Here is a 230,686-nt window from a genome sequence, read left to right as displayed (position 1 = left end):
TGTTGGAGGTGCAGAAATGATGGCAATTCAAACTGCAAATGCCTTGGTTGAAATCGATGTTGCATCCTATTTATGTGCGACAAGGAGTGAAGGGCAACTTAAAGCTAAATTAAAGCCAGAAGTCGGCTATATTTGTTTGAATAGAAAAAAGACAATTGATGTAAAAGCCATTAAGAATTTAGTTGTTTTTGTTAGAAAACATAATATCAATTGTATTCATGCACATTCATCATCTTTTTTTATTGGTTGGATAATTAAACTATTTAATCCTAGTTTAAATTTAATCTGGCATGATCATTATGGAAATAGTGAATATCTTTACAAGAGAAGAAAGCGAGTACTAAAGTTTTGTTCTAATTGGTTTAATGCAATTGTTGTTGTAAATTCTAAACTGTTTAAATGGAATTCTTTTAATTTGAGATGTGATAAAGTAGTTCAACTTAATAATTATCCTGAATTTGAAAAATCAGATAGTATTACAAAACTATTTGGAGTAAAGGACAAACGTATAGTTTGTGTTGCAGGTTTTAGAGAACAGAAAAATCATCTTCTTTTACTGAAATCTTTTGAAAAAGTAATGTCTTTTGATTGGACATTACACCTAGTAGGTAATGTTGTAGATAAAAATTATTTTGAAAATATGAATTCATATATTTTTCAAAATAAATTATCTGATAAAGTATTTGTATATCACAATTGTATTGATATTGAAAATATATTAAATCAGAGTTCAATTGGAGTGCTTTCTTCTTTATCAGAGGGATTGCCAGTGTCATTATTAGAATATGGATTAGCAAAATTACCAACTGTAGTTACAAATGTTGGTGAAATATCTAAAGTAGTTAAACATAATATTTCTGGATTAATAGTAGAATCTAATGATGTTTTGAGCTTATCAAATGGGTTGAAATTGTTAATAGAAAATGATGATATAAGAGAAAAGTTTAGTCAAAATCTACACTCCGAAATAAAAGTAAAATTTTCTAAAAAATCCTATATTGACAAACTTTTAAAGTTATATGTAGATTGAGTTATAGATTTAAATTCATATTAGTAATTTTTCATTTGATCTTAGGGTTTCTAATGTTAAATGGTATTATTTCAAAGTTGTATGCTTTATCTATTATACCTCTAGGATTATTATCTATATTTAAATTTAAAAATGCTGGTGAGCAAGTCGCACTTTTTTCGGCTTACTTAGCAGGAAGTGATGTTCTGTTCCGAATGAGTGGTGGGTTGTTCTTGTATGAAATGCATAAATATTTAATTGTATTTTTTGTTTTGTTTGGTTTAATAATTGAACAAAAGCGGAGTTATTTTTCTCCGTTATTTTTAATCTATATTTTATTATTATTAATTGGAGTTGTTTTTACAGAAGTTCCATTCTCAGAGTCTATTCGAAAAAATGTTTTATTCAATTTAAGTGGACCAATTTCTTTAGGATTTGTAGCAATCTATTTTTATAAAAGAAAAATAACTTTAAATAAACTATTAGATATATTATTTTGTCTTGGTTTACCTGTGGTTTCAATGATTAGTTTTCTATACTTTAAGACTCCGAATATTGAAGAAATAAGATTTGGAGGTACTGCTAGTTTTGCTGCATCAGGAGGTTATGGACCTAATCAAGTATCTACTATGTTAGGGGTAGGTGCATTTGTTATTGTTGCACATTTATTAACAAAAAAGAAGTTTTCTGGTTTTTTCATTTTTGATATTTTCTTACTAACATATATCTTGTACAGAAATTTATTGACTTTTTCTAGAGGAGGGTTTGTTACTGCAATATTTTCAATTGTTATACTTGGGTCATTTTTAATATATGCAAGAAAAGATAGTGTGAAGATTTTTGTTAAGTTCCTTGGATTTGGCTTGGTATTCTTAATCATACTTTTTATTTATACTATGAATGCAACAGAAGGTATGTTACAAAATAGGTATACTAATAAGAATGCAAGTGGTGTTGAAAAGGCTGATATTACTTCTGGAAGGTTAGAGATAATAGATACTGAATTAATTGGCTTATTTGAAAACCCAATTTTTGGTTTAGGTGTCGGAAGTTCTAAATATAGGCGGTATGAAGAAACGGGTATTTATGCAGCCTCACATAACGAGGTTACGAGAATGATAGGAGAACATGGTATGATTGGAATTATAATATTAATGCTACTTTTCTTTACTCCAATTACAAATGCATTAAAACAACCTATCTATGCTTGGGGTTATTTAGGAGCTTTCTTTACCTTATGGTTTCTAACAATTAATCATTCTGCTATGCGAGTCTCTTTTCCTGGATTTATCTATGGATTATCTTTAATTCAAATCACATTACAACAAAAGAAACTAGAGCATTGAAAATAATTTACATAGGAAATAACCTAAAATCTTCAAATCCGACTACAATTATAAAATTGAGTGAGCTTTTAAAGGATGCTGGAATAGATGTAAAAGTATACTCTAAGCAAAAAAAACAATTGTTTCGTTTGATTTCAATGATCTTTGGTGTATTTAAAAATTCTAATGCATCTTATGTTTTAATAGATACTTATAGTACATTTAATTTTTATTATGCTGTAATAATAGGACGTTTATGTAGATGGTTAAGGATTCCTTATATACCAATATTACATGGGGGTAATTTGCCTGTGCGTATACAAAAAAGTAAAAGGTTTAGTGAAAGTCTTTTTGGAAAAAGTCTAATTAATATTGCCCCTTCACCGTATTTAAAGAAAGAATTTAAAAAGCACAACTTTCAAGTAAAAGAAATCCCGAATAGTTTAAATTTAGCAAACTACCAATTTAAAGAACGCAAAGAGTTTAAACCAAAACTTTTTTGGATTAGAGCCTTTGATGAGATTTACAATCCTAAAATGGCAATACATGTGCTTCAAGAGGTTCGTAAAATGAATCCCAATGCAACCTTGTGTATGGTAGGACCCGATAAAGACGGAAGTCTTAATTTAGTGAAATCTTTAACAAAATCATTGAATTTAGAGGCATACGTGGAATTTACAGGTAGATTGACCAAAGAAGATTGGGTTCTTAAAACCAAAGAGTTCGATATATTTATCAATACGACTAATTTTGATAATTTACCTGTAAGTTTAATAGAGGCCATGGCATTAGGTTTGCCAATCGTCTCAACAAATGTTGGAGGTATACCTCACTTTATTGAAGATGGTAAACAAGGATTTTTGGTTCCTTCAAACGATGTTCATGCTATGTCTATTTGCATTCAAAAATTGATTTCCAACCATAAGTTGTCAAAATCAATTGCACTAAATGCGCGAAAAAAAGTTGAACTATACGATGATGCATTAGTTCTTAAATCATGGTTACAATTTCTAAATTATGATGCATAAGTTTTTATTTCAGTTTGGTAAATTCTTAAGAAATCCTAGTTTAAATAAAACCTATGCTTTTCTGAAAGAATCAGAAGTATGGAGTAAGACTGAATTGGAAGCTTATCAGCTTCAAAAGTTGCAAGAAATTTTAAAAACAGCCTACACTCATTCTCAATTTTATAAAGCGTCGTTTGACCGTAACAAAGTTCATCCATGTGACATTAAATCTTTAGAAGATTTATCTAAAATACCAACTGTTGAAAAACAAGAATTTATAGACAATGTTTCCATAATTCATACAAATCTCAAATTCAAGAAGAGTTTTAAAGCAAATACTTCTGGTTCAACCGGAAATCCATTAGAATTTTTAAGAGATGAAAAAGCCGATTCATTTAACAGAGCAAGTATTTTTCGAGGTTATTCTTGGTATAATGTTAAGCCATGGGAACGAAATGGATATTTTTGGGGTTTTGACTTCTCCTATTTTAAAAAGACCAAAACGAGAATGTTTGATGCATTTCAAAATAGATTTCGAATGTTTTCATTTGAACAAACAGAAATTAACTCATTTGTAAAAAAAATGAATAAGGCCGTTTATCTTCATGGATATTCATCAATGATATATGAAGTTGCTAAATCCATGAACAGGCTGAATTTACAGCTAAAAATACCGTTAAAAATGGTTAAAGGAACTTCTGAGAAAATTTACGGGAGTTATCATGAAGAAGTAAAAAAAGCATTCGGCACAAAGATTATAAGCGAATACGGAGCTGCAGAAACCGGCATTATTGCTTTTGAATGTCCTTATGGTAGTATGCATATTAATATGGAGGGTGTTATTGTAGAAGAACTAGATAACGAAATTGTTGTTACTAACCTCCAAATGCATAGTTTCCCAGTAATCAGATATAAATTAGGTGATTATATAAAATTGTCAAATAAGCAATGTGAATGTGGAATGAAGCATTCTATTATAGAAGAAGTTACGGGTAGAGTTGGAAATGTTGTATATGGTACAAATTTGAATTATCCAAATTTGTATTTTTACTACATCTTCAAGAATTTAAGTTCGAATCATCAATTAAATTTGACTTATCAGGTTATTCAAACTCATAAAGGCTATATTGAGTTTAAAATTGAGCAAATATTAGACAATAAAGAAATGCAAATGCTTTCAGACGAAATTGAAAAGTATTTTAAGGGTGATATAGAATATAGCATAGACTTTGGAATTAATTTGGGAATTAAATCATCAAAAAGAAAAAGTTTTATATCTACAATAAATGACTAATCAACCTTTAGTATCTGTAATTACGGCATGTTACAATGGAGCCGATTTTATCGAACATACAATTAAGAGTGTTCAAAATCAGACATATGCTAATTGGGAGTTATTAATTATTGATGATTTTTCAAAGGATAATTCAACTTCAATAATTAAGAACTACTGTACATTAGATTCTAGGATAAAATTGTTTGAGAATATAAAGAATAGAGGGGCAGGTTATACTAGAAATGTTGGTGTAGAAGCTTCAGTTGGACGTTTTATTGCTTTTTTAGATGCTGATGATCAATGGTATCCTGAAAAATTGGAAGAGCAGATTTCGTTTATGTTATCCAATAATTTTTCTTTGACTTTTACAGCATATGATACAATACAAGAAAATTCTCTAAAGAAAGGAAGGAGAGAGGCCTTAGAATCAGTAAACTATAAAAAAATGCTTGTGAATAATTATTTAGGTTGCTTAACAGTAATTTATGACAAAGATAAATTAGGGAAATCTTATTTTCCTGAAATTCGAAAAAGACAAGATTGGGCTTTATGGTTACAGATAATGCGAAGCGGTATTATAGCTCATGGAATCAATAAGCCCTTAGCTTTATATAATAAACGAAAAGATTCAATTTCTAGGAATAAAGTAAAACTTTTAAAATATAACTGGACAATATATAGAGAATGCGAAAAGTTCAGTATCGTTAAATCGATTATACTAATTAGTCAATTGGTCATGTTTAAGTTTTATAAGTCAATATAGAAATTATATATTTGGAGGTAACTTATAATCATGTCCAAACAATCGCTATTTAGTATTTCTGAACGAAAGTTCTTTTTGAGGATATTTGATATTCTTGTTGTAATTTTTGGAATTACAATTGCTACACAATTTTTAGAATTTCATTATTTCGATGCTCTAGAAGACAATAAAGTTACCTGGTTTATTACTTTATCAATTTACATCTTGTTTTTAGGGCAGATATTTGAAATGTATAATTTGAAAAATGCAAGTAGTCGTTTTTTGATTTTTAAAAGTATAGGTATTACTACTTTTTTAACTACATTCTTTTACATATTTACGCCAATAATTGCTCCAGTATTGCCTGACAATAGAATGCAAATTGCCTATTTGTTTGCAACGATATTTATTCCTTTGGTTTTGTGGAGATTTGCTTATGTAACCTTTGTTTTTCTGCCGAAATATCATAAATACGTATTGCTAATAGGAGATACTAAAGAAGTTGTTAGTTTGATTGAATTGATCAGAAAAAAGGCAGCAGATAACAGAATTGTTGGTTATGTAAGTACGAAAAAAATAGTCGAGTGTAAAGATTGTCATTTTTTTAGTCCGGATGTTTTAAATCTTGAAAAAGTCGTTAAAGACAATGCGATTACTGAGGTTGTTGTAGGTAAGAACACATTACGTCAATCTGCCCAGGTTCATAATCAGTTAATTCATTTATTTGAAAATGGTATTCAAATAGTAAGTGCCAAAAAATTTGTTGAGAATATAACGTATCTAGTGCCTGAACTTGAAATGAAAGATACCTTTTACGATTATCTAAATTTTAGTAGATCACACCAAAGCAAGTTATACCTTATTTTTGTTAGATTAATAGATATTGTTGCAGCTTTATTAGGGGTTTTGTTTTTAAGTATGGTATTACCATTTGTATTGATTGGTAACCTATTTGGAAATAAAGGAACATTGTTTTATACTCAAGAACGTGTAGGGGAAAAAGGGGTTCTTTTTACTATGATTAAGTTCAGAACAATGGTGCAAAATGCAGAAAAAGATGGTGCTGTTTGGGCTCAAAAGAACGATACTCGAATCACTAGATTTGGAAAGTTCTTGCGCAAATCGCGATTGGATGAAATACCGCAATTTTTAAATGTATTAAAAGGCGATATGAGCCTTATTGGACCAAGACCAGAACGTCCAGAATTTGTAAAAGATTTGGAAGAGAAAATTCCTTTTTATGCTATTCGACATGTTGTAAAACCAGGGCTTACAGGTTGGGCGCAGGTAATGCATCCATATGCAGACAATTTAGAAGACTATGATTTGAAAGTACGCTATGATCTTTATTATATAAAAGAACGTAACTTAATTTTAGATTTTAGAATTGTGATTAAAACAATCACAACCGTACTCTTCTTCAGAGGTCAATAGTACTTTATTTAGCCAATTTCCAAAGAAAAAAATAACGTATACCTAATGCTATAGTAAGCGGCAAGATTGCAATTGAATATACTTGAATTTTAAAAATCCAGAAAATTATTAGTAAAATCAACAAACTCAAACATAATAAAGCATATTTTTTAAGCCATTGAGGACGTTTATTTTTGAATAAAACAAATGCAACTAATAGGTTAGGAGCAAAAGCCCATAAAGCATTAAAATTGTATTTAGACGAAATATGATTTGTTGCAAACCAAATTAACAGCACAACCAATCCAATTAGACCAGTTATAAAGAACAAAGAGAAATCAAAACCTTTTCCCAAGGTTTTATTTTTAATGTTCCTCCAGGTAATAAATATTGCTAAGAGAACAATTAAATTAAAAAACAGAAAAGGAGTTAAAAAAGGCTTAGCTATTGGTTGTTCTTGTTCAAGTAAGATATTTTCAACTCTTTTAACCAATGGTTCAGAAGTATCACTTTTTACAATATTAACTTCATTCATATAGTCTAACACGTTCTCTGGTAAAAACAAAAACTCTTTAGGTGTAACTTTTCTATCAATTACTGAACCCAAGCCTAAATCAATACCAAAATCACCCCATGGTAAATTTGTAACGTAAGGTTGAATTAATCCTCTATGGGTATTTACCTTGTCATCAAAAATAGTTGGAGTTGTAATTTTATCTCCTAATACCTCATAAAGAACATCCAAAGGTTTTGTAGAGCAGTTGTCAAAAAAGTAATCATATAGATATACTTTATTTTCCGGGAGTGCATTAATTTCTAGAAATTCGAATATAGCCTGTGTATCTTCCTGATCTAAATTGAATACTTGACCCTTAACCCAACGCTTTTCTTTGTGATAGGATCTTAAAAAACGACCAAAATCATAACTGCTTAAAAAGTATTCTAAATTTCCTTTAGCGAAATTTGGGTAAAAATTAGGATCATCAAAATCGAATGTACCATAATTATAAATTAGGTCAATTTTATTTTTTAAATCATGAACTCTAATTGCTGTATGGCCAAATGCTGAATACAATTCTGATCCAGGTCCACAAGTAATAAGGCTAATTTCAGCTTGATCTGATAATTGAATTTGTGAGGCACTACTTAACCAAAAAATGGATAAGCTAAGAAGCAGGATGCTTTTAAGTTTATCTAAAATATTCAAAATTGACTTTTAAGGAAAAAACATTCGAATATAGTGCATTTCCAACACTTCCAATATTTGTTAATGCATAATCAACTTGAATTCCTTTATACCTAAAGCCAACTCCTAAATTAGGTTGGAAGGATAAAGACTCACTATTATCGAATTGCAATTCGTTCTGAAAGTTACCCACACCAGCTCTTAAAAATACCATATTAATATAATCAACTTGAAATCCTAAAGCGGGATCTATACTCACAAAATCAGAAGAAATTACGTCATTGGTTTTGGCGAATCTCATATTTAAATCAAACTCAGCTAATAGACTGAAGTCTCTATTGAATTCAAATTTTCTAGCCACACCTAATTGTGCTTTTGGTAATGTTAATTCAAGTGTTTCAGGTTCTTCATCATTTTCTCCCGGCACAGCATTTTGAATATCTTCAAATTTATCACTGTCAATACTCCAAGCATTAAATGTAGTGGTTATATCTCGTAGCATTAATCCAACATACCAATCATTTCTCTCAAATTGTAATGAGGCATCCAATCCAAAACCCCAAGAAGAGGCAAAGTCACCAATCATCCTGTGAACAATTTTAGCATTGAATCCAATATTGAGTTCTTGAACTAAAAGTTTACGTGCATAACCAATATTTAAGGCGTAATCAGAAGCTGAGAAAAGATCAATTCTATTGTAATCAATATTACCTTCGCTATCAATGAGTTCGGTAGTATCTAAAATATCGTCAACTCCAAATCGAATTAATGAAATTCCTAAAGTACTTTCTGGGTCAATAGGCATTGCAAAGGCAGCATAATCATATTTTGCAATTCCAGCAAAATATTCAGCATGCATTAAAGCTCCTTGATAATCGTTGACATGTACCAATCCAGCCGGATTCCAATACCCTGAATTTACGTCTCCAGAAGTAGCAACCACTGCTCGCGCCATACCAAATGCAGAAGCATCTACACCTATATTTAAAAATTCATTAGAATACTTTCTTACTGTCTGAGCCTGAGCAGTAATTGTAATGAATAATAGTAGATAAAATAGCTTTTTAACCATTGTAGGATTGATTCTTTGCAAATATCGAATATTCTATCTAATTAACAGATTTTTATTAGGCTTATTGTACAGTCGAAATTTTTAGTCAAACCTTTATAGTTGAGATGCTGCAAATTGCAATATTCTATGCTCTAGCCAAAACCCATTTTGTGAGCCAATCTTAGAATTAAATCCAACATGACCTCCTAATGCTGGCATTTCTAAATGAAGATATTCATGTTTTTCAGCTTGTGCAATCGGGAAACAGCTAGGTGTTAAAAAAGTATCGTCTTTCGCATTTATTAATAGTGTGGGGATTTTGATTGAATCTATAGTGTTCAAACAACTGCATTTATTCCAATAATCTTGTGCATTTTTAAAGCCATTTGATGGAGCGGTATACATATCATCAAATTGAGTGAAATTGGTGCATGCGGCTATTTTTTCTCGATTTAGAGGTGCGTTGGGGTATTTATCTAATTTTTCAAAAGCTTTCTTTTTTAGTGTTCTTAGAAATCGCTTGATATAAACTCTATTACGAGGCAACGATAACGCTGCTGAAGAACTTGCCAAATCACAGGGCACCGAAACTGCGATAGCGACTTTAATTTTTGGATGAATACTTTTACCCTGTTCACCTAAAAATTTTAGCAACATATTGCCACCCATGCTATAACCAATTAAAACTATATTTTTTTCTGGAAATTTTTGCACCACATGACTCACCACAGCTTCAATATCTTCAGTTTTACCACTATGGTAAGAAGTATATATTCGGTTATCTTCACCACTACACCCTCTAAAATTAACCGATAATGTATTGATATCGTGTTGTTCAAGACATTTAGAGGCAGAGAGCATATATTTAGATTCTGAACTTCCTTCTAAACCGTGAAATAATATGGCAACTGTTTGAGAACCCTCAACTAAATTCATATCAATATCCATAAAATCACCATCAGGTAATTCAAGTCGCTCTCTAGTGTAAACCTGCTTTATAGGGCTGAAAAGTGTTCGAAAAATAGTATTAAAGTGTGGGTTTCGAAACCAAAAACTGGGATTATATGTACTATCTACTAAGGGCAAGAAAAATATTAACAAGTCTATTTCAAATATCGGAATATGGAATCAAAAAACTTTATATTTACGTGAAATAATTTTTACTTCATGAAAAGACATATCCCCAATTTATTCACTTTAGGAAACTTATTAGCTGGTTGTATTGGAGCAGTTTATGCAGCTAACGGTGAATTAATTGTTGCAGGACTTTTTATTCTTCTAGGGATATTTCTAGATTTTTTTGATGGCTTTTTTGCTCGTATTCTAAACGTACCTAGTGAACTAGGTAAGCAACTAGATTCTCTTGCTGATATGGTCACAAGTGGGGTAGTACCTGGTTTAATATTGGTAATGTTATTAGATGAAGTAATTGGAATTGCAACCGCAACAGGTCAATTTGAACTTAATTTATTTGAAGTAGTAGAGCCTTTATCCTATATAGGGTTTTTATTTACACTTGGTGCTTGTTATAGATTAGCAAATTTTAATATCGATACCAGACAGTCTACTTCTTTTATAGGTTTACCTGCTCCCGCAGCAGCCTTAGTAGTAGTTTCATTACCATTAATTTTAGAACATTCAGAAATTACATGGTTACACGAGCTTTTGATGAACCAATGGATTTTAATTACGATTACAGTATTGTTGACCTATTTAATGAATGCTGAAATTCCATTGTTTTCTCTGAAGTTTAAATCTTTAGATTGGAGTTCAAATAAGATTAAATATGTGTTTTTGATAGCAACACTACTTTTAATAATTATGTTGAGAGTAGTATCAATACCTCTTATAATAATAAGTTATGTGGTGTTGTCTTTAATTGAAAACGCTACAAATAAAGTTACCTAGAATTTCTTACGTTTTAACTCAAAGTCTTTACCCAGATATACACGTCTAACTGTTTCATCTTGTGCTAATTCTTCTGGAGTTCCTTCTTTTAGAATACCACCTTCAAACATTAAATACGTTTTATCTGTAATTGCTAGTGTTTCTTGAACGTTGTGGTCTGTAATAAGAATACCTATGTTTCTATCTTTTAAGTGAGCCACAATACTTTGAATATCTTCAACAGCAATAGGATCTACCCCTGCAAAAGGTTCATCTAATAATATAAAATTAGGATCTGAGGCTAAACATCTTGCGATCTCTGTTCTTCTTCGTTCACCACCGGATAATAAATCACCCCTATTCTTACGAACATGACCCAAGCTAAACTCTTCTAACAACGATTCCATTTTCATTCGTTGCTCTTTTTTGGATAGGTTGGTAAATTGCAATACAGATAATATATTATCTTCTACAGAGAGCTTTCTAAATACCGAAGCTTCTTGAGCTAAATAACCAATACCTTTTTGAGCACGCTTATACATTGCTGCTTCGGTAATATCTTCATTGTCTAAATAGATATGGCCTTCGTTAGGCTGTACCATGCCTACAATCATATAGAATGAAGTTGTTTTACCCGCCCCATTTGGACCAAGTAAACCAACGATCTGCCCTTGTTCTACTTGTAAAGAAATTCCTTTAACAACCATTCGGCTGCCATATTTTTTCTTGATATTGTCGGCTCTTAAAATCACAGTTTCTTATTTATTTGCTTCTAATTCATCCCAATACTCATGTGCTCTTCTCAAATGTGGAATTACGATTGTACCTCCAACCAAGGTAGCAATAGAGAGCGATTCTATTACTTGTACTTTGGTAAGTCCTAATTCATGGCATTTACCCAAATGGTAACGCACACAATCATCACATCTTAAAACCATAGAGGCTACAAGCCCAAGCAATTCCTTCGTTTTAACGTCTAAATGACCTTCTGCGAAAGCATTGGTATCTAAATTAAAGATTCGTTTAATGATTTTATTGTCTTCATCCAGAATTTTTTCATTCATTTTCTGGCGGTATGCATTAAATTCTTCTACTTGATTAGGCATTATTTTGTTCGTTTTTAACTACTTTTTTAGAGATAAAAATACTTAATTCATATAACAACATTACTGGTATTGTTACAATAATCTGACTTGCTATATCCGGTGGAGTAATAATTGCAGAAAGCGTTAATACTAATACGAGTGCAACCTTTCTGTATCGCTTTAAAAATTCAGGAGTCACCAATCCCATTTTTGTTAGAAAATACATAATAACAGGTAACTCAAACATTAGTGAAACACCAATTAAGGTGTTAGTTACCATCCCAATATGGGATTCAAACGTAAAATGGTTTTCAATTAATGGTGTAATTTCAAACGTATAAAAGAAAAAGATTGAAATTGGAGCTATAACATAATAACTAAACAACACACCTGTAAAAAATAACACTGATGCATAAAAAATAAAACGTCTTGATTTTTTACGCTCGTGTTTATGCAACCCAGGACTTATAAAACGCCACATTTCCCATAAGACATAGGGGAACGCTACAATTAGTCCCAATATCATAGAGGTCCAGATTAGATTCATAATCTGACCTGTGAGTTTTAAATTCTGTAAATCGTTCTTGAAATTTATGTTACAAAAATCACTTTCTGAACCAAAACTGGACATCAGTTTACACATTAATTTATAAGTAGGAAAGTCTCCACTTAAATGTGCTAACAAAAAATGTTCGTATACAAAACTAGAAAATGCAAATACAGCAATAGCTACTATTACTATTGCAAAAAAAGATCGCACCAAGTGCCAACGCAATTCTTCTAAATGGTCTAGAAAAGACATGTCATTTGTGGGTTGTGCCATATTAAAAAAGTCCTTCTTTAATTAGATCATGAATATGAACAACACCCATATAAGTACCATTGTTTTCAACTAAAATTTGTGAGATATTGTTTTCCTCCATTACTGTAACAGTTTTCACAGCTAGTGAATCAAATGCAATGGTCTTTGGACTTTCAGACATTATATCTTTTGCAGTGAGGTTCGCAATATCTACTGTTTTAGAAAGCATACGTCTAATATCTCCATCTGTTATAATTCCGACTATTTCATTATTGTCAAGAACCGCTGTAACACCTAGTCGTTTTTCAGAAATTTCAATAATCACATCTTTAACAGAAGTGGCAGGAGTAACGGCCGGCTTTTCATTTTTCTCAACCAATTCAGAAACGCGTAAATATATTTTTTTTCCTAGAGCACCACCTGGATGGTATTTCGCAAAATCTCTTGTTCCAAAATTATTCATATCTAGCAAGCAAACTGCTAGTGCATCACCAATAACCATTTGAGCAGTAGTACTTGAAGTAGGAGCTAAATTGTTAGGACAAGCTTCTTTTTCTACATACGAATTAAGAATAAAATCAGCTTGCTTACCAAGAAATGATTCTTTATTACCTGTTAGACCAATTAAGGTATTACCAAAGCGTTTAATAAAAGGTACAATTACTTTTATTTCGGGAGTATTACCACTATTAGAAATACATACAATTACATCGTCTTTTTGTATATTTCCTAGATCACCATGAATAGCATCTGCAGCATGCATAAATATTGCTGGAGTACCAGTAGAATTTAAAGTAGCGACAATTTTACTAGCAACTATTGCGCTCTTGCCAATACCAGTAATTATAACTCTTCCCTTAGAATTGTGAATAACTTTAACAGACTCTTCGAAGTCTGAATCTAATAAATTAATTAAATTAGCTATAGCATTACTTTCTGTAGTAATAGTTTGCTTTGCGAGTGCTAAAATAGTGCTGTTTGTTTCCAAAAAAGTGATTTTTTGTATTCAAAAAAAAGTGTTACCTTTAGTTGCAAATGTATTTAAAAATAGATTAATAATAGATAGATTGTGGAGGAAATTGATTTACACAAAGCCCTAAAGAAATATTTTGGGTTTTCTCAATTTAAGGGGTTGCAAGAGGATGTAATTTCTAATCTATTGGCAGGAAAAAACACATTTGGTATTATGCCTACAGGAGGTGGGAAATCTATGTGTTATCAGTTGCCAGCATTAATGCAAGAAGGAACCGCTATTGTGGTTTCACCACTTATCGCATTAATGAAAAATCAAGTAGACGCTATTCGAGGAGTTTCAGATAATAATGGTATCGCCCATGTTTTAAACTCATCGCTTAATAAAAGTGAAGTAGCTCGTGTAAAGCGTGACATTGTTGATGGGGTCACAAAATTGTTGTATGTGGCTCCGGAATCATTAACTAAAGCGGAGTATGTTGATTTTCTAAAAGATCAACATATTTCATTTGTTGCTATAGATGAAGCGCATTGTATCTCTGAATGGGGACATGATTTTAGACCAGAATATCGAAATCTACGAAATATAATAAGTAAGATTGATGATGTTCCAATTATTGGTTTAACGGCCACTGCAACACCAAAAGTGCAAGAAGATATTTTAAAAACGTTGGGTATGTCAGATGCTACAGTTTTTAAAGCATCATTTAATCGCCCAAATTTATTTTATGAAGTAAGACCTAAAACTTCTGATGTAAATAAAGACATTATAAGATTTGTACGTCAGTACCAAGGTAAATCTGGAATTATTTACTGTTTAAGCAGAAAGAAGGTTGAAGAAGTAGCCCAAGTACTACAAGTAAATGGTATTAAGGCAGTGCCTTATCATGCAGGATTAGATGCTAAAACCAGGGTGAAACATCAAGATATGTTTTTGATGGAAGATTGTGATGTTGTTGTTGCAACCATAGCCTTTGGTATGGGTATCGATAAACCGGATGTTCGTTTTGTCATACATCACGACATTCCTAAAAGTTTAGAAAGTTATTATCAAGAAACAGGTAGAGCAGGTAGAGATGATGGAGAAGGATATTGTTTGGCTTTCTATTCATATGCAGATATTGAAAAACTAGAAAAGTTTATGGCTGGTAAGCCAGTAGCAGAGCAGGAGGTAGGTCATGCCTTATTGCAAGAAGTGGTTGGTTATGCCGAAACTTCTATGAGTAGACGAAAATATTTGTTACACTATTTTGGTGAGACGTTTGACGAGGTGAATGGTTTAGGTGCTGATATGGACGACAATACTAGAAATCCAAAGAAAAAATCGGAGGCTCAAGATAATGTTAAAATGTTGCTTGAGACCGTTTTATTAACGAAAGAAAAATATAAGCCTAAAGAGATTGTCAATACCTTAATTGGTAAAGAAAATGCAATGCTTACCTCTCATAAAACTCATGAGCGACCATTTTTTGGTCAAGGAAAACATAAAAATGATAAGTATTGGATGGCGCTTTTAAGACAAGTGCTAGTAGTGAATTTAATTCGTAAAGAAATTGAAGAATACGGCGTTGTTAAAGTAACCGATTTAGGAAAAGAGTTTATAAAGAATCCGCATTCATTTATGATGACAGAAGATCATACCTATGATACTTCTGATGATGGAATAATAACCAATACAAAAAGTGCTGGTGGTACAGACGATAAGTTGATGGCCATGTTGAAAGACCTCAGAAAAAGGGTAGCTAAACAAAAAGGAGTGCCACCGTTCGCTGTTTTTCAAGACCCGTCTTTAGATGATATGACATTGAAATACCCAATTTCAATTCAAGAAATGGCAAATGTTCATGGTGTTGGAGAGGGTAAGGCAAGAAAGTATGGAAAAGATTTTGTTGAATTAATTGAAGGATACGTAAAAGAGCACGATATATTAAGACCAGATGATTTAGTTGTTAAGAGTACTGGAGAGAATTCCGCTCTAAAATTATTTATCATTCAAAATACAGATAGAAAAATTCCGTTAGACGACATCGCTAAATCTAAAGGTTTAGAATTCGATGACCTTATTAAGGAAATGCAGCGAATTGTATTTATGGGTACTAAATTAAATATCGATTATCATCTTGATGATATTTTAGACGAAGATCAGCAAGAAGAAATCTATGAGTACTTTATGGAGGCTGAAACTGATGTAATTGAAGACGCTCTTGCAGAGTTTGATGGTGATTATGACCAAGATGAACTCAGATTAATGCGCATTAAATTTATTAGTGAAGTTGCAAATTAAAATCCAATAAGCTTACAATTAAATTGCTAATGCAATTAGAAAACCCAATAATATTGCACCAAACTTAGCAATGTTAAATCTATGATTTTCTGTACTTTCAAATATAATTATTGTTGAGATATGTAAGAATACTCCAATGATTAGAGCTGTTATTTCATTTTTATATGAACTAATTATTGGTAAATAAGTTCCTGCTAAAGACCCCAAAGGACTCATTGTGGCAAAAATCAATAAAATTATCAGTCCATATCTAAATTTACTTTGTATATGCAATAAGAAACTAGCAATAACGATGGTAATAGGAATTTTATGAACTACAATTGCCCATAAAAGCTCATGATGCTCTTCGTTTGCAACCGGGATTCCTTCAATAAATGCATGTAAACACAAACTTGTAAAAAGGACTTTAGAAAGCCTATCGTTTTTTGTATGCAAATGACCATGCTCTGCTCCTTTAGAAAAATAATCCATGATTAGCTGAATTAGAAGACCAGCAACTATATAATATTCAATGTGTAAATTTTCGCCATTAAAAACCTCAGGCATTAAATGAGATATGGTTATAGCCAATAAAAAGGCACCGCTAAACGAAAGTAATAACTGTGTTTGCCCTTTGGTAGGTTTGAAAAAATATACAAATAACGCACCAAAAATAACGGGTGTAAATAAAATTAAAGCACTACTCATTTCGAAACAATAAGTATTAATCGGTTAGAGTTTTCTTTATCATAATCTTGTAAATCATAATCACCAAAGATATGATTTAATTTAAGCCCAACACTTTGTAAATACCTCTGGATTTTCTCTAAATCAAGATACTTAATTCGTTCAAAATAGTTCAAATTTTTCTTTGGCGTAACAATCTCAATTCGTTTAAAAATAAAAGGATGCTCATAAGAACGTTTGATATTAAAAGTTAATTCATTTCTCATAACCTGCTCATCCGATACCATAGTTCTAATCGCTTTTTCAACATTCAGAAAATCTATAACGGCAATACTATTCTTGTCTCTTAAACCATTTTTAATATTAGAGAGTACTTGCAGATCTTCTTCATCTTTTTCAAAATATCCGAAACTGGTAAACAGATTAAATATTGCATCGTACTTCAGGTTGAGAGGGTCTCGCATATCGCGTTGCACAAAACGTAAAGATTCATTGCTAAACTCATTTGCATAATCTATACTATTTTTAGATAAATCTGCACCGATCACTTCAAAACCGAGAGAATTCAGAAAAACAGAATGCCTACCTTTTCCACAAGCTAGATCTAAAATCCGATCATTCTTTTTAAGTTTTAAAAAGGTGACAAGATTCGCCATAAAAAGGCGTGCTTCTTGATGATCACGATTTTTATAAAGTATATGATAATAGGGTGTGTCAAACCAAGATTCAAACCAATCTGAAGTTGTACTCATATATTTTTTAGCTGTGTTTTGTTTTATGATTCTTGAACTAATCAGCAACAAAAATAAACTATCTTTGCAACAAAATTTTGGAGATGAACAAAAACTTTAGAATGCTTGCCACCACCATGTTTGGTTTAGAAGAAGTATTGGCAACCGAATTGAAAAATTTAGGTGCTCAAGATGTAAAACTAGGAGTGCGCAGTGTATCTTTTAAAGGGGATAAAGGTTTTATGTACAAGGCTAATATTGCTTTACGAACAGCCATTAGAATTTTAAAGCCAATTAAATCTTTTAAAGTTTTTGATGAAGAAGATTTATACGAAGGTTTGCAAAAAATTAAATGGGAGCAATACATGCAAGCATCAAATACATTTGCTATTGGCGCTGTTGTAAACTCAAAATTCTTTACATCTAATTCTCATTATATTTCTTTAAAATCTAAAGATGCTATTGCAGATTATTTTAGGCATAAGTTTCATAAAAGACCCAATGTAGATTTAAAACATCCAGATTTAAAAATTCATGTACATATTCAAAAAGATACTTGTACAGTTTCTTTGGACTCTTCGGGTGATTCTTTGCATAAGCGCGGATATAGAACGGCTACCAATATAGCTCCAATAAATGAAGTATTAGCTGCTGGTTTGGTACTATTATCAGGTTATAAAGGACAAACTAATTTTATTGACCCTATGTGTGGTTCTGGTACTATTTTAATTGAAGCTACGATGATTGCTTGCAATATACCAGCCAATATAAATCGACCAGAATTTGGGTTCGAGAAATGGGACGATTATGATGAAGACTTATATTTCACCATTCAAGATTCATTATTAAAGAAAATTGTAAACCCACAGCATAAAATAATGGGATTTGATAAAGCACCATCTGCTATTAGAAAAGCTAATGACAACATTAAGAGTGCCAATTTAAGTGAGTTTATTGGAGTTCATCATGTAAACTTTTTTAATTCTGTAAAAGAAGTGTTTGGTCCGACAACAGTCTTATTTAATCCACCGTATGGTGAGAGATTATCTATTGATGTTGAACCTTTTTATGGTAAAATTGGAGATACCTTAAAACATGGTTACCCAGATAGTACTGTTTGGTTTATTACTTCTGATATTGAAGCTTTAAAACACGTTGGGCTCAGAACATCTAAACGAATTTCATTAAAAAATGGTGATTTAGATGCTAAATTCGTTCGTTATGATATGTACGAAGGAAGCAGGAAGGCAAAGAAAAACCCATCAAATAATTGATGGGTCAAGAACACTTCTGTTAATAAGTCCCTCTTCCTGCATATACTATATTTCGCTCTCTGGACTTATTGGGTTTTTCAGAAACGTTGGAAGTGGTAGTTCTTCTTTTAGTATTCTTTTTACTACTTGTACTCATTCTCTTTTTAATCGTTTTTGGTTGCTTAGATGCCGAAGTATTCCTTACAGATTTTGAGGCATCAACATTTTCTCGATGATATTGTTTTTTACTAGTAGATGTATAAGTTCTTCGGTTGGAAGATGATCTATCATTAGTTGCAACAGATCTTCTATAATCATATGTGTTTTTTCTTTCGTAATTCTTATGTGTTCTAGTCTTGTGCACTGTTCTTTTTGATGCACTGTAATGTTTGTATTTGTTAGGATGCTTATAGGCATACCTATTATCTCTATAATAAGAATAACGTTTTGGATGATAATGATTTCTATACGCATAAGACCTAACTACAGCATAAGAAGCATAAGGCATTATAAAGTGGTTGTGATATGGGTGATACACATAGTATCTGTTATACGAGTTTACATATCCACTATAATGGGAGTAATATCCAGTAGGAGCATAGTGTAAATACATGCCACCAATACTATATAAACGCTGGTTGTAATAGTTAATATTAATAGCACCTATTTTACGAACTCTACCGTAATAATCATAATAAATTGGGGTGTGTTCAACTTGAATTACAGCGCCATATCTATCGTATTGTACATAAGGATCGTAGTTATATCCTGAATTAAACGAAATGCTAAACCCTGGTTGGTAGTAGTTAATATGAGCGGTTGTATTTAACTGACTATTTAAAAGAAAGTCAAAGGCACCATTTTCAAATACAGAAAATGTGATTCCGTTTTCTACAAAAGTGACTGCTTTTTGTGTATTGTAATAAGACGCCTTCATTGGTATTACAAACAATACCATCAATACTGTAATAATTGGGATTCTAGTTTTCATAGGTATAGGTTTTAGGGTTAAACATCGGTTAGAGGTAGTTGATTGATAAATTACAAGATGCATGCCAAAGAATTTTTAAGGCGATAATTCTCTTTAAAACGTACCGTTTTTACAATGAATTTTAACTGATTTCTTGTACATTTGAGTAGTGTTAAAATTCTAGAAATATGGAGACGTCAAGCAATCATTTATATCAAAATTTAGGTAAACTATTCTTTGCTGTGGCAGCAGCAGATAAGGTAGTGAGGGATGAAGAGTTTAATGCATTGTCTAAAGTAATCACAACACATTGGCGTGATTTAGACGAAGTAAAAGATGATTTTGGAACAGATGCTTCTTTTCAAATTGAAATTGTTTTTGAATGGTTGAAGGAACAATTTTTAGATGCCGAAACTTGTTATCAACATTTTGCGGATTTTTACAATGATCATCAATCATTGTTTACTGCTCGAGTTAATAGAACAATTTGGAGAACTGTTGTGGCAATTGCAGATGCTTTTCACGGAACTAATAAAGATGAAAAAGCAATGCTCGAGAAAATTAAATCTTTATTACAAGCGTCTTAGAGCCTTATTAACTATATAAATGTCATATTACCCCTTGCGCTACCAAAATTGTACACCTATGCAATTACGCAAGCAGAATCTGAGTTTTTACAACCAGGTATGCGCGTGGCGGTTACTTTTGGTAAAAGGAAAGTTTATACTGCCTTGGTATTTGAGGTGCACGCCAATCCGCCAATTGGCTATGAGGCAAAACCGATAAATCAAATTCTTGATGAAACACCCGTAGTAAATCAAAGTCAATTAATCCATTGGCAATGGGTAGCTTCTTATTATATGTGCACTTTAGGCGAAGTGGTTCGAGCGGCCCTTCCTTCAGCCTTTTTGCTTGAAAGTGAAACAGCAATTTTAAAGAATACTTCTTTTGAAAACGAAACTGATTTAACCGATGAAGAGTTTTTGATTTTTGAAGCATTGCAACATCACTCAGAGTTGAATGTACAACAGATAATGGATATTCTTGATAAGAAGAAAGTGTTTCCAGTTCTCAATCAAATGATCGAGAAAGAAGCTATTGTTTTAAAAGAGCGCATTTACGAACAATACAAACCAAAATTGGTTAAGTATGTAAAATTAAATCCGAATTATTCTGATAATGATTTAGAGCGATTACTAGAACAATTAAATAGAGCTAAGAAACAGCGCGAATTGGTATTGAGCTATTTTCAATTAGAAGTTAGTACTAAAAAACCAATTAAAGTTGAGGATTTACTGTTAGAATCGGGTTGTAGTTCAAGTATCCTGAAAGCTTTAGTAGATAAAGAGATATTTGAAATTTACCACATTCAAAAGGATAGAATTGAATTTGATGGTGACACTACCGAGTTTAAGCAGTTAAATGAATACCAACAAAATGGATTACAAGAAATAAAGGATTCATTCAACAAGCATGAGGTTACTTTATTACATGGAGTTACCAGTAGCGGAAAGACAGAGATATATGCCGAATTGATTAAAGAGCAATTAGAGTTAGGAAATCAAGTTTTGTACTTAGTTCCTGAGATTGCTTTGACAACTCAGTTAATTGTTAGACTGCAAGCCTATTTTGGTAAACATGTTTCGGTGTTTCATTCAAAATATTCAATGAATGAACGGGTAGAAGTATGGAATAATGTTTTGTATCAAAAAGAAAAAGCTCAGATTGTGGTAGGAGCGAGGTCCTCTTTATTCCTACCCTTTTCAAATTTAAATCTAGTTATTGTTGATGAAGAGCATGAAACTTCGTACAAACAATTTGATCCAGCACCACGATATCACGCACGTGATGCGGCCATCGTATTAGCATATCAGCACGAAGCAAAAGTACTTTTAGGGTCAGCAACTCCATCTATTGAAAGCTATCAAAATGCTAAAGAAAATAAATATGGATTAGTTGAGATTACAAGAAGACATGGTGATGTATTAATGCCTGAAATTGAATTGGTCGATATCAAAGAAAAATACCGAAAGAAACGTATGAACGGTCATTTTTCTGATAGACTTATTGAATTAATTTCAGAAGCTTTAAACGAAAAAGAGCAAATAATTCTTTTTCAAAATCGTAGAGGCTACGCACCAATTGTAGAATGTAAGACCTGTGGTGTAGCGCCTCAATGTCCTAATTGCGATGTGAGCTTGACGTACCATCAATATAAAAACGAATTGCGTTGTCATTATTGTGGTTACCATCAAGCAATGCTAAGTAGTTGTGGCGCTTGTGGTAGTGCGACATTAGATACCAAAGGTTTTGGTACGGAGCAAATTGAAAATGAATTAAAAGATCTATTTCCTGAATCTAATGTTGGTAGAATGGATTTGGATACTACACGTGGAAAGTTCGGTTATCAAAAAATTATTGGTCAGTTTGAAGCACAAGAAATAGAAATACTTGTTGGTACTCAAATGCTTTCTAAAGGATTGGATTTTAGTAATGTTAGTTTGGTAGGAGTGCTCAATGCTGATAACATGCTAAATTTTCCAGATTTTAGAGCACATGAGCGTAGTTTTCAAATGTTGGTTCAAGTGTCAGGTCGAGCAGGTAGATCTAAAAAGAGAGGTAAAGTTGCTATTCAAACATTTAATCCTTACCATCAAATATTGCAACAGGTTTCTACCAATGACTATGGACAAATGTTTAAAGATCAAATTTTGGAACGAAGACAGTTTCAATACCCTCCGTTTTATAGAATTGTAAAAATTACTTTAAAACATCGCGATTATAATAAAGTTGATTCAGGTGCCAATTGGATGGGGACATCTCTGCAAAATGCTTTTGGAAAATTAGTTTTAGGACCAACTGTGCCTGCTATTTCTAGAATTAGAAACGAGTATATCAGAACCATCGTAATTAAAATTGATCCTAAGCAATCATTAAAGGCTACAAAGAATCATATTTTAAAAATAAAGAATACCTTTGAGGCCGTTAAAGATTTTAGACCTATTAAGTGTATCATAGACGTAGACAATTATTAAACTAAGCATTTCATGCACTATATAACTCCATTTTTTGTTGCTCTTGGCGCTACTTGTCTAGGTTTATTGCCCCCGGGAATGTTGAATATGACCGCTATGAAAATCGCCTTAGAAAAAGGTAGAGGTGAGGCTAAAAAGTTTGCATTCGGTGCGGCTACAATTATTTTCTTCCAAGGCATAATTGCTTTGTTTTTCGCAAAACAGTTTCACGAAAATCCAAAGTTGATTGAAGGTATTGAGATTATTGCAGGTACAGGGTTATTCATTTTAGCAGTATTCTTTTTTATCAAAGCTCGATTGAAGTATAAAAGTTCTGGAAAAAAAAGAATTAGTGGGCAATACTATTTTCAAGGCGTATTGATGTCTTCAATGAATATGCTTAAAATTCCGTATTATCTTGCAATTACTACTTATTTGGGCGCTAAGGGTCATATGATTTTAGAGAAACCCTATGCTATTATTTTCGCTTTTGGAGGCGGTACTGGGGCTTTATTATTGTTTTTTAGTTATATCAGATTTGCCCCAATTATTGAGCAACGAGCACAGTTTATCGCTAGAAATATTAATTATATATTAACGATTTTGTTTGTGATTCTAAGTGCGATAGCTTTTGGTAAAGCTTATTAAAATTACTTACGAATAATTTTAAAATTGTATAATGAATTTGAAGTGAGTATTTTTAAAATATACACTCCAGGTTTTAAATTACTGAAATCAATTTTTCCATCTTTAACATTTCCTTCAGAAACCATTTTTGATTCGTAATTATAAATTTTGAAAAAGAATTCCTTTTGGTTTAAATTTTTAATTTGAACAACATTAACTGCCGGATTAGGATAAATATAAGGTCTTTGGGCAATATTGTTTTTTGGTGAAATATTTTTTGAATTCGAACAAGCAGCTTCTAAATAAGGTGCTAAATCATTTCTATCATGTACTTTTTCGTAACCTAATTCATCTGCTCTTTTAAATAATTTACACGCCTTGTCAAAATTCTCTATTTCATAATGTATAATTCCGAGATACCTATATGCTACAGAGTTTGATTCTTTAATTTTAATAGCAGCTTCTAAATTATCAATTCCTAAATCTGTATTACCTTGCTTATAATTTACATAACCCTTTATGGTTTCTAGACTAAAATCATTCTTGTAGAAATTTCTTTTTAAAATATGCTCTTTTTTAGCATATGCTTTATTAATATGAAAATATGCCTTATCAAAATCTTCTAGTTCCATATATATAGCTGATAGTAGCCAATGAGAAAACCCATGATTTGGCCAAACCTCTAAAACTTGATTTAAATAGGAAATAGAAAGTCTATAAGATTTAATCTCGTAAAGATAGGCTGCAAAATTGTATACCTCTGTAGTGTCAGTATTGTCAAAATCTAATACCAATTTTTTAAAATGCATGGCTCTGACATCTTGCTCGAAATGATTATAGATAAATCCTAAACCTTGATGGATATCTCTTTTTGCCCTTGGTGGTATCTTTGGGTTTCGCATTACATTTTTCAAAAGAAATTTGTAATCTTTAACTGCGAGAATGTAATTTTTAGCTTGAAGTCTACAGTAGGCTCTTTTATAGATATCTACAAAGGACTTACTATTAAACTCTTTATTGATTTTTTTTAATTTTTCAATATTACTATCCATTTTATCTTTTCTCATATATGAATAGTCTATTTTAATATCTTTTCTACGAATTAAATCACCATTTGAAAATTTCCATAGTGTCAATAAATCACCCTCTTTTGAATATTTGTATGCTTCTCCATGGATTTGCCCATTTTTAAAATAAAATGCCTCATCTAATTGGCCTGATTTATAATAAGATTTTATACTGTCTATGGATTTATTTTTTCCATACCAGGTACTTAAAGAAACAATACTATCTCTATAATAATCTGAACTAACTTTTATTGTTTGAGCATTAAAATGAATTGAATAAAAAGCTAAGAAAAACAGTAAATAGACTCTGGAGGTCGTTGGATTATTTGGCATTGTATTGTGTTTGATTAGTTGATTGGAATATACCAAACATTTTTTTCTAAATCTACTCCTCCTTTTAATAATTCTTGAACAGCTCTATCGATAATAAAAATGCCTTTAGAAGCCATATTGTCAAAGGTGTCTATTCCATTATTATCAAAGCCAACTCTCGTTCTATGAATATTGAAACGGTCTGAAAACTCCATGTCAAAAGCAGTTTCTACACCCTTTTTACCCATCATAAATCCAATCATACCACCCCAAGTAGCTGTTGGATTATCTGAATCCCAACCTGCAAGCGTTCCAATTTTTATAGTTTCTTTTAAATCCCCTTCACCGTAAAGAAGACTCACTATACTAGCTCCAAAATTTATTCCAGCTGCAAAACAACCATTACAATCTAAATTCATGCTTGTAATTTCGTAACCTCCTTGTTGCTCTACTTGATAACGCTGGTATAAGCCATCTCTAGCTTCTTCCCATTTAGAGCCTTTATTGTAATGATTAAGCACAAAATCATACATATCTGCGGCATAAGAGTCATTTGGTAAATGTTTACGAGATTCAGTTGCCATCCATAAAATTTGATCTTTCATAGAAAGGCTTTTATCTACTTTAGAGGTTAAAGAATACATGATCACATTAAATTCAGAAATCCATTGTGCCTCATCTCTTGCAACCGTCTGAATTGGCAATTCAGACATTTTCAACGCTATATCTGGTCGCGCTGGTGCATACAAACCAAAAATCTCCGTAGTTAGTTGAGCATCTATCATTTCGTAATGCGGGTTATTATCAGGGTGACTTGTATCTGGAGGAATTATTCCTTCAAGCATTAAGTCTAAAGCACGTTGATTAGAAACCCACAAATAGTTTTCTTCCTCGCGGTTGATATGCTTTACCCATCCTTCTTTAATTTGTTCTCCACTGAGTAACGAAGTTTGATTTGTATATAGCAAATGTTGATATATATATTCGATATCTGTATCATCGTCAGCGCCCCAAATGCTATCTTTTGGTTCAAAAACAAAATTAATGGTGGCAGATAAATGACTTGGATACTCCGACCAAATATTGGGTTCATCTGGACCACCCCAATTTTCTCGAGTATAAAAATCACCTGTTTTAGTTGCTCCAATATTTCCTATTTTATCCATTTCCGTAACTAAACCGGTCCAGTTCGCAATGCATTGTGCGAGCCAAAATCCTTCTAATTGCTCCTTGTATTTTGCTCTATCTATCAATATTTCAGATCCGTTAGAGATATAATTCTTATATGCTAGGTTAGGGTCCTGAAGAGTGTTTTTAGCAAGATTTGAATTAGAACAAGAGTTGCATAAAATTGAAATTGCAAGTATTACAAGATAGGTTAGTTTCGTAAAGTTCATAAGTTAGTTGCTAATTATAAAGTACAATATAGGCATTTAATGAAGTTGCTACAAATAACCATAAAGTATAAGGTAAAATTAGAATTGAATAAGATTTTAGTTGTTTAATTAAACTAATAAAAAGGGCTGCTACTAAAATTGTTAAAAGACTTATAGAAAGTAACCCCAATATGGGATTTTCAAAGTAAAAGAATATTGGATTCCAAACAATGTTTAAAATCCATTGTAAAGTAAACAACTTAATTAGTAAGGATTTTTTATTGGTTATAGTTGCCCATTTAGCCATATAAACAGCAAAGCAAATCATTATTACCGACCATGCAAAACCAAAAAACCACCCAGGTGGTGTCCAAGGAGCTTTGTTTAACGAAACATACCAAGTATCTTTAACAGCTTCGCTTGTAAAATAACTACCTAAGGCTAAAGCCCCAAAATTAAGAATTAGAAAGAACAGTGTTTTTTTAATCATATTTTATTTGCTTAACGCTTTAAGCATTCCGTTAAATATTAAACCGTGAAAGGGAAGAACAGCATACCAATAAAGCCTACCCCATAAACCATGGGGCCGAAAAGTAGCTGTTTGCACTAATTTTTTACCTTTGATTTCAAACTCTAACCAAGCTTCTCCTGGCAACTTCATTTCCGCAAAAAGTAACAATCTACCTTCTTCTTTATTTGCATATAGCACACGCCAAAAATCAACAGAATCTCCTGGGTGAATTTGGTCTTCATTTGTTCTACCTCGGCGTAAACCAACTCCTCCAACCATTTTATCCATTAAACCTCTTATTTTCCAGAGTATGTTGGCATAATACCAACCGTTTTCACCACCAATTTTCCACATCTTTTTAATGGTTTGTTCTCTGCTAAAATAACTCGATTTACGTAAATCTTTAAAGCATCCAAATTTTGGAACATTAATAAAATCAGTTATATGCATTTCCATAGTGCCACTGCTCATAGCATCTTTCCAACTTGAAACAATTTCATTTCCTTGAATTTTTGTAAAAGCTCTTTCAAGTGCAGTTAGATAAGACATAGGCTGAACATTTAGTAATTGATTAATATTACTAGGTCTGCATATAACCTCAACTTTCATGCTATCTACAAGTGCTTGAGCTAATTTATAAGAAGTAGATGTTACAAAATATAGCCAATATGAAGATAATTTTGGGGTCATTACTGGCACTATAAAAATAGTTCGGTTTAATTTTCTAACTTTTGCATACCCGAGTAACATTTCTTTATAACTTAAAATATCTGGACCTCCGATATCAAAATTCTGATTGTACGTCTTTTTGTCAAATAAGGCATTTGATAAAAAACTTATCACATTAGATATGGCAATTGGTTGGCACTTTGTTTTCAACCATTTTGGCGTAATCATTACAGGTAATTTTTCCACCAAATCTCTGATTATCTCAAAGGATGCGCTCCCTGACCCAATAATAATTCCCGCTCGAAAAGTAGTTAGATTGTAATGAGAGCTTTCGAGTAGTAGTTCAACATTTTTACGCGAAGATAAATGTCTTGAGAGTTCGCTTTTATTGGTGATGCCACTTAGATAAATAACATGTTGCACTTTTGTTTTGTTAAGTGCTACATTAAAATTATTTGCAGCTAATTGTTCTAACGTTGCATAATCTTTTGAACTAGACATCGAATGAACTAGGTAATAAGCAGCATCTATATCCTCTGGAATAACTGATAAGGTTTCTTTTTGCAAGAGATCTAACTCTATTATTTCGATTTGATTTAAAAGTGAATCAGGAGGGCTAAACCGTTCTTTATCCCTAACACAGCAAACCACAAAATGTCCTTGTTGTACGAGAACAGGAAGCAATCTTTTACCAATATACCCGGTTGCTCCGGTTAATAAAATTTTCATTTTTTATATCAGTTCTATACGATCTACAATTAGTTTAAAATCTTCAGCAGTTTTATTGCCTATTAAAATACCAAATTGTTCTATATAATCTTCATTAAAATTTGGTTTGTTTAATTTATACCCTCTAAAATAGGGGTAAAACTCTTCTAAAGGAATTTCAATGTCTTGCCATTCTGTAGTAGTTTGTATATAAAATATGTAGGAGTGATAGTCTCTTCTATTATTTTTTATTCGTAGTTGGTATCGTTTACCATCACCTTTAATACGTATTTTGACTTTGGAATATGATGCAATGTCTATTCTTTTAAAGTCATGTCTAATAGAAGAAAATCCTCCGTTATTTTCTAAAGAAACAAATCCATAAAATTCTGCATGACCTTCTGCATTAATTTTTAATTTTCCTTCAGATAGACCTCCCATTACACCATCGTTTACAACAAACCAATTCTTTAATTCATCTTCTTTGTTAAAGTCGTATAAATCAATAGTATTCATGTGTATTAGGGAAATTAAAATTATAGGTAAAAGCATCTCAGTTTATTTTTTTGATTTAGTCGTAAAAAAAACCTGCTCTTAAAAGCAGGCTCTAAATATTAGAATTTTCTATAGGTTCCATCTAAGAATTTATTTGCTTCTTCCTCTGCAAATTTTGCTTTATCTCTATCCCAATGCAATGTTTGATTTGGAAATCTACCGGCAATAACACCTAACAAGATAGTTTCGGTAAGACGAGACGCGTATGAAAAAGGAGCAGTGCAGGTATCTTTACCTAAACATGCATCAACAAATTGATGGTAATGTTTGTAACTCTCTCCAGAATAACTTCTTACAGGTTTTCCTAAATTATATTTAGCAATTTCTTTTGAAATATCAACATACTTTCCATCTACTATCTTCTTTGGCAACTGCATAAAGTGAGGCAATAGCAATCGTCCTTTGGTGCCAATAAACATTGCGCCTTGTTCTGGCAATTCACTGTCCTTTGTTTCTTTAACTTCTAACGAAGATTTATCTGCTAAACTTTCGTTTTTATTTTGAGCTACTTTTTTCAGTTTTTTACTACCCGGTAAAAGTAAATCTTCATGCTCTAAAGGCATTCCTGGTCCATCGTACCAAACCCATTTAAATTTTTCGGCAGTGTACTTGGTACCTGGGAATTCATAGGTTACTACATTGTTTTCTGGGAATCCATAATTGTTAGAGGCTCTACATTCTGTTCTAATGGTTTTTGGAACATCTAACTCCAACGCGTTATAGGGTGTATCAAAAATATGAACTCCCATATCACCCAAAGTACCACAGCCATAATCTAGAAGTTTTCTCCAATTACCAGGATGGTAATAACCTTTTTTATAGGGACGTTCTGCTGCAGTTCCTAACCATAAGTTCCAATCTAAATTATCCGGAACCTTGTCTTCACCTTCAGGTATAGGGCCATCGTAACCCCAATTTTTTGGAGACCAAGCTCTAACGGTATGAACTTTACCAATAATACCATCACGAATTAATAAGGTTGCCAATTTATAATCGTAAAAAGAATGAACTTGAATACCCATTTGAGTTACTAAGTTCTTCTCTTGCGCCAACTTATTCATTGCGCGCGCCTCTGATACATGATGCGTTAATGGTTTTTGACAATATACAGCCTTATCCATTTCCATAGCTAATAAAGATGCTGGAGCATGCGTGTGATCTGGAGTAGAAACAACAACTGCATCAATATCGTCTTTTATTTCTTTAAGCATTACTCTATAATCTTTAAAGATTTTAGCATTTGGAAACATCTTATGAGCAGCTTTCAAATATTTACTATCTACATCACATAGTGCGGCAACATCAACTTGAGGATGTGATGAAATATCTTTCAAATCCTCCATTCCCATATTACCAACACCTATATGTGCTGTTCTTAACTTCTTATCAGATTTTGAAGCCATTGCCAATACTGTTGATGGTAAGATTGCCGTTAAAGCTAAGACGCCTGTAGTTTTTAAAAATTCTCTTTTCTTCATTCGTAGTTAGTTTAAAGTTTTTTAATTTTTACATTTCTAAACCAAATTGGGCTAGAATGGTCTTGAAAACCAATAAAGCCAGATTTAAAGCTGCCGTAAAGATTTGCATCTTTCCATTTGCCCGCATTTTTCTTAGCATTCCATTGTTCAGTCCAGGGAACGAAAGAAACCACAATTTCACCATTTAACCAATGCTCAACTTTTTCTGGAGTAAAGATTATTTTGGTGGTGTTCCATTCTCCAACCGGATTGAGTTTCTTTTTACTCGCATCGGCTGCATGCATTGCATAATCTGATGCCGTTTGCTGTAAAGGGTGCAATTGCGATGGGTTTTCGAAACCTATGCTAGTATTGTACGCTGTTAAATCATGAATATCAGCATAATTCTCATCGTCTATTAGTTGATATTCTGGTGAAATATCAGGAGCATCCATACCGTCAATTTGTTCTTTTAAATGATAGAATATACCGCTGTTACCACCTTTAGGAATTTTCCATTCAACATACAACTCAAAATTGTCAAACTCTTCAGCCCCGTAAATAATGTCAATTCCTCCTTTATAGTTTTGCTCTAAACCCAACTCCGTGTCAAAACTCAACACGTTGTTTTCTATGACCCAACCAGGAGGTAAACTCTCGCCATTATAGGCGCGCCATCCTTCTGCATGTGTATCATCTAATAATTGAATCCATTCTGAAGTTTTGGTTGTTTGATTTGATTCAGGTTGTGTGGTTGTTTTTTTCTCACAACTTATAAGTGCCACAACAAAAAGCACCAATAAACTGAAAGTTCTAAATTGTTTATTCATTTTATAAATAATTAAGGTTGATCTAAGGCTACATTAATAATAACAACTGGTGTGCAAGTTCCTTTTGAAATTTGCTCCATTGTAATGGTAAATATGGCGTCCTTATTTTGTAATTCCGTAAGTTCTATGTCTTCACTTTTATCAAAAAATTCACTACTCTCAATGCGATATACTTCGTCTTCAGAATTTAAGGCTTGGAAAGAAACTATAAAATCTCCTTTTAGATTTCCATCGATAAACGTCGGATTTGCCTTAACAACGTAATCAATGTATTCACAAGCACCACCTACTTTTTTACAAGAAACACCCGCTATCATTACGCATAACAATGCAAGGATTGATAATTTTTTCATAATCTTTTATTTAACTCATAAAAATATTACTTACTTCTGAAAAGACCATGGAAAATAGACAAACAGCATTTTTTAGAGGCTGAATTCATATATTTGAGGAATGAAAAAGGTGAAACTCATCGAATGTCCTCGAGATGCTATGCAAGGCATCAAATCGCATTTTATTCCTACCCAATTAAAGGCTGATTATATTAATATGCTACTAAAAGTAGGATTTGATACAATAGATTTCGGGAGTTTCGTTTCGGCTAAAGCAATTCCTCAAATGAGGGATACTGCGGAAGTGTTGAGCAAATTAAATTTAAACGAAACATCAAGTAAATTATTAGCCATTGTAGCCAATGTTCGCGGAGCTAATGATGCTTTACAGTTTGAAGAGATAGATTATCTAGGGTATCCTTTTTCTATTTCAGAAAATTTTCAAATGCGTAATACTGGAAAAACGATTGACCAGAGTATTGGTATTCTTGATGAATTGCTAAACATTGCCGATTCAAATAAAAAAGAAGTGGTTGCTTATCTATCTATGGGATTCGGAAATCCTTATGGAGATCCTTGGAATGTGGATATTGTAGGGGAGTGGACAGAGCGATTGGCTAATATGGGTGTTAAAATATTATCGTTGTCAGATACTGTTGGTGTGGCAGATGGAGGTACAATTTCATATTTGTTTTCAAACTTGATTCCGCAATATCAAAACATAGAATTTGGAGCGCATTTGCATACAACTCCAACAACTTGGTTTGAAAAAGTAGATGCAGCATACAAAGCAGGCTGTGTACGTTTTGATGGAGCCATTAAAGGCTATGGTGGTTGCCCTATGGCAAAAGACGAATTAACAGGTAATATGCCTACAGAAAAGTTAGTATCTTATTTTACAAAAGAAAAGGCAGACTTTGGAGTAAAACCAATGACTTTTGAAAGTGCTTATAATGTTGCTTTAAGAGTGTTTAGTTAATCGAAAATAAATACAATTCCCTTAAAAATATCCAATTGATATTGCTTTATAACAAATTATGGTGACGCAAATAATTTAGTTTGTAAATTATATAAATCAATGCAAATAATGATATTCCTATACTTAAGAATAATGTAAGATTCTTCTTACGTTGTTTTTTTCCTCTTAATCTAATTTCTGATTTTATCTTTTCTAATTCCGCTGGAGATACTTGAGGTCCTTTTAGTTTGGCATTATTATGATTTGTAGTATAAAATTTCTTTTTCCGATCTTTTCGATTTTTCTTTCTGTTCTCCCAATTATTTTTAATTGTTTGAGAAGTATGAAGCATATGTCCCAATCCAGCCATGTTGATAGTTTTAATTTACCTAAAATAAGGATTTAAGACTAATTTATCAACTTAAAACTCTGTTTTGCAATTTCTAATTCTTCATTTGTTGGAATAACCAACACTTTTACTCTTGATGTGGTGGTACTAATAATTCTAATTTCTTTGGAGCGCTCGCTATTTATCGTTTGATCTAAATCAATACCCAGATACTCCATATCTTCACACACCAAACCTCTAATTGTATTAGAATTTTCACCAATTCCCGCAGTAAATACAATAGCATCAACGCCATTCATAGTGGCAGCATAAGCACCGATGTATTTTTTGATTCTATAGGCATTCATATGCAAAGCCAATTGACAATCTTTATCACCCTCAGAGGCCTTTGATTCAATATCTCTTAAATCACTATGACCGGTTAAACCGAGCATACCACTTTGTTTTTGTAGCGTACTATTTACTTCATTTAAATCATACCCCAAATTGTTGACAAGATGAAATATCATAGAGTGGTCTATATCTCCACTACGAGTGCCCATTATTAATCCATTAATAGGACTAAACCCTAATGAGTGGTCTACAGCTTTACCATTCTGCACAGCAGTAATGCTACACCCATTACCGAGGTGTACAGTAATTATTTTCGAGGCCGTTGCTCCCAAAAAAGCAGCGGTCATTTCTGAAACGTATTTATGACTTGTACCGTGAAAACCATACATTCTTATTTTATGCTCCTTATACCATTTTGTGGGAATCGCATAGCGATGTGACTGTTCTGGAATAGTTTGAAAAAATGCAGTGTCAAATACAGCAATTTGTTTGGCATTTTTAAAGATGCCTTCGGCTACTTCAATTCCTTCATAATTGTGCGGATTATGCAATGGAGCCAGAGAGAATAGGTTTTTAATCTTAGCTTTAACTTCATCTGTTATAACTGTGGTATTTGTAAAACTGCTACCACCGTGCACAACACGATGACCTACGGCATCAATTTCATTAGTAGATCTTATTACTCCAAAATCTTTGTCTAATAACCAAGAAACCACTTTTTCTAATCCTTTTTTGTGATTTGGAATTGGAAGGGTTTCATCCTTTGAAAAAATGGTTGTCTTAAAATGAATTTCGGCATTTTCTTGACCGATACGTTCTACCAAACCAGAGCAGATAACTTCTGCTTGTGGCATTTTAAAAATTTGGTATTTGATAGAAGAACTTCCTGAATTGAGTACTAAAATATTCATTATTCTGATTGCGCTTGAATTGCTGTAATTATTACAGTGTTAAAAATATCGTCTACAGTACAACCTCTACTAAGGTCGTTCACGGGCTTATTAAGGCCTTGTAACATTGGCCCAATGGCAACAGCACCTGTTTCTCTTTGAACTGCCTTATAGGTGTTATTACCTGTATTTAAATCTGGAAATATCAATACCGACGCTTCTCCAGCAACTTCAGAGTCTGGTAATTTACTTTTACCAACATTCTTGTCTACTGCAGCATCGTATTGAATAGGCCCTTCAACTTTTAAATCAGGACGTTTTTGTTTTACTATTTCTGTTGCTTCTCTTACTTTATCCACATCGGCTCCTGTACCAGATGATCCTGATGAGTAGGAGAGCATTGCTACTTTTGGTTCAATTCCGAATGCTTTACTAGAATCTGCTGATGAGATGGCAATTTCTGCTAATTGTTCTGCCGTAGGATTAGGGTTAATCGCACAATCGCCAAAAACAGAAACACGATCATCTAAACACATAAAAAATACAGATGATACCGTATTGGCATTTGGCTTGGTTTTAACAAACTGCAATGCGGGTCTAATCGTATGTTGTGTGGTATGTGCAGCACCAGAAACCATTCCATCTGCATGCCCTTTATATACCATCATAGTTCCAAAATACGATACGTCTTCCATAATATCTCTTGCCATTGCAATACTCACATTTTTATGTTTACGTAATTCATAAAATGTTTGAGCGTAATCTTCAAAATGTTTATAAGTATTCGGTTCAATAATTTGAACTTGTGAGATATCTATTCCCAAAGCGTTGGCTTTGGCTTTAATTGCTTCAACATTACCCAATAATGTTAAATCAACAATATCTGTTGCAATTAATTGAGCAGCTGCATGCAATACGCGTTCATCTGCTCCTTCGGGTAAAACAATATGTTTTCTAGACTTTCTGGCTGTTTCTAAAAGTTTGTACTGAAACATTCTTGGTGTAATTCCTCCAGATTTAGAATCTGCAAATTTTACACGTAAGGCATCAATATCAAAGTACTTCTCAAAAGTCTCTATCAATCCTTGAATTTTTGTGTTATTGTCTGCATAAACATGCGATTGAATAGCCCCAACTTTATTGGCGATTTCAAAAGTCCCTTCTTCGGTTAATAAAATGGGGATTTGCTTATCAACTCCATTAATCAATTGCATTATTGGAGGCTCTGGTTTTAAACCACCAGTCAAAACTATACCAGAAATAGAAGGGTAATTTCTTGAAATATTTGCTTGTAATGCGCCTAGAATAATATCTGCTCGATCACCAGGTGTAATAACGAGACAATTTTCTTCTAAATAAGTAAGGTGATTGCGCAATTGCATTGCGCCAACTTTAAAGCTAGCAACTTCATTGTTTAGTTGATCTTCTCCAATTAACAATTCAGCTTTTAAAGCACTTACAACTTCTTTAATAGATGGATTATTTAAATTGTTTACCATTGGTAAAACAGAAACCAATACATCTTTAGAAATATGTTTGTGCATGCCATTATATACATCTTCAACATTTTTTTGTTGAATTTTATTTGCTACAACACTTAAAACTTCAACATCTTTTTCTACAAAAGAATCATAAGCAATCAATAAGTCACCGAGAAACTCATCCATATTTTTAGAAACACCACTCGATACTAAAATCGCAGGTATTCCTAAATTCTTTGCAATCCAAATATTGGCATCTAATTCTATGGCGGCACCTTCTCCAGAAAAGTCGGTACCCTCTACCAATACAAAATCGTATTGTTCTTCTAACTTTTTGAATTTGTTAATGATAATATCAATGATTTCACCGTCCTTATTTTGATTTCTTTTTTTAATAAAATCACTGCGCACAAGCCCATAGGCATCTTCGTGCTTAAAGTTTAGATTAAAATAAGACAAAACGGTTTTAATATGATTGTCTTCTTTATGTGGATACAAATCATCAATAATAGGTCTAAAATAGCCCACTTTAGGTGTTGTACCCAATAGTAATTGCATTAAGCCAAGAGCTACGATAGACTTGCCGCTATTAGGTTCGCTAGTCGCGATGTATACTGCTTTATTCATTAGCATTAAATTTTTTACAAAGTTAAAGCTTTATTGAGGCAAGAAAAGCTGATAAAAATCATTTAAAAATAAAAGTTTATTTAATCAGTTCATAGCGCATTTTTAAAACGAACAGAAAACCTACTGAAAATGTAGTTTAAATAAATGTTTATTAGACTTGTTGATTGATTAAATAAGCGTATATTTGCACGCTCAAAAAGTAAATTAAATTTAAGAATTATGAATCATTACGAAACTGTTTTCATTTTGAATCCCGTTTTATCTGAAACTCAGATAAAGGAAGCAGTAAAGAAGTTTGAGGACTATCTTGTTTCTAAAGGTGCCGAAATGATCCACAAAGAAGATTGGGGCTTAAAAAAATTAGCTTACACAATCCAACACAAGAAAAGTGGATTTTACCACTTATTTGAATTTAAAGCTGCAGGTGACGTAGTTGCGCCATTTGAGTTAGAATTCAGAAGAGATGATAGCGTTATGCGTTATTTAACTGTAAAATTAGACAAACATGCTGTAGCTTGGGCTGAAAAGCGTAAAGCACGTAATAAAGCAGCTAAAAAATAATCTATTATGGCAAGTTTAGAACAATCTGCAAAAGGAGGTAACAAAGGTGATGTTAGATACCTTACTCCATTAGACATTGAGACTAAGAAAGAAGAGAAATACTGTAGATTTAAAAAGAACGGTATCAAGTATATTGATTATAAAGATGCTGACTTTTTAATGTATTTAGTAAACGAGCAAGGTAAAATTTTACCAAGACGTTTGACTGGTACTTCATTGAAATATCAACGTAAAGTATCTGTGGCTATTAAAAGAGCGCGTCACTTAGCGTTAATGCCATATGTTGGAGATTTATTAAAATAATAACGAGGAAGATATGGAACTTATATTAAAACAAGACGTAGAAAACGTAGGATTTAAAGACGATATCGTAACCGTTAAGAATGGATACGGACGTAACTATTTGATTCCTCAAGGTTTTGCTGTATTAGCAACGCCATCTGCTAAGAAAGTATTAGCTGAAAACTTGAAGCAACGTGCTTTTAAAGAAGAGAAAGAAGTAAAAGATGCTACTGCAATTGCAGAAGCTATCAAAGCTTTAGAAATTAAGATTGCTGCAAAAGTTGGTGAAGGAACTAAATTATTTGGTTCTGTTAATAACATTAACGTTGCAGAGGCTTTAGAAAAAGCTGGTCAAGCAATTGATAAGAAATTCATTAAAGTAATCGGTGGTAATGTAAAAAGCTTAGGTGTTTACAATGCAACAATCCGTTTACACCGTTCAGTAGTTGCTGATATTCAATTTGAAGTAATTCCTGAAACAAAGTAATTAATACTGATTTGGGTTTAGAATAAACTCTTTCTATACTCAACAGAAATATAATATCTTTGAACCGTCCACAATGTGGACGGTTTTTTTATGACGAAATATGAAATATAGATTATTGACAAAAGAGCAATTTGAAGAATTGCACGAAGAGTTTGCAACGTTTCTAGCTTCACAACAAATTGATGCCAATGAGTGGCACGAAATCAAAAAAAACAAACCAGAAGTAGCACAACAAGAGTTAGAAGTTTTTAGTGATTTTGTATGGGATAGAGTTTTGGGTAAAGCAGAATATTTAGAGCATACTTCAGAAAAAGCTATGAATTTATTTTATTGTGCTCCTGAACAAATTTTACGGGTAGTTGTGCAGGTAGAAAAAGAGGGGTTTAGTTTCTTTGACAAGACCAGTTATAAGTGGTTCTTAGACAATTCACAAGACAGTACTATCTCATATTTTAAAGGTCAAAAACCATATTTAAAAGAACGAAATCAAGAGATTTTTGAATTGATAGAACAGGGGAGTGTGATTTCAAATGGAGCTTTATACCGAGGATTAATTAAAATTATTTCAAAATAGGATGACTCCTAAAGAGCAAGACTACTTTAACTATATTTCAGAGTTTGTTACAGAAAATAGACGCAATTTATTTGACCAAGTTTTAAACCAACGTACCAAACATTTTACTGTTGTATTAGAGGATTTATACCAAAAGCATAATACAAGTGCTGTTGTTAGAAGTTGCGATGTATTCGGTATTCAAGAGGTTCATATTATTGAAAATCGCTATAAAAGTTATATGTCTAATCAAGTTGGTAAGGGATCTCAAAAGTGGTTAGATTTTATTAAATACAATCAAGAAAGTCATAATACACAAAAGTGTTTAGATGATTTGAGAGCAAAGGGATATCAAATTATTGCTACTACGCCTCATAACGATTCATGTTTTTTGCATGAGTTTGACATTTCTAAAAAGTCGGCATTTGTATTTGGAGTAGAAAAAGAGGGCGTATCAGATATGGTTTTAGATCAGGCCGATGGGTATCTTAAGATTCCTATGGTTGGATTTACGGAAAGTTTGAATGTGTCGGTTGCGGCTGCTATTACTTTACAAGATGTTACCTCAAGACTGCGTCTAACCGATTTATCTTGGCAACTTACAGAAGATGAAAAATTCTTTAAAAAAATAGATTGGATGGAAAAATCTATAAAGAGTATCAAGAAAATACGAGAGCGTTATTTGGAGGATAACTCTTAGTTCAGTTTTTCAATTACTTCAAACGTACTTATGCTATCACACTTTTTAACGGTAAAGCGCAAGGTTTGCTGCTTAACTCTACTTTCAATCACATAGGTTTTGCAAGGTTTTTCTCTTGGCTTACTTTTATCAAAATTCACAGAGCCTTCAAATAAAACAGTAGTCATTGCAGTTGAATCTAATTGAAAGGTTTCTTTTGCTTTTAAAGCATTTTCAGAAAATTGATGGGTACTATTTCTAATATCTTTTAAAACACGTGCATTTGGCATATAATCAAATCGAGTATTCTTTTTTTGCCAAATAAAATAAACAATCATTGATCCGACTAAAAGTCCAAATCCGTAGTAGGCTAAACGCTGTGGTAATTTCATTTATAAAATCAAAAGATTAATATCTCTAAAAGGCAATTGAAACCAATCTGCAACAGATTTATTGGTTAAAATTCCGTGGTAAAAATACATACCTTTTTGTAGACTTTTATCAAATCTTACAGCATTTTCAAAACCACCTTCTTCGGCTAAATTTAGAAGATAAGGCGTAAAAATATTACTAATTGAAACAGAGGCAGTTCTAGAATATTTAGAAGGAATATTAGGCACGCAATAATGAATGACCCCATGTTTTTCATAGGTTGGACTTTTGTGTGACGTAACTTCTGAAGTTTCGAAACAACCACCACGATCAATACTAACATCTACAATAACAGCTCCTTCTTTCATTGTTTCTACCATGCTTTCTGACACCAAAATAGGTGCTCTTGTTTTACCACGCATAGCACCAATGGCAATATCACAACGTCTTAAAGCTTTATGCAAGGTTTTAGGTTGGATGGTAGAGGTATAAATTAATGTTCCTAAATTGTGTTGAAGATTTCGCAATTTAGATAACGAATTATCAAAAACCTTCACTCTTGCACCTAAACCAAGCGCAGATCTCGCAGCAAATTCACCTACAGTACCTGCCCCCAATATAACAACATCCGTAGGAGGTACCCCTCCTATGTTTCCTAATAAAAGTCCATTACCGTTAGCATCAGAACTCATAATTTCACTCGCCAAATGAATAGAAGCAACTCCAGCAATTTCGCTTAATGACTTTACTACAGGATAAGTACCTTGTTCATCGCGAATAAAATCAAAAGCAATAGCAGAAATTCTTTTTTTAGCCAATTCTTCAAAATATCGCTTTGTTTGCGTTTTTAATTGTAATGAAGAAAATAATATACTTTGCGGATGCATCATTTCTACCTCCTCATACGAAGGAGGTGCAATTTTTAAAACGATATTACATGAAAAGGCTTCTTTGGTATCATACGAAACTTTAGCACCTGCTTCTGAATACTCTTTGTCAGAGAAATTAGCACCATCTCCCGCTCCGGACTCTATAACTACACGATGGCCATGCGAGGTTAATGCAGAAACAGCATCTGGTGTTAATGCAACTCGTTTTTCTTGTGCGTATGATTCTTTCGGAATTCCAATAAACAATTCTCCTTTTTGCCTTTTAATTTCAAGCATTTCAGCTTGAGGCATCAATTGTTCTTTGCTAAATGGAGATGCTGATTTTTGACTCATATTTAGTTGATTTGAATGGTGCGTTTATTGTTATCTTCAATTGTGATTTGAAGATTGACAACGTCTAAAGGTAGTAAATTTTCTACTTTCTCACCCCATTCGATAAAACACCATCCATCACTATATAAATAGTCTTCAAAACCCATATCATATGCTTCTTCTTCATTATCAATTCGGTAAAAATCAAAATGATTAATGGTTGTTCCATCCCCTGCGACATATTCGTTAACTAACGAGAATGTAGGCGAATTAGCAACATCAGAAACTCCAAGTTCTTTTGCAATAGCTTTAATAAGTGTGGTTTTACCAGCCCCCATTTTACCATGAAAAACAAGAATCTTTGAAGTACTTTGTTTAATTACTTCTTTTGCAATGTCTGATATTGAATGTAATGCATATGTAAGCTTCATGTGCTCCCTCTGAATTTTGGAATTCAAATGTAATTCAATTAGCAAAGCTAGTCAAGAAGTAATAATTAGATTATTTAGGATCGAAAATTGCACAAGGGATAATCATCTCTTCCAAGGATATTCCCCCGTGTTGATATGTGTTTTTGTAATACTTTACAAAGTGATTATAATTGTTAGGATATGCAAAAAACAAATCTTCTTTAGCAAAAATAAAAGAGCTATTCATGTGTAGTGAGGGTAAGAAAATGTCTTTTGGATTTTTTACAGCATAGACATCCTTTTCAGCATAACTCAAACTTTTACCAGTTTTATATCTCAAGTTGGCACTAATATTCTTGTCTCCAATAACCTGTGATGGTGTCTTGCAGTTAATTGTGCCATGGTCTGTTGAAATAATTAAGCGTTGCCCCATATCTCTGGCTTTTTGAATAATTTCAATTAATGGAGAATTTTTAAACCAACTTACAGTTAAAGATCTATATGCTTTATCGTCATCTGCTAACTCCTTAATAACCGCCATTTCTGTTTTCGAATGCGAAAGCATATCTACAAAATTGTACACAACAACAGTTAGGTCATTGTCTTTTGTAGTTTTATAACTATCGGCCAATTGCTTCCCTGATTTTAAATTGGTTATTTTGTAGTATTCATGTTTTAATCCGAGTCCTAAACGTCTAATTTGTTCTGTCAAAAATTCATTCTCATACAAGTTTTTTGCTTCTTCATCCGTATCATTTCTCCAATATTGAGGATACATTTTGTTCATTTCAGAAGGCATTAAACCCGAGAAAATTGCATTTCTAGAATACTGGGTTGCTGTGGGTAAAATACTATAAAAAGGTAGTTCTTCTTGCTTTTTATAAAAGTCTGTAACCAAAGGTTCAATCAATTTATATTGATCATAACGTAAGTTGTCAATTACAACAAATAAAGTGCCTTGCTCTTTATTTAAGTTAGGAACCACATAATCTTTAAATAAGGTATGAGAAAGTGTTGGTTTATCTTCTCCATCAAACCAATCCTCGTAATTGTTTTTGATGAATTTAAAAAACTGTGTATTTGCTTCTTGCTTTTGACTTTCCAAAATTTCTGCCATGCCAGCATCTTTAATTGTGTCTAGTTGAAGCTCCCAATAAAGTAGCTTCTGATACATATCTACCCATTCTTCAAAACTGTTTACCATAGATAAATCCATCGCAATCTTTCTAAACTCTTGTTGATAATTTAGGGTAGTACGCTCGGAAACCAACCTTGAATGATCTAAGTTCTTTTTAAGACTTAACAGTATTTGATTTGGATTTACAGGTTTAATTAAATAATCAGCAATTTTATTACCAATAGCGTCTTCCATGATGTATTCTTCTTCACTCTTGGTAATCATTATGATTGGAAGATGTTCGTTTTTAGATTTAATTTCAGTAAGCGTTTCTAATCCTGAAAGTCCAGGCATATTTTCGTCTAAGAAAATCGCATCAAAATTTTCTTCATCTATCAAATCAATAGCATCTGCTCCATTGGTACATGTAGTAACTTGATACCCTTTTTTTTCTAAAAATATAATATGAGGCTTTAATAATTCTATTTCATCATCTGCCCATAAAATGTGTATGTTACTCATGCTTATTTGTTATATTTGTTTGTTACTGAAATTGTAGTTCTTACTTAAGATTGACTAAACAGTTTCATCAATCTTTAAAACACTTTATTTTGGCGAAAGAAAAAACCAATAAACTCAAAATACTTAACGACCCAATTTACGGTTTTATTACGATTCCAAACTCATTAATTTTTGATTTAATTGAACATCCTTATTTTCAACGATTAAGAAGAGTGAGTCAAATGGGGTTGTCTTATCTAGTATATCCTGGAGCACATCATACAAGATTTCAGCATGCGATCGGTTGTATGCATTTAATGCAACGCGCAGTAAGAGTTTTACAGTTTAAAAATATTGACATTTCTAAGGCAGAAGAGGATGCTGTGGTTATGGCAATTTTAATGCACGACATTGGTCATGGTGCATTTTCACACGCTTTAGAACATAGTATAGTAACTGGTATTAGTCACGAAGAGATTTCAATTAAATTCATGGAAAAGTTAAATACTCTTTTTGGAGGTAAATTGAGTTTGGCTATTGAAATCTTTAAAGGAAACTACCATCGACCATTCTTAAATCAACTTATTAGCAGTCAGCTTGATATGGATCGTTTAGATTATTTGAAACGCGATGGTTTTTATACGGGTGTTTCAGAAGGGAATATTAATTCTGATAGGTTAATTACCATGCTGAACGTTAAAGATGAACAATTAGTAGTTGAGGAGAAAGGAGTTTATAGTGTTGAAAAATTTATTGTTTCGAGAAGATTAATGTATTGGCAGGTGTATCTTCATAAAACTGGATTAGTGGCAGAGAAATTACTAGTTAAATTACTTAAACGCGCCAAAGAGTTAGTTCAAGAAGGAAAAGAAGTAAAAGCAAGTGCCACCTTAACTTATTTTTTAGAACATCAATTAACAGCCAATAATTTTAACGATGCAACATTAGAAACTTTTTCTAGGTTGGATGATTATGATGTATTAGGAGCCATTAAAGAATGGATTGTAAATGATGATTCTGTGTTGAGCTATTTAGCAGAAAGTTTGGTGAACAGGAAATTGTATCAAATAGAGATTCAAACGGAACCATTTGAAAGTTCTTATTTAACAGCACAACGTAAAAAAGTGCAGGATAAGTTTAATATAAGTGAAGATGTATTAGAGTATTATTTTATTCATGATTCAGTGTCAAATCAAGCTTACAGCGAAATTAAAAATCAAATAAATATTCTATATAAAGATGGGTCTGTAAAAGATGTAGTAGAAGCATCAGATAATTTAAACATACGTACTTTGGCAAAACCGGTTGTAAAACATTTTATCTGCTACCCAAAAACTACATTTTAAAACAGTCAGATTTTTCATACTTTTGCACTAATGAAATTTACCGCCAATCAAATAGCCGAAATTTTAGATGGAGAAGTAGTAGGTAATCCTTTAGAGGAGGTTTCTACACTCGCTAAAATTGAAGAAGGTAAAAAGGGATCGCTTACTTTTTTATCGAATCCAAAATACACCCATTATATATATGAAACTCAAGCATCTATTGTTGTTGTCAATAGAGATTTTAAACCTGAAAAAGAGATAAGTTCAACTTTATTAAAGGTTGAGGATGCATATCAATCTTTTTCAAAATTATTAGAATTTTACAATCAAATAAAACTTTCTAAAACAGGTATTGAGCAACCAAGCTTTGTTAGTGCTACGGCTACAATTGGTGAAAACCCTTACATAGGTGCTTTTTCTTATATAGGAGATAATGTAAAAATGGGTGACAATGTTAAGGTATATCCAAACTCTTACATAGGAGAAAATGTAACTATTGGAGATAACTCTATTATTTTTTCTGGTGTAAAAATATATTCAGATACAGTAATTGGCAAGAATTGTATGATCAATTCTGGTTCTGTAATTGGTGCTGATGGATTTGGTTTTGTACCTAATGATGAGGGTGTTTATAATAAGGTGCCACAGATTGGAAATGTGATTTTAGAAGATAATGTAGATATTGGAGCAGCTACAACTATTGATAGAGCCACTCTTGGTTCAACGATCATTAGAAAAGGTGTGAAACTAGATAATCATATTCAGGTTGCACATAACGTAGAAATAGGAGAGAATACAGTTATTGCTTCACAAACAGGTATAGCAGGGTCTACAAAAATTGGGTCTGGTTGTCAAATTGGAGGTCAAGTTGGAATTGTGGGTCATATAACTATTGGTAAAAATGTGCGGATTCAAGCACAATCTGGTATTGGTAGAAGTTTAAAAGATAGTGAAACTGTTCAGGGTTCACCTGCATTAGGATATGCAGATTATAACAAATCGTATGTATATTTTAAAAACTTACCAAAATTGGCAAAAACTATAAATGAATTAGAAAAAGAAATAAAAGCATTAAAAAATAATAATGAATCATAACCAACAAACCATAAAACAAGAAGTATCGCTTTCAGGCGTTGGTTTACATACTGGTCAAAAAGTTACCATGACCTTTAAACCAGCTCCTATAAATAATGGCTTTGCTTTTGAACGAATTGATTTGGAGGGTAACCCAGTAATTGAAGCAAAAGCTGAATATGTGGTTACAACTCAAAGAGGAACAAACCTAGAGAAAAATGGTGTGCAAATCAATACCTCTGAGCATGTTTTGGCAGCAGCTTACGCTTTAGGAATTGATAACTTAATTATTCAGTTAGATGCACCAGAGCCTCCTATAATGGATGGTAGCTCTAAGTTTTTTATCGAAGCTCTTGAGAAAGGAGGGATAGCTGAACAAGATGTAGAAAGAGAAGAGTACATAGTTAAGGATATTGTTTCTTACAAAGATCCTGAAACCGGAAGCGAAATTATATTGATGCCTGCAGAAGAATACCAAGTAACAACTATGGTAGATTTTGGTACTAAAATTTTAGGCACACAAAATGCTTCATTAGATACTTTAAGTGATTTTAAGGAAGAAATTGCAGCAGCCCGTACATTTAGTTTTTTACATGAAATAGAAATGTTATTGGCTAATAATCTTATTAAAGGAGGAGATTTAAACAATGCAATTGTATATGTGGATAAAGAAATTTCTGAGGAAACAACAGAAAAACTGAAGAAGATATTCAATAAAAAAACGATTTCTGTTAAGCCTAATGGTATTTTGGATAATCTAACTTTACATTGGGCCAATGAGGCAGCACGTCATAAATTATTGGATGTTATCGGCGATTTAGCATTAGTAGGAACAAGAATTAGAGGAAAGATTATTGCCAATAAGCCTGGGCATCTGGTTAATACCTTGTTTGCTAAAAAATTAGCCAAGATTATTAAAACTGAAAAGAGAAATAAAGTACCTCAATATGATTTGAATTCTCCACCATTGATGGACATTCATCAAATCATGAATATTTTACCACATAGGCCACCTTTTTTATTAATCGATAAGATTTTAGAACTTACAGATACTACTGTAGCAGGTATGAAAAATGTTACAATGAATGAGCCATTCTTTGTCGGACATTTCCCTGGAGCACCAGTAATGCCAGGAGTATTGCAAGTAGAAGCAATGGCTCAATGTGGAGGTATTTTAGTTTTAAGTACTGTTCCAGATCCTGAAAATTACTTGACATATTTTATGAAAATTGACAATGTTAAGTTCAAGCAAAAAGTGCTACCTGGAGATACTTTAATCTTTAGTTGTGAGTTAATAACTCCGATTCGCCGTGGAATTTGTCATATGCAAGCTTATGCATATTCAAACAATAAATTGGTAACAGAAGCTCAGTTAATGGCTCAAATCGTAAAAAAATAAACTATGAATCAACCACTTGCATACATCCATCCGGATGCTAAGATTGCACGAAATGTGGTAGTAGAACCATTTACTACTATTCATTCTAATGTAAAAATAGGTTCTGGTACTTGGATCGGATCAAATGTTACGATTATGGAAGGTGCTAGAATTGGAAAAAACTGTCGAATTTTTCCAGGTGCAGTAATATCTGCAATTCCACAAGATTTGAAATTTGAAGGAGAGGATTCTTTGACAGTTATTGGTAACGATGTTACAATTCGTGAGTGTGTTACCATAAATAGAGGTACTAAAGCTTCAGGAAAAACAGAAATTGGAGATAATTGCTTGATAATGGCAACAGCTCACATTGCTCATGATTGTCATATCGGTCATAATGCTATCATTGTTAATGGTGTTGCTTTGGCAGGACATGTAGTAATCGGTAATCATGCAATCATTGGGGGGTTATCGGCCATTCATCAGTTTATCCATGTAGGGCAGCATGCTATGGTTTCTGGTGGATCATTGGTGCGTAAAGACGTTCCTCCATTTACAAAGGCAGCAAAAGAACCGTTATCATATGTAGGGATTAATTCAATAGGACTGCGTAGGAGAGGGTACTCAACAGAAAAAATTAGAGAGATACAGAATATCTATAGAATTTTGTATCAAAAGAATTACAACAATACTCAAGCGCTTGAAAAAATTGAAGCTGAAATGGAAGCTACAAACGAGCGAGATGATATTATTTTATTTATTAGAAATTCACAACGCGGTATTATGAAAGGCTATTTTACTAGCTAAGCGTTTAATCAATAAAAATTTAAAAACAGATATGGCAACAACTTCTGATATTAGAAACGGATTGTGCATTAGATACAATAATGATATTTATAAAATCGTAGAATTTTTGCACGTTAAACCGGGTAAAGGTCCTGCATTTGTTAGAACAAAATTAAAAAGCGTAACTACAGGAAAGGTAATCGATAATACATTCCCTTCTGGTAGAAAACTAGACGATGTGCGTGTGGAGACACACAAGTTTCAGTTCTTATATGCAGAAGGAGATACCTATCATTTTATGAATGTGCAAGATTACAATCAAATATCTTTACAGAAGAGCACACTTGATGCACCAGATTTAATGAAGGAAGGAGAAGTAGTAACGGTGATTATTAATTCTGAAGATAGTATGCCACTTTCTGTTGAAATGCCTATTAGTGTAATTTTAGAAGTTACACATACAGAACCTGGTGTAAAAGGAAATACAGCGACTAATGCCACAAAACCAGCGACTGTTGAAACAGGCGCTCGAATTAATGTACCTTTATTTATTAACGAAGGTGATAAAGTTAAAGTAGGTACTGAAAAAGGAAATTATTTAGAGCGTATTAAAGAATAATGAAGTTTTCTAGAAAATATACTTTAAAAGAAATTGCTGAAATCATTGGCTCTTCATTTGTTGGAGCTGATGATTTTCCTGTTTTAGGGATGAATGAGATACACGTAGTAACTCCTGGTGATATCGTCTTTGTAGACCACCCAAAGTATTATGACAAAGCATTGGAATCTGCAGCTACTATTGTATTAATTAACAAAGAGGTTGAGTGTCCAGAAGGAAAGGCATTGTTAATTTCCGATGATCCATTTAGAGATTTTAATAAGTTAACTCAATATTTTAAGCCTTTTATTGCAGCAACAAGTGCGGTATCGGAAACAGCTAAAATAGGAGATGGTACGGTTATCCAACCTAATGTGATTATTGGTGAGAATGTGGTTATTGGTAACAATTGTATTATTCATTCGAATGTAGTAATTGGTAATGATACTGTTATTGGAAATGATGTAATCGTCCAAGCCAATACTGTTTTAGGTGGTGATGCCTTTTACTATAAAAACAGACCAACCGGTTTTGATAGACTTTTATCGAGCGGTAAAGTTGTATTACAAGATAAGGTTGAAATAGGTGTTGGTTGTGCTATTGATAGAGGTGTTACAGGCGATACTCTAATTATGGAAGATACCAAGATTGACAACTTGGTTCAGATAGGGCATGATACCATTATAGGTAAGAAATGTTTGATTGCCTCTCAAGTTGGTATTGCTGGTTGCGTTGTAATTGGAAATGAAGTAACTATTTGGGGACAAGTTGGAATAGCGAGTGCCATTACTATTGGAGATAAAGCAGTACTTTTGGCTCAGTCTGGTGTAACTAAATCTTTGGATGGTCATAAGAGTTATTTTGGCTATCCTGCCGATGATATTCGCATGAAATACAAAGAACTTGCAAACTTAAAAAAGCTTCCAGAAACAATGAGGGCGCTTAAAGAAAAAGGGCTTTAAAATAAGATTGTAATTAATTAAAAATTTAGTCTGTAAAATGCTTTAAAATTAAAAGTCTATAAAGTACTTTTGTTGCGCTTTGCAAACCCAAAAATAAAATATAACATGAGTGTTTTAGTAAATAAAGATTCAAAGATTGTAGTACAAGGATTTACAGGAAGTGAAGGAACTTTTCACGCTTCGCAAATGATTGAGTACGGAACAAATGTAATTGGTGGTGTTACTCCAGGTAAAGGAGGTCAAACTCACTTAGATCGTCCTGTATTTAATACAGTTGCTCAAGCTGTTCAAGATGCTGGAGCAGATGTGTCAATTATTTTTGTACCACCTGCTTTTGCTGCAGATGCCATTATGGAAGCTGCTGATGCTGGTATTAAAGTAATTATTTGTATTACAGAAGGAATTCCTGTTGCTGATATGGTGAAAGCTAAAAACTACATTGCTGATAAAGATTGTAGATTAGTTGGCCCTAACTGTCCAGGAGTAATTACTCCAGACGAAGCTAAAGTTGGTATTATGCCAGGGTTTATCTTTAAGAAAGGTAATGTAGGTATTGTTTCTAAATCTGGTACATTAACTTACGAAGCAGCAGATCAAGTTGTAAAGCAAGGGTTTGGTATTACTACTGCAATTGGTATTGGTGGAGATCCAATTATTGGAACTACTACAAAAGAAGCTGTTGAGTTATTAATGAACGACGAAGAGACTGAGGCAATCGTTATGATTGGTGAAATTGGTGGTCAATTAGAAGCAGATGCTGCAAAATGGATAAAAGCTACAGGTAATAAAAAGCCAGTTGTTGGATTTATTGCAGGTCAAACAGCACCTAAAGGTAGAACAATGGGGCACGCCGGTGCTATTGTTGGTGGTAGTGATGATACTGCACAAGCAAAAATGAAAATTTTGGCAGAAAACGGAATTCATGTTGTTGAATCTCCTGCAGAAATAGGAAAGAAAGTGGCTGAGGTGTTAAAATAGTCACAATAAGAATCTATAAATTTTGTTAAAAGTCTGTTCTTAAGTATTTTTGAGAATGGGCTTTTTTTATGATAAAAAATTGCAAGAATCCACACAATATTAACTAATTAAAACTCACATGAAAAACACGCGTTTTTTAATGGCCTTAATGGCCATAGCAATGTTTGTAAGCTGTACCCCAGAAAGTACTTCTTATGAAACCACTTCACATACCGATGCCAATGGCTATGTGTATGAAACAGTATCAAACGACCCCACTGGTTTACGTTTGTATACATTAGAAAATGGATTAAAGGTGTACTTAAGTCAAAATAATGATGCACCAACCATTCAAACCTATATTCCCGTTAGAGCAGGTTCTAATTATGATCCAGCAGAAAGTACTGGTTTAGCTCATTACCTTGAGCACATGGTTTTTAAAGGAACTGATCAATTTGGAACAGCAGATTGGGAGAAGGAAGAAGCACTAATTGCAGAAATTTCCGACTTGTATGAGCAACACAGAGCGGAGTCTGATCCTGCGAAAAAGGATGAATTATATCGTAAGATTGACGAAGTATCTCAAGAAGCATCAGAGTACGCAATTGCTAATGAGTATGATAAAATGGTAGGATCTATTGGTGCAACAGGTACAAACGCTCATACATGGTTTGAAGAAACTGTGTATAAAAATAAAATTCCAGCCAATGAACTAGACAAATGGTTGGATTTAGAAAGTGAGCGTTTTGGAAAATTGGTATTGCGCTTATTCCATACTGAGTTAGAGGCAGTTTACGAAGAGTTTAATAGAGGGCAAGATTCAGATTTTAGAAAGAGTTATGCTGCTACTTTAGATGCTTTATTCCCTAACCATCCTTATGGTCAGCAAACAACTATTGGTACTTCTGAGCATTTAAAGAACCCTTCAATGGTTGAGATCAATAATTATTTTGACAAGTATTACGTGCCTAATAATATGGCAGTTGTTTTAGTTGGTGATTTAGACTTTGATGCAACAATTAAAAAAGTAGATGCTACTTTTGGTGAATTAGCTTACAAAGAGGTTGAACACCCGCAATTACCGGTTGAAGAGCCATTACAAGGTATTACAACTAAAGAGGTTTTTGGCCCAAATAGTGAAAGTGTTGTAGTAGCGTATAGAACGGATGGTATTGGATCTGAAGATGAGAAGTATATTACGCTAATAGATATGATTTTAGCGAATGGAAACGCTGGTTTAATGGATTTAAATTTGAATCAGAAAAAAGCAGTGCAAAGCGCTACATCATCTCCACAATTCTTAAATGATTATGGTTTTTTAAGATTTACTGGTACACCTAAAGCAGATCAAACTTTAGATGAAGTTAAAGACTTAATGCTTGCACAGGTAGATAAAATTAAAGCTGGTGAATTTGAAGATTGGTTAATAGATGCAGTTGTTACTGATTTAAAGTTGAATGATACCCGTAGTTATGAAAATTCTTCTGCCTTAGCAAGCATGTATTATAATTCATTTATTCATCATCAAGATTGGAGTGATGCAATCAAGTTTTTAGATGATTTGAAAGCAGTCTCTAAAGAGGAATTAGTTGCCTATGCCAATGAATTCTTTTCTGACGATTATGTAGTAGTATATAAAAGAAAAGGAGAAGATAAGAATATTGTAAAAGTTAAGAATCCTGGAATTACTCCTATTGCATTGAATAGAGAGGCGCAATCAGACTATTTAAAAGATTTTATGTCTAAAGAGTCTGAAGGATTAAAGCCATTATTTGTTGATTACAAAAGTGAGATTAACAAGGATCAATTAGAGGGTGGTGTTGAGTTAGCGTATATTAAGAACAAGAATAATGACTTATTTGACTTGAATGTAATTTTTGATATGGGTAAAGACAATGATAAGAAAATGTCTTTGGCCTTTGGTTACTTAGAGTTTTTAGGTACAGATCAGTATTCTGCAGAAGATTTAAAGAAAGAATTCTATAAGTTAGGAGTTAATTATTCTATTAATGCAGGTAATGACAAATCGTACGTTACAATTTCAGGTTTACAAGAAAACATTGATAAAGGTTTAGAGTTATTAGAGCACCTAATGGCGAATGTTAAGCCAGATCAAGAGGCATATGATAAGTATGTTGCAAGTATTTTAAAGTCTAGAGAAGATGGCAAAACGAGAAAAGGAAACATCTTACAAGGAGGTTTAAATAGTTTTGCACAGTATGGTGAAAATTCAAGATTAAGAGACATTTATTCTGTTTCTGAATTAAAAGGAATGGATATAAATGAGTTAACAGCAATCGTAAAAGATTTAGGTAATTATAAGCACAGAATTTTCTACTACGGTAAAGATGTTGCACAAGCTAAAACAGCTTTGGCAAACCATCATACCATTGCTGCTGAATTAAAAGATTACCCACCTGCTAAAGAATATAAGCAGTTAGAAACAGGTGATAACGTGTATTTTGCTGATTTTGATATGGTACAAGCTGAAATGTTCTTTATATCTAAAGGAGAGCAGTTTGACAAAGATAAAATGGCTGTAGCTAATGTTTTTAATTCATATTTCGGTCAAGGATTATCATCAATAGTTTTCCAAGAGATTAGAGAGTCAAAATCTTTGGCTTATAGTGCTTCTTCAGGGTATATTAATGCCTCTAAGTCAGATAAAGACGATTTAATATATGCATATATTGGTACACAAGCGAATAAATTGCCAGAAGCAGTTGATGCCATGTTAGCATTAATGAACAATATGCCAGAAGCACAAAAGCAATTTGAATCTGCAAAAGAGGCTGCTTTAAAGAAAATAGCAGCTCAGCGTATTACAAAATCAAATATCTTCTGGACGTACGAAGGATTAAAAGAAAGAGGTTTGGATTATGATGTTAGAGAAGAAATGTACAACACCATTCAAAACATGACAATGAAGGATATGAGCAACTTCTTTAATGACAATATTAAAGGTCAAAAATACTCGGTATCTGTTATCGGTAATAAGAAGGATTTAGACATGAAGGCACTTGAAAAATTAGGAACGGTTCATGAAATGGATATTGATTATCTCTTTAACTATAAAGAAGAAGAAGTAAAACAATAAAAATTAAACCCGCTTTTAAGCGGGTTTTTTATTTTCTATTTGAGTTTTTCAATTTACTTTTTAACATCTTTAGGGTCTATCATAAAGTATTTTTCAACTTTTTAATATGGAATCTGGAAGTATATTTCCTATACCATTTTCAATAGTATGTGCAATAGCTTAGGCTACGTTCTCTGTGCTGTCTTTTTCAAACTATATTTTGGCCGTCATATCCGTATCGGTGGTAATAGGAAATACCTGTAACCGTCGTATTCGTTTCTTTTATTTCAGTGCGTAAGACTTTCTATTTAGATATTAAAAATCTTAGGCTTCAATCTAAAGGATATCATCTTTCAAAAAGGCGATAAATTCATCATTCACTCCAGCAGTATTATAGGCATACATTACTTTAAAAACATCAAGACTATTCGAATCTTTTTTGTGAATTTTTATAGCTAATTATTGCACTTAGGAAGATCAGTATAATGCATATTCCTCTTATGTTTTAGTAATTTGACAGATGAAACATTTAATCAAATTACTAAATTTAATCCATCTATAAATCAGCTACTTATTTGTTTCTAAATACAAACTTATCATCAAATGCATCCAATAAAATTGAGTCTTCAGCTATAATATTACCTGCTAACAATTCTTTAGATAATTGGTTTAAAATTTCTTTTTGAATTACTCTTTTTATAGGTCTTGCTCCAAACTGAGGATCGAATCCTTTAATTCCAAGAGTTTCAATAGCTTCATCTGTTGCGTCAAAAACTATGTCTTTTTCTGCCAACATCTTGCTTAAACCTTTTAGTTGTAATTTAACAATACTTTGAACTTCTTTTAGATTCAATGGTGTAAACATGATGATTTCATCAATTCGATTTAAGAATTCTGGACGGACGGTTTTTTTCAACAATTCCACAACTTCAAACTTCGTACGATCTGTTATATCATCTCGCTCAGACATATTAATATTTTCAAAACGCTCTTGTATAATATGAGCCCCCATATTAGAGGTCATAATTATTATAGTGTTTTTAAAATCTGCTACTCGTCCTTTATTATCAGTTAATCTGCCTTCATCTAACACTTGTAAAAGAATATTGAAGGTATCTGGATGTGCTTTCTCTATTTCATCTAATAATACAATAGAGTAGGGCTTACGTCTTACAGCTTCTGTTAATTGGCCTCCTTCGTCATAACCTACATAACCCGGAGGTGCACCTACTAAACGACTCACAGAATGACGCTCTTGATATTCACTCATATCAATTCTTGTCATTGCATTTTCATCGTCAAATAAATAGGTGGCTAAAGCTTTTGCCAATTCTGTTTTACCAACGCCTGTTGTACCTAAAAACAAGAATGATCCAATGGGTTTTTTGCTGTCTTGTAATCCTGCTCTAGATCGTCTTACGGCATCTGCAACTGCTTGAATTGCCTCTTCTTGACCAATTACCTTTTTATGTAATTCTGTTTCAAGTTTCAATAATTTTTCGCGTTCACCTTCTAACATTTTTTGAACTGGAATTCCAGTCCATTTAGCAATTACTTCAGCAATGTCTTCACTCGTTACTTCTTCTTTAATTAATGCAGTATCTTGAATGGTTTCCATTTCCTTTTGCAATGTTGAAAGTTGCTCTTCTTCAACTTTTATTTTACCGTATCGTAATTCTGCAACCAATCCATAGTTACCATCTCTTTCTGCTTGTTCCGCTTGAAGTTTTAACTCATCTATTGCTTTTTTTGAAGCTTGTATTTTATCTACTATCTCTTTTTCACTTGTCCATTTTGCATTGATGGCATTACGTTCTTCCTTAAAATTGGCTACATCAGCTTTTAAAGATTTCAATTTGGTTTCATCTTTTTCTCGCTTAATAGCTTCTATTTCAATTTCTAATTGCATTATTTTTCGATCAAGTATATCCAATTCCTCTGGTTTAGAATTGATTTCCATACGCAATTTAGAAGCGGCTTCATCCATTAAGTCTATTGCCTTATCTGGTAAAAACCTGTTTGTAATGTAACGCTGCGATAATTCTACAGCAGCGAGAATTGCTTCATCTTTAATACGAACTTTGTGATGTGTTTCATACTTTTCTTTAATTCCTCTTAGTATTGAAATTGCACTTTCTGTATCGGGTTCGTCAACAATCACCTTTTGAAATCTCCTTTCAAGAGCTTTATCATTTTCAAAATATTTTTGATATTCATCAAGGGTGGTTGCACCAATGGCTCTAAGCTCACCTCTTGCCAAGGCGGGTTTTAAAATATTAGCTGCATCCATAGCACCTTGACCACCACCGGCACCAACTAAAGTGTGGATTTCATCTATAAATAAAACGATATTACCATCTGATGAAATAACCTCTTTTATTACGGCTTTTAGGCGCTCTTCAAATTCTCCTTTAAACTTAGCACCCGCAATTAACGCACCCATATCTAATGAGTACACTATTTTAGATTTTAGGTTCTCAGGTACATCTCCTCTTATTATTCTATGTGCTAGTCCCTCAGCAATCGCCGTTTTACCGGTACCAGGTTCTCCAACTAGAATAGGGTTGTTTTTTGTTCTTCTAGATAAGATTTGAAGAATTCGTCGAATTTCTTCATCTCGTCCAATAACCGGATCCAATTTTCCATCGTTTGCTAATTGATTGAGATTTTTAGCAAACTTGTTAAGGCTATTGTATGTGTCTTCTGCACTTTGCGAAGTTACATTATCACCCTTGCGTAATTCTGAAATGGCTTTTTTTAAATCTTTTTGATTCAGGCCATTGTCTTTCATTAATTGTGATACGTTGTCTTTGCTATTTAGAATTGCCAAAATCAAATGTTCAATGGAAACATATTCATCTTTCATTTTTTTGGCAATGTTTTGTGCAGCTACTAAAGTATTACTAGTATCTCTAGAAAGCATGATGTTCGCACCCTCTACTTTAGAGAATCCTTTAATAATACTATCTAAAGTTGCTTTAAACACATCTAGGTTTATACCAAATTTATTTAATAGAAAGGGTAATACATTTTCATCTACCTCAAAAATACCTTTAAGTAAATGAGCATTCTCTATTTGCGGATGTGATTCAACTTGCGCCAATTGTTGAGCTTGCTGAATGGCTTCTTGTGATTTTATTGTAAATGTATTAAAATTCATAGGTCATGTTTTTTATTCAATTGCTATTTGTCAAATCTTATTCCATTCGTTTAAAATTATTTTACTGTGTCAATTTGTCCTTGTTTTATATGTGATTTAAGACATTTTGACTGTTTTGAAAGTAAACTGTATTTTTACGACTTATTTTTGAAATTACCACAAGATGAGTTTATTTAAAAAAGTATTTAAAGAGCAATCGGATAATGAAAAATCAAATGATTTTTGGGTTGAATTGTTAGATATTGCGACTTTAAAAGAGATTGAGCAAAGTGAATTACCCGTTTTAATATTTAAACACTCAACACGTTGTGGTATTAGCTCAATGGTTTGGAGGAGATTTAAGCAAGATTATTCTTTTTCTCAAAGTGAAGTAACATTTTATTATTTAGACTTGTTAAGACATAGAACAATATCAAATGAAATTACTGCCAGATATAATGTGGTTCATGAATCTCCCCAATTAATAGTACTCAATAGGGGAGAAGTAATTGCCCATGCTTCACATAGTGCAATAAATGATTTAGAATTAGCATCTCTTATTGCGAAATAACTTCTTTTCTCTCTAAATCAATTAATATTTCTTTAGCTATAATAGTTCCATTATCGGATATTCCATTAATGATACACTTAAATTTGGTTAATCCATTTGGTGCGAACATAATTTGTTTCGATTCTCCATTAGTTAAATCAATGTTTGGCAACCAATCTATAGTGCTATAATATTTCTTTGCGGTGGTTGATTTGAAATCGTGAATATTCTCGAAGATTCTATCGTTGTTAGCGTATCCAACAGGAATATTGAAGGTAGAAACAAAGTTTGACTTATTATTACTATTGGGGATACCATTACCTAACTTAGTATAAAAATAAACTGCACCTCCACTGCCGCGCATTCCTTCTCCTAAGCCAGAAGGATTTACTGATATTGCAACAAATTCATCTGTTTGCATTCCTTGAAGAATGGAGGTGTCTTGGTACATAATATCGTCTATATAAATTACTGGAGATGGGTTCTCTTCTCCTAAAAAGCTAGATCCAGAATTCCTGCTAAAAGTAATTTCAATAATTCCTTCTGTATTCATACGTGCAAATACTCCAGGAATTCTATTTATAACCATATCTAACGGTAGAAATTCTTCGTTTTCTTTCAATTCATAAACACGGTTTAGAATTTCGTTTTCTAAACCTTTTAATAGTTCTTCTTTGGCAGATAGTTTTTTAGAAGAAACAGTTGCTAATTCAACCTCGTCTAAATAAGTTATGTCTTGTATATAAAACAATTCTTCTTCAGTAGAAATAGAAGTTGATTCAGTATAAAAATTATTTTCTATAAAAGATGTAATCAAAGTATCTTTATTAAATTTAGTATAGTTCTCGTTCAATTCAAACTTCGTCTTTTCAGGAGCACCCTCAGGATTGCTTAAACTTAATATTATTTCATTGGGATAACTGATATAATTATTCTTAAAATTAAATGTAGTACTCTGTAATTCCTGACTGCCTAGCACATTATCTCCTTTAATCAGCATCATTACCGTATAATTTTCGAATTTGAATTTTTTTAAAGCAATTTTTCCAGAAATATCTATACCTGCTTTATGCTTGCGGTGTTCATAATTCCCTAAGTTATTTCTAAATGTATTTAGCTGCCAATCGTAATCTTGTGAATTGTAATTTTTCGATTCACCAGGATAAACACCGAAAGTATTTAATAGATATTGTTTTCTAAAGGTTGAGGAATTTAATAAAAGTTTAGACTCTTCTGGTATAATAGAAACACTAATGTTTGCATGAGAATCAACAGGTAAATTTAAATTAAAAGCAGCACTATCTCTTTTTCTTCTTATGTCATTAATTTCAAGGTTAAAGTTAGTATCGAGTATATTTCGTTTAAAATATTTTCTTGCCACTAATTCATTATTAGGGTTAAATATGGAAATTGTATATATACCACGATTTACCTTTTCTTCTCCATACAATAGCTTCGCTCTAGTATTTTTCATTTTAAAAGCGGTAATTTCTAAAACTTCATTGCCACGCTCTAGCACTGCATAGTATAAATTACTACTTAATTTAAGGTTTGGACTTGCAAATAATTCAAATTCAATAACTCCATCTACACTATTTTTACTAAGAATGGTAAAACCAAAAGATTTCTCATACCTATTGAACAAGGGAAATTTGTATTCAGTAGCGTTATGTTCAATAGAAATGGAATAGGTTTTACCTTCATTCAATAAAATTCTACTGCTGGCAAGACCATTTAGATCTGTTTCAAACTTAGAAATTTTCACATTTGATTCATCTTCAATAATATAGCCTGTTATGATTTTTCCTTTTTGATTCGTTTTAATTGTAAGTTGATTATAAGCATTGATAACAAATTTTCCATCGTTCGGATAAACATTAATATCGAAATGAGAATTACGTTGTATTTTTTTTGGAGTTTGAATAAGTGGATTTTGATTATCAATAATTTGAATTTCTTTTACAAAGTGTTGGTTTATTTCGTTCTGGTTTTTATAAGTGTTCACTTTTAAATAGTATGTACCTTGTTTAATATTATCCGAAGGTTCTATAGAACCATGCACAATACCGTTTTCACTTAGGAACAATGAAGTCTCAAGTAATTTGCCTTGAGAATCAAATAAACTTACATATACATTGGCTTGAGATGTGATTAAAGAGTTGTTGTCGGTATTGATTAAATACAATTTAAACCAAATTAATTCGTCTAAAAAAAATACATCTTTATTAGTATGAATTAAATACTGTTCTACATCATGTTGAAAAGAGTTCTTATTTTTTAGATAAAAGTTCTTTAATGCATTTTCATTATCGGTTTGTGAATAAACAGAAATAAAACTAATAAAAATGAGTAAATGAGAAGTTATAGTTTTAATTGATACCTTGAAGAACATACTGAATGAATAAGTTGGTTTGTTATTTATTCAAAAATAATACCTAATAAATTAATAAAATAATCTTTGATTCATTTTATAATCCTCAACTGCGAATATTAGTTAATATTATATTTGTAAATATTTAAAATTAGGGCCACATTGAGTATTGATTTGCTTACTTTTGAACTTTAAATTTTAATCCTTAATTACTTTTTTTAAAATGGAAAGAGATCAATTGATTTTTGACTTAATTCAAGACGAAAAAAACAGACAACTTAACGGAATTGAATTGATTGCTTCTGAGAACTTTGCGAGTGAACAAGTTATGGAAGCCATGGGTTCTGTATTGACCAATAAATACGCCGAAGGCTACCCTGGAAAAAGGTATTACGGGGGCTGTGAAGTGGTAGATGTAGTAGAGCAAATTGCAATTGATAGAGCTAAAGAATTATTTGGTGCGGCTTACGTAAATGTACAGCCACATTCAGGGAGTCAAGCCAATGCAGCCGTATACCACGCCATTTTAAAACCAGGAGATAAAATTTTAGGTTTTGATTTATCGCATGGTGGTCACTTAACACATGGATCGCCGGTGAACTTTTCTGGTAAATTATTTAAAACATCGTTTTACGGAGTAGAAGAGGAGACAGGAGTTTTGAATTATGATAAAATTCAAGAAACTGCTGAAAAGGAGAAGCCACAGTTAATTATTGCAGGTGCGTCTTCTTATTCTAGAGATATTGATTTCAAGCGTTTTAGAGATATAGCAGATAGTGTAGGAGCTTTATTAATGGCTGATATTTCACATCCCGCAGGTTTAATTGCTAAAGGTATTTTAAACGACCCAATGCCTCACTGTCATATTGTTACAACTACAACACACAAAACATTAAGAGGTCCAAGGGGAGGAATGATTATGATGGGTCAAGATTTTCCAAACCCTTGGGGTGAGACACTAAAAAGTGGAAAACCTAAAATGATGAGTTCTGTATTAAATTCCGCTGTTTTCCCAGGAATGCAAGGTGGACCATTAGAGCATGTTATTGCTGCTAAAGCCATTGCTTTTGGAGAGGCTTTAACAGATGAATTTTTACATTATCAAGTGCAATTGAAGAAAAATGCTGCAGCCATGGCAGAGGCATTTGTTAATCGTGGGTATCATTTAATTTCTGGAGGTACAGACAATCATATGATGTTGATTGATTTAAGAAACAAAGATATTTCTGGTAAAGATGCTGAACAGGCCTTAGTTAAAGCAGATATTACTGTAAATAAAAACATGGTGCCATTTGACGATAAATCACCATTTGTTACAAGTGGTATTAGAGTAGGATCTGCCGCTGTAACTTCTAGAGGTATGGTGGAATCTGAAATGGAATCTATTGTTGCCCTTGTGGATGAAGTAATCATGAATCATGATAACGAAGAAGTATTAGAAGCTGTAGCAGAAAAAGTGGAAGCTTTGATGGGTCATAGACCATTGTTTAAGATGTAATTACATTTTTAATAGTTAACAAAAAAACCACCAAATTGGTGGTTTTTTTTCTCTATATGCTATAGTTGCTCACAATTGCTACTTATTTTTGTCAAATAGCACATAAGAAGATTGTTCCTCGTGATGTCTACTTTTTATAAATAAAAATTTGGACATTTATTTTTTTCAATGTTTTTAATTTAATCAGCCAAACTGGTGCTATCTGAGCCATAGCTATTTTTAGAGTAGATTCAGAATTCATTTTGAATAATTTATTGAAATAATGAGACTAAATTTACTATTTTTAGTGATAATTAATATACTCTAATGACATACAAATTTAAATTATTCGGTTGTCTATTTTTTATGGTTTTCAATGCATTGCAGGCACAAGTAATGTTGAAATACAATCTTAAAAAAGGAGATTCTTTTGTAATGGAGCAAAAAACGCTTCAGACCTTAAGTCAGTCTTATTTGGGAATCACCGAAGAAATAGAAACGGAGATTACTGGTACTGTGTTATTTAAAGTTGTTGATCATTCCACAGATACTTTTAAACTAGATATTAGTTTTACTTCTGCGCATATGAAAATGTCTTCATCTAGTTCAGGGGTTATTTCTGAGAGTAGTTCAAAGTCTAAAGATGATACGTTTGAAAATAAAATATTTAGAGGACTTATTGGGCGCGTTTTTACATTGACATTAGATAATAGAGGAAAGGTTTTAAAAATGGAAAATGGAGAGTCTTTGATTAATGGAATGCTCTATGCATTAGAATTAACAGATGAAGTACAAATTAAATCTTTTAGAAATCTAATGCTTAAAGACTGGGGAGAATCTGCGCTAGCAGATACTTTTGAGCAACTATTTTTTAATTATCCTAATGGAATGATAAAAGAAGGTGATTCATGGAAAAATGAATTTATTTCTAAAAGTGAATGGAATGCACAGAATCATTGGAGGTTAGATAGTGTTTCTGATGATTCGAACACTATTTTATGCACGGCAGATATTTTTTTAGAGACAAAAAATGACTCAGTTGAAATGAAGGTTTCAGGTACTCAGGAAACTGAGTTAATTGCAGATTCAGAAACAGGTTTACCCTTGATCATGAAAATAATTTCTACTGCTGAAGGAACTAATAAAGCTCCATCATTGCCAGAATTTCCAATTACAATTGTTACGAAAACAATCTATAAGAAGCTGTAGGTGATACTTTTACATGTCATTTGCCCTATCTAAAAGGTTTTGATTCATGTTTTTAGTGGTTTTAGCTCCCAATTCTTTAATGCGCTCTACTTTCTTGATTAAGTTACCTCTTCCTGTCAATTTTTTCATAGAAGTATCATAACTACCTTGAACAGTTTTTAATTGGTTACCAACTTTTATTAAATCATCTGTTAGATTTACAAACTGATCGTACAATTTACCAGCTTGTTCTGCAATTTCAAGTACGTTTCTCTTTTGATTTTCTTGGCGCCACATAGAAGATACGGTGCTCAAGGTTGCTAAAAGGGTAGAAGAGGATACTAAGACCACATTCTTGTCAAGAGCTTCTAAATACAATTTATTAACTTTGCCCAAAGCGAGCATTAATGCAGGTTCAACAGGTACAAACATAAGCACATAGTCAGGAGAATTTATTCCGTAAAGTGCCTCGTATTTCTTGTCACTTAGTTCTTTTATATGCTTTCTAATACTTTCAATATGTTTTTTGATGTGATCTTCTTTTAATGCTTCATTTTCTTCTCCGTAAAATGCTTCATAACTTGTTAAAGACACTTTTGAATCAATTATTAAATGTCTGTTATCAGGTAGATTTATGACAAAGTCAGGTTTCTTCAATCGATTATCTTCATCTCTATACCCGCCTTGAGTTGTATAATGTATCTCTTTAACCAAATTGGCTTTTTCTAATAAAATTTCCAATTGAGTTTCACCCCAATTTCCTTGTGCTTTGCTATCTCCTTTTAATGCTTTTGTAAGGTTTAAAGCTTCTTTGCTCATTTGCAAATTCAATTCTTTTAAACCTACTATTTGTTGCCTAAGCGCTGCGTGATAGTCTATACTTTCCTTATGAGTTTTTTCAACTCTATTCTCAAAAGTTTTAATTTTTTCTTGAAGTGGCTCCAGAATGGTCTTTATATTCTTTTGATTTTGTTCTGTGAACTTATTTGATTTCTCATCGAGAATTTTGTTAGCCAAATTTTCGAATTCTTTTGTAAACTTTTCTTGAAGTTGTTCTACTTCTTTTTTGTTTTCAGCTATTTTATTTTGTAAGTTCTCAATTTCAGATGATTTACGAGTAACATCTTTATTCAGTTCAATCTTTTCATCTGTAAGTAATTGTTTGTCTTCATCTAAACGAGCAATCATTCTTTGCTTTTCATCCAATGAAGTTTCTAAACCCTGCACAGTAGCTTCTAAAGATGAAGAAGTATTATTAGACTTTAAGTTTGTAATAACTTTACCAATAATAAAGCCGATACCCAAAAAGAGAACGGCAATAACAACAGCAATTAAATATGAATTCATTCAAGTAATAATTAGCATATAAAGCTAAGAATTTTATCTTTGCTTCAATAAGAATTCCCATATTTTATGAAGCACATTTGTGGTTTTATTTTATTCAAATTAATGGGTTGGAAAATAGAAGGTTCGTTTCCAACTGATTTAAAGAAATACGTCATTATTGTTGCGCCTCATACGCATTGGATGGATTTTATTATGGGTGTTTTAATTAAATACAGTACTAGTTTACCTGCAAACTATATCGGTAAAGCTTCACTGTTTAAACCGCCTTTTGGTTTTATATTTAGAGCCTTTGGTGGTACACCAGTTGATCGTTCTAAAAACAATAATTTGGTAGATGCTGTTGTAGATATTTTTAATTCTAAAGATCAATTTATTTTTGCATTGGCTCCTGAGGGTACAAGAAAAAAAGTAAATCTATGGAAAACAGGGTTTTACTATATAGCAAAAGGTGCTAAAGTACCAATCGTTAGAGGAGTTATGGATTTCGGAAATAAAACATTTACCATTTATCCACCATTTTATACCACAGCAGATAAAGAAGCTGATTTTAAAGAAATGCAATCGGTTTACGAAGGAGCCTTAGGAAAAGTACCAAAATACAGTTAATAAGAATTTTGGCATGATAAATGTTTTATCAAGAAAAATATCATCAATGAAATATCCCAAACTACTTTTAATTTTATTAATTTTTGTTTCAGCTTGTAGCACCTCAAAAACAACTCAAAAGGCTATAAACTCTGGAGATTATAATAGAGCCATTAATTTGGCAGTTACTAAACTACGTAACAACAAAACAAAAAAATCAAATCAGCAATACATTTACATGTTGGAGGATGCTTTTGTAAGAGCTGTTCAGCAAGATAAAGAGCGAATTGCATATTTAGAAACAGACGGTAACGCTGCGAATCTTGAGACTATTTACAACATTTACAAAAGTTTAGATAATAGACAGCGAATGGTAAAACCTTTGTTGCCTCTTTACAAGGTTGAGGAAGGAACTAATGCACAATTTGAATTTGAGAATTATGCGAAAGCTACTAGCAAAGCAAAAGAAGATTGGTCTTCACATTTGTACGAAATGATTATTGGAGCTCTGGAGACCAATGATAAGGTGAGGCTGAGAATAGTTTATGAAGACTTACAATATTTAAATGAATTGAATCCTAATTACAGAGATGTTCCTGCCTTGTTGGATGATGTGTATGAACGCGCTATAGATTATGTAATGGTTTCATTAACGAATAACACAGATAAGATTATACCAAGAAATTTGGAGTCTGATCTTTTGGATTTTGAAACCTACGATTTGAATAGCTATTGGACTGTATATCACAATACTCCAATTGAAAATATAGACTATGACTTTAACTTAAATATTGAATTTAGGAATATAGATATTTCTCCGGAGCAAATTAGAGAACGTCAAATTCATGAAGAGAAAATGATTGTTGATGGAAAGAAGTTTGTGTATGATTCTAATGGCAATAAGGTGTTAGATAGTTTAGGAAAAGCTGTTCAGGTTGATCGAGAAATATTAGTTAAATGTGATGTTTTAGAAATTAGACAATTTAAATCTGCAGGAGTAACTGCAGCGGTTAAATTTATTGATAATTCTAGTAAGCAATTATTACGAACATTCCCGATTTCAAGTAGCTTTTTATTTGAATATTATTACGCTACACATCAAGGTGATAGGCGTGCACTAAACGATCGATATAGAGATTTAATTGGATTGCGTCCGGTACCTTTTCCGAGCAATGAACAAATGATTTTTGATGCAGGTCAAGACCTTAAATGGCGTATAAAAGATGTAATTGTTAGTAATAGCCTGCGCTAAATTATAACTGCTTTTCGTATAAGTTGTTGAAAGATAGAGGCATTTGAACTTCACCAACTTTCATGAAACCAAGCTGTTCGTAGTATTTGCAGAGTCTTTTGTTATTTGCAACGCAATCTAAACGTAATAGGTGAATGTCTTGTTGAATTAATTCATGCTCTATATGTTGCATTACCTGCGACCCTATACCTTTTCCTGAAAATACTGGTTTTACAACCAAAGAATGAATATAACCCGCTTTTTTTTCTTGATGCCCCCAGTATAAAATATCTTCATATAAAAGGCGGTACATGCCAAAAAGTTCTTCTGATTGGTAAAAGAAGAAAAACTCTTTATTGGCTATACCTTCTTGAATCCAATCAATTTTTTCTTGTGGTGGATTTAGCCAATAATCCCATTGCTGAATATTATTATCCTTTAAGCGTTGTGCACTTTTTTTAAGTAATTCTAATACTTCCTTAAATTGATCTGGCTTAACAAGTTGATAGTTCATAAAAAAGAAAAGACCCACATTAAATGGGTCTTGTATTGCTTAATTATCCTTTATAAAATGGCAATTTTACTACCGTTGCTGGAATTTGTTTTTTACGCACCTGAATAAAGATTTTTGAATCTCTTTTGGTATGTGGTTTAGCAACATATCCTAATCCTATTCCTTTCTTTAATGAAGGACTCATAGTTCCGGACGTTACGATTCCAATTTCATTGCCATCTGCATCAACTATAGGATATCCTTGTCTAGGTATACCACGTTCTTCAATTTCAAATGCCACTAATCTTCTGGTTACGCCTTCTTCTTTTTGTTTTAAAAGAGAATCCGAGTTTACAAAATCTTTGGTGAATTTTGTTATCCAGCCCAAACCTGCTTCAATAGGAGAGGTAGTGTCATCAATATCATTGCCATATAAACAGTAACCCATCTCTAAACGTAATGTGTCTCTCGCAGCTAAACCAATTGGTTTGATACCATAGTCAGTACCAGCTTCAAACACCTTGTTCCATACCTGCTCAACTTGGTCATTTTTACAATAAATCTCAAAACCACCAGAGCCTGTGTATCCAGTTGCAGAAATAATTACATGTTCAATTCCCGCAAAATCACCAACTTTAAACTTATAAAAAGGAATAGCTGCTAAATCAACAGATGTAATAGTTTGCATAGCTTCTACAGCTTTAGGCCCCTGAATAGCTAATAATGAATAATCATCAGATAGATTTCGCATTGTAGCTCCAATACCTTCATTATTTTCTGAAATCCAATTCCAATCTTTTTCAATATTCGAAGCATTTACAACCAATAAATAGGTTTCTTCTTTAACTCTATAACAAATTAAATCATCAACAATACCTCCAGTTGCATTAGGCATACAAGAATATTGGGCATCTCCTAATTCCAATTTAGATGCGTCGTTGGTTGTTACTTTTTGAATTAAATCTAATGCCTTAGGACCCTCAATTAAAAACTCGCCCATGTGAGACACATCAAAAACACCTACGCCATTTCTAACAGTTTCATGTTCAATATTTACACCTTCATACTGTACAGGCATATTATAGCCTGCAAAAGGTACCATTTTAGCCCCTAAAGACTCGTGCAAAGCAGTTAATGCAGTATTCTTCATATTTCTTTTTTTTACTCCTACAAAAATACTAATTATTGCAGGCTACAAAAAGCGGTAGGTTGGTTTTATTTTATCCAACATTGATAAATATTCGTTCAAAAGAATTATGGATTCAATAAAAAGAGAATTGATGTTTGATTCCATACAGTAGTTCTTGCTAATACATTTTCTTTATTGCTATATTTGAGTATTCAAACAAACAATTATATGAACTTTAAAACAATAACAACTTTTGCAATGTGTCTAGTTTTGGGCGTTTCTTTTGCTCAAAAAGACCTTCCAACTGATTATTTGACAGCTGATTTTCATAAAGATAGAAGAGCTAAGTTAAGAGCTTCTATGCCAGCAAATAGTGTTGCTGTATTTTTTGCTAACGCCATTAGAAATAGAGCGAATGATGTAGACTATGTATATCATCAAGATCCGAATTTTTATTATTTAACGGGGTATAAAGAACCGCATGCCGTTCTTTTGATTTTTTCTGAGGATCAAACCAATGGAGATGATACGTATAACGAAATGATATTTGTTCAAAAGCGAAATGCGATGGCAGAAATGTGGACAGGTTACAGGTTAGGAGTAGAAGGAGTGAAAGAAAAATTAGGTTTTACTCAAGTTTTTAACGGAGAAGATTTTAAAGATATTCCTATTGATTTTAGTTTGTTTGATAAAGTACTATTCACTGAATTTAAAAACGATGTAAGAGACAGTAAAAGAAATGATGCAGATTTATATAGCTTAATCGAACAATTTAAATCTATGGCTTCATATGAAGCTGAACCATCTACTGTTCCAGCAAATGAAAATGTTGTAACTGTTAAAACTAATATAGATGTAAAGTCTTTACGTTCTTTAATGGCTTCTTTAAGAGAAATCAAAACACCAGAAGAAATGGTCTTACTTAAAAAGGCGGTTGAAATTTCTGCTGTTGGACAAATTGAAGTAATGAAAGCAATACATCCAGATATGTCTGAAACAGAAATTCAAGGGATTCATGAGTTTATATTTAAAAAGTATAATTCAGAATACGAAGGCTATCCATCTATTGTTGGAGCAGGACATAATGGTTGTATTTTACATTACACAGAAAATACTAAACAAACTGTTAACAAGGAATTGGTGCTTATGGATCTAGGTGCTGAATATCGTGGTTATACTGCAGATGTTACAAGAACCATTCCTGCAGATGGTACTTTTAGTAGAGAACAACGTGCCATTTATGATTTGGTATATCAAGCTCAAGAAGCTGGAATTAATGAAGCAGTGGTTGGAAGTGATATGCGTAAAATCGATCAAGCAGGTAGAGTGCTAATAAATGAAGGTTTGGTGAAGTTGGGAATTATTGATTCTATTTCTCAAAGGCATTTATATTTTCCTCATGGTACGTGCCATCATATTGGTTTAGATGTACATGATTTAAGTAATAGAGGTCCTTTAGAGCCGAATATGGTCATTACCGTAGAGCCAGGGATCTATATACCTGAAGGTAGTGATTGCGATGAAAAATGGTGGGGGATTGCAGTTAGAATTGAAGATGATATTTTAATTACAGATAAGGGACCAATTAACTTAAGTGGTATGGCTCCTAGACAAGCTGATGAAATTGAAGCAATGATGGAAGAAGAGAGTATTTTGAATGCATTTACTTTACCTAACCTTGATAAAGAAGAATAAAAGAATAAATAATATAATTTTAAAATCCCTTTCATTTTGAGAGGGATTTTTTTATATGACCGTTACTAATTTTTGAGAAAGGGCCCATTCATAAAATCGGTCAATCCAGGTATCACTCGGTAGATTTTTAGTACGCATACCAAAACCGTGATTACCCTTAGCATACATAACCATGCTAACTGATTTTTTGGCATTGTACCAAGAATTATAAATTTCAATAGTTCCTGGTGCTAAACCTAATCCATCGTTACTAGCACACACTGCAAATAATGGTGGTGCATTATCTTTTGGCACCTCTACATCAAAAATATCTGTCCATGCATATACCGGTACCAAAAAATTTGGTTTTGAAGTTTTGTCATAATTGTATGCAACACCCATTGTAATTGCACCCCCAGCAGAAAATCCCATAAAACCAATTTTATTAGTATCTATTCCATAAGTTGCTGCATGTTTACGAACATGTTTAACGGCATTTAAGCCATCAGCTATAGCATAATTGTACACCGTTGAAAGTGTATCTGGAAATCCACTTTTTAATTGATCTCCAAACTCCTTCACACCATCCTCAGCTGTTGGCATTAATCTATATTTTAATACAAAGGCAGTAATGCCTTTTTCATTCAACCACTGTGCAACTTTAAGACCTTCAGATTCTATGCTATGTGCATACAAACCTCCTCCAGGAGCTATAATAACAGCTGTTCCTGTACTTATAGATTTTTCTGGTTCAAAAACCATTAATGTTGGGACACTGACATTAGTTACTACAGGTGTTTTCCAATTTTCAGAGAAATACTCTTTCTCGCCACCATTCCACACAATGTTTTCTGAATTATTATAAGGTAATTCAATTATAGCAGATTGAGAGAAATTTATTATAGGTGAAAGAAGAAGTAAAATTAAAAAGGAAATACGCATAATAGATAGTTTGGTTTAAATCGAAATTACAAAAAAAAAAGCCTCTGATTTCTCAGAGGCTTAAAAGAATGTTTATTCTTCAGGGGATAAATATTTATACACAATACCAGCTAGAATGGCTCCAACAATTGGTGCTACCCAAAACAACCATAATTGTCCGGTATAATCACCTCCAGCAAATAAAGCTTGACTTGTACTACGTGCTGGGTTTACCGAAGTATTGGTTACAGGTATACTAATTAAATGAATTAATGTGAGTCCTAAACCAATAGCTAAACCAGCCAAATATTTTGGTGCTTTGGAATGTGTAGCTCCTAAAATAATGATCAAGAAAAAGAATGTCATTACAATTTCTGTAATCAATGCTGCTTGCATTCCAAATCCTCCTGGTGATAATTCTCCATATCCATTAGCGGCAAATCCACCACTAACATCACCACCAACAATCATATATAAAATGCCAGCACCTGCTAAACCTCCTAAAACTTGAGCAATAATATACGGTACCAAATCTTTGGCATCGAATCTACCACCCATCCAAAGTCCAATAGAAACGGCTGGATTTAAATGACAACCAGAAATATGGCCTATGGCATAAGCCATGGTAACAACAGTTAAACCAAAGGCTAGTGAAACACCGGCAAACCCAATACCAACATCAGGTACACCAGCAGCTAAAACCGCAGCACCACAACCGCCTAAAACAAGCCATAGCGTGCCTAAAAATTCTGCTACTAATTTTTTCATACGTAATAAATTTAAATAGTTAGAGTAAGTTGATAAGTAATAATTAATTGAAAATTAAATACTTATTTTCTATAAATATAACTATATATTTATTGCATCAAAAATGGAAAAGTAGGTAGAAGGATATTTATTGATGAAAATTGTAGATTCTAAGTAAATAAAACAAAGTAAAAAACAATAGAAATAATCGTAACAATAGCACCTAGAGCAGAATATTCAATAAGTCTTCTTTTTTTACCCCTAGCACGAATTTCAGCTTTGATTTTTTCTAGCTCTTCTGGAGAAATTTTAGGGTCTAATAGTTTTTTATTTAAAACTCTTTTACCTGTATTATTAAGGTATCTATCTTTTCTGCTTTTAATTTTGTCTCTTCTAAGGTTTACATTTCTTTTTGTACTGCTAGATGCATTTTGCATACTTCCGAATGCCATAGATTTACTGGTTTAGTTGAAACTAAATATAGCAAAATTCGATGTATTTTTAAAATCATACAATTATTACGAACAGTCTCAAACTTATTACCATAAGTAAGATGGTTTTGAGACATGAAATAAAGTTGAAGAAGACTTTTATGACTTTAATAAGAAGTCTTTCAATTCTTGATAAGAGCTAATTTCTGTAGCTACTTTTTCTTTGTCTATTACTGTTTTGATTTGCTTAGGAATTTCTATGGAATCTGCTATATTTTTATGCAATACTGGTAAAAACTTAACAGGATGTGCTGTTTCTAGAAAAATGCCTACTGCATTTGAATTTTGCGCTAATTCCTTTTTAAGACCTAAATAGCCAACAGCTCCATGTGGGTCTGAAGTATAATTACACACATTGTATAAATGATTCATGGCCTCATCTGTTTCTGTATCTGAATAGGAATAGGAGTGTAGATTGCTTTTTAAAGCTTCAAAATTGTAATTGTGTAACTTTTCTATTCTAATAAAGTTACTCGGGTCTCCAACATCCATTGCATTAGAAATGGTTTGAACCGAAGGTTTTGGTTGGTAATCGCCAGTAGTTAAATAGGTTGGTACAATATTATTTGCATTGGTGGCCGCCACAAATAAATCAATAGGAAGGCCTAATTTTTGAGCCATCATACCTGCACAGATATTTCCATAATTACCACTTGGCACAGATACTATTAGCTTTTGACCATCTGATAATGCATCTTTTTCTTTTAAATGCTTATAGGCAAAAGCAAAGTAGAACATTTGAGGTAACCAACGCGCGATATTAATGGAATTAGCACTTGTTAATTGCATAAAGTTTGTAATGCTATCATCTAAAAAGGCTTTCTTAACCATGGCTTGACAATCATCAAAAACACCATGTACTTCTAGTGCTTTAATATTTTGCCCTAGTGTGGTTAATTGTTTTTCTTGAATGTCGCTCACTTTACCACTAGGATATAATATCACTACATTTACACCTTTAACACCTAGAAAACCACTTGCTACTGCACCACCAGTATCGCCAGATGTTGCAACCAAGACAGTTACTTCATTGGTGTTTTCTTTATTAAAATAAGATAGACAACGAGCCATAAAACGAGCTCCTACATCTTTAAATGCCATTGTTGGACCGTGGAATAATTCTAATGAATACACATCTTTTTCAACAGGTTCCAAAGGAAAATCAAATTGCAACGTATCTTCAACTATTGCTTTTAAGTCATTTTCAGGAATTTCATCTCCAACAAATTGCTGTATTAATTCATAGGCAATTTCATGATTGCTTTTTGATGTGATATTTTCAAAGAAACTCGCTGACAAAGGAGTAATTGTTTCTGGAAAATACAATCCTTTATCTGGAGCTAATCCCTTAATTACTGCGTTTTTAAAACTTGAAATTGGAGCGTTGTTATTAAGACTATAATAGTTCAATTTATTCTTATTTTAAATTTAAAATTTTAACACCGTTGGTATTAATTTTTGACACATATACATCGAATTCTATACCTGTTTTTGAATACACATCGTTAATAGACTCTGCCACTTTCATGGCGGTTTCTTCTCCTTGACTCAAAGAAAAAATAGAAGGTCCTGAACCTGAAATTCCAGCGCCCAATGCACCTGATTCTAACATGGCTTTTTTTACGGCATCAAAATGAGGGATTAGTTTTGAACGATGTGGCTCTACAATACTATCTTCTAAAGAATCTGCAATTAATTCATAATCTTCATCGTATAAGCCACTAATAAAACTACCGACATTAGCCCATTGTTTGATGGCTTTTTTAAGAGATACTTCTTTTGGTAAAATTGCACGAGCCTCAGAAGTTTTTACCTCAATCTGCGGATGTATAATCGTTGTCCACATTTCTGAAGGAGTAGGAAGCTGTATTACTTTTAATGGGTTTAATGATTTGACCAAAGTAAACCCTCCGAAAATACCTGGCGCTACATTATCTGCATGTTCTGCACCACTCGCCAATGCTTCACCTTTCATTGCAAAAGCAGTTAACTCTTGTTTGTTAAATGGTCTGCCAAGTAATTCATTGATAGCCCAAACGGTACCAGACGCACTTGCAGAAGAGCTGCCAACACCGCTACCTGGTTTGATATTTTTATAGATTTCTATTTCTACACCAAACGGGTGATTCGCTGCATCTAAAATCGCCTTTGCCGCAACTCCTGCAACATTGTTTTCTGCTTCAAATGACAATTCAGCACCTTCAATTTTTGTAATTATAATTCCCTTAGACGCTGTTTTTCTGATAGTCATAACATCTCCAACCGTGTCAAGACAAAAACCCAAAACATCGAATCCGCAAGAAACATTGGCAACTGTTGCTGGTGAAAAAATTTTAATCTCTTTCATAATGAACTAGTGCTATTCAAATTACTTATTTCCAATTCTAATAATATCTGCAAATAATCCAGAGGCTGTAACAGCAGCGCCTGCACCAGCGCCTTTTATGATTAAAGGCTGCTCACTATAACGCTCTGTAAAGAACAATACAATATTATCAGATCCATCTAAATTGTAGAATGGATGATCAGAAGGTATGTGCTGCAATCCAACTTTAGCTTTTCCATTATCAAACTCCGCCACATATTTTAGCCTACAGTTTTTGGCTTCCGCTTCATCTCGAATAGCGTTAAAATGCACTGATTCTTTTGGTAAGGTATCTAAGAAGTCTTGTACCGAATCCGCTGCCAAACTTGATGCTGGTAAGAACGATTCATTGGTGATATCATTTAATTCTAAAACATTCCCACTTTCTCGAGCTAAGATTAAGATTTTTCGCATTACATCAACACCGCTTAAATCTATTCTAGGATCAGGTTCTGTATAACCTTGAACTCCCGCTTCGTGCACTACATTTTCAAATGCAGCATCACCTACAAAATTGTTGAATATAAAATTTAAGCTACCTGAAAGAACTGCTTGAATCTTGGTTACTTTATCACCAGACATGATTAGGTTCTTTAAGGTGTCTATTACTGGCAATCCTGCACCTACATTGGTTTCAAATAAGAATGGAGCATTGTATTTTTTTGCTAAGAACTTTAATTCTTGATAGTTGTTATAATCAGAAGAACAGGCAATTTTGTTACATGCCACAACAGCGATACTGTTCTTTAAATAATCGGCATAGCGTAAAGAAACAGATTCATTTGCAGTATTGTCTACAAAAATAGAATTGCGATAATTCAAATCGTTTACTTTGTTTAAAAAGGCATCCATGTCTAATGACTCTCCAGTATTAATAAGAGTGTCTTTCCAGTTTGAAAGATCAATACCTTCTGGATTAAAATGCATCTTTTTTGAGTTTGCAACGGCAATCACACGAACTTCTAGGTGCTGATCTTCTGCCAAATATTGTTGTTGTTGATAGATTTGCTCTAGCAGTTTTCCACCTACATTACCAACTCCAACTACAAACAAATTCAACTGTTTTGTATCTCCTTCAAAGAAGGCATTGTGCAAAGTGTTCAAGGCCTTTTTAACATCTTTCTGTTCAATTACGGCAGTAATGTTTTTTTCTGAAGCTCCTTGGGCTATCGCTCTAATATTTACATTATTTCTACCTAAAGTAGAGAACATTCTACCACTGATACCTTGATGTGATTTCATATTATCGCCAACCAAAGCAATTATTGCTAAACCATCCTCAATAATTAAAGGGTCTACGATACCTTGGGCTAAATCATAAGCAAATGCTTCTTCAAATAACTCTTTGGCTTCAGTTACATCTTTACTATCAATTCCCATGCATAAAAAGTGCTCAGAAGATGCTTGAGTAACTAATGAAACATTTATACCTGCATTCGATAATACTTCTAAAATTCTCTTGGTAAATCCAGGTATACCTATCATACCAGATCCTTCAACAGTCAATAATGCAATGTTTTCTACATGACTGATTCCTTTTGCAGGCGAAGAAACACCATTCGTACTTTGAGTGATAAATGTTCCTTGTGCTTCTGGCTCAAAAGTATTTTTAATACGAATAGGAATTTGTTTTTCTAACACTGGTTGAATAGTAGGAGAGAAGAGCACTTTTGCCCCAAAGTGAGATAACTCCATTGCCTCATGATACGAGATGTGATCAATAGGCTTAGCGTGTTTTACCAATTTAGGGTTTGCGGTATACATACCACTTACGTCAGTCCAAATTTCTAATTCCTCCGCATTTAATGCTTTAGCAATAATGGATGCCGTAAAATCGGAACCGCCTCTACCTAAAGTAGTTGTTTCCCCATGAATAGTATTGGCTACGAAACCTGGAAGCACTGTAATATCGTTTTTTGCTGTTTTAAAGTAATCAGCAATATTCTTTTCTGTTACAGTATAATTTACTTTGGCATTTGTAAATGTGGCATCAGTAATAATTAATTCTTGCGAATTCTTTCTCTCGGCATCAATACCTTTACTTTTCATAGCCTCCGCTATAATGTAAGAAGATAATAGCTCTCCAAATGAAGCAATCTTATCTTTAGTTTTATTGGAGAATTCGTTGATTAAATAGATACCTTCTAAAATACTACTTAATTGGGCGAATTGTAACTTTATTTCTTCAATCACTTCTTCTTGATGACTGTCTGCAATTAGAGATTTAATTGTAGAAATATGTCTTTGTTCTAAACTGCTTATATCGTCTAAGTAACTCTGATCTTTATGTTCTGCTTTGCTACCAGCATTTAGCAACACATCTGTTGCACCACCTAATGCAGACACTACCACGGCTACTGATTCATTCTTTGCACTATCTTTACAAATAGCAATTACTTCCTGTATACTTTCTGCTGTTGCTACTGATGTGCCTCCAAATTTTAAAATTTTCATGTTCTTTTTTTAATTGTAATCAAATTGAATTGTTTGTTTTGGTTACATCATTTTTACCTAGTAAAAACGGAAAACCGCAAATGGACGATATGTGCATAGAAATAACCCTTAGCGGGTCATCGTGAAAATTGTTGTCATAGCAATACGGCCCATGATTTGGGTCATAAAAGAAGTTGTATATGTATTGTTTTTTGACATCGGGACAAATGTAGTGCAATTTCAACTAATTCAATAGAGAATTTGAATTTTTGTAGAATATTTAATTCAGCCCTAAAAGATTGTCCAATTCAGTGAATTTGTAGCGGAAAATTTGTCAATATGGAATTTAGAAAATCCATATCTACATGAATTAATGTTCTTGGTAAACGCCAAACCTGTTTTCTACAGCATGCTTTCTATATTCAAAGATTTCGTTTAGCTTATTTTCGATTACTAAAGCATTGGCTATTTTTCCTAAAAAACCAAAAGGAGGAGCATAGCTAACAATATCAGTCATTAGTACCCCATTTTCTATTTTTTCAATTTTATGTTGATGATGCCAAAGTTTATAAGGCCCAACACGCTGCTCATCAACAAAATACTCCAAATCTCTTACTTTCGTGATTTCTGTTACCCACGTTGTTTTTATACCTAAAAGAGGAGAGACCTTATAACTTATAATCATGCCTTCATACATTTTCTCAGGCAAGTCTTCAGAAGTAATATCAAAGCCCATATAATCTGGTGTGATAACTTTTAAATTAGCAGGACTAGAAATAAAATCCCACACTTCTTCTAAAGATGCGTTGAGTTTTTGAATGCGCTTGAATTGATAGAAAGCCATAGTATACAAGAAATATTAAATCACTTGTAAAGGTCGTATTCTACCTTGTTCTATTACAAAGAAATGTCGATTTGATTTTTTAATAAATCTTCAAATGTTTCGCGCGCTCTAATTAAATAGTCTTTATCTTGGTAAGTCATTACTTCTGCAGGACGATATCTTGAGTTATAATTTGAGGACATAGAAAAACTGTATGCACCAGCATTGTGCAGTCTAAGTATATCTCCTTCAGAAACTTTATTCAATTTTCTATTGTGGCCAAAGGTGTCGTTTTCACATATGTAACCAACTACTGAATACACTTTTTTAACGCTATCATCATCATTACTAATATTTGAAATATGATGATAGGCATCGTACATCATTGGTCTAATTAAGTGATTCAATCCACTATCTACTCCAACAAACACAATATTTGGTGTTGGTTTTACAACGTTTACTTTGGTTAATAAGTTGCCAGAAGCACTCACTAAAAATTTACCTGGTTCAAATATTAACGTCAGATCTTTACCATACTCCTCGCAAAACTGGTTGAAACGATTGGCAATGCGTTCTCCCATTACTTCAATATTTGTTTCGTTGTCACCTTCTTTATAAGGTACCTTAAAACCACTTCCAAAGTCAACAAATTCAATATGATCAAATTCTTTTACAACATCTAAAAGAATCTCTGTAGCTTGAATAAAAGCATCTATATTGTAAATGTCAGAACCTGTATGCATATGTATGCCATTAACTATGGTGCCAGTTTTTTGAATAACTTCTTTAATATTCTTAATTTGATAAATAGAAATACCGAATTTAGAATCTATATGGCCAACAGATATTTTGTGATTACCTCCTGCCATGACATGCGGGTTGATTCGTAGACAAACTGGAATGTTTGGGTATTTATTTCCAAATTGCTCTAGAATAGACAAATTATCTAATGTAATTTGAACACCTAATTCAACTGCTTTTTCAATTTCTTCAAATGAAACACCACTAGGAGTATAGAATATTTGCTCTGGTGTAAATCCTGCCTTTAAACATAACTGCACTTCTTGAATACTAACAGCATCCGCTCCAGAACCTAATGAATTTAACACTTTAAGCACTGCCAAATTAGTATTTGCCTTTACAGCATAATGAATTCGCAAATTGTTAACACCAGAAAATGCAGTTGCCATTCTGTTGTATTGTGAGGCAATTACATTTGCATCATAAACATATAATGGGCTGCCGTATTGCTCTACTAAATTTAATAAGTGCTCGTGTTGCATAGTTTGTTTTTTTGGAGCTGCAAATATTAAAAATTAAGAGAGTTGAGCAAGAAGATTTTTAGGATTAGTCAAAATTTATCAGTTTGTTAAATAATTAACAATAGAATATTGGTAATTTTTCTTTTTCTAATGATCAATACACTATTTTTGAAGTTCAATTCAAACAAAAAATTATGAAACAAATTTCGCTAATTATTCTCTTTTTACTTACTGTAACCATTACTCACGCTCAAATTAAAACAGGACATATTAGTTATTCAGCCGAAATCTCTTCTGAAAATCCTGATTTGAAAATGGCGATAGATATGATGAAAGGAACTAAAATGGATATTTACTTTGATCAACATAAAACCAGGTTAGATTTAGATATGTCAATAATGGGTACAACTGTTATTAGTAACTCTAAGGATGAGAAAGTTTTAATGTTGTTAAATTCTATGGGTGTTAAATTTGCTGTACCAATTTCAGTTTCTGAATTAGAAGAACTTGAAAAACAAACGCAAACCACAGAGCCAAAAGTGGTTCTAGAAGAAGGAACTAAAGAAATACTAGGTTATACGTGTAAAAAAGCCGTAGTTACGGATGCTCAAGGAAATACTTCTACTTGCTGGTATACAGAAGAAATTTCTTTTGATAAATCAGGCCAAAATATTAATAAAGATGTTCCTGGTGCTTTATTAGAATATTCGTCTTTTAATCAAGGAATGAAGATCACTTTTATGGCTACTGAATTCAATGAAAATTTTGAAAAAGAATCGGAAGATCTATTTAGCTTAGAAGCACCTGCTGGATATGATGTAAAAACAATGGAAGAGTTGATGAATATGGGAATGTAACAAGTTTCAACTTTTAAAAATATATAGGCTAGATATTGAATCTAGCCTTTTTTTATTGATACTTCTTAGCGGTTAACTCAGCAATTTTTACAATTACATTGGTTGCTTTTATAATCGATTCAACAGGAACATATTCATAGCGACCATGAAAGTTATGACCGCCTGCAAAAATATTGGGACAAGGTAAGCCCATATAAGATAATTGAGAGCCGTCAGTACCACCTCTAATAGCCTTTATTAGTGGCTTTATTTCAAGTTGCTTCATCGCTTCTTCTGCAATATCTACAATATACATAACGGGTTCAATTTTTTCACGCATGTTATAATACTGATCCTTCATAGTAACCTCTACCAAGTTTTGTCCGTGCTTTTCATTCAATTCATTGGCAATTTGTTCAAATTTCTCCTTACGCTGTTTGAATAATTCCATATCATGATCTCGAATAATATACTCCAAAGTAGTTTTTTCCACTTCACCATTCATGGTATGTAGATGGGAGAATCCTTCATAGCCAGTAGTTTCCTGAGGGATTTCATGCTTAGGTAAGGCAGCTATAAATTCATTTGCAATTAGTATTGAATTGATCATTTTACCTTTTGCATATCCGGGGTGTACAATTTTACCATGTATTGTTACTACAGCACCAGCAGCGTTAAAATTTTCGTATTCTAATTCACCTACCTGACTTCCATCCATGGTGTAGGCCCATTCAGCTCCAAATTTTCCAACATCAAATTTATGCGCGCCTTTGCCGACTTCTTCATCTGGTGTAAAACAAATTCGAATCTCCCCATGCTTAATTTCTGGATGTTGAATTAAATGTTCCATGGCCGAAACAATTTCAGTTACTCCAGCTTTATCATCAGCACCTAAAAGGGTAGTGCCATCCGTTGTAATAATGGTTTGCCCTTTGTATAGCAATAAATCTTCAAAGTAATCAGGAGATAATACGATGTTTTCTTCTGCATTAAGAACAATGTCCTTTCCATCATAATTCTGATGAATTTGAGGATTTACATTTGTACCGGTGTAATCCGGACTTGTATCTATATGTGCAACAAATCCAATAGTTGGAACTTCGTGCTCTACATTGCTCGGTAATGTAGCCATGATATAACAGTTTTCATCTAAAGTAACATCCTTCATTCCAATAGTTTTTAATTCATTAACTAATTGATATGCCAAATCCCATTGTTTTTCAGTACTCGGAAAAGCAGGGTTATTAGGGTCTGATTGTGTGTCTACTTTTACGTAGCTAATAAAACGATCTATAATATGTTGCATGATGAAATAATTGATTTGCAAAAATATGAAATACGAAGATCTATAAACTAGATTTAAGAAATAAGTAATTTTGAAAGAGAAAATTATGTTTTAAACCTTTTAAAAAGTAGATTAATAATTATACTATGAGGGAAGGTAACAGATGCTATTAATGGAAATAAAATTGTGTAGAATTTTTCAACATCTTTTTGTTGGAAATATATTATTACAACGGCAATTACGGATAAACCCCAAAATGGTAAAGCTTTCTTTATATACTTGAATAAATATACTCTCTTGTATTCACCAAAAAGAAATTTAATTTGATCAAGAATAGAAGGTACCGAATGCCAAATGATAAAATAAATTGAAAATCCCCAGATAAGAGAAGACATGTAAAAAATGACGGTATACATCAACGTTTTGAAAACTTCTAAGGACAAGTCAGCAACTGAAATTAATTTAATTTTCAGTAAAAATAATGCGAACAAGATATAAGTCAATAGGGTTAAAAAAAATAGGTGTTTCGAAACATAAAAATTAATTGATACTCCTGTAATTCCATCTATAATTGCATAAACACTTTCAAAATTAACAAGAAATAAGATACCTAGAATTATTAATCCATTAACTAAATAAAATAAGTGCACTAATTTTTTCTTAGTACTCACAATTTTATTTACCCAGTTTTGTTCACCAAAATGATGTGCGCTTACCAAAATAAATAGCAATAACATTATTACAGGTATATACAGAAATAAGAAATATACGACTACAACAAAGAAGAAGTAAATTGAAACTATGTACCAAAAACCATAGTTTTTTCTATAAATCCAAATTTTTTTGATTAGTAAAATATCATTTGATCCATGCAAAACACCAAAAGTAAGTATCGAAAATAACCCTAAAATGAATTGAATTGAAGATGGTATTCTTGATGTAATCCAAATTAAAAGGAAGCTAAGAAGTATTGATATGCTGAAAAATCTGTTCAAAAAAAAATGTTAAATTAATAGATTTAAATAAAAATTTGCTTTTTGTCTAACATATTATTATATTTGGTTAGACAAAAATATTAATTATTTAAAACTATGAAAAATATTCTTTTTATGGCTTTGTTTTCTGCAAAGCTTGATCCAACCGATTACATTGGATTTACGTTTTTTATCGGATGCATGGCAATGTTAGCCGCATCTGTATTTTTCTTTTTATCTTTAAGTCAATTTGATAAAAAGTGGAGAACCTCTGTTTTAGTTTCAGGTATTATTACCTTTATTGCTGCAGTACATTACTTCTACATGAGAGATTATTGGGCCGAATTTCAAGAGTCTCCAACATTTTTCCGATATGTAGATTGGATTTTAACAGTTCCTTTAATGTGTGTTGAATTTTATTTAATACTTAAGGTAGCTGGTGCAAAGAAAAGTCTCATGTGGAAATTAATTTTTGCATCTGTTGTTATGTTAATAACGGGTTATTTCGGAGAGGCAGTCTACACCGATAGTGCGGCTTTATGGGGCGGTATCTCTGGATTGGCATATTTTTATGTAGCTTATGAAATTTGGCTAGGAGAGGCTAAGAAATTGGCGGTATCTGCCGGAGGAGATGTTTTGAAAGCTCATAAAATATTATGTTGGTTTGTACTAGTTGGATGGGCGATTTACCCATTAGGATATATGCTTGGTACAGATGGATGGTATACAAGTATATTAGGGTCTGGATCCATTGATATTGCTTATAATATTGCTGATGCCATTAATAAGATTGGATTTGGTCTTGTCATATATAGCTTGGCAGTTAAGAAATCTGCATAATTCCAAAGAAAATAGCTGCTTTTTAGCAGCTATTTTCTTTTTAAATATCCAATGTTGATATAACTGTTAGCGCTTCACATAAACGTTCGTCAACTAACTGATCTCCAAACAATTCTATTTTTAATTCAATAAATGAAGTAGCATTCTTTTTTATGACTTGTTGAAAAACATGATAGTTATAACCTTGTTTAGTGCCTTTAGCTACTTGCCAAAATGATGCGTGATCTTTAAAAGGTTCTACCGCATTGTAAATAACGTCATATGGAATCTGTTTATTAAAAGTTTCGATAAAGTTTTGATCAATTGTTATTTCACCATTTTTAAACGCTATATCTAATATATAGCTTTCAGATAATTGTTTTAAGGTATCTGCTGCCATAATTGAAGATTGTAATTCATCTGAAAAACCAGAATGTTTCCAGTGCCTTGGAATTTTTATTGAGAAATTTTTCTGATAATCTTGCTTTGTAAATGTATTGTTAGGTGCAGAAGTGGAGCAGGCCAAATCTTTATATAATCCATGAGTATGTTTATCACAACTTAAAAAGAGCATAACAAAACATATTAAAAATAGTATAGCGCTTTTATTCATAATTTAACTTATAAGATGTTATAACTTCATTAGACCCAACCCAAAAAGTGGTGTCATTTTCAAATCGTAAAGTATAATAGCCTTCATTTGATAATTGTAGCCAATTAAAACCACTGTCTATTGAATAGTAAATTCCTTCGGTAGATGTTGCAAGTAACTTTTCTCCTTTTGAATTGGGTATATATTGTACACAAGAAATATAACCAGGGATTCCTTCTATTACTTTCCAAGTTTCTCCACCATCTGATGTAATTGCCTTAGTTTGTTTGATGCTTTGTTTGTCTTCCCAATTTCCACCCATAATGATACCGTTTTTTTTGTCGTAAAAATCTGTGGTAAAAATCCCAGTCATCGTTCCGTCTTGAATAATAGGCGTTTCAAAAACTTTCCAAGTATCACCTAAATCTTCACTTTTAAAAATCCTTGATTTTTTACCTCCGGAAACGATGTAAATCGTGTTTTCAATTATCGAAATATTACTATTGCTAGCTGCAAATGCAGCCTCTCCTACATTCACTTTTGGGAGCTTATCACATGATACTTTGGTCCAAGTTTCCCCTCCATTTTTAGTGATAATTACAGATATACAATTATCCGTAGGATCTCCCATTGCAACACCAAAATCGCCATTTTGATTAAAAGCAATGGCATCATAAAATACCTTGTTATGCTCTTCTCTATAAACTAAACTTGTCTTCAAATTTTTCTCAACCTTGTATAGCAATGCAGGATTTTCAACAGTGAGTATGTACACCCCTTGATTACTAGCTCCAATTGCCCTAAAATGCAAAGGTTTGTCTTCTAAAAATAAAGAATCGATTTTCACTTCATTATCAGAAATAAATCCATATTTTCCATTAGATCCTGCAAACCACAACTCGTTTTCTATTGGTAAAATAGCTCGAATACTAGCTTCTATTGTAAATGATTGGATCTGTGAAATCGTTGGATTTGATTCTGAACAACCGCTAATAAAAATAGTTAGCAATGCCAAAATAAAATAGTTGATTTTATGCATTTAGAGGATTATTTGAATTTGCTCAAATGTAAAATTTTCATAGCAAATAGACTTTATAATGTTTACTGAAAATTGTATATTTAAATTATGAATGCATTGGTTATTTCTGGAGGTGGTAGCAAAGGCGCTTTTGCCGGTGGCGTTGCTCAATACCTTATTGAAGACTTAAAAAGAGAATACGATATTTTTTTAGGGACGTCAACTGGTAGTTTAATGGTAACTCATTTATCTGCTGGTATGGTTACTACTTTAAAAAAGCTATACACCAATGTGACTCAGAGCAGTATTTTTAGTAATTGTCCTTTGAAGATTAAAGAAGTTAACGGACATAGAGTAGTGGCAATTCATCATTTAAATGTATTGTGGAATTTCTTGAATGGACGCAAAACATTTGGTGAGAGCAAAAACTTAAAACAACTTATTAAAAATGAGATTTCTGAAGAGCTGTTTTATCAAATGAAGCATTCAGAAAAAGACATCATTATAACCGTTGCTAATATTACACTAAATCAAATTGAATACAAATCAATTAAAGGTTGTAGTTATTTAGATTTTTGCGATTGGATTTGGGCTTCATGCAATTATGTACCTTTTATGAGTTTGTTGCGAAAAGAGGGCTGTCATTATGCCGATGGTGGCTTTGGAAGTCTTGTTCCAATTAGAGAAGCTGTTAAAAGAGGAGCTAAAGAGGTTGATGTAATTATTCTAGATACAGAGGTAAATCAGCTAAATAGAATTCCATCAAAAAGTCCTTTTGCAGTTTTAATGAATACCCAAAGTTTTATGATGGACCATGTTGAAAAACACAATATAACTATAGGCAAACTATATGCGAAACAACATAATGTGCAATTGAATCTGTATTATACTCCCACAGTACTTACAACAAACTCATTGGTGTTTGATAAAACTTTAATGCAGCAATGGTGGCAAGATGGATATCATTATGCCAAAAATAGACATCAAGAAGATTCTAGTGAATTACATTACGACTTAAATTAACATTGAGTGATTTCTTCAATAAAAATGAAAAATAAATAGTAGTTTTTGAGTTTCGTAAATTTTTTATTATAAACTTAACACTAATCCATTGATTTTATTATTGATTATGAGTTTTTAAGTGACCTGTATTAACATACTTTAAAAAGTTTGACTATCGTAGTAAAGTTTGTTAATCATGACCATAAAAGGAGGAGTTTTTGCTAAATTTGTCAACTTGTAAATGAATTTACTGCGTTTTTTAAGCGCTGAAAAAATAGACTATTCAATATGAGCAAAACATTGTTTGACAAGGTATGGGATTCTCACGTAGTTCGTAAAATTGAAGATGGACCAGATGTACTATTTATAGATCGTCATATGATTCATGAAGTTACGAGTCCTGTAGCCTTTTTAGGATTAAAAAATAGAGGTTTAAATGTGATGAGTCCAGAGCGTACTTTCGCAACTGCAGATCACAATACACCAACTATCAATCAACACTTACCTGTAGAAGACCCTTTATCAGCTAATCAATTAAAAGCATTAGAAGAAAATTCAAAAGCTCATGGAATTAGCCATTGGGGTTTAGGGCATGAGAAGAACGGTATTGTTCATGTTGTAGGTCCTGAAAATGGTATTACGGTGCCTGGTGCGACAATTGTTTGTGGAGATTCACATACTTCAACGCACGGTGCATTTGGTGCTATTGCTTTTGGTATTGGTACTTCTGAAGTAGAGATGGTTTTAGCTACACAATGTATCATGCAGCCAAAACCAAAATCTATGCGTATCAACGTAAATGGTGAGCTTGGTTTAGGAGTAACGCCTAAGGATGTTGCCTTGTATATTATTTCTAAATTAACTACTTCTGGTGCTACAGGTTACTTTGTAGAATATGCTGGAGATGTATTTAGAAATATGTCTATGGAAGGTAGAATGACAGTTTGTAATTTAAGTATCGAAATGGGAGCTCGTGGTGGTATGATAGCACCAGACGAAAAAACATTTGAATATGTACAAGGTCGTCAATTGGCTCCAGCAGGAGAGGGATGGGATAAAGCCATGAAATATTGGGAGACTTTATATACAGAAGATGATGCAACTTTTGATAAAGAATTAACGTTTGATGCAGCAGATATTGAACCGATGATTACCTATGGGACGAATCCAGGAATGGGTATCGGTATTTCTCAAAACATTCCAAATTCAGATGCAGTAGAAGGAGGTAAAGCTACCTATGAAAAATCTTTGAACTATATGGGATATACCGAAAACGATGAGATGATCGGTAAGCCTGTGGATTATGTTTTTGTAGGAAGTTGTACAAATGGACGTATTGAAGATTTTAGAGATTTTGCCTCTATTGTTAAAGGACGTAAAAAAGCAGATAATGTAACTGTATGGTTGGTTCCAGGATCTCACGTTGTTGAGGATAAGATTAAACAAGAAGGGATTTTAGATATTTTAACGGATGCGGGATTTGCATTAAGACAACCTGGTTGTTCGGCTTGTTTAGCAATGAACGATGATAAAATACCTGCTGGTAAATATGCTGTAAGTACATCTAATAGAAACTTCGAAGGTCGTCAAGGACCTGGTTCTCGTACAATGTTAGCGAGTCCATTAGTTGCAGCTGCAGCTGCAGTTACAGGAGTGGTTACAGATCCAAGAACATTACTTTAATCTACAGTTTTAATCGAATAAATAAAAAATTATGGCTTACGATAAATTTACAACGCTTAGTTCTACGGCAGTGCCATTGCCAATCGAAAACGTAGATACTGATCAAATTATACCTGCACGTTTTTTAAAAGCAACAGAGCGTAAAGGTTTTGGAGATAATTTATTTCGCGATTGGAGATACAATAGCGACAATACACCAAAAGAGGATTTTGTATTGAATAATCCTATTTATGGTGGAAAAATATTAGTAGGAGGTAAGAACTTTGGTTCCGGTTCTTCTAGAGAGCATGCGGCTTGGTCTGTTTATGATTACGGATTTAGATGTGTGGTTTCATCTTTCTTTGCAGATATCTTTAGAAACAATTGTTTAAATGTTGGTGTTTTACCGGTGCAAGTTTCTGAGGCATTTTTAGAAGAAATTTTTAAATCTATTTACGATAATCCAAATACAGAAATTCTAGTGGATTTGCCAGCACAAACAATTACCAATAGTGCTACTGGAAATAGTGAATCATTCCAAATCAATGGATACAAAAAAGAAAACTTATTAAACGGATTTGATGATATCGATTATTTATCGAACATTAAATCTGATATTCAAGAGTTTGCTACAACGCGTCCGTTCTAATATTTATGGCTAAGAAAATAGAAATAATGGATACCACCCTTCGTGATGGTGAACAAACCTCAGGGGTATCTTTTTCTGCATCAGAAAAGTTAAGTATTGCACAATTATTATTAGAAGAATTACTTGTAGATCGTATTGAAATTGCATCTGCCAGGGTTTCGGAGGGTGAGTTTCAAGCAGTAAAAAACATTACTATATGGGCTACAGAATCTAATCATATTGATGCAGTTGAAGTGCTTACTTTTGTAGATGGCGGTATTTCTATTGATTGGATGAAAGAAGCTGGTGCTAAGGTGCAAAATCTATTGACTAAAGGGTCTTTAAATCATTTAACACATCAATTAAAAAAGACTCCAGAACAGCATTTTAAAGAAATTGCTGAAACGATAGCATTGGCGGAGGAAAACGGAATTGCGACCAATGTATATCTAGAAGATTGGAGTAATGGTATGCGTAATTCTAAGGAGTACGTATTCCAATTTTTAGCCTTTTTGGCTACTCAACCAGTTAAGCGCATCATGTTACCAGACACATTAGGTGTTTTGGCTCCGGCTGAATCACTCAAATATGTAACTGAAATTAGAGCATTATACCCTAACTTACATTTCGATTTTCACGCACATAATGATTATGATTTAAGTGTTGCTAATGCTATTAATGCCGTTGAAGGAGGTATTGATGGATTGCATTTGACGATTAATGGTATGGGAGAGAGAGCTGGTAATGCACCTTTAGCAAGTGTAGTTGCAGTTTTAAAAGATTTTATGCCAGAAGTTAGTATTGGTGTAAACGAAAAAGCATTAAACTCTGTAAGTAAACTTGTAGAAACATTCTCAGGATTTAGAATACCTGTGAATAAACCTGTGGTTGGAGACAATGTGTTTACGCAAACTGCTGGTATACATGCAGATGGAGATAATAAGAACAATCTTTACTTTAACGACTTGCTGCCTGAACGTTTTGGCAGGAAACGTCAATATGCCTTAGGAAAATCTTCTGGTAAAGCGAATATTCAAAAGAATTTACAAGAATTAGGCCTACAGTTAAATGATGATGATTTAAGAAAGGTAACACAGCGAATCATTGAGTTAGGGGATAAAAAACAATTGGTAACAAAAGAAGACTTACCATACATTATTTCTGATGTTTTAGACAGTAATTTGATTGAAGAAAATGTATTGGTAGATTCTTATGTGTTAACACATTCTAAAGGGCTAAGGCCTTCTACTACTGTAGCTATGACTATTCATGGTGAGAGTTTTGAAGAAAATGCACAAGGCGATGGACAGTTTGATGCCTTTATGAATGCCATTAGAAAAATATATAAAAGAAAGGGAGGGAAACAATTACCTGAATTAATTGATTATGCTGTTCGAATCCCACCTGGTTCTCATTCTGATGCACTTTGTGAGACAGTGATTACTTGGTCTACAAAAGAAAAACAATTTAAAACTCGTGGTTTAGATTCAGATCAAACAGTATCTGCTATCAAAGCCACAGAGAAAATGTTGAATATAATATAAGGTTAACAACCTAGAATACTAAATAAAGAATATGAAATTAAATATTGCCCTTTTAGCGGGAGACGGAATTGGTCCTGAAGTAATTGACCAAGCTGTAAAAGTATCTGATGCTGTTGCTAATAAATTCGGTCATGAAATTAATTGGAAACCTGCTTTAACAGGTGCAGCTGCTATTGATGCAGTTGGAGAGCCGTACCCAGACGAAACACATGAGATTTGTAAAAGTTCAGATGCTGTATTGTTTGGTGCAATTGGTCACCCAAGATTTGATAACGATCCATCTGCAAAAGTTCGTCCAGAACAAGGTTTATTGAAAATGCGTAAGGCTTTAGGGTTGTTTGCGAATGTGCGTCCAACTTTTACTTTTCCATCTTTATTAGATAAATCACCGTTAAAGCAAGAGCGTATTGAAGGTACAGATTTGGTATTCTTACGTGAGTTAACAGGTGGTATCTATTTTGGTAAAAAAGGAAGAGAGGATGAAGGTAATACAGCCTATGACCACTGTGTATATACAAAGGGGGAGGTAGAACGTTTAGCTCGTAAAGGATTTGAATTGGCAATGACACGTTCTAAGAAATTGTGTTGTGTTGATAAAGCTAATGTATTAGAAACTTCTAGATTATGGAGAGAAACTGTACAAGGTTTAGAAGCAGATTATCCAGAAGTAGAAGTGTCTTATGAATTTGTAGATGCTGTAGCGATGCGATTAGTGCAATGGCCAAATTCGTACGATGTTTTAATTACTGAAAACTTATTTGGAGACATTTTAACCGATGAAGCTTCAGTTATTTCTGGTTCTATGGGATTAATGCCGTCTGCATCTTTAGGGTCTGATATAGGTTTATTTGAGCCAATTCACGGTTCGTACCCACAAGCTGCTGGTAAGAATATTGCAAATCCTATGGCTACAATTCTTTCTGCTGCAATGATGTTTGAAAACTTTGGATTGCAAGAAGAAGGTAAAACCATTAGAGAAGCAGTAAATAAAGCATTGTCAGAAGGTGTTGTTACTGAAGATTTAGCTGGAGATAATAAAGCTTATGGAACGAGCGAAGTAGGAGATTGGTTAGCAGCTAATATCTAATAAATTGATATAATTAAATAAGAAAGGATTTAGTAACTTTAAAACTAAATCCTTTTTTTTATAAAACAAATTATACTAATAGCCCTAGTGACATTTTTAATAACTAGCTGTATGCAAAAACAAGAACAAATACAAGGTAGCTTTGCCCATGTGGTGTATTTTTGGTTGAAGAACCCAGATGATGCCAACGATAGAAAGGCATTTGAAGCATCTTTAACTAACTTTATCAATAACTCAGAATTTATTAGGACGAAACATTTAGGAATACCAGCAGCTACAGATAGGGGTGTAATAGACAATTCATATACCTATTGCTTGTTGTTAACTTTTGACAATAAAGAAATGCAAGACAAGTATCAAGTAGAAGAAGGACATTTAAAATTTATAGATGAATCACAGGATCTTTGGGAAAAAGTAATTGTATATGATTCTGAAAACTTCTTAAATTAGAAGCTGATAAATTATACTTCTGTATATCACTTTAGACAACCTTTTTTGGTTGTCTTTTTTTTGTTTATAAACCTTATCTATTATCGAATAATAATTATGAATGAATGTTATTGTTTCATATTCAGATATTTAGTAAATTCATAGCACTTAATTTAACTCGTAAAATATTGCTTTATGGAAAATGCTACTTCTGGAAAATGTCCTTTCCACCACGGAGCTGTAACAACAGCTGGAACAAAGATTAAAGATTGGTGGCCAAATGCTCTAAATTTAGATATACTTCACCAACACGACACCAAATCGAATCCATTTCATAAGGACTTTGATTATCACGAAGCACTTAAAAAGTTAGATATCGATGCGCTAAAAGAAGATATGATTAACTTAATGACAGATAGTCAAGATTGGTGGCCCGCAGATTGGGGGCATTATGGAGGCTTAATGATTCGTATGGCATGGCATGCTGCAGGATCTTATAGAATAGCAGATGGAAGAGGTGGAGGAGGAACCGGGAATCAGCGCTTTGCGCCATTAAATTCTTGGCCTGACAATGCTAGTTTAGATAAAGCTCGAAGATTGCTATGGCCGATAAAGAAAAAATATGGAAATAAACTTAGTTGGGCAGATTTGATTATTCTTGCAGGAAATATGGCCTATGAAAGTATGGGACTTAAAACTTTTGGTTTTTCTTTTGGTCGACCAGATATTTGGCATCCAGAAAAGGATACTTATTGGGGAGCAGAAAAAGAATGGTTAGCTCCTAGTGATGAACGATACACTAATGTATCTGAACCAAATACAATGGAAAATCCATTGGCAGCTGTTCAAATGGGATTGATTTATGTAAATCCTGAGGGAGTAAATGGACAACCTGATCCATTAAAAACAGCAGCGCAAATAAGAGAGACATTTTATAGAATGGCTATGAATGATGAAGAAACAGTTGCCCTAACAGCGGGTGGTCATACTGTGGGTAAAGCTCATGGTAATGGAGATGCGAGTTTACTCGGCCCAGAACCAGAAGCTGCGAGTATTGAAGAACAAGGATTTGGTTGGCGTAACCCTGTAAGTCCTGGAGTCGGTAGACATGCTGTTACAAGTGGCTTGGAAGGAGCTTGGACATCTGAACCTACCAAATGGGATGATGGCTACTTTAGAATGCTGTTTAACCATGAGTGGGAATTAAAAAAGAGTCCAGCTGGAGCTTGGCAATGGGAACCTGTTTCGATTTCTGAAGAAAATATGCCTGCTGATGTTGAAGATTATGCCATTAAAAAGAACCCAATAATGACGGATGCGGATATGGCCATGAAGATAGATCCTATTTACAAGGAGATATCTAAAAAGTTTATGGCAGATCAAGCCTATTTTTCTGAGACATTTGCAAGAGCATGGTTTAAACTAACGCATCGAGATATGGGACCAAAATCTAGATATTTTGGGCCTGATGTTCCAAATGAAGATTTAATTTGGCAAGATCCCATACCGAAAGGAAATGATGATTACGATATTGCCACTGTAAAAGAGAGTATTTCTAATACGGGATTATCTAATTCAGATATGATAGCCACCGCCTGGGACAGTGCTCGTACGTTTAGAGGCTCAGATATGCGGGGTGGAGCGAATGGAGCGCGCATTAGATTAGAACCCCAAAATAATTGGCAAGCAAACGAACCAGACAGATTAAACAAAGTTTTAAAGGAATTAAACAAAGTTGCAAATGAACATCAAATAAGTTTGGCAGACACCATTGTTCTGGCGGGAAATTTAGGTATTGAAAATGCAGCAAACATGGTTGGAATAGAAGTAGGGGTTCCTTTTACTCCAGGTAGAGGAGACGCTTCTTCGGATATGACAGATGTAGAGTCATTTGAACCATTAGAACCATTATCTGATGGATTTAGAAATTTTTTAAAGAAAAATTATACGGTGAGTCCTGAAGAAATGCTTTTAGATCACGCGCAACTTTTAGGTCTTACGGCGCCAGAAATGACGGTTTTGGTTGGCGGAATGCGCATGTTAAATACAAATCATGGTAACACGAAACATGGTGTATTTACAAATAATCCTGGAGCATTGAGTACTGATTTCTTTGTAAATCTTACAGATATGGCCTATGAGTGGAAACCTTTAGATGAAAATACATATGGTGTTTATGATCGAAAAACTAGTACTTTAAAATGGACTGCAACTAGAGTTGATTTAGTGTTTGGTTCAAATAGTATTTTAAGGGCTTATACTGAGTTTTATGCTCAAGATGATAATAAAGAGCGATTTGTAAAAGATTTTGTTAAGGCTTGGACAAAAGTTATGAATGCTGATCGATTTGATGTATAATTTTAATTTAACCAATTGTATCATTTGCGGTCATTAAGTCTAGCTTTTTGACCGTTTTATTTAATTTAGGAATAATTAAATTAGTATTCAATTTATCACTTTGATAGGTCAATAATACAATTAGTTATTTTATCCTAAATGAAGTTACTTTATTTAATTAATCCCTAAATAGTCCGTTTGATTGGTATGTAATTTTAAATAGTAATAGTGGATGTTTAATGAAAGGTGTATTTATAATTTCAACATAATAATTGTGAAAAGATAGTTGAATTTATACAATGATTTTTAGATAAATTATTGGTTATTCATTGATTAGTTTTAATCAATTTACTTATAATTAATTCACAAAATTTATATTTGTTTGTTTAAAAGAATTTTATGAAAAGTATTTTGCAATATATTTTGTTCGCATTATTAATAGTTTTAGCAGCTTGTTCAAAACCAGTATCGATTAATGAACTTCAATTTAGCGAAAAAGAAGTTTATAAAGATGGTGAGCTCTTTTCTGGAAGCGCTGTTTGTGCTACGAAAGAAATGGAAACTTCTTTCTTTTCAAGTCTTATTTCTCTTAGTTTTCTGGGTGATTCAATCATGGTGCACTTTAAAGAGGGACATCCCAATCATATTAAAGTGTTTTTGGATGGTAAACAACATGGTGAAATTGAAATTTGGGAGCAAGATGGAGATACATATGCTGAGCATAAAACCTATGTGTGGTATAATGGTATTGTAGAAACCGATAAAATAAATTATTCAGTACAAGTAAAAAATGGATTAAAACATGGTGAAGAAATTACCCGATCGTATAAACCTAAAATTGGGTCGCTAGATATTAAAAGCAAAATGAATTATAAAGATGGAATGCTTCATGGGCCAACCGAAATATTTTATGATTCAAATGATGATCTAGATAGGAGTCAACAATTAAAGGAAAAATCGAATTATCAGAATAATCGATTGGAAGGTACTCAAGAAGTTTATAGAAATGATGGCAGTTTATTGAGAGTAAATAATTATTCCAATAACAATTTGCACGGTGAGAGTATTGAGTACTATAGAGATGGAGAAAGTGTAAAAAAAGTTGAAATGTATGAGGGCGGAGTGATGCAAGAAGGATCGATGTATAGTGTAAATAACGTTGCCTTAAAATTTTTTAAGAACGGTGAAGAGATTATTTACAATAAAAACGGATTGATAGTTTCAGAAGATAATAAAGGGGTGCAAACACATACTCATTATATTGACGATGTAAAGAATGGTCAGGAAACTATTTATTATGCCAGCGGAGAAATATGGGAACAATCAAATTATAACGATGGTGTATTGCACGGTAACCAAAAGAAATGGTATGCCAATGGCGAACTGGCTTTAGAGGCATTATATTATGAAAATGAGTTGCATGGAGATTTCAAAGAGTTTTATGACACAGGAAAACGTTGGAAACATTTTAAATATAAAAATGGGAATAAGGTAGGTGATCAGTTGAAATGGCATCAAAATGATGTGATAGCCTATCAAGGAAATTATGTTGAAAACGAGAAACATGGAGAACATCTTTCGTATCATTCGAACGGAACTTTAATGCAAAAAGACTTTTACACTTTCGGAAAACCTGCTGGTACATCTGAGCTATTTTATGAAGATGGGGCTAAATGGAAATCATATACGCATAATTTTGACGATAATGGTAACTTAAAAATTGATTTTGAGTCGTGGTATACCAATGGTAATCTTGCTGAGCGATATTCTAAAATTAACGACAGAAAGGATGGGTTGTATGAAAAATGGTATGAAAATGGAAATAAGCGATTAGAAGTGGAATTTGTTAATGGTGAAAAACATGGTCGATATCTAAATTGGGAGGAAGATGGCTCAATATTTAGAGATGAACAATATGTGAAAAATGGATTACAGAATTAAGTTTAAGAACTATGAAAATGTTTTTAAAATATAAAATGCTTGTAAGTTTTATTTTTTGTGTAGTTTTATTTGTAAGCTGTCGAACACCACAGCTAATAGATACTTCCTTCAATTGGGAAAATAGAGAATGTACAATTCCAACTAAGCTTAAATTTAAAAAAGGAAGCACTTATCTTTCAGTATACAGTCAAATATACAGCCAAGACGAACAAATAACCCATAATCTAACGGCAACTATTAGTATTAGAAATACAAATAGTTCAGATACCTTATACATTAAACAAGCTGATTATCATAACACTAGTGGAGTACTTATTAGAACATATGTGGAGAAACCTATTTTTGTTGCACCACTAGAAACTATAGAAATTATTATTAATGAAAAAGATCCAGCAGGTGGTACTGGTGGGAATTTTATTTTCTCTTGGGTGCAATCAAAAAAGGCAAATAAACCCATCTTTGAGGGAGTTATGATATCTACTTCAGGGCAACAAGGATTGTCTTTTGTAACAAATGGGGTTGATTTATAATAAGAATATTCAATTTCAAAAAATTTAATTCATGACTCAAGCGGATCTTTTGATTAATCGTGTATTAAAAAGTAAAGATGAAGATCTAGAAGATGCATTGTATGACTTGGTAGACTACGTTAAACTATTTGAACTAGAAGATGACAAACTCGGTCTAATAAAGAATACTATACCAGATATAATCCCAAATTTAACCTACAAAGGACCATTCAATATAATTGGTTGCACCTTGAGTATAATTAGAAGAATTGCGTTAAATGAAGAGGCAACAATAAGGTTGGTAGAACTTTTACACAAGCAACCAACAGAAGCTGTTATAGAAGGAGTAGCACATATTGAACCAGAAAACTGGAGTGATAATATTGAAATTAGACTATTAGAATTATTGCAGAATTCTGAATTTGAGCACAAGGTAATTTGGACACTTTACCAACAGCAATTTGTGATACAAAATGAAAATACCTTAATAGGTTTAAAAAATTATATTCTTCAGAATCCAAGAAAAACTGAAAAAGATACGGCTACAGCAATAATGAGTTATTCATGCCGAAGTGGATCACTTAAATCTGTTGCATTAATTCAACTTAAAGAGTTATTAGAACTATTACCTCTAGAACAAAAAAAAAGTCTAAAACAAAGAATTCAGACTTTGTTGGATAAAGAAATGGTTAAAAAAATAATTAGAAACTAAAGTTTTCCTTTTGCAAATATTATCTTTAGATAAATTCTAAAGGTATGTCTAAAAACAAAAGTGTTTCTCTAAAATCTGCAATTGCAATTGGTATTGGTGGAATGGTGGGAGGTGGAATATTTGCAGTTTTAGGATTGGCAGTTTCCTTAGCCAAAGGTGGAACAGCAATGGCTTTTCTAATGGCCGGAATAATTACTTTAATAACATCTTATAGCTATGTTAAGTTGTCTCTTAAATATCCAGATAGAGGCGGTACTGTTAAATTTGTAAATCAAGGATTTGGTAAAAATATATTTAGTGGGGGGACTAATAATTTACTATGGGTAAGTTATATTATTATGTTATCTCTTTATGCATCTGCCTTTGGTTCTTATGCTCCCAATTTGTATAGTATTACTGGAGGAACTTCAGATTTTCATATATACACCTCAAGTATTATTTTGTTTGCAACAGCCATTAATTACTATAGTATAACAATAGTTGGCAAAATTGAATCTTATGCAGTTATTATTAAATTGATCATTTTATTAGGGTTTATAGCCATAGGAGTGTTTGGTTTATTTGGAAATGAAAACATATCGCAATTGGCCATTAGTAATTGGGAAACTCCAATAAAATTACTAACAGGAGGAATGGTAATTTTTGTTGCTTACGAGGGGTTTGAATTGATTGCGAATGCAGCGCCAGATATTACCAATCCAGAAAAGAATATACCTAAAGCGTATTACTTTTCAGTATTGTTTGTAATCCTATTATATGTTATAATTGCAATTGTAACCGTTGGTTCGTTACCTTTTGATACAATTGCTACTGCAGAAGATTATGTATTAGCAGAAGCCGCTAAACCCATGCTGGGTCAAACGGGTTTTACTATAATAACAATGGCAGCATTAATATCTACGTTTTCAGCTATAAATGCCTCTTTATATGGTGGGAGTAGAGTTAGTTATGAAATTGCAGAAGACGACGAGTTACCGCATCAATTTACGTATCAACTTTGGAATCAACCTGTAGGATTATTGATTACCGCAGTAGCAACTTTGGTGTTATCAAACACATTAAATTTAGAGAACATATCAACGGCAGGCAGTGTAGGCTTTTTGTTCATTTTTGCAGTGGTAAACCTAATAGGATATAAAGAAGCAAGCAGAATTAATGCAAATCGTTATATACCTTTAATTGGGTTTATGTTATGCACAATTGCTTTAATTACTTTAATAGTGCAACAGTTTCAGTCTAATAGAACTGGTGTGTTAGTAGCATTAGGTATTGTTACAACTTGTTTTGTTGTTGAATTTGTTTATAAGAAAGCAGAGCAAAAAAAAACCTATTCAAATGAATAGGTGTAATGCTTTCAAATTTTAGTTAGTAATTTTGAAGATCAAAATTAATGACTGTAGTTTCTGCTTTCTACCCAACGTACCCTTTTACTATTTTTAAAGTTTGAAAAGAAAATGTTTTGTCTCGATTCTGTTGGTGTGTTACTTAAATGCGTTCTCATAATTTCTAATTTTTTATAGTATTAATTCAAATTGTTTTACACCAATATGACGATAACCTTTTTGTTTTGTTACGGTATTATGCATAACAAGGTACTATCTTAACAATAATTTAACAAATTTCTATAAAAGTAGGAGCTAAGCTCTATATTTTAAACTTAATTACTTCGCAAACAGTATTCGTATTTAGATCCTCTATTGTAGTATTGCCTATTCTATATCGTACCAATCTCAAGGTGGGAAATCCAACAGCAGCTGTCATTTTTCTTACTTGGCGAAACTTTCCTTCTGTCAAAACAATTTTAACCCAGCTAGTAGGACCATGGCGATCGTCTCGAATCTTTTTTCTTCTTTTTGGTAAATGAGTAGGCGTTTCTATTTGCTCTGCGACCAAAGCTTTAGTTGTATATGGATTTCCTTCTACTGTTATTGTAACTTCTGTTTTTAAGAAATTAATTGCTTCGTCTGTAATTACTCCATCTAATTGAACCCAATATTCTTTTTCAAATTTATTACTTCGTACCAATTCGCTTACTTTACCACTAGTAGTTAAGAACAATAATCCCTCAGAAGGTTCGTCAAGCCTACCAATAGCCATTGTACCTTCTGGAAATTCATATAATTCACCTAAAAGTTTCTTTTTAGAGCGTTTTGTTTGGTTATTAATAAATTGGCTTAAATAACCATCTGGCTTATAAATAATAAAATGCCGATGTACTTGCATAGAAGGCGAAGATATTAGATTGTTAAAAAACATTTGAAATTTAACACAGAATTATTGAACTAAAACTCTTAATTCGTTGTACTTTTGTACCGCTTAAAATTTAAAAATAGCACATGTCGGTATTAGTAACCTCAGAGATTGAAGAAAGAAAAGCAGGGAAAGACCTCTATAGTTATCAAAAAGGAGCGATTAGCAAAATATTCCAATGTTTTGAAGAAGCACCTGAAGACTACCACCTTTTATACCAATTACCTACAGGAGGTGGCAAAACAGTAATCTTCTCAGAGATAGTGCGTCAATATTTAAAAACACATAAAAAGCGTGTGTTGGTTATGACACATCGGGTAGAACTGTGTAGACAAACAGCATCTATGCTTTCGGAATTTGGCGTAGTTAATAAAGTAATAGATAGTACTGCTAAGTTAGAAGATCAAAATGACTACGATTGTTTTGTAGCAATGGTAGAAACGCTTAACAATAGATTGAATGATAATAAGTTAGACATTTCAAATATTGGTTTAGTTATAATTGATGAGGCGCACTATAACTCATTCACAAAATTATTCAAGTTTTTTGAGAGGTCTTTTATTTTAGGTGTAACGGCAACACCTTTAAGTTCTAATATTAAGCTCCCAATGAAAAACAATTATAATGAATTAATTGTAGGGGAGTCTATTGAGTCTTTAATCGAGAATCGCTTTTTATCAAGAGCTACTACCAAAATCTACAACGTAGGTCTAAGATCATTAGAAATAGGAGCAAATGGTGATTATACTGTAAAATCTTCTGAAGATTTATATACACATACTGATATGCTTACCAAGCTATTGCAATCTTATGAAGAGAATGCAAAAGGTAAAAAGACACTAATATTTAATAACGGTATTAATACATCTATTAGTGTATACCATACTTTTAAAGCAGCAGGATATCCTATTGCACATATAGATAACACTTTGTCTAAAAAAGACCGTGCAAAATTATTGCAATGGTTTAAAGAAACTCCTCATGCCATATTAACGTCTGTTAGTATTTTAACTACTGGTTTTGATGAACCAAGTATTGATACTATTATTCTTAATAGAGCAACAAAATCTTTAACGCTGTATTATCAGATGATTGGTAGAGGTTCGCGTATTACAAAAGATAAAGATAAGTTTACGGTAATTGATTTAGGTAACAATTATCACCGTTTCGGTCCTTGGGGTTCAGATTTAGATTGGCAACGTATTTTTAAATCGCCAGATTATTATTTAGATAGTATTATTGACGATGAGACTATTGAAAGTAATTTTAAATATGAAATGCCCGCTGCGGTTAGAGAGCAGTTTGCAAAGTCTGAAGAAGTCTATTTTGATGTGCGACGTGTATATAGTGAAGCTACGCGCGCAGGACAATCGTCTAAGGTTGTTTTAGAAAAATCTATAGCTCAACATGCTCATATTTGCGTTGAGAATAGTGAAGATGTTTACGATGCTTATGAGTTGGCCAAATTATTAGGTGACGATATAGATTATAGAATTGATAGATATAGTAAGTGTATTTGTAGAAGTACCTATAACTTTATTGATTGGCTTAAAGAAGACTACCGTAAAAAATTACGTATTTATTTAAGAGAAAATTTCGATCGAATTTTTGAAGACATTCATGGATTTCCACCTGAAGATTAAATAACCGAATTAAAGCTAAATATCACAATCAATGAGATTAAAAAAGCCTGCATTAGCAGGCTTTAATTAATTTTGGTATACCCAATTTACATAGAGACGATGTGATAGTGCCAAAATTACCGGACCTACAAATAATCCTAAAATTCCGAATAACATCATACCACCTAAAGCTCCAATTAATATCACTAACATTGGTGTTTCTAAACCTTTTGCCAAAAGCATTGGCTTTAACACATTGTCTAATAGTGAGACAACTGTAGCATAAATTGCAAAAATGATTGCTGGAGTAGTATCTGCAAATGAGAAAACATAGATTATTATAGGAATCATTACCAAAGTAACAGGCAATTGAATTACAGCGCATAGCAGTACGACAAAACTTAAAATACCTGCCGTAGATAATCCTATTAATTGAAATCCAAAGAATGCCAAAATAGATTGAATAATTGCCACAAGTAATATGCCTTTTACTACACTTCTAATGGTGTTGGTAGACATCTTCATTAAACTTTCTCCATTACCATTTGTTAGTTTATTGGCTAAAGCAACACCTTCTTTAAAACCTCCTTCTGCATTAGACATAAATGCTCCGGAAATTAACAATGCTACTATTGATAATAACAGTGAACCTGCAATACCAGTAAATGAGCTAAAAAACCAACCAACAGAACTCAATACTTGATCAGGGTAATTTTTTATAAAAGACTGCAGATCAGATGAAGCATCGTTCCATAATGCATAAAGTTTTTCACCGATTAATGGCCATTCTTTAACAGAAATGTCTGGAGGTGAAATATGCAATTCTCCGGCGTCAAAAGCTTTATACATAGACGAAGTAGAATCTATAATAGAATTGGTCATAGATAATGATGGAACAATTATAATAGCCAATAGAGCGCCTATAAATATTGTAGTTACCAATCCTTTTTTCTTTCCATTAAACCAACCCAAAACCTTTTTGTAAAAGGGATATAATGCGACAGCTACAATTATAGCCCAAATCATTAATAACAAAAAAGGTTTAGCTATCATAAAACTAAAAATGATAAGCATAGAAAGTATAGCCACTTTTAAAAAAGTATTGATACTTTGATTCGGTTCTGCAGTTTTCATATAATTTATTTTAAGTTGTTTTATTCACTATCTGTTGTTTCATCTTCAGGCAATACATCATTCACATTCCATCCGCCACCAAGAGCTTCGTATAGTTGTATTAAAGTTACTAATTTTTGCATATATGCTTCAGAGGCTTTCAATTCTGCGTTAAATTGTGAACTCTGTAGATTCAAAACTTCTAAATAACTTGTCATACCCCCATCATATCGAACCCAAGATAAATCGGCAGCTGTAGTTGCTAATTCTCGTTGTTCTTCTCGTAATGTAAATTCTTGTTTATACGTTTCTAAAGCTATAATGGCATCTTTAACTTCGTAAACCGCTTGAATAAAAGTGTTTTCATATTCTAACAAAAGAGACTCTGTCTTTAATTCTTCAATTGTTACGGCATTATTTATTTTGTTCGCATTAAACAAAGGGCCGAGTAATTGACCACCTAAATCAGCAAACCACAAACTAGGATTTATTAATTCTGCTCCAATACTTGCATTTAAAGTTAAACTAGGGTATTTAAGTGCTTCAGTAATTCCAATCTGCAAAGTTTGTGCATGCAAATTCTGTTCAGCAATTAATAAGTCTGGTCTTCGATTGAGTAGGGAAGAAGGAACACCGATTTCTAAATCTTCCACTTTTAATTGATCGTATAATCCCAATCCTCGTGCTACCTGTAATTCTGGGTTACCAACTAATACACCTAAAGCATGCTCAGTTTGTTTTCTAACTCTCTTAAAAACTTCTACAGCTGTTAAAGCCTCACTTACCTGAATTTTTGATTGAGCTAAATCAACATCAGAAATAAACCCTGCATTAGACCTTGCTTGCATTACAGCTAGATTTGATTTGAAATTATCTGCTGTTTTTTCTGAAATAATGAGTCTATTATCTATATCTCTTAATTGTATATAGGTCTGTGCCACCACAGAAACTAAATTAATTTGAAGTGCACGTTGAGCATATTTCGTAGCCAAATAGTTTTGCAATGCCACTTCGTTTAAATTCTTAATTCTCCCCCATAAATCCACAGTGTAAGAAGCAGTAAGAGCTGGGGTAACACTATTATTAAAATTATCCGTTCTTGAATTATAAGGACTTGTGCCTACCAATCCATAATTAATTGCTGGAATTCTATCTGCATTTGCAATTTCCATGGCCACTTGGGCTTGTTGAATACCATTTATTACAACCTGCATATTTCTATTAGAAACTAAAGCAGAATCTATTAATTGGATTAATTTTTCATCATTAAACAATTCCCACCAATTCAAATTTGTAACCGTAGAGTCTACTTCCATATAGTTTTCAAAAGTAGTAGGTGTTGCAATTTTTGGCCTAGAATACGGTTTGGCCAAATTACAAGCAACTAGAGCACAAATAATAAATGTATATACAAGATTTTTCATGATTGCTTTGATATATAAGAAATCCAACTGTTTAAAAATCGAAATGCCAATACAACATATATTACCGCAGCCGATATTTGAATTAAACGATCCCAGAGTTTACTTCCCGCTTCTGCATCAGAAGATGTAACTGATAATAGTATTAAAAGAAATGTTGAAAATGCAGTTCCAAATACTGCTGCAGTTTTGGTTTTCGAAAATAGCCGCTGACTAAATAAAAGTCCAACCAACAATACCAATAACAACATAAATGAGAACATCGGTACTACAGTTAAAAGTTTATATCCTATGATTGCAAAAAGCCCCCCAATAATATTAGCTACAATCATAACCAATCCCGTTTTAGGATTGGATAAAGCAGGGGATATGCTAAGAATAGCTGAAAATACAAGTACAAGTGCGCCACCAGACAAATTGAAAATAAAAAACAACAAAATTATAGGAAGTAGTACCAAAACGATTCGCGCAGCATACTTGAATTGTTCAGTTGGAGTCATGGCACCTGCACCGCCCTTTTGTTTCTCAAATTGAGCATCGTATTCCGAATAGGGTATAAAACGGAACATCAACTGAGTAAGTCCAATTGCTAATAAGGTGTTAAAGACTAAACTTATGGCTACAAATCCACCTAAAGCAACACCATTAAGTGCGAGTAAAGGAATCATTAATAAACTAATTATAGCAAAAAGCTTAATGATTAGTGGAAGTTTTTGTGTGTAATACACACAGAAAATAATAAAAAGCAACAATGGCATAAAAACCAAAGGATAGTCTATAAAGTAAGCACTAAATACATATGCAAATCCAGTAAAAACTGAAAGAAACAGCAAGAAAATTACAGCATCTTTAAATTTTAAGGGTCTCGTACCAGGGCTCATAAAGCTCAACGCTAATACAGAAGCTAAATAGGATAGAGGATAATTCAACAATGTTGTTACCATAATAATTAAGCATGTGCCTAACACATACCTTAGTGTTGGTAACACTGCATGCCAACTCGTTTTTTCAATGTCTATGAACTTAACGGACATATGATAACCAAGCGTTACATTTTATTCTAAAAGATGCCAATGCATTCAGAATGCTGTTCTCTCCTGTATAAACAACAACATCTGCTTGACCACCTAACCTATATAACCCTCTAAGCTCTGAGCTATTATTTATAGTTATAATTACGGGGAATCGTTGAGGGTCGCGTAACCAACTACTTTTATTATTAATATTTGGCAATCCACCTTTATTCGTTTTATCTGACGTTGCCACACCATAACCTAAACTTCTTACAGTACCTTCATATACTTTACCAGGAGCAATATCAAAGGTTAGTTTTACCTTATTACCCGGTTGCATTTTTGTTAGGTTATTTTCTTTCATATCCGCTTGAATCCAAATATCAGATTTAGAAATCAATGTAGTTAAAGGCGCTCCCGTACTTGCATAATAGCCTATATCTATATCAAAACTCTCAATTACACCGTCTGTTGGAGCTAAAACAGTTGTAAATTCCAAATTAAGTTTAGCATTTTCTAAATCTTGAATTGCTACTCTAATTTTTGGATTATCAGGTCCATCGTCTCCCAAATTTTGCTTTGCTCTTTCTAAATTAGCTTCAGCAGAGGCCACTTGTTCTGTTGCTTGTAATAGAGAAGTTTCAGCCTGATCTACATCCGCTTCAGATAGGGCACCGGCGTTTTCATTTAAAACTTTTTGAACCCGATTCCAGTTTCGTTGGGCTCTGTCTAATTGGGCTTTGGCAACACCTAATTTTCCTGCCGCAGATTTTACAGAGCTACTGCTTGCGGCTATAGATTGCAATGTATTATCAATATTTGCTTCTGCTTTTAGCACTGCAATTTCAAATGGCACTCTGTCTAATTGAAAAAGTGTATCTCCAGCCTTTACTTTTTTATGAAGATGTACATTTATCGCTGTTACATATCCAGCTACTCTTGGGGATACAGGTGTAATTAAACCTTTTAATCTTGCTTGGTCTGTATAGGGTGTATGGCGTTCAGAGGCAATATACCAAACAAAAAATGCTGAAGTAATCAACAACACGATTACAGTAAGTTTTTTGATTGGCGAAGAACCCGATTTTTTATTGGTATTTGTTGATTGCTCCTGAACTACTTGTTCTTGAGACGCTGTATCTTCTAATTTATGTTCATTTTCTTCCATTTATTTTGAAAGTTTTTGATCAAATGTACTTTTTAACACAGTTTGTACTACACTGTACATTAGGGTTGTAGACCACCCTAATAAAACAATACCATTCATAGCTTCAAAACCAGCCAATATTCTGTTAGATGATTTGATAGTTACATCGCCATAACCCAATGTTGTATAAGTCACTAAAGAGAAATATACGGACTCTTCTAAAGTTGCCAATTCATTAATACCTGGCAATATGTAGTACGTTACTCCCCAAATAATGGCTTCTAAAAAATTTAGAGAAAGTAAAAACAACGCTGTATAAATAAGTAAACGAACACTTTGTTTTCTAAAATTATTGTCAGAATCTGTATGGTATTTAGTAGCTAAAAAATTAACCCATACCCTCGTTCCTAAGGCATGAATAATTACCGTAACTCCTATTACTAAAAAACCTATTAGTATATTTGAGAACATCGTTCAATTTTTAGTTGATTGTATTCAAATATAATAAATCATAGACCAAGTGTCCTAATGAAAATTAAATGAATTAAAACACCAAATATTTTTATAAAATCTACACTTATTTAATCATTCAAAAGGTTAAAATGACTGGATTAAATCTTAAATTAGCACTTCCTATTAAATGCTATGAAAAAAATATTTTTGCTTTTGGTGCTTTTTTACACTTTTGGGATAATTTATGCCCAAAATGTAACTACAGATTGGACTTCGTATACACCTCAAGAATTGATAGAAGATATTTTAATTGATAGTGATTGTATTGAGGATGTGGTAGTAACAAATGTTATAGGTGGAACATTTGGAACAGGAGATAGGAGTTACGGTTACTTTGAATCTAATGGAGCAGACTTTCCTTTTGAGCGTGGAATTGTATTAAGTACAGGTAAACTTATAAATACACACGGGCCAAACACTTCGTTAAGTGATGACGATGCTCCAGATTGGGTTGGAGATGATGATCTTGAAGATATTCTTTTTGAAAGTGATACGTACAATGCAACCATTATTGAATTTGATTTTACTGCCGCTGCAACACAGATTAGTTTTAAATTTTTATTTGCTTCAGAAGAGTATCAAGAAGGAAGTAATAGTACTTGTCAATATTCAGATTTATTCGGTTTTTTGATAAGACCACAAAGTGGTGGTGCATATAACAATGTAGCTGTTGTTCCATATACAGATATACCAGTTAAAGTAACAACAGTGCATCCGGATATACCCGGTTCAGGTGGTTGCGAAGCTCAGAATGAAGCCTATTTTGATTCTTTTAATGACAGTTCTGCTCCAATTAATTTTAATGGGCAAACCAAAGTGATGGAGGCCATTACTGATGTAATACCAGGTAATAGCTATCATATTAAATTAGTAATTGCAGATCACTTTAACTATAGGTACGATTCTGCTGTATACTTAGAAGCAGGCAGCTTTGTTTTAACAACAGATTTAGGAGAAGATAGATTAGTTTCTAACAGTAATGCACTTTGTGGAACAGAAACATTAACCTTAGATGCACTACAACCAGGAAATAATAGCTATAAATGGTTTAAAGATGGAGTAGAAGACTTTGTAAACACTTCAAGCTCTTATACCGTAGTAGAAGCAGGAACATATAATGTAGAAGTAACTTTGGAGAACAATTGTATTTCATATGGTGAAATTTTAGTTGAGTATAGTCAAAACCCAACAGTACAAAATGCTCAGTTATTTGGTTGTGATTTTAATGAAGATGGCATAACTCAGTTTAATTTGTTTGATGCAACTGAAGATATCATCTTAAGCAATCAAGAGTTATATGTAGTAGACTTTTTTGAATCGCAACAGGATGCTGAAGACTTAGTAGATGCAATTCTTAATCCTACCATTTATACTAATAATACGCCAAATCAAATGGTATATGCTCATGTGGCGTCGTATACTACCAATTGTCATAGCATTGCCTCAGTAGAGCTAATTGGAACCAATCATGATTTAGGAATACCAACTCAGTTTGAGTGTAGTATTAATGTTCAAGATGGAATAGCGAGTTTCGATTTAAATGCAATTACATCTAGTATTGATTCACAAATTCCAACGGGAGCAGATGTTTACTATTATGCTTCAGAAAACGATGCATTAAACAATTTGAATCCTTTGAGTAGTCCATTTGAAAATACCGTTGCTTATCAGCAGAATATATTTATAAAGGTGCTTGATGGCCTGCAATGTTTCGCATTAAATGAGATTCAATTAGAAGTTTATATTCGACCTGTTTTGATAGATAATTCAGAAGTGTATTACTGTGTAGACACATTTCCTTCTGAAATTCGATTGAATGCAGGAGTAAATGACAACCCTAATAATTATACCTATCAATGGTTTTTAGACGGTGTAGATTTAGCTTTAGATACCTTTATTATTAGTGTGGACCAAATTGGCGTTTATCAAGTAGTTGTAACTAATTCAAATAATTGCTCATCAAGCAGAACAGTAGTAGTACTTCCTTCTTCAAGTGCTATAATTGAAGAAATTCAAGTTTTTGATGGTGGATTAGAAAATACAATAACTATAAATGTGTCTGGAGAAGGGGATTATGAATATGCTATCGACGGTATAAATTTTCAAGAATCGAGTACATTCACGAATGTTTTACCCGGTTTCTATACAGTTTATGTACAAGACCTTAATGGATGCAGAATTAGTACAGAAGAAGTTGCAGTGCTTGGTTTCCCAAACTTTTTCACACCAAATAACGATGGTGCCAATGATGTATGGCAACCACTTGGAGTGAGTAGTGAATTTAATAGCGGTGTACAAGTTCAAATTTTCGACAGATTCGGAAAAATAATCAAAGTCATTTCAGGTTATGAAGACTATTGGGATGGCACCTATAATGGCGAAACCTTACCTTCTTCTGATTATTGGTATTTGGCAGAAACTTCTGACGGTAGACAAATTTCTGGACATTTTACATTAAAACGATAACATATTATTCTATTATGTTAAAACATTCTTAAAAGACAATGCTGAATATAGTTGCATATGCAACTATCTGATAATTTCTTCTATATTTGCCAGTATTTAAGCCAAAATTACTATATGGATTTTCAAGATTCTATGGCACCTTGGATGGGAAGAACTATGAAACTTATGGACCTCTATTTTCACGATACGTTCAAAAAGCACAAATTTGATTTAAGTAAAAATCAATGGATCATTCTCAAGGTGTTAAGCAAAGAAGATGGCAAGGCTCAAAATGATCTTGCATTTATTACAAATCGTGATAAAACCTCACTAACTCGGTTAATTTCGAGTATGGAAAAGAAAAATTTAGTAGCTCGTATTCCTTCAAAAAAAGACAAGCGAGTGAATCATATATACTTAACAAAAAATGGAAAAAATGTGTTAGATAACACAATTCCTATTGTTAAAAAATTGATTGATGAAATGCAAGAGCCACTAACAGATAAAGAAGTGGCAAATACCATTGCAATTTTAAAAAGAGTTCAAGATAATATATTAACTAAAATAGAAGTTGCATAGGCAACTAACTCCCATGAATTTAAGACAAGTAATCATTGTAGGATCTGCAATAGCTATATTTTTAATAGGCTATTTCGGAATGAAGTTATTATCGGATCAAAAGAAAAGCTTTAAACCAAAAATTGAAAATTTTGCAAAAGCAGCTTTTGTAGATACTGTGCAAAACAGTACTGTGGCAATTAAAATAAATGCCAGTGGTAATTTAACAGCAAAAAATAAAGTTGAGCTATACTCAGAGGTACAAGGAGTGCTAGAGGTAACAGGTAAAGAGTTTAGACCAGGTGTAACGTACAACGAAGGGCAAACTATTTTACGTGTGAATAGTGATGAATTCTATGCAAATTTACAATCCCAAAAAAGTAATTTACAAAATTTAATTGCTTCAATTATTCCAGATATCCGTCTAGATTACCCAGAATCTTTTGAGAAATGGAATACGTATTTGAGCACTTTTGATTTAAGTAATAACGTTAAACCACTGCCAGAACCTTCTTCTGATCAAGAGAAATACTTTATAACTGGTAAGAATATTTACACTACGTATTACAATGTTAAAAATTTAGAAGCACGTCTTGAAAAATACAACATTAGAGCACCATACAATGGTATTTTAACTGAAACTAGTGTAACTACAGGAGCCTTGATTCGCTCAGGTCAAAAAATGGGGGAGTTTATCGACCCTTCAGTTTTTGAAATAGAAATTGCCATTAACGCTGCCTATGCAGATGTGTTGTCTGTTGGTAAAACAGTAACATTATACAATCTAACTCGCTCACAGTCATGGGAGGCGAAAGTTACAAGAATTAATGGGAGAGTTGATTTTAGAACGCAATCAGTAAAAATATATGTAGAAGTACGAGGAGATAATTTAAGAGAGGGTATGTATCTAGAGGCTGATGTTCCTGGTAGAGATGAAGCCAATGCCTACAAAATTGCGCGTAAAGTTATTATTGACAATAAATTTGTATACACTGTTGTGGATAATAAATTGCAAGCTGTAGATGTAGATGTAGTGCATTTTGATGAAAGTACTGCTATTGTTAAAGGATTAGAAGACGGCACGTTATTGGTGTCTAAATTAATTCCGGGTGCTTACCAAGGTATGGAAGTTAAAATAATGAAAGAATAGGCATGAGAAAAATTATATCTTATTTTATCCGTTATGAGATAGCGGGTTGGATTATTGTAGGTGCCTTTTTTATTCTAGGTATACTGGGGTATTCAAGTATGAAATCTTCATTCTTTCCACAAACAACTGCAAAGTATATCAGCATTAATGCATTCTACCCAGGCTCTTCACCTCAAGAAATTGAAGAAGGAATCGTTCTTTTAATAGAAAATAACCTTAAAGGAACTGTAGGTGTAGACCGAGTAACTTCAACATCATCGGAAAATTCGGCCAATATTACGGTAGAAACAGAAAAGGGCTATGATATCAACGTAGTTCTTGCTGAAGTTAAAAATGCTGTAGATCAAGTTTCAAATTTCCCAGCAGGTATGGAGCCACCTGTGGTAAGCAAAATAGAAAGCATTGCGCAATCTATCAGTTTTGTTATTAGTGGAGAAGGAGTATCCCTCAGAACCTTAAAAGAAATAGCAAGAGATGTAGAGTCTGACCTATTGAGAATGGATGGCGTATCTCAAGTTTCACTTTCGGGATATCCTGATGAGGAAATTGAAATTTCGGTAAGTGAGGATGATTTAAGGGCTTATGACATAACATTTCAAGAAGTTGCTACTGCTGTTAGAAATGCAAACTTAATATCGTCTGGTGGTTCAGTAAAAACTGATGCAGAAGAATATTTAATTCGTGCGCGTAACAGACTGTATCAAGCAAATGAGATAGACAACCTTATTATTAGAGGAAATACAGATGGTACAGTTGTTAGAGTGAAGGATGTAGCTGTTGTAATTGATCGTTTTAATGAGACACCAAATGCTAGTTACTACAACGGAAATCCATCGGTAAGAATTCAGGTAGACAATACCAATAACGAAGATCTTATTTCTACTTCAGAAAAAGTAAAAGAATACATAGAAGAATTTAACTCTAGACACAGTACTGTTAAAATAGACATTACTAGAGATTCATCAATCACCCTTACACAAAGAACAGAATTATTAGCTGAAAATGCCATGGTAGGAATGCTATTGGTATTTGTTTTCTTAGCATTATTTTTAAAACCAAGACTTGCATTTTGGGTTGCTTTTGGTTTGCCAATAGCCTTTTTAGGAATGTTTATTTTTGCAGGTTCCTTAGGAGTAACAATTAACGTGTTATCGTTATTCGGAATGATCATCGTAATCGGTATTTTAGTAGATGATGGTATTGTTATTGCTGAAAATATTTATTCAGAATTTGAAAAAGGAAAATCACCAATTCGCGCAGCAATAGACGGAACTATACAAGTAATCCCTCCGATTATTTCTGCGATAACAACAACCATATTAGCCTTTTCTATATTCTTCTTTTTAGATGGAGATATTGGTGAATTCTTTGGAGAAGTTGCAACAGTTGTTGCCTTAACCTTAGCCGTATCTTTAATTGAGGCTTTGATTATTTTACCTTCTCATATAGCACATTCCAAAGCCTTGACCCCTAAACAGAAAATGTATGGCTTTAACCGACTAGCTGAACAGTTCATGAATTGGTTGCGAGATAAGTTTTATGAACCTGTTATCCGATTCTTTATGGAGAATTGGGCGACTAGATTATTAGGTTTTTTAATTCCTGTAGCCATGTTAATGATAACTGTTGGAGGATTTAATGGAGGTATTATTAGAGGTGCCTTTTTTCCACCAATAGCAAGTGATCAGGTTCAAGTTTCCCTTACAATGCCTCAAGGTACCAATGAAAAAATTACAGACTCGTTGGCAACCATTATAGAAGATGCTATTTGGAGAGTAAATGAGGTGTATACCGAAAAGCAATCTGGCGATCAAGAAGTTGTATTAAATGTAATTAAGCGTATTGGCCCAGGTAGTGCATCCGCTCGTATTACAGCCAACTTGTTACAAGGAGAATTAAGAGATTTTCCAGCCAATGAAATCACCAATGCCATTAAAGAGGAGGTAGGTCCTATTTATGGAACTGAAACATTGAGTTTTGGTGGGGGTAATTTCTTTGGAGGTAGACCTGTATCAGTTTCATTACTTAGTAACAATATAGAAGAACTTAAGTTTGCCAAGCAAGAATTAAAACAACAATTAGAACAAAATCCTTTATTGATTAATATCAACGATACAGATCCTCAAGGGATTAAAGAAATCCAAATCAAGTTAAAACCTAACGCATACATGTTAGGTTTAACCTTAAATGATGTCATTTCTCAAGTAAGATCAGGATTTTTTGGATTAGAAGCACAACGTTTTCAAAGAGGTCAAGATGAGATAAAAGTTTGGGTGCGTTACAATAGAGATGAACGTTCTTCTATTAAAAACATGGATAATATGTTCATTCAAACACCATCTGGTGATCGTGTTGCTCTCTCTGAAATTGCTACGTATGATATTGGTAGAGGAGAAATTTCTATCAATCACTTAGATGGACAAAGAGAGATTCGTGTTGAGGCAGATTTAAAAGATCCAAAAGAAAGTGCAACTGCTGTGATAGATGATGTTAGAACACGTATAATGCCTGAAATTAATGCAAAGTATCCTTCGGTAAGTGCATTGTATGAAGGTCAAAATCGTGAAGCATCAAAAGTGTCGTCTTCTGCAGCCATTGTTACTCCAATCGTATTTTTATTAATCTATGTAGTTATAGCCTTTACATTTAGATCTTTAAGCCAACCGATTATGTTATTACTTTTAGTTCCCTTTAGTATGGTAGGTGTAGCTTGGGGGCACTATATACATGGATTCCCTGTAAACATTTTATCAATGTTAGGAATAATCGCACTGATAGGAATTATTGTAAATGATGGTCTTGTATTGATTTCCAAGTTTAACGTAAACCTCAAAAATGGCATGGAATATAATGAAGCGCTTATTGAGGCTGGTAAATCAAGATTTAGAGCAATCTTCTTGACATCATTAACCACTGTAGCAGGATTAGCTCCATTAATATTTGAAACAAGTAGACAAGCACAGTTCTTGATTCCGATGGCAATTGCCATAGCCTATGGTATTGCCTTTGCAACCATGCTTACCTTACTTACATTGCCTATTTTATTAAAATATTCTAATGATTTTAAAGTAGGAGCATTATGGCTATGGACAGGTGAAAAGCCAACTAGAGAAAACGTAGAACGAGCGGTCAAAGAAATAGGATTTGAATCAGATGATCTGGATTAAGATGAGAATAAATAAGAAGAGATTTACAAGTTTGGTTATTGGTGCAGTAGGTTTATCAACCTTTGCACAGCAAATATTAACTGTAAACAATGCAGTTGAGATTACCTTAGAAAACAACTACGATATTAAAGTTGTAGAAAAAGATATTGAAGTTGCAAAAAATAATGCGAGTATTTACAATTCGGGCTATTTACCAACTGCATCAATAAATAGTGGTGCAAGTTATAACAATGGTAATAGTTCTGTAGAATCTCAAACAGGTGAAGTATCAGAAGTTTCTGGAGCTGAATCTACAAGTATAAATGCCTCTGTAGGTATTAGCTATGTATTGTTCGATGGTTTTAATAGAAAATATACCTATGAACAATTAAAAGGCTCATTAAGTCTTGCAGAATTGCAAAATAGACAAGTGATCGAAAACTCTTTATTAGATTTATATGCAGCTTACTATGAGGTTGCAAGACTAACAGAAAACAAAAACAATCAAAAACAAACCTTAGAGATTTCTAAACAACGATTGTTACGCACAGAATATGCTGCAAATTATGGCCAGAGTACAAAGTTAGATGTTTTAAATGCACAAGTGGATATCAATAATGACAGCATTACCTTCCTAGATACTCAAAGACAATTAGCAAATGCAAAACGGAATTTAAATGTTGTTTTGGGTAGAGAAGCTAATATTACTGATTTTAATGTAGAAACAGAAGTTGTGTATATTTTAGGTTTAAATATAGATGAATTAATGAATGATGCTCTAGAAAACAATACAATCTTATTACAAACAAATAAGGGTATTGAATTGAGTAACTACGATGTGAAAATTAGTCAATCTGGTTGGATGCCAACAGTTACAGCCAATGGTTCATATGCTTGGCTTAAAAATAATAACGACCAAAACAGCTTTGTGGCATCGCAACAGTTTGATGGTATAAATGCAGGAATTACCTTAGGTTGGAATATTTTTGATGGGGGAAGAACCAAAACAAGAGTTCAGAATTCTAAAATTGCGGTAGAATCTCAAGAAATTGCTAAAGAACAGTATGTGCAACAATTAAAGCGTGATGTATACAATGCTTGGGAATTTTACCAAAACGCTTTGTTTACCTTTCAAGTACAAGAAACAAATGTAACTACCAATCAAAGAAATTTTGAAAGAACAAGTGAGCAGTATAAACTAGGTCAAGTAACTTCTATAGATTTTCGTTTGGCGCAGGTTAATTTATTAAATGCAGAAAGAGATTTAAGTAGATCTAAATACGACGCAAAAATTGCTGAATTTCAATTGCTATTTCTAGCAGGTTTGCTGATTGGCAATTAATTTTTTAAATAAAATTTTAATTGAATCCTCGATGGTAACATGGAGGATTTTTTGTTTTAAGCCATTTGAATTTTGTATTTTTAAACATCAACTTAGCGAACTATGAAAACGATTTTATCATCTCTTTTATTTCTTATAACACTTCAATTTCAAGCTCAAAACATTTCAGAAAGACTAGGGTACCCTTCAGACGCAAAACTTTTAATCATTCACGCTGACGACCTAGGGGTATCGCAATCTGAAAATGAGGCGTCATTTCAAGCAATGGCTAAAGGATTTGTGAATTCTGCAAGTGCCATGATGCCTACACCTTGGATTTTAGAGGTAGCTGAATATGCCAAAGCAAATCAAAATCATGATATAGGATTGCATTTAACCTTAACTTCTGAATGGAAAAATTATCGTTGGGGACCTGTAACTTCTATAAATGAAGTTCCCAGCTTGGTAAATAAATATGGATATATGCATGCCGCATGTACCAGTGATTTTAATCCTGATGAAGTAGAGAAGGAGCTCGTGTCTCAAATAGAACGCGCATATGCTATGGGGCTAGAACCAACACATTTAGACAGCCATATGGGGTGTTTGTTTTGGAGTTCTCCCGAAGTGTTAGAGGTATATTTAAAAGTAGCGCAAGTGTATAATTTACCTTGTTTAATAACAGCCGAAATACCAGAAGTATTGCGAGCTAAGTACAATGTAAGGGTAGTAGTAGATCAGATTTACACCATAGGAGAGGAGCAATATGCGAACGGAACTGAGGCCTACTATAGAACCATATTCAAGCAAATAAAACCAGGTTTAAACACCCTTTTAATTCATACAGCCTACGACAATGCAGAAATGCAAGCCATGACGGTAGACCACCCTGAATGGGGCGCTACATGGCGTCAAGAAGATTTTAATTTCTTTATGAGCACCACTTGTAAAAAGCTCATTGAAGACGAAAGGATTATCTTAATTACATGGAGAGAAATAAAAGAAAAATTGTACGATTAAACACCAATTCTTATTGCTTTATTAATCATCTTTCTTATTGAGTTATAATTGATATAGACGTTTCACTTTCCGTTTAAGACGTTTCACTTAAAACTATTGTCGTTTCATATAATTTACTTAAATAAAAGGAAGATAACTGATTTAAATTTGTACTGTAATTAAAACAAATAAGTAAACACAATAAAATAGTAACGCTGTGATACGTTTAAAGGAATTAGATTTCGAGTTATTAAACGTTGACTGGAAAAATATCATCAGCATTAACACAGATTCAAAAGAAGAGTCTGAATTGGAGATGAAAACTTCAGTTTTATGTTTATCTAAAAAAAAGAGTTAAACATTTAAAATTAAGATCATGAAGACAATTAACAAATTAGTAAGCGCTTTAATCATTTTAGTAATCCTTTCTAGCTGTTCGTCAGTTAAGGTTACAGATACATGGAAAGACACTGGTAACAGTGCCGATATAAAAGCAGAAAAAATGTTAGTTGTAAGTGTGTCAGAAAATACCACTTCTAGACAACGTTTTGAAAAGGATCTAGTAAATCAATTAAACAGTAAAGGGTTTAATGCTCAAGAGAGCTTTACCATATTCCCTGAAATTTCACCAGTTAAAAAAGTAGCAGGTGCAGCATTAGAAAAAGTTAAACAAAAATTACGTGATGGAGGCGTAGAGTTAGTAATGGTAAACGTAGTACGCGATACCAAACACTACACCAAAACAGTAAGTGACGGACCGTCATATTATGTGTCGCCTAATTACGGATATAGATATCATAGAGGGTTTTACGGATATTACGGAGCAATGAATACAGGTCCAACATATTCAACAACAACTGAGGGCACAACCTATGTGTTAGAAACCATTATCTATGACTTATCGCAACCCACAGAGAAACAATTGCTAAAAGTAATTACATCTGAAGTAGACAATCCAAGTACAGTAGGTAGTGCTTCAAAAGATTTCTCTAAAACAATAGTACAAGAGTTGCTTAAAGAATAGACGTACAATATATAGTTTTTCATAAAAGTAAGTTTGGTTAGTTGATTTGCTGCCGTTGGTTCTAAACTACAAATAGACCGCGGCAGCTTTCTTTTTTGTATATTTAAAGCACTAATCTGATTAAATTGCTTTTATGTTTAGAGTCCTTACTGTAATCATGCTATTGTTAAATAGTACTGTTATTTTATCGCAAGATAGTATCCCAAAGCAACCAGAGCCCTCTCAGGCTGCAATTCTAAGTGCTCCTGTAATTATTCAAAAAGACACCTTATTTTATATAAAGGGGAGTTTAGATAGTTATCCTGTATCAGTTCGAGCAGAAGAAATAAGTAAACATTTGTCTAAAATGACAAAATTGTACAATAGGGCTCAAGATTCTATTTACTTAAAACCTGAGAAAAACTATATCAGCATCATGTACAATGATGAAGTGGCGTTTGTTGTTACACCAAGTGATGCTAAGTTTTACGATATGTATTTAGAGGATCTATCAGAAATGCATAAAGAGAGTTTTTTAAGAACACTAAACAAAAAAGAAGAACTCAGTACCACTCAATGGTTAAAAAGAATTGGTTTGTTTTTGGTATCATTATTAGTACTAATTTTGTTACTCAAACTCATTAATTTTTCATTTAAAAAAATAGATAAACGTCTATCTAAAATAGAACGTAATTTTCTACGTAAAAAAGAAAATCTAATACGATATTTTATTCCCAAAAGCACTGCCAATATATTTGTGCTTATTTCTAAAATAACACGTTACATTTTAATAATATTTCTATTATTAGTATATGCTCCTTTTATGTTTAGTTTCTTTCCTTGGGCTGAACATATTGTGCATTTATTCTATGGCTATATTAAAACACCAGTGATGTATATATTTCAAGGTTTTATTGATTTTATTCCTTCACTAATTTTTATAATAGTTATTATCTATGTTGCTCGTTATGTGGTTCGGGTTATTAAATACATTGCTCAAGATATTAAAAATGGAAAATTAAAAATAAAGAACTTTCATAAAGATTGGGCACAACCAACTCAAAAGATTATTACCCTCTTTATTTATGCTTTTTCACTGGTGTTAATCTATCCTTATTTACCAGGATCTGGTTCGTCTGCTTTTCAAGGTGTGTCTATATTTATTGGAGCCATTATTTCATTCGGATCTACTTCAGCCATCGCTAATATTATTGCTGGAATTGTCATTACTTATATGCGGCCATTTCAAATAGGAGATCGTGTAAAAATTGATCAAATAATAGGAGACGTAGTAGAAAAAAACATTTTAGTAACACATGTTAGAACTCCTAAAAATGAAGATGTTACAATACCTAATGCAAATATATTGGTGAATAATATTGTAAATTTTTCTAACAATGATGAAAGCAATACAATTTTACATACTACAGTTACTCTGGGTTATGATTTGCCCTGGAAAAGAGCAAATGAATTATTGATTGCTGCTGCAAGACAGACGCCACTAGTTCTAGAAAACCCAGAACCGTTTGTGTTGCAAACGAGCTTAGATGATTATTATGTATCGTATGAATTGAATGTACATACCAAAGATTCTAAGAAAATCCCATGGATTTATTCTGAAATACATAAAAACATACTCGATGTATTTAATGAAGCTGGCGTAGAAATTCTGTCACCAGCCTATAACGCTGTGCGCGATGGAAATATTACAACCGTACCAAGTCAATTAAAACCAAATGATAGAGGTCCTTTAAATAAATTGGTTGATCACTTAACCGGACGTAACCAAAAGATAGTCATTAAGAAAGGAGAGGAGCCAAAGGATTAAATGTACTAAGCCTTGGTAACCGAAGCTTTTAGGGCACCTAAATACCATAAAATTAGCACTGTTAAAAAGCTAAAAACTGAAAAACCTATAAACAAGGGCAGTACAGAATCTACTACAAACATACCTATCAACGCACTAATGGGGACAGCCATAAGAGTTGAGATAAACCCAGTAATAGCGGCAGCTATTCCTGCAATATGACCTACGGGCTGCATCGCTAAAGAACGAAGATTTCCGAATAAAAACCCTACAGAAAAAAACTGTAATCCAAAGAAGGTGAGTAGTATAGTAATAGGTGGATTCGCTCCAGAAGGATACAATAGAATATATAATAGAGACACTCCTAAATAAGAGAATGCTGCAATATTTACCAAACGTCGCATACCAATTTTTAATACCCAACTACCATTTAAAAAGGTTGCCAATCCAACTGAAAAAGCCAATCCAGCAAAAATATAAGGAAACTCTTCTAACATACCGTATTGCAACTCAAATATTTGCTGCGAGGTACTTAAATAAACCATAAAACTACCTGTAATAAAACCAGAAATTAAGGTGTATCCAATCGTGGTTTTATGTTTAAGTAATTCCTTAGTACCATCTATAAATAAGTAAGGTGTAAATCCAATTCTATTGAGTTTACTGAGGGTTTCAGGTTGTCGTTTCCAAAACCAAAATCCGATTAGTATAGCAAATACAATTTGAACATAAAAAATGGCTTGCCAATTGTATAGATTTAAAATTGCACTTCCAAAAGCTGGTGCTACCATGGGTACCAATATAAAGATGACCGTAATAAAAGACATGATACGCGCCATATAATCGCCTTCATACGAATCTCGTACAATGGCAATACTAACAGTACGTGGAGCAGATAATGCAATACCTTGTAAAATACGGCCAAATATCATAACAGCTAGAGAATCTGCATAAATGCAAATTAAGCTCGCAACAACAAACAATAGCAAGCCTAAAAATACAATGGGTTTGCGACCCAAACTATCAGATAACGGACCAAATAGCAATGAGCCAATTCCCAAACCTAAAAAGATCATGGTAATGAGTAATTGGTTATCTGCTAAAGAATGGGTACCAATAGCATTTCCAATAATTCCAAGAGCCGGCAATAAAGCATCTATAGCTAAAGCTACAATAGCCATTAAAAAAGCCATTAAAGATATAAACTCAAATTGCGAACGTTGCTTTTTTTGCATTGCACAAAAATACGAACAATAGAGTTGTTAGAGGAGTAGATTCTTTTGTTACTTAAATATCGTTTAAAAAACTCTATTTAACATAATATAAATTATAGTACAAATATCAATATTTGTTGTTTATGTGTTGCATGCCATTTGTAAGCTATAATTCTATACTATGATAATATTCCTTCATCTTGATGCTTTGACTACTTATAAACTAAATATTGAATAACCTATTCCCAAACCAAGCCATGGTTTCTTATTATAATCCCATCTTTCTGAATAGTTGCCAATAGCATAATCGTATCCATAAAATACACCTAAGTTGATTTTATTAAATACATAAGTAGTACCTATTCCTAAACTAATTAGACCCTTTGTATAGGATTCGTCATCATTTAATGGATTCGATGCAGTATTACTTTTGTCTAAGGTGACCGTTGAAGTCCCGATTATTGCTCCCAATGTAAACTTCCAAGTATTTGATTTATTTCCAACCTTTTTTCTATGAAAAAAAGAAGTTGTTCCCCATGAATATCCGGCAAATAAAGACACATTAAATGATGTTGAAAAATCTTCTTCTATATTATTTTCTTTGTCTTTAAATCTATATTTCAACGGAATTGTTAAGGCCGTAACAATACCTTCTTGAAATTTTAATCGTACTGTTTGTCGGTTCTTTAATTCATAATAATAAATGTCCTCTCTATTTGACAACTTCTTAGATTCGTCTTTGTTTAAAACGGAAGTCTGTGACCGTTTACCACCACTTAAATATGGATTTACATAAATTTTATTTTTTTCAAAAAGAACAAATCCTTTTCTATCGTTCTCATTGAATAAAATAGTATCTACATAACTATAAGATTTAGATGTATAGTATTTCTTTGAAATAGTATCAGTTTTATACACTTCAACATCTTTACCATTTATAACTTCTTTCGAGCTATATACTATAATTTCGCCAAGCCTATTTTTAAAAGATTTATTGATTTCATTTTGTTTCCATTCAGGCAATGAATCAAATTTTTTTGTAACCTTATTTTTTAAATAGATTGTATCTGCAGGAATATTACCAACCGATTTTAGATAAATTTGGTCTTTTATTTTATAGTATTTCTTATACGATTCTTGAGAATAAATTAATAATGGCAATAGTAAGAATATACTTACGTAGTAGTATTTTTTCATATTAATAAATTTGATTAGTTCTGTTGGCTTAAAATTAAGCAATAGAGAGTAATCGAACAATCCCCAATTCCAGTGATATTATCTTTTAATAATTTGAAAAAAAATAAGGGTGAATAAAACAATATTAGATTAGCTCTAGCCTAACTTTATCACCAAGGTTCTTTTGTGCCAATATGCTGATAGCCTTTTCTGATAGTTGTAAAATTCTGGGATAACCACCAGTGGTTTGTGCATCTTTCATTAACACTATCAATCTACCTGAAGGCAATAATTGAATAGTACCAGGTAAAACTGGACTGGTAATAATAGACGTGTTATGAGGCGCAACAATTTCATTTAGTTGATACCCCATACGGTTGCTGTTGTTTGAAATCGTAAACTCAGTATTGAATACTTTCTTTTGATCTTCGCTTTTTAAGATATCAAATTCAGGGCCTTTATAAACAAGGAGCTCATTTGTATTAAAAAATGCATTATTCATACGTAGCTTCCCAGAAGCTGTTTTAAAATTTGTTTCAGTAATCGATACTATTTCTAAACGATCGTTCTTAGCTAATTTAATTTTATGAGTGATATTTTTAAACTGCGATCTACTATTCAATACACATTCTGATTGAATTCCGCCTTTAACTGCTAAATAACATCTTGCACCATTTACAGCATTTCCAAAAGACAATACATCGCCATTTTTGATATGTACCACCTTATTGTTTGAAATGCGCTTATCATTTAGTTTAGGTGACATATCTGCTCCAGTAATGGCAATAGCAGTTTCAGATGTAAACAATATTTTTGGTCCAATAACAGTCATTTCTAACAAAGCGCAATCTACAGTGTTGTTTAACAAGGCATTGGCCAATCCTGCAGAAATAGCATCCATAACACCACTATTTGGCACTCCCTGATTTCTATACCCAAAACGCCCTAAATCTTGAATACTTGTATACAACCCAGGATGCAAAACTTCAATCATATACCGCTATTATAGTTATAGATTCCAGTAGAAATTTCAATTTCCAATACTTTATACCGAGCTTCTGAAACAGCATAAAATTTGACTTGATCTCCTGGTGCAATAAACGTTGGATTTTCTTTTGAACTATCAAACAATCGCACGGGTGTTTTTCCTACAATATGCCAACCTCCAGGAGATTCTTGTGGGTAAATCCCCGTTTGGTTCCCTCCTATAGCCACAGCACCCTCAAACACATCTAACTTTGGTGTTTGTTTTCTCGCTATTTCAAGTTGTTTTTGTAGTCCGCCCAAGTATAAAAATCCTGGTAAAAACCCTACACCAAATACCTTATACAATGGCTCGGTATGCAGTTGAATAAAGGATTCTCTGCTCATGTTTTTCTCTTGAAGTACAAAACTTAAATCCAAACCAAAATCATAGCATACGGGTATGTTCCAAGTTTTTGATTGTTCTAAAGTCTCAGAATTCAGTTCAGTATATATATTTTGTATGTGGCTGATTAAGTTCTCTTTATTAAAATAGGCTCTATCATAAACCACTAACATGGCATGGTATACAAAGTTGATATCTTTGATACCTACTATTGATGTAGCCTTCAACTGTTGGTGTAAAAGTCTTATGTCATTTAATATAACCTCAGAAATTTGTTGAGGCCATTCAATCAAAAGTGCCGATTCACCCAAAGACTTGTATTCTAAATTGTACTTATTCACCAGAATGCTTTTGTAAGTATGCGTGAAGCGTTTTCAATATCTCAATGGCATTTGGTGTATCAGAATGCACACAAAACGTTTCAGCTTGAATAAATTCTTTGGTATTACTAATTGTTTCCACCATTGATGTATGCATCATGGTTTGTACATGTTGCAATACCTTTTCAGGATCATTTATAACTGCATTGTTTTGATTTCTAGAAACCAAACTTAAATCTTTATGATACCTCCTGTCAGCAAAGGCTTCGTATGCAATGTCAAAATTCTGTTGGAGAGCCAAAGTTGCAATTTCAGAATTATAAGGTGCAAATAATGTACACTGATTTCTATATGGTGCAACTGCTGTAAGAAAAACTTCTGCCAAGTCTTTGTTTTTAGCAATATCGTTATATAAAGCACCATGCGCCTTGATATGCGAAATAGTCGCTTGCTTTTTTGATGCTATGTCCTTTAAAGTTTCTATTTGATGTTGAATACTTTCAATTAAGGCATCATTTGAAATGGTCATAGATTTTCTCCCAAAATTTATGGTATCCGGATATGAAGGATGAGCACCAACTTTCACGTTGTTTTGAAGTGCCAATTCAATAGTAGCTGTCATAGAATCAGTATCTCCGAAATGGCCACCACAAGCTATATTACAATAATCTATATAGGGCATTATTTGGGCTTCATTGCTTAGCCCCTCTCCCATGTCGCAATTGATACTATACTTTTTCATGTTATAAACCCCAAATAACTTTTAATACACTTTTTGCTCCTAATATAACTGCAATTAAAATAATTAAAACCGATATACAATTTAGTAAAACACCATTTCTATATGAGCCTAAAACACTTGATTTATTTACAATCCATAACAGAAAAATGGCAATTACCGGTAATAGCATTCCATTGGTAATTTGTGCAAATTTGATAATCTCTATAGGAGTAAATTTTAAAAATGAACATACTATCCCTAATATTAGAATAATGCTCCACGACAATCTAAAACGCATATCTTTTAAATTAGCTTGCCAACCAAAACAACTATTCGCAACATAAGCTGCAGCTAATGGTGCGGTAATTGAAGAAGTAATTCCTGCAGCAAATAGACCAATACCTAAAAAATATTTGGACGAAACACCATAAACAGGTTCTAAACCTTTGGCAAGATCTAAAACACTTTTAACATTGCCTTCTCCTATAGCCGCTGCTGAAACGATAATTGCCATAGATACCAAGCCTCCTAAAATAATGGAGATGAATGTATCTTTTCGAGCAAATTTTAAATCAGAGGTTTGCTTCCATTTTTCTTTTACCAATGATGTGTGTAAAAACAAATTATAGGGCACTACTGTGGTACCAATGAGTCCAATGACTGTTAATAAACTAGTATCTGGAAATCTTGGAATCAATGCACCTTTTACTAATAATAGAAGATTTGGTTTGGTTAATACAGCAGCAGCAACAAACGAGATACTCATTATAAGCACCAAAAACGTTAAATACTTTTCTAAGGATTTATAAGAGCCTTTAAACAAAATAATAAAGGCAATAACGCCGATAATTATTGGATATAGAGAGGCAAAATCTTCTCCAAACAGCGCCGAAAATCCCAATGATGAACCAGTAATATTCCCTGCTTCATAGGCCGCATTTCCAATAACAATAGCTGCTAAGATTAATAGAATAGCAAGCTTTCGAAAAAGAGGGAATTCTATTTGTTCTTTAATAACATCGGCCAATCCTTTTTGGGTAACAATTCCAATACGCGCCGCCATTTCTTGTAAAACAATGGTTGCAACAATCGATAAAGACATGGCCCATAATAAGTCGAAACCAAATTGCACACCTGCTAAGGTGCATAGCGTTACAGTACCAGGACCAATAAAGGCAGCAGCCACCAAGGTACCTGGACCAATATTTTTGAACCAATTATTCATTTTGGCCAACCTTTAACGCATAAATAGCAAAAGAACCTAACCAATGTGATCCTTCATAACTATCGTTTACAATACTTGGCAACGAATAATTTATATGCTTTTGTGCCAGTGGTTTTAAATGAGCATATGATGGATACTGATTCGCTAATCCTAATAAGCACCATGCTCTACTAAAATTAACACCATCTAAATGTACCAACTTACCATCTTCTCTATCAGATACTTTACCAACTTCTAATTGAAAATTTTCACTTGCTAATTGTGGTAAAAACTCTTGCAGCCAAGGCTTAAATTCAGCTGCAGGTAAAACACGTCGCATAATATCCATTTCTTCCAAACAAGGGGATAAAAAATCGAACCCACTAGGCTCCCAAGAAATTGGGCAATTAGCATCTGTTAAGTAAAAATAACGTGCTCGTTTTTCAATAAGGTTTTGTAATTCTTTGTGACCAACAGTTTTGGCGTAATCATAGGCAAAGGTGAGTCCAAACGCCGTATTGGTATGCTCTCCTACTCTAATCGGGTAATTTAATTTGGGTAAGAACTCCAAATAACCATTTACAATAATTTCTACTAAAGGCGCTAGATTTGTTTCTAATTCTCGTGCCAAAGGATCATTCCATGTATGCAGCTCTTCGGCTAATTTTAACAACCAAGCCCAACCATAGGTACGCTCAAAGGAATTGTTATACTTAGGTTCGAAATAGGCAATTTCAGTTTCAATATGCGTTTTAGAAATATTCTCGCGTAATCTTTCTCGAATGATTGCAGCATCTTTTAATTCTGGAAACTGCTTTAACAACTTAATTAAAGACCAATGTCCATGTACTGAGGAATGCCAATCAAAACAACCATAGAATGCAGGATGCAGTTCTCTAGGAGATTTAAGATCTTCTCCAGTACCCAATACTTGATTTAATTTATTGGGATATTCAACTTGAATACAAGCAAGTGGCAATGCTGCTAAATTGTTTGCTTGTTCTAAAGTAATTTGAGAAGTAGAATATTGTGCCCGTAAGATGAAAGAGTAAAAAACTAAACTTAAGATTAAAAGAATATTACGAACCATTTAATGAAATAGATTAAGAATGCGAATTCAATCATTTCAAAAATAAGAGAATTAAATCGATATTACACTAGTGGTTCCTTATTTGAATTAAAGATAAAATGTCTATTGCCTCTTCTTCACATAAGATATTAAACTAATTTAACATTAACAGCATTCATGCCTTTTAATCCTTTCTCTAGTTCGAAGCTTACTTTTTTCTGTTCGCTAATACTATCGATTAATCCGCTTTTATGAACAAAATGTTTTTCTTGAGTTTCTGAATCTACAATAAATCCAAAACCTTTTGTTGCATCAAAAAATTCAACAGTACCTTTTCTAATTGGGTCAATTTCTTCATGAACAGTTTTTGGTACACTAATATCTATATCTTCTATATCAACTACTACTTTATCTGCTGGATCTGGCGGAGTATCAGTTAATTGTCCATTATGGTCTACATATGCAAATTCAATTCCTTTCTTACCATGTTCTTTGGCCTCCAATTTGCGAGCCTCCATTTTCTTTCTTTTCTCTTCACGTTTCTTTAAACGCTTTTTTTCGCGCTCATTTTTATTCCACGTTTGCTGTGATTTACCCATATATTATATTCTTTTGAATGTTAATTAAATAAAAAAAGCCCATTAGATATACCAATGAGCTTTTTACATGAAAAAGGAATATCTTAAAGTACCTTTACATCAACCGCATTCAAGCCTTTTTTCCCAGCTTGAGTGTTGAATTGAACTTTGTCATTTTCTTTAATATCATCTACTAATCCAGAAATATGTACAAAAATGTCTTCTCCTGAATCAGATGTAATAAATCCAAATCCTTTAGAATCGTTAAAAAATTTTACTGTGCCTTCTTGCATTACTTTTTATTTTAAATTATTATAAATTACTACCCTACCGAATCCTTATATAAATATGAAACAATTACATTTTAAGTAATTATTTTAAATACTTAAACAACTAATAAAGTAATAATGAAATAAAAAAGAAAGGACGCGACAAGCGCTTATAACTAATTACTAAATAATACCTCTTAAACTGATAAGGTGTTCTCTTAGAACATAGCAAAAGTAGTGTTTTATTTCCACATTCTAATACAGTTATCGAAAAAGAGTATTTTTATATATTTGCAACCAAGTGGCATTAAAAATTATGGCATTATTATAAAATGAGAAACCAATTTATAACGATAGTAATAGCAGCTTGTTCGCTATTATTTTTTTCTTCCTTTAGTCATCCTTTAAAACTAACATCATCCCTTATAAAATATGATGTAAAATCAAAAGAAGTTACAATAGAATGTAATGTTTTTATAGACGATTTTGCTCCAGTATTTAGTGATACTTTAGAAGATAAAATAAATAGTAAAAGCATTACAACATCAGATAAAGAAGCCATTGAAAATTATTTCAAAAATCATTTTAAAATAGTGATTAACGAAGAACGACTTGGTTTTAAATTTGATTCATATATGGTCAGAGATAATGTAATGTCTATAAAATTCAAAGAACATATTATTACTATTAATAAAGGAGATGAAATCTATATTGAAAACGAATTACTTTTTGATGAGTTTCTAGATTTACAATCTAATTGGATTACTTTGCGAATGCCTCCTTTTATTAAGAATTCAAATTTTGAATGTAACATTGAATCATCTTATTATACTAAAACATTTTAACCTTTAAATTTCATGGAAAACTTTACACCTTTTTTTGTAAATGGTTGGGAACATATTGTAGATATCAATGCCTATGACCACCTACTATTTGTAATGACTTTATGCGCTGCTTTTAAATTATCTGAATGGAAACAAATATTGGTAATTATTACTGCATTCACTATTGGTCATAGTGGTACCCTTATTTTAAGTGCATTGGAATATATACCTACCAATGCCACTTTAATAGATACTTTGATTCCTTTTACTATTATGATTACAGCCATATCTAACATTACTAGTTATGGCAAAGAAGGGCGATTTTCTGGAGCTAAATTTAAATATGCTATTGCCCTAGTATTTGGGTTGATTCATGGACTTGCTTTTGCTAGTAACTTTAAGTTTATGCTGTTTAGTGAAAGCATTATTATGCCACTTTTCTCTTTCAATTTAGGAATTGAAGTTGGCCAGATTTTCATAGTTATCTTATTTATGATAGCGCTTTGGGTCTACACGAATCTAATAAAAGGTGAGCACATGAAATGGAACGTATTTGTATCTGGCGCTGGGTTTGGTATTGCAACAACACTTTTTATAAACGCTTTGCAATAAGATAATTAAACGAATAAACAAGATTAAAAGGGAAGCTAATTAGACTCGTTTCCCTTTATTCTTTTCCATAGATTTTGTAACAAAAATTTAGCATCTCCTCTTGTCTTTGGTACTTCCTTAACCTCTAATTTATTTCCTACTATATTTAATTGGTATGAAAATGCAAAAAATGAAGTCCCGTCTTTTCTTGGTATCAATCCAAAGCGCAAATCATTAAACACCCAATCCCTACCATTTTTCTCAATTATATACCAACTATTACTTATACGAATTAATCGTTGAACTTCTTCATGCTTCAATACGTCTGAGTATAATTCAGGATTTTTCGGATATCGCTTAAACTGTATCGGGTTCTTATCAAAAAAAGAATAATCAGCTATTAAATAAGCTTCTTTAGTATCAATATTGGCATTCCATAAAATGGTATTCATTGGCGAAGGTCGCGTGCTAATTGCTGTGTAATTAATGTTTTGATGCTTTAGTTGTTCTTTAAATTGAGAGGTAACGATAGTTTTAAGAAGCACAGTGAACAACAAGTAAAAAGTTGAGACGATTAAACCAAAACGATTAAGTCGAGTTCTTTTTTTAGAGTCTCTTTTTTGGAATAGAACCAAAATAGTACACCCTAAAAATGGGACTGTATACAATGGGTCTATCACAAAAATAGAATTGAAAGCCAATCTTACATCAAATGGCCAAAATAATTGAGTGCCCCAAGTGGTAAAAGCATCTAATATGGGATGCGTAAATAATCCCCAAAAGAATAGCTTAGCCCAAGGTTTCCAACCTAGATTATACTTTGGTTCAATGGTATTGACTAACCAGCCTAATAGTGGTGAAAGCAATAAACAAAATAGTATAGAATGACTAAAACCGCGATGCCATTCTATGGCCGTTACTGTATCGGTTAAATTTCCGAAGATTACATCTAAGTCAGGAATGGTGCCTGCAATAGCACCGTAAAGTAATGCTTTATTACCAACTTTCTTACCTAACACGGCCTCTCCTACCGCAGCTCCTAAAACAATTTGAGTTAATGAATCCAAATGAAAAGTACCCTAATATTATTCTAAATCAATAAACTGCTTATATTGGTCGTAACGATCAATAATTTGGTTAACATAGTTTACTGGTTCTAAACCTCTAACATAGCCATATTTAATGAATTCTTTGGTGTAATTAGTTGGAAAGCTCAAAGCCAACAACATCTCATCCACGTTTCCTTGCCATTGATTAGGATCTAAATTATTTGCCTTTGCCAATCGTTGAGCATCAGCAATATGGCCAAATCCACAATTATACGCAGCCATTGTAAATTTTATACGGTTAATTGAATCTGGAATGTTTTCAAATTGATTGAAAATCTGTTTCAAATACGTCGTCCCTGCTCTCAAACTTTCTTCAGGATGCGTCGGGTCTTTTACTTCTAATGATGCTGCAGTTTTTGGCATTAACTGCATCAGACCTTGAGCTCCTGTCCAAGAAGTAGCTTTAGGGTCAAATCTCGATTCTTGATAGACTTGTGATGCTAACAAGCGCCAATCCCAATCAATTTTTTTAGCATGAGATTTTATATATTTATCGTAAGCACTAATTTGGTTATTCGCCAAACTATAATAATCACTTTTACTTCTATTTTTATACAAACGCTTATTCTTAAAGTATTTATTATAAACTACATTAAAATTGGTTGTTTTTCGCTGAGAAAGAATCCATTGGTTTACCTTTTCTTTAAACAAAGGCGACTTCTTTCTTGTTACCCATGAAATGCGTTGAGAGAAAGATATAGGCACACTAATATCTAAATTAGGTCTATCAGATGCATTTATTTTTGCAAGATTTTCATCGGCAATTGTATACTTGATTTTACCATCAGACACCATATGTATGATCTCTCCGGTACTTAAAGTTGAGTCTAAAGTATCTATTACAATATCTCCTCCTATTTCATTAGATAAACTTTGCAATCGCTCATAGTACGCAGAATTTTTACGTATAGAAATGGTGTCGTTAATCAATTCAATAGGGTCATGCACTAAAGCGTTTTCTAATGATTGCCAAGAAAGTTTTAAATAGTTGTCTGGTTTTTTTTGTACCAAAACTTGTTTTGTTAAATACAAATACTCTGTAAAGTCAACTTCCCACTGACGTTGCTTAGTTACTGTCATTCCATGTGCTATAAGGTCTACATCTCCTCTATTTAGCACTTCGAATTCTGCATCTAAATTTTTTGAAATGGTAAGCTCTAATTTTAGATTGAGCTCTTTGGCTAATTGTTGCAATAACTCATATTCAAAACCCATTGGTTGTCCTTTGTACAAAAAGTAACTCGTACTACTGTATACTACCAAAGCTCTTAAAACGCCATCTTCCCTAATTTGTTCCCAATCTCTATCTACTGAATTAGCAATAAATGGATTGTAATTTTCATCAAAAGCGGTTTGGTCTGAAGTTTTTCGGCATGAGGTGAACAACAGCAGCAGTATTAGGGGGTATAATATGTAATTATTAAAAAAAGTCAAGTTTATCAAATATATAAATATTTATTAAAATCAACTGTGAACCAAAATGGAACAGTATCTCAATTAAAGACGAATAAAACAACTACTTATACTGTTAACCCCATTTCATACAGCAATATTAATAAATGTATTTTAGCAATTTGAAAGCAAATCATTTGAGTAGCACCAATAACAAATTAAAACTACAATACAACGGCTATAGAAACACTGATAATCTATGGAAAGGAAGTGCTGTTCAAGATATTAAACAGTTCAATGCACCTTCTAATAATAATACTATTTTTAATCATATTAATACCCCTAATTTACGTTTGGGAAAATTAGTAGAACAGTTTGTATTTAATGATTTAGAACAATCAAGTAATATTCAAATACTTTGTGAGAACCAGCAAATCAAAAGAGAAAAACAAACCATTGGTGAAATTGATTGTTTGCTTTTAAAAAATGACCAAGCCATACATTTAGAAATTGTTTATAAATTCTATTTGTTCGACTCTCATATGAGATCAGATGATATAACCTGTTGGATTGGGCCAAATAGAAGAGATGCTCTTTCTTTGAAATTAAATAAATTAAAAACCAAACAACTCCCCCTACTCTATAAAAAAGAATCAAAACCACTTTTAAATAAACTTGGAATAAAACCCGAAAACATAGAGCAACAAGTTTTATTTAAAGCTCAATTATTTGCTCCTAATAAAACAGAAGTAATGTTCAATCAACTAAATATGGATTGCTTATGTGGTACTTATGTGCATTACGAAGAAATAAAGCAGTTTAGTAATTGTGAGTTTTATATGCCAACAAAGTTAGATTGGTTAATAATACCACATAAAGAAGTTGCATGGCTACCTTTTAAAAAATTCAAAACGCAACTTCTGATTTTTATGAAAGAAAAAAGCGCACCACTATGCTGGGTCAAGTATCCTGACAAACAAATTAAAAAGATGTTTGTGGTTTGGTGGAACTACTAATTCAAGTATCTTCGCGGCCGCAATGTGGATGTATTTTGGACTCTTAGCGGCATTATTCTTAGGCTTACATAATCTATGTAAAAAACATGCAGTACAAGGGAATGAAGTATTCCCTGTGCTATTTGGAACCATCGTTTCTGGATTTCTATTAATCCTACCATTTTATATTGGATCTTCTCTGGCTCCTAATTCAATGAAGGAGATACAATTATATATTAACGACCTTCCTTTAAAAACTCATGGTTTTATTGCCATTAAATCGGCCATCATGGCATCATCATGGGTGTTAGCGTATCAAGCTTTAAAACATCTGCCTATTACTATTGTAACCCCAATTAGATCAGCAGGTCCATTCTTTACATTTATTGGAGCTATTTTGATATATAAAGAACAACCTAACACCTTTCAATGGATCGGATTTTTTCTTATTATTTTTTCTGTTATGCTCTATTCTAGAATTGGCAAGAAAGAAGGCATATATTTTAAACGAAATAAATGGATTTTTGCAATAATTGGCGCTACTTTTCTTGGAGCCTCAAGCGGGTTGTACGACAAGTTCTTAATTCAATCATTAACATTAAACCCGCAAACTTTACAATTTTGGTTTTGTTTTTATACCATGCTCATCTTACTTGTTATTTTATTTATTACTTGGTTTCCATTTAAAGAAAAAAGAGAAGCATTTAAATTTAGGTGGTCTATCCCATTGGTAGGTATACTTTTGCAAACAGCAGATTATTTCTATTTTAAAGCTTTGCAAGATCCAGAAGCTTTAATAATGCTATTATCTGCAATCAAGAGAAGTCAAATTATTATAGCAGTTGTTTTAGGTGGGTTACTATTTAAAGAGCAAAATAAACGTAAAAAACTTGTACCTCTATTTGGAATAATGGGGGGCATCTTTCTTATTTTATATTCTTAAAATACTTTTATGAAATTATTTACAACTGATTTTGAGTAACTTACATAATATTTTTGTTTTTTATAAAGGTTTTTCACTAAATTCGCCTAAATTTTAGCCCCCCCACTAAATGAAAAATGTAAGCATTCTTATGCTTGTAGCTCTTTTGAGTACAATATTACAAGCTCAAGTAGGTATCAATACTACAACTCCAGACCCCTCTTCAATATTAGACATTCAAAGTAACGAAGCAGGTTTGTTAATACCAAGGTTAGCAGAGACAGATAAAGCCTCCATCCCTGCACCAATTGCAAATGGATTGATGATTTTTAATACCACAACTGAAGCTTTTGAATTTTACAATAATGGTAATTGGTATCAATTGGCAACTCATATTACGTGTGATTTTGCCGTTGCGGCATCTACTACCAATATTAGTGTAGAATTGGGTCAAACAGTTTCTTTTACTATGGACGTACTAGCAACCAATGGTGCACCAGGTGCAATAACAACTACCTTTAATTCAAGTACTTCTAATTTGGTGATCTCTGGTTTTAATGTAACAAGTACTTCACCTACTACTCCATTACAACAAACCATTCAATTTACATTAGACGCATCTAGTAATGCTATCGTGGGTGATTCTGGATTTATGGTGTTACAAATTGATTCGGGTTGTGGTGAAACTAAATTTATCACTATTAATATAAACGTTACAGGTTGTGATTTTGATATTACACCGAGTGCAACTACTCTGTATAGTACTGTACCCGCAACATCAAACTCTTTAAATATTAACTTGGGAATTGATCAGTTGGGTGTAATTAATGGAGCCATTACTTCTGTAACTTCAGTAGATTCTTATCCAGGAATAACTTTCAATGGTTCATCAGGATGCTACTACCCTTGTGCAACTGGTGTAAATATAGATATAGACAATTCTGCTGTTGCAGGAACTTATCCATTTAATGTTGTATTGACTTCTGATTGCGGAACGAGTAAAAATATAGTTATTACAATTGTAGTTGAAGCTGATCCAAGAGATTGTAAACAAATATTGGCAGAAGGGCTTTCAACTGGAGATGGTGTTTATCAAATAGATGCTGATGGACCTGGAGGACTTGCACCATTTGATTGTTATTGCGATATGACAACTGATGGTGGCGGATGGACCATGGTTCTGAATTATGTAAGAAACCAAGCGTCGGGTAATTCTAGCTTAAGAATGTTAACATCGTATTTACCATTGCTAGGGTCTTCTACCCTGGGTGATGATGAAACCGGAAGCTCTGCTTATTGGGGACATGCAGTACCATCATTGCTGGGTAATTTTTCATTTAATGAGTTACGATTTTATGGTCAGGAAACAGTAGGCTCAGTAGTTGATTTTAAAATAGCACAACAAGAGTTAAATTCTTATTTCTCAACAGGAATAGGGCAAATAAATACAACACACTTTAACAATAATTATATAACATTACCCGGGCACACAAGTACATCTTCTCCTTTTGGCGTTACGAGAGGACATGCAGATAGGGGAAATACGGCTATGACTGGTGTTCCTTTTAGAAAGCACAATGGTACTAATAAATTTAGTTGGGAGATAAGACATGGAAATGATTGGAGTGTGACTCAAGAGAATGGTTCATACAATCAAGACACTGTTCATAGAATCTGGATACGTTAAAAAAACACCTTAGATCCGCATGGGGTTAACTAGTTTTTTTGGTAAGAATTTTTCTTAAAGCCTTGTTCAGCTTTCTAAGGTGTTTTTGTACTTAAAATAATTTTACGTTTTTAAGCAAACGTACTTCTTTGCATATAAAACAATCTGAAAACAAAAATTCCTACCCTTTACGTTTATTTTTTTTAAGAAATAAAAATAATAGCGTTCTATCAAAGATTTTAAATTGATTGAAAAGCGCATTAGCCTTAAATTTAATAGGTATCAAAAAAAATTCGATAAGTTTAATTGGAGAAATTGATAAGAATTCTATTCTCGTGGAAATAAAAGGAAACCTATATTCTGATTATTATAAAATTTCTCTTTGGAGATAAACCATTCAAGTAACTTAATTGGTTTGTTAAAAAAACACCCTAGATCCGCATGGGGTTAACTAGATTTTTGGATAGAGATTTTCTTAAAGCCACATTATAGCTTTCTAGGGTGTTTTTGTACCTAAAAAATAATCACAGAATTTTTTAAGTATACTTTACCTATTCATATATAAAACAACCGAAGAAAAAAAATTCCTACCCTTTACGTTTATTTTTTTTAGAAATAAAAATAATAGCGTTTTATCAAAGATTTTAGATTTCTTAATTATTTGGTCATTACTGCTTGTAATTTGAATCATGGTTATCGGTTATTTGTTTTGCTATTTCGTGTAAGCCTGTATTGAAACCTGTTTCATAAGTGCTGGTATTTAGATCAACATGATAAATACTATTTAACCATATAAGACCACCGGTTTCGCGAACTATATCTCCTTGATGACCTTTCGCATCAGTGAATATTGATGTTGCTTTTGGTCCAGTCATCGTAATATCGTCCAATAGTTGATTATCTAAATGCATTTGATATAAATTAAATGTAGCCCATCCGGTCGGTATGGTGAAAATTTTAGTGGAAGGAAATTCGATACGTAATTGATCTACAATTGCATTGTGTTGAATATCAATAATATAAAATTCATACATTTCTTGTATAGAATTAAATCCATTATCTGCAGCAAATGTATCCCAATCTGGTCGAGTTCCATTTGGATCTCCATTCGGAAAGTCAAATGGTGCTATAGAAATGAAAATGGTTATATCTGGATTGTTTTGTAATGCGTATTCTATCCAAGCTTTAAAGCCTTCGATTGGATTGCCAGCGTCATATCCACTTGTCATTCCAAAGTAATCGATATTACCTTGGTCAAGAGTCGACTTTATTAAGTTATGTTCTGTACTATTGGAATCGTTCCAAAAATTGATAGCCCTTCCATTTTCGCCACCACGAAATACAACTGTACTATTGTGATTTATAAAACCTGCATCAATGGCTATCGCATCAAGTTTATCTGCATAAGGTCTAAAAAAGCTATTCCCGATAAGAAGCATATTATATCCTTCAATCTCTATTTGTTGTTGAGATTCCCCTGTTAGATTATCTTCTTTGCTGCATGCAAGAAATACTAACATCAATGCAATTATCCATAATTTTTTTTTGGTCATAATTTTTACGTTTTCCTTTTTAGACTAATTGTTTTTTTAAATAGTTTAAAACAGCTTATTAGTTTTTTTTTGGATGTATCTTTTCTTAAAACCTTATTTTGGCTTCCTAGGGTGTTTTTGTGCCTAAACATTAAAAACAGAATCTTTTAAGATTACATTATCTATTTAGATATTAAACAACCTACGAGCAAAAAATACTACCCCAGCCCCTTTTTTTATAAATGTTAAGTTTAAATTAACTCCTCCTCTTTTACTATTTATAAAAAAGCATGATATTTGAACAAAACCTTTACTGATGACAATTTTTATTGATATGGATGATGTGCTCGCTAATACATATAAGCGACATATAGAATTGTATAATGAAGAATTTAAAACCAATTTGCATATTGCAGATTTAACGGCAGGCGAAGTTTGGGAAAATGTTCCTGCAGAACATAAACAAAGTATTTTAGATCATTGTTTTAAACCAGATTTTTTTAGTTCATTAGAACCAATGAAAGATAGCATTCAAGTTGTAGAGGCTTTGGTAGATCAATATGAAGTATATGTTGCATCGGCGGCTATGGAATTTCCTTTGTCTCTTAAGGAAAAGAGTGATTGGTTAGACAAATACTTTCCATTTATTTCTTGGAAATACCGTATTATGTGTGGTAATAAATTTATTTTAAATGGCGATTTATTAATTGATGATAGAGCGTATAATTTAAAAAACTTCAAAGGTGATACGATGCTATTCTCCTCACCACACAATGTAGGTGAAAAAGATTATACAAGAATGCATAGTTGGCAAGAAATAGCAAGCAAACTTCTTTAACCCTCTTTTTATGACCATTTTTATTGATATGGATGGCGTTATGGCTGATTCATATAAAAAACATGTTGAATTGTATAATAAAGAATTCAATGCTACATTTAATCATAAATTACTCATCGGCGAAGTTTGGGAAAACGTACCAGAAGAACACCAATCTAATGTAAAAGGGCATTGTTTTAGAGAACATTATTTTAGTTCTTTAGAACCAATGAAAGACAGTATTTGGGCTATAGAAAAATTAACAAAGAAACATGATGTATATGTTGCGTCGGCGGCTATGGAGTATCCCCTATCGTTAAAAGAAAAGAGTGAATGGCTAGATATTTATTTTCCCTTTATCCCTTGGAAAAACAGAATACTATGTGGTAATAAATCTATTTTAAAAGGTGACTTACTAATTGATGATAGAGCTAGGAATCTTGAGAATTTTGAAGGTGATACCATACTCTTTACCGCAAATCATAATCTAAATGAAGATAGATTTACAAGAATGAATAATTGGAAAGAAATAGTTGACGCTTTATTACAATAAGAAGCCCACTTCGATAAAGCGGGCTTTTCTTTCAAACAATATATATAAAATAACTTTAGCTCAACGCGAATTCTTGTTCTCTAATGTTTACTTTTTCTAAATCAGTAATTAAAACATCTACATGTTTTTTTGTAATACCAGGTACACAAATAACATGTGCTATTGAATCTTCTGAAGCTAATTGATGTTTTTTACAAATTTCATCAGACGGCTTATCAAACACCACTGTTAGCGAGTTTTGGTTTCTCCACGCATTTAATCCTAACTCATTCAATTTAGATTCTGTATAAGCTGCAATTTCTAGCGAAGCTTCTACTCTACTGCGCAATCCTTCTTTACCAAATTTCTGTAAGAAAGACCACATAAATAAAGGAGTCAATCCGTTCCTAGATCCTGTTATTGTGGTATCATCAGTGCCTACATAAGATACTGAGTTTGCCACCCTGTTTCTATGATTTCTTTTAGCCATCACAATTCCACATGGAATTGGTCCCCCAATAAATTTATGCCCAGAAATTGAAATGCTATCTATTCCCTCAGAAAAATCGAATTTTGGTTTTGGTTCTAAAAACGGTGCTATAGTTCCCAAAAATGCTGCATCACAATGAATGTAGAAATCTTTAATCGCGTATTTTTTAATAATTCGTTTGATCTCATCTAGGTTATCAATGGCCTCTTTCATTGTTGATCCAATATTTAAAAAGAAAATAGCTGGTTTATCTCTTTTTAACATAATAGTTTGTTCAAGATCTTCATAATCCATCTCACCATTTTCTTGACTTCTAATTACGATGTTACTTATGTTAAGTAGATGTAGATTTTTCTTTACACTATAATGGGTAGACTCGCTGTAGTAAACTATTCCATTTGGGTAGTTTTCACGTGCCAGATATAATCCATACAAGTTTCCTTCGGTACCTCCATTTGTAATATAACCCCAAACGTCTTTGGTACTTGTAGATAATAAATCTGCAAAAAATGAGATGCAATAACGTTCCAATTCCTTGGTGTCAATATCTAATGTTGATGTTGATTCTGGATCTCCAATATTATTTAAACACAGATCCAAAAATGGAGCAAATTCTTTATAAGAAAAATCTTTGGCTAACGGATAACCTAATAGGTTGTCGGTGTTTGTTTTAAGTCTTTTATATAGTTTTTCAACAGTATTCATAACAAGGCTGATTTATTGTGCAAATATACATTTACATCATATATTTTTACAATGTATAGCTTAGATAACTATATATTCCTAATTAGATTATTTTTGAAAGAAATATTTTCTTTAACTACATTTGCAATTAAATCGTTTTAGAAATTTTTTCCATGATACAATTAGACGCAACAGACATTAGGCTAATTAATGAGTTACAAACAGATTCAAAACAATCTATAAAACAATTGGCAGAGAAAATAAATTTGTCAATAACACCCACTCACGAACGCATCAAAAAAATAGAAGCTAGTGGCATCATTAAAAAATATGTTGCTATTCTTGATCATGAAAAGGTTGGAAAGAAGTTTACCGTATTTTGTCAAGTAACTTTAATTAAGCATCAAGAATCTTCATTTAAAGAATTTGAAAAATACATAGAGCCATTTGAGGAAATTCAAGAAGTGTCCTATATCGCAGGAAACTATGATTATCTTCTTAAAATTGTTTTAAACGACATGAAAGATTATCAAGACTTTATTATGCGTAAAATTTCTCAATTAAAAGTAATTTCAAATATTCAAAGTTCTTTTGTTATCAACCAAATCAAAACGGAAACAAAAATAAGTTTAGAGTAATATTGTTGATAACATTTGCTTTTACACTAGTAGTAAAGTTGTTATTTTGTACCTTCAAATTTCAATATAGAAGTCGTAAATAAATGCAAGTATGTATTGCCGAAAAGCCAAGTGTTGCTAAAGAAATTGCCCAGATTTTAGGAGCAAATATAAAGCGTGATGGGTATTTTGAGGGCAATGGATATATTGTGACATATACATTTGGGCATTTATGTAGACTACAAGAACCTCATGATTATAAACCACATTGGAAATTTTGGAATTTGAATAACCTACCAATGCTGCCAGATAAATTTTCAATTAAAGTCGCCGAAGATTCTGGTATTCAAAAACAATTTAGCATTGTAAAAAAACTTTTTGAAAATGCTGAAACAGTTATAAACTGTGGTGATGCAGGTCAAGAAGGTGAATTGATTCAGCGTTGGGTATTAAAAGAAGCTGGCTATTCTGGTCCAGTAAAAAGATTATGGATTTCGTCTTTAACAACAGAAGCTATTAAAGATGGTTTTGCCAATTTGGTTGAAGCAGAAAACTACGACTCCTTGTATTATGCAGGATTTTCTAGAGCTATTGGAGACTGGTTATTAGGTATGAATGCTACAAGGCTTTACACTCTTAAATATGGTGGTCAAAATCAGGTACTTTCTATAGGACGTGTACAAACACCTACTCTCGCTATGGTAGTGCAAAGATTTCATGAAATAGAAAACTTTAAGCCACAGCCATATTGGGAACTACAAACTTCCTATAGAGATGTTTTATTTAGTTATGAAGAAGGACGATTTCTTAAAAAAGAAGAAGGAGAAAAAGTAGCTAAACAAGTGCAAGAAGCTCCTTTTGAAATTGTTAAGATTTCAAAAAAGAATGGAAAGGAATATGCTCCAAAACTTTTTGATCTTACCGGGTTGCAGGTGTATTGCAATACCAAATTTGGATTAACTGCGGATGAAACTTTAAAGACTGTTCAAAAGCTATACGAACAAAAATTGGTTACCTACCCTAGAGTAGACACTACCTTTCTTCCATCTGATTTATACCCTAAGGTGAAGGGTATATTACAAAATTTAAAACAATACCAGCATCTAACAAATGAGCTCTTAAATAAACCAATTAAAAAATCTTCAAAAGTTTTTAATGATAAAAAAGTAACAGATCACCATGCAATTATACCAACGGGTGTAGAGACCCAATTAGGGGGCGCAATGCAACAGGTGTATGACATTATTACCAAAAGGTTTATTGCTGTTTTTTACAATGATTGTAAAGTAGCGCATACCAATGTACAAGGAAAGGCTGCTGATATTCTTTTTAAAACTTCGGGTAAAGAAATTTTAGAAAAAGGGTGGCGAATTGTTTTTGAACAAGATTCAAAAAAATCGGCCACTACGGATATCTTACCTACTTTTACTAAAGGTGAACACGGTCCTCATACTCCTTCATTTTTGGAGAAAAAAACTAAGGCCCCAAATCAATTTACAGAAGCTTCACTCCTACGCGCTATGGAAACGGCTGGTAAGCAAGTCGATGATGATGAAATGAGAGATCTAATGAAAGAAAACGGTATAGGAAGACCATCAACGCGAGCAAGTATAATTGAAACGCTTTTTAAACGGAACTATATTAATAGAAATAAAAAACAAATTTTACCCACTTCAACGGGTGTACAGCTTATAGCTACTATTAATAACGAATTACTTAAATCTGCTGAACTTACCGGTCAATGGGAAAAAAGATTGAAAGAAATTGAACGTGGAGAGTTTAGCGCTTCTTTATTTATCAAACAAATGAAGAAGATGGTAGATGACTTGATTTACGAAGTACGTATGGAGAAAAATCCTACTCGAATTAGTTATCAAGAAATCAAAAAGCAGCAAACCGATAAAAAGAAAGCCTCGGGAATAATCGGAAAAGCATGTCCAAAATGTAATTCTGGCAAAATATTAAAAGGAAGTAGCGCCTATGGATGTAGTCAATATAAAGAAGGCTGTGCATTTAAGCTTCCTTTTAAGGTTTTAGAGAAAACCATTTCAGAAAAGCAATATTTAAGACTTTTAAAAAAAGGTAGCACTGTTAAATTAAAAGGTTTTAAGCAAAATGGTGTTACGGTTGATGGAACAATAATATTTGACGGAGATTTCATTGCTCAACTGAAACCAATGGAGAAAAAAGCAGCAAAAGTAGTTTCTGACAAAATCAATTGCCCGAAATGTTCAAAAGGAACCGTTTTAAAGGGAAAATTAGCCTTTGGCTGCTCTAATTTTAAAGAAGGCTGTGATTTTAGACTTGCGTTTGAAGATTTAAAAATTAAAGCCAATGGAACTCCAATTAGCAAAGAATTAGTCTATAAAATAATTAGTGAGTCAAAAGGCTAACATTCATTAAATTTATCAAAACAAATCACTGTATGTCTGATAAACCTGCCAATAAAGTTTTAATAGTCTTAGCTTTTTTTGCAATTTATGTTATTTGGGGGTCAACCTATATGCTGAATAAGGTAGCTGTTTCAGAAATTCCCGCTTTTCAATTAGCTGCAATTCGTTTTCTGATTTCAGGAATACTAATAATGATTCTAGCAAAAGCTTTAAAACTATCTATTAGTATTACCAAAAAACAACTGATAAATACTGGGATTGCTGGTTTTCTTTTTTTAACATTTGGTAACGGACTTGTGGTTTGGACTCTTAATTATGTTGATAGTGGTTTTGCTGCTCTTATAATTTCTGCACAGCCATTAGTTGTGCTGCTATTAATGCTCATTCTTCAAGGAAAAAAAATACGATCTATGTCTTTAGTTGGTGTTGCTTTTGGTATTACAGGAATCTACTTATTGGTTAGTCAAAATGAAATTATCGTTAAAGAAAATAGTTATTTAAGTATCGGGCTCATTTTCCTATGTATGATAAGTTGGGCATATGCTAGTATTTTTGTGAGTAAAGCAGAATTACCAAAGAACTACTTTGTTAATACCGGCTATCAAATGCTTACTGGTGGATTTATGTTATTATTAGTAAGTTTAAGTATTGGCGAACAATGGAATACTCCAATTCATTGGAGTTACGAGGTTGTAGGTGCGATGGGTGCTTTAATTATTTTTGGTAGTATTATAGCTTTTACTTCCTTCAATTTTTTATTAAAATTTGTGTCTCCAGAAAAAGTTGCAACTTCTACGTATGTCAATCCCATTATTGCAATAATTTTAGGATGGTATTTATTAGATGAAGTAGTTAGTACGCAATCAATAATTGCCGCTGTTGTTTTACTTACAGGTGTTTATTTTATTAATACTAAAAAGAAGCTAGTAATATTCTCTAGATTTAGAAGTAAAAGAAAGTCGAATACTAAAGAAACAGATAATTTGGCCTAACTTTTGTATGAATCTTTATAATTAATGAAACATAAAGTAAGAACGCAAAATGAGAAACCGTTCCTCTAAAAAGAAACATTAGTTCAATCCAACTTAAAAACTTAAAAAATCAACGAAAAAAAAGCGCCTCTTGAAGAGGCGCTTTTTTAAATTATGATATTCAATTAAAGTTCTCTAAAGATAGAATGCATTAATCGCTTCTTATCATTGATACTTTCTTCTAGTGAAATCATAGTCTCAGTACGAGCCACACCATCTATATCATCTATTTGAAAAATGATTTCTTTAGCATGATTAGTATCTTTTGCTCTAATTTTACAGAAAATATTGTACTTACCGGCAGTAATATATGCCACAGTAATATTTGGAATTTTTCTTAAATCTTCAATTACTTGTTTAGATCTAGATGTTTTTTCCAAAAAAATACCAGTATGAGCAATAAACGAATAGTTCATTTTCTCATAATCAATAGTAAGTGTAGAACCTTTAATTATCCCTTCCTCTTCCATTTTTTTTACTCTTACATGAATTGTACCCGCCGAAACCACTAACTGCTTAGCAATGTCAGTAAATGGTGTTCGCGCATTTTCTATAAGAACGTCTAAAATTTGATGATCGATTTCATCTAAAACGAATTTTTTCATGATACACTGAGTTATTAAATAGTAATTATTTCACAAAAATACTAAATATCATTAAGAAAAATGCAAAATATTTCAACGAAACAGCTAAAATATTATTGATTATAATATTTTCTAGCTAAATCGATTTCGCTATGTGCAAAATATCCATCTAAATCACCATGCTTTTCTACATGCTCATAACGCTCTAACCTATTGTTAGTCACCCTATATTTGAATAAAATAGCCAAATCCATAATATTTTTTGAGCCATTTTTATCTATAGCAGCATTTCTGTAAATAATGTCAAAAAATTGCTTTCCATTATTAGGAATATCAAAATAGCTATCGAAGTTTAAATAGTCATTAGTAGTTGCCAAAAATTCCAACCCTTTGATTAAAGCGTAAAAATTAAACATGCGTGTAATTTCTCTTTCGTAATCTCCTTCAAAATGCCCTGCTTCTATCAGAATAGTATTGTATCCCAACTTCTGAAAATTATCACCCGTAGCTGTTGGATAGAATTCATCTGTATACCTTCCCACCTGCCCTGGTATAAGCTGCTGAATAAATTCGTTCATCGCTACAATAACACTCATTGTTTCTGTTCTGCCTTTAGTGATTTTTCGAGTAACCTCTTCAGAAGGAGCTAGAAAAGACAAGGTTGCAGGCTTATTTGTGTCTCCAACGTTAAATATGGTACGCTGATCGTGTAAATTAAAACAGAATTGAGGTTTAAATTCATCCAATACTTTCCGAAGCATTTTACTTTCAACTGCTGATTGATTTACTGCATCCCGATTTAAATCGACATTATTTGCATTTACTCGAGTATATGCAATAGCACCATCGGGATTTAACATCGGAATAATTACAATAGTGCAACGCTTTAAAATACCATCAACCAATTCTCTATAAGCTCCTGGATTATTCATAAACTCCAATAAATCAAATACAGCCTTGGTTCCTGTACTTTCATTACCGTGCATTTGGCTCCACATTAAAATTTTCTTAGAACCATTTCCTAAGGTTATTTTATAAATTGGTAAACCATTCTCAGAGTTTCCTAACAAATCTGTTTTAAATGGACAAGATTCAATAAGGGGTTTAATATCTTCAAACAAGATTCTTAATCCACTTAAAGATGCCACTTTATTAAGACGATACCAATTCTCTAAATCTGTACTATTCAAATTTTGCATAGGTTCAAATATACTAATATATAGCTATTCATAATGAATACATTTGTAACGCCTGCATAATAATTCGATCTTTCCTAATTTTGTATTCTAAAATACGTTAGCTCCATGCAAATAACATTATAATAAATATTTATAATAAGACTTTATGATACTATTAAACAGTATTTTAAGTAGTTTTATTTAAACTTTTAATGCAAACTTGGCCAAAGACTTGGAATTGTGTTTTTTAACTATTTATTATTCAGATTAAATTAGGTATATTTACATTGTTTACAAATGTAAACAATGTTTTTTTAGTAACATATGGTCAATAATCAAGAATTTTCTAAACGCTTAAAATCAGTACTAGAGCATTATAATTTATCTGCTACTGCATTTGCAGAAAAAATAGATGTTCAGCGCTCAAGTATATCTCACCTTCTCTCGGGTAGAAACAAACCGAGTTTAGATTTTGTTTTAAAAGTTTTAAAAGTATTTCCGGATATAGAATTGTATTGGCTCATGAATGGAGATGGCTCCTTTCCTTCAACTAAAATCAAAGGAATTGAGGAAGTTGAATTAGACCTTTTTCATGAGTCGCCCCAAATACAAGAGCAGCAGTATACAGAAAAAAGACCATCACCAATCAATATTAAAAAAGAAATTGAACGAATCGTTATTTGCTATAGCGATGGTACTTTTAGTACCTATTTACCTTAATTAGTTAACTGGGATATTCCAGTTCTAATAATGTAAATAATATCGTTTTTATTAGGGTTAGAAAGCTTTTTTTGAGTAGCAACCATTTGCCTAAACATATTAATCACTGCAATATCCGCATCATATGATTTATATCGGATACCAGTATTTACAAAATCGTCGACAAGGTTTTGAATAGCTTCCTTATTATCACTTTGAGAAATCCATTGATAGGCATTTAGGTATTTCCCATTTACATTTTTATCATTTGAAAAGAAAATACCCTTAGACAGATGTCTCGCTATATAAGGCATGTATTTTTCATCTCGTGTATCTATATAATACCCCGTAATAATTTCAGATAAATATGATTTAACGTCTTCATCTAACTGCTCAATCATTTCGAATGTCTTCTCTCGATCATGGTGATACAAAGCAATTACACCACTTTCAATAATCTTGAATGAATTACTATTAATCGCCTCAATAAACTGCGGAATGTATACAGGGTCAAACAATTTAGCCAATGTTACATTTGCAGCCGCCCTAACCCTCGTAGAGCTGGCACTTTTAGATAATTGCTCTACCTTTTTTATAGCATCAATTTTTGCATATTTATTAGATAAGTCTAGATTGTCTAAGGCAAATACCTGTAGCGTTGGAGAACTATCGTCTAACGCTAGCTCCATAGCTCTAAATGCAGCCTTATTATCCTGATTCTTAGATATAAATTCCAAAGCTTCTTTTCTTGCTTCAAAATGCTCAGAGTACTTGTATTGATTTACAAATTCTTCTACCGTTTTGTTGTGTCTAATTTCTGATAACAATACACCATCTGGGTTTAATAGCACTAAACTAGGTTTAGAATCCGTACTAAACGAAAAAGAATGTTCTTTTTGATTCACCCATACCGAATGAGAAGCCCTTCTTCCATCTTTCTCATAAATATCAATTTTTAAAGGAAATTGAAAGATATTCTCACTCTGATATAAACTAACAGTTACAATATCATTAAACTCTCCCACAACTGTATTTACTCTTAATTTAGGATGATCTGAACCGAAAAACCATTGATTAAAAAACCAATTTAAGTCTTTTCCACTCACTTCTTCAAATGCCAATCTTAAATCATGAGCCTCTGCAGATTTAAATTGATGCAGTGTTAAATACTGCTTTAAACCTTCAAAAAACATTTCATCACCCAAATAATCCCGCAACATGTGTAAGATTATTCCGCCTTTTTCGTATGTCACCCGATCAAATAAATCATCGCTATCAGCATAAGTAAAGCGAATAAGGTCTTTGTGCTCGTTTTCTTTATCACTAAAGTATTTTTGCTTATCTCCATAATACAACTCTTCTGCCCTAACCTTACCGTATTTATGCTCATACCATAAATATTCTCCGTAACTCGCAAAAGCTTCATTTAAAGTAAGATTTGCCCAACTCTCTGCGGTAACCAAATCCCCAAACCAATGATGTATTATTTCATGAGCCACAGTTCGTTCTTGCTTGTTTTCGTCAGCAAGCGCCCCTTTAGATTGATATGCATCTTCACCATGAATTACAGCACCTGTATTCTCCATAGCTCCGCTGATATAATCTCTAACAACAATCTGATGGTATTTATCCCATGGGTATTTTACACCTAATTTATCTTCAAAAAATTGGAGCATTTCTGGAGTATCTCCAAAAATATCCATTGCTACATCTTCATACTCTTTTTCTACATAGTAATGCACAGGTATATCTCCCCAACTATCTTTTACAATACTGAATTCTCCTATACCCATAAAAAATAAATACGGTGCATGTGGCAGTTCTTGTTTCCAATAGTCAGACCTTGTTCCATCTGCATTATCCGTCTGATTTAGAAGCTTTCCATTTGATAATGTTACATAGTCTTTTGGAACTGTAATTGTTATTTCTTGAGAACTCTTTTGATTTGGAGCATCTATGGTTGGAAACCAAACACTATTGTTCTCGGTCTCACCTTCTGTCCAAATTTGAGTTGGTTTATTAGGGTCTACATCTGATGGATCTATAAAATAAAGACCTTTTGGATTTTTTGTTTTTCTAGCATACTCTTCTGGTTGGGCAGTGTACTTTATATACACAACAAACGTTTCCCCCTTACTGTATGTACGATCTAACTCAATATTCAACTCTTTATTCTCGTAATAATTGTAAGGAGTTTTAACATTGTTTACAGTTAATTCATGAATAATCATACCTTTTGCATCTAAATCTATTTTTTCAATAGATTTGAAATGTGGAGTAAGCGTAACCCAAGCTTCACCTAACAATAAGCTTTCAGGAATATTAAATTTTACATCTAATTTAGTATGAACTAAATTAACCTTTTTGGTTTTTGAAGCTTTGTATTGATTGCTTTGAGAAAATAAACTTGCAATCGATAAAAATAATGCGAAAAGTAAATTCAGGGTTTTATACGGCATATAACTGCTTTTATCGTAAGACACCAAATGTACATATTATTTAGCGCTTTAGGCAGTTAAATGAACGTTAAAAAGCCATTGACAGCAATTGCCAATGGCTTTCTAACTTTAATGGATGGTTGGATTTTATTGAAGCGCCTTAAAAAAATTCTCTACTTGATTCATAGAGCCGCTATCATTATTTAATTGGATTTCTGTTGCTAAAGCCATCATTTTAGAAGGGTCCATATCTTTTCCTAATACTCTTACCAAAGCAAAACCTAGCTCTTTATCACTTCCGTATAGAATTACTTCATCAATTGCATCATCTTCTCCAACATATTTAATCATCAAAGATTTACCTTGATCACTCAAACGCATTAGCTCTTGATATTTAGGATTCTTAAGGATTTCTCTTACCTTATCCTTCTCTGCTGTGTAGTTAGTTATATTTTCTTCTTTTAATTGAAATCCTAAAAAGTTTATTTTACGAATACTCTTTAGTGTTTCCTGTACTTCTTCAGATGCATCAGTATCTTTAAGAGATACAATACTAGCCGGAATATCTACAGATATAAACTCTCTATTCTCTTTACTATCTACATAGTATTTCTGTAGTGATGGGTAGCTATCACAAGCCATTGCTAAGAAAGCAACAACTAAGATTAACCCAGTATTTATAATTTTATTTTTCATTTAAGAGTTCTTGATTTTAGTTAGTTGTTATAAAAATCGATTGCCTCCGACGATCAGAGACAACCGACTTTGTCTTATTTGGTTACTCGCCCGCTTTTTTAAGGTGCTCAGAACCAGATATATTCATTTCTTCTGTTAATTGTGCAATTTTAGTTAAATCAATATCTCCAACTAAAGATACTATAACAGCTTCTGCAGATCTACCCTCATGACCATCAAAATGTTTCTCTAGGCCATTTACAAACATTAACAATTCTTCTACATGATCTGAATCTCTCCCTTCTTTAATATAGATTTTAACATCTGCTTCTTTATCGCTCACACGCATTAACTCAGAAAGCTTAGAAGATTTTAAATATTTATTTACGGTATTCTTCATATCATCCGCAATTGCTTTATCCTCTGTAGTAAATACTCTCAAGCCTTTCAACCCGCCAATCAATTCTGCATATTCCTGAGCCTCTTCACTTGAACTACCACTTGCCATGGTATTCATTAACTCAAATGCTTTTTTAGTAACTACTATAGTGGTAATACCATCTTGCCCATCATATTTATCAAATATTGAAGTTTGCGCTTGTGTAACAAATGGCGCCATTACAATTGCTATAATTAAAACTAATTTTTTCATGATTCTCTTAATTTTTTGGTTTAAATATTCTGTTCGTTGTTGTTTCGTATTCTCCTAAATAAGCTATCGCTGCAGTACCCTTATTTAAGTTTTTGTTCAACATCTGAAAAGCCATTTTTGTATCTTCAAATGCTTTCTCCGCTTGATATACTTGGTATTCATTATACCCAGTGTACACACTAAAAAGTAATACTACTGATGCTGCAACAGACAACCATTTCCAATTCGACTTTTGACTTTTTAATTGAATGGTCTTTGTGTAGGTCTCGGTTCTACTTTCTGCGAAATACACAAATAAAGGCCTATACTGCTCAAGATGTGGAGCTACATCACCCCCACTGAAGTAAGATGATAATTCTTGCTCTTCTTTAACCGATGTTTCGGCCTCTAAATACTTTTCTAACAATTGCTCAATTTTAGCTAACTCCATAATTGTGTTGTTTTATCAATTGTTCTCTTATACTTTTACGTGCTCTCGATAAAGCTACTCTAACCGCAGTTGGCTTTAAATTGAGCATTTTACTTATTTCTTCAAACTCATACTGTTCTACATCTCTTAATTGAATTATTGCGCGTTGTTGTTCTGGCAATTCCTCAATTAACTTGTGAACTATAGAAACACTGTCGTTTAACTCTGTTTTTCTTTCTAATGTTTCGCCTTTCTCCTTATAGTTACTATGTACCAAACTCATATTGCTCGCTTGTTTAGATTTTAATCTATCAAAGCAATAATTCTTTGTCATAGTCATTGCAAAAGCTTCCACATTTTTATAAGAACTTATTTTTTCTTTATTTTTCCAAAGCTTTAAATACAACTCTTGAGTGGCATCTTCAGCCTCTTCACTAGATACTAACAAACGCTTAGATAATCTATATACCTTATCCTTAAATGGCATTACCAAATTCAAAAATTCAGATTGTTTCATTGTTGTTAGTAGCTTAGCTGTTGTTATTTTTTTTGCTTCTATACAATTATAACGACTTACTCTCGTTTTTGTAACAAGGTCTGTAAAAAAAATATTTATATTGCGACTCAAAGCTGTATAAAACTCTACGCATATGAAGAATTTATTCTCAGTATTAACCTTAGCATTTGTCTTTATTTTTATTAGTTGCGAGGACGAAGGTGAAAATATCCCTCAGAATTTAGAAGTACAAGATTTTATTTGGAAGGGCTTGAACGCCTTTTATTTTTGGCAACAAGATATACCAGATTTATCTGATGAGCGATTTAGTTCTCAAGAAGAGTTAAATACATATATAGAGAATTTTGGTGATCCAGCTGACTTATTTTATAGCTTGTTAAACAACTACCCTATTACTGACAAATATTCTTGGATTGTGGATGATTACATAGCTTTAGATGACCTATTGCAAAGTGGTATTGTCGGAACGAACGGTGTTGAGTTTGGGTTGGTTTTTGAAACTGGTAGTCAAACTGACCTATTTGGTTATGTGCGCTATATAATTCCTGGTTCAGATGCCGATGGTAAAAATATTGAAAGAGGCGATATTTTTGATGCAGTTAACGGCACTCAATTAACGATTAGTAATTACCGTCAGTTATTATTTGATACGCAATCTTACACATTAAACCTTGCAGATTACAATAATGGAAACCCTATTGATAATGGTATTTCTGTTAATTTAACCAAAGAAGAAATTCAAGAGAACCCAATCTTAGTTACTCAAACCTATGACATTGGAGGGAAAAAAATTGGTTACTTAATGTACAATAGTTTTACGAGAGCTTTTGATGAAGATTTAAATACTGTTTTCGCAGGATTCCTGGGTCAAGGTGTTACTGATTTAGTTTTAGATTTAAGGTATAATTCTGGAGGTTCCGTTCAAACATCAAACTATTTATCGAGTATGATTACAGGACAATTTACTGGAGAATTATATGCTCAAGAATTTTGGAATGTCAAATGGCAAAATTATTTTCAAGAGAACAATCCGGATGCTATTGTAAACAATTTTACAGATAGAATCATTAATGGCAGTGCCATAAATAGCTTAAATCTCGATAAATTGATAGTGTTAACTACAGGAAGCTCAGCATCCGCAAGCGAGCTGGTTATTAATGGCTTAAACCCTTACATAGATGTGACTACAATAGGCACAACTACTGAAGGCAAAACTGTAGGGTCTGTTACTTTATATGATTCTGATAACTTTCAACGTTCAGGGGCGAACCCTAATCACACATGGGCGATGCAACCAATTGTTTTGGAAATTGTAAATAAATTAGGAGAAAATGTTCCTGATGGAATTGCTCCAGATATTGAATTAGCAGAAGATTTTGGAAATTTAGGTATACTAGGTGATGTTAACGAACCACTATTTGAAAGAGCTATTACATTTATTACCACTGGAAATAGGGGGTACATTCAAATAAACAGGTTCAATGAATCAAATTTTATTGAATTAACCAATTCTAAAAAAGAATTGCCTACCGGTTCAAATATGTATGTAGATTTAAAGTAGTAAATTACTCAACCCCTAATCTATAAATTGTCTTAGAGGTAAAAACCTGCCCTACATCTAGAATTGTTGAAGGAAATTGAGGCTTATTCGGGCTATCAGGAAAATGTTGTGTTTCTAAACAAAAAGCTGTCCGCTTGTTAATTGGTTCATCATTTTTCCCAATAACACCACGTAAAAAATTACCAGTATACAATTGAATACCAGGTTCAGTTGTATAAACTTCTAATGTTCTCCCAGATATTGGATCAACAACTTTTGCCGCTAATTCTTTTGAATTTAGCACAAAATTATGATCATATCCTCCACCTAAATTTAATTGTTCGTTTTTTAGGTTGATTTCTTTTCCTATGGTTTTCATTTTTCTAAAATCAAATGGCGAATTTTCAACGGGATATAACTCACCGGTAGGTATAACATTGGTATCGACTTCCGTGATAAAATCAGAATTTATAAGAAGTTTATGGCTTAAAATATCGTTCTTAGTTGAACCTGTTAAATTAAAATAAGCATGATTCGTTACATTTATTACAGTCTTTTTACTAGAGGTGGCCTTATAACTAATTTCCAACTCATTTTTATCAGTCAATACATATGTAACTTCAATAAAAAGTTCTCCAGGGTACCCTTCTTCCATATCTTTAGAAGTATAACTAAACTTCACTGAATTTTTTGAAGTTGAAACAACATTCCAATACTGTTTATCAAATCCTTTAACACCACCGTGAAGTGCATTATTACCATTATTGATTGCCAATTGAAACTTCTTATCATCTATTTTAAAAATTCCATCTTTAATTCGATTTGCATACCTTCCAACCGTGGCTCCATAATACGCATCATGTTTAGTGTAAAAGTCTTCAGCAGAATCATAACCTACAATAATATCTTTAAAATCTCCATTTCTATCTGGAGCAAACAAACTAATTACTCTAGCCCCATAATTGGATAAACTACAGTTTAGACCGTTAAGATTTGATAAGGTAAATAATTGAAAACTTGCAATTTTTGATTTTTTTTTCTTAGTTAAGATCATTTGTGGTTTTGTTTGTTGGTTAGAACACGATATAGTTATAATAATGTTCAATAATAATAAGACAGGTATATACCTATTTACACCTACCATTTGGTATGATAAAAATTAGCTTTCGACCTATCAATTCTCTGATAGGTATGAGCACCAAAATAATCTCTCTGTGCTTGAATCATGTTGGCTGAAGATTGTGCGTTAGTCATCATTAAAAAATAATTTAGCGCAGATGAATGAACCGTCATTGGACAACCATTCAAAATTGCATTAGAAAGATTAATTTTTGCATTACTAAAAGTATCTTTTAAAATAAAACTGCACTCATCATTCATAAACAAGTGGTTATTAGATTTTAACCAATGCACGAGTGTTTCCATTAAATCTGAACGAATTATACAACCGTTTGTCCAAATCCTTGCTATATCAGAAAGGTTCAAATTCCAGTCATACTCCTTAGATGCTTGTTCAATAACATCAAAACCAATCGCATGATTTACAATTCTTGAAAATTTATAGGCATCTTTAAGCTGATTTGTATCTATTGAGCATTCATAATGCCTTATATCGCTATATTTAGCATCCATTTCAATCCTGATATCTTTCATTGCTGAAATATATCGAGCGAAAACAGCATCAGCAATTGTATTTAAGGGTTTTCCCAACTCTAAAGCGGTATTAGTACTCCAACCTCCAGTACCTTTTTGGGAGGCTTGATCAAGAATAACATCAAGTAAATACTCTTCTCCTTCCTTCTTTCTGAGAATATCAATAGTTATTTCAAGTAAATAACTATTCAAATCATCATTTTTCCAAGATTCAAAGATATTTGCAATTTCTTCTTGATTAACTTCAGCCAAATATCTTAATGCATAGTACACTTCTGCTATAAGTTGCATTTCAGCATATTCAATGCCATTGTGAATCATTTTTACAAAATGTCCAGAACCTTCCGGACCAATAAATGAGCAACAAGCAATTTCATTTTTGTCTTTTGCTGAAATAGATTCTAATATGTCAGACACTTTACTGTAGGCCACAAATTCTCCACTTGGCATCATTGAAGGTCCATTTAAAGCACCCTTTTCACCGCCGGAAACCCCCATTCCTATAAAATGGATTTGATAAGACTTTAGTAGTTCGTACCGTTTTTTTGTTTTTTTGTAATGAGAATTTCCTCCATCAATAACTATATCACCCTCATCTAGTAAAGGAATCAAATCATTTATGACAATATCTACAGGCTTACCTGCATTAACCATGATTAAAATTTTCCTAGGTCGTTCTAATGAATCAATAAAACTATTTAAGTTATTATATCCTCTGATAGCTAAATCCTTATGTTCTTTTACAAAATCGAGTGCTATATCCTCCTCTTTCCCTGGCACCTCCCTATTAAATACAGATATTGAATTAGATTTTCTAGCGATGTTTAATGCCAAGCTTTTACCCATAACTCCCAAACCTAAAACTCCAAAAGAAGACGCTTTAATTTTATTCAATAGTGCAGATAGTACATCCTGTTTCTTGTGTTCGGCAGATACCCAAATACCCTTTTCAGGTTTTTCCAATGTTTCAAATTGAGATTTAAGTAATTTAGAATCAAAGAAATGATTATGCCGGTTAAATAATCTTTTTTCAATTACTTGATAAGGCGCATATAACCAAATCCATTTTACCTCATTATTTTCGGAAAGTAATTTTCTATATGATTTTTTTAGAGCTGAACAAGCTAAAATTGCTCCTCCATCCCTATTCCATAAGTCTATTTCTGATTTTAATAGATTTAACCAAGGTTCCCTATCTTTATCGTTAAGAGGAAGACCCTCTTCCATTTTCAAAATATTAGCCTCCGGATGAAAATCATCCGCATCAAAAAATGGAAGATTTAATTCTTGGCTCAGAAGCTTACCGATAGTAGTTTTACCGCTACCGGAAACTCCAAATACAATGTAGACCATACAAATTAGTTAAGTTGATTTGTTTATCGCAAAATACAGAAAATAAAAAAACTCATCAAAATTTAAAAGAAATTTTAAAAACTCTAAATTTTCTGTTAATTTTCAGCAATAAATCTCTTGTTTCAATATTATATTGAAACCAAAACATAATTCATAAAGTAGGATTTTAAACTACGCGAAAATCCCTAAACAAAGGAAAAATGTTACAAATAATAAACCTAAAATTATACTTCTTTTAGCACCCATAATACAAAAATTAATTCCAAGGTTATACAACCTGGATAAGTTACATTTAAACAATTCGTGGGGAAGTGTCATAAATGGGGTACTATGACTTAACAAGTATAATAAAATAAATTGACATTTGCAAATAAAGGTATAATGCAGGGTGTAGTGTTTTTCAATTTGAGAATAATTCAAATCCTACCATCATAGTGCAAGAGCTTTCTAATTATTGGAATTCAATAATTTGCATCCAATAAGCATATTAAATATTCATTAATATTTCGCAATTTGACTTTGTATATTTCCAGTAATTTATGTAATATTGCGAGCATATCCCGAAAGCTCTAAAAATCCCCTTTTTATTATTTCTAGGCTAAATTATTAAACAGAAACATCTTGTTTTAGTTTTGATGATATACCATATAATGCAGTCGTAATTTAAACTTAAATAGAAACTACCGTTGTGGGGACGACATATTAAACTATTTAAGCGTTGCGACTGCTTTTAAAATATATTTCATATTATTTACCTATCTGTTCGAAATCTTTGAATCTTGTACAACTAATTAATTATCAAAATGGTTAGAGACATAAGAAAATCAAAGTAAAACAAATCTTTAAACATCGTGGAGAAAAAAGTTAGACTAATTAACTTTCCTAAAAAAAAGGTAGTGTTAAAAGATTTACTTCTCTTTAAAAGGAAATTCAAATTAATTTTCGGATTGCTTATCGTTTACTTAAATTGAATGAATACTTTTAACAACTACCTAATCTTACTTTACTTATACCTACTCACGATTTACTCTTGTTTCTATTCTTTATTTCTTTTTCGAATTGATTAATGCGATGCGCCAATGTTCGGATTACTTTAATTAAATAAAATCAGTTTTCGGATTGATCTATTTAGTTATTGACACATCGCCTTTTAATCAATTTGGGGTTATGTGGGGATATTTTTTTGGAAATAATTACAAACTACTATCAAATTATTCATGCTTAGAATTTTTATAATTTTCATTACTTTTTCCTATATCAAAACCTTAGCTTTATTAATAACTTGTTTAGGGTCATCATATCCCTACTAGTTAATTTCTTAACAATCTCCTTGTCACGTTTAGATTGCTTCTTCTGTATTTCAGCAATAAAAACTTCTCCTTTATCTGTCAACCTAATTTCTACTTTTCGCCTATTCTCCTGAGATTGTTCTCTTGTTAAAAGACCTTTTAAGCGTAATTTTTCAACCAATCTTGTAGTGTTACTCATTTTACTAGTCATATTATCTTGAATGGTACTTAGGTTAGCTGGTTCCCCGTTTAACTTTTTCAATAATAAAAGAACGTTGTACTGCTCAACAGACAATGCATATTGTTTTAAATGCTCTGCTGACTTTTCATACACCCAATTTCCTGCAGACAATAAATTATTTATTGTATTTAAAGGATCATTGTGTACTAAATTGTTTTCATTTTCATCATTACTACTCATATTTGTGGGGACAACAATTGTATATACAACAATGGTGATCACAAATATAAAATCAAATATTAGTTCTCCAAATTTTTTTGAACTTTTTTTATTTTTTTCTAACCCCAATATAACTTTAAAGATATTTAGTAGTTATATTTAATTATGCGCTATTTCACGCTTGAAACCCCTATTAATACTATTATATCACCTTTTTTGAGTTAACTAGTATAACTTTATTAATTCAACCTAAATTGCTTTGAAAAAAAATTTGAAAAAATGGGGTTATAGTTTAACAGAACTCTATTTTAATCTTATATTCAAGTTATATTATGTGCAAAATGAAGCGGATTTTTAGTGAGAATGATGCACGAAATGAGTCTTTTTACCCATATAAATCATCTTTTAAATGCAATTTCAAGCGGCTTTTTTTCACCTTTTATATTGTAATTCAACAAAAAAAGAGGTCCTACTGGACCTCTTTTTTTTTTATATATTTTAAATTTTATTATCTAAAACTGATTTTTCGCATACGTAAATTTAGTGGAGTAACCTCTAAATATTCATCTTCACGTATATACTCCATACACTCTTCTAATGAAAAATCTATTTTGGGAGCAATTTTCATTGCATCATCTGCTCCAGCAGATCGAACGTTTGTAAGCTTTTTTCCTTTAATAAGGTTAACACCCATATCGTCACTCTTACTGTTCTCTCCTACAACTTGCCCTTTATAAATATCTTGATTTGGATCAATAAAGAATCTACCCCTATCTTGTAATCTGTCTATGGCATAAGCTGTGGCTTTACCAGTTTCAGAGGAGATTATCGCACCTTTTAAATCATCACTAAAATCTCCTTTAAACTCAGCGTATTCACTAAACCTATGGTTTATGATAGCTGTTCCTGCCGTTGCCGTGAGAATTTTATTTCTTAAACCAATTAAACCTCGTGAGGGAATATTGAATTCTAAATGTTGTAAATCTCCTTTAGGTTCCATTACCATTAAATCACCTTTTCTTAAGGTAACTAAGTTAATTGCCTTAGACGCATATTCCTCAGCAACATCAATAACTAAAGTTTCAAATGGCTCACATTTAACACCATCAATATCTTTTAAAATAACTTGCGGTCTACCAACTTGAAGTTCATAACCTTCTCTTCGCATGGTTTCAATCAGAACTGATAAATGTAAAACTCCTCTACCGTAAACATTAAATGAATCTTCAGAATCTGTAGCATCTACTCTTAGTGCAAGATTTTTTTCTGTTTCCTTAAATAAACGATCTCTTAAGTGTCTAGAAGTTACAAACTTACCTTCTTTACCAAAAAATGGAGAGTTGTTAATTGTAAACAACATACTCATTGTTGGCTGATCTACTTCAATTCTTGGCAATGCTTCTGGTTCATTCAAATCTGCAATAGTATCTCCAATTTCAAAACCATCAATACCTGTAACTGCACAAATATCTCCAGCTCTTACTTTATCAACAGATGCTTTACCCATTCCTTCAAAAACATGTAATTCTTTAATTCTTACTTTTTGAGTAGAACCATCTGCTTTACACAATAGATAATCCTTACCTACCTCTAAATCACCACGGTATACTCTACCAATCGCAATTCTTCCTGTAAATGAAGAATAATCTAAAGATGTAATTTGCATTTGAGGCGTACCTTCTACATAAGGGGCATCAGGAATATTTTCAAGAATTGCATCTAGTAGCGGAATAATATCCGTTGTTTCTTCTTTCCAGTCAGTATTCATCCAACCATTTTTAGCAGAACCATAAACAGTTGTAAATTCTAATTGTTCTTCTGTTGCGTCTAAGGCAAACATTAAATCAAAAACTTTTTCATGAACTAAATCTGGTGTGCAGTTTTCTTTATCTACTTTATTTACTACAACTATTGGAGTTAATCCTAATTCTAAGGCTTTCCCAAGTACAAATCTTGTTTGTGGCATTGGTCCTTCGAATGCATCAACTAATAATAAAACACCATCAGCCATTTTTAATACACGTTCTACCTCCCCACCAAAATCGGCGTGACCTGGAGTATCAATTACATTAATCTTTACTCCTTTATAGTTAACAGAAACATTTTTAGATAAAATCGTAATTCCTCTTTCTCTTTCTAAATCGTTATTATCTAATAATAAATCTTTACGCTCTTTACGCTCATCTAAAATTTTTGCCTGATCAATAATTTTATCAACTAAGGTTGTCTTACCATGATCTACGTGTGCTATAATAGCAATGTTTCTAATTGATTGCATCTCTTATTTTTTGAAAGTGCAAAAGTAGTCCTTTTAATTGGATTAAAGTGTGAAGTAAGTATTAAGTTTACGCATCTAATAAACCTTTTAATTTTCTAATCGTATTTAGATTTCTTGCAGTAGCATTTAATTCCAATAATTTCTCGAATTTAGAAATATTCATTTTTGTCTTCCCCATTCCGTTCACATATATAGTGAATATTTCTTTGCCGTTTACAATATAAGAATCTGGTGAAAAATCCACTTTTTTCAACTTCTCTATATTTTCGTTATTCGGGTATTTGTTCAGAAAAATTCCATATACGCGATTTATATGAAGCGACTTCTTTGCTATATTTTCAATATTTGAAAGAATACCATCCCATTCTTCGGCTGTGCGAATTATAACAACTACATCAAAATTGTATAATCTGAAAATCTCTTTTTCAACAACTTGAGATAATTCTTCTTTGGACAAATTTGAATTTATAACCAGATTACCACTTTGAATATAACTCAATACAGAATCTATTTGCTGAATACTATACAGAGCTTCACTTAATTCAGACATAATTATTTTCTTATGCCCACCAACATTTATTCCTCGAAGTAAAACAACAAACTTCAAATTTTAGAGTTTTCTGCGTTTACGCTCTGATTTTAATAGATTTAACTCTCTACTTGTTTGACCTGCAACTGATGTATTTTCTTCTGCACGCCTTATCAAATAAGGCATCACATCTCTAACAGGTCCAAAAGGCAAGTACTTAGCAACATTATACCCTCGATTGGACAAATTGTAGCTGATATGATCACTCATTCCGTATAATTGACCAAACCAAACTCTTGCATCATTTTTATTAAGTCCTTCTTTTTCAATTATATCCATTAACAAATAAGAACTATCTTCATTATGGGTTCCTGCAAAAACAGCCATTTTATCATGCGCTGCCATGTATTTAATAGCGTCGTTATAATTGTCGTCTGTTGCTTCTTTGCTAATACAAATTGGAGAGGTATATCCGTTATCTTTTGCTCGTTCTCTTTCTTTTTCCATATATGCGCCACGCACAACCTTTAGCCCTATATAAAAATTATTTGCCTTAGCTTTTTGATGTAATTCTTTAAGATAAGCCATTCTATCCCAACGATACATTTGCAGTGTATTGTAGACTATCGCTTTATTTTTATTATAAGTCTCCATCATTTGTTCAACTAAATTATCCGCAGCATCTTGCATCCAAGACTCTTCGGCATCAATTAATACAGGTACATCTAATTCATGTGCTTTTTTGCAAACGGTATCAAATCGTTCAACTACTCTTTCCCACTCTTTTTGTTCTGAGGCAGATAATCTTCTATTCTCTGTAATTTTTTCATATAACTCGAATCTTCCAAATCCCGTAGGTTTAAATACTGCAAATGGAATACTCATTTTTTCTTTAGCAAACTCAATTGTTTTAAGTGTTTTCTCTAATGCATTATCAAACTGTTCTTCGCTCTCCTTACCTTCAACCGAATAATCTAAAACAGCATGTACATTTTTGCTAAACATTTTCTCAATGGTTGGCAAACAATCATCCTCTGTTACACCACCACAAAAATGATCAAATACCGTTGAGCGAATTAATTTTTCAACTGGAAGTTTAGAATTTAGCGCAAAATTCGTTACTGCCGTACCTATTTTAACTAATGGTTCACTTTGAATTAATTTAAATAAAAAGTATGCTCTTTCTAATTCAGAATCTGACTTAATTTGAAAAGCAATTTCAGTATTATCAAACAATTTTTTCATGCGGTATAATTTACGAACAATTCTATGCAAAGATATTCGTATTTTCCCATTTTTACGCTTATTTTTGAGGCAAAATTTACTGAATGGACGCCATATATTCTGACAACTATTATATCTATTTTAACCAAGATGCATACAAGCAAATGAATCAATATATTGCTGATTCAAAGCCTTCTAATATTTTTATTTTAGTTGATGAAAACTCATTAGAATTTTGTTATCCAACGCTTGCGCAACAATTAGAAACCGTTGCTCCTATCGAAGTTATTGAAATAGAATCTGGCGAATCAAACAAAAATATTGAAACGTGTGTTGGCCTTTGGAATGTATTAACCGAGTATGGAGCAGATCGAAATAGTTTAATGATTAATCTTGGTGGAGGTGTTATTACTGATATGGGTGGATTTGCAGCATCTACTTTTAAGCGTGGCATCTCATTTATAAACATCCCAACCACATTATTAAGTATGGTTGATGCATCTGTTGGGGGTAAAACTGGTGTTGATTTAGGCGTTTTAAAAAACCAAGTCGGGGTATTTTCTAACCCAGAAATGGTCTTAATTGATACTAATTATTTATCTACATTAATTCAAAGAGAAGTGATTTCGGGTATAGCCGAAATAATTAAATATGGGCTTACATATGACACTAAACTTTGGGATGAGGTAAACAGCTCTAAAAATTTAAATTACAATGTTTTAAATTTCATCATACACAATTCTATAAGTATTAAGAATGAAGTTGTAAAAGAAGATCCTAAGGAATCAGGTTTAAGAAAGATTTTGAATTTTGGACATACTCTTGGGCATGCGATTGAATCGCATTATTTAGAATCTGATCATTTAGAAAGTTTAACACATGGTGAGGCAATTGCGATTGGTATGATAACCGAAACGTATTTATCTTATAAGTTATTTAATTTTCCAAAGGACAAACTGGAAGAAGTGAAAAATGGAATACTTGCAATTTTTGAAAAAGTGGATATTTCTAAAAAAGACTATCCTTCGATTCTTGAATTATTAAAACATGACAAGAAAAATTCTGGTGGCCAAGTAAACTTTGTCTTACTTAGTGATTTTGAGAAATTCAATTTAAATTGCGCAGTACCAAGTGATTTATTAATAGAAAGCTTAGATTTCTATAATAATTAATACTTAATAAATTTCTTAGTCGATTTGTATTCACTTGATTTAATTACAATTGAATAAATACCAGTTGCAAAATTGGATGTATCGAATTTCAAAGAGTTCTTATTATTGACATCTATTTCTTTAATCTTACTGCCAAAAGCATTAAAGATTTCTATTACTCCATTTAAATTACCAGACAATTGTAACTTAAGTTCATTCTTCACTGGATTCGGAAATATTTGAAATTCAGCTAAAAGATTATTATCAATGGATAATGAAGCTCCCTCTACTGCTGTAAAAGTTTGATTAGCACTAACATCGTAGTAAATATCTTTTATCCCACTTAACCAATGAATCTCTAGTGAATCTAATTGTGTTTCACTACCCAATCCTATAAATTCAGTTAACGAATTCTGTGAAATAAACCCTTCTCCGGCTAGAGAGTATCTATTCTGAACTTCACCATCCTTATAAGCCTTTACCCAACTACCTATACCGTCTTTATTACCTGTAGTTCCTTCTAATTTAACTTTCAAATAATTATTTGAAGAGCTATTATTTTCAAAAACAAAATGATTACTTTCTCTATTTACAACAACTATCTCTGGAAATCCATCATTATTAACATCTCCAATAGCATTGGCGAAACTAATTTTATTATCGTTAGCAAAACCTGCATTCATTGGGATTGAAAAATCTCCAGCTCCATCATTCACGTAAAAGGCAGAGGGCAATAAAATACTAGGATCATATGTCAGCATTGCACTCACATATAAATCAGCATCTTGATCATTATCGGCATCTAAAAAAACTGCTCCCCAAGCCCAACTTTCCATAAGAGTACCATTTGCAGAAGCAATATCTGTAAAAGTGCCATCGCCATTATTTTCTAAAAACGCATTTCCTGCAAAAGAATTTGTCACATAAATATCTAAAAATCCATCATTGTTGTAATCAGATATTGTTGTAGACATGGCATCTATCGCCAAATCTGTACCACTAGAAACACTCGTATCAGTAAAAGTACCATCACCATTATTATGATACATAATATTGGTTTTATTAGCCTTATCATTTGATATATAGATGTCCTGATAACCATCATTATCATAATCAAAAAAAGCGGCACAAAACGATAAGTTAGCTGTTAAAGGTAAACCGGCGATATTCGTAACATCAGTAAATGTTCCATCTCCATCATTTTTGTAAAGCGTATTATAATAAGTAGCAGAATCTGTCTCTTCATCTCTAAATAATAATAGTAAATCTAAATATCCATCGTTGTTATAATCACCCCAAGATGCGCCGAAACCAAAATTTGTTGAAGTACTTATTCCGGCATTAGTTGTACTATCACTAAACTCAAAACTACCATTGTTTTTAAACAATTTATTACCCCCATCATGAGACATCATAAAAAAATCTTTATCGCCATCATTATCATAATCAATCCAAAGAACCTGCATAGTTCTTGTACTAGTTATAAGTATTCCCGTTGGAAATATCTCAGAGAATGTTCCATTATTGTTTTTATAAAAATGAACTGATTCTCCATCTGTAGAAGAAAAAGTCAAATCATCCCAACCGTCATCATCAAAATCTACAAAACTTACCCCTCCTGCAAAGTATTCCGGTGCGTTTCCATTATATGATGCTGTAACGCCTAGTGATACTGCATTTTCTGTAAATGATATTTGAGAATGTACAAGTAGAAAACTAAATATAAATAAACAGCAAAAGGCGAATTTCTTTAACATAGAATTTGGCATGGTTGAATACCACCAAATATACTAAATGCTAACAACAAGCTACAAGAACATTTCTATAAACTTCTTCGTAACGCGGCAAAATATTCTCAATGGCGAACCTTTGTGCTTGCTCAAAAGCTTGAGCTTTAAATTTTTCTAAATTGATTGGATCTTGTAAAATATAAAGTGCATTATTCGCCATATCATTTACATCTCCAACATCACTTAAAAAACCAGTAATACCATGAGTATTAACCTCTGGTAATCCTCCTCCATTGGTAGAAATTACAGGTGTGCTTGCAGCCATTGCTTCTAGCGCGGCTAAACCAAAACTTTCTGTTTTCGAGGGTAATACAAATAAATCTGAATAACACATTACCTTATGAACGTCGTTACTATTACCTAAAAAAAGTATCTTTTCAAATATGCCCAACTCCTTTGCACGATATTCCACTTGTTCAATTACAGGTCCTTCTCCTACTAAAAGTAATTTAGCAGGAATTTCTTGTTGAATTTTATCAAATACTTCTATAACATCCATAGGTCTTTTGACAGGTCTCATATTTGAGACATGTGTTATAATTCGTTCATCTTCATCGGCCAATGCTGATCTCTTACATACTTCATCACCAGTTTTAGGGTAGTGTTCAAAATCAATAAAATTATAAATAACTTCGATTGGAACATCAATATTGAACAAGCGTAACGTATCATTTTTCAAATCATTTGAAACCGCAGTTACATAATCCGAATTATTAATACTAAACTCCACTGCAGCTTTATAGGTCGGATGGCTCCCAACCAATGTTATATCTGTACCATGAAGCGTTGTAACTACCTTTATATCAATTCCTTTACGTTTTAGCATTTGCTTAGTCATGTAAGCAGCATATGCATGAGGAATTGCGTAATGTACGTGTAAAATTTCTAACTCGTATTGAGCAATTACTTCAACTAACTTAGTAGATAAAGCTAATTCATAGGGCTGAAATTGAAAGAGCGGATATTCTTCAACAAATACTTCATGAAAATGAATGTTCTTTGCTAATAAGTCAAGGCGTACCGGTTGTTTATGCGTAATAAAATGAACCTCATAACCTTTATCAGCTAAGGCCATTCCCAATTCTGTCGCTACTACACCACTACCGCCAAACGTTGGATAGCAAACAATTCCGATTTTCATATAAAGTTGGTATTTAAAACGAAATAACTTTCGTTTTGTACGACGTAAATGTACATTTTTACTTACATAGAGCTCTTAAAAATGTCATAAAAAAAGCCACTTAAAACTTAAGTGGCTTTCAGATAATATCTTTAAATATTTTAATAATCTCCTAAAGTAACCGGGTTTTGAGCTAAAGCGCTTTCTAATTGTTCATCGCTTGGTGCCTTTCCATGCCATGCATGAGTACCAGCCATAAAGTCAACTCCATGTCCCATATCTGTGTGCATTAATACACATACTGGTTTTCCTTTACCAGTTCTAGATTTTGCTTCTTTTAAACCAGCAATTACACTTTCTATATCATTTCCCTTTTCAATCTCCATTACATCCCAACCAAATGCTTCAAACTTTGCTCTTAAATCTCCTAAAGGCATTACATGGTCAGTAGAACCATCTATTTGCTGTTTATTATAGTCAACTGTCGCAACAATGTTGTCAACTTTCTTACCTGCAGCATACATTGCAGCTTCCCAAACTTGACCCTCTTGCAATTCGCCGTCTCCATGCAATGAGAAGATCAATTTATTATCTCCATTTAATTTTTTCGCCTCTGCTGCACCAATTGCAACACTCATACCCTGACCTAAAGATCCTGAAGCGATTCTTACACCAGGTAAATGCTCGTGAGTTGTTGGATGACCTTGCAATCTAGAATCAATTAACCTGAATGTGTTTAACTCATCCACAGGAAAAAAGCCACTTCTAGCTAAAACGCTGTAATATACCGGAGAAATATGACCGTTTGATAAAAAGAATAAATCTTCTCCTTTACCATCCATATTAAAGTTGGTATCATAATCCATAATCTCTTGGTATAAAGTTGTAAAAAACTCTGTACAACCTAAAGAACCACCTGGATGACCAGATTGAACTTTATGTACCATTCTAACAATATCTCTGCGAACTTGTTGAGCAAAATCTTGTAATTCAGTAATTGATGACATACAATAGTATATTAAATTGAACGGCACAAAAATACATGATTTAACTGCTTTCAACAAAGGAAAATTGTACTAAAAATTCAGGAAAGTTTGATCCTTATTTTAATTCTAAAATTTATGTTTTTTGTTTCTTCTTTTTGGCCGCTGGAAACAAAACATTGTTTAAAATTAAACGGTACCCAGGAGAGTTTGGATGTAAGTCTAATTCCGTTTTTGGGTCTCCTACTCTATGACTGTAGTCTTCTGGGTCGTGTCCACCATAAAAAGTAAACATACCTTTACCTTTAGTACCATGAATATATCGTGCTTCTCCATTGATTTTATTCTCTCCCATTATTAACACTGTTGGTTTCACGAGACTAGAATCATAAGCGGTTGTTTGCCCCATAAATCCTTTAACAATCATCGTATGATTCTGACAAAGCATGGTTGGAATCGGATCCCACTTTGCAGAATAATTCATAAGGGCAAAATAATCAGAAGTACGGTCTATTCTACGCTTACGTGTCATATCTATATCAGAAAACTCGTAAACTATTGGACTTCTTTCAAGTATAAAGTCTGTAAATGCAAAAGTGCGACTGTAATCAATTTTAGTTTGATAATCAGCTTCCGAAGGATCCCCATCAAACATGCTTTCTGCAATATCAACACCATTTGATGCTAAGGCAATGTCAAAACTATCAGTTGCTGAACACATGGCAAACATAAATCCTCCTAGAACAACATATTCGTAAATTCTTTGAGAAACAGCACCTTTTAATTCTGACACTTTAGAAAATCCTAAAGAGCTAGCAAGCGTTTCTTGTGCCTTTTTTTCTTCAATATACCAAGGCGCTGCTCTATATGCACCATAGAATTTTCCATATTGTCCTGTAAAATCTTCATGATGTAAATGAAGCCAATCATACAATAACAGTGCATCTTGGAGTACTTCTTCATCATAAATTACATCAAAAGGAATTTCTGCATAGGTTAATACCATTGTTACAGCATCATCCCATGGTAACTTGTTTTTTGGTGAGTAAACAGCAATTTTTGGAGCTTTTTCTAAAATAACAGCCTCCATATTTTGAGACGGACTAGCAATTTCTTCTAATATCGATGCGGCATTTACATCTGAAATAATTGCATAAGAGACTCCCCTTATCACACATTCATTAGCCACTTCTTCCGAGTGCTCTAAAAGAAAGGCTCCACCTTCATAATTGAGAAGCCATTGCGCTTTATAGCCTTTTGAAATTGCCATGTAAGTGATTCCGTATGCTTTGAGATGGTTGGATTGTCCATCAGCAGACATCGGTATGTATATAAAAGAAGCATTTGCAATTGCACACCAAAACAAACCTGTAATTAGGCATCCTAGTTTTGCAATTAACAAAGCTCTTTTAAAATCCATAAAAATAATTTGTATTAGAAAGGAACGTCTCCGTCATCAAAAGCATCAGCAGGATTTATATGTTGAGCGCTTTCTGGCAATTCTGCATTCATCTTAGATTGGAATTCTGTACTAATACTTTCTTCTAAATCTGAGAATTTTGCCAAATGTCCTTCGAATTTTAATCGAATGTTCTCTAAACCACCATTACGGTGTTTAGCCACAATAAACTCACCTTGCCCTTCACAAGAAGTGTGATCATCATCATCCCACTCGGTCATTCCATAATATTCTGGTCTGTAAATAAAAGATACAATATCTGCATCCTGTTCAATTGCTCCAGATTCCCTCAAATCGGATAATAATGGTCTTTTATTCCCCCCTCTAGTTTCTACGGCACGAGACAACTGAGATAACGCAATTACTGGCACATCTAATTCTTTAGCCAGTGCTTTTAGGTTTCGAGAAATGGTTGAAATTTCTTGTTCACGATTCCCTCCTTTTGAAGCACCACCTGCAGTCATTAATTGCAAATAATCAATAATTATTATTTTAATTCCGTGTTGAGAAACAAGTCTCCTTGCCTTAGCACGTAAATCAAAAATTGATAAAGATGGAGTGTCATCAATAAAAATAGGCGCATTGGATAAATTCTTAACTTTTACATTAAGCTGTTGCCATTCGTAATCTTCCAAATTTCCTTTTCTCAATTTACTTGATGGTAAACCTGTTTCACTTGATATCATACGCGTAATCAACTGAACCGAAGACATCTCTAATGAAAATACAGCAACACCTTGATTTGCTCCAATGGCGATATTTTTAGCCATAGAAAGTACAAAAGCCGTTTTACCCATACCAGGTCTAGCTGCTAAGATAATTAAATCACTTGGCTGCCAACCAGAGGTTAAAGCATCTAGTTTTGTAAAACCAGATGGCACACCACTCATTCCTTCCCTATTTGAAATCTCTTCAATTTTATTTATAGCTTGTCTTACAAGGCTTTCTGCATTTTCAGAGCCCTTTTTAAGGTTTCCTTGAGTAACTTCAAATAATTTTGTTTCTGCACTATCTAATAAATCAAATACATCTACAGTTTCGTCATAAGCTTCTTCAATTATCTCAGTTGATAATCCAATTAACTTACGTTGAATAAATTTTTGAAGAATAATTCGTGCGTGAAACTCGATATGCGCAGAAGACGCCACTTTTTGCGAAAGATTAATAAGGTAAAAATCTCCTCCAACAAATTCTAACTTTCCACTATTTCTAAGTTGATTAGAAACAGTTTTAATATCTATTGGTTTAGATTCTTGAAATAAGGCATAAATAGCACGGTAAATTTCTTGGTGTGCTTCTTTGTAAAAAGCTTCTGGATGTAAAACATCAATAACATCATCAACACCTTTTTTATCAATCATCATCGCACCTAAAACAATCAGCTCTAAATCCAGTGCTTGAGGAGGTAACTTCCCTTTTTCGAGGTTGATAACTGGGTTGCGAGTAGGTTGGGTTGACTTAAATGATTTGACGTTTTCCATATAACAAATGTAGGAGATAGAAATTAAAAAAGAGCTTTAAAATTTAATAAAATTTGCTCACAGCTTGTTGAAAATAAATGAGAGACTGTTAATAATTTTTTGGCTCTTAATAATATCTGTATTTTTGAGTTGATGAAAAATAAACGCATCCAATTAGTACTTCTATTTTTATTTCCAATTCAATGGTTCCTTGTTCGATATTTGTCTTCAAACCCTGGAATTGTTGAAGAATATTACAGCAATTCATTTTACGTCTTAATTAGCTCTTTTTCTAGGAATATACTCGGAAGAATACCAATTAGTGTAGGAGACGTTTTCTACATAACTATTGGTTATTATATGATAAAATCAATTTACAAGGTTTTTAAAACCAAGTGTATATCTCTTCTAAAAATTGGCGCCTATTTATCTCTAATTTATGGTCTATTTCATATTTGTTGGGGATTAAATTACTATAGGATACCGTTATATCAACAATTAGAATTAGAAAGTTTAAAGTATGAAACCAAGGAACTAAAAGAATTAACATTTAATCTTGTTGATGCCATAAATACAACCCATTTCAACATTACTCAAAACGATACAGTTAAAGTTACAGTGCCTTATTCTAAAAAAGAATTGTATGAAAAAGTACAAATTGGTTATAATAACTTAACGAATCATGAGCCTAGTTTTTCTTATAAAAATCCTGCAATAAAAAATTCTATCATGAGTCTTCCTCTATCTTACATGGGGTTCTCAGGTTATTTAAATCCAATTACTAATGAAGCTCAGGTTAACTATTTAATTCCTAGAGTAAATTACCCTGCTACCAGTTGTCATGAAGTTGCACATCAATTGGGTTATGCTGCTGAAAACGATGCAAACTTTATCGGATTTCTAGCTGCTAGCAAACACTCTGATGCTTATTTTAACTATTCCGCATATTATATGGCTTTGCGTTACACTTTGAATGATTTATATCATCATGATAAAGAAGCTTATAAACTGGCATTTAAATCTTTAAACAAAGGAATTATCAAAAACATGCACGACTCAAGAAAGCATTGGGAAAAATACAAAAATCCCTTTGAAGTTATTTTTAAGAAAATTTTCAATCAGTTTTTAAAGGCAAACAAGCAAAATGCAGGTATTAAAAGCTATAGCCTAATGGTGGGCATGTTAATTAATTATGAAAAACAATATCAAACCTTGTTTGATAAATAAATATATTTACCTAACAAATTAAACCTAATATTTTATGAAAAAACAATGGCTCAGTTGTCTGTTGTTCTTTGCAATAATTCAACTTATAGCTCAGGAATATTTTCCTACAAATACGAGTGTAAAACATACGAATGAGAACTACACTGCATTTACAAATGCTACCATTCATGTTTCACCTACAGAAACTATTAAAAATGGCACCCTACTCATCAAGGGAGAGAAAATTGTAAGTGTTGGTAATGTAGTAATTCCCAAAAATGCAACTGTAATAAATATTGAAGGTAAACATATTTATGCTTCATTCATTGATATGTTCAGTAATTTTGGAATTAAAAAAGCCGAAAGAGCTACAAGATCTAATTCTCCTCAATATGATGCAGGTCGAGACGGCTATTATTGGAATGATCATATCATACCAGATCAACGAGCATTTGAAGCTTATAAGTTTGATTCAAAAAAAGCAAATGAATTAGTAAATGCTGGATTTGGAGCTGTTAGCACCCATCAAAAAGACGGAATAATGCGAGGTACAGGTATGGTTGTAACATTAAATACCAGAGGTAATTCTGCAACCAATATTTTAACTACAGATGCTACTCAACATTTATCTTTTAGTAAGTCTGTAACTTCTAGACAATCGTATCCTACTTCTACAATGGGAGCTATGGCACTCATACGTCAGACATATGATGATGCCAAATGGTATTCCGGTGGCAATTCTAAAACTAAAGATTTAGCACTTGAAGCTTTAAATAAAAATAAAAACTTACCTATTGTTTTTGATGCAAGTAATCTAGACAATGAATTGCGCGCTGCAAAAATTGCAAGTGAATATGATCTAAATTATATCATCAAAGGAAATGGATTTGAATACGAAAATATAGACGCCATTTCTAAAAGTGGATTTCAGTATATAATTCCTTTGGACTTTCCTGCAGCTTACGATGTTTCAGACCCTTATCAAGCATCAAAACTTAGTTTAGGCGCAATGAGACAATGGAACCAAGCTCCGAGAAATTTGGCAATTTTAGCTGAAAATAATATAACATTTGCTATTACTTCAGCCGATTTAAAAACAGCAAAAGAAATGAAAACTAATCTTCTAAAAGCTATTGAATATGGTTTAGATAAAGAGATTGCTTTAGCTGCATTAACAACAGTTCCTGCCAAAATGTTAGGAAAATCATCGGAGTTAGGTATTATTAAAAATGGTAGTTATGCGAACTTCTTAATTACTTCGGATGAAATTTTTAATAAGAAAACAATTTTATACGAAAATTGGGTGCAAGGTGCCAAGCATGTTGTTACTGATATGAATATAAAAGATATAAGAGGCGAATATACATTGAACGTAAATGGAAAATCTTACGATCTTTCTATTTCAGGAGAAATAGCAAAACCTAAAAGCTCTATAAAATTAGATAGCACTAAAGTAAACTCTAAAATGAGTTTAAAAAATGGTTGGGTACATATCTTCTTTGCTGAAGGAGATGCGAATAAGACAGAATTCGTAAGACTTTCTGCTCAAACATCTAAAAGCAATACACTAACTGGCAATGGTACTTTAAGAAATGGTTCTACCACAACATGGTCTGCTTTAAAGAAAGAAAGTTCTAAAAAAGAAGAGAAGAAAAATGAAGATAAAAAGGATGCTTCTCCTGTTATTATGAATGCCACCTACCCTAATGTTGCATATGGATATAAGAAAAAACCGACATCAGAGAGTATTTTATTTAAAAATGTAACGGTTTGGACAAATGAAGCAGATGGAGTTTTAGAAAATACCGATGTGTTAATTAAGGATGGTAAAATTTCGAAAATCGGTCAAAATTTAAAAGCTGGCAAAGCAACAGTTATAGATGGTACTGGAAAACATTTAACTTCTGGTATTATTGATGAGCATTCTCATATTGCTGCAACATCCATTAACGAAGCAGGTCATAATTCTACTGCAGAAGTTACTATTGAAGATGTACTAGATGCTGATGATATTAATATTTATAGAAATCTAGCAGGAGGTGTTACAACCATTCAAATTTTACATGGTTCTGCAAATCCAATTGGTGGTAGATCTGCGATTATTAAATTAAAATGGGGGGAAACTCCAGATGGTTTGGTATATGAAAACAGTCCAAAATTTATAAAATTTGCTTTAGGTGAAAATGTAAAACAATCCAATTGGGGCGATTTTAATCGTATAAGATTTCCACAAACACGTATGGGTGTAGAACAGGTTTATATAGACTACTTCCAGAGAGCTAAAGAATATGATGATTTAAAGAAAAGTGGTAATCCCTATCGTAAAGATGCAGAGTTAGAAGCCTTGTCAGAAATTTTAAACAAAGAGCGTTTTATTTCTTGTCACTCTTATGTACAATCAGAAATAAATATGCTTATGAAGGTTGCAGAACAATTCGATTTCAACATTAATACATTCACTCATATTTTAGAAGGATATAAAGTGGCTGATAAAATGAAAGAACATGGTGTTGGTGGTTCAACATTCTCAGATTGGTGGGCTTATAAATACGAAGTGAATGATGCGATACCTTATAATGGTGCGATAATGCATTCTCAAGGTGTTACGGTTGCGTTTAATTCAGACGATGCTGAAATGAGTAGAAGATTGAATCAAGAAGCTGCGAAAGCAGTCAAATACGGAGGCGTTTCAGAGGAGGATGCATGGAAATTTGTAACTCTTAACCCAGCTAAACTATTACATATAGATGACCGGACAGGTAGTATTAAAGTTGGAAAAGATGCCGATTTAGTTTTATGGAGCGACCACCCGATGTCTATCTACTCAAAAGCAGAAAAGACACTTATTGAGGGCGTTACTTATTTTGACATTGATACCAATGACACTATGGTAAAAGAAGTAAACGCTGAAAGAAACCAATTAATTAACATGATGATTGAAGCTAAAAACAAGGGAATGAAAGTGCAACCGGTGGTTGAGAAAAAGAAAATTCATTTTCACTGTGATAGCTTAGAAAACCTTTAAATTTTACTTCACATGAAAACATTAAATTATGTAATGAGTTTTGTACTTCTTTTTGTGGGTAGTACAATTTTAGCACAACAAACTCCTGGAGCAAAACAAGAGAGTTCAATATTAATTCAAGGAGTTGTAGCACACCTAGGTAACGGACAAGTTATTGAAAATGCAGCTATTGGATTTGAAAATGGAATTTTAAATTTTGTTGGTAAAAACGGTAGGCAAACAGGTTCTTATGACCAGGTCTTAACTTATGAAGGATATCATGTATACCCTGGATTTATTGCAGCCAATACCACAAATGGATTGGCAGAAATTGATGCGGTAAGAGCTACAAATGATACCGATGAAGTTGGGTCTTACTTACCTCATATTAGAAGTTTAATTGCCTACAATGCAGAATCGAAAGTAACAGAATCACTAAGACCGAATGGTGTTTTAATGGGACAGATTACGCCTAGAGGAGGTGTAATTTCAGGCACTTCTTCTATTGTTCAATTTGACGCATGGAATTGGGAGGATGCCGCTATTCGAGTAGATGATGGCATTCACATTAATTGGCCACTTGCAGTTAGAAATGGTAGACCATGGGTGGGAGAAAAACCAGGGCCAATGGCTGAGAAAAATTATGCTAAAAACCTAGATCAATTAAAATCATATTTAACTGAAGCTCAGACATACTTAGCAGGTGCTCAATCTCCAAGAAATTTACCATATGAAGCTACTGCTGGCTTGTTTGATGGTACTAAAACATTTTACATTCATGCAAGTGGAGAACGTGAAATGTTAGATGCTATTAAATTTAGCGAAGAAATCGGAATTAAGAATATTGTACTAGTGCATGCAGTTGAAGCACATAAAATCTCAAATGTATTAGTAGCGAAGAGTATACCAGTTATTATTGACAGAGCACATCGTTTACCATCTCATTTTGATGAAGATGTACACCAACCTTATAAGCATGCTGCAATGTTAGTAAAAAGTGGAGTAACTGTTGCAATTGGAATTGAAGGGCAAATGGAACGCATGAATGCACGAAATTTACCCTTCTATGCAGGTACCTATGCTGCTTACGGAATGGATAAAGAAGAATCTTTAAAAATGATTACTTCTAATGCAGCCAAGATTCTTGGAGTAGACGATAAAGTTGGGACCTTGGAGGTTGGTAAACAAGCAACTCTTATCATTTCACAAGGCGATGCCTTAGACATGCGAACTAACATTTTAGAAAAGGCTTTTATTCAGGGTAGAGAACTGAGTTTAAAATCTCACCAAACCGAGCTATATCAAAGGTATATGGATAAATATCAAGAAGAACAAGAATAATTTCAAAAAGCCTCCAAAATTGGAGGCTTTTTTTAGTACTATTAATTCTTTTAATCAAAACAAAATGTAAGTTGAGTAATTTGTTTTGTAAATAGTTAGTACTATTTAATTTCATAACATTTCCCAAAATGTTTTTTAAAGTAATCTTACTTCATACGCAACATATGTCGTTTATTAGAGAAGTAATTTACAAAATCTTTTTGAGAAATAAAAACGTATTGATGTATATTAAGAATTTTTTAAGCAGTTCACATGTTATAAAATGGATGTAAAAACAGTACCTTTGCCAAATGCTAAAAACCATTTCAAGCGTAAAAAACCCTTTAATTAAAGAGGTTATCGGCCTTCAAGAAAAATCTAGAAACCGAAAAAAACAGAATAGATTTATTATCGAAGGTCAAAGAGAATTGAGCTTAGCCATTTCTGGTAATTACAAAATTGAGCAATTGCTAATAGATACTTCAATTACTTCAACTAACTTGATTAATGAATTAGCTATAGAGATTGAGAAATGTATCGAGATTTCTCATGAAATTTTTAAAAAGATTGCTTACAGAAATTCTACAGAAGGAGTAATTGCCATTGTAAGATGTAAAAATCACGCTATTGACCAATTTAATCTCAATTGTAAAAACCCATTAATTCTTGTGGCAGAAGCTACTGAAAAACCTGGTAACATTGGAGCACTTATGAGAACTGCTGACGCTGCTAATGTTGATGCCATATTTATTGCAAATTCAAAAACAGATTTATACAACCCTAATATCATTCGATCTAGTGTGGGTTGTGTTTTTACGAATAATATAATTACAGGAAGCACCAATGCGATAATTGATTTCTTGAAATCTCATAGAATATCCATTTTCTCTGCAGTGCTATCGGAAAGTGCAATAAACTATACTGAGCAAGATTATACGCAATCCACAGCAATTGTTGTTGGAACAGAGGCAACCGGACTTTCAGATACTTGGCTATCTCAATCAGATAAAAATATTATAATTCCAATGCTTGGCAGTATAGATTCCATGAATGTTTCTGTAGCTGCTGGTATCCTAATTTACGAAGCAAAAAGACAACGTAATTTTAAATAGTATTATTAAAAAAATGACTGCTACTACCCTATTTTATATTTTGATTGCAATTATTGTTATTAATTTTTTATTTGAAAAAATTCTAAGCATCCTAAATGCTAAACATTTCAGCGACGAATTGCCCAGAGAAGTAAATGATGTTTACGATTCAGAAGCTTACCAAAAGTCTCAATCATACAAAAAAACGAATTTTTCATTTTCATTGATTTCTTCAAGTTTTTCTTTATTGATAACCTTGGCTTTTTTCTTTTTAGACGGATTTAAAATTGTAAATGATTTTGCTTTAGGATTTTCAGATAATACCATTCTAACAACATTAATATTCTTTGGAGTTTTGAGTATTGGTAGTGATATTTTATCTACTCCTTTCTCATACTACAAAACCTTTGTTATTGAAGAAAAATTTGGATTTAATAAATCGACAAAGAAATTATTTTGGATAGATAAGATTAAAGGTTTGACAATGTTAATTGTTGTAGGAGGTTTAGTATTAGCTTTAATTACCTGGTTTTATGAATTTACAGGGGTTTACTTCTGGTTATATGCTTGGGCTTTAGTAACAGCATTTACGGTATTTATGAATATGTTTTATTCATCCCTAATTGTACCTTTATTCAATAAACAAACTCCGCTCGAAGAAGGTGAATTAAAAACCGCTATTGAAAACTTTGCGCAACTAGTTGGCTTTAAATTAGACAATATATACGTTATAGATGGTTCTAAAAGATCTACCAAAGCAAATGCTTATTTTACCGGTTTTGGCGCTACAAAGCGAATTGTACTATACGACACCCTAATTAACGATTTAGATACTGATGAAATAGTTGCTGTATTAGCACATGAAATTGGTCACTACAAGCACAGACATACCATTTTTAATTTGATTGCTTCCATCCTATTAACAGGTTTTACACTCTATATCTTGTCTTTATTAGTAGGTAATATTCTTTTATCTGAGGCGCTAGGGGTTCAAGAATCTAGCTTTCATATAGGTTTGGTTGCATTTGCTATTTTGTACAGTCCAATATCAGAAATTACAGGTCTGATTATGAATAGTATTTCTAGAAAATTTGAATATCAAGCAGATAATTATGCGAAAAAATTCTTTTCAGCAACGCCATTAATAAGTTCGCTCAAGAAATTATCTAAAAATAGTTTGAGTAACTTAACACCTCATAAGGCCTTTGTATTTTTTCATTATTCGCATCCTACTCTGGTACAACGAATTAGAAATTTGAATTTAAAATCATAGGATAAACAATTTCTTTATCATCTGCATTAACTCTTATATAAAACAATCCATCTAATTTGGAATTTATATTAGTTTGAATTCTATCAGTATTCAATTCGAATTGTCTAAAAACTAATTGACCCATTGAATTTATAACTTCAAGTTTAATTTCTTTATGGAATTCTTTAAAATCAATATTGAATTTTCCATTTGACGGGTTTGGATACATTTTAAAATCAATACTTGACTTTTCTTCAGTAACACTAAGAACATTGTTATTATTTAAGGTAATAGATTCTATTTGCATTCCCGCAGTGTTAACCGAACCCATATCAATTGTAACAATCATCTCTGAAACACCTAATACGCCTTCCGTTTTCCCAAAGATATCGGTAATATTATAATAAACAGAATTCCCGGTCATTGTAAAATTAGTATTCAAGGTCCATAAATCGATAGTATTACCATCAAAATCTTTAAATTCAATTGAAGTATCGGTTTGTAAATCATAAGTTCCGGCATTAAAAAAACGCCATTCCATATTATCTAAATCAAAAAAATCTGTATTTAGACCATCACCCTTTATAGTAAATACCATATCAACACCAGTTATATTTCCTGTTTGTTTTAAATGTGGAGGAATATCTGCATCCATATTATTTGTTACTATAATATTGGCTCCTACAGGATTTGAAACTATAGATTTATATCCAACTTCTGCACTATCATCAGAACCAGAAGAAGAAAAAGTATATTGCGTTTGAGCTGTCAATAAAGAAGATGTGAAAAATAAGCTGAGAATTAGTAAAATTGTTTTCATAGAATTTATTTTTTTGAGTCTAATTTAATCAAGAAATATTATATATAAATTATTTTTTTAATACTTTTATTTAAGTTTAAAATTTGGATTATGGCTTACGATGTAAGTATTGAAGAAGAAAATAAGGAGATAGCCAATAGATATAAAGACCTTTTAAAGGGAACTTACCAAAATTTAACTGCGCAAGATAAACGAGATATACGTCGCGCATTTGAATTAGCCTTGGAGGCACATAGTAGTCAGCGCAGAAAAACTGGAGAACCCTATATTTACCATCCCATTGCTGTTGCAAAAATTGTAGCCTATGAAATTGGTTTGGGTACAACTTCTATTATAGCCGCATTACTTCACGATGTTGTAGAAGACACACATTACACCCTAGAAGATATTGAAGGTGAGTTTGGAGAAACCATAGCACGTATTGTTAATGGACTCACCAAAATTTCAAGATTAAGTAAAGAACAAGACGCGTCGATTCAGGCTGAGAATTTCAGAAAAATGATTCTTACATTACACGATGATGTTCGTGTGATTCTAATTAAGGTTGCAGATCGACTGCACAATATGCAAACGATGGATGCAATGCCACCGCATAAACAATTAAAAATTGCATCAGAAACCTTATATATCTATGCTCCTTTAGCTCACCGTTTGGGTTTATATAACATTAAAACTGAGTTGGAAGATTTAGGTCTAAAATATACAGAACCCGAAGTATATAGCGATATTGCTGATAAAATAGAAGAAAGCAAAGAAGAGCAGGAACTTTACATTAAGGAGTTTGCTAAAGTGATTAAAACATCTTTAAATAAAGAAGGCTTTAAATATAAAATTAAAGGTAGAAGTAAGTCTATTTTTTCTATGCGTAGAAAAATGAAAGTGCAAAATGTTACCTATAACGAGATCTATGATAAGTTTGCAATTCGTATTATCTATAAAAGTGAAATTGAACGCGAAAAATTTGATGCTTGGAAAATTTATTCGATAGTTACAGATCACTTTCAACCCAACCCTACTCGACTTAGAGATTGGATTACACAACCGAAATCAACTGGATATGAGTCACTTCACATTACTGTTATGGGGCCAAAAGGTAGATGGGTTGAAGTTCAGATTCGTTCAGAACGTATGGATGAAATAGCAGAAAAAGGATACGCTGCTCATTACAAGTACAAAAATGCACAAGAAAAAGAAAGTGGTCTTGATGTTTGGTTAAATAGATTGAAAGACACACTTGAAAACCCAGAGGGTAATGCTGTAGATTTTGTTGAAAATTTCAAACTCAATTTATATACAGAAAAAATTTTTGTCTTTACTCCAAAGGGCGATTTAAGAGCAATTCCGAAAGGAGCCTCTGCCTTAGATTTTGCATTCAATATTCATACAGAAATAGGTATGCATTGTAGAGGTGCTAAAATTAACGGTAAACTCCGACCTATTAGTCATGAATTAAAGAGTGGAGATCAGGTAGATATTATTACTTCACCAAATCAAAAGCCCAATATACGTTGGCTAGATTTTGTTGTTACCGCTCGGGCTAGAGCTAGAATTAAAGCTGCACTTAGAGAAGAAAATAAAGAAATCGCGAATGAAGGTAAAGAGATTTTAGCTCGTAAATTGCGTTCTTTAAAACTTTCGTATAACGAAAATACTATAAATGATTTAACCAATTTCCTAAAATTAAAAACAAGCTTTGATTTGTTTTTTAGAGTTGGAAATGGCACAATTGAAAATAGTCAATTAAAAGAGTTTGCTTCTCAACGCTCAAATTCTTTTTTGAATTTCTTTAAAAAGCGCTACAGCAAATCAACTTCAGTAGATACAGAAATAGTAAAGGATGAGGTTAATGAGAAGTATGATATGCTCGTATTTGGACCAGATGAAGAGCAATTAGATTATAAATTAGCAAAATGTTGTAACCCAATACCTGGAGATAGTGTATTCGGATTTTTAACTATCAATGAAGGAATTAAACTTCACAGACAGGATTGTCCGAATGCCGTTTCATTACAAGCAAATTATGCCTACCGAATATTAACGGCGAAATGGATTGATTCAACACAGCAAGAATTTACCGTATTTTTAAAAGTGAGTGGTTCCGATCAATTTGGATTGGTAAACCAATTAACCAGAGTTATTTCTAATAACATGCATGTAAATATTAAAAGTTTAAACATTAGTGGCAATGAAGGTGTATTCCATGGAAGTATGAGCATAGGCATTAAAAACAATAAACAATTACAATTATTAATAAAAAATATTAAGAAAATTGAAGGTATAGAAAAAGTTGAACGAATTTATAAGCAATAATTATTCTTTTGTAAAAATTGACATTTAGCACAAATTCATCTAAAAAAATACCCTAAATTTGTCGTTTGATTTTTAAGACCATTTAAATGAGCGAACAACAAGATCATCAAGCCATTGTAAAAGAGGTTTTCGTTAAGTATTTAGAGACAAATAAGCATCGAAAAACTCCTGAAAGATTTGCTATTCTTCAAGAAATCTATGACGAAAATGACCACTTTGATATTGAGTCGCTTTACATAAGCATGAAAAATAAAAACTATCGTGTTTCTAGAGCAACTCTTTACAATACGATTGAATTATTATTAGAATGTGGTTTGGTGCGTAAGCATCAATTTGGTCAAAATCAAGCTCACTACGAAAAATCGTATTTCGACAAGCAACACGATCATGTAATACTAACTGATTCTGGTGAAGTTATGGAGTTTTGCGATCCTAGAATTCAAATTATTAAAAAGACGATTGAAGAAACTTTCAATATTAACATTCACTCACATTCTTTGTACTTCTATGGGACAAAGAAATCTGACAACTAAATAATCACACTAAAAATGGCTGTAAATTTATTACTAGGCTTGCAATGGGGAGATGAAGGCAAAGGAAAAATTGTCGATGTATTAACCTCTCAATACGATATTATTGCGCGATTTCAAGGTGGTCCTAATGCAGGACACACATTAATATTTGATGGACATAAACATGTTTTGCATACAATACCTTCTGGGATCTTTCACAAATCTGCAATGAATGTTGTTGGCAACGGGGTTGTTATTGATCCTGTAATCTTTAAGAAAGAATTAGACAATCTAGATAAATTTGATATTGATTTCAAATCAAAACTTTTAATCTCTCGAAAAGCACATTTAATTTTACCAACGCATAGATTATTAGATGCGGCATCAGAAGCCTCAAAAGGAAAAGCTAAAATTGGCTCTACTTTAAAAGGTATTGGCCCCACTTATATGGATAAAACAGGTAGAAATGGTTTACGCGTTGGAGACTTAGAGATGGATAATTGGGAAGAAAAATTTGACAGCTTAACTTCTAAGCATATTAAAATGTTGGATTTTTATGGAGTAGATTTAGACTATGATTTAAAAGCACTTCATTCAGAATTTAAAGTTGCTATTGAAGCTTTAAAAGAGTTGACATTTATTGATAGTGAAGAATATTTAAACCGAGCTATGAAAGTTGGTAAATCTATCTTAGCAGAAGGTGCGCAAGGTTCATTATTAGATATTGATTTTGGAACATATCCATTCGTAACTTCATCTAATACTACAGCTGCTGGTGCTTGCACTGGTTTGGGTGTTGCACCAAATAAGATAGGTGAAGTAATAGGTATTTTTAAAGCGTATACAACTCGTGTTGGTTCTGGGCCTTTCCCGACTGAATTATTTGACGAAGATGGGGCTACTATGGCTAAAGTAGGTCATGAATTTGGGGCTACAACAGGAAGACCTCGTAGATGTGGATGGTTAGATTTAGTGGCCTTAAAATATGCTGTACAAGTAAATGGTGTTACACAATTAAATATGATGAAAGGAGATGTTCTTTCGGGATTTGATACTTTAAAAGTTTGTACATCATATAACTACCGAGGTAAAGAAATTTCTCATTTACCGTTTGACATTGAACCAGAAAATGTAACTCCTAATTACACAGAGTTTAAAGGTTGGGAGGAAGATTTAACCGAAATGACAGATGCTAGTCAATTTCCGCAGAACTTATTGGACTATATTGCTTTTATCGAAAAAGAAGTCCAAGTTCCTGTTACAATTGTCTCTGTTGGCCCAGATAGAAAACAAACAATTTTAAGATAAATCAAAACACCGCTACTAAGCGGTGTTTTTTTTTTGATTATTAACTTTCTATAATTCTTTAAGAAAGCACAATAATTCTATTATAAACTCATTAAAATAATTAGTTTTGTGAACCAAGCAAAAAGCTAGATGAAACATTTATTTTTAGTAATCTTATTAACCATTTGCAGTATCGGATTTAGTCAAAATAAGAGTAAAATTAATATTTTGAATTATGATGTAACGCAGCAAAGTGAAGAGAATCCAGAAGCAACAATAGCCTATGGAAATGTGGTTATAGAGATTAATGGTGCTACCATAAAATGTGATAAAGCTGAAATATATTTTAAAAAGAATTACCTCAAAGCTTTAGGAAAAGTTATTATGAACCAAGGTGATACGGTAATTCTAACCTCTAAATTTGCTGATTACAATGGCGAGACCCAAATGGCACGTGCTTGGGAAAATGTGCTTCTAAAAGACCCCAGTATGACCCTTAATACGGAGCGATTATTTTTTGATAGAGCCAATCAGCATTTATTTTACAAAGAGCATGGTACTATTAAGGATTCTATCAATGTTTTAAAAAGTAAAATAGGTAATTACTTTTTAGAGAATAAGAAATTTCAAGCAAAATCTAAAGTAGTTGTAACCAATCCAGATCATGTGCTCGAGTCTAATTACTTAGATTATTTTACAAATTCTGCACAAGCTTATGTCTATGGTCCATCAACCATTACCAGTGAAACTAGTGTAGTTTATACAGAGAAAGGGTATTCAGACACAAAGAATAAAATCTCACATCTAACTAAAAATTCTTGGATACAGTACGATGATCGTCTAATTGAAGGTGATAGTTTGTTTCACAATGGAGTCACTAGTTTTTCTTCTGCTACAGGCAATATAAAAATTACAGATACAATTAACGACAGTACTTTAAAAGGTGGCTATGCCGAAGTATTTAAATTAAAAGATTCGGCATTTGTAATAGATCGTGCTCAAGTCATTTCTTTAATGGAGCAAGACTCTTTATACATTCATGGGGATACCCTAATGGTAACAGGCAAGCCAGAAGAACGTCTTATTCGTGCATATCATCATGTAAAAATATTTAAAAGTGATTTACAAGGTAAATGTGATTCTTTGTCTAGTTACGAAGTTTCTGGTGTTACAAAAATGTTTAGAAAACCTGTATTGTGGTCTAATGAGAGTCAAATTACTGGTGATGTAATCCACTTTTTGTCAAATAAAGAAACAAGTCAATTAGATTCACTTAAAGTATTAGGTAACGCCTTTATGGTTCAAGAAGATTCAATTGGCTTTAATCAAACAAAAGGACGCGATATTTTTGGTAAGTTTATAGAGAATGATTTAAAAATAGTAGATGTTCAAGGTAACGGTCAAGTAATTCATTATGTTAGAAATGAGGAAAATGAGTTGTTAGGAATCTCAAAAGTTAGATGTAGCAATATTTATGTAACACTTAATGACTCTAAATTAGAAACTATATCGTTTTTAGTGCAACCAGAAGGAAAGACTTATCCTGAAGAAGAATTGCATGTAAACGATCGAAAATTAAAAGGATTAGAATGGCGAATTGCTGAGCGCCCAATGACCAAAGAAGCTATTTTTATAGTAGATCCAGGAGATGCAGAAATGCGCAGATTGGCTTTAATTGAAGAGCGCGAAGCAAGAATACAAGCAGCTAAAGAAGCAGAGGAAGCCGAAGAACGAAGAAAAGCTGCGGAATTATTACAAAAACAACAGGACAGTTTAGCACAAGCAGGAGCACTAAATAAAGAGTTAAATCCTAAAGCAAAACAATCTTCCAACAATAAAACTCCGTCCAAAGAAAAGCGCAAGAAAGAAAAAGCAAGAAATGAAGAGTGATTTTCTTAAATATCAAGCACAAACCACTCCTCACCCACTCGGAATAGAGATTTCTAAAGCAAAGGGTTCTTACGTTTATGATTCAAATAATAAAGCCTATTTAGATTTTATTGCTGGTGTATCTGCAAATAGCCTAGGTCATGGCCATCCAAAGGTAATTCATGCTATTAATACTCAGGTGGAACGATATATGCACGTTATGGTGTATGGCGAATTTGTTCAAGAGCCTGCGCTACAACTTGCTAAAAAATTAATTGAGTTATTACCAAATAATTTTGAAACGGTATACTTTACCAATTCTGGAACAGAAGCCACAGAAGGGGCCTTAAAATTAGCAAAGCGTTTTACGGGAAGACATCAAATTATTGCCGCAAAATACGCCTACCATGGTAATACACAAGGTGCAATGAGTGTTTGCGGAGCTGAAGAACAAAATAGAGCTTACAGACCATTGATTCCGGGGGTTTCTTTTATAGATTTTAATGATTTATCGCAATTAAATAAAATTACTACTGAGACTGCAGGAGTTATTCTAGAAACTATTCAAGGTGGCGCAGGATTTATTGAACCTCAAAATAATTATTTAGAAAAAGTAGCTCAACGATGTAAAGAGGTTGGTGCTCTTTTAATTTTAGATGAAATTCAAACTGGCATTGGTAGAACCGGAACTTTCTTTGGATTTGAAAATTACAATTGTACTCCTGATATTGTCATTACTGGTAAAGGATTAGGAGGAGGTATGCCAATTGGAGCGTTTATTAGTTCTTATGATATTATGGCTTCTTTAAAGCAATTTCCTAAACTTGGGCATATTACCACATTTGGTGGTCATCCAGTTATTGCCGCTGCGGGATTAGCAACAGTTAACACTATTGTAGATAGTAATTTGATGCAAGAAACATTAGAAAAAGAACTTTTAATCAAATCACTTTTAAAGCATCCAGAAATAAAAGAAATAAGAGGTAAAGGATTAATGTTAGCGGCTATAGTTGATAGTTCCGACAAAGCTTCTGCAATTATCCTCAAGTGTTTAGAAAAAGGGCTTTTATTATTTTGGTTATTGTTTGAATCAAGCGCTATTAGAATTACACCTCCCTTAACTATTTCTTCGGATGAAATTAAAAAAGGTTGTGAAATCCTTCTAGAAGCCATCGACGAAATCTGCTAATTATTTATACCCCCACTATTCTTGTTAAAAATTAGTTAATCTGATTATCAGACTGTTACATTCTATTTTCCACAGCGTCTTTATAATAAATAACTTTAAATTTTACAGCTATGAAAACCATGCAGTTAGACACACCAACAGAGGCCAGAAAGTTTGCTGTATTTACCAACTTTAGAGAAAGTAAACGCATTAGATGGACTGAAAAAAGACACTATAGTCATTAAAAAACATATTATAGTTAGTAGCAAAATCCTGTAGCAACCCGTAAGTTGCTCAGGATTTTTTTATTGTAGTAATTCATCTAATAATTCATGGACTCCTTTTGAATTCCAATTTAATGGCCCAACTTCATGCGCTACAATCTGCCCTTCTTTATTTACTATATATGTTGTGGGAATACTTGACACTGGAAAAATGTCTGGAGTAATTGATTGTTGAACAAACGATGGGAAATTAAAGTTCTCATTTTGCATATACAATTCTATTGGAGTGGCCTCTTCATTAGAAACCATTATAAAGGATACTTTGTCTTCATATGAATTATAAAGTTTTTGAATACTGGGCATTTCTGCTCTACAAGGTGGACACCAAGTAGCCCAAAAATTAATAAAAACAACCTCCCCCTTTAGATCTTTTAGATTTACATTAGCTGTATTTAAACCTCTTAATTGCCATGAAGCTTCGTTTATAAACTCTCCATTTTCAACAATAGAAACAGATGAAACCGCACCTCTCAATTTTGACATATACTCCTGAATCACACCCCTCAATGGAGTTAAAAATATTAATGCTAAAACTCCTAAGAAAATTATATTAGATCGTTGTGATTTTGTGATTTTCATTTATAATAATTTCATGCTTAGTTCGGCACAAACAAAGATACTTACATAAAAAGAAAAGCACAGCAATGCTGTGCTTTTCTATCTTAACGCAAAAATTTATGAATCAGTGGGGTTATCTCGTTACAGTACCACTAGGTAAGCTGCCTAAGTTTTGCATCATATCATATGGACTGTGAACATTTGCATTGGCTGGAATTACACCAACTAATGGTTTAAGGGTAAATGGCGCTGCACTATTATCTGGATAAGGCTCAATAGATATTACAGCTGTGCCACCAGATAAATCTGTAGGGAATGTTAAACCTGCTGGTGCATTTATAAGAAAGTCTTCACCAGGAAAGAAGCCATTTGGGTTCGGCATTGGTAATGGCACTGGCCCACTAAACATATCGTTAGCATCTGTAGCATCTACAGCGGTAAAAGTTCCTGTACTTACAGGCATGCCATTTATAACAGCCCATCCTTCATACATCCATCCATCAGGTAATGTAGGAAGGTCAAGACCAGCTACTGGGCTACCAGAAGAGTTGTCTAACCACCATACTCCACTTGCTTCATTGGTATTGTCATTATCTGTTGGGGTGGCAAGTATATAAGTACCCATAGAATTACTAAAATCTCCAACAATTGCTGTTGTTACATTTGCATTGTCTCCATTAAAATCACCTACTAAATATTTAGTGTCGGCAGGAGCAGGATCCGGGTCCACAGCTGGCTCAATGGTTAATACAAAAGTGGTAGCACTTTCTAACATATTTTCGTCAATTACAAAAGATTGCGGAAAAGTAGTACTACTAAAAGTACCTGTGCTTACAGGAGCACCATTAACAATTATCCAACCTTCATACACATAATCTGCTCCTAGATCTTCAAGACCTGTAAGATTAAGCGTTAAGGTGTCTAAGTTATTATCATCATCGTCATCGTCGCAAGAGATTACAATAAAACTAAAGGCAACAAAGGCCATAAGAACAAATTTTTTCATCATACTAATGTTTTAATTAATACTGACAAATCTATTGTGCTCTTAGAACATAAAATGTTAGATAGCTAACATTTGCCTTAAATTTTGATCAATTCTATCTTTTTTCTATTAAAATTTAAGAAACCTTCTTCCTTTAATTCGTTCATAATCAAATTTAAAGTAGGTCGAGAAGTACCTATTAAAGAAGCTATATCTTTTTGAGTATAGGGATGCATAATAACTTTATAACCGGTTTCTGGACAGTCGTAACCAAAGTCTTCACATAGTTCGAATAAAAACTCTTGTAATCTAGTTTTAGAGTCTTTAAATAAAAGAAGTTGTAACCTACGCTCTAACTTTCTAAATCTAAAATTGATGAACTTATAAAAGCTCAACGCAAATTCTTTATTATCTCTAATTAAATCTTGAAGTGTTTCTGCATCCATAGGACACAAAGAAGTTTCATTGTCTATAGATTGTGCAAACTCATTTCTAGTTTCTTCACCCAAAACAGCTTTTTCTCCAAAAACTTCACCTTTGGAAAGAATTGCTTTAACCACTTCTTCCCCATCTTCGGTATAATAACCTAATTTCACTTTGCCCTCATTAATTAAATACATCTTTTGGGCCGCATCTTCAGCAAAATAAACGTAATCAGATTTATTATATGTATTGAAATCATGTGTATCCTTATATTTCTTGAATTTATGCGGACACAATATATTGAAGAGATTTACACATTCAAGATACCAAATGTTTTTCATAAAATAATTTTGTGCTTTAGTCACTATTTTGGTCGAAAGAAATAAAAAAAACTCACAATCAAAAAATTGTGAGTTTTCAAACGGATATAAACAATGTGTTTACACGTTTTGTTTTTTTATTAAATTCAAAGCAGAACCTTCCTTAAACCACTCTATTTGCGAGTCATTATAGGTATGATTCAATTTTATAACATTTTTACTTCCGTCATCATGTACAATTTCTAAACTTAATTGCTTACCTGGAGAAAATTCATTTAAATCTAAAAAATTAAATGTATCATTTTCTTCAATTAGGTCATAATCATTTTCATTGGCAAAAGTTAAACCCAACATACCTTGTTTTTTAAGATTTGTTTCATGAATTCGTGCAAACGATTTAACAATTACAGCAGCAACTCCTAAATGACGAGGTTGCATGGCAGCGTGTTCTCTAGAAGAACCTTCTCCGTAATTGTGATCTCCAACTACAATGGTTTTAACTCCTGCTTCTTTGTAAACCCGCTGAACATCTGGTACTCCACCGTAATTCCCGGTCAACTGATTTTTTACAAAATTTGTCTTTTTATTAAAGGCATTAACTGCTCCTATAAGCGTATTGTTAGCAATATTATCTAAATGTCCTCTATAGCGCAACCATGGTCCAGCCATAGAAATGTGATCAGTAGTACATTTACCAAAAGCTTTTATCAATAATTTGGCTCCTTTAATATCTGTTCCTAATGGCACAAACGGTGTTAATAATTGTAATCGTTGAGAATCATCTTTTACAACAACATTCACCCCACTACCATCTTCTAGTGGCTCTAGGTAACCGTTATCTTTAACTTCAAACCCTTTTGGTGGTAACTCCCAGCCAGTTGGTTCATCTAACATAACTTCCTCTCCATTTTCATTTGTCAACGTATCTTTTAATGGATTGAAATCCAATCTACCGGCAATAGCTATAGCCGCTGTTAATTCTGGCGAAGCTACAAATGCATGGGTATTTGGATTACCATCTGCACGCTTCGCAAAGTTTCTATTAAATGAGTGCACAATACTATTTTTAGGCGCATTCTTCGGATCGCTGTATCGAGCCCATTGACCAATACACGGGCCGCATGCATTTGTAAAAATAGTGGCATCTAAATTTTCAAACACTTGCAAAATACCATCACGTTCTGCTGTATAACGCACTTGTTCAGAACCAGGATTGATACCAAATTCTGCCTTTGTTTTTAAGCCTTTATCTAAAGCTTGCTGCGCAATCGAGGCTGCTCTAGATAAATCTTCATATGATGAATTGGTACAAGACCCAATTAAGCCCCATTCTACTTCTAAAGGCCAATCGTTATCTGTAGCCTTTTTGGTCATATCTACACCTACGTCAGTAGATAAATCTGGAGTAAAAGGCCCATTTAATAGAGGTCCTAATTCAGAAAGATTAATATCGATTACTTGATCAAAGTAATTTTCTGGATTTTCATAAACTTCTGAATCTGCAGTTAAATAAGACCTTATTTCATTTGCCGCATCTGCAACATCTGCTCTATCGGTAGAACGTAAATAGCGCTCCATAGAGTCATCATAACCAAAAGTTGATGTGGTTGCACCTATTTCTGCACCCATATTACAAATTGTTCCTTTTCCGGTGCAAGACATAGCTGTTGCACCAGGACCAAAATATTCTACAATGGCGCCAGTACCTCCTTTTACAGTTAGAATTTCTGCTACCTTTAATATAACATCCTTTGGGGCGGTCCAACCAGATAACTTACCAGTTAATCGCACTCCAATTAGTTTTGGAAATTTTAATTCCCAAGCCATTCCTGCCATAACGTCAACCGCATCTGCACCACCTACTCCAACAGCAACCATACCTAATCCACCAGCATTTACTGTATGTGAATCTGTACCGATCATCATACCACCAGGAAACGCATAATTCTCTAAAACAACTTGATGTATAATACCTGCTCCCGGTTTCCAAAATCCAATTCCGTATTTATTAGAAACCGATTCTAAAAAATTAAACACCTCACTACTAACATCATTGGCATGCTTTAAATCTATTGCAGCACCTTCCTTGGCTTGAATTAAGTGATCACAATGCACTGTTGTTGGCACTGCAACTTTTTGCTTACCTGCCTGCATGAATTGCAATAATGCCATTTGTGCAGTTGCATCTTGACACGCAATTCTATCGGGTGCAAAATCAACATAATCCTTTCCTCGATCGAATGCCTTTGTTGGTTTACCACCCCATAGATGATTGTACAATATCTTTTCAGAAAGTGTTAAAGGTCTTCCTACAACTTCTCTTGCTGCGTCAACGCTAGAAACCATTCTTGCATACACAGCTCTAATCATTTCTATATCAAAAGCCATATCTTTTTGTTTTAGTTTTTTATATCCACTAAGATACGAATAAAAGCAACCGTATTTTCATGATTCATATAGAGTTAACTTATACCATTGTCGCAAAAACTTATTTTACTCCATTTTTGAAGAATACTAAAAACAAAAAAGCCCGAGAAGAATCTCGAGCTTTTAATTTTTATATCAGATATCGTTAAAATACCAACTCCTTTTTTGAAGGCTTGAATCTTGTTAACACAATTCCATCTACAGCTGCTTCATATTCTTTCATTGTTGGAGTTCGTCCTAAAATAGTAGACAATACAACTACTGGAGTTGATGAAAGTAAAGACTCTCCTTTTTTCTCTCCAGCATCTTTTACAACTCTACCTTGGAATAAACGTGTTGATGTCGCCATCACTGTATCTCCTGGTTCTGCTTTTTCTTGGTTACCCATACATAAGTTACAACCTGGTCTTTCTAAATATAACATATTGTCATATTTTGTACGTGCCTCTCCTTTCGGTGCATTATCATCAAATACAAATCCTGAATATTTTTCTAACACATCCCAATCACCTTCTGCCTTTAATTCATCTACAATATTATATGTAGGAGGAGCAACTACTAATGGAGCTTTAAATTCTACTTTACCATTTTGAGCTTCTATATTCTTAAGCATTTGGGCTAATATTTGCATATCTCCTTTGTGAACCATACAAGAACCTACAAATCCTAAATCCACTTGCTTTGTACCTCCGTAGAACGATAATGGACGAATTGTATCGTGAGTATATCTTCTAGAAGGGTCTTCATTATTTACATCTGGATCTGCAATCATTGGCTCAGCAATTTCATCTAAGTCAATCACTACTTCAGCATAGTAATTAGCGTTTTTATCAGGTCTTAAAGTTGGTTTTGAACCTGTTTTAATTTCTGAGATACGCTTATCTGCTTTTTCAACTAATCCTTTTAACACTTGCTTCTCGTTATCCATACCTTTCTCAATCATGATTTGGATACGGTCTTTTGCTATTTCCAATGATTCAACCAACGTCTCATCTTCAGAAATACATATAGAAGCTTTTGCTTTCATTTCAGCGGTCCAGTCAGTAAAAGTAAAGGCTTGATCAGATGTTAAGGTGCCAATATGCACTTCAATAATTCTACCTTGGAATACATTTTCTCCACCAAATTGTTTTAACATTTGTTGTTGCGTAGCATGCACAACATCACGGAAATCCATGAAGTTTTTCATTTCACCTTTAAATGTCACTTTTACAGACTCTGGAATTGGCATTGTAGCTTCACCAGTAGCTAAAGCTAATGCCACTGTACCTGAATCGGCTCCAAACGCAACACCTTTAGACATACGTGTATGAGAATCTCCACCAATAATAATATCCCAATCATCAACAGCAATGTCATTCAGCACTTTGTGAATAACATCAGTCATGGCGTGGTATTCACCTTTAGGATCACGTGCCGTAATTAAACCAAAGTCATTCATAAACTTCATCAATCTCGGAATGTTTGCTTTTGATTTATCATCCCAAACAGAAGCAGTATGACAACCTGATTGGTAAGCACCATCAACAATTGGAGAAATTACCGTTGCAGCCATCATTTCTAGTTCTTGTGAAGTCATTAGACCTGTAGTATCTTGAGACCCTACAATATTCACCTCTACACGAACATTTGAACCTGCGTGTAATGTTTTACCTGGTGTAGTTCCAACCGCATTTTTATTAAAAATTTTCTCAACAGCAGTCAATCCTTGTCCTTCAACAGAAATTTCTTTTGAAGTAGCATATACTTGAGGAATATCTATTCCTAAAGCTTTACAAGCAAAGGTTTGTAATTTTTTACCAAATACCACTGCGTATGATCCACCAGCTTTAATAAACTCCATTTTTTGAGGAGTTAATGCTGCAGAAATATCTTTTAATTCCACGTCTCCGTGGTATAATTTTTTCGTTTTTGTGTTAATAGTTAATACAGTACCAGTCTCAACAGAATATACTTGATCTAAAACTGGTTCTCCTTCTGCATCAACAATAGTTTTACCATCTGCATCCTTCTTGGTTACCCAGTTTTTTAGGTCAATTCCAATACCACCAGTTACACCAACCGTTGTTAAGAAAATTGGAGCAATACCATTTGTACCTGCGATTACTGGAGCAATGTTTATAAAAGGTACATAAGGACTAGAAGAAATACCTGTCCAAAGTGCTACGTTATTTACTCCAGACATACGAGAAGAACCAACACCCATCGTTCCTTTCTCAGCCACTAACATAATACGCTTATCTGGATGTTGCTCTTTTAAAGCCAACACTTCTTTCTGCATATCTTTGTTGTGCTCAAAAATAGATTGACCGTGTAATTCACGATCTGATCTTGAGTGTGCATCAGCACCTGGAGATAATAAATCTGTAGAAATATCACCAACTCCGGCAATGTATGTTACAATTTCAATTTCTTCATCTATTTCCGGAAGCTTCGTAAAAAATTCAGCTTGAGCATAACTCTCAATAATTTCTTTAGCAATAGCATTTCCTGCTTTCATTGCCTCTTCCAAACGCTCTGTATCTGCTTCGTATAAAAATACTTGTGTTTTTAATACTTTAGCTGCTTCTACTGCAATAGAAGCATCAGTACCCAATGCTAAATCTAATAATACTTTTATTGAAGGACCACCCTTCATATGAGATAACAATTCAAATGCAAAAGATGAAGAAATCTCTTCAACCACAGATTCACCAAGAATTATTTCTTTTAAAAATTGAGCTTTAACAACAGCTGCACTTGTTGTACCCGGTAGTACATTATAAATGAAAAAATCTAGTGAAGCTTTTCTATGCTCGTTACTTTCGTCTTTAATTTGAGCAATAACTTCATTTAATAATTCAGCTCCATCAATTGGTTTAGGGTGTAAACCTTGCTCTTTACGAGCCTCAATCTCATTGATGTAATCCTTGTAAGTATTCATAAATCTGTATTTTAATATTAAGTGGAAGGTAAAAATTGCATTAATAACTTCATTTATTTCAATGGATTAGCAATTTAAAAAACCCTCCAAAAAAGGCATCTTTTTAAAATCTAAAAAAGCTTAGAAAAAAGCTTTGCGAATTTAAGAAATATTCACCCAATTTAAAAGTCAAAATAAGGTAAACTAACGGGTTTTTCATTTCTTCATATTCCTATGAATTTATTGAGATTATAGTAGTTTATTTGAATTTAATTTTAATTAATTCAAAATCAGATTCGTTTTTTTAATTCCTCTTATTTTCTATAAAGCAAAAACACAAAAAATGAAGAGAAAAAAGCAGACCTATAAGCCGGATTCTGTACTCAAAAAAGTTCTTATCATTTATCTAGATTATTGGTTACCCAATAACTCAATCTGCCTACCCCTTGAAATTGAGCGAGTAACTCTTACCCTTTCGGGGCTTCAATATACGTGGCATTTCACCGCATAGAGTTTACCTGATTTCACTACAGCCTAACTGTACATTCTTTCTGTTGCACTGGTCCTAACAAGTTACCTTGCCGACGGATGTTATCCGCTATGCTACTCTTTGGTGTCCGGACTTTCCTCCCCGCCAAAGGCGCGGCGATAAGACGATCTGCTTGCAGCAAAAATACACAAATAAAAAAACCCACTTAATTACTTAAGTGGGAAAATTGCTATGAAAAAGAAAAAGTATTATTAATCATTTACGATTAACAATATTTCAAATCTACTTACACATTTAAACAAATCCAACGATTGTTTATAAATTGTTTAAAAGTAATTATGAGAACATGTCCTTAACCTTTTCAAAAAATGATTTATCAGATTTTGAAGGAGTTGGCTCAAAATTTTCTTCATTCATTTGAGCTTCAAAAAATTGCTTTTGCTCCTTATTTAAACTTTGAGGTGTCCATAAATTAATATGTACCAATAAATCACCTGTACCATAACGCTCAATACTCGGTAATCCTTTTCCTCTCAATCTCAATATTTTTCCAGACTGTGTACCAGCCTCAACTTTAATTTTTACTTTTCCTGTAACCGTTTCAATCTCTTTACTGGCTCCTAATACGGCTTCAGGATAACTGATGTATAAATCGTAATGAAGATTCATTCCTTCACGAGTCAATGAGTCGTGAGGTTGCTCTTGAATCAGCACTAATAAATCTCCCGGAACACTATTTTTACCAGGAGCCTCATTTCCTTTTCCAGTAACTTTTAATTGAACACCATCTGAAACTCCTGCTGGAATCTTAATGCTAACAGTTTCTTCTTTGGTAATCATACCTTGTGCATCACTACCTTTTGGTCTGTTATCAATTACTTCACCTGCCCCCTGACAAGTAGGACATGTTGATGCTGTTTGCATTCTACCCAAAATAGTATTGGTAACCTGCATTACTTGACCTTGGCCATTACAAGTTGAACAAGTCTTAAATGTAGCGCCATCTCCCATCACTTTGCGCTTCACTTTTACCTTTTTCTCAACACCATTGGCAATATCAGCTAATGTCACGTTTACACGGATTCGCATATTACTACCTTTAACTCTAGCTCTGCCACGTCTTCCGCCGCCACCAAAGCCGCCGAATCCTCCACCACCGCCGAAAATATCTCCGAACTGGCTAAAGATGTCTTCCATGTTCATTCCGCCACCGAAGCCGCCGCCAAAACCACCAGCACCGCCATTTTCAAATGCTGAATGACCAAACTGATCGTATCTAGCACGTTTGTTTTCGTCGCTTAATACTTCATACGCCTCAGCTGCTTGTTTAAATTTTTCTTCAGCTTCCTTATCATCCGGATTTTTATCTGGATGAAACTTAATCGCTTTTTTACGATATGCTTTCTTAATTTCAGCAGCCGATGCTCCTTTCTGAACACCTAATATTTCGTAATAATCTTGTTTTGCCATATGTATTTATTATTGCCCAATTACAACTTTAGGGTAACGAATAATTTTATCTCCTAATTTGTAGCCTTTTTCTACTACATCAACAATCTTACCTTTCAAATCTTCTGAAGGTGCAGGGATTTGAGTAATAGCTTCATGAATTTCTGCATCAAAAGCATCACCTGCTTTTGCCTCTACATCTGCCAACCCTTTTTGAGTTAAGGTATTTTTTAATTTAGAGTTAATTAACTCCATACCTTTTAAAAGTTCCTTGTCTTTTGCTTTTTTAATTTCAGCCAATCCTCTGTCAAAATCATCTAAAATAGGCAGTAAAACTGTCATTAATTCTTGATTGGCAGTCTTAAATAATTCTATGCGCTCTTTAGAAGTACGTTTTTTGTAGTTTTCAAACTCTGCAAACAATCGCAAAAACTTATCTTTTTCTGCTTTTATTTGCTCTTCTGCATTTACTTCTTCTACAACCGTTTCTTCTTGATTTACTTCTTGTTGCTCGTTAGTTTGCGCTTCGTTCTGCACTTCTTTATCCTCTATATTCTCTTTCGATGTACTCATGATTTGTTTCTGATTAAAATAATCTTCGATTATTGTTTGCAAAAGTATTGCCATTTCGTTACCAGTGACAACATGTCATAAAAAAATCCAAAGACTAGCTTTGGATTTATAATGTATCTTTTGGGGAATTTCATCCTTCTATTCGTTCGATTTTGGCGCCAATGGCTCTTAAACGCTCATCTATATTTTGATACCCTCTATCAATTTGTTCAATATTGTGAATAGTACTCGTACCATTGGCTGAAAGGGCTGCAATAAGTAATGAAATACCTGCTCTAATATCTGGAGATACCATCGTAGTTGCCTTTAATTGCGACTGATGATTTGAACCAATAACAGTAGCTCTATGCGGATCACATAAAATAACTTTAGCTCCCATATCAATTAACTTGTCTACAAAGAATAAGCGACTCTCAAACATTTTTTGATGAATCAACACACTACCCTTTGCTTGTGTAGCAACAACCAAAACAATACTCAATAAATCTGGTGTAAATCCAGGCCATGGAGCATCTGAAATGGTCAGCAAAGAACCATCTATATAATTTTGAATCTCATATGATTCTTGAGCAGGAATATAAATATCATCATTCACTTTTTCTAATTGAATACCCATCTTACGGAATACTCTAGGAATCTGACCTAAATCTTTCCAACTCACGTTTTTAATTGTCAACTCTGATTTGGTCATGGCAGCCATACCAATCCAGCTACCAATTTCAATCATGTCTGGTAAAATTCTATGATCACATCCTCCTAATGACTCTACACCTTCAATTGTTAAAAGGTTTGAACCTACACCACTAATTCTAGCTCCCATCGAGTTTAACATTTTACTCAACTGTTGCGTATATGGTTCGCAAGCCGCATTATAAACTGTAGTTGTTCCTTTAGCAAGTACGGCAGCCATTAAAATATTTGCAGTACCCGTGACAGAGGCTTCATCTAATAACATATCTGTACCATGAAGTTCTTCTGCCTCAACACCATAAAAACGTTCTTCTTTTTTATATCTAAAGGTCGCTCCAAGATTAATAAATCCTTCAAAGTGTGTATCTAAACGTCTTCTTCCTATCTTATCTCCACCTGGTCTTGGTATGTAACCTCTGCCAAAACGCGCCAATAAAGGCCCTACTATCATTATTGAACCTCTTAACGAGCTTCCATCTTTTTTAAAGGCTTCAGACTCTAAATAATCTAAGTCTATAGCATCAGATTGAAACGTATAGGTATCCTTGTTTAATTTTTCAATCTTCACACCTAATTCACCAAGAATGTAAATTAACTTATTAACATCTATAATATTTGGAACATTACTAATAGTTACTTTTTCTGGAGTTAATAAAACTGCACATATTACTTGTAGTGCTTCATTTTTTGCTCCTTGTGGGGTAATACTTCCTTGTAATTTGTGCCCACCCTCTATTTTAAATGTAGCCATGAATTATCGGTTCTTTTTACGGTAGTTTTTTTGATTTTTTTGGTTCTTTTTACCTTGACCTTGCCTATTTGATTTTTTACGTAATAAACTTGAACTTTCTGCTAAAGGCTCTTCAGAGTTTCTCAAATCTAATTTGCCCTCTGAAAGTTCAAATAAATGATCAAAAATTACTTTATCTTCCACAGTGTCTTTATTCCAGTTCAAATAACACTTTTTCATATGATTGGCGATCACATACGTTAAACCTTCACGTTTTTCACCTTCTTCCCAGGACAATGCTACATCTATCATCGTCTGAATGTTAGTGCCGTAAAAACGATATTTTGAAGCTGTTTTAGGATACGCTAATGGCTCTGGCTTTTCTTGTAATTCTTCTTTAGAAGGAACAGGATATGGAGAGTCTGCCTCTAATTTAAACTCAGACATTATAAATAATTGATCCCATAATTTATGTTTAAAATCAGGTACATCTCTTAAATGAGGTTGTAAATTACCCATTACATCAACTATTGCTCTGGCCATTTTATTTCGCTCTTCTGCATCTTCTAAAGCCACACAATGATCTACCAATTTTTGAATATGTCTTCCATATTCTGGGATGATTAATAGCGGACGTTCTGAATTGTATTCTAAATCAAATGTCATGTTTTCTCTTAATATTAATAATTGCAAAGTACGTTAAATTGTCTGGTCTTGCAATGGTCAGTTATGAATTAGTTCTAAAAAATATTTATTAACTAATCACTTTTAATTTAGCAAACTGTAGCAGTAATTTTTTATTGCCAACAGTCTCAAATTTTATTTCTGCTTTCTTGTTAGGTCCAGCTCCTTCTAGTGCCAATACTTCTCCTTTACCAAACCTTGAGTGCTCAACAATGTTACCAACCGCAATTTGATTGTCAAATAAATTTGCACTACCCGTATTAGATTGAGACACCTTCTTTAAGTTTTTTGGCGGACTAAATTTAGGCGCTACTTTCTTAGGAACTTGTTTTGGTCTTAAACTAGTTGGTGGCTTACGTTGAATCGGTTTTTTAAATCGTACCCTATCCTGTGGAATATCTCCAAAAATATCGTTGTCTATAAACTTATTCGCTATAGCTGGTTTGGGTGGAGGTGATAAATGCTCAAGATATTGCTCGTCAATTTCCTCTAAAAACCTACTTGGTTCGCAATCAATAAGTTTACCCCATCGATAACGTGTTTGCGCATAACTCAGATAAGCTTCTTGTTCCGCCCTAGTTAAAGCCACATAAAACAACCTACGTTCTTCTTCCAACTCACTACGAGTATTCATGCTCATAGCAGAAGGAAACAATGTTTCTTCTAGACCTACGATATACACAATAGGAAACTCCAATCCTTTGGCAAGATGTATGGTCATTAATGAAACTCGTGGTTTATCGTCCTTTTTATCGTTATCAAAATCTGTAGCTAAGGCCACATCTTCTAAGAAGAAGGCTAAAGAGGCATCTTCTTCTTTTTGTTTTTGAGCTTCAATAAAGTCTTTCACACCATTCATTAATTCCTGCACATTCTCCACTCTACTATCAGCTTCAGGAGTTCCGTCGGATTTTAAATCTTTAATTATACCCGTACTTTTAACTACAATTTCGGCCATTTCAAATGCATCTTTAGATTGCGAATCAATCTGAAAACGTCGAATCATCGTTGCAAAGTTCTGTAACTTTGTTTGTGTACCCGTATTTACCTTTATTGGGTAGTTGTGCAAATTTTGAATTATGGTAAACATCGATTTACCATAGTGATTTGCAGCCACAGCTAATTTATCTAGAGTTGCAGCTCCAATACCTCTTGCAGGGTAGTTTATAACGCGCTTAAAAGCCTCCTCGTCATCTGGATTCATTATCAAACGTAAATATGCTAATGTATCTTTTATCTCTTTACGCTGGTAAAAAGACAAACCACCATACATTCTGTACTCAATATTCTTTTTGCGCAATGCATCTTCTATAGACCTAGATTGGGCATTCGTACGATATAAAATAGCGAAGTTTTCATTAGAAAGCTGCCTATTCATCTTATTTTCAAAAATGGATGCAGCTACAAATCGGCCTTCTTCGGCATCAGAAAATGTTCGCATTACCTTGATCATAGAACCAGCATCATTCTGTGTCCATATTTCTTTGTCAAGCTTGGTCTTGTTCTTATCTATAACGCTATTCGCAGCTTTTACAATATTACTTGTAGAGCGATAATTTTGTTCTAACTTAAATATTTTAACATCTTCGTAATCCTTTTGAAAGTTCAAAATATTTTGAATGTTCGCACCACGGAACGCATAAATACTCTGAGAATCATCTCCTACAACACAAATATTTTGAAACCTATCTGCCAAAGCACGCACTATCAAATACTGAGAATGATTGGTATCTTGGTACTCATCTACTAAAATGTATCGAAACCTATCTTGGTATTTTGCCAATACTTCTGGGAAACGAGTCAACAATTCATTAGTTCGTAACAACAAATCATCAAAATCCATAGCTCCAGATTTAAAGCAACGTTCAACGTATTGCTTATATACCTCACCCATTTTAGGACGCATTGCTGCTCTATCGGCTTCCTGCAAATCACTATTTTGATAATAGGCTCTAACGGTAATCAAGCTATTCTTAAACTGCGAAATCCTACCTAAGACCTGTTTTGGTTTGTACTTGTCTTTGTCTAGTCCCATCTCTTTAATAATGGATGTCAACAAGCGCACCGAATCTTGTGTGTCGTAAATCGTAAAATTTGAAGGGAAACCTAATTTATCTGCCTCTGAACGCAATATTCTTGCAAATACAGAGTGAAACGTACCCATCCATAAATTTTTGGCCTCTGAAGTTCCAACCACTTTAGCAATACGGTCTTTCATTTCGCGTGCTGCCTTATTGGTAAAGGTCAATGCAAGAATATTAAACGGGTCTACCCCACCTTGCATTAAATGTGCAATTCTAAAAGTAAGTACCCTTGTTTTTCCTGAACCTGCTCCAGCAATAATAATCATAGGGCCATCTTTATGTAAAACGGCTTCTTTTTGTGCTGGATTTAAAGAATCTAAGTAATTGGACACCTTGTAGTATTTAGCTTTCAAAAATACGTTTCACAGTTGGTGCGTACAATAAAAGTTATTGACAATTTTTAGCAAGTTTTTAGCATACAGACACAACTAAATTTGAATATATTTGTGATACAACTTTACCATATGGAAGACGCAATTATTGATTTATTACCTTATACTGTTCCAGCTATTGTAACAGGGTTTGTGGCTTATTACTTTTTTTCGCTACACACAAAAAATGAAGAGAAACGCATGAAAGTTCAATTGCTTAAAGAAAAGCATAAAGAAGCTTTACCACTGAGAATACAGGCATATGAACGCATGGTTTTGTTTCTAGAACGCATTCATCCAGCCAAAATATTACTTAGAGTTGCACCTTTAAATCAGAATGCTGAGTATTATGCGCAGCAACTTATACAGCATGTAGAACAAGAGTTTGAACATAATTTAGTGCAACAAATATATTTTACTGATGAATGTTGGCAAGCAATTGTTGCTGCAAAAAATGCAACTAGTCATATTTTTAAGCATAGTGCATTAGATGCTGATGTTAAAGATTCTCAAGCCTTAAGAGAGGTTGTGCTTAAGAAAATGATTGAAGGAGGTGCGCCTTCTGAAACTGGTATTGCTTTTATTAAAGAAGAAGTTAGAGGATTATTTTAAATAAAAAGCCCTCGAAAATTTCGAGGGTTTATCTTATTTCTAGACTTTTATCTTCCTATTGCTTTTTTAGAAGTTAAGCCTTACTCCTAAAAGTACATTTCTACCTTTAGTCGTATAGCCTAAAACATCTACATAATCTTCGTTAAAAGCATTGTTAAGTGAAGCTAAAAACGTTACGTTTTGGCAAGAATAGTTGGCGTTAAAATCTATCAAACTATAGGCATCCATAATAACATCTTCTCCTGCATCTCCAAAACTTCCAAACTGATCAAAATAGGTACGCTCACCTAGGTGATTGATACTTGCGCCTAGATTTAATTTTTCTATTGGCTGATATTGCACTGCGGCAAACCATTTGTGTGTTGGAATATAATCTACATCTTCACTTTTATATGTGTACGTATAACCAAGATCAATTACTGTTTTTTCTAAAGGCATTAACGTTGCATTAGCCTCAACCCCTTTTACATTTTGCTCACCGGTTGCATTTTCATACTGACTTGCAAATGTTACAGGGTCAGTTACAAAGATGATTCTGTTTGTTTCATCTCTGTAAAAGAAAAGAGCATTCAACTGTAACCAATCATTATTTGAAAGCTCAAAACCTCCTTCTAATGTCGCTGCCTCTTCTGGATCTAAATCAAGATTGCCATATTGTGAATACAATTGATATGTACTAGGAGCAATAAATGCTGTTGAATAAGATGCAAGTACCTTAACATTTAAGTCTTCTTTCGAAATCAAATTATAAGATGGATTCACGTTGTAAACAAAATGGCTACCATATTCACTATGATTGTTTAATCTAGCGCCAGCATTTAGATTAAACTTACCTCTATTGTATACTACATTCACAAATGGATCTACCACATTAAAATTCGCCAGATCTTTATCAATGTCACCAAAAGGCGTATTTGTATTATTTGAAAACTCTTGATAATTAATTCCTGCAATTAAAAAGAAATTTTCACTAAACTCATATTTATTGATGATTTCAGCAAACACTGTCTTACCTTCATACAAATAGTTGTCAACGGTATCAGTCCACCCATTATAGCTGTCAAACCCACGTTCTAAGTCGCTCCAAGAACCTGTTGCTTTTAGTTCTCCTTTATCATATTCATAGCTTGCAACAACACCGTAACGATTTTCTTTTTCATTACCATTATTAATATCAGAATCGGCAAATGCTCCTGCATCGTAATCATAATCGTATTGGTTAAAATGTCCAAATACGCCTACTTTTAATCTATTTGATAATGCATAATTCAACTTAACCATTGCATTGTTACTAACAAATGCATCATCTTCAAATGGTGTATCTGAGTTGGCATCACTTGCCGCAGAAAGGCCATCGCTTTTTGAAGCAGCTAAATTTACCAAGTAATCAAACTTCTCAACACTTCCATTAATTCCAAATTGTTGGGTAAGATTTTTAAGATTACTCGTTCTATTTTCTTGTGAATCATTGGTGCCAATAGTAGCTGTGTAATTAACTGAAACAGGTTTTTGAGCAGCTTTTTTCATTTTAATGTTTATCACACCTGCTGCAGCTCCAGAACCATATAAAGTACTTGAAGAACCTTTTAAAATCTCAATTGATTCTACATCATTCAAGTTGATCAAATTTAGGTTATAGCTTGCTGCTATACCAGTTGGATTGTTTACTAGAATACCATCAATCACGATAGCTGCTTGATGATTTCTCCCACCTCGAATGTAAATACTAATAGGACTTCCGGCTACATTATTGTTGCCGTTAATGTCTATTCCAGGAACCTGATCTAATAGATCAGAAATCGTCAATCCTGCACTTTGTGCAATTTCTTCCTGTGAGATTTTGTAAATAATTTTCCCTGAGTTCTCTTTTTTCAGTTCAAATTTAGTGTCAGAAAGAACCACTTCATCAAGTTGTTCAATCTCTGGGTCTTGTTCTTGCGCATTAGCAGTAAATACAGCAAATAATGCACACATTACACTTACTCTAAGTGTTTGTTTTTTCATTGTAAATGATTTAATAATTAAAATTAAATCGGTAAAAAATGGTATCAAATGATGCCAAACTTTTTTCCCGAAGTTTGTTATTCATTGATATTGGCAGGTCTCCTGACTTGCGTATTACTAATTACCTTCCCATAATAAATACAGTGGTTTAAAGTGTATTAGTAACCATCTATAAAAGACGAAGCATACAGTTGCGGGTACAGTTTTGGCCTCTCACCAAATTCCCTTTTAATATATATACCTTGAAAAAGTATATACAACCAGTATCAGCTGCAAATGTAGTCTAAATTTTAAATGTAACTAACAGTCAATCACAGTAATTTTTATACCTTGCTGTTTCCTTAAAAACAGCGTATAATGAGAATAGAAAATGAATTAAAACTAGGGTTTAAAGATGTTATGATTCGACCCAAACGATCTACCTTAAAATCGAGATCACAAGTAAGTTTAGAACGCTATTTTCAATTTAGGCATAGTCATAATAATTGGAAAGGTGTGCCTATTATGGCTGCAAATATGGATACAGTTGGAACTTTTGAAATGGCCAAAGCCCTTTCTGAGCACAATATGTTTACAACAATACATAAACACTACTCCTTTGAACAATGGGAGCAATTTATAATTAATACAAAGCCTAATGTAGCTGCTAACATTGCAGTGAGCACAGGTACTAGTGAGACGGATGCAGAAAAAACAAGTAAAATTTTAAAAGCTTTCCCTCAATTAAAATTTATATGTATTGATGTAGCCAATGGTTATTCTGAACATTTCGTTACATTTTTAAAGAAAACACGCGAAGCGAACCCTGATAAAATAATTATTGCTGGTAACGTGGTAACCGGTGAAATGGTTGAAGAGTTAATCCTTTCTGGAGCCGATATGGTAAAAGTTGGTATTGGCCCTGGTTCTGTGTGTACTACCCGTGTAAAAACAGGTGTTGGTTATCCGCAACTTTCTGCTATTATTGAGTGTGCCGATGCTGCTCATGGCTTAGGTGGTCATATTATATCGGATGGTGGTTGCAAAATACCTGGTGATGTAGCTAAGGCTTTTGGTGGAGGTGCCGATTTTGTGATGATGGGCGGCATGCTTGCAGGACATGAACAAAGCGGTGGAGAATTGGTTGAACGCGATGGAAAGGCTTATAAAATTTTCTATGGCATGAGTTCAGAAACAGCGATGAATAAACATGTTGGTGGTGTTGCCAATTACAGGGCCTCTGAAGGTAAGACAGTTGAAATACCTTATCGAGAAGATGTTCATGATACCATTAAAGATATTCTAGGCGGGGTACGTTCTACCTGTACATATGTTGGAGCAAAAAGATTAAAAGAATTAACGAAAAGAACCACTTTTATTCGAGTGCAAGAACAACACAACGAAATATTCTCATAAAATGCGCTTAAAATTTCTACCCCTATTTTTATTGGTATTCTTGTTCATAGCCTGTAACAAAAAAGTTGCCCCGGTTAAAAGTGCAGAAAATTCTATTACTCATGCAAGCGGATTCAACCTCGAAAAATTTGAAAACTTCACGAAGTTACGGATACTCACTCCTTATCCAAATTCAGAAGCTATTTATGAATTTGCGTTGGTTAGTAAAGCTGATAAAAATAATGTGAATACTGATTTACCTATTATTGAGGTTCCTTTAAAAAGTATTGTAACAACTAGTACAACTCATATTCCAATGCTAGAATCACTTGGAATACTTGAAACATTAATTGGTTTTCCAAATACTCAATATATTTCTTCTGACAAAGCAACTGAGCTGGTTGCAAATGGTTCTATTCAAGAGTTAGGGCTAGACGGCCAATTAAACACAGAAATGACTTTAGCGTTGGCGCCAGATGTTATTGTGGCTTTTTCTATGGGTGGAATAAGTGGTTCTTTAGAAACAATAGAAAGAAGCGGGATTCCCATAATTTATAATGGCGATTGGTTAGAAACTACACCATTAGGGAGAGCAGAATGGATAAAACTCTTTGGGGCATTATACAATCAGCAAGACGAAGCTACCAAAATATTTAATACCATTGAGAATAACTATGAAGAAGCTGCTTTGATTGCTTCAAAAGCACTAAATCAACCAACTATTTTATCTGGTGTTATGTTTAAAGATGTATGGAATTTACCTGCAGGTGAAAGCTTTGTTGCAACTTTCTTGAAAGATGCTAACACAGATTATTTATGGAAAAATACGAATGGTAGTGGTAGTTTACAGCTGAGTTTTGAAAGTGTTTTTGCAAAAGGAAAAGAGGCAGATTTATGGATTGCCCCAGGACATTTTGAAACGAAGGAACAATTAATAGGATCAAGTCATCATTATAAAAACTTCCATGCTTTTAAAGACAATCAAGTATATACATTTTCTGGAAGCAAAGGTAAAAATGGTGGTGTTCTCTATTACGAGTTAGGTCCTACTCGACCTGACCTTGTATTAAAAGATATAATTAAAATAGCACATCCAGAGTTGCTACCTGAATATCAATTCACGTTTTTTAGCAAGATGCCTTAACTGGTTATAGAACGATTGGAAATTTTCGGTTATTCCAGCGGTATCGACTTTTGAATATGAAGGTTATTTAGAATTTTCAGAGCATGAATTAAAGAAAATTGATGCTGCTTTATGCAATTGTAGATTGGTAAAACCATCATGGTAAAAATCATTAAGAAGAAGCTAAAACCTTTTTTAAACATATTGCCAAAAATATGGTCAATATCAAATTATTATTTAAGAATTGTACAATAAACCTTCTTATATTTCTTGGGATGTATTAAAACCACATCACGAAGCTATTATAAAAGAAACTAGAAAGTTTGACTCAAAAAACTTAATCCTATGTGGTACAAGAAATTGATCGCATAAAATGCAATAAGTCATAGACAAAGAAATTTAAGGCCGGAAAGATTGTACGTGAAAAATTAAAAATCTATTAAAACTAAAATTGTATTTTTATAAAAACAAAATACAATGCGACTCCTCTTTTTATTTTTATTTATCGTTTCTAGTGTATCTGCACAAAACTTTGAACTTAAACAATTTGATTTAGCGGTATTAGTTGCAGAGCCTCATGCATCTTCGGAAGATACAGATATGCTTTATATGTATCTCAAAAGTAATTACGCGCGGGGAGTCAAAAAGAATATTCAATTCTATTATGGGAATAAGGAAAATGGTATCTGTGGTTTTGTTCAATCATTCGAAAATGGTGTAATAACATATACTAAAAACGAATGTGCTGAAGAGGGAGGCTTTGAGAATAGTCTGACACTACCGAAAGTAAATTTAGATCAACTTCGTAATTTAATTGAAGATTTAGAAGCAGCAGGAAAGAACGACCTACCAATGAAATGGACAGCAAACAAGACCAAATATATCCCTAAAGATGAAGAGGCAGGTTGCTATTATGAAATAATCTCAAAGACCTATAGTACACTTGTAAAAATTTTGTGCGGATGTTAAAAAAGACCTCTCTTTCGAGAGGTTTCTATTAACAAATAATACCTAGTTATTTTAAGAATTAATGAAATTGAACTTTAGTATAAAGATTTAAAACAATGAAGTCTGATCAGTTTCGTCTTTGTCTTTTTTCTTTGGTGGTTTTGCAACAGGACGCTTTTTATTGGCATCAACAATTGTAGGTTTCTCTTCAGGTTCCTCATCCTTTTCAACAACTGGCACCTCTAAAGGTAATGTTTCTACAACCTCTTCTTCTATCACTTCTACTTTCTCAACAGCAGGAGCTTCATAAGGTAGCGAATCTAATAAATTTACAGTTCTAATTTTATCTACTGTCAACTGATTCCCCAAAGATTTGATACCCTTTACGGCTATAAATGCTTCTAGATCTACTTCTAGTTTCTCTAGACTACGTTTTGAGAAAATTACTTCTGCCACAGGTCTAAAATCTGTAGCAACTATTTCTAATTGCGACTTTGGGTGCTCAGAAATAAACAACTCTTCTTTATTAGGATTGTCAATCATAAAGCGCTTAACGAAATATCGCTCTTTTTTACCATCAAAATAGATTGCTGATATTGGTTTGTTCGGAATCCATTTTTCTAACACAATCATATCTTGATCAAAATGTGTCGATAAATCAGGAGCAATTGTTTTTACCATTCCTTTTTGATTTATAATCAACAACCTATCGGAAGCAGTGAATTCGCCTAACAATTCGCCTCGAGCATCTACATTCAATCTTTGAACCGTATCATCAAACCAAATTTTACGAGGTTTTAATGTAGATATACCTTTTTCTTTTAACTCAATTTTTTTAACGGCATATTTTGTTAAACGATTTCCCTTTGAACTTCTACCTTTAATTAATAATTCTGAAAAATCAACATCCCATTTTAGCTTTTTAATATTTCCTACAGCTCTTAAATAAATCGTTACAATTTCTGCTTCACCATTCGGGTTCGCAGTAAAATACAATACAGTTGACCCTTTATTACCTGCCGTTAAATCGTATTCTTTATCTCTAGTAATTGAGGTTACATGAAAACGTTTCATTAGTGTTGGGCCTCCTCTACCATCCCTATAAATCATATTGTATACGGTACGTTTATCGTTCTTTTTAAATACTGCGATGTGTATGATATCTTTTCCAACAAAAGTCTTTGATGCTACCTTGGTAATCATCATTGCACCATTTTTTCTAAAGACAATTACATCATCAATATCAGCACAATCAGCCACATATTCATCTCTTCTTAATGAAGTACCTACAAAACCTTCTTCTCTATTTACATAAAGTTTTGTATTTCGCATAACCACTTTACTCGCCACGATATCATCAAAGGCACGCAATTCAGTCTTACGTTCTTTGCCTTTGCCGTATTTTGTTTTTAAATTTTTAAAATAGTCTATGGCAAACTCTATCAAATGCTCAAGATGATGCTTAACACTAGCTATTTTCTCTTCTAAAGATTCTATAAATTGCTTGGCTTTATCAATATCGAATTTTGAAATCTTCTTAATTCTAATTTCTGTAAGTTTTATAATATCCTCTTCAGTAACTTCACGTTTTAAATGTTTTGTATGAGGTTTTAATCCGTCATCAATCGCTTTTAAAACGCCTTCCCAAGTATCAACTTCTTCAATATCTCGATAGATTCTGTTTTCAATAAAAATGCGTTCTAATGATGCAAAGTGCCATTGCGCTTCTAACTCATCTAACTGAATCTCAAGTTCTCGTTTTAATAAATCTACCGTATTTTGAGTTGAAATTTTTAATACATCAGACACTCCCAAAAACACAGGTTTGTTATTCTCAATCACACAACATAACGGCGAAATAGAGGTTTCACAATTGGTAAATGCATACAAGGCATCAATACTCTTATCTGGAGATACACCTGCTGGTAAATGAATTAGAATCTCAACTGTAGCAGCTGTATTATCTTCAATTCTCTTGATTTTTATTTTACCCTTATCATTGGCTTTAAGAATTGAATCAATTAAAGATGCGGTTGTTGTGCTATAAGGTATTTCAGTAACAACTAATGTTTTCTTATCTAACTGACTAATTTTAGCACGCACTCTAATTTTACCTCCACGTTTGCCATCATTATAGTTTGAAGCATCTGCAATACCACCATTTAAAAAGTCTGGAACAATTTTAAAGCTACGTCCTTTTAAAATTTTAATAGAAGCATCTATTAGTTCATTAAAATTGTGTGGTAATATTTTAGTTGATAATCCCACGGCAATTCCTTCTGCACCTTGGGTTAAAAGCATTGGGAATTTTACAGGTAAGTCAATAGGTTCTTTACGTCTTCCGTCGTACGATAATTTCCACTCTGTAGTTTTTGGATTGAATACAACGTCTAAAGCAAACTTAGATAAACGTGCCTCAATATATCTAGATGCTGCAGCACGGTCTCCAGTTAAAGTATTTCCCCAGTTACCCTGCATATCGATGAGCAATTCCTTTTGCCCCATTTGAACCATGGCATCGGCAATACTTGCATCTCCATGAGGATGGTACTGCATGGTATGCCCTACAATATTAGCAACCTTGTTATAACGGCCATCATCCAAATCTTTCATGGCTTGCATAATCCTACGTTGCACTGGTTTAAAACCATCGCCAATTGCAGGTACAGCACGTTCTAATATTACATACGAAGCATAATCAAGAAACCACTCTTTGTACATACCCGTAACTCGGGTAAGCGTTTCTTGAGATTCATCTTGATGTGTTAATTCTTCTTCGTTTTGAGGATCGTTAGGTTCTTCTTGCATTATAATTCTTCAACTAAATCGAGTTCAACTTTGAGGTTTTCTATGATAAATTTCTGACGGTCTGGAGTATTTTTACCCATATAGAATTCGAGCATTTGATCTATGGTCATATCCTTATCTAACATCACTGGATCCAAACGAATATCTTTGCCAATAAAATGTACAAACTCATTCGGACTAATCTCCCCTAACCCTTTAAATCGCGTAATTTCTGGTTTCCCTCGAAGTTTTTGTATTGCATCTTGCTTCTCTTGCTCTGAATAGCAATAAATGGTTTCTTTTTTATCGCGAACTCTAAATAATGGTGTTTCTAAAATATACAAATGCCCTTCCTTAATTACTTCAGGGAAAAACTGTAAAAAGAAGGTTATTAATAACAAGCGAATGTGCATACCATCTACATCTGCATCTGTTGCGATAACAATATTGTTATAACGCAAATTCTCTATACCGTCTTCTATGTTTAAGGCAGCTTGTAATAAATTGAACTCCTCATTTTCGTAAACTATCTTCTTGGTTAGTCCGTAAGAGTTTAGTGGTTTTCCTTTTAAACTAAATACTGCCTGAGTATTTACATTTCTAGATTTTGTAATCGATCCACTTGCAGAATCACCCTCGGTAATAAATAAGGTGGTATCTAAACGATTGTCTTTCTTCATATCGTTTAAATGCACTCTACAATCACGTAATTTTTTATTGTGCAAATTGGCTTTTTTTGCACGTTCTCTTGCAAGTTTACGTATTCCAGATAAGTCTTTACGCTCTTTCTCTGCTTGCAAAATCTTTTTCTGAATCTTCTCAGCGACATCGTGATTACGGTGTAAGAAATTATCTAACTTGGTTTTAATAAAATCGTTGATAAAAGTTCGTACAGTTGGCAAACCACCTCCCATTTCTGTAGACCCTAACTTCGTTTTTGTTTGACTCTCAAAAACAGGTTCCATTACCTTAATACTGATTGCTGCTACAATAGACTTACGCACATCAGATGCATCGTAGTTTTTACCAAAATACTCTCTAATAGTTTTAACTACAGCCTCTCTAAACGCATTTTGATGTGTTCCTCCTTGGGTCGTATGTTGTCCGTTTACAAATGAATGGTATTCTTCAGAATATTGAGATTTACTATATGTAAGCGCCATTTCAATATCATCATCTAATAAATGGATGATTGGAAATAATTTAGACTCGTCAGCAATGTTTTCTTCTAATAAATCTTTTAATCCGTTTTCTGAATAGTATTTTTCTCCATTTAAAATTATGGTTAAACCTGTGTTTAGGTACACATAGTTTTTAATCATCTTAATGATGTATTCCATACGGAACTTATACTTCACAAATATCTCTGGATCTGGAGTAAACCAAACCTTGGTTCCTTTTCTTTGCGATGAAGCTTCCGGCGAGGTTTTCTCAATCAAATTACCTCGTTCAAACTCAGCTGAGGCTGTTTGACCATCTCTTACGGATTGTACCTTAAAATGCGTAGAAAGTGCATTTACCGCTTTGGTACCAACACCATTTAAACCAACTGATTTTTTAAAGGCTCTTGAATCGTACTTACCACCCGTGTTCATTTTAGAAACAACATCTACCACCTTACCCAATGGAATACCACGACCGTAATCTCTTATGGTAACTGAAGTCTCCTTAACAGAAATTTCAATGGTCTTACCAGCACCCATAACGTACTCATCTATCGAGTTGTCAAGTACCTCTTTAATTAAAATATAAATACCATCGTCAGGAGAAGAACCGTCACCAAGTTTACCAATATACATTCCAGGGCGCATACGAATATGCTCCTTCCAATCGAGTGAACGTATATTGTCTTCGGTATAGTTGGTTTGTTGCGCCATAAAGAAAAGGGTTTAGTTGCTAAAATAAGATTTAGCCCTAAAAAATGAAACAAAGCTGTGTATTAGTTATTAACAAGAAATCAAACGGATTTTTTCTTGTTTTTAGAGATAAATACAACGCCTGCTATAACTATCAATGCTCCAATAATTTGCACAAATTGCAATCGTTCTCCTAAAAATATAAATGCCAAAATTATAGTTGAAATAGGACCTAAACTTCCAATGATGGAAAAATTGGAGGCACCCAAAATTTTAATGGCCCAAGACACCAAAAACGAAGGTATTAAAGTAGAAACAATCGCCATTAAAAAACCTAACCAATATACTTCTGCTTCATACAGAAACAAATCACCTCTATCTACTGTTAAATAATGTCCTACAACGCACAAGCAAGAAATAATCATTGCTAAGCTGGTAAATTTCAACACCCCAAATTTTGGAATCAACCATCCGGATCCAACTAAATAGGAAGCATAGGTTAATGCACTCAAAAAAATTAAGAATCCGCCTAAAATTAAGTGACTACTCTCCAAAGACACTTCTCCCCAAAATGCTATTATAACTCCTATATAGGTAATTAAAATTGCTATAACCTGTGATTTTGTAATTGGTGTTTTTAAGAAGATTCGTGATATTAAAAGCACAAGTGTTGGATATACAAATAAAATAATTCGTTCTAAACCCGCTTTAATGTATTGCAACCCTAGAAAGTCAAAATAGGCCGCCAAATAATAGCCTATAAAACCAAAAAAGAACAACCATAACCATTCTTTTTTAGAAACTTTGGATTGATTGGATTTCTTTTGATAGGCTAAAATAGCCACATAAAAAGGTAACGCGAAAACCATGCGAAAAACCAATAAATGAAGTGTTTCTACATTGTATTGATAAGCCATCTTAACCATGACGGCTTTGGCTGAAAAAAGCACGATTCCTAAAATGGCAATAAATACGCCTGAAGTGAGGTTGTTTTGTTTGGTCATAGAACAAAGGTAGTATTGCTTTAAAACAAAAAAACACCGTAAAATTTATTTTTACGATGTTCAATTCTATTTTCTTATAGCCTATTATTTAGACATTAAATCTAAAATTCATCATATCTCCATCTTCAACCACATATTCTTTTCCTTGAACTGCTAATTTACCTGCTTCTCTCACTTTAGCTTCAGAACCTAATACAACAAACTCATCATACTTCATAACCTCTGCTCTAATAAATCCTTTTTCAAAATCGGTATGAATTACACCAGCTGCTTGTGGAGCTGTATCTCCAATATTTATAGTCCATGCTCTTACTTCTTTTACACCTGCTGTAAAATAAGTTTGTAAGTTTAATAATTTATAAGCAGAACGTATTAATTTAGAAGAACCTGGTTCGTCCAATCCTAAATCATCCAAAAACATTTGGCGCTCTTCATAATCTTCCAACTCATTAATATCGGCCTCTGTAGCAACCGCCAATACTAATATCTCAGCACCTTCATCTTTTACTGCTTCTCTTACTGCATCTACATGTGCGTTACCTGATGCTGCAGAAGATTCATCAACATTACATACATATAATACAGGCTTATCTGTTAATAACTGTAACTTTGAGATATATTCTTTTTCATCTTCTGTTAATTGAATAGCTCTAACAGAGTTAAACCCTTCGAGGCCCTCAATAACCTTTGTAAGTGCATCTAATTCTTTTTGAGCCGCCTTATCTCCAGTTCTAGCAGCTTTCTTTACTTTTTCAGCACGTTTTTCTACAGACTCTAAATCTTTTAACTGCAACTCAACATCAATAGTTCCTTTATCTCTTACAGGATCTACAGTAGCATCTACATGCACAATATTGTCGTTATCAAAACAACGTAACACATGAATAATAGCATCTGTTTCACGAATGTTTGCCAAAAATTTATTTCCTAAACCTTCACCTTTGCTTGCTCCCTTAACCAAACCAGCAATATCTACAATCTCCACAGTTGCAGGTACTACTTTCTCTGGGTTTACTAACGATTCTAACTTCTCTAAACGAGGGTCTGGTACATTAACTACACCTACATTAGGCTCTATTGTACAAAATGGAAAGTTTGCACTTTGCGCTTTTGCGTTTGATAAACAATTAAATAAGGTCGATTTTCCAACATTCGGTAATCCTACAATACCTGCCTTCATAATTCTATAATTTTTAGCGGTGCAAATATAGGGTTTCGTTTAGAATTTGTTCTTATTTTTAGTAGCGAATATGCAAACAAAAAAACACATAGTAATTCTAACTGGTGCTGGTATAAGTGCTGAATCTGGTATTAAAACTTTTAGAGATGCTGATGGCTTATGGGAAGGGCACGATGTTCAAGAAGTGGCAACTCCTGAAGGCTGGTATAAAAACTCTGAACTTGTTTTAGAGTTTTACAATCAGCGACGTAAACAATTATTTGAGGTATTACCAAATGAAGCACATTTGGCCATTACACAATTACAAGAAACTTTTGATGTGAGTGTTATTACTCAAAATGTGGATGATTTGCATGAGCGTGCAGGCAACACGCATGTTGTACACTTACACGGAGAATTAAGAAAAGTGAGAAGTGTAAGCAACGAACAGTTGATTTATGATTGGGATAAAGATCTTGTTCTTGGTGATACAGCAGAAGATGGTGAGCAACTTAGACCACATATTGTTTGGTTTGGAGAGGCTGTTCCAAAACTAGAAGAAGCTGCTCAAATTACACAAACAGCTGATATTTTAGTTATTATTGGAACCTCAATGCAGGTATATCCTGCTGCAAATTTAATTTACGAAGCTCCAAGAGGAATCCCTATTTATTTTATTGACCCTAACCCAAACATAAGCTCAAATAGCTTCCCAAACCTTCATGTTTATGCGGATAAAGCTACTGTTGGCATGCAGATGCTTTTAGATAAATTAAATCATTAAGATTAATTAAATTGATTTATGATGTTTTGAATTTTATCATCATCAGGAATCATTAATTCTCCCATTGATAAGCTTGTTGCACCATATGCAGGTTTACGTGCAGTAAAATGTAAATTCTGTATTCCAGTAGCTGCAAGTTCTTTAGCATTGTTAGCGTTTACTCCTGCCCCAGCCATTATTTGAATTTGATTTCCGTATTGATTCTGGATGTCAGATATAACCTTAATTCCCTCATAAGCCGTTTTTTCTTGACCCGAAGTCAAAAGACGATCAAAACCAATACTAATTAACTGTTGAATAGCTTTATGATAATCGTGCGTAAAATCAAATGCTCGGTGAAACGTTACTTCCAAATCCAACGAAACGGCATACTCAAAAAGTTCTTTGTTTAAATACGATATCTCATAGTCGTTAGTCAAAATACCAAATACTACACCATGTGCTCCTGCATTCTTTACAGCGCTAATATCTTCTTTCATCACAGCTACATCTTCTGCATTGTAGATAAATCCGCCTTCTTTATGACGAATCATACAATGTACTTCAATTGGTGCAGCCGCTACACACGCTTTAATTAAACCAAAATTTGGTGTCAAACCACCCACCGATAAGGCACTGCATAACTCTATGCGTTTTGCTCCGTAACGTGCAGCAGCAATAGCACCATCAACTGAATCAGTACATACTTCAAATGTCATATTTCCTATTTTTAATATCCTCCCGGATTTTTTCTATCATATTTTGACGGGATCAATTCATTCCCTTTATTGTCATGAACCGCGTAACTAAATTCTGAATACACACTATAAGCCCCTACTTCACCGTGCTTATTTAAGGCAATAAAACCAACTTGCAAATTCTCAAGATTGTCGTGCTTTGCTATAATGCGCTCCACGGCGGCTTTACAAGCTTCTTGAGGCGACATACCATTTCGCATAAACTCAACAACTATGGCGCTTCCTGCAATTCTAACAATGGCCTCACCCATTCCAGTAGCACAAGCCGCACCAACCTCATTATCTACAAACAATCCTGCGCCAATAATAGGACTATCACCTACGCGACCATGCATTTTATAAGCCATACCACTGGTAGTACAAGAACCTGCTAAATTACCATGCTCATCAAGAGCTAATAAACCAATAGTATCGTGATTTTCTACGTTAATTACTGGTTGGTATTTTGATTTTTCTTTCCACTGCTCCCAAGCCTTTTTTGAATTTTCAGTTAACAAATTAGTAGTCTCAAAACCTTGTTCAACAGCAAACTGCTTAGCACCTTCACCCACTAACATTACATGAGGAGTATCTTCCATTACTTTTCGTGCTACAGAAATTGGGTGTTCTATATCTTGTAAAAAAGCTACTGCCCCACATTGATTCTTATGATTCATGATGCAAGCATCTAAGGTAACATTACCATCGCGATCAGGACGCCCACCTAAACCAACTGTAGTGCCCCTTGGATCAGATTCTATAATACGAACTCCATGTTCAGCCGCATCTAATGCCGTGCCTTTTTCACTCAAAATTTTCCAAGCTTCTTCGTTGGCCTGCACACCATGATTCCAAGTAGATATTACAACTGGTTTTCTAACTGGTTTTGACACATCGGAAATAACTGAACCTTCTGTGGCTGCTTGTGTACAACTTGTTAAAACTGCTGCGCTTCCTAGTGCAGAAAGTTTTATAAAATCACGTCTTTTATTCATCCTTAATCCTCTATATGTAAGTAGTTTAAACTTCTTTTATTAAATTCTTGATTAAAAGCACTTATCCCGCTATCAATCAAGTTATTAAATATTTCCAATTGCTTGTTAATGGCTACTGTAAGCTCATTTTTTACTGCTATATCTTGAGCCGTTGGTGCAAAATCTCCAATGGTTACCAAAGCATTCAAATGACCTAATTTATTTGTCAATCTTATTGGAAAATTCAAAGGATCTTGTCCACTTCTATTTTGGGTTTGATACAAGGCCTTTTCAACCTTTGAAAACTGTTCTGAAATTTCTTTGGCTTTTGCTACCAAATCCGATACAGCTTGGTCATCTTTATATTGAGTCTGAAAAGCTTCTAATTTTTTATTAATCACTCTTATTTTCTTAATAGATTTATGAGCGACATCCATGGTTTCGTTTACTTCTTTTACAAAGTCAAATTGTGCTTGCATATCAGCAATTGTGCTTTCTGCTCGCTTATCCGCTAAAATTTTAAATGGTTTTGTTACAGATACTCCATTTACGTTTAAAACAACCTTATAATCTCCTGGTACAGCCACAGGACCATCTAAACTAGCCCACCATAAAATCATGCCCGGTAAACGCTCTGTACCTTTATACATCATATCCCAAACAAAAGTATTGGCTCCTTCTTCTACTTCTAACTTATTCTTTTTAGAATATGTACTAAAGGTTTGTATGGTATCTCCATCAGATTCCATGTAACTCAAAGAAATAGAGTCTTTTTCTGATACTGATTTAATATTAAAATACGTAATAACTCCGTTTGGATGATTTGTTCCAGCAGCACCAGGTCTTTTTGACTGATAGCCTTTCATTCTATAGCTGTCTTTCGGCTGAAACAACATCAAATTCTCTGACTGCATTTCGTATAATTGATGAATTACACTTAAATCATCAATCATCCACAAACTTCTTCCTTGAGTAGCAACAATTAGATTGTTATCTTTTATTGTAGCATCTGTTATTGGCACAATTGGTAGATTCAATTGAAAAGATTCCCAATTAGCACCATCATTAAAAGAAATATACATCCCTGATTCTGTACCTGCATATAAAAGTCCTTTACGTTTAGGGTCTTCTCTAAGCACTCTAGTAAAATGTTCTGAAGCAATACCGTTAGTTATCTTTTTCCAAGATTTACCGTAATCTGTGGTTTTATAAAGGTATGGCGTAAAATCTCCCGTCTTATATTTTGTGCCTGCTACATAACAGGTTGCTTCGTCAAAAGCACTAGGCTCAATACTGTTAATCATCATCCATTCAGGTATGTCTTTTGGAGTAACATTCTCCCAGTTTTTGCCACCATCTTTCGTTAAGTGAATCAAACCATCATCACTCCCAACCCAAATCAATCCTTCTTTTAAAGGAGATTCTTGGGCTGCAAAAATGGTACAATAATATTCTACAGAAGTGTTATCTTGTGTGATAGGTCCTCCTGATGATTTTAGTTTTTCTGGATCATTTATTGTTAAATCTGGACTAATAATTTTCCATGATTGTCCTTCGTTTTCTGTAACATGCACATGGTTTGAGAAGGTATACATTCTCTTAGGATTGTGTTTTGAAAATATGATTGGAAAATTCCATTGAAATCTATATTTCATCCCCTCTGCTCCATGTCCCATAGGATTATCAGGCCAAACACTAATAGATCTAACAGTACCAGTTTTGTGATTTTTTCTTGTTAAAAACCCATCATAACTACCTCCGTAAACAATATCGTTATTTAATGGGTCAACTGCAATATGGGCAGATTCGCCACCCGCTGTTGCTTCCCAATCGTCTTCAGAAATACTTCCACCATCTGAACGATGAGATATACGCACCGTAGAATTGTCTTGTTGTGCTGCATAAATGCGATACGGAAAATGATTATCTGTAGTTACACGATAAAATTGAGATGTTGGTTGATTGTGATAGGTGCTCCAAGTCTCCCCTCCATCATAGGTTACCTGTGCCCCACCATCATCTCCAATAATCATGCGCTCAGAATTATTAGGGTCTATCCATAAATCATGATGATCGCCATGTGGTGCCACATGATCACTAAAAGATTTACCTCCATCATCACTTTGATGATATCTTACATTAAGTACATATACCTTGTCAACATCCTCTGTATCTGCATAAACTCGCGTATAGTACCATGCGCGTTGCCTTAATTTACGCTCACTATTTACTTTTTTCCAAGTTGTTCCACCATCTTCGCTACGATAAAGTCCTCCTTCTTCTTTATTCTCGACCATTGCCCAAACACGCTGATTATTCAATGGTGAAACTGCAACCCCAATAATACCAAGAGTCCCTTTAGCGAAGCCCTCATTTGTTGATATTTCAGTCCATGTTGCACCACTATCAGTACTTTTAAATAAGGCTGAACCATCACCACCTGAACTCAAACTATAAGGTGTACGTTGAATACGCCAAGTAGACGCATATAGAATTCTAGGATTTGTAGGGTCTAATTGTAAATCAACAGCGCCTGCTTGTGTATCTGAAAAAAGAATTTTACTCCAAGTTAATCCACCATCTGTAGATTTATAAACACCTCTGTCTTCAGTTGGTTTGTACAAATTACCCAATACTGCAGCATAAACTATATCTGGGTTTGAAGGGTGAATTGCAATTCTACTGATATGTCTAGATTTAGGCAAACCAATTGATTTCCATGTTTGTCCCGCATCAACACTTTTAAACATACCATAACCAGAAGATACATTACCTCTAACCGTCTTCTCTCCTCCTCCAACATATATTACATTCGGGTCTGATTTTGCAACAGAAATAGCTCCAATACTTCCTCCAAAAAAGCCATCAGAAATATTTTGCCAAGAACGACCACCATTAACAGTTTTCCATACGCCACCTCCAGTAGCACCGAAATAATAGAGATTAGGCTTTCCGGGAACACCTGTAACAGCAGCACTACGCCCTCCTCTAAAAGGACCAACTAACCTATATTCTAATCCTTCAAAATCTTTGCAATTGATATTTTGCGAATGACCATAATCTAGAAATAGACATAAAATCAATATAAAAAGAAAATATTTTTTCATGATTGAGATTTGTTTGATTGTAGAATTTAAAATTACATATTCAAAACCAAACATCTCATAACTGAGCATAAAAAAACCCAAAACAATCGTTTTGGGTTTTTAATATCTTGAAATATTAGATTATTCTTTATGCATAAATGCTTTTTTCTCTAATAACTCATCTTCTGTCTCAACATTGTCTTCATCTGGTACACAACAATCTACAGGACATACTGCAGCACATTGAGGCTCCTCATGAAAGCCCATACACTCTGTACATTTATCAGGTACAATAAAGTATACTTCGTCATCAATTGGCTCTTGATCTTCATCGGCATTTACTTGTTTACCATTAGGTAAAACCACCGATCCAGCCAATTCAGTACCTTGTGCATAGGTCCAATCTTCTGCTCCTTCGTATATTGCATTGTTAGGACATTCTGGTTCGCATGCCCCACAGTTTATACATTCATCAGTGATAATTATAGCCATATTTTTTTCGTTAAATTTGCCACAAAAATAAGGCAAAACTTTTAAAGTATGACATTAGAAAAGCGAATTAACGCATTTGTAAGATTAGGGAAATTTTTGAGCCAATTTTCTGATAATACCATAAAAAAACAGCCAGATATTTTGCATAATGATGTCTTCTTTGATGCCTTTAAACTTCAAATCAATCGTGCACATGAATTTAATGGATGGTTTGACAAAGAGAATGTATTATACAGTCTTGGCAGTTGGAGTAAAAGCTTGACTAAAGAAAATCTAGATAATTGGGTAGCTAAGTACGCTTTAGAAAACAATCAGCAGACCATTGCAATTATTATGGCAGGGAATATACCGCTAGTTGGATTTCACGATTTTTTGAGTGTTTTAATAAGTGGTCATAAAGTACTTGGTAAACTATCTTCAAACGACAAACACTTCATCCCTTTAATCGCAAAGTATTTGGAATATGTAGAACCTGAATTTAAGGGTGCTATAAAATTTACAGAAGAAGAATTAAAAGACTTTGATGCAGTTATTGCCACTGGAAGTAATAACACCGCCCGATATTTTGATTACTATTTCGGAAAATATCCTAATATCATCAGAAAGAACAGAAATTCTGTTGCCGTAATAACTGGAACTGAGACTAAAGAAGAGCTAGAACAATTGGGAGAAGATATATTTAGATACTATGGATTAGGTTGCAGGTCTGTATCTAAATTGCTAGTTCCAGAAAATTATGACTTCGACAATATCTTTAAAGCTATCTATACTTATAAGGATGTAATTAATTATAATAAATACCAAAATAACTACGATTACAATAAGGCTGTATATTTAATGAGTTTATTTAAACTTCAGGAAAATGGGTTTTTAATGCTGAAAGAAGACGAAAGTTATGCCTCACCTATTGCTACCCTTTTTTATGAGACTTATACTGATTTGTCTTCTGTAAAATCAAAACTAATTAACGATGCAGAAAGCATACAATGTATTGTTGGAAATCTTGAAGGAATTGACACTGTTGATTTCGGAAAAACCCAGCAACCTCAATTATGGGATTATGCAGATGGTGTAGATACACTTGACTTCTTATCTAAACTCTAAATATTAAATTATTGTTAAGCAAAACAAACAATAATAGTACCTCTAAATTTTTGTGTTTTATTTTGGTTTTATGATAAAAACTTGTGGATTTATTTATCATTTTATTAGCCTTTATTTTAGATAAATTTTCCAACTTTGTCACTTAAATTTTACCAATCCAAAAAATGAAAAAGCACAATTTTAGTGCAGGACCATGTATCTTGCCTCAAGAAGTTTTTGAACAAGCGTCTCAAGCTGTTTTAAACCTGAACAATTCAGGGCTTTCTTTAATCGAAATTTCGCATCGTAGTGCAGACTTCGTTGCTATAATGGAAGAAGCTCAAGCCTTAGTAAAAGAATTATTAAACGTTCCTGAGGGATACTCCGTTTTATTCTTACAAGGCGGTGCAAGTTTACAATTCTTGGCAACAGCTTATAACTTAATGAAAGTTGATGGTAAAGCTGCCTATGTTGATACTGGTGCTTGGAGTAGTAAAGCATTAAAAGAAGCTAAATTATTAGGTGAAGTTGATGTGATAGCTACTTCAAAAGACAAAGGGTATAATTATATACCAAAAGGAATTGAAGTACCTACTGATGCCAATTATGTGCACTTAACCAGTAACAATACAATTTTTGGAACACAGTTTAAAGAATTCCCAAATACAGATGTACCTGTAGTTTGTGACATGAGTTCAGATATCTTTTCGCGTCCTATTGACGTTTCTAAATTCGGAATCATTTATGCCGGTGCTCAAAAAAATATGGGACCAGCAGGTACTACGTTGGTAATAGTAAAAGATGAGATTTTAGGTCAAACAGGAAGAACTATTCCTTCTATGTTAGATTATAGTGTGCACGCCTCAAAAGACAGTATGTTTAATACACCTCCAGTTTTTGCAGTATACACTTCTATGTTAACATTACGTTGGTTAAAAGAACAAGGTGGTGTTGAAGGAATTCAAAAGAAGAATGAAGAAAAGGCCGCTTTATTATACAATGAGATTGATAGCAACCCAAATTTTGTTGGATTTGCTAATAAAGAAGATCGTTCTCCTATGAATGTTACTTTTACCTTGGCGGATGAAAGCAAAAAAGAACAGTTTGATGCTTTGGCAAAAGAAGCGGGATTAAACGGAATTAACGGTCACAGATCAGTAGGTGGTTATAGAGCAAGTATTTACAATGCTATGCCTATTGAAAGTGTTCAGGCGTTAGTAGACGTTATGAAAAAATTAAACTAAAATGTAATTCTTAATTATAGGATTTTAAATAAAAAAATGATGAAAGTATTAGCAAACGACGGAATCGCACAAAGTGGAGTAACTGCATTAGAAGCAGCAGGTTTTGAGGTGATTTTAACAACAGTTGCTCAAAATCAGTTGGTAGATTTTATCAACGAAAATGAAGTTAATGTATTATTGGTAAGAAGCGCTACCAAAGTAAGAACCGATATTATTGATGGCTGCCCAACTTTAAAAATTATTGGACGTGGTGGTGTTGGAATGGATAATATTGACGTTGAATATGCTCGTGGTAAAGGATTGTCTGTAATCAATACGCCAGCGGCTTCATCGCACTCTGTTGCAGAATTAGTATTTGCTCATTTATACGGAATGGCTCGCTTTTTACACAATGCCAATCGCGATATGCCTTTAGAAGGAGATTCTAACTTTAAAGGATTAAAGAAAGCTTATGCTAAAGGAGTTGAATTAAAAGGAAAAACATTAGGTGTTATTGGAATCGGACGAATTGGTCAAGCAACGGCTAAAGTAGCTTTGGGAGCAGGAATGAAAGTTGTAGCATTTGATCCATTTATTGATCAAGTAAATCTTGAGTTAGACTTTTTTGACGGTCAAACAGTTAATTTTGAAATCAATACTGTTACAAAAGAAGAAGTACTGCAACAAGCAGACTTTTTAACATTGCATGTGCCTGCTCAAGAAAATTATGTAATTGGTCAAAAAGAATTAGAAAGCATGAAAGATGGTGCATTTTTAGTAAATGCAGCTAGAGGTGGTGTTGTTGATGAAGTTGCATTAGTAGAGGCTATTTCCTCTGGTAAAATTGCAAGAGCGGCTTTAGATGTATTTGAGAAAGAACCAACTCCAGAAATTCAATTGTTAATGAATGGTTCTTTGTCTTTATCTCCGCACATTGGTGCTGCAACTGGTGAAGCACAAGATAGAATTGGTACCGAATTAGCAGATCAAATAATTGAAATATTAGGTTAATCCTATTAGAATATATATAAATGCCTGAATTTTTATTCAGGCATTTTTTATTGTTATAAAAAGCAATAAGTCGTCTTAGGTGCTTCAAACTGAAAACACTATCTTTGAATTAGAAAAGAAATTAGTACAACGTTTATGTCTATTGCAAACAATCTGCAAGATTTTAATTCAAAAGTCCCTAATACCACTACTCTAGTTGCCGTTTCAAAAACGAAACCAAACCAAGCTATTTTAGAAGCCTACAATGCAGGACAACGCATATTTGGTGAAAATAAAATACAGGAAATGGTAGACAAGCACGCTGCTTTGCCAAAGGATATTGAATGGCATATGATTGGACATTTACAGCGAAATAAAGTAAAGTACATGGCCTCTTTTGTTAGTTTGATTCATGGTGTTGACAGTTTTAAAACTTTAAAAGAAATTAACAAACAAGCACTTAAACACAACCGTATTATTAACTGTTTGTTACAAGTAAAAATAGCCATTGAAGAAACAAAATTTGGTTTAGCCATTGCTGACACTCATGAATTATTAGAAAGCACCGAATTCGCTGAACTAACCAATATAAAAGTTGTGGGACTCATGGGAATGGCAAGTTTTACAAACAATACAGAGCAAGTAAGAAATGAATTTAAGACTTTAAAAACAGTTTTTGATAATTTGAAATCTACACAACCCCAATTCAATATACTCTCTATGGGTATGAGCGGCGATTATAACATTGCTATTGAAGAAGGGAGCACTATGATTAGAGTTGGTAGTGCCATATTTGGAGCAAGAACATACGCATAATTGTACGCTATATTAGACATAGAAACCACTGGTGGTAAATTTAACGAAGAAGGGATTACCGAGATTGCCATTTATAAATTTGATGGGCACGATGTAATAGATAATCTTGTCTCTTTAGTAAATCCGGAGCGCGAAATTCAACCTTTTGTGGTAAAGCTCACTGGCATTAATAACAAAATGCTTTGTACTGCTCCCAAGTTTTATGAAATAGCTAAAAGAATAATAGAAATTACTGAAGATTGCGTTATTGTGGCGCATAACGCCAATTTTGATTATCGTATTCTCAAAACAGAATTTAGACGGCTTGGTTTTGAATTTAAACGTGAGACTTTATGTACTGTAGAGTTAACTCAGAAACTCATGCCCGATTTAGAATCTTATAGCTTGGGTAAATTATGTAGATCTCTCGGTTTAGCAGTTTCAAACAGGCACCGAGCAGAAGGTGATGCCTTAGCCACGGTAAAACTGTTTAAGTTATTACTCGAAAAAGACACATCAAAATCAATTTTAAAATCAATCATAAAGCAAGGAATAGAGAAGGAACTTCCTGAAAAACTATTAACTATTCTAGATGATCTTCCAACAAAATGTGGCGTATTTTATACTCAAGATAAAGATGCAAACATTATATATATTGGTGAAGGTAGGAACATCAAAAAAACCGTAAATAAACTTTTCCTTAAAAGTAGCCCTAAAGCCACAAAGCTTCAAAAAAGTCTAGTAAGTGTAAAATATGAATTAACTGGAAGCCTTCTTATTGCTAGATTAAAGTATGTGAATGAAATACACATTCATAAACCCAAATTTAACACACATTATCCAAAAAGAGCCATACATCCTGCATCTTTTAGTAACCCAAATATGATTATTGTAGATAAGGGAAGACACACTTCTGAACGTTCTGTTATAGTTATAGAAAATAACCAATTACTCGGTTATTGCTTTGTAGAATTGCAATATCAACTCAATAACCACGAAATTTTAAAAGAAATGCTTACCCCTATTTCTGGTAATGGTAACAACGTACATATCATACGGAGTTACCTGCAAAAAAATTCCGTCGAAAAAATTATTCGATTTTAATCACCTAAACAAACCAAACCAACCAATGAAAAAACTAACCCTAATAATTTTAATGTGTCTGCTTGTGGGCGCAACTTATTCTCAAAAAAGAAAAAAATACGGTGATTACACATTTGGCAGAATTTCACAAGCAGAAGTAGACATGACTCTATATGAAAAAGACTCTGCTGCCAATGCAGTTGTTTTATTTGAACAAGGGTCTACTAAATTCAATGTGGCAAACCAAAGAATTGTAATTGAAACCACTTTTTACAAAAAAATTAAAATCTTTAACAAAGAAGGTTACAATAGCGCGAACGTTGAAATTATTTTGTATAACAATGATCAATCAGAAGAAAAATTGATTGATATTAAAGGTATCACACACCTTGGCGCGAGAAAGCTACACCTTACACCTGATAAAATTTTTAAAACAAAACTATCTGACAATTGGACAAAAATGTCTTTCACCTTACCAAATGTTCAAGACGGGTCAATTATTGAATATACATATGTTTTAAGATCTCCTTTTTTATTCAATTTTACAGGGTGGGATTTTCAAGAAGACATTCCAAAAATAGAAAGTGTCTTTAAAGCATCTATACCAGGTAATTATGTTTACAACAGAGTTCTGGTTGGCAACTTGCAATTAGCTGTGAACCATGCAGATATTAAACGAGATTGCTTTAGTCCTCCGGGAGTTGCAGAAGAAGCCGATTGCGAACAATTAACCTACAGTATGGTTGATATTCCAGCTTTTATAGAAGAGGACTATATGACTAGTAAGAAAAATTTTTCTTCGAGGATCCAATTCGAACTTAAAAAATATCACAGTTTTTATGGCAATAGTATTGAGAACTTTACAACTACTTGGAAAGCAGTTGATAAAGAGTATAAGAACGATAAAGACATAGGTGGTCAGTTAAGACGAGACGATTTTTTTAAGGATTACATTCCTCATGATATTAAGCAAGAAACTGATGTATTAAAAAAAGCGAAAATGGTGTATGAATTTATACGAGATCATTATACTTGGAACGATACTTATAACATCTTTAAAGATTCAAATGTTAAGAAGGCATTTAAAGAAAAAACAGGCTCTGTAGGGGAAATAAATATTTCTTTAATTAATGCACTTAAAGTATCTGACATACCCACAACAATGGTATTAGTATCTACGAGAGACCATGGATACCCTACCAAAATACATCCTGTGATTTCAGACTTTAATTATATAATAGCCAAAGCAGAAATAGATGGTAAATCTTACTTTTTAGACGCCACAGAACAACAGCTACCTTTTGGTATGCTCCCATTTAGATGTTTAAATGGTGATGCACGGGTTATGGATTTTAAGAATGGAAGTTATTGGGAAACAATTAAACCATTCAAGAACAATAAAGAAAAGGTATCTGCATTGATAGAATTGACCGACGATGGAGCGTTAAATGGTAAGGTACGAATTATAAACCAAGGATATGATGCCTATTTTAGACGTAAAGAAATTGATTCTAGAAGTAAAAATAGTATTGTAAAGAGTTTTGAATCAAAATCAAATAGCTTTTTAGTCGATCATTATGATCACAGTAATTTTGAAAACAAAGACAAACCACTAACTGAAGTTCTTGAATTGGTTTCAGAAGATGTTGATGAAATTGGCGATAAAATATATATAAATCCATTTTTTATCGATCAAATAACTGAAAATCCATTTAAATTAAAAGAGCGATTATATCCGGTAGATTTTGGCCATCCAATATCTTATGAATACAATCTTACTTTAATTTTACCTCATGGTTATAAAGTTAGTGCCGCACCTAAAAGTAGAGTTCAAAATCTACCCAACAACGATGGTGGTTTTAAGTATTTAATTAGAAGTTCTGACTACAAGATTAATCTCAATTTTAAATTTCAATTAAATAACTATTATTTTTACCGTAACGAATATGAGTTATTGAAAGAGTTATTTAATCAAATGATATTGGCCCAAGAAGAACCAATAGTATTAGAAAAAATTTATGCCGACTAAAAAATTTGCAAAATGGCGCTATAGACTTCATGAAATTATTTATGAGGCAGATACTCCTGCAGGTAAGTTTTTTGACCTTGCTCTGTTAGTTGCTATTCTTGTTAGTATAGTGGTCGTAATGTTAGAAAGTATAAGCTCTATAAAAGTTAAATACTATCGTATTTTAGACATAATAGAATGGGGCATTACTATTATTTTTACTATAGAGTACATTGCTAGAATTATTAGTATTAAGCGTCCGAAAGTTTATATTTTTAGTTTCTTTGGTATCGTCGATTTGTTATCTACAATTCCTAAATACTTATCACTTTTATTAGTAGGAACCCATGCACTGGTTGTTTTTAGGTTATTGAGACTTCTTAGGATTTTTAGAATTTTAAAACTCGCTAGGTACTTAGGTGCATCAAAATTACTCCTTAAGTCTTTAAAAGCAAGTAAAACAAAGATTGCTGTATTTCTTTTTACAGTTGTTATCATATGTACTATTCTGGGAACGGTAATGTATTTAATAGAAGGTGGTTCAGATAGCGGATTTACAAGCATACCTAGAAGTATTTATTGGGCGATTGTAACACTAACAACCGTGGGATACGGAGATATTCATCCAATTACTCCAATTGGACAATTAGTAGCTTCTATTATTATGATTTTGGGTTATGGAATTATTGCTATTCCTACAGGTATTGTAAGTGCAGAGTACTCAAAAAACATGGCGAAGGATAAAGTGCATACCAATACGCAAGCTTGCCCAAATTGTAATGCAGTAAATCATATAGACAATGCACAGTTTTGTCATAAATGTGGTAACGTATTGAATGAGTACGATGACTAATCAACCTGTATTAATTAGTATTGTTGGAGCAACCGCAATCGGGAAAACAGCATTAAGTATTGCTCTTGCTCAACACTTTAGTTGCCCTATTATTTCTAGCGATTCTAGACAATTCTACAAAGAAATTCGCATTGGTACTGCAGTACCCTCAAAAGATGAGTTAACAGCTGCAGAACATCATTTCATTCAGAATAGATCAATTTTTGAAGATTATAGTGTTGGTCAATTTGAAAAAGACGCTTTAAGTAAAATTGCTGAATTACATAAAAATAATAAGGTTGTAGTTATGGTTGGTGGCAGTGGGCTTTATGTTGATGCTGTTTTAAAAGGGTTGGATTATTTCCCAGATGTATCCTCTGAAATTCGTACTCAACTAACTAATAATCTTGAAAAAAATGGAATAAATTCACTTCAAGAACAACTAAAATCGCTAGACCCTATAAGTTATACCTCTATAGAGATAGAAAATCCGCACAGACTAATTAGAGCTTTAGAAATTTGTATTGGTACTGAAAAACCTTTCAGCTATTTTAAAAGTAAACCTAAGACTCCACGACCTTTTAAAACAATCAAAATTGGATTAACAGCAGAACGAGAAACCCTATATACTCGTATTAATAAAAGAGTTGATATTATGATTAAAGAGGGCTTGATAGAAGAGGCTAAATCAGTATATGAACATAGATCATTAAATGCTCTACAAACCGTTGGTTACCGTGAGTTATTTGAATATTTTGATGACAATATCTCACAAGAATTCGCAATAGAAGAGATTAAAAAAAACACCCGAAGATTTGCTAAACGTCAAGGTACTTGGTTTAGAAAAGATACAGAAATCAATTGGTTTGATTTTAAGACACCTTATTCAGATATTATTGAATTTATAAATAAATCAATTGATTAATCTTCACTTACTATTCTTCTAACAGGAGCAGGAGCTTGCAACCCTAATTCTTGTAATTTACTATGAATTTCTAAAGCAATATCGTGATCAATTCTCAGCGTTTCAGAAAAAGTACTCCAATACCATAACTGAAAAAGTAAATTACCATCTGGTTCATAGCCTTTAAAAAATACTGTTGGTTCTGGCTCATTAAATGTTTGAGGGTGATTTACTGCTATTTCAATAAATAGTTTAATCATTTCTTCAGGATCTGCATTCGATGCTGTTTTAAGCAATATATTAGATCGTCTATCTCTATTACTCAATGTCCAATTCACAACCTTTTTAGATATCAAATCGCCATTTGGTATAATAGCTTCATATCCAGAATATGATTTAATGTTACTAGACCTCACTCCTATTCGTGTTATAACACCAAATTCATTATCAATTTGAATCGCATCGCCTAAATTTATGGGTCGTTCAAATGCTAAAATAAGGCCCGCAACAAAGTTTAATACCACATTTTGCAAACCAAATCCAATACCTACCCCTAATGCACCTAGAACAAACCCAATTTTTTCAAAATCAATTCCTGCTGAACTTAATGCAATATAGAAACCAATACAAATTAAAATAATACGCATTAATAAAGAAATAGCCGGTGCAATACCTCTTGGTAAACTATTAATCATCCACTCGTCTTGAAAAATAGAAGAGGCTAATTTTGAAAGTAATAAAGTAATGACAAAAATACTTGTAAAAGACAATACTCCTCCAACTGAGATAGAAGATTCTCCTACGGTAAGTGTAATTAATAAAATATCATCAATACGTTGATTAATGATGTCTAAAACTTCAAAGCCTTCAATTGTAAATAGCAACCAAATAAGCATTCCTGCCCAAAACAATATTGGTTGAAAACGCTGCTCTGTTGCATGAACAATTGTAGAAACAGTTTGTAAACCTATATCGTAATTCTTTCTTCTAAGTTTAAATACTAATACTACAAGACTCGTAATTATCTTAACAGAAAGATACAATACCATCATTAAAATGGTAGATGTTAATACAGCAGTCAATAAAAACCTTGACATTCCAACCATACCAATAACGTTACAAACAATTGCGGCAAAAAGAAGTAAAATGTAAAAGGGAGCTACGATTAAATAGATTTTGTGAATCCTAATGTAATCTTCAGGATTTTCTTTCATTAATCTTCTGGCATAGATTAAAGCAAACATTAAAATACCAGATTCTAATGTCCACAATATGCGTATTCCAAAAGTGTATGGATTAAGATAAGAATCGAAGATATGAATTAAATAAACCGCTAAAAGACATACTAAAAAGAGATAAAATTTTGTACTTGTTAATCGGGGTAATAGCTTAATTGTACCTAACAATACAAGAAAAACAAAAAGCTCTGCCACGTTAGGTATGACAGCATCATAAAAAATTACGGAAACCAACAATGCCACAACTACAGTAGCTGCAAGAGGGTTTTTTAAAACAATTTTAGCCTGAATCTCAACTGGATTGGTTAGTTCTTTAAGCTTAATGCTCCATTTCTTTTTGGCAACCATCAACAAAATTAGAATAACTGCTAAAAATGTTGCCTGCATGATTGCTGCCTTGGCATTATCAGTAAAAAATTCAGCAACAGTTTTTTTATTTTCTGAAAATCGTTCGCTTATTGATATATTGTTCTCATTGGCACGCAATTGTAATATACTATCGGTTGGTTTTTTCCAAAGTGGTTGTCTGTCAAAAACAAAGTAATCTTTACTTAATTCTAAAGAAATATTTTCAAGTTGATCTTTGACTTCATTTGTTATAAGAATTAATTCTGTCAACCTCTTTTCTGCACCATAAATGAGCTCAATTCTTTCAGTGGCTTCTTTTAGAACTTCGTTTAACAAGGATACTATAGCATCAATATTTGAAGCTATTTCGGCAGATGAGTTATTCTTTAAAAGTTCTTGTTTGGTATCTTTCCATGTCTTAATCTCTGCCAATAAATCTTTATTGACATCGGTAAGCTGTTCAATACGACCATTAACTTTTTCTTGATAGCCTTTTAAATTATTATAATAAGTGAGCCATTCTACTTCTATATTTCTAAGATTTCTTTTATCTAAAGAAGAAACATCGGTATACAACGTATCTTTTTCTGCTAAAATTTCTTGTTTCAAAAGCGCTAAAACAGAATCGATTTCTTGAATTGAGGTGTTTGGAGCTAAGAGTTCTTTCATACCTCGTATACGTTGATTTACACGCTCACTTTCTACAGATAATTCATTGATTGCAATGATCTTTTTTTCTTGAACGGTATCTTTAGAAACCTCCTCTTGACTAAAAAGTATAAATGGATTACAAAAAATAAAAAGAAAGAGTAATAAGTATCGAAGTTTCATAATAGTTGAATTGAACTACAATATACTTATTTTGAATTGGATTTTAAAGACGGAAATTAGCGAAAATAAAAGAGAACGTTAACATCAAATGATTACCTATTAACCCACAAACATAGATTGCCTCCAATCTATATACCTAACATCATCTATCAACCGTTCTCTTTCGTTTTTTTAAACTACTAATTCTCATTTATTTTTTAATACCAATTTGAATAGGCCTTTATGTCTTTAATATAAACTGTTATAAAATAAATTATATGGAGTACTCTGATAACTCTATTTATAGAAAAATCAGTTCCGAAATGTCAAGTCACAATATTTAAAAAACTCAAATAGAGTAACTCGTGGGGGTTACAAATCGAAACTGATCTACATTGGGAAAATTAAATTTACTCAACTATATTTGTTTCGTAATTCGATGCAAATGTATAACAGCTATAGGGTCTAAAGACTTGAAAAACAAGTGAAGCAACTAAAACAATAGGTAAAGTATCTAAAACAAAAGATGAAGCAACCAAAAAACGAACTGAATAAAAAAAGCCACCCGATTGGGTGACTTTTTATGAATATTTTTAATCCTAATTATCTTCTAGAATAATTTGGGGACTCTTTAGTAATAGTCACATTATGTGGATGACTTTCAGCGATACCCGAAGAAGTAATTTTAACAAATTGCGCCGTTTTTTGCAGTTCAATATCCTGAGCACCGCAGTATCCCATACCCGCTCTTAAGCCTCCAATAAATTGATGCATAGTTTCTGCCAGCTCTCCTTTATAAGGCACACGTCCAACGATACCCTCAGGAACTAATTTCTTTATATCATCTTCAACATCTTGAAAATAACGATCTTTTGAGCCTTGTTTCATAGCCTCAACAGAACCCATTCCTCTGTAAGACTTAAACTTTCTTCCTTCGAATATAATAGTTTCACCTGGTGACTCTTTAGTACCTGCTAATAAAGAACCTAACATAACACAATCAGCACCTGCAGCAATAGCTTTTGGAATGTCTCCGGTATATCTAATACCACCATCTGCAATTACAGGTATACCAGTACCTTTGATTGCTTTTGATACTTGTAAAACTGCAGATAATTGAGGAAAACCAACACCAGCTACAACTCTTGTTGTACAAATAGATCCTGGACCAATACCAACTTTCACAGCATCTGCTCCAGCCTCTACTAAATATTTTGCTGCTTCGGCAGTAGCAATATTTCCAACAACCACATCTGTGTCAGGATACTTTGCCTTAATATCTTTCAATATACTTACCACACCCTTTGTATGCCCATGAGCCGTATCAACAATTAAAGCGTCTACACCTGCTTTAATCAAGGCTCCAGCCCTATCAATAGCATCTCCAGTTACGCCAATAGCCGCTGCAACTCTTAATCTTCCATAAGAATCTTTGTTAGCTAATGGGTTTTCTTTCACCTTAATAATATCTCTATACGTAATTAATCCAACCAATTTATAGTTCGAATCAACCACAGGTAATTTTTCAATCTTATTGTCTTGTAAAATAGTCTCAGCATCCTTTAAAGAAGTTCCTTCTGCAACTGTAACCAAATTCTCTGAAGTCATAATTTCTGCAATCTTTCTGTCATTACGTTTTTCAAAACGCAAATCTCTATTGGTTACAATACCAATTAATGTACCCGAATCGTCAACTACAGGTATACCTCCGATACTATATTCTTTCATCAAAGCTTTTGCATCAAAAACTGTAGCTTCTTTTGCAACAGTAACAGGCTCGATAATCATACCTGACTCAGAACGCTTTACTTTTCTAACCTCCCCTGCTTGCTGCTCAATCGTCATGTTTTTATGAAGCACACCAATACCTCCTTCACGCGCCATAGCTATTGCCATAGCCGACTCTGTTACTGTATCCATGGCAGCTGATACAATTGGTGTGTTTAAGGTGATATTTTTAGTGAATTTGGTTTGAATGCTTACTTCTCTCGGAAGAACTTCTGAATAGGCCGGAATTAAAAGTACATCGTCATACGTTAATCCTTCTCCTACAAACTTAGTGGTATCTGAAATCATAGTGCAATTAAAATTTAATTGCGTGCAAATATACGTTATTTCTTAAAGTTATTGATTATCTTAGGGTATTAAAAAAAAGTTAAGTTCAGATTAAACCTCGATAAAACTGCATAGTCTTTATATGTATAAACTTACAACTATGAAATATCTCTCTATTAAATCTGTATTTATTTCTTTGTTTATTTATACTGCCTGCTCGTCTCACGATGATGTTGCAGAGCAGGACCCTGTCTTGGAAGACAACTGTAACTCAAACCAAATGTTAGATGCATCTCGTGGTGCTTGTAATGAAACGTTGAGATTTACTTCTGAATACAGTTTAACAGAAACTATAACAACAATTACCATAAACTCAAATAGTATCCCTAATCATAATGTTGGTCTATTCGGATAAGGGCGAGGTTCTTTAAACCCAAATACTATTAAACCTCAAAATATGTCGCATACCTTCACAAAAAATCCTAGTTTGGCAGTAAGCTTAACTCCTTTATTAGGCAGTGATGGACCAGATTTTGAATTTGGTATTTTACTTAATGGACTTTTGTTAGGTCCTGAAGCTGCTGAGCCATTTCCGCATACAGATATTATGGGTCCAAATGTAAATTGGGATTGGAATTTAGAAGCCTTAAATGTTGGTCTCGGACTCGATTGCAATAACGCTCATGTTCAGTCTAATGGAAAATACCACTACCATAGCGCGCCTACTTTATATTTAGAATCTTTAAACTTTCAGAGTAATACCATGACTATGATTGGTTATGCTGCAGTTGGATTTCCTATTTATTATAAGTATGTCTATAGCGATCCTGATGATAGAAATTCAACCGTTATTGAAATGAACAGTAGTTATGAATTAAAATCAGGAAATAGATCAGGTGATGGAATAACTGCTCCTTGCGATGTTTATGATGGTGTTTATTCAAATGATTACCAATACACTGAAGGTTTAGGCTATTTAGACAATGCTAATGGTAGATATGGTGTTACACCAGAATACCCTAGTGGCACATACTATTATATGATTACCGATGCTTTCCCTAGTATCCCAAGATATTTTAAAGGAACTCCTTCAAACGATTTTACAGTAGACAGATAATGAAAAAATTAATTCTTTTAGTATGTTACTTAAACGCAGTAACTGCGTTAGCACACGACACCGACAAGGCGTATTATAAAGTATTAGAAAATGATACAGAAACTATTATTCATGCCAAATTTCCTTGGACTTTAAGAAAGTCTGTATTAAAATTCAAACCTACCCTAAAAAATACAAAGGATACAACCGCTTTTGAAAATGGATTTTTTGAATATGTTGAATACCATTTAATTGTTAAAAACTTAAAAGGTGAAGTATTGCCATTAAAATCTGTTAAAGTTCTTCCAACAGAAAATAGATCTCACCAAAGCGATTATCAGTTCACTTTTGATGGATTAGGGGCAGAAAGTATTAAAAATAGTATGATGTTTAATGTTAAGTCCAATCATAAAAACATTCATAAAGTCTCTAAAGACAATTATAAGGAAAGCTATATCACTACGGCTGATATTCCCGTGATTCAATTAACTATTAAAGATCAGCAATCTAATTGGTGGCTTATACTTCTTATTGGAAGCGTTTTATTTATTTATGTGTTAATTTCAAGAAAGAGATAATACGGTGATAATTTTTATTGGAGATAATGGTACACCTAATAAAGTAGCACAAGAATATGCAAGCAACAAAGAAAAAGGCAGTATCTATCAAGGAGGAGTAAATGTTCCATTAATTGTAACTGGTAAAAATGTGACACGTACAGGTGCTACTGATAGTAGATTGGTGAATGCTTCAGATTTATTTGCAACCATTGTCACCTTAGCCGGAGCTGATGTCTCTCAAATTCACGATAGTTACGATTTTAGTCATTACTTTTCTGCGGATACTGCTGAGAGTAGAACTTATGTGTTCGCCCAAAGCGGAAAAGACACAGGAGGCTCTGATGTCACCATTCGAAATGAGCGTTATAAATACCTAAAATTTGATAATGACAAGAACGTTTCTTTGATTTACAAGCAAACAGTATGGAAGCTCCAAATCTTTTAAATAATGTTCTATCCGTAGATGAAACGGCTGCATTAAACGATTTAAAAGAAGCTCTAGATGAATTAATGCAATAAGAACTATATCTTAATTTGTAAGGTTGTAAACCAATTTAGAGGAGCAGATGGGATAATACCTGGACCAGGATATCCAGTTGCTCTTCTTGTAAAATAAGGATTGTCTAAAACATTATTTATTCCTGCTTCTAATTTTAAAAACTTATAAGAATACGAAGCAGATATATCTAAAATATCATAAGCGGGTATTTCACCAGTAACACCACTTAAACCTCCAGAAACTGCATTAGTAGCATCTGAATACTGAGTTGATAAATACGAATATTGAACACTAGCCATTAAGTTTTTATAACCAAATCGAACACCAGTTTTAATATTTACTTTTGGTACAAATTCAACTTCATTACCTACTACTCCATTGATTTCAGACTTGGTATACTCTGATGTAATAAAAGAAGAATTGATAAAATAGTTAAATCTATAATTTGAACTGTCATCAAAAAGATTCATCAAATTAAAATCTACCAAACTTTCAAAACCAAGAATTCTTGCATCTCCAATATTGGCACGCTCTGCCTTACCATCATCTCTTGTGTAAATATTAATTCTATCATTATAGAATAAGCCAAATACATTGGCATCATACGAAAAGAAATTATTGAAATTACCTCTAATTCCTATATCTGTACTAAACCCTTTTTCATCTGTAATATCAGGTGCTATTTCAAAAGCAGGATTAGCCGTACTAATGTCTGAAAATGTTACAGAACGATAGTTCTGTGAAATATTTCCGTACAATTCCATTGCATCAGAAGGTTTGTAACTTATACCTAAACCAGCTAATAAGAAAGATCGTTCTTTGGTTTCTTCTTCATCTCGCAAGTTCTCATCAATAACATTACCGGCACCATCTGTAACAATATCCTTAATACGTTCATCTCTCTGTGTTTTAATGTATTCAAATCTAAGACCAGGTGTAACAGATAAACGGTTGTTTAAATAAAAGATGTTCTCTCCAAACACCGCAATGTTTCTATTTGGAAACTTACTATCTGATTGCCTTGGGTAGTTTGGATATTCATTAAGATAAAAATCAAAATCAGCATCTGACCCATCAGAACCTGGACCTTGCTTATTGGTATTAAAAGCATTGTAAAATTTGGTTCCAACTAAAAATGTTGATACCTTACCAAATGCTTTGTATTTATGTAGTAAGCGAGCTTCAAAACCAAAATTTTGGAAGGTTCCTTTTAACAGATCTCTTTCGGTACCAGGATCTACTTGACTAACTCTATTAGTTCTAAACCCTACGGCATCTCTACTCGCGTCTAAACCAAAAAAGTTAAATGTAAAATTAGTGTTTTCAGAGAAAGTATGTGCCCATTGCAGATTGT

The 230,686-nt window shown here is 33.1% G+C and carries 196 protein-coding genes, 1 other RNA gene and 1 riboswitch (2 of these 198 cut by a window edge); of the genes, 94 read left to right on the top strand and 103 right to left on the bottom strand.

The window, feature by feature from the left end:
• The 6 genes in view from ACYQ5R_RS09985 to ACYQ5R_RS09960 are tightly spaced (at most 30 nt apart) and all read left to right on the top strand, a layout consistent with a single transcriptional unit that may run on beyond the window.
• Positions 1 to 1,030 carry the 3' portion of a glycosyltransferase family 4 protein gene (locus ACYQ5R_RS09985; protein ID WP_460190796.1) on the top strand. Its footprint begins 5 nt before the window's first position, so 1,030 of the gene's 1,035 nt are visible here — the last part of the coding sequence; its start codon lies beyond the left edge, outside the window; its stop codon occupies positions 1,028 to 1,030.
• Positions 1,027 to 2,355, top strand: a complete 1,329-nt coding sequence (locus ACYQ5R_RS09980; protein WP_460190795.1) for an O-antigen ligase family protein — start codon at positions 1,027 to 1,029, stop codon at positions 2,353 to 2,355. Before ACYQ5R_RS09985 ends, ACYQ5R_RS09980 begins: the two co-directional genes overlap by 4 nt.
• Positions 2,352 to 3,362, top strand: coding sequence for a glycosyltransferase family 4 protein (locus ACYQ5R_RS09975; RefSeq protein WP_460190794.1), 1,011 nt, complete (start codon positions 2,352 to 2,354; stop codon positions 3,360 to 3,362). Before ACYQ5R_RS09980 ends, ACYQ5R_RS09975 begins: the two co-directional genes overlap by 4 nt.
• Complete coding sequence (locus ACYQ5R_RS09970; RefSeq protein WP_460190793.1) at positions 3,352 to 4,635, top strand: phenylacetate--CoA ligase family protein; 1,284 nt, start codon at positions 3,352 to 3,354, stop codon at positions 4,633 to 4,635. The genes ACYQ5R_RS09975 and ACYQ5R_RS09970 overlap by 11 nt, the downstream gene beginning before the upstream one ends.
• Complete coding sequence (locus ACYQ5R_RS09965; protein WP_460190792.1) at positions 4,628 to 5,380, top strand: glycosyltransferase family 2 protein; 753 nt, start codon at positions 4,628 to 4,630, stop codon at positions 5,378 to 5,380. The genes ACYQ5R_RS09970 and ACYQ5R_RS09965 overlap by 8 nt, the downstream gene beginning before the upstream one ends.
• A gap of 30 nt (positions 5,381 to 5,410) precedes the next feature.
• Positions 5,411 to 6,793, top strand: coding sequence for a sugar transferase (locus ACYQ5R_RS09960; protein WP_460190791.1), 1,383 nt, complete (start codon positions 5,411 to 5,413; stop codon positions 6,791 to 6,793).
• 4 nt (positions 6,794 to 6,797) lie between these two features.
• On the opposite strand, the gene ACYQ5R_RS09955 is transcribed toward ACYQ5R_RS09960, so the two are convergent.
• The 3 genes from ACYQ5R_RS09955 to ACYQ5R_RS09945 all read right to left on the bottom strand — a co-directional run bounded on the left by ACYQ5R_RS09955 (position 6,798) and on the right by ACYQ5R_RS09945 (position 10,095).
• On the bottom strand, positions 6,798 to 7,979 hold the full coding sequence (locus tag ACYQ5R_RS09955; protein ID WP_460190790.1) for a lipoprotein N-acyltransferase Lnb domain-containing protein: 1,182 nt from the start codon (positions 7,977 to 7,979) through the stop codon (positions 6,798 to 6,800).
• Positions 7,963 to 9,030 (bottom strand): putative type IX sorting system protein PorV2, encoded by a 1,068-nt coding sequence (locus ACYQ5R_RS09950; RefSeq protein ID WP_460190789.1) that lies wholly within the window; start codon positions 9,028 to 9,030, stop codon positions 7,963 to 7,965. Before ACYQ5R_RS09950 ends, ACYQ5R_RS09955 begins: the two co-directional genes overlap by 17 nt.
• Positions 9,031 to 9,123: 93 nt before the next feature.
• Positions 9,124 to 10,095: a YheT family hydrolase gene (locus ACYQ5R_RS09945; RefSeq protein WP_460190788.1), complete on the bottom strand. Its 972-nt coding sequence runs from the start codon at positions 10,093 to 10,095 to the stop codon at positions 9,124 to 9,126.
• An 81-nt stretch (positions 10,096 to 10,176) separates the two neighbouring features.
• Here ACYQ5R_RS09945 and ACYQ5R_RS09940 point away from each other — a divergent pair, with 81 nt between their 5' ends.
• Positions 10,177 to 10,917, top strand: coding sequence for a CDP-alcohol phosphatidyltransferase family protein (locus ACYQ5R_RS09940; protein WP_460190787.1), 741 nt, complete (start codon positions 10,177 to 10,179; stop codon positions 10,915 to 10,917).
• Here ACYQ5R_RS09940 and lptB read toward each other — a convergent pair.
• Genes lptB through ACYQ5R_RS09920 form a run of 4 tightly spaced genes read right to left on the bottom strand, consistent with a single transcriptional unit; the run spans position 10,914 to position 13,771 of the window.
• The gene (gene lptB / locus ACYQ5R_RS09935) at positions 10,914 to 11,648 is read right to left on the bottom strand and encodes an LPS export ABC transporter ATP-binding protein (protein WP_460190786.1); all 735 of its coding nucleotides are present in this window, start codon (positions 11,646 to 11,648) and stop codon (positions 10,914 to 10,916) included. The two genes, ACYQ5R_RS09940 and lptB, sit on opposite strands and share 4 nt — an antisense overlap.
• Positions 11,649 to 11,654: 6 nt before the next feature.
• A complete protein-coding gene (locus ACYQ5R_RS09930) occupies positions 11,655 to 12,002 on the bottom strand; it encodes a carboxymuconolactone decarboxylase family protein (protein ID WP_460190785.1) in 348 nt (115 codons plus the stop codon).
• Positions 11,995 to 12,804 carry a twin-arginine translocase subunit TatC gene (gene tatC / locus ACYQ5R_RS09925; RefSeq protein ID WP_460190784.1) on the bottom strand — a complete coding sequence of 270 codons (810 nt, stop codon included), beginning with the start codon at positions 12,802 to 12,804 and terminating at the stop codon, positions 11,995 to 11,997. Before tatC ends, ACYQ5R_RS09930 begins: the two co-directional genes overlap by 8 nt.
• A gap of 1 nt (position 12,805) precedes the next feature.
• A complete protein-coding gene (locus ACYQ5R_RS09920) occupies positions 12,806 to 13,771 on the bottom strand; it encodes a KpsF/GutQ family sugar-phosphate isomerase (RefSeq protein WP_460190783.1) in 966 nt (321 codons plus the stop codon).
• A 90-nt stretch (positions 13,772 to 13,861) separates the two neighbouring features.
• On the opposite strand from ACYQ5R_RS09920, the gene ACYQ5R_RS09915 reads away from it, so the two are divergent.
• Positions 13,862 to 16,039, top strand: coding sequence for a RecQ family ATP-dependent DNA helicase (locus ACYQ5R_RS09915; RefSeq protein ID WP_460190999.1), 2,178 nt, complete (start codon positions 13,862 to 13,864; stop codon positions 16,037 to 16,039).
• An 18-nt stretch (positions 16,040 to 16,057) separates the two neighbouring features.
• Here ACYQ5R_RS09915 and ACYQ5R_RS09910 read toward each other — a convergent pair whose 3' ends face one another.
• Together ACYQ5R_RS09910 and ACYQ5R_RS09905 are read right to left on the bottom strand one after the other, a co-directional pair.
• Positions 16,058 to 16,726, bottom strand: a complete 669-nt coding sequence (locus ACYQ5R_RS09910; RefSeq protein WP_460190782.1) for a ZIP family metal transporter — start codon at positions 16,724 to 16,726, stop codon at positions 16,058 to 16,060.
• A complete protein-coding gene (locus ACYQ5R_RS09905) occupies positions 16,723 to 17,457 on the bottom strand; it encodes an SAM-dependent methyltransferase (RefSeq protein ID WP_460190781.1) in 735 nt (244 codons plus the stop codon). Before ACYQ5R_RS09905 ends, ACYQ5R_RS09910 begins: the two co-directional genes overlap by 4 nt.
• Before the next feature lie 83 nt (positions 17,458 to 17,540).
• On the opposite strand from ACYQ5R_RS09905, the gene ACYQ5R_RS09900 reads away from it, so the two are divergent.
• Complete coding sequence (locus tag ACYQ5R_RS09900; RefSeq protein ID WP_460190780.1) at positions 17,541 to 18,710, top strand: THUMP domain-containing class I SAM-dependent RNA methyltransferase; 1,170 nt, start codon at positions 17,541 to 17,543, stop codon at positions 18,708 to 18,710.
• Positions 18,711 to 18,729: 19 nt separating this feature from the next.
• Here ACYQ5R_RS09900 and ACYQ5R_RS09895 read toward each other — a convergent pair whose 3' ends face one another.
• Complete coding sequence (locus ACYQ5R_RS09895) at positions 18,730 to 19,680, bottom strand: hypothetical protein (protein WP_460190779.1); 951 nt, start codon at positions 19,678 to 19,680, stop codon at positions 18,730 to 18,732.
• A gap of 167 nt (positions 19,681 to 19,847) precedes the next feature.
• Here ACYQ5R_RS09895 and ACYQ5R_RS09890 point away from each other — a divergent pair, with 167 nt between their 5' ends.
• Genes ACYQ5R_RS09890 through ACYQ5R_RS09880 form a run of 3 tightly spaced genes read left to right on the top strand, consistent with a single transcriptional unit; the run spans position 19,848 to position 23,321 of the window.
• Positions 19,848 to 20,246 (top strand): hypothetical protein, encoded by a 399-nt coding sequence (locus tag ACYQ5R_RS09890; RefSeq protein WP_460190778.1) that lies wholly within the window; start codon positions 19,848 to 19,850, stop codon positions 20,244 to 20,246.
• A gap of 6 nt (positions 20,247 to 20,252) precedes the next feature.
• Positions 20,253 to 22,694, top strand: a complete 2,442-nt coding sequence (gene priA / locus ACYQ5R_RS09885; protein ID WP_460190998.1) for a replication restart helicase PriA — start codon at positions 20,253 to 20,255, stop codon at positions 22,692 to 22,694.
• Positions 22,695 to 22,706: 12 nt separating this feature from the next.
• Positions 22,707 to 23,321: a LysE family transporter gene (locus ACYQ5R_RS09880; protein ID WP_460190777.1), complete on the top strand. Its 615-nt coding sequence runs from the start codon at positions 22,707 to 22,709 to the stop codon at positions 23,319 to 23,321.
• 2 nt (positions 23,322 to 23,323) lie between these two features.
• On the opposite strand, the gene ACYQ5R_RS09875 is transcribed toward ACYQ5R_RS09880, so the two are convergent.
• The 8 genes from ACYQ5R_RS09875 to ACYQ5R_RS09840 all read right to left on the bottom strand — a co-directional run bounded on the left by ACYQ5R_RS09875 (position 23,324) and on the right by ACYQ5R_RS09840 (position 31,138).
• Positions 23,324 to 24,700 carry a T9SS type A sorting domain-containing protein gene (locus tag ACYQ5R_RS09875; RefSeq protein WP_460190776.1) on the bottom strand — a complete coding sequence of 459 codons (1,377 nt, stop codon included), beginning with the start codon at positions 24,698 to 24,700 and terminating at the stop codon, positions 23,324 to 23,326.
• Between the two features lie 14 nt (positions 24,701 to 24,714).
• A complete protein-coding gene (locus ACYQ5R_RS09870) occupies positions 24,715 to 26,076 on the bottom strand; it encodes an ADP-ribosylglycohydrolase family protein (RefSeq protein WP_460190775.1) in 1,362 nt (453 codons plus the stop codon).
• Between the two features lie 10 nt (positions 26,077 to 26,086).
• Entirely contained in the window at positions 26,087 to 26,545 is a 459-nt protein-coding gene (locus ACYQ5R_RS09865) for a TspO/MBR family protein (RefSeq protein ID WP_460190774.1), read from the bottom strand.
• Between the two features lie 3 nt (positions 26,546 to 26,548).
• On the bottom strand, positions 26,549 to 27,964 hold the full coding sequence (locus tag ACYQ5R_RS09860) for an SDR family oxidoreductase (RefSeq protein WP_460190773.1): 1,416 nt from the start codon (positions 27,962 to 27,964) through the stop codon (positions 26,549 to 26,551).
• A 3-nt stretch (positions 27,965 to 27,967) separates the two neighbouring features.
• Positions 27,968 to 28,459 carry a CIA30 family protein gene (locus ACYQ5R_RS09855; protein ID WP_460190772.1) on the bottom strand — a complete coding sequence of 164 codons (492 nt, stop codon included), beginning with the start codon at positions 28,457 to 28,459 and terminating at the stop codon, positions 27,968 to 27,970.
• A 98-nt stretch (positions 28,460 to 28,557) separates the two neighbouring features.
• Entirely contained in the window at positions 28,558 to 29,976 is a 1,419-nt protein-coding gene (locus ACYQ5R_RS09850; protein WP_460190771.1) for a Gfo/Idh/MocA family protein, read from the bottom strand.
• Between the two features lie 11 nt (positions 29,977 to 29,987).
• Positions 29,988 to 30,785, bottom strand: a complete 798-nt coding sequence (locus ACYQ5R_RS09845; RefSeq protein ID WP_460190770.1) for a 3-keto-disaccharide hydrolase — start codon at positions 30,783 to 30,785, stop codon at positions 29,988 to 29,990.
• Between the two features lie 11 nt (positions 30,786 to 30,796).
• Positions 30,797 to 31,138: a hypothetical protein gene (locus ACYQ5R_RS09840; RefSeq protein WP_460190769.1), complete on the bottom strand. Its 342-nt coding sequence runs from the start codon at positions 31,136 to 31,138 to the stop codon at positions 30,797 to 30,799.
• A gap of 100 nt (positions 31,139 to 31,238) precedes the next feature.
• On the opposite strand from ACYQ5R_RS09840, the gene ACYQ5R_RS09835 reads away from it, so the two are divergent.
• Positions 31,239 to 32,096, top strand: a complete 858-nt coding sequence (locus tag ACYQ5R_RS09835) for a hydroxymethylglutaryl-CoA lyase (RefSeq protein ID WP_460190768.1) — start codon at positions 31,239 to 31,241, stop codon at positions 32,094 to 32,096.
• A 46-nt stretch (positions 32,097 to 32,142) separates the two neighbouring features.
• Here the strand turns inward: ACYQ5R_RS09835 and ACYQ5R_RS09830 are convergent, their stop codons facing one another.
• The 3 genes from ACYQ5R_RS09830 to pta are packed head-to-tail and all read right to left on the bottom strand — an operon-like array spanning position 32,143 to position 35,755.
• Complete coding sequence (locus tag ACYQ5R_RS09830; RefSeq protein WP_460190767.1) at positions 32,143 to 32,445, bottom strand: hypothetical protein; 303 nt, start codon at positions 32,443 to 32,445, stop codon at positions 32,143 to 32,145.
• Between the two features lie 38 nt (positions 32,446 to 32,483).
• On the bottom strand, positions 32,484 to 33,668 hold the full coding sequence (locus ACYQ5R_RS09825) for an acetate/propionate family kinase (RefSeq protein ID WP_460190766.1): 1,185 nt from the start codon (positions 33,666 to 33,668) through the stop codon (positions 32,484 to 32,486).
• Entirely contained in the window at positions 33,668 to 35,755 is a 2,088-nt protein-coding gene (gene pta, locus ACYQ5R_RS09820) for a phosphate acetyltransferase (protein WP_460190765.1), read from the bottom strand. Before pta ends, ACYQ5R_RS09825 begins: the two co-directional genes overlap by 1 nt.
• Before the next feature lie 219 nt (positions 35,756 to 35,974).
• On the opposite strand from pta, the gene rpsF reads away from it, so the two are divergent.
• From rpsF to ACYQ5R_RS09795, 5 genes are all read left to right on the top strand, one after another.
• On the top strand, positions 35,975 to 36,316 hold the full coding sequence (rpsF, locus tag ACYQ5R_RS09815; protein WP_460190764.1) for a 30S ribosomal protein S6: 342 nt from the start codon (positions 35,975 to 35,977) through the stop codon (positions 36,314 to 36,316).
• Positions 36,317 to 36,322: 6 nt separating this feature from the next.
• On the top strand, positions 36,323 to 36,619 hold the full coding sequence (gene rpsR, locus ACYQ5R_RS09810; protein ID WP_460190763.1) for a 30S ribosomal protein S18: 297 nt from the start codon (positions 36,323 to 36,325) through the stop codon (positions 36,617 to 36,619).
• Between the two features lie 13 nt (positions 36,620 to 36,632).
• Entirely contained in the window at positions 36,633 to 37,085 is a 453-nt protein-coding gene (rplI, locus tag ACYQ5R_RS09805; protein WP_460190762.1) for a 50S ribosomal protein L9, read from the top strand.
• 100 nt (positions 37,086 to 37,185) lie between these two features.
• The gene (locus tag ACYQ5R_RS09800) at positions 37,186 to 37,659 is read left to right on the top strand and encodes a DUF6495 family protein (RefSeq protein WP_460190761.1); all 474 of its coding nucleotides are present in this window, start codon (positions 37,186 to 37,188) and stop codon (positions 37,657 to 37,659) included.
• Between the two features lies 1 nt (position 37,660).
• Positions 37,661 to 38,338, top strand: coding sequence for a TrmH family RNA methyltransferase (locus tag ACYQ5R_RS09795; protein WP_460190760.1), 678 nt, complete (start codon positions 37,661 to 37,663; stop codon positions 38,336 to 38,338).
• On the opposite strand, the gene ACYQ5R_RS09790 is transcribed toward ACYQ5R_RS09795, so the two are convergent.
• From ACYQ5R_RS09790 to porX, 4 genes are all read right to left on the bottom strand, one after another.
• Complete coding sequence (locus ACYQ5R_RS09790) at positions 38,335 to 38,709, bottom strand: hypothetical protein (RefSeq protein ID WP_460190759.1); 375 nt, start codon at positions 38,707 to 38,709, stop codon at positions 38,335 to 38,337. The two genes, ACYQ5R_RS09795 and ACYQ5R_RS09790, sit on opposite strands and share 4 nt — an antisense overlap.
• Positions 38,710 to 39,912 (bottom strand): alanine dehydrogenase, encoded by a 1,203-nt coding sequence (locus ACYQ5R_RS09785; protein ID WP_460190758.1) that lies wholly within the window; start codon positions 39,910 to 39,912, stop codon positions 38,710 to 38,712.
• A gap of 2 nt (positions 39,913 to 39,914) precedes the next feature.
• The gene (gene tsaE, locus ACYQ5R_RS09780; RefSeq protein ID WP_460190757.1) at positions 39,915 to 40,322 is read right to left on the bottom strand and encodes a tRNA (adenosine(37)-N6)-threonylcarbamoyltransferase complex ATPase subunit type 1 TsaE; all 408 of its coding nucleotides are present in this window, start codon (positions 40,320 to 40,322) and stop codon (positions 39,915 to 39,917) included.
• Positions 40,323 to 40,392: 70 nt separating this feature from the next.
• The gene (porX, locus tag ACYQ5R_RS09775) at positions 40,393 to 41,940 is read right to left on the bottom strand and encodes a T9SS response regulator signal transducer PorX (RefSeq protein ID WP_460190756.1); all 1,548 of its coding nucleotides are present in this window, start codon (positions 41,938 to 41,940) and stop codon (positions 40,393 to 40,395) included.
• 89 nt (positions 41,941 to 42,029) lie between these two features.
• Here porX and ACYQ5R_RS09770 point away from each other — a divergent pair, with 89 nt between their 5' ends.
• From ACYQ5R_RS09770 to ACYQ5R_RS09735, 8 genes are all read left to right on the top strand, one after another.
• Positions 42,030 to 43,265: an HD domain-containing protein gene (locus ACYQ5R_RS09770; protein WP_460190755.1), complete on the top strand. Its 1,236-nt coding sequence runs from the start codon at positions 42,030 to 42,032 to the stop codon at positions 43,263 to 43,265.
• A gap of 30 nt (positions 43,266 to 43,295) precedes the next feature.
• On the top strand, positions 43,296 to 44,339 hold the full coding sequence (gene lpxD, locus ACYQ5R_RS09765) for a UDP-3-O-(3-hydroxymyristoyl)glucosamine N-acyltransferase (RefSeq protein WP_460190754.1): 1,044 nt from the start codon (positions 43,296 to 43,298) through the stop codon (positions 44,337 to 44,339).
• Entirely contained in the window at positions 44,329 to 45,717 is a 1,389-nt protein-coding gene (locus tag ACYQ5R_RS09760) for a bifunctional UDP-3-O-[3-hydroxymyristoyl] N-acetylglucosamine deacetylase/3-hydroxyacyl-ACP dehydratase (protein ID WP_460190753.1), read from the top strand. The genes lpxD and ACYQ5R_RS09760 overlap by 11 nt, the downstream gene beginning before the upstream one ends.
• A gap of 3 nt (positions 45,718 to 45,720) precedes the next feature.
• Positions 45,721 to 46,503 (top strand): acyl-ACP--UDP-N-acetylglucosamine O-acyltransferase, encoded by a 783-nt coding sequence (gene lpxA / locus ACYQ5R_RS09755; protein ID WP_460190752.1) that lies wholly within the window; start codon positions 45,721 to 45,723, stop codon positions 46,501 to 46,503.
• A gap of 31 nt (positions 46,504 to 46,534) precedes the next feature.
• A complete protein-coding gene (gene efp, locus ACYQ5R_RS09750) occupies positions 46,535 to 47,101 on the top strand; it encodes an elongation factor P (protein ID WP_460190751.1) in 567 nt (188 codons plus the stop codon).
• Entirely contained in the window at positions 47,101 to 48,042 is a 942-nt protein-coding gene (locus tag ACYQ5R_RS09745; RefSeq protein WP_460190750.1) for a UDP-3-O-(3-hydroxymyristoyl)glucosamine N-acyltransferase, read from the top strand. Before efp ends, ACYQ5R_RS09745 begins: the two co-directional genes overlap by 1 nt.
• 105 nt (positions 48,043 to 48,147) lie before the next feature.
• Positions 48,148 to 49,020: a succinate--CoA ligase subunit alpha gene (gene sucD, locus ACYQ5R_RS09740; RefSeq protein ID WP_460190749.1), complete on the top strand. Its 873-nt coding sequence runs from the start codon at positions 48,148 to 48,150 to the stop codon at positions 49,018 to 49,020.
• A gap of 118 nt (positions 49,021 to 49,138) precedes the next feature.
• Positions 49,139 to 52,096, top strand: coding sequence for a M16 family metallopeptidase (locus ACYQ5R_RS09735; RefSeq protein WP_460190748.1), 2,958 nt, complete (start codon positions 49,139 to 49,141; stop codon positions 52,094 to 52,096).
• Between the two features lie 550 nt (positions 52,097 to 52,646).
• Here ACYQ5R_RS09735 and clpB read toward each other — a convergent pair.
• Positions 52,647 to 55,235: an ATP-dependent chaperone ClpB gene (gene clpB, locus ACYQ5R_RS09730; RefSeq protein WP_460190747.1), complete on the bottom strand. Its 2,589-nt coding sequence runs from the start codon at positions 55,233 to 55,235 to the stop codon at positions 52,647 to 52,649.
• Positions 55,236 to 55,398: 163 nt separating this feature from the next.
• Here clpB and ytxJ point away from each other — a divergent pair, with 163 nt between their 5' ends.
• Positions 55,399 to 55,785, top strand: coding sequence for a bacillithiol system redox-active protein YtxJ (gene ytxJ / locus ACYQ5R_RS09725; protein WP_460190746.1), 387 nt, complete (start codon positions 55,399 to 55,401; stop codon positions 55,783 to 55,785).
• Here the strand turns inward: ytxJ and ACYQ5R_RS09720 are convergent.
• A complete protein-coding gene (locus ACYQ5R_RS09720; RefSeq protein ID WP_460190745.1) occupies positions 55,772 to 58,156 on the bottom strand; it encodes a hypothetical protein in 2,385 nt (794 codons plus the stop codon). The two genes, ytxJ and ACYQ5R_RS09720, sit on opposite strands and share 14 nt — an antisense overlap.
• Before the next feature lie 202 nt (positions 58,157 to 58,358).
• Between ACYQ5R_RS09720 and glyA the strand changes: the two genes are divergently transcribed.
• Both glyA and ACYQ5R_RS09710 read left to right on the top strand, forming a co-directional pair.
• Positions 58,359 to 59,633 (top strand): serine hydroxymethyltransferase, encoded by a 1,275-nt coding sequence (gene glyA / locus ACYQ5R_RS09715; protein ID WP_460190744.1) that lies wholly within the window; start codon positions 58,359 to 58,361, stop codon positions 59,631 to 59,633.
• Positions 59,634 to 59,939: 306 nt separating this feature from the next.
• Positions 59,940 to 60,821, top strand: coding sequence for a DUF6263 family protein (locus ACYQ5R_RS09710; RefSeq protein WP_460190743.1), 882 nt, complete (start codon positions 59,940 to 59,942; stop codon positions 60,819 to 60,821).
• Positions 60,822 to 60,830: 9 nt separating this feature from the next.
• Here ACYQ5R_RS09710 and ACYQ5R_RS09705 read toward each other — a convergent pair whose 3' ends face one another.
• A complete protein-coding gene (locus ACYQ5R_RS09705; protein ID WP_460190742.1) occupies positions 60,831 to 62,147 on the bottom strand; it encodes a DNA recombination protein RmuC in 1,317 nt (438 codons plus the stop codon).
• Between the two features lie 66 nt (positions 62,148 to 62,213).
• Between ACYQ5R_RS09705 and ACYQ5R_RS09700 the strand changes: the two genes are divergently transcribed.
• Both ACYQ5R_RS09700 and ACYQ5R_RS09695 read left to right on the top strand, forming a co-directional pair.
• Positions 62,214 to 62,753: a 1-acyl-sn-glycerol-3-phosphate acyltransferase gene (locus ACYQ5R_RS09700; RefSeq protein ID WP_460190741.1), complete on the top strand. Its 540-nt coding sequence runs from the start codon at positions 62,214 to 62,216 to the stop codon at positions 62,751 to 62,753.
• Between the two features lie 46 nt (positions 62,754 to 62,799).
• On the top strand, positions 62,800 to 63,984 hold the full coding sequence (locus ACYQ5R_RS09695; RefSeq protein WP_460190740.1) for a hypothetical protein: 1,185 nt from the start codon (positions 62,800 to 62,802) through the stop codon (positions 63,982 to 63,984).
• Between the two features lies 1 nt (position 63,985).
• Here the strand turns inward: ACYQ5R_RS09695 and ACYQ5R_RS09690 are convergent, their stop codons facing one another.
• Both ACYQ5R_RS09690 and gcvT read right to left on the bottom strand, forming a co-directional pair.
• Complete coding sequence (locus ACYQ5R_RS09690) at positions 63,986 to 64,477, bottom strand: GNAT family N-acetyltransferase (protein ID WP_460190739.1); 492 nt, start codon at positions 64,475 to 64,477, stop codon at positions 63,986 to 63,988.
• 43 nt (positions 64,478 to 64,520) lie between these two features.
• Entirely contained in the window at positions 64,521 to 65,606 is a 1,086-nt protein-coding gene (gene gcvT / locus ACYQ5R_RS09685) for a glycine cleavage system aminomethyltransferase GcvT (RefSeq protein ID WP_460190738.1), read from the bottom strand.
• A gap of 207 nt (positions 65,607 to 65,813) precedes the next feature.
• On the opposite strand from gcvT, the gene ACYQ5R_RS09680 reads away from it, so the two are divergent.
• On the top strand, positions 65,814 to 67,280 hold the full coding sequence (locus ACYQ5R_RS09680) for an aminopeptidase P N-terminal domain-containing protein (protein ID WP_460190737.1): 1,467 nt from the start codon (positions 65,814 to 65,816) through the stop codon (positions 67,278 to 67,280).
• A gap of 51 nt (positions 67,281 to 67,331) precedes the next feature.
• Here the strand turns inward: ACYQ5R_RS09680 and ACYQ5R_RS09675 are convergent, their stop codons facing one another.
• From ACYQ5R_RS09675 to lysA, 8 genes are all read right to left on the bottom strand, one after another.
• On the bottom strand, positions 67,332 to 68,201 hold the full coding sequence (locus tag ACYQ5R_RS09675) for an alpha/beta hydrolase (RefSeq protein WP_460190736.1): 870 nt from the start codon (positions 68,199 to 68,201) through the stop codon (positions 67,332 to 67,334).
• Between the two features lie 72 nt (positions 68,202 to 68,273).
• Positions 68,274 to 68,948, bottom strand: coding sequence for an aquaporin Z (gene aqpZ, locus ACYQ5R_RS09670; RefSeq protein WP_460190735.1), 675 nt, complete (start codon positions 68,946 to 68,948; stop codon positions 68,274 to 68,276).
• A 149-nt stretch (positions 68,949 to 69,097) separates the two neighbouring features.
• Complete coding sequence (locus tag ACYQ5R_RS09665) at positions 69,098 to 69,379, bottom strand: hypothetical protein (RefSeq protein WP_460190734.1); 282 nt, start codon at positions 69,377 to 69,379, stop codon at positions 69,098 to 69,100.
• 138 nt (positions 69,380 to 69,517) lie between these two features.
• Positions 69,518 to 70,828 (bottom strand): threonine synthase, encoded by a 1,311-nt coding sequence (gene thrC / locus ACYQ5R_RS09660; protein WP_460190733.1) that lies wholly within the window; start codon positions 70,826 to 70,828, stop codon positions 69,518 to 69,520.
• A gap of 7 nt (positions 70,829 to 70,835) precedes the next feature.
• Positions 70,836 to 71,765, bottom strand: a complete 930-nt coding sequence (locus tag ACYQ5R_RS09655; RefSeq protein WP_460190732.1) for a homoserine kinase — start codon at positions 71,763 to 71,765, stop codon at positions 70,836 to 70,838.
• A 21-nt stretch (positions 71,766 to 71,786) separates the two neighbouring features.
• A complete protein-coding gene (gene thrA / locus ACYQ5R_RS09650) occupies positions 71,787 to 74,237 on the bottom strand; it encodes a bifunctional aspartate kinase/homoserine dehydrogenase I (RefSeq protein WP_460190731.1) in 2,451 nt (816 codons plus the stop codon).
• Between the two features lie 349 nt (positions 74,238 to 74,586).
• Positions 74,587 to 75,060 carry an SRPBCC family protein gene (locus ACYQ5R_RS09645; protein WP_460190730.1) on the bottom strand — a complete coding sequence of 158 codons (474 nt, stop codon included), beginning with the start codon at positions 75,058 to 75,060 and terminating at the stop codon, positions 74,587 to 74,589.
• A gap of 53 nt (positions 75,061 to 75,113) precedes the next feature.
• Positions 75,114 to 76,322: a diaminopimelate decarboxylase gene (gene lysA / locus ACYQ5R_RS09640; RefSeq protein ID WP_460190729.1), complete on the bottom strand. Its 1,209-nt coding sequence runs from the start codon at positions 76,320 to 76,322 to the stop codon at positions 75,114 to 75,116.
• Between the two features lie 173 nt (positions 76,323 to 76,495).
• Between lysA and ACYQ5R_RS09635 the strand changes: the two genes are divergently transcribed.
• Positions 76,496 to 77,158 carry a DUF4412 domain-containing protein gene (locus ACYQ5R_RS09635; protein WP_460190728.1) on the top strand — a complete coding sequence of 221 codons (663 nt, stop codon included), beginning with the start codon at positions 76,496 to 76,498 and terminating at the stop codon, positions 77,156 to 77,158.
• A gap of 52 nt (positions 77,159 to 77,210) precedes the next feature.
• On the opposite strand, the gene pepT is transcribed toward ACYQ5R_RS09635, so the two are convergent.
• Positions 77,211 to 78,443, bottom strand: a complete 1,233-nt coding sequence (gene pepT / locus ACYQ5R_RS09630) for a peptidase T (RefSeq protein WP_460190727.1) — start codon at positions 78,441 to 78,443, stop codon at positions 77,211 to 77,213.
• Between the two features lie 83 nt (positions 78,444 to 78,526).
• Entirely contained in the window at positions 78,527 to 79,417 is an 891-nt protein-coding gene (locus ACYQ5R_RS09625) for a Brp/Blh family beta-carotene 15,15'-dioxygenase (protein WP_460190726.1), read from the bottom strand.
• A 96-nt stretch (positions 79,418 to 79,513) separates the two neighbouring features.
• Between ACYQ5R_RS09625 and ACYQ5R_RS09620 the strand changes: the two genes are divergently transcribed.
• A complete protein-coding gene (locus ACYQ5R_RS09620; protein ID WP_460190725.1) occupies positions 79,514 to 80,236 on the top strand; it encodes a bacteriorhodopsin-like in 723 nt (240 codons plus the stop codon).
• A 40-nt stretch (positions 80,237 to 80,276) separates the two neighbouring features.
• Here the strand turns inward: ACYQ5R_RS09620 and ACYQ5R_RS09615 are convergent, their stop codons facing one another.
• Positions 80,277 to 80,789: a hypothetical protein gene (locus ACYQ5R_RS09615; RefSeq protein WP_460190724.1), complete on the bottom strand. Its 513-nt coding sequence runs from the start codon at positions 80,787 to 80,789 to the stop codon at positions 80,277 to 80,279.
• Positions 80,790 to 80,820: 31 nt separating this feature from the next.
• The gene (locus ACYQ5R_RS09610; protein WP_460190723.1) at positions 80,821 to 81,846 is read right to left on the bottom strand and encodes a WD40/YVTN/BNR-like repeat-containing protein; all 1,026 of its coding nucleotides are present in this window, start codon (positions 81,844 to 81,846) and stop codon (positions 80,821 to 80,823) included.
• 87 nt (positions 81,847 to 81,933) lie between these two features.
• Between ACYQ5R_RS09610 and ACYQ5R_RS09605 the strand changes: the two genes are divergently transcribed.
• From ACYQ5R_RS09605 to ACYQ5R_RS09555, 11 genes are all read left to right on the top strand, one after another.
• The gene (locus ACYQ5R_RS09605) at positions 81,934 to 82,848 is read left to right on the top strand and encodes a patatin-like phospholipase family protein (RefSeq protein WP_460190722.1); all 915 of its coding nucleotides are present in this window, start codon (positions 81,934 to 81,936) and stop codon (positions 82,846 to 82,848) included.
• A 267-nt stretch (positions 82,849 to 83,115) separates the two neighbouring features.
• Positions 83,116 to 84,510, top strand: coding sequence for a 3-isopropylmalate dehydratase large subunit (gene leuC, locus ACYQ5R_RS09600; protein WP_460190721.1), 1,395 nt, complete (start codon positions 83,116 to 83,118; stop codon positions 84,508 to 84,510).
• Positions 84,511 to 84,541: 31 nt separating this feature from the next.
• A complete protein-coding gene (gene leuD / locus ACYQ5R_RS09595) occupies positions 84,542 to 85,138 on the top strand; it encodes a 3-isopropylmalate dehydratase small subunit (RefSeq protein WP_460190720.1) in 597 nt (198 codons plus the stop codon).
• A gap of 5 nt (positions 85,139 to 85,143) precedes the next feature.
• Positions 85,144 to 86,661 (top strand): alpha-isopropylmalate synthase regulatory domain-containing protein, encoded by a 1,518-nt coding sequence (locus ACYQ5R_RS09590; RefSeq protein ID WP_460190719.1) that lies wholly within the window; start codon positions 85,144 to 85,146, stop codon positions 86,659 to 86,661.
• Positions 86,662 to 86,692: 31 nt separating this feature from the next.
• Positions 86,693 to 87,748 (top strand): 3-isopropylmalate dehydrogenase, encoded by a 1,056-nt coding sequence (gene leuB, locus ACYQ5R_RS09585; protein ID WP_460190718.1) that lies wholly within the window; start codon positions 86,693 to 86,695, stop codon positions 87,746 to 87,748.
• Positions 87,749 to 87,859: 111 nt separating this feature from the next.
• Positions 87,860 to 88,198 carry a Dabb family protein gene (locus ACYQ5R_RS09580; protein WP_460190717.1) on the top strand — a complete coding sequence of 113 codons (339 nt, stop codon included), beginning with the start codon at positions 87,860 to 87,862 and terminating at the stop codon, positions 88,196 to 88,198.
• Positions 88,199 to 88,372: 174 nt separating this feature from the next.
• Positions 88,373 to 90,535 (top strand): catalase/peroxidase HPI, encoded by a 2,163-nt coding sequence (katG, locus tag ACYQ5R_RS09575; RefSeq protein WP_460190716.1) that lies wholly within the window; start codon positions 88,373 to 88,375, stop codon positions 90,533 to 90,535.
• 378 nt (positions 90,536 to 90,913) lie between these two features.
• Positions 90,914 to 92,455 carry a toxin-antitoxin system YwqK family antitoxin gene (locus tag ACYQ5R_RS09570; RefSeq protein WP_460190715.1) on the top strand — a complete coding sequence of 514 codons (1,542 nt, stop codon included), beginning with the start codon at positions 90,914 to 90,916 and terminating at the stop codon, positions 92,453 to 92,455.
• A gap of 11 nt (positions 92,456 to 92,466) precedes the next feature.
• Complete coding sequence (locus ACYQ5R_RS09565; protein WP_460190714.1) at positions 92,467 to 92,985, top strand: DUF3124 domain-containing protein; 519 nt, start codon at positions 92,467 to 92,469, stop codon at positions 92,983 to 92,985.
• Positions 92,986 to 93,016: 31 nt separating this feature from the next.
• Entirely contained in the window at positions 93,017 to 93,676 is a 660-nt protein-coding gene (locus ACYQ5R_RS09560) for a hypothetical protein (protein WP_460190713.1), read from the top strand.
• A 44-nt stretch (positions 93,677 to 93,720) separates the two neighbouring features.
• The gene (locus tag ACYQ5R_RS09555; RefSeq protein WP_460190712.1) at positions 93,721 to 95,019 is read left to right on the top strand and encodes an APC family permease; all 1,299 of its coding nucleotides are present in this window, start codon (positions 93,721 to 93,723) and stop codon (positions 95,017 to 95,019) included.
• 301 nt (positions 95,020 to 95,320) lie between these two features.
• Here ACYQ5R_RS09555 and ACYQ5R_RS09550 read toward each other — a convergent pair whose 3' ends face one another.
• Positions 95,321 to 95,899, bottom strand: a complete 579-nt coding sequence (locus tag ACYQ5R_RS09550) for a pseudouridine synthase (RefSeq protein WP_460190711.1) — start codon at positions 95,897 to 95,899, stop codon at positions 95,321 to 95,323.
• A 113-nt stretch (positions 95,900 to 96,012) separates the two neighbouring features.
• On the opposite strand from ACYQ5R_RS09550, the gene ACYQ5R_RS09545 reads away from it, so the two are divergent.
• Positions 96,013 to 97,569 (top strand): DEAD/DEAH box helicase, encoded by a 1,557-nt coding sequence (locus ACYQ5R_RS09545; RefSeq protein ID WP_460190710.1) that lies wholly within the window; start codon positions 96,013 to 96,015, stop codon positions 97,567 to 97,569.
• Between the two features lie 66 nt (positions 97,570 to 97,635).
• On the opposite strand, the gene ACYQ5R_RS09540 is transcribed toward ACYQ5R_RS09545, so the two are convergent.
• From ACYQ5R_RS09540 to ACYQ5R_RS09520, 5 genes are read right to left on the bottom strand one after another with little or no spacing between them, the layout of a single operon-like run.
• Positions 97,636 to 98,682 carry an AI-2E family transporter gene (locus ACYQ5R_RS09540; RefSeq protein ID WP_460190709.1) on the bottom strand — a complete coding sequence of 349 codons (1,047 nt, stop codon included), beginning with the start codon at positions 98,680 to 98,682 and terminating at the stop codon, positions 97,636 to 97,638.
• Positions 98,683 to 98,702: 20 nt separating this feature from the next.
• On the bottom strand, positions 98,703 to 100,085 hold the full coding sequence (locus ACYQ5R_RS09535) for an efflux transporter outer membrane subunit (RefSeq protein WP_460190708.1): 1,383 nt from the start codon (positions 100,083 to 100,085) through the stop codon (positions 98,703 to 98,705).
• Entirely contained in the window at positions 100,082 to 101,116 is a 1,035-nt protein-coding gene (locus ACYQ5R_RS09530; RefSeq protein WP_460190707.1) for a hypothetical protein, read from the bottom strand. The genes ACYQ5R_RS09535 and ACYQ5R_RS09530 overlap by 4 nt, the downstream gene beginning before the upstream one ends.
• A complete protein-coding gene (locus ACYQ5R_RS09525; RefSeq protein WP_460190706.1) occupies positions 101,106 to 102,263 on the bottom strand; it encodes an HlyD family secretion protein in 1,158 nt (385 codons plus the stop codon). Before ACYQ5R_RS09525 ends, ACYQ5R_RS09530 begins: the two co-directional genes overlap by 11 nt.
• Complete coding sequence (locus tag ACYQ5R_RS09520) at positions 102,264 to 102,713, bottom strand: potassium channel family protein (RefSeq protein WP_460190705.1); 450 nt, start codon at positions 102,711 to 102,713, stop codon at positions 102,264 to 102,266.
• A 174-nt stretch (positions 102,714 to 102,887) separates the two neighbouring features.
• On the opposite strand from ACYQ5R_RS09520, the gene ACYQ5R_RS09515 reads away from it, so the two are divergent.
• The 8 genes from ACYQ5R_RS09515 to ACYQ5R_RS09480 all read left to right on the top strand — a co-directional run bounded on the left by ACYQ5R_RS09515 (position 102,888) and on the right by ACYQ5R_RS09480 (position 115,205).
• Positions 102,888 to 105,221, top strand: a complete 2,334-nt coding sequence (locus tag ACYQ5R_RS09515) for a choice-of-anchor L domain-containing protein (RefSeq protein WP_460190704.1) — start codon at positions 102,888 to 102,890, stop codon at positions 105,219 to 105,221.
• Positions 105,222 to 105,335: 114 nt separating this feature from the next.
• A complete protein-coding gene (locus tag ACYQ5R_RS09510; protein ID WP_460190703.1) occupies positions 105,336 to 105,779 on the top strand; it encodes a MarR family winged helix-turn-helix transcriptional regulator in 444 nt (147 codons plus the stop codon).
• A 13-nt stretch (positions 105,780 to 105,792) separates the two neighbouring features.
• Entirely contained in the window at positions 105,793 to 106,908 is a 1,116-nt protein-coding gene (locus ACYQ5R_RS09505) for an efflux RND transporter periplasmic adaptor subunit (RefSeq protein ID WP_460190702.1), read from the top strand.
• A 2-nt stretch (positions 106,909 to 106,910) separates the two neighbouring features.
• Positions 106,911 to 110,075 (top strand): efflux RND transporter permease subunit, encoded by a 3,165-nt coding sequence (locus tag ACYQ5R_RS09500; protein WP_460190701.1) that lies wholly within the window; start codon positions 106,911 to 106,913, stop codon positions 110,073 to 110,075.
• Complete coding sequence (locus ACYQ5R_RS09495; RefSeq protein ID WP_460190700.1) at positions 110,062 to 111,396, top strand: TolC family protein; 1,335 nt, start codon at positions 110,062 to 110,064, stop codon at positions 111,394 to 111,396. Before ACYQ5R_RS09500 ends, ACYQ5R_RS09495 begins: the two co-directional genes overlap by 14 nt.
• A 102-nt stretch (positions 111,397 to 111,498) precedes the next feature.
• Complete coding sequence (locus ACYQ5R_RS09490; protein ID WP_460190699.1) at positions 111,499 to 112,395, top strand: polysaccharide deacetylase family protein; 897 nt, start codon at positions 111,499 to 111,501, stop codon at positions 112,393 to 112,395.
• A 355-nt stretch (positions 112,396 to 112,750) separates the two neighbouring features.
• A complete protein-coding gene (locus ACYQ5R_RS09485) occupies positions 112,751 to 113,398 on the top strand; it encodes a hypothetical protein (protein ID WP_460190698.1) in 648 nt (215 codons plus the stop codon).
• A gap of 133 nt (positions 113,399 to 113,531) precedes the next feature.
• Entirely contained in the window at positions 113,532 to 115,205 is a 1,674-nt protein-coding gene (locus ACYQ5R_RS09480; protein WP_460190697.1) for a mechanosensitive ion channel family protein, read from the top strand.
• A 5-nt stretch (positions 115,206 to 115,210) separates the two neighbouring features.
• Here the strand turns inward: ACYQ5R_RS09480 and ACYQ5R_RS09475 are convergent, their stop codons facing one another.
• The 9 genes from ACYQ5R_RS09475 to ACYQ5R_RS09435 form a co-directional block, all read right to left on the bottom strand.
• Entirely contained in the window at positions 115,211 to 116,419 is a 1,209-nt protein-coding gene (locus tag ACYQ5R_RS09475) for a multidrug effflux MFS transporter (RefSeq protein WP_460190696.1), read from the bottom strand.
• 195 nt (positions 116,420 to 116,614) lie between these two features.
• Entirely contained in the window at positions 116,615 to 117,595 is a 981-nt protein-coding gene (locus ACYQ5R_RS09470) for a hypothetical protein (RefSeq protein WP_460190695.1), read from the bottom strand.
• Positions 117,596 to 117,719: 124 nt separating this feature from the next.
• Positions 117,720 to 118,568 (bottom strand): 5-oxoprolinase subunit C family protein, encoded by an 849-nt coding sequence (locus ACYQ5R_RS09465; protein WP_460190694.1) that lies wholly within the window; start codon positions 118,566 to 118,568, stop codon positions 117,720 to 117,722.
• Positions 118,565 to 119,284, bottom strand: a complete 720-nt coding sequence (gene pxpB, locus ACYQ5R_RS09460; RefSeq protein WP_460190693.1) for a 5-oxoprolinase subunit PxpB — start codon at positions 119,282 to 119,284, stop codon at positions 118,565 to 118,567. Before pxpB ends, ACYQ5R_RS09465 begins: the two co-directional genes overlap by 4 nt.
• Positions 119,277 to 120,005: a 5-oxoprolinase subunit PxpA gene (gene pxpA, locus ACYQ5R_RS09455; RefSeq protein WP_460190692.1), complete on the bottom strand. Its 729-nt coding sequence runs from the start codon at positions 120,003 to 120,005 to the stop codon at positions 119,277 to 119,279. The genes pxpB and pxpA overlap by 8 nt, the downstream gene beginning before the upstream one ends.
• Before the next feature lies 1 nt (position 120,006).
• On the bottom strand, positions 120,007 to 121,209 hold the full coding sequence (locus ACYQ5R_RS09450) for an Nramp family divalent metal transporter (protein WP_460190691.1): 1,203 nt from the start codon (positions 121,207 to 121,209) through the stop codon (positions 120,007 to 120,009).
• On the bottom strand, positions 121,202 to 122,278 hold the full coding sequence (locus tag ACYQ5R_RS09445; RefSeq protein ID WP_460190690.1) for a DUF2891 domain-containing protein: 1,077 nt from the start codon (positions 122,276 to 122,278) through the stop codon (positions 121,202 to 121,204). The genes ACYQ5R_RS09450 and ACYQ5R_RS09445 overlap by 8 nt, the downstream gene beginning before the upstream one ends.
• A gap of 128 nt (positions 122,279 to 122,406) precedes the next feature.
• Complete coding sequence (locus tag ACYQ5R_RS09440; RefSeq protein WP_460190689.1) at positions 122,407 to 122,856, bottom strand: cold-shock protein; 450 nt, start codon at positions 122,854 to 122,856, stop codon at positions 122,407 to 122,409.
• Positions 122,857 to 122,939: 83 nt separating this feature from the next.
• Positions 122,940 to 123,128, bottom strand: a complete 189-nt coding sequence (locus ACYQ5R_RS09435) for a cold-shock protein (protein WP_460190688.1) — start codon at positions 123,126 to 123,128, stop codon at positions 122,940 to 122,942.
• A 308-nt stretch (positions 123,129 to 123,436) separates the two neighbouring features.
• On the opposite strand from ACYQ5R_RS09435, the gene ACYQ5R_RS09430 reads away from it, so the two are divergent.
• Both ACYQ5R_RS09430 and ACYQ5R_RS09425 read left to right on the top strand, forming a co-directional pair.
• Positions 123,437 to 123,949, top strand: coding sequence for a DUF6702 family protein (locus tag ACYQ5R_RS09430; RefSeq protein WP_460190687.1), 513 nt, complete (start codon positions 123,437 to 123,439; stop codon positions 123,947 to 123,949).
• A gap of 12 nt (positions 123,950 to 123,961) precedes the next feature.
• Positions 123,962 to 124,540, top strand: a complete 579-nt coding sequence (locus ACYQ5R_RS09425; protein ID WP_460190686.1) for a HupE/UreJ family protein — start codon at positions 123,962 to 123,964, stop codon at positions 124,538 to 124,540.
• Positions 124,541 to 124,575: 35 nt separating this feature from the next.
• Here ACYQ5R_RS09425 and ACYQ5R_RS09420 read toward each other — a convergent pair whose 3' ends face one another.
• Both ACYQ5R_RS09420 and ACYQ5R_RS09415 read right to left on the bottom strand, forming a co-directional pair.
• Positions 124,576 to 125,586 (bottom strand): metal-dependent hydrolase, encoded by a 1,011-nt coding sequence (locus ACYQ5R_RS09420; RefSeq protein ID WP_460190685.1) that lies wholly within the window; start codon positions 125,584 to 125,586, stop codon positions 124,576 to 124,578.
• Positions 125,587 to 125,604: 18 nt separating this feature from the next.
• A complete protein-coding gene (locus tag ACYQ5R_RS09415; RefSeq protein ID WP_460190684.1) occupies positions 125,605 to 127,014 on the bottom strand; it encodes an MltF family protein in 1,410 nt (469 codons plus the stop codon).
• Between the two features lie 173 nt (positions 127,015 to 127,187).
• Between ACYQ5R_RS09415 and ACYQ5R_RS09410 the strand changes: the two genes are divergently transcribed.
• The 3 genes from ACYQ5R_RS09410 to ACYQ5R_RS09400 all read left to right on the top strand — a co-directional run bounded on the left by ACYQ5R_RS09410 (position 127,188) and on the right by ACYQ5R_RS09400 (position 130,624).
• Positions 127,188 to 128,036, top strand: a complete 849-nt coding sequence (locus ACYQ5R_RS09410; RefSeq protein WP_460190683.1) for a DUF1853 family protein — start codon at positions 127,188 to 127,190, stop codon at positions 128,034 to 128,036.
• 22 nt (positions 128,037 to 128,058) lie between these two features.
• Complete coding sequence (locus ACYQ5R_RS09405) at positions 128,059 to 128,958, top strand: EamA family transporter (RefSeq protein WP_460190997.1); 900 nt, start codon at positions 128,059 to 128,061, stop codon at positions 128,956 to 128,958.
• A 130-nt stretch (positions 128,959 to 129,088) separates the two neighbouring features.
• Positions 129,089 to 130,624 carry a fibrinogen-like YCDxxxxGGGW domain-containing protein gene (locus tag ACYQ5R_RS09400; RefSeq protein ID WP_460190682.1) on the top strand — a complete coding sequence of 512 codons (1,536 nt, stop codon included), beginning with the start codon at positions 129,089 to 129,091 and terminating at the stop codon, positions 130,622 to 130,624.
• A 647-nt stretch (positions 130,625 to 131,271) separates the two neighbouring features.
• On the opposite strand, the gene ACYQ5R_RS09395 is transcribed toward ACYQ5R_RS09400, so the two are convergent.
• Positions 131,272 to 132,156 carry a hypothetical protein gene (locus tag ACYQ5R_RS09395; RefSeq protein WP_460190681.1) on the bottom strand — a complete coding sequence of 295 codons (885 nt, stop codon included), beginning with the start codon at positions 132,154 to 132,156 and terminating at the stop codon, positions 131,272 to 131,274.
• A gap of 295 nt (positions 132,157 to 132,451) precedes the next feature.
• On the opposite strand from ACYQ5R_RS09395, the gene ACYQ5R_RS09390 reads away from it, so the two are divergent.
• Together ACYQ5R_RS09390 and ACYQ5R_RS09385 are read left to right on the top strand one after the other, a co-directional pair.
• Positions 132,452 to 132,973, top strand: a complete 522-nt coding sequence (locus ACYQ5R_RS09390) for a 5' nucleotidase, NT5C type (protein WP_460190680.1) — start codon at positions 132,452 to 132,454, stop codon at positions 132,971 to 132,973.
• A 10-nt stretch (positions 132,974 to 132,983) separates the two neighbouring features.
• On the top strand, positions 132,984 to 133,505 hold the full coding sequence (locus tag ACYQ5R_RS09385) for a 5' nucleotidase, NT5C type (RefSeq protein WP_460190679.1): 522 nt from the start codon (positions 132,984 to 132,986) through the stop codon (positions 133,503 to 133,505).
• A 55-nt stretch (positions 133,506 to 133,560) separates the two neighbouring features.
• Here the strand turns inward: ACYQ5R_RS09385 and ACYQ5R_RS09380 are convergent, their stop codons facing one another.
• Positions 133,561 to 134,679, bottom strand: coding sequence for a histidine decarboxylase (locus ACYQ5R_RS09380; protein WP_460190678.1), 1,119 nt, complete (start codon positions 134,677 to 134,679; stop codon positions 133,561 to 133,563).
• A gap of 152 nt (positions 134,680 to 134,831) precedes the next feature.
• Between ACYQ5R_RS09380 and ACYQ5R_RS09375 the strand changes: the two genes are divergently transcribed.
• The 3 genes from ACYQ5R_RS09375 (at position 134,832) to ACYQ5R_RS09365 (ending at position 138,660) form a co-directional block, all read left to right on the top strand.
• Positions 134,832 to 135,296, top strand: a complete 465-nt coding sequence (locus ACYQ5R_RS09375; protein WP_460190677.1) for an Lrp/AsnC family transcriptional regulator — start codon at positions 134,832 to 134,834, stop codon at positions 135,294 to 135,296.
• Positions 135,297 to 135,379: 83 nt separating this feature from the next.
• Positions 135,380 to 137,668: a type IA DNA topoisomerase gene (locus ACYQ5R_RS09370; protein ID WP_460190676.1), complete on the top strand. Its 2,289-nt coding sequence runs from the start codon at positions 135,380 to 135,382 to the stop codon at positions 137,666 to 137,668.
• A gap of 32 nt (positions 137,669 to 137,700) precedes the next feature.
• Positions 137,701 to 138,660 carry an EamA family transporter gene (locus tag ACYQ5R_RS09365; protein ID WP_460190675.1) on the top strand — a complete coding sequence of 320 codons (960 nt, stop codon included), beginning with the start codon at positions 137,701 to 137,703 and terminating at the stop codon, positions 138,658 to 138,660.
• A gap of 164 nt (positions 138,661 to 138,824) precedes the next feature.
• On the opposite strand, the gene ACYQ5R_RS09360 is transcribed toward ACYQ5R_RS09365, so the two are convergent.
• Positions 138,825 to 139,304: an Lrp/AsnC family transcriptional regulator gene (locus tag ACYQ5R_RS09360; protein WP_460190674.1), complete on the bottom strand. Its 480-nt coding sequence runs from the start codon at positions 139,302 to 139,304 to the stop codon at positions 138,825 to 138,827.
• Positions 139,305 to 139,396: 92 nt separating this feature from the next.
• Positions 139,397 to 140,482: a M14 family zinc carboxypeptidase gene (locus tag ACYQ5R_RS09355; RefSeq protein ID WP_460190673.1), complete on the bottom strand. Its 1,086-nt coding sequence runs from the start codon at positions 140,480 to 140,482 to the stop codon at positions 139,397 to 139,399.
• 303 nt (positions 140,483 to 140,785) lie between these two features.
• On the opposite strand from ACYQ5R_RS09355, the gene ACYQ5R_RS09350 reads away from it, so the two are divergent.
• Complete coding sequence (locus ACYQ5R_RS09350) at positions 140,786 to 141,181, top strand: helix-turn-helix transcriptional regulator (RefSeq protein ID WP_460190672.1); 396 nt, start codon at positions 140,786 to 140,788, stop codon at positions 141,179 to 141,181.
• On the opposite strand, the gene ACYQ5R_RS09345 is transcribed toward ACYQ5R_RS09350, so the two are convergent.
• From ACYQ5R_RS09345 to ACYQ5R_RS09325, 5 genes are all read right to left on the bottom strand, one after another.
• On the bottom strand, positions 141,178 to 143,619 hold the full coding sequence (locus tag ACYQ5R_RS09345; protein ID WP_460190671.1) for a M1 family aminopeptidase: 2,442 nt from the start codon (positions 143,617 to 143,619) through the stop codon (positions 141,178 to 141,180). The genes ACYQ5R_RS09350 and ACYQ5R_RS09345 overlap by 4 nt on opposite strands.
• A gap of 126 nt (positions 143,620 to 143,745) precedes the next feature.
• Positions 143,746 to 144,294, bottom strand: coding sequence for a DUF4252 domain-containing protein (locus tag ACYQ5R_RS09340; RefSeq protein ID WP_460190670.1), 549 nt, complete (start codon positions 144,292 to 144,294; stop codon positions 143,746 to 143,748).
• Positions 144,295 to 144,376: 82 nt separating this feature from the next.
• Positions 144,377 to 144,925, bottom strand: coding sequence for a DUF4252 domain-containing protein (locus ACYQ5R_RS09335; protein ID WP_460190669.1), 549 nt, complete (start codon positions 144,923 to 144,925; stop codon positions 144,377 to 144,379).
• A gap of 7 nt (positions 144,926 to 144,932) precedes the next feature.
• Entirely contained in the window at positions 144,933 to 145,355 is a 423-nt protein-coding gene (locus ACYQ5R_RS09330) for a hypothetical protein (RefSeq protein WP_460190668.1), read from the bottom strand.
• A complete protein-coding gene (locus ACYQ5R_RS09325; protein WP_460190667.1) occupies positions 145,342 to 145,851 on the bottom strand; it encodes an RNA polymerase sigma factor in 510 nt (169 codons plus the stop codon). Before ACYQ5R_RS09325 ends, ACYQ5R_RS09330 begins: the two co-directional genes overlap by 14 nt.
• A 133-nt stretch (positions 145,852 to 145,984) precedes the next feature.
• Between ACYQ5R_RS09325 and ACYQ5R_RS09320 the strand changes: the two genes are divergently transcribed.
• Positions 145,985 to 147,412, top strand: a complete 1,428-nt coding sequence (locus ACYQ5R_RS09320; RefSeq protein ID WP_460190666.1) for a S41 family peptidase — start codon at positions 145,985 to 145,987, stop codon at positions 147,410 to 147,412.
• 4 nt (positions 147,413 to 147,416) lie between these two features.
• Here ACYQ5R_RS09320 and ACYQ5R_RS09315 read toward each other — a convergent pair whose 3' ends face one another.
• The 6 genes from ACYQ5R_RS09315 to ACYQ5R_RS09290 all read right to left on the bottom strand — a co-directional run bounded on the left by ACYQ5R_RS09315 (position 147,417) and on the right by ACYQ5R_RS09290 (position 156,138).
• Positions 147,417 to 148,445 carry an aldose epimerase family protein gene (locus tag ACYQ5R_RS09315; RefSeq protein WP_460190665.1) on the bottom strand — a complete coding sequence of 343 codons (1,029 nt, stop codon included), beginning with the start codon at positions 148,443 to 148,445 and terminating at the stop codon, positions 147,417 to 147,419.
• An 83-nt stretch (positions 148,446 to 148,528) separates the two neighbouring features.
• The gene (gene gndA, locus ACYQ5R_RS09310) at positions 148,529 to 150,397 is read right to left on the bottom strand and encodes an NADP-dependent phosphogluconate dehydrogenase (RefSeq protein WP_460190664.1); all 1,869 of its coding nucleotides are present in this window, start codon (positions 150,395 to 150,397) and stop codon (positions 148,529 to 148,531) included.
• A 1,257-nt stretch (positions 150,398 to 151,654) separates the two neighbouring features.
• On the bottom strand, positions 151,655 to 152,107 hold the full coding sequence (locus ACYQ5R_RS09305) for a MarR family winged helix-turn-helix transcriptional regulator (protein WP_460190663.1): 453 nt from the start codon (positions 152,105 to 152,107) through the stop codon (positions 151,655 to 151,657).
• A gap of 487 nt (positions 152,108 to 152,594) precedes the next feature.
• Positions 152,595 to 154,364: a translational GTPase TypA gene (typA, locus tag ACYQ5R_RS09300; RefSeq protein WP_460190662.1), complete on the bottom strand. Its 1,770-nt coding sequence runs from the start codon at positions 154,362 to 154,364 to the stop codon at positions 152,595 to 152,597.
• Between the two features lie 67 nt (positions 154,365 to 154,431).
• Positions 154,432 to 154,971, bottom strand: coding sequence for a DUF1697 domain-containing protein (locus ACYQ5R_RS09295; protein WP_460190661.1), 540 nt, complete (start codon positions 154,969 to 154,971; stop codon positions 154,432 to 154,434).
• Between the two features lie 3 nt (positions 154,972 to 154,974).
• Positions 154,975 to 156,138 carry a proline dehydrogenase family protein gene (locus tag ACYQ5R_RS09290; protein WP_460190660.1) on the bottom strand — a complete coding sequence of 388 codons (1,164 nt, stop codon included), beginning with the start codon at positions 156,136 to 156,138 and terminating at the stop codon, positions 154,975 to 154,977.
• A gap of 83 nt (positions 156,139 to 156,221) precedes the next feature.
• On the opposite strand from ACYQ5R_RS09290, the gene aroB reads away from it, so the two are divergent.
• Positions 156,222 to 157,289 carry a 3-dehydroquinate synthase gene (aroB, locus tag ACYQ5R_RS09285; protein WP_460190659.1) on the top strand — a complete coding sequence of 356 codons (1,068 nt, stop codon included), beginning with the start codon at positions 156,222 to 156,224 and terminating at the stop codon, positions 157,287 to 157,289.
• Here aroB and ACYQ5R_RS09280 read toward each other — a convergent pair.
• From ACYQ5R_RS09280 to dnaB, 5 genes are all read right to left on the bottom strand, one after another.
• Positions 157,286 to 159,025, bottom strand: a complete 1,740-nt coding sequence (locus ACYQ5R_RS09280) for an FG-GAP-like repeat-containing protein (RefSeq protein ID WP_460190658.1) — start codon at positions 159,023 to 159,025, stop codon at positions 157,286 to 157,288. The genes aroB and ACYQ5R_RS09280 overlap by 4 nt on opposite strands.
• A 40-nt stretch (positions 159,026 to 159,065) precedes the next feature.
• The gene (bshA, locus tag ACYQ5R_RS09275; protein ID WP_460190657.1) at positions 159,066 to 160,199 is read right to left on the bottom strand and encodes an N-acetyl-alpha-D-glucosaminyl L-malate synthase BshA; all 1,134 of its coding nucleotides are present in this window, start codon (positions 160,197 to 160,199) and stop codon (positions 159,066 to 159,068) included.
• A gap of 140 nt (positions 160,200 to 160,339) precedes the next feature.
• Positions 160,340 to 161,185 carry a transketolase gene (locus tag ACYQ5R_RS09270; RefSeq protein WP_460190656.1) on the bottom strand — a complete coding sequence of 282 codons (846 nt, stop codon included), beginning with the start codon at positions 161,183 to 161,185 and terminating at the stop codon, positions 160,340 to 160,342.
• Between the two features lie 112 nt (positions 161,186 to 161,297).
• Positions 161,298 to 162,581, bottom strand: a complete 1,284-nt coding sequence (locus ACYQ5R_RS09265; protein WP_460190655.1) for an asparagine synthetase B — start codon at positions 162,579 to 162,581, stop codon at positions 161,298 to 161,300.
• A gap of 14 nt (positions 162,582 to 162,595) precedes the next feature.
• Positions 162,596 to 164,101 carry a replicative DNA helicase gene (gene dnaB / locus ACYQ5R_RS09260; protein ID WP_460190654.1) on the bottom strand — a complete coding sequence of 502 codons (1,506 nt, stop codon included), beginning with the start codon at positions 164,099 to 164,101 and terminating at the stop codon, positions 162,596 to 162,598.
• A gap of 132 nt (positions 164,102 to 164,233) precedes the next feature.
• On the opposite strand from dnaB, the gene ACYQ5R_RS09255 reads away from it, so the two are divergent.
• The 5 genes from ACYQ5R_RS09255 (at position 164,234) to ACYQ5R_RS09235 (ending at position 171,974) form a co-directional block, all read left to right on the top strand.
• A complete protein-coding gene (locus ACYQ5R_RS09255) occupies positions 164,234 to 165,307 on the top strand; it encodes a DUF3810 domain-containing protein (RefSeq protein WP_460190653.1) in 1,074 nt (357 codons plus the stop codon).
• Between the two features lie 34 nt (positions 165,308 to 165,341).
• On the top strand, positions 165,342 to 168,311 hold the full coding sequence (locus ACYQ5R_RS09250) for an amidohydrolase family protein (RefSeq protein ID WP_460190652.1): 2,970 nt from the start codon (positions 165,342 to 165,344) through the stop codon (positions 168,309 to 168,311).
• A gap of 12 nt (positions 168,312 to 168,323) precedes the next feature.
• Positions 168,324 to 169,631 carry an amidohydrolase family protein gene (locus ACYQ5R_RS09245; RefSeq protein WP_460190651.1) on the top strand — a complete coding sequence of 436 codons (1,308 nt, stop codon included), beginning with the start codon at positions 168,324 to 168,326 and terminating at the stop codon, positions 169,629 to 169,631.
• A 290-nt stretch (positions 169,632 to 169,921) separates the two neighbouring features.
• Entirely contained in the window at positions 169,922 to 170,722 is an 801-nt protein-coding gene (locus ACYQ5R_RS09240; RefSeq protein WP_460190650.1) for a TrmH family RNA methyltransferase, read from the top strand.
• Positions 170,723 to 170,735: 13 nt separating this feature from the next.
• The gene (locus tag ACYQ5R_RS09235) at positions 170,736 to 171,974 is read left to right on the top strand and encodes a M48 family metallopeptidase (protein ID WP_460190649.1); all 1,239 of its coding nucleotides are present in this window, start codon (positions 170,736 to 170,738) and stop codon (positions 171,972 to 171,974) included.
• Here ACYQ5R_RS09235 and ACYQ5R_RS09230 read toward each other — a convergent pair.
• Complete coding sequence (locus ACYQ5R_RS09230) at positions 171,949 to 172,773, bottom strand: T9SS type A sorting domain-containing protein (RefSeq protein ID WP_460190648.1); 825 nt, start codon at positions 172,771 to 172,773, stop codon at positions 171,949 to 171,951. The two genes, ACYQ5R_RS09235 and ACYQ5R_RS09230, sit on opposite strands and share 26 nt — an antisense overlap.
• Positions 172,774 to 172,863: 90 nt before the next feature.
• On the opposite strand from ACYQ5R_RS09230, the gene ACYQ5R_RS09225 reads away from it, so the two are divergent.
• From ACYQ5R_RS09225 to ACYQ5R_RS09205, 5 genes are all read left to right on the top strand, one after another.
• A complete protein-coding gene (locus ACYQ5R_RS09225) occupies positions 172,864 to 175,083 on the top strand; it encodes a RelA/SpoT family protein (protein WP_460190647.1) in 2,220 nt (739 codons plus the stop codon).
• An 86-nt stretch (positions 175,084 to 175,169) separates the two neighbouring features.
• Positions 175,170 to 175,616, top strand: coding sequence for a Fur family transcriptional regulator (locus ACYQ5R_RS09220; RefSeq protein WP_460190646.1), 447 nt, complete (start codon positions 175,170 to 175,172; stop codon positions 175,614 to 175,616).
• 15 nt (positions 175,617 to 175,631) lie between these two features.
• Positions 175,632 to 176,903 carry an adenylosuccinate synthase gene (locus ACYQ5R_RS09215; protein WP_460190645.1) on the top strand — a complete coding sequence of 424 codons (1,272 nt, stop codon included), beginning with the start codon at positions 175,632 to 175,634 and terminating at the stop codon, positions 176,901 to 176,903.
• 129 nt (positions 176,904 to 177,032) lie between these two features.
• Positions 177,033 to 178,772, top strand: a complete 1,740-nt coding sequence (locus ACYQ5R_RS09210; protein WP_460190644.1) for an OstA-like protein — start codon at positions 177,033 to 177,035, stop codon at positions 178,770 to 178,772.
• Positions 178,762 to 179,940 carry an aspartate aminotransferase family protein gene (locus ACYQ5R_RS09205; RefSeq protein WP_460190643.1) on the top strand — a complete coding sequence of 393 codons (1,179 nt, stop codon included), beginning with the start codon at positions 178,762 to 178,764 and terminating at the stop codon, positions 179,938 to 179,940. The genes ACYQ5R_RS09210 and ACYQ5R_RS09205 overlap by 11 nt, the downstream gene beginning before the upstream one ends.
• Before the next feature lie 284 nt (positions 179,941 to 180,224).
• Here ACYQ5R_RS09205 and ACYQ5R_RS09200 read toward each other — a convergent pair whose 3' ends face one another.
• The 11 genes from ACYQ5R_RS09200 to ACYQ5R_RS09150 form a co-directional block, all read right to left on the bottom strand.
• Positions 180,225 to 180,782, bottom strand: a complete 558-nt coding sequence (locus ACYQ5R_RS09200; protein ID WP_460190642.1) for a TlpA family protein disulfide reductase — start codon at positions 180,780 to 180,782, stop codon at positions 180,225 to 180,227.
• Between the two features lie 112 nt (positions 180,783 to 180,894).
• Positions 180,895 to 181,767 carry an anti-sigma factor gene (locus ACYQ5R_RS09195; protein ID WP_460190641.1) on the bottom strand — a complete coding sequence of 291 codons (873 nt, stop codon included), beginning with the start codon at positions 181,765 to 181,767 and terminating at the stop codon, positions 180,895 to 180,897.
• Between the two features lie 77 nt (positions 181,768 to 181,844).
• Positions 181,845 to 182,510, bottom strand: a complete 666-nt coding sequence (locus ACYQ5R_RS09190) for a Crp/Fnr family transcriptional regulator (protein ID WP_460190640.1) — start codon at positions 182,508 to 182,510, stop codon at positions 181,845 to 181,847.
• 99 nt (positions 182,511 to 182,609) lie between these two features.
• Positions 182,610 to 184,877, bottom strand: coding sequence for an aconitate hydratase (locus ACYQ5R_RS09185; protein ID WP_460190639.1), 2,268 nt, complete (start codon positions 184,875 to 184,877; stop codon positions 182,610 to 182,612).
• 184 nt (positions 184,878 to 185,061) lie between these two features.
• Positions 185,062 to 187,839, bottom strand: a complete 2,778-nt coding sequence (locus ACYQ5R_RS09180) for a bifunctional aconitate hydratase 2/2-methylisocitrate dehydratase (protein ID WP_460190638.1) — start codon at positions 187,837 to 187,839, stop codon at positions 185,062 to 185,064.
• Between the two features lie 329 nt (positions 187,840 to 188,168).
• Positions 188,169 to 188,483: RNase P RNA component class A (gene rnpB / locus ACYQ5R_RS09175), an RNA gene on the bottom strand.
• A 161-nt stretch (positions 188,484 to 188,644) separates the two neighbouring features.
• Positions 188,645 to 189,778: a molecular chaperone DnaJ gene (gene dnaJ, locus ACYQ5R_RS09170; protein ID WP_460190637.1), complete on the bottom strand. Its 1,134-nt coding sequence runs from the start codon at positions 189,776 to 189,778 to the stop codon at positions 188,645 to 188,647.
• Positions 189,779 to 189,787: 9 nt separating this feature from the next.
• Positions 189,788 to 190,330 (bottom strand): nucleotide exchange factor GrpE, encoded by a 543-nt coding sequence (locus ACYQ5R_RS09165; protein ID WP_460190636.1) that lies wholly within the window; start codon positions 190,328 to 190,330, stop codon positions 189,788 to 189,790.
• A 130-nt stretch (positions 190,331 to 190,460) separates the two neighbouring features.
• Positions 190,461 to 191,771, bottom strand: a complete 1,311-nt coding sequence (gene murA / locus ACYQ5R_RS09160; protein ID WP_460190635.1) for a UDP-N-acetylglucosamine 1-carboxyvinyltransferase — start codon at positions 191,769 to 191,771, stop codon at positions 190,461 to 190,463.
• 3 nt (positions 191,772 to 191,774) lie between these two features.
• Positions 191,775 to 192,416, bottom strand: a complete 642-nt coding sequence (locus tag ACYQ5R_RS09155; protein WP_460190634.1) for a DUF4290 domain-containing protein — start codon at positions 192,414 to 192,416, stop codon at positions 191,775 to 191,777.
• Positions 192,417 to 192,504: 88 nt separating this feature from the next.
• Positions 192,505 to 194,850, bottom strand: coding sequence for an ATP-dependent helicase (locus ACYQ5R_RS09150; RefSeq protein WP_460190633.1), 2,346 nt, complete (start codon positions 194,848 to 194,850; stop codon positions 192,505 to 192,507).
• A gap of 132 nt (positions 194,851 to 194,982) precedes the next feature.
• Between ACYQ5R_RS09150 and ACYQ5R_RS09145 the strand changes: the two genes are divergently transcribed.
• Positions 194,983 to 195,501 carry a DUF7935 family protein gene (locus ACYQ5R_RS09145; RefSeq protein ID WP_460190632.1) on the top strand — a complete coding sequence of 173 codons (519 nt, stop codon included), beginning with the start codon at positions 194,983 to 194,985 and terminating at the stop codon, positions 195,499 to 195,501.
• Between the two features lie 66 nt (positions 195,502 to 195,567).
• On the opposite strand, the gene ACYQ5R_RS09140 is transcribed toward ACYQ5R_RS09145, so the two are convergent.
• The gene (locus ACYQ5R_RS09140) at positions 195,568 to 197,505 is read right to left on the bottom strand and encodes a TonB-dependent receptor plug domain-containing protein (protein ID WP_460190631.1); all 1,938 of its coding nucleotides are present in this window, start codon (positions 197,503 to 197,505) and stop codon (positions 195,568 to 195,570) included.
• A gap of 75 nt (positions 197,506 to 197,580) precedes the next feature.
• A riboswitch (cobalamin riboswitch) is annotated at positions 197,581 to 197,785 on the bottom strand.
• Between the two features lie 77 nt (positions 197,786 to 197,862).
• On the opposite strand from ACYQ5R_RS09140, the gene ACYQ5R_RS09135 reads away from it, so the two are divergent.
• The 3 genes from ACYQ5R_RS09135 to ACYQ5R_RS09125 all read left to right on the top strand — a co-directional run bounded on the left by ACYQ5R_RS09135 (position 197,863) and on the right by ACYQ5R_RS09125 (position 200,971).
• The gene (locus ACYQ5R_RS09135) at positions 197,863 to 198,900 is read left to right on the top strand and encodes a GMP reductase (protein WP_460190630.1); all 1,038 of its coding nucleotides are present in this window, start codon (positions 197,863 to 197,865) and stop codon (positions 198,898 to 198,900) included.
• Position 198,901: 1 nt separating this feature from the next.
• Positions 198,902 to 200,023 carry an ABC transporter substrate-binding protein gene (locus ACYQ5R_RS09130; RefSeq protein WP_460190629.1) on the top strand — a complete coding sequence of 374 codons (1,122 nt, stop codon included), beginning with the start codon at positions 198,902 to 198,904 and terminating at the stop codon, positions 200,021 to 200,023.
• A gap of 456 nt (positions 200,024 to 200,479) precedes the next feature.
• Entirely contained in the window at positions 200,480 to 200,971 is a 492-nt protein-coding gene (locus ACYQ5R_RS09125) for a hypothetical protein (protein ID WP_460190628.1), read from the top strand.
• An 87-nt stretch (positions 200,972 to 201,058) separates the two neighbouring features.
• Here ACYQ5R_RS09125 and ACYQ5R_RS09120 read toward each other — a convergent pair whose 3' ends face one another.
• From ACYQ5R_RS09120 to ychF, 4 genes are all read right to left on the bottom strand, one after another.
• Positions 201,059 to 203,758 (bottom strand): DNA gyrase/topoisomerase IV subunit A, encoded by a 2,700-nt coding sequence (locus tag ACYQ5R_RS09120; RefSeq protein WP_460190627.1) that lies wholly within the window; start codon positions 203,756 to 203,758, stop codon positions 201,059 to 201,061.
• On the bottom strand, positions 203,758 to 205,614 hold the full coding sequence (locus ACYQ5R_RS09115) for a DNA topoisomerase IV subunit B (RefSeq protein WP_460190626.1): 1,857 nt from the start codon (positions 205,612 to 205,614) through the stop codon (positions 203,758 to 203,760). Before ACYQ5R_RS09115 ends, ACYQ5R_RS09120 begins: the two co-directional genes overlap by 1 nt.
• Positions 205,615 to 205,694: 80 nt before the next feature.
• Positions 205,695 to 206,597 (bottom strand): DMT family transporter, encoded by a 903-nt coding sequence (locus ACYQ5R_RS09110; RefSeq protein ID WP_460190625.1) that lies wholly within the window; start codon positions 206,595 to 206,597, stop codon positions 205,695 to 205,697.
• Between the two features lie 88 nt (positions 206,598 to 206,685).
• On the bottom strand, positions 206,686 to 207,777 hold the full coding sequence (gene ychF, locus ACYQ5R_RS09105; RefSeq protein WP_460190624.1) for a redox-regulated ATPase YchF: 1,092 nt from the start codon (positions 207,775 to 207,777) through the stop codon (positions 206,686 to 206,688).
• A 70-nt stretch (positions 207,778 to 207,847) separates the two neighbouring features.
• On the opposite strand from ychF, the gene ACYQ5R_RS09100 reads away from it, so the two are divergent.
• Positions 207,848 to 208,540 carry an SIR2 family NAD-dependent protein deacylase gene (locus ACYQ5R_RS09100; RefSeq protein WP_460190623.1) on the top strand — a complete coding sequence of 231 codons (693 nt, stop codon included), beginning with the start codon at positions 207,848 to 207,850 and terminating at the stop codon, positions 208,538 to 208,540.
• Between the two features lie 2 nt (positions 208,541 to 208,542).
• On the opposite strand, the gene ACYQ5R_RS09095 is transcribed toward ACYQ5R_RS09100, so the two are convergent.
• From ACYQ5R_RS09095 to ACYQ5R_RS09080, 4 genes are all read right to left on the bottom strand, one after another.
• Positions 208,543 to 209,238 (bottom strand): copper homeostasis protein CutC, encoded by a 696-nt coding sequence (locus tag ACYQ5R_RS09095; protein ID WP_460190622.1) that lies wholly within the window; start codon positions 209,236 to 209,238, stop codon positions 208,543 to 208,545.
• Between the two features lie 11 nt (positions 209,239 to 209,249).
• Entirely contained in the window at positions 209,250 to 210,251 is a 1,002-nt protein-coding gene (locus tag ACYQ5R_RS09090; RefSeq protein WP_460190621.1) for an isoaspartyl peptidase/L-asparaginase family protein, read from the bottom strand.
• Positions 210,252 to 210,253: 2 nt separating this feature from the next.
• On the bottom strand, positions 210,254 to 213,337 hold the full coding sequence (locus ACYQ5R_RS09085; RefSeq protein WP_460190620.1) for a VPS10 domain-containing protein: 3,084 nt from the start codon (positions 213,335 to 213,337) through the stop codon (positions 210,254 to 210,256).
• Between the two features lie 120 nt (positions 213,338 to 213,457).
• Complete coding sequence (locus ACYQ5R_RS09080) at positions 213,458 to 213,808, bottom strand: 4Fe-4S dicluster domain-containing protein (RefSeq protein ID WP_460190619.1); 351 nt, start codon at positions 213,806 to 213,808, stop codon at positions 213,458 to 213,460.
• A gap of 48 nt (positions 213,809 to 213,856) precedes the next feature.
• On the opposite strand from ACYQ5R_RS09080, the gene ACYQ5R_RS09075 reads away from it, so the two are divergent.
• From ACYQ5R_RS09075 to miaA, 8 genes are all read left to right on the top strand, one after another.
• Entirely contained in the window at positions 213,857 to 214,912 is a 1,056-nt protein-coding gene (locus ACYQ5R_RS09075) for an acyl-CoA reductase (RefSeq protein WP_460190618.1), read from the top strand.
• 164 nt (positions 214,913 to 215,076) lie between these two features.
• Entirely contained in the window at positions 215,077 to 216,135 is a 1,059-nt protein-coding gene (serC, locus tag ACYQ5R_RS09070; RefSeq protein WP_460190617.1) for a 3-phosphoserine/phosphohydroxythreonine transaminase, read from the top strand.
• Positions 216,136 to 216,174: 39 nt separating this feature from the next.
• Entirely contained in the window at positions 216,175 to 217,125 is a 951-nt protein-coding gene (locus ACYQ5R_RS09065; RefSeq protein WP_460190616.1) for a D-2-hydroxyacid dehydrogenase, read from the top strand.
• A gap of 135 nt (positions 217,126 to 217,260) precedes the next feature.
• Positions 217,261 to 217,920: a YggS family pyridoxal phosphate-dependent enzyme gene (locus tag ACYQ5R_RS09060; protein WP_460190615.1), complete on the top strand. Its 660-nt coding sequence runs from the start codon at positions 217,261 to 217,263 to the stop codon at positions 217,918 to 217,920.
• Positions 217,921 to 219,003: an exonuclease domain-containing protein gene (locus ACYQ5R_RS09055; protein WP_460190614.1), complete on the top strand. Its 1,083-nt coding sequence runs from the start codon at positions 217,921 to 217,923 to the stop codon at positions 219,001 to 219,003.
• A 25-nt stretch (positions 219,004 to 219,028) separates the two neighbouring features.
• Complete coding sequence (locus tag ACYQ5R_RS09050) at positions 219,029 to 221,011, top strand: transglutaminase domain-containing protein (RefSeq protein WP_460190613.1); 1,983 nt, start codon at positions 219,029 to 219,031, stop codon at positions 221,009 to 221,011.
• Entirely contained in the window at positions 221,001 to 221,843 is an 843-nt protein-coding gene (locus ACYQ5R_RS09045) for an ion transporter (protein ID WP_460190612.1), read from the top strand. The genes ACYQ5R_RS09050 and ACYQ5R_RS09045 overlap by 11 nt, the downstream gene beginning before the upstream one ends.
• Complete coding sequence (miaA, locus tag ACYQ5R_RS09040; protein ID WP_460190611.1) at positions 221,836 to 222,747, top strand: tRNA (adenosine(37)-N6)-dimethylallyltransferase MiaA; 912 nt, start codon at positions 221,836 to 221,838, stop codon at positions 222,745 to 222,747. Before ACYQ5R_RS09045 ends, miaA begins: the two co-directional genes overlap by 8 nt.
• On the opposite strand, the gene ACYQ5R_RS09035 is transcribed toward miaA, so the two are convergent.
• Both ACYQ5R_RS09035 and guaB read right to left on the bottom strand, forming a co-directional pair.
• Positions 222,744 to 225,143, bottom strand: a complete 2,400-nt coding sequence (locus ACYQ5R_RS09035) for a mechanosensitive ion channel family protein (protein WP_460190610.1) — start codon at positions 225,141 to 225,143, stop codon at positions 222,744 to 222,746. The genes miaA and ACYQ5R_RS09035 overlap by 4 nt on opposite strands.
• Positions 225,144 to 225,725: 582 nt before the next feature.
• Positions 225,726 to 227,198 carry an IMP dehydrogenase gene (guaB, locus tag ACYQ5R_RS09030; protein WP_460190609.1) on the bottom strand — a complete coding sequence of 491 codons (1,473 nt, stop codon included), beginning with the start codon at positions 227,196 to 227,198 and terminating at the stop codon, positions 225,726 to 225,728.
• 139 nt (positions 227,199 to 227,337) lie between these two features.
• Between guaB and ACYQ5R_RS09025 the strand changes: the two genes are divergently transcribed.
• From ACYQ5R_RS09025 to ACYQ5R_RS09010, 4 genes are read left to right on the top strand one after another with little or no spacing between them, the layout of a single operon-like run.
• Entirely contained in the window at positions 227,338 to 227,592 is a 255-nt protein-coding gene (locus ACYQ5R_RS09025; protein ID WP_460190608.1) for a hypothetical protein, read from the top strand.
• Positions 227,593 to 227,634: 42 nt separating this feature from the next.
• Complete coding sequence (locus ACYQ5R_RS09020) at positions 227,635 to 228,294, top strand: YHYH protein (protein ID WP_460190607.1); 660 nt, start codon at positions 227,635 to 227,637, stop codon at positions 228,292 to 228,294.
• Positions 228,294 to 228,851, top strand: a complete 558-nt coding sequence (locus ACYQ5R_RS09015; RefSeq protein WP_460190606.1) for a hypothetical protein — start codon at positions 228,294 to 228,296, stop codon at positions 228,849 to 228,851. Before ACYQ5R_RS09020 ends, ACYQ5R_RS09015 begins: the two co-directional genes overlap by 1 nt.
• Positions 228,852 to 228,855: 4 nt before the next feature.
• The gene (locus ACYQ5R_RS09010; RefSeq protein WP_460190605.1) at positions 228,856 to 229,278 is read left to right on the top strand and encodes a sulfatase-like hydrolase/transferase; all 423 of its coding nucleotides are present in this window, start codon (positions 228,856 to 228,858) and stop codon (positions 229,276 to 229,278) included.
• Positions 229,279 to 229,355: 77 nt separating this feature from the next.
• Here ACYQ5R_RS09010 and ACYQ5R_RS09005 read toward each other — a convergent pair whose 3' ends face one another.
• Positions 229,356 to 230,686, bottom strand: partial view of a TonB-dependent receptor family protein gene (locus ACYQ5R_RS09005; RefSeq protein WP_460190604.1) — the 3' portion only. It continues 1,078 nt past the right edge of the window; 1,331 of the gene's 2,409 nt are visible here — the last part of the coding sequence; the start codon falls outside the window, past its right edge; the stop codon is at positions 229,356 to 229,358.

Source organism: Urechidicola sp. KH5 (assembly GCF_054661455.1).
This window is presented reverse-complemented; position numbering and strand designations above follow the sequence as displayed.

Bases quoted from the DNA above. Each gene is read 5' to 3' on its own strand.
- ACYQ5R_RS09970 (WP_460190793.1), top strand. From the start codon at position 3,352: ATGATGCATAAGTTTTTATTTCAGTTTGGTAAATTCTTAAGAAATCCT.
- ACYQ5R_RS09965 (WP_460190792.1), top strand. From the start codon at position 4,628: ATGACTAATCAACCTTTAGTATCTGTAATTACGGCATGTTACAATGGA.
- ACYQ5R_RS09960 (WP_460190791.1), top strand. From the start codon at position 5,411: ATGTCCAAACAATCGCTATTTAGTATTTCTGAACGAAAGTTCTTTTTG.
- ACYQ5R_RS09950 (WP_460190789.1), bottom strand. From the start codon at position 9,030: ATGGTTAAAAAGCTATTTTATCTACTATTATTCATTACAATTACTGCT.
- ACYQ5R_RS09940 (WP_460190787.1), top strand. From the start codon at position 10,177: ATGAAAAGACATATCCCCAATTTATTCACTTTAGGAAACTTATTAGCT.
- ACYQ5R_RS09930 (WP_460190785.1), bottom strand. From the start codon at position 12,002: ATGCCTAATCAAGTAGAAGAATTTAATGCATACCGCCAGAAAATGAAT.
- tatC (WP_460190784.1), bottom strand. From the start codon at position 12,804: ATGGCACAACCCACAAATGACATGTCTTTTCTAGACCATTTAGAAGAA.
- ACYQ5R_RS09910 (WP_460190782.1), bottom strand. From the start codon at position 16,726: ATGAGTAGTGCTTTAATTTTATTTACACCCGTTATTTTTGGTGCGTTA.
- ACYQ5R_RS09905 (WP_460190781.1), bottom strand. From the start codon at position 17,457: ATGAGTACAACTTCAGATTGGTTTGAATCTTGGTTTGACACACCCTAT.
- ACYQ5R_RS09900 (WP_460190780.1), top strand. From the start codon at position 17,541: ATGAACAAAAACTTTAGAATGCTTGCCACCACCATGTTTGGTTTAGAA.
- ACYQ5R_RS09895 (WP_460190779.1), bottom strand. From the start codon at position 19,680: ATGAAAACTAGAATCCCAATTATTACAGTATTGATGGTATTGTTTGTA.
- ACYQ5R_RS09890 (WP_460190778.1), top strand. From the start codon at position 19,848: ATGGAGACGTCAAGCAATCATTTATATCAAAATTTAGGTAAACTATTC.
- ACYQ5R_RS09880 (WP_460190777.1), top strand. From the start codon at position 22,707: ATGCACTATATAACTCCATTTTTTGTTGCTCTTGGCGCTACTTGTCTA.
- ACYQ5R_RS09875 (WP_460190776.1), bottom strand. From the start codon at position 24,700: ATGCCAAATAATCCAACGACCTCCAGAGTCTATTTACTGTTTTTCTTA.
- ACYQ5R_RS09870 (WP_460190775.1), bottom strand. From the start codon at position 26,076: ATGAACTTTACGAAACTAACCTATCTTGTAATACTTGCAATTTCAATT.
- ACYQ5R_RS09865 (WP_460190774.1), bottom strand. From the start codon at position 26,545: ATGATTAAAAAAACACTGTTCTTTCTAATTCTTAATTTTGGGGCTTTA.
- ACYQ5R_RS09860 (WP_460190773.1), bottom strand. From the start codon at position 27,964: ATGAAAATTTTATTAACCGGAGCAACCGGGTATATTGGTAAAAGATTG.
- ACYQ5R_RS09855 (WP_460190772.1), bottom strand. From the start codon at position 28,459: ATGAATACTATTGATTTATACGACTTTAACAAAGAAGATGAATTAAAG.
- ACYQ5R_RS09850 (WP_460190771.1), bottom strand. From the start codon at position 29,976: ATGAAGAAAAGAGAATTTTTAAAAACTACAGGCGTCTTAGCTTTAACG.
- ACYQ5R_RS09845 (WP_460190770.1), bottom strand. From the start codon at position 30,785: ATGAATAAACAATTTAGAACTTTCAGTTTATTGGTGCTTTTTGTTGTG.
- ACYQ5R_RS09840 (WP_460190769.1), bottom strand. From the start codon at position 31,138: ATGAAAAAATTATCAATCCTTGCATTGTTATGCGTAATGATAGCGGGT.
- ACYQ5R_RS09835 (WP_460190768.1), top strand. From the start codon at position 31,239: ATGAAAAAGGTGAAACTCATCGAATGTCCTCGAGATGCTATGCAAGGC.
- ACYQ5R_RS09830 (WP_460190767.1), bottom strand. From the start codon at position 32,445: ATGGCTGGATTGGGACATATGCTTCATACTTCTCAAACAATTAAAAAT.
- ACYQ5R_RS09825 (WP_460190766.1), bottom strand. From the start codon at position 33,668: ATGAATATTTTAGTACTCAATTCAGGAAGTTCTTCTATCAAATACCAA.
- pta (WP_460190765.1), bottom strand. From the start codon at position 35,755: ATGAATAAAGCAGTATACATCGCGACTAGCGAACCTAATAGCGGCAAG.
- rpsF (WP_460190764.1), top strand. From the start codon at position 35,975: ATGAATCATTACGAAACTGTTTTCATTTTGAATCCCGTTTTATCTGAA.
- rpsR (WP_460190763.1), top strand. From the start codon at position 36,323: ATGGCAAGTTTAGAACAATCTGCAAAAGGAGGTAACAAAGGTGATGTT.
- rplI (WP_460190762.1), top strand. From the start codon at position 36,633: ATGGAACTTATATTAAAACAAGACGTAGAAAACGTAGGATTTAAAGAC.
- ACYQ5R_RS09800 (WP_460190761.1), top strand. From the start codon at position 37,186: ATGAAATATAGATTATTGACAAAAGAGCAATTTGAAGAATTGCACGAA.
- ACYQ5R_RS09795 (WP_460190760.1), top strand. From the start codon at position 37,661: ATGACTCCTAAAGAGCAAGACTACTTTAACTATATTTCAGAGTTTGTT.
- ACYQ5R_RS09790 (WP_460190759.1), bottom strand. From the start codon at position 38,709: ATGAAATTACCACAGCGTTTAGCCTACTACGGATTTGGACTTTTAGTC.
- ACYQ5R_RS09785 (WP_460190758.1), bottom strand. From the start codon at position 39,912: ATGAGTCAAAAATCAGCATCTCCATTTAGCAAAGAACAATTGATGCCT.
- tsaE (WP_460190757.1), bottom strand. From the start codon at position 40,322: ATGAAGCTTACATATGCATTACATTCAATATCAGACATTGCAAAAGAA.
- porX (WP_460190756.1), bottom strand. From the start codon at position 41,940: ATGAGTAACATACACATTTTATGGGCAGATGATGAAATAGAATTATTA.
- lpxD (WP_460190754.1), top strand. From the start codon at position 43,296: ATGAAATTTACCGCCAATCAAATAGCCGAAATTTTAGATGGAGAAGTA.
- ACYQ5R_RS09760 (WP_460190753.1), top strand. From the start codon at position 44,329: ATGAATCATAACCAACAAACCATAAAACAAGAAGTATCGCTTTCAGGC.
- lpxA (WP_460190752.1), top strand. From the start codon at position 45,721: ATGAATCAACCACTTGCATACATCCATCCGGATGCTAAGATTGCACGA.
- efp (WP_460190751.1), top strand. From the start codon at position 46,535: ATGGCAACAACTTCTGATATTAGAAACGGATTGTGCATTAGATACAAT.
- ACYQ5R_RS09745 (WP_460190750.1), top strand. From the start codon at position 47,101: ATGAAGTTTTCTAGAAAATATACTTTAAAAGAAATTGCTGAAATCATT.
- sucD (WP_460190749.1), top strand. From the start codon at position 48,148: ATGAGTGTTTTAGTAAATAAAGATTCAAAGATTGTAGTACAAGGATTT.
- ACYQ5R_RS09735 (WP_460190748.1), top strand. From the start codon at position 49,139: ATGAAAAACACGCGTTTTTTAATGGCCTTAATGGCCATAGCAATGTTT.
- clpB (WP_460190747.1), bottom strand. From the start codon at position 55,235: ATGAATTTTAATACATTTACAATAAAATCACAAGAAGCCATTCAGCAA.
- ytxJ (WP_460190746.1), top strand. From the start codon at position 55,399: ATGAGTTTATTTAAAAAAGTATTTAAAGAGCAATCGGATAATGAAAAA.
- ACYQ5R_RS09720 (WP_460190745.1), bottom strand. From the start codon at position 58,156: ATGTTCTTCAAGGTATCAATTAAAACTATAACTTCTCATTTACTCATT.
- glyA (WP_460190744.1), top strand. From the start codon at position 58,359: ATGGAAAGAGATCAATTGATTTTTGACTTAATTCAAGACGAAAAAAAC.
- ACYQ5R_RS09710 (WP_460190743.1), top strand. From the start codon at position 59,940: ATGACATACAAATTTAAATTATTCGGTTGTCTATTTTTTATGGTTTTC.
- ACYQ5R_RS09705 (WP_460190742.1), bottom strand. From the start codon at position 62,147: ATGAATTCATATTTAATTGCTGTTGTTATTGCCGTTCTCTTTTTGGGT.
- ACYQ5R_RS09700 (WP_460190741.1), top strand. From the start codon at position 62,214: ATGAAGCACATTTGTGGTTTTATTTTATTCAAATTAATGGGTTGGAAA.
- ACYQ5R_RS09695 (WP_460190740.1), top strand. From the start codon at position 62,800: ATGAAATATCCCAAACTACTTTTAATTTTATTAATTTTTGTTTCAGCT.
- ACYQ5R_RS09690 (WP_460190739.1), bottom strand. From the start codon at position 64,477: ATGAACTATCAACTTGTTAAGCCAGATCAATTTAAGGAAGTATTAGAA.
- gcvT (WP_460190738.1), bottom strand. From the start codon at position 65,606: ATGAAGAATACTGCATTAACTGCTTTGCACGAGTCTTTAGGGGCTAAA.
- ACYQ5R_RS09680 (WP_460190737.1), top strand. From the start codon at position 65,814: ATGAACTTTAAAACAATAACAACTTTTGCAATGTGTCTAGTTTTGGGC.
- ACYQ5R_RS09675 (WP_460190736.1), bottom strand. From the start codon at position 68,201: ATGCGTATTTCCTTTTTAATTTTACTTCTTCTTTCACCTATAATAAAT.
- aqpZ (WP_460190735.1), bottom strand. From the start codon at position 68,948: ATGAAAAAATTAGTAGCAGAATTTTTAGGCACGCTATGGCTTGTTTTA.
- ACYQ5R_RS09665 (WP_460190734.1), bottom strand. From the start codon at position 69,379: ATGGCATTCGGAAGTATGCAAAATGCATCTAGCAGTACAAAAAGAAAT.
- ACYQ5R_RS09655 (WP_460190732.1), bottom strand. From the start codon at position 71,765: ATGAAAGAGATTAAAATTTTTTCACCAGCAACAGTTGCCAATGTTTCT.
- thrA (WP_460190731.1), bottom strand. From the start codon at position 74,237: ATGAAAATTTTAAAATTTGGAGGCACATCAGTAGCAACAGCAGAAAGT.
- ACYQ5R_RS09645 (WP_460190730.1), bottom strand. From the start codon at position 75,060: ATGGCTTTCTATCAATTCAAGCGCATTCAAAAACTCAACGCATCTTTA.
- lysA (WP_460190729.1), bottom strand. From the start codon at position 76,322: ATGCAACACGAGCACTTATTAAATTTAGTAGAGCAATACGGCAGCCCA.
- ACYQ5R_RS09635 (WP_460190728.1), top strand. From the start codon at position 76,496: ATGAAACAAATTTCGCTAATTATTCTCTTTTTACTTACTGTAACCATT.
- pepT (WP_460190727.1), bottom strand. From the start codon at position 78,443: ATGCAACATATTATAGATCGTTTTATTAGCTACGTAAAAGTAGACACA.
- ACYQ5R_RS09620 (WP_460190725.1), top strand. From the start codon at position 79,514: ATGAAAAATATTCTTTTTATGGCTTTGTTTTCTGCAAAGCTTGATCCA.
- ACYQ5R_RS09615 (WP_460190724.1), bottom strand. From the start codon at position 80,789: ATGCTCTTTTTAAGTTGTGATAAACATACTCATGGATTATATAAAGAT.
- ACYQ5R_RS09610 (WP_460190723.1), bottom strand. From the start codon at position 81,846: ATGCATAAAATCAACTATTTTATTTTGGCATTGCTAACTATTTTTATT.
- ACYQ5R_RS09605 (WP_460190722.1), top strand. From the start codon at position 81,934: ATGAATGCATTGGTTATTTCTGGAGGTGGTAGCAAAGGCGCTTTTGCC.
- leuC (WP_460190721.1), top strand. From the start codon at position 83,116: ATGAGCAAAACATTGTTTGACAAGGTATGGGATTCTCACGTAGTTCGT.
- leuD (WP_460190720.1), top strand. From the start codon at position 84,542: ATGGCTTACGATAAATTTACAACGCTTAGTTCTACGGCAGTGCCATTG.
- ACYQ5R_RS09590 (WP_460190719.1), top strand. From the start codon at position 85,144: ATGGCTAAGAAAATAGAAATAATGGATACCACCCTTCGTGATGGTGAA.
- leuB (WP_460190718.1), top strand. From the start codon at position 86,693: ATGAAATTAAATATTGCCCTTTTAGCGGGAGACGGAATTGGTCCTGAA.
- ACYQ5R_RS09580 (WP_460190717.1), top strand. From the start codon at position 87,860: ATGCAAAAACAAGAACAAATACAAGGTAGCTTTGCCCATGTGGTGTAT.
- katG (WP_460190716.1), top strand. From the start codon at position 88,373: ATGGAAAATGCTACTTCTGGAAAATGTCCTTTCCACCACGGAGCTGTA.
- ACYQ5R_RS09570 (WP_460190715.1), top strand. From the start codon at position 90,914: ATGAAAAGTATTTTGCAATATATTTTGTTCGCATTATTAATAGTTTTA.
- ACYQ5R_RS09565 (WP_460190714.1), top strand. From the start codon at position 92,467: ATGAAAATGTTTTTAAAATATAAAATGCTTGTAAGTTTTATTTTTTGT.
- ACYQ5R_RS09560 (WP_460190713.1), top strand. From the start codon at position 93,017: ATGACTCAAGCGGATCTTTTGATTAATCGTGTATTAAAAAGTAAAGAT.
- ACYQ5R_RS09555 (WP_460190712.1), top strand. From the start codon at position 93,721: ATGTCTAAAAACAAAAGTGTTTCTCTAAAATCTGCAATTGCAATTGGT.
- ACYQ5R_RS09550 (WP_460190711.1), bottom strand. From the start codon at position 95,899: ATGCAAGTACATCGGCATTTTATTATTTATAAGCCAGATGGTTATTTA.
- ACYQ5R_RS09545 (WP_460190710.1), top strand. From the start codon at position 96,013: ATGTCGGTATTAGTAACCTCAGAGATTGAAGAAAGAAAAGCAGGGAAA.
- ACYQ5R_RS09540 (WP_460190709.1), bottom strand. From the start codon at position 98,682: ATGAAAACTGCAGAACCGAATCAAAGTATCAATACTTTTTTAAAAGTG.
- ACYQ5R_RS09535 (WP_460190708.1), bottom strand. From the start codon at position 100,085: ATGAAAAATCTTGTATATACATTTATTATTTGTGCTCTAGTTGCTTGT.
- ACYQ5R_RS09530 (WP_460190707.1), bottom strand. From the start codon at position 101,116: ATGTCCGTTAAGTTCATAGACATTGAAAAAACGAGTTGGCATGCAGTG.
- ACYQ5R_RS09525 (WP_460190706.1), bottom strand. From the start codon at position 102,263: ATGGAAGAAAATGAACATAAATTAGAAGATACAGCGTCTCAAGAACAA.
- ACYQ5R_RS09520 (WP_460190705.1), bottom strand. From the start codon at position 102,713: ATGTTCTCAAATATACTAATAGGTTTTTTAGTAATAGGAGTTACGGTA.
- ACYQ5R_RS09515 (WP_460190704.1), top strand. From the start codon at position 102,888: ATGAAAAAAATATTTTTGCTTTTGGTGCTTTTTTACACTTTTGGGATA.
- ACYQ5R_RS09510 (WP_460190703.1), top strand. From the start codon at position 105,336: ATGGATTTTCAAGATTCTATGGCACCTTGGATGGGAAGAACTATGAAA.
- ACYQ5R_RS09505 (WP_460190702.1), top strand. From the start codon at position 105,793: ATGAATTTAAGACAAGTAATCATTGTAGGATCTGCAATAGCTATATTT.
- ACYQ5R_RS09500 (WP_460190701.1), top strand. From the start codon at position 106,911: ATGAGAAAAATTATATCTTATTTTATCCGTTATGAGATAGCGGGTTGG.
- ACYQ5R_RS09495 (WP_460190700.1), top strand. From the start codon at position 110,062: ATGATCTGGATTAAGATGAGAATAAATAAGAAGAGATTTACAAGTTTG.
- ACYQ5R_RS09490 (WP_460190699.1), top strand. From the start codon at position 111,499: ATGAAAACGATTTTATCATCTCTTTTATTTCTTATAACACTTCAATTT.
- ACYQ5R_RS09485 (WP_460190698.1), top strand. From the start codon at position 112,751: ATGAAGACAATTAACAAATTAGTAAGCGCTTTAATCATTTTAGTAATC.
- ACYQ5R_RS09480 (WP_460190697.1), top strand. From the start codon at position 113,532: ATGTTTAGAGTCCTTACTGTAATCATGCTATTGTTAAATAGTACTGTT.
- ACYQ5R_RS09475 (WP_460190696.1), bottom strand. From the start codon at position 116,419: ATGCAAAAAAAGCAACGTTCGCAATTTGAGTTTATATCTTTAATGGCT.
- ACYQ5R_RS09470 (WP_460190695.1), bottom strand. From the start codon at position 117,595: ATGAAAAAATACTACTACGTAAGTATATTCTTACTATTGCCATTATTA.
- ACYQ5R_RS09465 (WP_460190694.1), bottom strand. From the start codon at position 118,568: ATGATTGAAGTTTTGCATCCTGGGTTGTATACAAGTATTCAAGATTTA.
- pxpA (WP_460190692.1), bottom strand. From the start codon at position 120,005: ATGAAAAAGTATAGTATCAATTGCGACATGGGAGAGGGGCTAAGCAAT.
- ACYQ5R_RS09450 (WP_460190691.1), bottom strand. From the start codon at position 121,209: ATGAATAATTGGTTCAAAAATATTGGTCCAGGTACCTTGGTGGCTGCT.
- ACYQ5R_RS09445 (WP_460190690.1), bottom strand. From the start codon at position 122,278: ATGGTTCGTAATATTCTTTTAATCTTAAGTTTAGTTTTTTACTCTTTC.
- ACYQ5R_RS09440 (WP_460190689.1), bottom strand. From the start codon at position 122,856: ATGGGTAAATCACAGCAAACGTGGAATAAAAATGAGCGCGAAAAAAAG.
- ACYQ5R_RS09435 (WP_460190688.1), bottom strand. From the start codon at position 123,128: ATGCAAGAAGGCACAGTAAAATTTTTTAACGATTCTAAAGGATTTGGA.
- ACYQ5R_RS09430 (WP_460190687.1), top strand. From the start codon at position 123,437: ATGAGAAACCAATTTATAACGATAGTAATAGCAGCTTGTTCGCTATTA.
- ACYQ5R_RS09425 (WP_460190686.1), top strand. From the start codon at position 123,962: ATGGAAAACTTTACACCTTTTTTTGTAAATGGTTGGGAACATATTGTA.
- ACYQ5R_RS09410 (WP_460190683.1), top strand. From the start codon at position 127,188: ATGTATTTTAGCAATTTGAAAGCAAATCATTTGAGTAGCACCAATAAC.
- ACYQ5R_RS09405 (WP_460190997.1), top strand. From the start codon at position 128,059: ATGTGGATGTATTTTGGACTCTTAGCGGCATTATTCTTAGGCTTACAT.
- ACYQ5R_RS09400 (WP_460190682.1), top strand. From the start codon at position 129,089: ATGCTTGTAGCTCTTTTGAGTACAATATTACAAGCTCAAGTAGGTATC.
- ACYQ5R_RS09395 (WP_460190681.1), bottom strand. From the start codon at position 132,156: ATGACCAAAAAAAAATTATGGATAATTGCATTGATGTTAGTATTTCTT.
- ACYQ5R_RS09390 (WP_460190680.1), top strand. From the start codon at position 132,452: ATGACAATTTTTATTGATATGGATGATGTGCTCGCTAATACATATAAG.
- ACYQ5R_RS09385 (WP_460190679.1), top strand. From the start codon at position 132,984: ATGACCATTTTTATTGATATGGATGGCGTTATGGCTGATTCATATAAA.
- ACYQ5R_RS09380 (WP_460190678.1), bottom strand. From the start codon at position 134,679: ATGAATACTGTTGAAAAACTATATAAAAGACTTAAAACAAACACCGAC.
- ACYQ5R_RS09375 (WP_460190677.1), top strand. From the start codon at position 134,832: ATGATACAATTAGACGCAACAGACATTAGGCTAATTAATGAGTTACAA.
- ACYQ5R_RS09370 (WP_460190676.1), top strand. From the start codon at position 135,380: ATGCAAGTATGTATTGCCGAAAAGCCAAGTGTTGCTAAAGAAATTGCC.
- ACYQ5R_RS09365 (WP_460190675.1), top strand. From the start codon at position 137,701: ATGTCTGATAAACCTGCCAATAAAGTTTTAATAGTCTTAGCTTTTTTT.
- ACYQ5R_RS09360 (WP_460190674.1), bottom strand. From the start codon at position 139,304: ATGAAAAAATTCGTTTTAGATGAAATCGATCATCAAATTTTAGACGTT.
- ACYQ5R_RS09355 (WP_460190673.1), bottom strand. From the start codon at position 140,482: ATGCAAAATTTGAATAGTACAGATTTAGAGAATTGGTATCGTCTTAAT.
- ACYQ5R_RS09350 (WP_460190672.1), top strand. From the start codon at position 140,786: ATGGTCAATAATCAAGAATTTTCTAAACGCTTAAAATCAGTACTAGAG.
- ACYQ5R_RS09345 (WP_460190671.1), bottom strand. From the start codon at position 143,619: ATGCCGTATAAAACCCTGAATTTACTTTTCGCATTATTTTTATCGATT.
- ACYQ5R_RS09340 (WP_460190670.1), bottom strand. From the start codon at position 144,294: ATGAAAAATAAAATTATAAATACTGGGTTAATCTTAGTTGTTGCTTTC.
- ACYQ5R_RS09335 (WP_460190669.1), bottom strand. From the start codon at position 144,925: ATGAAAAAATTAGTTTTAATTATAGCAATTGTAATGGCGCCATTTGTT.
- ACYQ5R_RS09330 (WP_460190668.1), bottom strand. From the start codon at position 145,355: ATGGAGTTAGCTAAAATTGAGCAATTGTTAGAAAAGTATTTAGAGGCC.
- ACYQ5R_RS09325 (WP_460190667.1), bottom strand. From the start codon at position 145,851: ATGAAACAATCTGAATTTTTGAATTTGGTAATGCCATTTAAGGATAAG.
- ACYQ5R_RS09320 (WP_460190666.1), top strand. From the start codon at position 145,985: ATGAAGAATTTATTCTCAGTATTAACCTTAGCATTTGTCTTTATTTTT.
- ACYQ5R_RS09315 (WP_460190665.1), bottom strand. From the start codon at position 148,445: ATGATCTTAACTAAGAAAAAAAAATCAAAAATTGCAAGTTTTCAATTA.
- gndA (WP_460190664.1), bottom strand. From the start codon at position 150,397: ATGGTCTACATTGTATTTGGAGTTTCCGGTAGCGGTAAAACTACTATC.
- ACYQ5R_RS09305 (WP_460190663.1), bottom strand. From the start codon at position 152,107: ATGAGTAGTAATGATGAAAATGAAAACAATTTAGTACACAATGATCCT.
- typA (WP_460190662.1), bottom strand. From the start codon at position 154,364: ATGCAATCAATTAGAAACATTGCTATTATAGCACACGTAGATCATGGT.
- ACYQ5R_RS09290 (WP_460190660.1), bottom strand. From the start codon at position 156,138: ATGAAAAAATTGTTTGATAATACTGAAATTGCTTTTCAAATTAAGTCA.
- aroB (WP_460190659.1), top strand. From the start codon at position 156,222: ATGGACGCCATATATTCTGACAACTATTATATCTATTTTAACCAAGAT.
- ACYQ5R_RS09280 (WP_460190658.1), bottom strand. From the start codon at position 159,025: ATGTTAAAGAAATTCGCCTTTTGCTGTTTATTTATATTTAGTTTTCTA.
- bshA (WP_460190657.1), bottom strand. From the start codon at position 160,199: ATGAAAATCGGAATTGTTTGCTATCCAACGTTTGGCGGTAGTGGTGTA.
- ACYQ5R_RS09270 (WP_460190656.1), bottom strand. From the start codon at position 161,185: ATGTCATCAATTACTGAATTACAAGATTTTGCTCAACAAGTTCGCAGA.
- ACYQ5R_RS09265 (WP_460190655.1), bottom strand. From the start codon at position 162,581: ATGGATTTTAAAAGAGCTTTGTTAATTGCAAAACTAGGATGCCTAATT.
- dnaB (WP_460190654.1), bottom strand. From the start codon at position 164,101: ATGGAAAACGTCAAATCATTTAAGTCAACCCAACCTACTCGCAACCCA.
- ACYQ5R_RS09255 (WP_460190653.1), top strand. From the start codon at position 164,234: ATGAAAAATAAACGCATCCAATTAGTACTTCTATTTTTATTTCCAATT.
- ACYQ5R_RS09250 (WP_460190652.1), top strand. From the start codon at position 165,342: ATGAAAAAACAATGGCTCAGTTGTCTGTTGTTCTTTGCAATAATTCAA.
- ACYQ5R_RS09245 (WP_460190651.1), top strand. From the start codon at position 168,324: ATGAAAACATTAAATTATGTAATGAGTTTTGTACTTCTTTTTGTGGGT.
- ACYQ5R_RS09240 (WP_460190650.1), top strand. From the start codon at position 169,922: ATGCTAAAAACCATTTCAAGCGTAAAAAACCCTTTAATTAAAGAGGTT.
- ACYQ5R_RS09235 (WP_460190649.1), top strand. From the start codon at position 170,736: ATGACTGCTACTACCCTATTTTATATTTTGATTGCAATTATTGTTATT.
- ACYQ5R_RS09230 (WP_460190648.1), bottom strand. From the start codon at position 172,773: ATGAAAACAATTTTACTAATTCTCAGCTTATTTTTCACATCTTCTTTA.
- ACYQ5R_RS09225 (WP_460190647.1), top strand. From the start codon at position 172,864: ATGGCTTACGATGTAAGTATTGAAGAAGAAAATAAGGAGATAGCCAAT.
- ACYQ5R_RS09220 (WP_460190646.1), top strand. From the start codon at position 175,170: ATGAGCGAACAACAAGATCATCAAGCCATTGTAAAAGAGGTTTTCGTT.
- ACYQ5R_RS09215 (WP_460190645.1), top strand. From the start codon at position 175,632: ATGGCTGTAAATTTATTACTAGGCTTGCAATGGGGAGATGAAGGCAAA.
- ACYQ5R_RS09210 (WP_460190644.1), top strand. From the start codon at position 177,033: ATGAAACATTTATTTTTAGTAATCTTATTAACCATTTGCAGTATCGGA.
- ACYQ5R_RS09205 (WP_460190643.1), top strand. From the start codon at position 178,762: ATGAAGAGTGATTTTCTTAAATATCAAGCACAAACCACTCCTCACCCA.
- ACYQ5R_RS09200 (WP_460190642.1), bottom strand. From the start codon at position 180,782: ATGAAAATCACAAAATCACAACGATCTAATATAATTTTCTTAGGAGTT.
- ACYQ5R_RS09195 (WP_460190641.1), bottom strand. From the start codon at position 181,767: ATGAAAAAATTTGTTCTTATGGCCTTTGTTGCCTTTAGTTTTATTGTA.
- ACYQ5R_RS09190 (WP_460190640.1), bottom strand. From the start codon at position 182,510: ATGAAAAACATTTGGTATCTTGAATGTGTAAATCTCTTCAATATATTG.
- ACYQ5R_RS09185 (WP_460190639.1), bottom strand. From the start codon at position 184,877: ATGGCTTTTGATATAGAAATGATTAGAGCTGTGTATGCAAGAATGGTT.
- ACYQ5R_RS09180 (WP_460190638.1), bottom strand. From the start codon at position 187,839: ATGAATACTTACAAGGATTACATCAATGAGATTGAGGCTCGTAAAGAG.
- dnaJ (WP_460190637.1), bottom strand. From the start codon at position 189,778: ATGGCAAAACAAGATTATTACGAAATATTAGGTGTTCAGAAAGGAGCA.
- ACYQ5R_RS09165 (WP_460190636.1), bottom strand. From the start codon at position 190,330: ATGAGTACATCGAAAGAGAATATAGAGGATAAAGAAGTGCAGAACGAA.
- murA (WP_460190635.1), bottom strand. From the start codon at position 191,771: ATGGCTACATTTAAAATAGAGGGTGGGCACAAATTACAAGGAAGTATT.
- ACYQ5R_RS09155 (WP_460190634.1), bottom strand. From the start codon at position 192,416: ATGACATTTGATTTAGAATACAATTCAGAACGTCCGCTATTAATCATC.
- ACYQ5R_RS09145 (WP_460190632.1), top strand. From the start codon at position 194,983: ATGGAAGACGCAATTATTGATTTATTACCTTATACTGTTCCAGCTATT.
- ACYQ5R_RS09140 (WP_460190631.1), bottom strand. From the start codon at position 197,505: ATGAAAAAACAAACACTTAGAGTAAGTGTAATGTGTGCATTATTTGCT.
- ACYQ5R_RS09135 (WP_460190630.1), top strand. From the start codon at position 197,863: ATGAGAATAGAAAATGAATTAAAACTAGGGTTTAAAGATGTTATGATT.
- ACYQ5R_RS09130 (WP_460190629.1), top strand. From the start codon at position 198,902: ATGCGCTTAAAATTTCTACCCCTATTTTTATTGGTATTCTTGTTCATA.
- ACYQ5R_RS09125 (WP_460190628.1), top strand. From the start codon at position 200,480: ATGCGACTCCTCTTTTTATTTTTATTTATCGTTTCTAGTGTATCTGCA.
- ACYQ5R_RS09120 (WP_460190627.1), bottom strand. From the start codon at position 203,758: ATGCAAGAAGAACCTAACGATCCTCAAAACGAAGAAGAATTAACACAT.
- ACYQ5R_RS09115 (WP_460190626.1), bottom strand. From the start codon at position 205,614: ATGGCGCAACAAACCAACTATACCGAAGACAATATACGTTCACTCGAT.
- ACYQ5R_RS09110 (WP_460190625.1), bottom strand. From the start codon at position 206,597: ATGACCAAACAAAACAACCTCACTTCAGGCGTATTTATTGCCATTTTA.
- ychF (WP_460190624.1), bottom strand. From the start codon at position 207,777: ATGAAGGCAGGTATTGTAGGATTACCGAATGTTGGAAAATCGACCTTA.
- ACYQ5R_RS09100 (WP_460190623.1), top strand. From the start codon at position 207,848: ATGCAAACAAAAAAACACATAGTAATTCTAACTGGTGCTGGTATAAGT.
- ACYQ5R_RS09095 (WP_460190622.1), bottom strand. From the start codon at position 209,238: ATGACATTTGAAGTATGTACTGATTCAGTTGATGGTGCTATTGCTGCT.
- ACYQ5R_RS09090 (WP_460190621.1), bottom strand. From the start codon at position 210,251: ATGAATAAAAGACGTGATTTTATAAAACTTTCTGCACTAGGAAGCGCA.
- ACYQ5R_RS09085 (WP_460190620.1), bottom strand. From the start codon at position 213,337: ATGAAAAAATATTTTCTTTTTATATTGATTTTATGTCTATTTCTAGAT.
- ACYQ5R_RS09080 (WP_460190619.1), bottom strand. From the start codon at position 213,808: ATGGCTATAATTATCACTGATGAATGTATAAACTGTGGGGCATGCGAA.
- ACYQ5R_RS09075 (WP_460190618.1), top strand. From the start codon at position 213,857: ATGACATTAGAAAAGCGAATTAACGCATTTGTAAGATTAGGGAAATTT.
- serC (WP_460190617.1), top strand. From the start codon at position 215,077: ATGAAAAAGCACAATTTTAGTGCAGGACCATGTATCTTGCCTCAAGAA.
- ACYQ5R_RS09065 (WP_460190616.1), top strand. From the start codon at position 216,175: ATGAAAGTATTAGCAAACGACGGAATCGCACAAAGTGGAGTAACTGCA.
- ACYQ5R_RS09060 (WP_460190615.1), top strand. From the start codon at position 217,261: ATGTCTATTGCAAACAATCTGCAAGATTTTAATTCAAAAGTCCCTAAT.
- ACYQ5R_RS09050 (WP_460190613.1), top strand. From the start codon at position 219,029: ATGAAAAAACTAACCCTAATAATTTTAATGTGTCTGCTTGTGGGCGCA.
- ACYQ5R_RS09045 (WP_460190612.1), top strand. From the start codon at position 221,001: ATGCCGACTAAAAAATTTGCAAAATGGCGCTATAGACTTCATGAAATT.
- miaA (WP_460190611.1), top strand. From the start codon at position 221,836: ATGACTAATCAACCTGTATTAATTAGTATTGTTGGAGCAACCGCAATC.
- ACYQ5R_RS09035 (WP_460190610.1), bottom strand. From the start codon at position 225,143: ATGAAACTTCGATACTTATTACTCTTTCTTTTTATTTTTTGTAATCCA.
- guaB (WP_460190609.1), bottom strand. From the start codon at position 227,198: ATGATTTCAGATACCACTAAGTTTGTAGGAGAAGGATTAACGTATGAC.
- ACYQ5R_RS09025 (WP_460190608.1), top strand. From the start codon at position 227,338: ATGAAATATCTCTCTATTAAATCTGTATTTATTTCTTTGTTTATTTAT.
- ACYQ5R_RS09020 (WP_460190607.1), top strand. From the start codon at position 227,635: ATGTCGCATACCTTCACAAAAAATCCTAGTTTGGCAGTAAGCTTAACT.
- ACYQ5R_RS09015 (WP_460190606.1), top strand. From the start codon at position 228,294: ATGAAAAAATTAATTCTTTTAGTATGTTACTTAAACGCAGTAACTGCG.